Source organism: Lactobacillus kefiranofaciens (assembly GCF_900103655.1).
Lineage (GTDB): Bacteria > Bacillota > Bacilli > Lactobacillales > Lactobacillaceae > Lactobacillus > Lactobacillus kefiranofaciens.
The window spans coordinates 1-187,618 of the sequence record NZ_FMXC01000002.1; the positions used below are offsets into that span (position 1 = coordinate 1).

At 38.3% G+C, this 187,618-nt stretch carries 193 protein-coding genes, 2 tRNA genes, 1 other RNA gene, 10 pseudogenes, 2 riboswitches and 1 other annotated feature; of the genes and pseudogenes, 41 read left to right on the forward strand and 165 right to left on the reverse strand.

Annotated elements, in window-relative coordinates:
* Positions 1-630 precede the first annotated feature (630 nt).
* A complete protein-coding gene (locus BLP58_RS01150) occupies positions 631-1,515 on the forward strand; it encodes an NAD(P)/FAD-dependent oxidoreductase (RefSeq protein ID WP_013853639.1) in 885 nt (294 codons plus the stop codon).
* 9 nt (positions 1,516-1,524) lie between these two features.
* Positions 1,525-2,175, forward strand: coding sequence for a VTT domain-containing protein (locus BLP58_RS01155; protein ID WP_013853638.1), 651 nt, complete (start codon positions 1,525-1,527; stop codon positions 2,173-2,175).
* Positions 2,176-2,189: 14 nt separating this feature from the next.
* On the opposite strand, the gene BLP58_RS01160 is transcribed toward BLP58_RS01155, so the two are convergent.
* From BLP58_RS01160 to BLP58_RS01180, 5 genes are read right to left on the reverse strand one after another with little or no spacing between them, the layout of a single operon-like run.
* Entirely contained in the window at positions 2,190-2,798 is a 609-nt protein-coding gene (locus BLP58_RS01160) for a TIGR01906 family membrane protein (protein ID WP_013853637.1), read from the reverse strand.
* The gene (locus tag BLP58_RS01165; protein WP_013853636.1) at positions 2,795-3,565 is read right to left on the reverse strand and encodes a TIGR01457 family HAD-type hydrolase; all 771 of its coding nucleotides are present in this window, start codon (positions 3,563-3,565) and stop codon (positions 2,795-2,797) included. Before BLP58_RS01165 ends, BLP58_RS01160 begins: the two co-directional genes overlap by 4 nt.
* Positions 3,565-4,179 (reverse strand): YutD family protein, encoded by a 615-nt coding sequence (locus tag BLP58_RS01170; RefSeq protein WP_013853635.1) that lies wholly within the window; start codon positions 4,177-4,179, stop codon positions 3,565-3,567. Before BLP58_RS01170 ends, BLP58_RS01165 begins: the two co-directional genes overlap by 1 nt.
* Positions 4,172-5,557: a bifunctional metallophosphatase/5'-nucleotidase gene (locus BLP58_RS01175; RefSeq protein ID WP_013853634.1), complete on the reverse strand. Its 1,386-nt coding sequence runs from the start codon at positions 5,555-5,557 to the stop codon at positions 4,172-4,174. Before BLP58_RS01175 ends, BLP58_RS01170 begins: the two co-directional genes overlap by 8 nt.
* Positions 5,558-5,572: 15 nt before the next feature.
* On the reverse strand, positions 5,573-5,893 hold the full coding sequence (locus tag BLP58_RS01180; RefSeq protein WP_013853633.1) for a hypothetical protein: 321 nt from the start codon (positions 5,891-5,893) through the stop codon (positions 5,573-5,575).
* A 92-nt stretch (positions 5,894-5,985) separates the two neighbouring features.
* On the opposite strand from BLP58_RS01180, the gene BLP58_RS01185 reads away from it, so the two are divergent.
* A complete protein-coding gene (locus BLP58_RS01185) occupies positions 5,986-7,356 on the forward strand; it encodes a glycerophosphodiester phosphodiesterase (protein ID WP_025084060.1) in 1,371 nt (456 codons plus the stop codon).
* A gap of 38 nt (positions 7,357-7,394) precedes the next feature.
* On the opposite strand, the gene BLP58_RS01190 is transcribed toward BLP58_RS01185, so the two are convergent.
* Positions 7,395-8,396, reverse strand: a complete 1,002-nt coding sequence (locus tag BLP58_RS01190; RefSeq protein WP_013853631.1) for a substrate-binding domain-containing protein — start codon at positions 8,394-8,396, stop codon at positions 7,395-7,397.
* A 144-nt stretch (positions 8,397-8,540) separates the two neighbouring features.
* Between BLP58_RS01190 and BLP58_RS01195 the strand changes: the two genes are divergently transcribed.
* Complete coding sequence (locus BLP58_RS01195) at positions 8,541-9,647, forward strand: M24 family metallopeptidase (RefSeq protein WP_013853630.1); 1,107 nt, start codon at positions 8,541-8,543, stop codon at positions 9,645-9,647.
* A 58-nt stretch (positions 9,648-9,705) separates the two neighbouring features.
* Here BLP58_RS01195 and BLP58_RS01200 read toward each other — a convergent pair whose 3' ends face one another.
* Complete coding sequence (locus tag BLP58_RS01200; protein WP_013853629.1) at positions 9,706-10,068, reverse strand: hypothetical protein; 363 nt, start codon at positions 10,066-10,068, stop codon at positions 9,706-9,708.
* A gap of 16 nt (positions 10,069-10,084) precedes the next feature.
* On the reverse strand, positions 10,085-10,510 hold the full coding sequence (locus BLP58_RS01205; RefSeq protein WP_013853628.1) for a DUF948 domain-containing protein: 426 nt from the start codon (positions 10,508-10,510) through the stop codon (positions 10,085-10,087).
* A gap of 129 nt (positions 10,511-10,639) precedes the next feature.
* Here BLP58_RS01205 and BLP58_RS01210 point away from each other — a divergent pair, with 129 nt between their 5' ends.
* A complete protein-coding gene (locus BLP58_RS01210; RefSeq protein WP_013853627.1) occupies positions 10,640-11,482 on the forward strand; it encodes a mechanosensitive ion channel family protein in 843 nt (280 codons plus the stop codon).
* A 39-nt stretch (positions 11,483-11,521) separates the two neighbouring features.
* Here BLP58_RS01210 and BLP58_RS01215 read toward each other — a convergent pair whose 3' ends face one another.
* Both BLP58_RS01215 and murI read right to left on the reverse strand, forming a co-directional pair.
* Complete coding sequence (locus tag BLP58_RS01215) at positions 11,522-12,145, reverse strand: XTP/dITP diphosphatase (RefSeq protein ID WP_013853626.1); 624 nt, start codon at positions 12,143-12,145, stop codon at positions 11,522-11,524.
* The gene (murI, locus tag BLP58_RS01220; RefSeq protein ID WP_013853625.1) at positions 12,145-12,951 is read right to left on the reverse strand and encodes a glutamate racemase; all 807 of its coding nucleotides are present in this window, start codon (positions 12,949-12,951) and stop codon (positions 12,145-12,147) included. Before murI ends, BLP58_RS01215 begins: the two co-directional genes overlap by 1 nt.
* Before the next feature lie 77 nt (positions 12,952-13,028).
* Here murI and BLP58_RS01225 point away from each other — a divergent pair, with 77 nt between their 5' ends.
* Together BLP58_RS01225 and mscL are read left to right on the forward strand one after the other, a co-directional pair.
* Positions 13,029-13,451, forward strand: coding sequence for a YslB family protein (locus BLP58_RS01225; protein ID WP_025084059.1), 423 nt, complete (start codon positions 13,029-13,031; stop codon positions 13,449-13,451).
* Between the two features lie 89 nt (positions 13,452-13,540).
* Positions 13,541-13,909, forward strand: coding sequence for a large-conductance mechanosensitive channel protein MscL (gene mscL, locus BLP58_RS01230; protein ID WP_013853623.1), 369 nt, complete (start codon positions 13,541-13,543; stop codon positions 13,907-13,909).
* A gap of 45 nt (positions 13,910-13,954) precedes the next feature.
* On the opposite strand, the pseudogene trxA reads toward mscL, so the two are convergent.
* The 20 genes and pseudogenes from trxA to BLP58_RS01330 form a co-directional block, all read right to left on the reverse strand.
* A pseudogene (gene trxA, locus BLP58_RS01235) lies at positions 13,955-14,305 on the reverse strand (thioredoxin); the annotation flags it as partial.
* 44 nt (positions 14,306-14,349) lie between these two features.
* Entirely contained in the window at positions 14,350-16,701 is a 2,352-nt protein-coding gene (locus tag BLP58_RS01240; RefSeq protein WP_013853621.1) for an endonuclease MutS2, read from the reverse strand.
* Positions 16,702-16,755: 54 nt separating this feature from the next.
* Positions 16,756-17,067 (reverse strand): DUF1292 domain-containing protein, encoded by a 312-nt coding sequence (locus tag BLP58_RS01245; protein ID WP_013853620.1) that lies wholly within the window; start codon positions 17,065-17,067, stop codon positions 16,756-16,758.
* Between the two features lies 1 nt (position 17,068).
* The gene (gene ruvX, locus BLP58_RS01250) at positions 17,069-17,497 is read right to left on the reverse strand and encodes a Holliday junction resolvase RuvX (RefSeq protein WP_025084058.1); all 429 of its coding nucleotides are present in this window, start codon (positions 17,495-17,497) and stop codon (positions 17,069-17,071) included.
* Complete coding sequence (locus BLP58_RS01255; RefSeq protein ID WP_003627753.1) at positions 17,497-17,754, reverse strand: IreB family regulatory phosphoprotein; 258 nt, start codon at positions 17,752-17,754, stop codon at positions 17,497-17,499. Before BLP58_RS01255 ends, ruvX begins: the two co-directional genes overlap by 1 nt.
* A 59-nt stretch (positions 17,755-17,813) precedes the next feature.
* Positions 17,814-20,453, reverse strand: coding sequence for an alanine--tRNA ligase (gene alaS, locus BLP58_RS01260; RefSeq protein ID WP_013853618.1), 2,640 nt, complete (start codon positions 20,451-20,453; stop codon positions 17,814-17,816).
* A gap of 239 nt (positions 20,454-20,692) precedes the next feature.
* Positions 20,693-22,054, reverse strand: coding sequence for a DEAD/DEAH box helicase (locus tag BLP58_RS01265; protein WP_013853617.1), 1,362 nt, complete (start codon positions 22,052-22,054; stop codon positions 20,693-20,695).
* Positions 22,047-23,003 (reverse strand): DHH family phosphoesterase, encoded by a 957-nt coding sequence (locus BLP58_RS01270; RefSeq protein WP_013853616.1) that lies wholly within the window; start codon positions 23,001-23,003, stop codon positions 22,047-22,049. Before BLP58_RS01270 ends, BLP58_RS01265 begins: the two co-directional genes overlap by 8 nt.
* Positions 23,004-23,064: 61 nt before the next feature.
* The gene (gene dinB, locus BLP58_RS01275) at positions 23,065-24,183 is read right to left on the reverse strand and encodes a DNA polymerase IV (RefSeq protein ID WP_013853615.1); all 1,119 of its coding nucleotides are present in this window, start codon (positions 24,181-24,183) and stop codon (positions 23,065-23,067) included.
* Complete coding sequence (zwf, locus tag BLP58_RS01280; RefSeq protein ID WP_013853614.1) at positions 24,176-25,627, reverse strand: glucose-6-phosphate dehydrogenase; 1,452 nt, start codon at positions 25,625-25,627, stop codon at positions 24,176-24,178. Before zwf ends, dinB begins: the two co-directional genes overlap by 8 nt.
* A gap of 114 nt (positions 25,628-25,741) precedes the next feature.
* Entirely contained in the window at positions 25,742-26,194 is a 453-nt protein-coding gene (yajC, locus tag BLP58_RS01285; protein WP_013853613.1) for a preprotein translocase subunit YajC, read from the reverse strand.
* 58 nt (positions 26,195-26,252) lie between these two features.
* Positions 26,253-27,269 (reverse strand): Holliday junction branch migration DNA helicase RuvB, encoded by a 1,017-nt coding sequence (gene ruvB, locus BLP58_RS01290; RefSeq protein ID WP_013853612.1) that lies wholly within the window; start codon positions 27,267-27,269, stop codon positions 26,253-26,255.
* Positions 27,270-27,316: 47 nt separating this feature from the next.
* Positions 27,317-27,904 (reverse strand): Holliday junction branch migration protein RuvA, encoded by a 588-nt coding sequence (gene ruvA / locus BLP58_RS01295; protein ID WP_013853611.1) that lies wholly within the window; start codon positions 27,902-27,904, stop codon positions 27,317-27,319.
* Positions 27,905-29,803 (reverse strand): DNA mismatch repair endonuclease MutL, encoded by a 1,899-nt coding sequence (mutL, locus tag BLP58_RS01300; RefSeq protein WP_025084057.1) that lies wholly within the window; start codon positions 29,801-29,803, stop codon positions 27,905-27,907.
* The gene (gene mutS / locus BLP58_RS01305; RefSeq protein WP_095341966.1) at positions 29,803-32,379 is read right to left on the reverse strand and encodes a DNA mismatch repair protein MutS; all 2,577 of its coding nucleotides are present in this window, start codon (positions 32,377-32,379) and stop codon (positions 29,803-29,805) included. Before mutS ends, mutL begins: the two co-directional genes overlap by 1 nt.
* Before the next feature lie 154 nt (positions 32,380-32,533).
* The gene (locus BLP58_RS01310; protein WP_013853608.1) at positions 32,534-32,875 is read right to left on the reverse strand and encodes a hypothetical protein; all 342 of its coding nucleotides are present in this window, start codon (positions 32,873-32,875) and stop codon (positions 32,534-32,536) included.
* A gap of 22 nt (positions 32,876-32,897) precedes the next feature.
* Positions 32,898-33,740, reverse strand: coding sequence for a PTS system mannose/fructose/sorbose family transporter subunit IID (locus BLP58_RS01315; RefSeq protein ID WP_013853607.1), 843 nt, complete (start codon positions 33,738-33,740; stop codon positions 32,898-32,900).
* Positions 33,741-33,742: 2 nt separating this feature from the next.
* A complete protein-coding gene (locus tag BLP58_RS01320; protein WP_013853606.1) occupies positions 33,743-34,612 on the reverse strand; it encodes a PTS mannose/fructose/sorbose/N-acetylgalactosamine transporter subunit IIC in 870 nt (289 codons plus the stop codon).
* Between the two features lie 38 nt (positions 34,613-34,650).
* Positions 34,651-35,154 carry a PTS sugar transporter subunit IIB gene (locus BLP58_RS01325; RefSeq protein WP_013853605.1) on the reverse strand — a complete coding sequence of 168 codons (504 nt, stop codon included), beginning with the start codon at positions 35,152-35,154 and terminating at the stop codon, positions 34,651-34,653.
* An 18-nt stretch (positions 35,155-35,172) separates the two neighbouring features.
* Entirely contained in the window at positions 35,173-35,616 is a 444-nt protein-coding gene (locus tag BLP58_RS01330; protein ID WP_013853604.1) for a PTS sugar transporter subunit IIA, read from the reverse strand.
* 183 nt (positions 35,617-35,799) lie between these two features.
* On the opposite strand from BLP58_RS01330, the gene BLP58_RS11865 reads away from it, so the two are divergent.
* The 5 genes and pseudogenes from BLP58_RS11865 to BLP58_RS01350 all read left to right on the forward strand — a co-directional run bounded on the left by BLP58_RS11865 (position 35,800) and on the right by BLP58_RS01350 (position 40,031).
* The gene (locus tag BLP58_RS11865) at positions 35,800-36,030 is read left to right on the forward strand and encodes a hypothetical protein (protein WP_013853603.1); all 231 of its coding nucleotides are present in this window, start codon (positions 35,800-35,802) and stop codon (positions 36,028-36,030) included.
* A gap of 23 nt (positions 36,031-36,053) precedes the next feature.
* The gene (locus BLP58_RS01335) at positions 36,054-36,776 is read left to right on the forward strand and encodes a substrate-binding domain-containing protein (RefSeq protein ID WP_013853602.1); all 723 of its coding nucleotides are present in this window, start codon (positions 36,054-36,056) and stop codon (positions 36,774-36,776) included.
* Positions 36,776-38,077 carry a sensor histidine kinase gene (locus BLP58_RS01340; protein WP_013853601.1) on the forward strand — a complete coding sequence of 434 codons (1,302 nt, stop codon included), beginning with the start codon at positions 36,776-36,778 and terminating at the stop codon, positions 38,075-38,077. Before BLP58_RS01335 ends, BLP58_RS01340 begins: the two co-directional genes overlap by 1 nt.
* A pseudogene (locus tag BLP58_RS01345) lies at positions 38,070-38,739 on the forward strand (response regulator transcription factor). Before BLP58_RS01340 ends, BLP58_RS01345 begins: the two are co-directional and overlap by 8 nt.
* A complete protein-coding gene (locus BLP58_RS01350) occupies positions 38,739-40,031 on the forward strand; it encodes an ABC transporter substrate-binding protein (RefSeq protein ID WP_013853599.1) in 1,293 nt (430 codons plus the stop codon). The pseudogene BLP58_RS01345 and the gene BLP58_RS01350 overlap by 1 nt, the downstream one beginning before the upstream one ends.
* A 1-nt stretch (position 40,032) precedes the next feature.
* On the opposite strand, the pseudogene brnQ reads toward BLP58_RS01350, so the two are convergent.
* From brnQ to BLP58_RS01370, 4 genes and pseudogenes are all read right to left on the reverse strand, one after another.
* Positions 40,033-41,440, reverse strand: a pseudogene (gene brnQ, locus BLP58_RS01355) (branched-chain amino acid transport system II carrier protein).
* A 187-nt stretch (positions 41,441-41,627) separates the two neighbouring features.
* Positions 41,628-43,259 (reverse strand): chaperonin GroEL, encoded by a 1,632-nt coding sequence (groL, locus tag BLP58_RS01360; RefSeq protein ID WP_013853598.1) that lies wholly within the window; start codon positions 43,257-43,259, stop codon positions 41,628-41,630.
* 53 nt (positions 43,260-43,312) lie between these two features.
* Positions 43,313-43,597, reverse strand: a complete 285-nt coding sequence (groES, locus tag BLP58_RS01365) for a co-chaperone GroES (protein WP_013853597.1) — start codon at positions 43,595-43,597, stop codon at positions 43,313-43,315.
* Between the two features lie 185 nt (positions 43,598-43,782).
* Positions 43,783-44,304 carry a hypothetical protein gene (locus BLP58_RS01370; RefSeq protein ID WP_373852434.1) on the reverse strand — a complete coding sequence of 174 codons (522 nt, stop codon included), beginning with the start codon at positions 44,302-44,304 and terminating at the stop codon, positions 43,783-43,785.
* Between the two features lie 270 nt (positions 44,305-44,574).
* Between BLP58_RS01370 and BLP58_RS01375 the strand changes: the two genes are divergently transcribed.
* Positions 44,575-44,838: an AbrB/MazE/SpoVT family DNA-binding domain-containing protein gene (locus BLP58_RS01375; protein ID WP_013853595.1), complete on the forward strand. Its 264-nt coding sequence runs from the start codon at positions 44,575-44,577 to the stop codon at positions 44,836-44,838.
* Positions 44,825-45,136, forward strand: coding sequence for a type II toxin-antitoxin system RelE/ParE family toxin (locus BLP58_RS01380; RefSeq protein WP_013853594.1), 312 nt, complete (start codon positions 44,825-44,827; stop codon positions 45,134-45,136). Before BLP58_RS01375 ends, BLP58_RS01380 begins: the two co-directional genes overlap by 14 nt.
* 88 nt (positions 45,137-45,224) lie before the next feature.
* Here BLP58_RS01380 and BLP58_RS01385 read toward each other — a convergent pair whose 3' ends face one another.
* The 3 genes from BLP58_RS01385 to BLP58_RS01395 all read right to left on the reverse strand — a co-directional run bounded on the left by BLP58_RS01385 (position 45,225) and on the right by BLP58_RS01395 (position 47,969).
* Entirely contained in the window at positions 45,225-45,623 is a 399-nt protein-coding gene (locus BLP58_RS01385; protein ID WP_013853593.1) for a type II toxin-antitoxin system death-on-curing family toxin, read from the reverse strand.
* Positions 45,623-45,877 (reverse strand): AbrB family transcriptional regulator, encoded by a 255-nt coding sequence (locus tag BLP58_RS01390; protein WP_013853592.1) that lies wholly within the window; start codon positions 45,875-45,877, stop codon positions 45,623-45,625. Before BLP58_RS01390 ends, BLP58_RS01385 begins: the two co-directional genes overlap by 1 nt.
* A gap of 142 nt (positions 45,878-46,019) precedes the next feature.
* Complete coding sequence (locus tag BLP58_RS01395) at positions 46,020-47,969, reverse strand: sucrose-specific PTS transporter subunit IIBC (RefSeq protein WP_013853591.1); 1,950 nt, start codon at positions 47,967-47,969, stop codon at positions 46,020-46,022.
* A 219-nt stretch (positions 47,970-48,188) separates the two neighbouring features.
* Between BLP58_RS01395 and BLP58_RS01400 the strand changes: the two genes are divergently transcribed.
* Together BLP58_RS01400 and BLP58_RS01405 are read left to right on the forward strand one after the other, a co-directional pair.
* Positions 48,189-49,646 carry a sucrose-6-phosphate hydrolase gene (locus tag BLP58_RS01400; protein WP_013853590.1) on the forward strand — a complete coding sequence of 486 codons (1,458 nt, stop codon included), beginning with the start codon at positions 48,189-48,191 and terminating at the stop codon, positions 49,644-49,646.
* A gap of 14 nt (positions 49,647-49,660) precedes the next feature.
* Positions 49,661-50,646: pseudogene (locus BLP58_RS01405) on the forward strand (LacI family DNA-binding transcriptional regulator).
* A gap of 39 nt (positions 50,647-50,685) precedes the next feature.
* Here the strand turns inward: BLP58_RS01405 and BLP58_RS01410 are convergent.
* The gene (locus tag BLP58_RS01410) at positions 50,686-51,321 is read right to left on the reverse strand and encodes a redox-sensing transcriptional repressor Rex (protein WP_013853588.1); all 636 of its coding nucleotides are present in this window, start codon (positions 51,319-51,321) and stop codon (positions 50,686-50,688) included.
* Between the two features lie 186 nt (positions 51,322-51,507).
* On the opposite strand from BLP58_RS01410, the gene BLP58_RS01415 reads away from it, so the two are divergent.
* From BLP58_RS01415 to BLP58_RS01430, 4 genes and pseudogenes are all read left to right on the forward strand, one after another.
* Positions 51,508-53,421, forward strand: a complete 1,914-nt coding sequence (locus BLP58_RS01415; RefSeq protein WP_013853587.1) for an ABC-F family ATP-binding cassette domain-containing protein — start codon at positions 51,508-51,510, stop codon at positions 53,419-53,421.
* A gap of 136 nt (positions 53,422-53,557) precedes the next feature.
* Positions 53,558-55,303, forward strand: a complete 1,746-nt coding sequence (gene oxc, locus BLP58_RS01420; protein ID WP_143000304.1) for an oxalyl-CoA decarboxylase — start codon at positions 53,558-53,560, stop codon at positions 55,301-55,303.
* A pseudogene (gene frc / locus BLP58_RS01425) lies at positions 55,303-56,643 on the forward strand (formyl-CoA transferase). Before oxc ends, frc begins: the two are co-directional and overlap by 1 nt.
* A 70-nt stretch (positions 56,644-56,713) precedes the next feature.
* Positions 56,714-57,902, forward strand: a pseudogene (locus BLP58_RS01430) (CaiB/BaiF CoA transferase family protein).
* Positions 57,903-57,962: 60 nt separating this feature from the next.
* Here the strand turns inward: BLP58_RS01430 and BLP58_RS01435 are convergent.
* The 22 genes and pseudogenes from BLP58_RS01435 to rplJ form a co-directional block, all read right to left on the reverse strand.
* Positions 57,963-59,954 (reverse strand): SLAP domain-containing protein, encoded by a 1,992-nt coding sequence (locus BLP58_RS01435; RefSeq protein ID WP_013853584.1) that lies wholly within the window; start codon positions 59,952-59,954, stop codon positions 57,963-57,965.
* 114 nt (positions 59,955-60,068) lie between these two features.
* The gene (tsaD, locus tag BLP58_RS01440) at positions 60,069-61,118 is read right to left on the reverse strand and encodes a tRNA (adenosine(37)-N6)-threonylcarbamoyltransferase complex transferase subunit TsaD (RefSeq protein WP_013853583.1); all 1,050 of its coding nucleotides are present in this window, start codon (positions 61,116-61,118) and stop codon (positions 60,069-60,071) included.
* A pseudogene (gene rimI, locus BLP58_RS01445) lies at positions 61,115-61,687 on the reverse strand (ribosomal protein S18-alanine N-acetyltransferase). The gene tsaD and the pseudogene rimI overlap by 4 nt, the downstream one beginning before the upstream one ends.
* Positions 61,671-62,405 carry a tRNA (adenosine(37)-N6)-threonylcarbamoyltransferase complex dimerization subunit type 1 TsaB gene (gene tsaB / locus BLP58_RS01450; RefSeq protein ID WP_013853582.1) on the reverse strand — a complete coding sequence of 245 codons (735 nt, stop codon included), beginning with the start codon at positions 62,403-62,405 and terminating at the stop codon, positions 61,671-61,673. Before tsaB ends, rimI begins: the two are co-directional and overlap by 17 nt.
* Positions 62,406-62,429: 24 nt before the next feature.
* On the reverse strand, positions 62,430-62,948 hold the full coding sequence (locus tag BLP58_RS01455) for a folate family ECF transporter S component (protein ID WP_013853581.1): 519 nt from the start codon (positions 62,946-62,948) through the stop codon (positions 62,430-62,432).
* A gap of 43 nt (positions 62,949-62,991) precedes the next feature.
* A complete protein-coding gene (locus BLP58_RS01460) occupies positions 62,992-63,726 on the reverse strand; it encodes an acyl-[acyl-carrier-protein] thioesterase (RefSeq protein ID WP_013853580.1) in 735 nt (244 codons plus the stop codon).
* Between the two features lie 2 nt (positions 63,727-63,728).
* Positions 63,729-64,580, reverse strand: coding sequence for a 16S rRNA (cytidine(1402)-2'-O)-methyltransferase (gene rsmI / locus BLP58_RS01465; protein WP_013853579.1), 852 nt, complete (start codon positions 64,578-64,580; stop codon positions 63,729-63,731).
* Complete coding sequence (gene yabA, locus BLP58_RS01470; RefSeq protein ID WP_025084055.1) at positions 64,580-64,930, reverse strand: DNA replication initiation control protein YabA; 351 nt, start codon at positions 64,928-64,930, stop codon at positions 64,580-64,582. The genes rsmI and yabA overlap by 1 nt, the downstream gene beginning before the upstream one ends.
* Positions 64,931-64,941: 11 nt before the next feature.
* A complete protein-coding gene (locus BLP58_RS01475; protein WP_013853577.1) occupies positions 64,942-65,799 on the reverse strand; it encodes a DNA polymerase III delta subunit-related protein in 858 nt (285 codons plus the stop codon).
* Positions 65,799-66,119, reverse strand: a complete 321-nt coding sequence (gene darA, locus BLP58_RS01480) for a cyclic di-AMP receptor DarA (RefSeq protein ID WP_013853576.1) — start codon at positions 66,117-66,119, stop codon at positions 65,799-65,801. Before darA ends, BLP58_RS01475 begins: the two co-directional genes overlap by 1 nt.
* Before the next feature lie 11 nt (positions 66,120-66,130).
* Positions 66,131-66,769 carry a dTMP kinase gene (gene tmk / locus BLP58_RS01485; protein WP_013853575.1) on the reverse strand — a complete coding sequence of 213 codons (639 nt, stop codon included), beginning with the start codon at positions 66,767-66,769 and terminating at the stop codon, positions 66,131-66,133.
* Positions 66,770-66,871: 102 nt separating this feature from the next.
* Entirely contained in the window at positions 66,872-67,108 is a 237-nt protein-coding gene (locus tag BLP58_RS01490) for a YaaL family protein (RefSeq protein WP_013853574.1), read from the reverse strand.
* On the reverse strand, positions 67,108-67,707 hold the full coding sequence (recR, locus tag BLP58_RS01495) for a recombination mediator RecR (protein WP_013853573.1): 600 nt from the start codon (positions 67,705-67,707) through the stop codon (positions 67,108-67,110). Before recR ends, BLP58_RS01490 begins: the two co-directional genes overlap by 1 nt.
* Entirely contained in the window at positions 67,708-68,043 is a 336-nt protein-coding gene (locus BLP58_RS01500) for a YbaB/EbfC family nucleoid-associated protein (protein ID WP_013853572.1), read from the reverse strand.
* A 13-nt stretch (positions 68,044-68,056) separates the two neighbouring features.
* Complete coding sequence (gene dnaX, locus BLP58_RS01505; protein WP_013853571.1) at positions 68,057-69,850, reverse strand: DNA polymerase III subunit gamma/tau; 1,794 nt, start codon at positions 69,848-69,850, stop codon at positions 68,057-68,059.
* A 55-nt stretch (positions 69,851-69,905) separates the two neighbouring features.
* An RNA gene (gene ffs, locus BLP58_RS01510) (signal recognition particle sRNA small type) lies at positions 69,906-69,999 on the reverse strand.
* A gap of 45 nt (positions 70,000-70,044) precedes the next feature.
* A complete protein-coding gene (gene tadA, locus BLP58_RS01515; RefSeq protein ID WP_013853570.1) occupies positions 70,045-70,551 on the reverse strand; it encodes a tRNA adenosine(34) deaminase TadA in 507 nt (168 codons plus the stop codon).
* Positions 70,552-70,641: 90 nt separating this feature from the next.
* Positions 70,642-70,824 (reverse strand): hypothetical protein, encoded by a 183-nt coding sequence (locus BLP58_RS01520; protein ID WP_013853569.1) that lies wholly within the window; start codon positions 70,822-70,824, stop codon positions 70,642-70,644.
* Positions 70,825-70,959: 135 nt separating this feature from the next.
* Positions 70,960-71,580, reverse strand: a complete 621-nt coding sequence (locus tag BLP58_RS01525; RefSeq protein WP_013853568.1) for a class I SAM-dependent methyltransferase — start codon at positions 71,578-71,580, stop codon at positions 70,960-70,962.
* Positions 71,577-72,445, reverse strand: a pseudogene (locus BLP58_RS01530) (potassium channel family protein). Before BLP58_RS01530 ends, BLP58_RS01525 begins: the two are co-directional and overlap by 4 nt.
* 75 nt (positions 72,446-72,520) lie before the next feature.
* On the reverse strand, positions 72,521-72,883 hold the full coding sequence (rplL, locus tag BLP58_RS01535; protein ID WP_013853567.1) for a 50S ribosomal protein L7/L12: 363 nt from the start codon (positions 72,881-72,883) through the stop codon (positions 72,521-72,523).
* 47 nt (positions 72,884-72,930) lie between these two features.
* On the reverse strand, positions 72,931-73,449 hold the full coding sequence (gene rplJ / locus BLP58_RS01540) for a 50S ribosomal protein L10 (RefSeq protein WP_013853566.1): 519 nt from the start codon (positions 73,447-73,449) through the stop codon (positions 72,931-72,933).
* A gap of 42 nt (positions 73,450-73,491) precedes the next feature.
* Positions 73,492-73,613 (reverse strand) — a sequence feature (ribosomal protein L10 leader region).
* 89 nt (positions 73,614-73,702) lie between these two features.
* On the opposite strand from rplJ, the gene BLP58_RS01545 reads away from it, so the two are divergent.
* The gene (locus BLP58_RS01545) at positions 73,703-74,077 is read left to right on the forward strand and encodes a hypothetical protein (protein WP_013853565.1); all 375 of its coding nucleotides are present in this window, start codon (positions 73,703-73,705) and stop codon (positions 74,075-74,077) included.
* A gap of 59 nt (positions 74,078-74,136) precedes the next feature.
* On the opposite strand, the gene BLP58_RS01550 is transcribed toward BLP58_RS01545, so the two are convergent.
* From BLP58_RS01550 to rpmG, 12 genes are all read right to left on the reverse strand, one after another.
* Positions 74,137-75,213 carry an AEC family transporter gene (locus BLP58_RS01550; RefSeq protein ID WP_226908580.1) on the reverse strand — a complete coding sequence of 359 codons (1,077 nt, stop codon included), beginning with the start codon at positions 75,211-75,213 and terminating at the stop codon, positions 74,137-74,139.
* Between the two features lie 272 nt (positions 75,214-75,485).
* Entirely contained in the window at positions 75,486-76,163 is a 678-nt protein-coding gene (phoU, locus tag BLP58_RS01555) for a phosphate signaling complex protein PhoU (RefSeq protein ID WP_013853563.1), read from the reverse strand.
* An 18-nt stretch (positions 76,164-76,181) separates the two neighbouring features.
* Entirely contained in the window at positions 76,182-76,937 is a 756-nt protein-coding gene (pstB, locus tag BLP58_RS01560; protein WP_013853562.1) for a phosphate ABC transporter ATP-binding protein PstB, read from the reverse strand.
* Position 76,938: 1 nt separating this feature from the next.
* On the reverse strand, positions 76,939-77,733 hold the full coding sequence (gene pstB, locus BLP58_RS01565; protein WP_013853561.1) for a phosphate ABC transporter ATP-binding protein PstB: 795 nt from the start codon (positions 77,731-77,733) through the stop codon (positions 76,939-76,941).
* A gap of 8 nt (positions 77,734-77,741) precedes the next feature.
* Complete coding sequence (gene pstA, locus BLP58_RS01570) at positions 77,742-78,629, reverse strand: phosphate ABC transporter permease PstA (RefSeq protein WP_013853560.1); 888 nt, start codon at positions 78,627-78,629, stop codon at positions 77,742-77,744.
* A 1-nt stretch (position 78,630) separates the two neighbouring features.
* Positions 78,631-79,626: a phosphate ABC transporter permease subunit PstC gene (gene pstC, locus BLP58_RS01575; RefSeq protein ID WP_013853559.1), complete on the reverse strand. Its 996-nt coding sequence runs from the start codon at positions 79,624-79,626 to the stop codon at positions 78,631-78,633.
* A gap of 9 nt (positions 79,627-79,635) precedes the next feature.
* On the reverse strand, positions 79,636-80,448 hold the full coding sequence (locus tag BLP58_RS01580; protein WP_013853558.1) for a phosphate ABC transporter substrate-binding protein: 813 nt from the start codon (positions 80,446-80,448) through the stop codon (positions 79,636-79,638).
* A gap of 213 nt (positions 80,449-80,661) precedes the next feature.
* Complete coding sequence (gene rplA, locus BLP58_RS01585; protein WP_013853557.1) at positions 80,662-81,354, reverse strand: 50S ribosomal protein L1; 693 nt, start codon at positions 81,352-81,354, stop codon at positions 80,662-80,664.
* 77 nt (positions 81,355-81,431) lie between these two features.
* Entirely contained in the window at positions 81,432-81,857 is a 426-nt protein-coding gene (rplK, locus tag BLP58_RS01590) for a 50S ribosomal protein L11 (protein ID WP_013853556.1), read from the reverse strand.
* Positions 81,858-81,984: 127 nt separating this feature from the next.
* Positions 81,985-82,542, reverse strand: a complete 558-nt coding sequence (nusG, locus tag BLP58_RS01595) for a transcription termination/antitermination protein NusG (protein WP_013853555.1) — start codon at positions 82,540-82,542, stop codon at positions 81,985-81,987.
* A 107-nt stretch (positions 82,543-82,649) separates the two neighbouring features.
* Positions 82,650-82,817, reverse strand: a complete 168-nt coding sequence (secE, locus tag BLP58_RS01600; RefSeq protein WP_013853554.1) for a preprotein translocase subunit SecE — start codon at positions 82,815-82,817, stop codon at positions 82,650-82,652.
* 8 nt (positions 82,818-82,825) lie between these two features.
* On the reverse strand, positions 82,826-82,975 hold the full coding sequence (rpmG, locus tag BLP58_RS01605; RefSeq protein ID WP_013853553.1) for a 50S ribosomal protein L33: 150 nt from the start codon (positions 82,973-82,975) through the stop codon (positions 82,826-82,828).
* Positions 82,976-83,165: 190 nt separating this feature from the next.
* Here rpmG and BLP58_RS01610 point away from each other — a divergent pair, with 190 nt between their 5' ends.
* Both BLP58_RS01610 and BLP58_RS01615 read left to right on the forward strand, forming a co-directional pair.
* Entirely contained in the window at positions 83,166-84,911 is a 1,746-nt protein-coding gene (locus BLP58_RS01610) for a 1-deoxy-D-xylulose-5-phosphate synthase (RefSeq protein WP_013853552.1), read from the forward strand.
* 124 nt (positions 84,912-85,035) lie between these two features.
* Positions 85,036-85,917, forward strand: a complete 882-nt coding sequence (locus BLP58_RS01615; protein WP_025084053.1) for a helix-turn-helix domain-containing protein — start codon at positions 85,036-85,038, stop codon at positions 85,915-85,917.
* Between the two features lie 3 nt (positions 85,918-85,920).
* Here BLP58_RS01615 and BLP58_RS01620 read toward each other — a convergent pair whose 3' ends face one another.
* The 9 genes from BLP58_RS01620 to BLP58_RS01660 all read right to left on the reverse strand — a co-directional run bounded on the left by BLP58_RS01620 (position 85,921) and on the right by BLP58_RS01660 (position 94,962).
* Complete coding sequence (locus BLP58_RS01620) at positions 85,921-87,399, reverse strand: gluconokinase (RefSeq protein ID WP_013853550.1); 1,479 nt, start codon at positions 87,397-87,399, stop codon at positions 85,921-85,923.
* A gap of 108 nt (positions 87,400-87,507) precedes the next feature.
* Positions 87,508-87,726 (reverse strand): P8 family protein, encoded by a 219-nt coding sequence (locus BLP58_RS01625; RefSeq protein WP_013853549.1) that lies wholly within the window; start codon positions 87,724-87,726, stop codon positions 87,508-87,510.
* Between the two features lie 339 nt (positions 87,727-88,065).
* On the reverse strand, positions 88,066-88,614 hold the full coding sequence (locus tag BLP58_RS01630) for a DNA-directed RNA polymerase subunit sigma (RefSeq protein ID WP_013853548.1): 549 nt from the start codon (positions 88,612-88,614) through the stop codon (positions 88,066-88,068).
* Positions 88,615-88,754: 140 nt separating this feature from the next.
* Positions 88,755-89,507, reverse strand: coding sequence for a 23S rRNA (guanosine(2251)-2'-O)-methyltransferase RlmB (gene rlmB / locus BLP58_RS01635; RefSeq protein WP_013853547.1), 753 nt, complete (start codon positions 89,505-89,507; stop codon positions 88,755-88,757).
* Positions 89,494-89,937, reverse strand: coding sequence for a Mini-ribonuclease 3 (locus tag BLP58_RS01640; protein ID WP_013853546.1), 444 nt, complete (start codon positions 89,935-89,937; stop codon positions 89,494-89,496). The genes rlmB and BLP58_RS01640 overlap by 14 nt, the downstream gene beginning before the upstream one ends.
* Positions 89,930-91,354, reverse strand: coding sequence for a cysteine--tRNA ligase (gene cysS / locus BLP58_RS01645; RefSeq protein ID WP_420864882.1), 1,425 nt, complete (start codon positions 91,352-91,354; stop codon positions 89,930-89,932). Before cysS ends, BLP58_RS01640 begins: the two co-directional genes overlap by 8 nt.
* A gap of 104 nt (positions 91,355-91,458) precedes the next feature.
* A complete protein-coding gene (gene gltX, locus BLP58_RS01650; RefSeq protein ID WP_013853544.1) occupies positions 91,459-92,958 on the reverse strand; it encodes a glutamate--tRNA ligase in 1,500 nt (499 codons plus the stop codon).
* A 76-nt stretch (positions 92,959-93,034) separates the two neighbouring features.
* Positions 93,035-94,411, reverse strand: a complete 1,377-nt coding sequence (gene radA / locus BLP58_RS01655; protein WP_013853543.1) for a DNA repair protein RadA — start codon at positions 94,409-94,411, stop codon at positions 93,035-93,037.
* The gene (locus BLP58_RS01660) at positions 94,411-94,962 is read right to left on the reverse strand and encodes a dCTP deaminase/dUTPase family protein (protein ID WP_013853542.1); all 552 of its coding nucleotides are present in this window, start codon (positions 94,960-94,962) and stop codon (positions 94,411-94,413) included. Before BLP58_RS01660 ends, radA begins: the two co-directional genes overlap by 1 nt.
* A gap of 134 nt (positions 94,963-95,096) precedes the next feature.
* On the opposite strand from BLP58_RS01660, the gene BLP58_RS01665 reads away from it, so the two are divergent.
* From BLP58_RS01665 to BLP58_RS01680, 4 genes and pseudogenes are all read left to right on the forward strand, one after another.
* Complete coding sequence (locus tag BLP58_RS01665; RefSeq protein ID WP_013853541.1) at positions 95,097-95,411, forward strand: GNAT family protein; 315 nt, start codon at positions 95,097-95,099, stop codon at positions 95,409-95,411.
* Between the two features lie 63 nt (positions 95,412-95,474).
* A complete protein-coding gene (gene pepC / locus BLP58_RS01670; protein WP_013853540.1) occupies positions 95,475-96,824 on the forward strand; it encodes an aminopeptidase C in 1,350 nt (449 codons plus the stop codon).
* Between the two features lie 143 nt (positions 96,825-96,967).
* Positions 96,968-97,810: a RhaT/GlcU family sugar-proton symporter gene (locus BLP58_RS01675; protein ID WP_013853539.1), complete on the forward strand. Its 843-nt coding sequence runs from the start codon at positions 96,968-96,970 to the stop codon at positions 97,808-97,810.
* Positions 97,811-98,016: 206 nt separating this feature from the next.
* A pseudogene (locus tag BLP58_RS01680) lies at positions 98,017-98,401 on the forward strand (hypothetical protein).
* Positions 98,402-98,472: 71 nt separating this feature from the next.
* Here BLP58_RS01680 and mgtA read toward each other — a convergent pair.
* Positions 98,473-101,151: a magnesium-translocating P-type ATPase gene (gene mgtA, locus BLP58_RS01685; protein WP_013853537.1), complete on the reverse strand. Its 2,679-nt coding sequence runs from the start codon at positions 101,149-101,151 to the stop codon at positions 98,473-98,475.
* 78 nt (positions 101,152-101,229) lie between these two features.
* A riboswitch (M-box (ykoK) riboswitch) is annotated at positions 101,230-101,397 on the reverse strand.
* Between the two features lie 233 nt (positions 101,398-101,630).
* Here mgtA and BLP58_RS01690 point away from each other — a divergent pair.
* Entirely contained in the window at positions 101,631-102,965 is a 1,335-nt protein-coding gene (locus tag BLP58_RS01690; RefSeq protein ID WP_013853536.1) for an RNA-guided endonuclease InsQ/TnpB family protein, read from the forward strand.
* 227 nt (positions 102,966-103,192) lie between these two features.
* Here BLP58_RS01690 and BLP58_RS01695 read toward each other — a convergent pair whose 3' ends face one another.
* From BLP58_RS01695 to BLP58_RS01720, 6 genes and pseudogenes are all read right to left on the reverse strand, one after another.
* Complete coding sequence (locus BLP58_RS01695) at positions 103,193-104,128, reverse strand: AAA family ATPase (RefSeq protein WP_013853535.1); 936 nt, start codon at positions 104,126-104,128, stop codon at positions 103,193-103,195.
* Positions 104,129-104,235: 107 nt separating this feature from the next.
* Positions 104,236-104,913: a 2,3-bisphosphoglycerate-dependent phosphoglycerate mutase gene (locus BLP58_RS01700; protein ID WP_025084052.1), complete on the reverse strand. Its 678-nt coding sequence runs from the start codon at positions 104,911-104,913 to the stop codon at positions 104,236-104,238.
* A gap of 12 nt (positions 104,914-104,925) precedes the next feature.
* Positions 104,926-105,108 carry a hypothetical protein gene (locus BLP58_RS01705; protein WP_013853533.1) on the reverse strand — a complete coding sequence of 61 codons (183 nt, stop codon included), beginning with the start codon at positions 105,106-105,108 and terminating at the stop codon, positions 104,926-104,928.
* A gap of 8 nt (positions 105,109-105,116) precedes the next feature.
* A complete protein-coding gene (locus BLP58_RS01710) occupies positions 105,117-106,016 on the reverse strand; it encodes a cation diffusion facilitator family transporter (RefSeq protein WP_013853532.1) in 900 nt (299 codons plus the stop codon).
* A gap of 61 nt (positions 106,017-106,077) precedes the next feature.
* The gene (locus tag BLP58_RS01715) at positions 106,078-106,758 is read right to left on the reverse strand and encodes a histidine phosphatase family protein (protein WP_013853531.1); all 681 of its coding nucleotides are present in this window, start codon (positions 106,756-106,758) and stop codon (positions 106,078-106,080) included.
* Positions 106,759-106,800: 42 nt separating this feature from the next.
* Positions 106,801-107,554 (reverse strand): annotated as a pseudogene (locus BLP58_RS01720) (sulfite exporter TauE/SafE family protein).
* Positions 107,555-107,626: 72 nt separating this feature from the next.
* On the opposite strand from BLP58_RS01720, the gene BLP58_RS01725 reads away from it, so the two are divergent.
* Together BLP58_RS01725 and BLP58_RS01730 are read left to right on the forward strand one after the other, a co-directional pair.
* Entirely contained in the window at positions 107,627-108,286 is a 660-nt protein-coding gene (locus BLP58_RS01725) for an HAD family hydrolase (RefSeq protein WP_013853528.1), read from the forward strand.
* Positions 108,287-108,323: 37 nt separating this feature from the next.
* Positions 108,324-108,908 (forward strand): DJ-1 family glyoxalase III, encoded by a 585-nt coding sequence (locus BLP58_RS01730; RefSeq protein ID WP_013853527.1) that lies wholly within the window; start codon positions 108,324-108,326, stop codon positions 108,906-108,908.
* A gap of 35 nt (positions 108,909-108,943) precedes the next feature.
* Here BLP58_RS01730 and BLP58_RS01735 read toward each other — a convergent pair whose 3' ends face one another.
* The 40 genes from BLP58_RS01735 to rpsL all read right to left on the reverse strand — a co-directional run bounded on the left by BLP58_RS01735 (position 108,944) and on the right by rpsL (position 131,692).
* Positions 108,944-109,366 carry a DUF3021 domain-containing protein gene (locus BLP58_RS01735; protein WP_013853526.1) on the reverse strand — a complete coding sequence of 141 codons (423 nt, stop codon included), beginning with the start codon at positions 109,364-109,366 and terminating at the stop codon, positions 108,944-108,946.
* Positions 109,363-109,797 (reverse strand): LytTR family DNA-binding domain-containing protein, encoded by a 435-nt coding sequence (locus tag BLP58_RS01740; RefSeq protein ID WP_013853525.1) that lies wholly within the window; start codon positions 109,795-109,797, stop codon positions 109,363-109,365. Before BLP58_RS01740 ends, BLP58_RS01735 begins: the two co-directional genes overlap by 4 nt.
* Before the next feature lie 581 nt (positions 109,798-110,378).
* Positions 110,379-110,774, reverse strand: coding sequence for a 30S ribosomal protein S9 (gene rpsI, locus BLP58_RS01745; protein ID WP_013853524.1), 396 nt, complete (start codon positions 110,772-110,774; stop codon positions 110,379-110,381).
* A 15-nt stretch (positions 110,775-110,789) separates the two neighbouring features.
* Entirely contained in the window at positions 110,790-111,233 is a 444-nt protein-coding gene (rplM, locus tag BLP58_RS01750; protein WP_013853523.1) for a 50S ribosomal protein L13, read from the reverse strand.
* A 104-nt stretch (positions 111,234-111,337) separates the two neighbouring features.
* Positions 111,338-112,126, reverse strand: coding sequence for a tRNA pseudouridine(38-40) synthase TruA (gene truA, locus BLP58_RS01755; protein ID WP_013853522.1), 789 nt, complete (start codon positions 112,124-112,126; stop codon positions 111,338-111,340).
* A 2-nt stretch (positions 112,127-112,128) separates the two neighbouring features.
* Positions 112,129-112,926 carry an energy-coupling factor transporter transmembrane component T family protein gene (locus BLP58_RS01760; protein ID WP_013853521.1) on the reverse strand — a complete coding sequence of 266 codons (798 nt, stop codon included), beginning with the start codon at positions 112,924-112,926 and terminating at the stop codon, positions 112,129-112,131.
* Positions 112,919-113,776 carry an energy-coupling factor transporter ATPase gene (locus tag BLP58_RS01765; protein WP_025084051.1) on the reverse strand — a complete coding sequence of 286 codons (858 nt, stop codon included), beginning with the start codon at positions 113,774-113,776 and terminating at the stop codon, positions 112,919-112,921. The genes BLP58_RS01760 and BLP58_RS01765 overlap by 8 nt, the downstream gene beginning before the upstream one ends.
* Positions 113,752-114,603, reverse strand: coding sequence for an energy-coupling factor transporter ATPase (locus BLP58_RS01770; RefSeq protein WP_013853519.1), 852 nt, complete (start codon positions 114,601-114,603; stop codon positions 113,752-113,754). Before BLP58_RS01770 ends, BLP58_RS01765 begins: the two co-directional genes overlap by 25 nt.
* 186 nt (positions 114,604-114,789) lie before the next feature.
* On the reverse strand, positions 114,790-115,173 hold the full coding sequence (gene rplQ, locus BLP58_RS01775) for a 50S ribosomal protein L17 (protein ID WP_013853518.1): 384 nt from the start codon (positions 115,171-115,173) through the stop codon (positions 114,790-114,792).
* A 25-nt stretch (positions 115,174-115,198) separates the two neighbouring features.
* Positions 115,199-116,137: a DNA-directed RNA polymerase subunit alpha gene (locus BLP58_RS01780; protein WP_013853517.1), complete on the reverse strand. Its 939-nt coding sequence runs from the start codon at positions 116,135-116,137 to the stop codon at positions 115,199-115,201.
* Between the two features lie 45 nt (positions 116,138-116,182).
* Positions 116,183-116,572 (reverse strand): 30S ribosomal protein S11, encoded by a 390-nt coding sequence (gene rpsK / locus BLP58_RS01785; RefSeq protein ID WP_003625817.1) that lies wholly within the window; start codon positions 116,570-116,572, stop codon positions 116,183-116,185.
* A 24-nt stretch (positions 116,573-116,596) separates the two neighbouring features.
* Positions 116,597-116,947 (reverse strand): 30S ribosomal protein S13, encoded by a 351-nt coding sequence (rpsM, locus tag BLP58_RS01790; protein WP_013853516.1) that lies wholly within the window; start codon positions 116,945-116,947, stop codon positions 116,597-116,599.
* 26 nt (positions 116,948-116,973) lie between these two features.
* Complete coding sequence (gene rpmJ / locus BLP58_RS01795; protein ID WP_005721621.1) at positions 116,974-117,090, reverse strand: 50S ribosomal protein L36; 117 nt, start codon at positions 117,088-117,090, stop codon at positions 116,974-116,976.
* A gap of 16 nt (positions 117,091-117,106) precedes the next feature.
* A complete protein-coding gene (gene infA / locus BLP58_RS01800) occupies positions 117,107-117,328 on the reverse strand; it encodes a translation initiation factor IF-1 (protein ID WP_013853515.1) in 222 nt (73 codons plus the stop codon).
* A 72-nt stretch (positions 117,329-117,400) separates the two neighbouring features.
* On the reverse strand, positions 117,401-118,057 hold the full coding sequence (locus BLP58_RS01805; RefSeq protein ID WP_013853514.1) for an adenylate kinase: 657 nt from the start codon (positions 118,055-118,057) through the stop codon (positions 117,401-117,403).
* 10 nt (positions 118,058-118,067) lie between these two features.
* Positions 118,068-119,363 carry a preprotein translocase subunit SecY gene (secY, locus tag BLP58_RS01810; RefSeq protein ID WP_013853513.1) on the reverse strand — a complete coding sequence of 432 codons (1,296 nt, stop codon included), beginning with the start codon at positions 119,361-119,363 and terminating at the stop codon, positions 118,068-118,070.
* Positions 119,363-119,803, reverse strand: a complete 441-nt coding sequence (gene rplO, locus BLP58_RS01815) for a 50S ribosomal protein L15 (RefSeq protein WP_013853512.1) — start codon at positions 119,801-119,803, stop codon at positions 119,363-119,365. The genes secY and rplO overlap by 1 nt, the downstream gene beginning before the upstream one ends.
* Positions 119,804-119,826: 23 nt before the next feature.
* On the reverse strand, positions 119,827-120,012 hold the full coding sequence (rpmD, locus tag BLP58_RS01820) for a 50S ribosomal protein L30 (RefSeq protein WP_013853511.1): 186 nt from the start codon (positions 120,010-120,012) through the stop codon (positions 119,827-119,829).
* A 16-nt stretch (positions 120,013-120,028) separates the two neighbouring features.
* Positions 120,029-120,535 (reverse strand): 30S ribosomal protein S5, encoded by a 507-nt coding sequence (gene rpsE, locus BLP58_RS01825; RefSeq protein ID WP_013853510.1) that lies wholly within the window; start codon positions 120,533-120,535, stop codon positions 120,029-120,031.
* Positions 120,536-120,551: 16 nt separating this feature from the next.
* Positions 120,552-120,914, reverse strand: coding sequence for a 50S ribosomal protein L18 (rplR, locus tag BLP58_RS01830; RefSeq protein WP_013853509.1), 363 nt, complete (start codon positions 120,912-120,914; stop codon positions 120,552-120,554).
* Positions 120,915-120,940: 26 nt separating this feature from the next.
* Positions 120,941-121,471 carry a 50S ribosomal protein L6 gene (gene rplF, locus BLP58_RS01835; RefSeq protein ID WP_013853508.1) on the reverse strand — a complete coding sequence of 177 codons (531 nt, stop codon included), beginning with the start codon at positions 121,469-121,471 and terminating at the stop codon, positions 120,941-120,943.
* 24 nt (positions 121,472-121,495) lie between these two features.
* On the reverse strand, positions 121,496-121,894 hold the full coding sequence (gene rpsH / locus BLP58_RS01840) for a 30S ribosomal protein S8 (protein WP_013853507.1): 399 nt from the start codon (positions 121,892-121,894) through the stop codon (positions 121,496-121,498).
* Between the two features lie 30 nt (positions 121,895-121,924).
* A complete protein-coding gene (locus BLP58_RS01845) occupies positions 121,925-122,110 on the reverse strand; it encodes a type Z 30S ribosomal protein S14 (protein WP_003549037.1) in 186 nt (61 codons plus the stop codon).
* Positions 122,111-122,122: 12 nt separating this feature from the next.
* Positions 122,123-122,665 carry a 50S ribosomal protein L5 gene (rplE, locus tag BLP58_RS01850; RefSeq protein WP_013853506.1) on the reverse strand — a complete coding sequence of 181 codons (543 nt, stop codon included), beginning with the start codon at positions 122,663-122,665 and terminating at the stop codon, positions 122,123-122,125.
* A gap of 14 nt (positions 122,666-122,679) precedes the next feature.
* On the reverse strand, positions 122,680-122,913 hold the full coding sequence (gene rplX, locus BLP58_RS01855) for a 50S ribosomal protein L24 (RefSeq protein ID WP_013853505.1): 234 nt from the start codon (positions 122,911-122,913) through the stop codon (positions 122,680-122,682).
* 19 nt (positions 122,914-122,932) lie between these two features.
* On the reverse strand, positions 122,933-123,301 hold the full coding sequence (gene rplN / locus BLP58_RS01860; RefSeq protein ID WP_013853504.1) for a 50S ribosomal protein L14: 369 nt from the start codon (positions 123,299-123,301) through the stop codon (positions 122,933-122,935).
* 31 nt (positions 123,302-123,332) lie between these two features.
* Positions 123,333-123,599: a 30S ribosomal protein S17 gene (gene rpsQ / locus BLP58_RS01865; RefSeq protein ID WP_013853503.1), complete on the reverse strand. Its 267-nt coding sequence runs from the start codon at positions 123,597-123,599 to the stop codon at positions 123,333-123,335.
* 18 nt (positions 123,600-123,617) lie between these two features.
* Positions 123,618-123,815, reverse strand: coding sequence for a 50S ribosomal protein L29 (rpmC, locus tag BLP58_RS01870; RefSeq protein WP_003549032.1), 198 nt, complete (start codon positions 123,813-123,815; stop codon positions 123,618-123,620).
* Positions 123,805-124,245 (reverse strand): 50S ribosomal protein L16, encoded by a 441-nt coding sequence (gene rplP, locus BLP58_RS01875; protein WP_013853502.1) that lies wholly within the window; start codon positions 124,243-124,245, stop codon positions 123,805-123,807. Before rplP ends, rpmC begins: the two co-directional genes overlap by 11 nt.
* Complete coding sequence (gene rpsC, locus BLP58_RS01880; RefSeq protein WP_013853501.1) at positions 124,245-124,919, reverse strand: 30S ribosomal protein S3; 675 nt, start codon at positions 124,917-124,919, stop codon at positions 124,245-124,247. Before rpsC ends, rplP begins: the two co-directional genes overlap by 1 nt.
* A 13-nt stretch (positions 124,920-124,932) precedes the next feature.
* On the reverse strand, positions 124,933-125,286 hold the full coding sequence (gene rplV / locus BLP58_RS01885; protein WP_013853500.1) for a 50S ribosomal protein L22: 354 nt from the start codon (positions 125,284-125,286) through the stop codon (positions 124,933-124,935).
* A gap of 19 nt (positions 125,287-125,305) precedes the next feature.
* Positions 125,306-125,593: a 30S ribosomal protein S19 gene (gene rpsS / locus BLP58_RS01890; RefSeq protein WP_013855340.1), complete on the reverse strand. Its 288-nt coding sequence runs from the start codon at positions 125,591-125,593 to the stop codon at positions 125,306-125,308.
* A gap of 18 nt (positions 125,594-125,611) precedes the next feature.
* Entirely contained in the window at positions 125,612-126,448 is an 837-nt protein-coding gene (rplB, locus tag BLP58_RS01895; RefSeq protein ID WP_013855339.1) for a 50S ribosomal protein L2, read from the reverse strand.
* Positions 126,449-126,463: 15 nt separating this feature from the next.
* Positions 126,464-126,769 carry a 50S ribosomal protein L23 gene (gene rplW / locus BLP58_RS01900; RefSeq protein WP_013855338.1) on the reverse strand — a complete coding sequence of 102 codons (306 nt, stop codon included), beginning with the start codon at positions 126,767-126,769 and terminating at the stop codon, positions 126,464-126,466.
* Positions 126,769-127,386, reverse strand: a complete 618-nt coding sequence (gene rplD / locus BLP58_RS01905; protein WP_013855337.1) for a 50S ribosomal protein L4 — start codon at positions 127,384-127,386, stop codon at positions 126,769-126,771. The genes rplW and rplD overlap by 1 nt, the downstream gene beginning before the upstream one ends.
* A 14-nt stretch (positions 127,387-127,400) precedes the next feature.
* Positions 127,401-128,039, reverse strand: coding sequence for a 50S ribosomal protein L3 (gene rplC, locus BLP58_RS01910; protein ID WP_013855336.1), 639 nt, complete (start codon positions 128,037-128,039; stop codon positions 127,401-127,403).
* Between the two features lie 23 nt (positions 128,040-128,062).
* A complete protein-coding gene (gene rpsJ, locus BLP58_RS01915; protein ID WP_003549023.1) occupies positions 128,063-128,371 on the reverse strand; it encodes a 30S ribosomal protein S10 in 309 nt (102 codons plus the stop codon).
* 300 nt (positions 128,372-128,671) lie between these two features.
* Positions 128,672-130,765 (reverse strand): elongation factor G, encoded by a 2,094-nt coding sequence (fusA, locus tag BLP58_RS01920; RefSeq protein ID WP_013855335.1) that lies wholly within the window; start codon positions 130,763-130,765, stop codon positions 128,672-128,674.
* Between the two features lie 33 nt (positions 130,766-130,798).
* On the reverse strand, positions 130,799-131,269 hold the full coding sequence (gene rpsG, locus BLP58_RS01925) for a 30S ribosomal protein S7 (RefSeq protein WP_013855334.1): 471 nt from the start codon (positions 131,267-131,269) through the stop codon (positions 130,799-130,801).
* 15 nt (positions 131,270-131,284) lie between these two features.
* Positions 131,285-131,692, reverse strand: coding sequence for a 30S ribosomal protein S12 (gene rpsL, locus BLP58_RS01930; RefSeq protein WP_007126796.1), 408 nt, complete (start codon positions 131,690-131,692; stop codon positions 131,285-131,287).
* Between the two features lie 182 nt (positions 131,693-131,874).
* Between rpsL and BLP58_RS01935 the strand changes: the two genes are divergently transcribed.
* Complete coding sequence (locus tag BLP58_RS01935; RefSeq protein ID WP_013855333.1) at positions 131,875-132,555, forward strand: prepilin peptidase; 681 nt, start codon at positions 131,875-131,877, stop codon at positions 132,553-132,555.
* A gap of 54 nt (positions 132,556-132,609) precedes the next feature.
* Here BLP58_RS01935 and rpoC read toward each other — a convergent pair whose 3' ends face one another.
* The 16 genes from rpoC to pth all read right to left on the reverse strand — a co-directional run bounded on the left by rpoC (position 132,610) and on the right by pth (position 155,851).
* On the reverse strand, positions 132,610-136,269 hold the full coding sequence (gene rpoC / locus BLP58_RS01940) for a DNA-directed RNA polymerase subunit beta' (protein ID WP_013855332.1): 3,660 nt from the start codon (positions 136,267-136,269) through the stop codon (positions 132,610-132,612).
* A gap of 15 nt (positions 136,270-136,284) precedes the next feature.
* A complete protein-coding gene (gene rpoB, locus BLP58_RS01945; RefSeq protein WP_025084049.1) occupies positions 136,285-139,926 on the reverse strand; it encodes a DNA-directed RNA polymerase subunit beta in 3,642 nt (1,213 codons plus the stop codon).
* A gap of 222 nt (positions 139,927-140,148) precedes the next feature.
* Complete coding sequence (locus tag BLP58_RS01950) at positions 140,149-142,635, reverse strand: ATP-dependent Clp protease ATP-binding subunit (RefSeq protein WP_013855330.1); 2,487 nt, start codon at positions 142,633-142,635, stop codon at positions 140,149-140,151.
* Positions 142,636-142,706: 71 nt separating this feature from the next.
* The gene (msrC, locus tag BLP58_RS01955; protein WP_013855329.1) at positions 142,707-143,162 is read right to left on the reverse strand and encodes a free L-methionine (R)-S-oxide reductase MsrC; all 456 of its coding nucleotides are present in this window, start codon (positions 143,160-143,162) and stop codon (positions 142,707-142,709) included.
* 75 nt (positions 143,163-143,237) lie between these two features.
* Positions 143,238-143,311, reverse strand: a tRNA-Pro gene (locus tag BLP58_RS01960).
* 37 nt (positions 143,312-143,348) lie between these two features.
* Positions 143,349-143,423 (reverse strand) — tRNA-Gly (locus tag BLP58_RS01965).
* Positions 143,424-143,573: 150 nt separating this feature from the next.
* Complete coding sequence (lysS, locus tag BLP58_RS01970) at positions 143,574-145,124, reverse strand: lysine--tRNA ligase (RefSeq protein ID WP_013855328.1); 1,551 nt, start codon at positions 145,122-145,124, stop codon at positions 143,574-143,576.
* A 16-nt stretch (positions 145,125-145,140) separates the two neighbouring features.
* Positions 145,141-146,166 carry a tRNA dihydrouridine synthase DusB gene (gene dusB / locus BLP58_RS01975; protein ID WP_025084048.1) on the reverse strand — a complete coding sequence of 342 codons (1,026 nt, stop codon included), beginning with the start codon at positions 146,164-146,166 and terminating at the stop codon, positions 145,141-145,143.
* A gap of 77 nt (positions 146,167-146,243) precedes the next feature.
* Positions 146,244-147,134, reverse strand: coding sequence for an Hsp33 family molecular chaperone HslO (gene hslO, locus BLP58_RS01980; RefSeq protein ID WP_013855326.1), 891 nt, complete (start codon positions 147,132-147,134; stop codon positions 146,244-146,246).
* Positions 147,135-147,184: 50 nt separating this feature from the next.
* A complete protein-coding gene (ftsH, locus tag BLP58_RS01985; protein ID WP_025084047.1) occupies positions 147,185-149,350 on the reverse strand; it encodes an ATP-dependent zinc metalloprotease FtsH in 2,166 nt (721 codons plus the stop codon).
* Between the two features lie 94 nt (positions 149,351-149,444).
* The gene (gene tilS, locus BLP58_RS01990) at positions 149,445-150,692 is read right to left on the reverse strand and encodes a tRNA lysidine(34) synthetase TilS (protein WP_013855324.1); all 1,248 of its coding nucleotides are present in this window, start codon (positions 150,690-150,692) and stop codon (positions 149,445-149,447) included.
* Between the two features lie 37 nt (positions 150,693-150,729).
* A complete protein-coding gene (locus BLP58_RS01995) occupies positions 150,730-151,092 on the reverse strand; it encodes a S1 RNA-binding domain-containing protein (protein WP_013855323.1) in 363 nt (120 codons plus the stop codon).
* Positions 151,092-151,469, reverse strand: a complete 378-nt coding sequence (locus BLP58_RS02000) for an FtsB family cell division protein (RefSeq protein ID WP_013855322.1) — start codon at positions 151,467-151,469, stop codon at positions 151,092-151,094. Before BLP58_RS02000 ends, BLP58_RS01995 begins: the two co-directional genes overlap by 1 nt.
* 67 nt (positions 151,470-151,536) lie before the next feature.
* Positions 151,537-151,779, reverse strand: a complete 243-nt coding sequence (locus tag BLP58_RS02005; protein WP_013855321.1) for an RNA-binding S4 domain-containing protein — start codon at positions 151,777-151,779, stop codon at positions 151,537-151,539.
* An 18-nt stretch (positions 151,780-151,797) separates the two neighbouring features.
* Complete coding sequence (gene mfd, locus BLP58_RS02010; RefSeq protein WP_013855320.1) at positions 151,798-155,292, reverse strand: transcription-repair coupling factor; 3,495 nt, start codon at positions 155,290-155,292, stop codon at positions 151,798-151,800.
* A gap of 1 nt (position 155,293) precedes the next feature.
* The gene (gene pth / locus BLP58_RS02015; protein ID WP_013855319.1) at positions 155,294-155,851 is read right to left on the reverse strand and encodes an aminoacyl-tRNA hydrolase; all 558 of its coding nucleotides are present in this window, start codon (positions 155,849-155,851) and stop codon (positions 155,294-155,296) included.
* Positions 155,852-155,987: 136 nt separating this feature from the next.
* Between pth and BLP58_RS02020 the strand changes: the two genes are divergently transcribed.
* Both BLP58_RS02020 and cbpA read left to right on the forward strand, forming a co-directional pair.
* Positions 155,988-156,959: an L-lactate dehydrogenase gene (locus BLP58_RS02020; protein ID WP_013855318.1), complete on the forward strand. Its 972-nt coding sequence runs from the start codon at positions 155,988-155,990 to the stop codon at positions 156,957-156,959.
* A 172-nt stretch (positions 156,960-157,131) separates the two neighbouring features.
* The gene (gene cbpA, locus BLP58_RS02025) at positions 157,132-157,839 is read left to right on the forward strand and encodes a cyclic di-AMP binding protein CbpA (RefSeq protein ID WP_013855317.1); all 708 of its coding nucleotides are present in this window, start codon (positions 157,132-157,134) and stop codon (positions 157,837-157,839) included.
* Between the two features lie 48 nt (positions 157,840-157,887).
* On the opposite strand, the gene alr is transcribed toward cbpA, so the two are convergent.
* From alr to BLP58_RS02050, 5 genes are all read right to left on the reverse strand, one after another.
* Positions 157,888-159,018: an alanine racemase gene (gene alr / locus BLP58_RS02030; RefSeq protein WP_013855316.1), complete on the reverse strand. Its 1,131-nt coding sequence runs from the start codon at positions 159,016-159,018 to the stop codon at positions 157,888-157,890.
* Complete coding sequence (gene acpS / locus BLP58_RS02035; RefSeq protein ID WP_013855315.1) at positions 159,019-159,375, reverse strand: holo-ACP synthase; 357 nt, start codon at positions 159,373-159,375, stop codon at positions 159,019-159,021.
* Positions 159,376-159,485: 110 nt separating this feature from the next.
* Entirely contained in the window at positions 159,486-160,943 is a 1,458-nt protein-coding gene (gene cshA / locus BLP58_RS02040; protein ID WP_013855314.1) for a degradosome RNA helicase CshA, read from the reverse strand.
* Positions 160,944-160,955: 12 nt separating this feature from the next.
* Positions 160,956-162,323 carry a UDP-N-acetylmuramoyl-tripeptide--D-alanyl-D-alanine ligase gene (locus BLP58_RS02045; protein ID WP_013855313.1) on the reverse strand — a complete coding sequence of 456 codons (1,368 nt, stop codon included), beginning with the start codon at positions 162,321-162,323 and terminating at the stop codon, positions 160,956-160,958.
* Between the two features lie 125 nt (positions 162,324-162,448).
* On the reverse strand, positions 162,449-162,694 hold the full coding sequence (locus BLP58_RS02050) for a type B 50S ribosomal protein L31 (RefSeq protein ID WP_013855312.1): 246 nt from the start codon (positions 162,692-162,694) through the stop codon (positions 162,449-162,451).
* A gap of 182 nt (positions 162,695-162,876) precedes the next feature.
* Between BLP58_RS02050 and BLP58_RS02055 the strand changes: the two genes are divergently transcribed.
* Positions 162,877-163,701: a Cof-type HAD-IIB family hydrolase gene (locus BLP58_RS02055; RefSeq protein ID WP_013855311.1), complete on the forward strand. Its 825-nt coding sequence runs from the start codon at positions 162,877-162,879 to the stop codon at positions 163,699-163,701.
* A gap of 33 nt (positions 163,702-163,734) precedes the next feature.
* On the opposite strand, the gene BLP58_RS02060 is transcribed toward BLP58_RS02055, so the two are convergent.
* The 4 genes from BLP58_RS02060 to BLP58_RS02075 all read right to left on the reverse strand — a co-directional run bounded on the left by BLP58_RS02060 (position 163,735) and on the right by BLP58_RS02075 (position 167,251).
* The gene (locus tag BLP58_RS02060) at positions 163,735-165,327 is read right to left on the reverse strand and encodes an APC family permease (protein ID WP_025084046.1); all 1,593 of its coding nucleotides are present in this window, start codon (positions 165,325-165,327) and stop codon (positions 163,735-163,737) included.
* Between the two features lie 104 nt (positions 165,328-165,431).
* Positions 165,432-166,667 carry a serine hydroxymethyltransferase gene (glyA, locus tag BLP58_RS02065; RefSeq protein ID WP_013855309.1) on the reverse strand — a complete coding sequence of 412 codons (1,236 nt, stop codon included), beginning with the start codon at positions 166,665-166,667 and terminating at the stop codon, positions 165,432-165,434.
* Positions 166,668-166,716: 49 nt separating this feature from the next.
* A complete protein-coding gene (locus tag BLP58_RS02070) occupies positions 166,717-167,010 on the reverse strand; it encodes a hypothetical protein (protein WP_025084045.1) in 294 nt (97 codons plus the stop codon).
* The gene (locus BLP58_RS02075; protein WP_013855307.1) at positions 166,991-167,251 is read right to left on the reverse strand and encodes a hypothetical protein; all 261 of its coding nucleotides are present in this window, start codon (positions 167,249-167,251) and stop codon (positions 166,991-166,993) included. Before BLP58_RS02075 ends, BLP58_RS02070 begins: the two co-directional genes overlap by 20 nt.
* 517 nt (positions 167,252-167,768) lie before the next feature.
* On the opposite strand from BLP58_RS02075, the gene BLP58_RS02080 reads away from it, so the two are divergent.
* The gene (locus BLP58_RS02080; RefSeq protein ID WP_013855306.1) at positions 167,769-168,284 is read left to right on the forward strand and encodes a hypothetical protein; all 516 of its coding nucleotides are present in this window, start codon (positions 167,769-167,771) and stop codon (positions 168,282-168,284) included.
* Positions 168,285-168,344: 60 nt separating this feature from the next.
* On the opposite strand, the gene BLP58_RS02085 is transcribed toward BLP58_RS02080, so the two are convergent.
* From BLP58_RS02085 to BLP58_RS02095, 3 genes are all read right to left on the reverse strand, one after another.
* Complete coding sequence (locus tag BLP58_RS02085; RefSeq protein WP_013855305.1) at positions 168,345-169,655, reverse strand: Fic family protein; 1,311 nt, start codon at positions 169,653-169,655, stop codon at positions 168,345-168,347.
* A gap of 217 nt (positions 169,656-169,872) precedes the next feature.
* Entirely contained in the window at positions 169,873-170,106 is a 234-nt protein-coding gene (locus BLP58_RS02090; protein WP_226908600.1) for a DUF4160 domain-containing protein, read from the reverse strand.
* Positions 170,099-170,401, reverse strand: coding sequence for a hypothetical protein (locus BLP58_RS02095; RefSeq protein WP_013855304.1), 303 nt, complete (start codon positions 170,399-170,401; stop codon positions 170,099-170,101). The genes BLP58_RS02090 and BLP58_RS02095 overlap by 8 nt, the downstream gene beginning before the upstream one ends.
* 177 nt (positions 170,402-170,578) lie before the next feature.
* On the opposite strand from BLP58_RS02095, the gene BLP58_RS12560 reads away from it, so the two are divergent.
* Positions 170,579-170,635, forward strand: a complete 57-nt coding sequence (locus BLP58_RS12560; RefSeq protein WP_305367132.1) for a putative holin-like toxin — start codon at positions 170,579-170,581, stop codon at positions 170,633-170,635.
* A 191-nt stretch (positions 170,636-170,826) separates the two neighbouring features.
* Here the strand turns inward: BLP58_RS12560 and BLP58_RS02105 are convergent, their stop codons facing one another.
* The 7 genes from BLP58_RS02105 to guaA all read right to left on the reverse strand — a co-directional run bounded on the left by BLP58_RS02105 (position 170,827) and on the right by guaA (position 179,672).
* On the reverse strand, positions 170,827-172,050 hold the full coding sequence (locus BLP58_RS02105; protein ID WP_013855302.1) for a GIY-YIG nuclease family protein: 1,224 nt from the start codon (positions 172,048-172,050) through the stop codon (positions 170,827-170,829).
* The gene (locus BLP58_RS02110; protein WP_013855301.1) at positions 172,037-173,986 is read right to left on the reverse strand and encodes a DEAD/DEAH box helicase; all 1,950 of its coding nucleotides are present in this window, start codon (positions 173,984-173,986) and stop codon (positions 172,037-172,039) included. The genes BLP58_RS02105 and BLP58_RS02110 overlap by 14 nt, the downstream gene beginning before the upstream one ends.
* 11 nt (positions 173,987-173,997) lie before the next feature.
* Positions 173,998-174,750, reverse strand: a complete 753-nt coding sequence (locus BLP58_RS02115; protein ID WP_013855300.1) for a hypothetical protein — start codon at positions 174,748-174,750, stop codon at positions 173,998-174,000.
* A complete protein-coding gene (locus tag BLP58_RS02120) occupies positions 174,734-177,427 on the reverse strand; it encodes a class I SAM-dependent DNA methyltransferase (protein WP_013855299.1) in 2,694 nt (897 codons plus the stop codon). Before BLP58_RS02120 ends, BLP58_RS02115 begins: the two co-directional genes overlap by 17 nt.
* Positions 177,428-177,435: 8 nt before the next feature.
* Positions 177,436-177,720, reverse strand: a complete 285-nt coding sequence (locus BLP58_RS02125; RefSeq protein ID WP_025084043.1) for a hypothetical protein — start codon at positions 177,718-177,720, stop codon at positions 177,436-177,438.
* On the reverse strand, positions 177,684-177,932 hold the full coding sequence (locus tag BLP58_RS02130; protein ID WP_013855298.1) for a hypothetical protein: 249 nt from the start codon (positions 177,930-177,932) through the stop codon (positions 177,684-177,686). Before BLP58_RS02130 ends, BLP58_RS02125 begins: the two co-directional genes overlap by 37 nt.
* A gap of 186 nt (positions 177,933-178,118) precedes the next feature.
* Entirely contained in the window at positions 178,119-179,672 is a 1,554-nt protein-coding gene (guaA, locus tag BLP58_RS02135; protein ID WP_280944154.1) for a glutamine-hydrolyzing GMP synthase, read from the reverse strand.
* Between the two features lie 220 nt (positions 179,673-179,892).
* Here guaA and BLP58_RS02140 point away from each other — a divergent pair, with 220 nt between their 5' ends.
* From BLP58_RS02140 to BLP58_RS02160, 5 genes are all read left to right on the forward strand, one after another.
* Positions 179,893-180,855, forward strand: a complete 963-nt coding sequence (locus BLP58_RS02140) for a helix-turn-helix domain-containing protein (RefSeq protein ID WP_013855296.1) — start codon at positions 179,893-179,895, stop codon at positions 180,853-180,855.
* 64 nt (positions 180,856-180,919) lie between these two features.
* A riboswitch (purine riboswitch) is annotated at positions 180,920-181,017 on the forward strand.
* Between the two features lie 69 nt (positions 181,018-181,086).
* Positions 181,087-181,665 carry a xanthine phosphoribosyltransferase gene (locus BLP58_RS02145; protein WP_013855295.1) on the forward strand — a complete coding sequence of 193 codons (579 nt, stop codon included), beginning with the start codon at positions 181,087-181,089 and terminating at the stop codon, positions 181,663-181,665.
* 7 nt (positions 181,666-181,672) lie between these two features.
* On the forward strand, positions 181,673-182,956 hold the full coding sequence (locus tag BLP58_RS02150) for a nucleobase:cation symporter-2 family protein (protein ID WP_013855294.1): 1,284 nt from the start codon (positions 181,673-181,675) through the stop codon (positions 182,954-182,956).
* Between the two features lie 165 nt (positions 182,957-183,121).
* Positions 183,122-183,946, forward strand: a complete 825-nt coding sequence (locus tag BLP58_RS02155; RefSeq protein ID WP_013855293.1) for an AraC family transcriptional regulator — start codon at positions 183,122-183,124, stop codon at positions 183,944-183,946.
* A gap of 62 nt (positions 183,947-184,008) precedes the next feature.
* A complete protein-coding gene (locus tag BLP58_RS02160) occupies positions 184,009-185,433 on the forward strand; it encodes a C69 family dipeptidase (protein WP_013855292.1) in 1,425 nt (474 codons plus the stop codon).
* Between the two features lie 44 nt (positions 185,434-185,477).
* Here BLP58_RS02160 and BLP58_RS02165 read toward each other — a convergent pair whose 3' ends face one another.
* Together BLP58_RS02165 and murA are read right to left on the reverse strand one after the other, a co-directional pair.
* Positions 185,478-185,996 carry a GNAT family N-acetyltransferase gene (locus BLP58_RS02165; RefSeq protein ID WP_013855291.1) on the reverse strand — a complete coding sequence of 173 codons (519 nt, stop codon included), beginning with the start codon at positions 185,994-185,996 and terminating at the stop codon, positions 185,478-185,480.
* A gap of 55 nt (positions 185,997-186,051) precedes the next feature.
* Entirely contained in the window at positions 186,052-187,347 is a 1,296-nt protein-coding gene (gene murA, locus BLP58_RS02170) for a UDP-N-acetylglucosamine 1-carboxyvinyltransferase (RefSeq protein WP_025084042.1), read from the reverse strand.
* Positions 187,348-187,618 lie beyond the last annotated feature (271 nt).

Genomic DNA, 187,618 nt, shown 5'->3' on the forward strand with positions numbered 1-187,618 from the left:
AAATTAAGTTTGAATGATTGCTCATTCGATTATTTAAGATCTTTGTCTCAAATTTATTGCTTGCGAAATTGACTTCGCTTTTTGTTTGGGTTCTTACACCCGCACACTTTTAGCGAAACTTTGTTCAGTTTTCAAAGTACTACCTCTGTCCGGCTAGACCGGACAGCTTTTTCACTTTACCAAACTCTCAAAGCTCTGTCAAGAACTTTTTTGAATTTGTTTTCGTCGACCTGCTTGAGCTTTTCTGCTCTCGCCTGACGACATTTAAATATGTTACCAGCTTCTCAATGCTTTTGCAAGTACTTTTTTCATTTTCTTGTTTTTTCCTTGCTCAAGCTCTTTTATTGAAGCTCAGCCGCCTCTCTCGAAGCGACTTTATTAATATATAATACTTGAAACTCAATTGCAAGTACTTTTTTTATTAACAAAAGTCATTTCGCAAAAACGCGACTTCAATAATATACCTTACTTTCTAAATTTACACAAGACTAAATTTTAAATGATTATCTTCCTAAATCATGTTAAAGTTGTTACATCAACACTTAGAAAGGAGTTTTTAAAATTAAAAAATTCGATTTAGCAATTATTGGTGCAGGTCCAGTAGGGTTATTTACAACCCATTTTGCACATTTGCATGGTTTAAAAACAATACTTTTTGATTCCTTATCCGAAGTTGGAGGGCAACCACAACTACTTTATCCATTTAAACAAATCACTGACATCCCTACCTATGACTCAATCAAGGCATCTGAATTAATTAACAAGTTAAAACATAATTTAACTAATGAAACTAAAATCATTACTAACCATAAAGTTGAACAAGTAGAAAAAAAGTCAGATGGATTTATTATTGATAATGACTTCTTCACTCGAAGTATCATTATTGCTACTGGGGCCGGAGCTTTCAAACCCAAGGAATTACCGTTAAAGATGGATCAAAATATTTCCAAAAAAGTTCATTACTTCATCAAAAATCCACAGGATTTTGCAAACCAAACCGTTGGCATTTTTGGCGGAGGTGACTCGGCACTAGACCTAGCTTTAGAGCTAGCCAAGGTCGCTAACATAAAAGTGATCCACAGACGTGATCAATTTCGCGGCTTAGAATCAAGCGTTAATCAATTAAAATCATTAAAAAACGTTGAACTTTTGACCCCATATCTTCCTAAAACCATTGAATTAAGCGATAATCAATTACAGATCGGCCTTAAGCAAATGGGAACTACTCAAATGAGAACTGAGCACTTTGATCAAATCATTGTTGCCTACGGCTTCAGGGCTAACAACCGCTTTGTTAAAAAATGGGGTATCAATCTTAAAGGGACAAATGTTGCGGTTAATTCAACAATGGAGACTAATGTTGCAGGAATTTATGCCGTAGGTGATGTTGCAACTTATCCTGGACGCGTTCCTCTAATCGCACTTGGCTTTGGCGAAGCCCAAATTGCCATTACAACCATTATGCGGCGGCTTTTTCCTGAGAAAACTTTAACAATTCATTCAACTAGTATATAGGGGTTTTACATGACTTTAATCGATTTTATACTTCATATCGACGACCATTTAGTCACCATCGTTAATCAATTTGGCGGCTGGTCATATCTTATTTTGTTTGCAATTATTTTTATCGAAACTGGCTTAGTAGTTTTTCCATTTTTGCCAGGTGATTCGCTTATCTTTGCTGCGAGTGCAATGGCTGCCAATCCAAAATATGGTTTAAATATTTGGCTTATCTACGCAGTTGTTGCTTTTGCAGCCATAATCGGTGATACAGCTAATTACAAAATTGGCGCTTGGTCAACTAGGGCGGGAGAAAAACACAGCTGGTTCAATAAGTTAATTAATGAAAATAATCGGCTAGCTGCTGAAAAATTCTTTGAGCGCCATGGTCCAATCACGATTGTTATAGGGAGATTTATTCCATTCATTCGTACTTTTGTGCCATTCATTTCTGGCGGAAGCAAAATGCATTACGGTAAATTCATTACCTATAATATCTTAGGTGGCCTGCTTTGGACCGGTTTGTTCACCGTAATTGGCTTCTTCTTCGGCAATATTCCATTTGTTAAAGATCATTTTTCAATGATCGTGATTGCCATTATTTTAGTTTCAGTCGTGCCAATTGCTATCGTCGCCTTAAAGAAAAAAATGTCACTCAAAAAGGAGTTCCACTAAACGGAAACTCCTTTTTATTTACGTAATAATTTTTCTGCAAAATACAATTCATAGATAATCCCAGCTACTGCAAAACAAGAAGCAAAAAATCCTTCAGTCAAAACGTTGATAATAGGATCAGTACTAGGATTAAACAACCAATTGCTATTGTTGAACAGAATATGATGGAAAACTACAAAGAAACTATCAAAATTAGTCACTGCAAATGGAAAGATCACGATTGGCAACAATAAGAAAATTAATGCTACTGATTTGTCCAAATTAAGCAGTGCTTTTTTTCTTTGTTTTTTAAAAATAAAATACATTGCCAAACAAACAATGAAAACTATTACAGTGAAAACAAATAAATGCTTACACTCGGCAAAATGTTCCGCTGCATCTGGTGATGTAGGAAAATTATCCATTCTCAGGCGTTTTTTAAAGGGCCAGACAAGATAAAAAAGCAACTGGTTATAGTTATGCATAACTTTAAACAAAGACATGTGAACGGTCTCATACGTCTTCTGCACGAGCATAAAAATAAAGAGCAACGGCCAGCTTGCCACAATTGCCCCCACCACGCTGCTAGAAACAGCAAATAAAAAGTGATAAATAAGTGCAAAAATATTATTTTTAGTAATCATAACTCAAATTCATCCAGGTTATTAACCAAATAAGTTGGCTGCCGTTTTTCTGCAATATCTTCTCTTTGCGTAACCCCGGTCAGTGTCAATAACTGATCAACATTACTATTAAATCCAGCCTTGATGTCCGTATCATAGTTATCGCCAACTAAGAGGGCATCTTCTTTAGCATAGCCAGTCTTTTGCAAGGCCATATTTACAATAATCGACTCCGGTTTACCAATATACAAAGGCTCGACGCCACTTGCTGCCGCAACAAACACACACTGCGAGCCGTTACCTGGAATCAGTTCATCCCCTAGTGGCAGATTCATGTCAGCATTAGTTCCAATAAAAGTCGCACCATTGCGAATAGCTCGGGAAGCTACCCGAACCTTGTGATAAGTTAGATCCTTATCCATCCCTACAATGACATAATCTGGATGCTGCTCACTAATTTCAAACTCAGGATGCTGCAATAATTCCTTCCACAAGCCAATTTCACCAATGATATATAAGCCAACTTTCTTACGGTGATCCTGCTTTAGAATATAGCTTGCTGTTGCCATACTTGGCGTATAAACATGCGTTACATCTGTCTGTACGCCGTGTCCTTTTAATTTATCTACAACCATTTGCGGCGTCCTGGTTGTATTATTGGTTAAAAATAAATAGTCTTTTTTCTGCTCAACCAAGCGATGAACAAATCTTACTCCAGATTCCACGGTATCATCACCGCGATAGACTGTTCCATCTAAATCAATTAAAAATATCCGGTAATCTTTCACTATTTTCCCTTTCTCTTTTTAATTACAAAAGAATGATGCCGGCCCAATTTTTTCTTAACCGCGACTGATTGCTTTTTCTTAAATTTGGTCTGATGAACTCGGCGTTTTTTAAATGGATTGTTGTCATTTTTATGCCGTTTATTATAACGACGACGTTGGTGAAAGCGCTCATTTCTATTATGTTCTCTTGAATATTCACGCTTGCGTTTAGGCATTTGATGCTGATAATGATGCACTGGATCTGTCAATTCCAAAATAAAATAAGGTCCACCAGGATTACAGTATTCTGTTAGATAATCGACGATCGCCAATTCTTTTTTATCAATTGAAGTACGCACCACATCTTTATAAAAACCTTTTAACCGCAAATGGTCGCTAGAAACATCCCCTACCAAATAATCATATTGATCAAGATAAGGATCATATTTTTTGCGGAGCATTTTTAAATCCAGCGCATCCCGTTCATTCACCACAATCGTATATAGCTGATGATCAATCTTGATGCTTTTACCATCTTGGGCTACATCAGCAAGTGGATGACGTAAAGGCTGCTCTTTTTCAAATCTATTTTCTGATGATTGATTCTTGGAATTAGTCTCGTTTTTTTTAGTCATTTACTTCACTTCTTGTTGGTAATGGATATTTTTTAGCTAAATAATTGCCGACAACTTCACGCAAAAATTGTGGGAACAAAAATTCATTTTCACCGACAATAGCTAAAGTTGGGAAAAATGGCACTAAGACATAATGATCCAAACAGGCAATTTGATATTCTTTTTCAGGCTCAATTTCACGTCCCTTAACATAGACAATTCGCTTGCGCATATCAACTTGAATGCCTTTATAATACATTTGCCCAAAAATTTTACCGCGAAAACTCATTCCTTGCAGATGGAAATGATCCAAATAATGACGGTTCTTTTCAATTTCCATCACTAGCCGCCATAAATCGCTGCCTTTCAAAGTTGAACGAACGATATGCATCGGATGAGGCAAAGCATTTTGCAAATCATATTGCGTCAGAATTCCGCTCTTAAATGGTGTCAAAAATAAGCCTGAACTTAAAATTGCCAGATCAGTCTTAGCAAAATCAGCAATTGCATCAAGTGAAACCTGTACCGCTGCCACCTTATCATCAGCAAATTTTTCTGGCAATTCAGCTACATGATGTTCTGAAAGCAATCTTTTTCCTTTATCATAATAGCCTTGAATAATCGCCTCATCTTGCGGTTCTGTCTTCATTGAAACTGTAGGTATGGTATCGGGAACAATCTTGGTCACCTGATGATCATCATTAAGTTCAACATGGATATCGCCCACATAATTACCCCATTTACCTGTTTGAGTAATCCAAGTACCGTTTACTTTTTCGCCATGTTCGAGCAGATCATGACTATGACCACCAACTATTAGATCAATTTCTGGATAATTCTTAGCCAGCCAGCGATCCATCTTTAGTCCTACATGAGTAATCAAAATTAAAACATCATATTGTCCCTTAAGTCGATCTAATTCTTTATCCATGGTATTTCCTAGCATCTTCACGTGCCAGTGATTAGGTCCATATGTCATAGGATAAGCTGCAGTTAACCCAATTAAGGCAATGGGAGTCTTTTTCTTGGTAACTAAAATCTTATGCGTAACTGCCCACTTAGGCAAAGATTCATCCTCTTCACGTAAATTCGCCAAAACTACTGGGAAATTCGCGTGATCAAATAAATGCTCAAGCACCCAATGCGGATTAGAGATCCCTTCGTTATTGCCAATCGTAATTGCATCATAATGAAAACCGTTCATCAATTGAATATTGGCTTGCCCTTCTGTAGCATCAGTCAATGGATGAGAGCGATCCATAAAATCTCCCGCATCAAAAGTATAAATCTCATCAACAGAATCATCTGCTTGTGCCTTTTTTAAATAGCGTCCAATTTTAGGAAAATGTTCAAAATGTGAATGTAGATCATTTGTATGTAAAATTCGCCATGTTTCCATTTCTCATACCGCTTTCTATCCAATTCGATTGGCTTTCAAAATCATGTGATATGCATCCAATATTTTTCCCTTGGGTTTAGCCCATTCAACCCACTTAGGATTTTTCCAGTCATCTTCATTAGTCAAAGTCTGAAGATCATAAGTGTCATTGATATACTTTTCATATTCAATTAAGGCCTTAGTACGGGGAATATTCAGCTGCAATATTCTGACTTTTTTAATTTTGCCATGGTCTGCCGCTAATTCAGCAATCCCGTTCTGATCGATATTGGAAATTTCATAATATTGACTGCCATCATTTCTGGTAATTTCTTCGATTAAATCCAATTGTTCCATTAAATTCACCTTTACGGATTAAAAGAATAATACTATAAATAGAAAAAAATGTGTAACCATGCTATTGTAATATGCGATAGAGGTGTACACACATGAAACGTAAAAGCCAGCTCTTATGGGCTCTTTTTTTTAGCTTAGTCTTTGTAATAACTAGTGGTTTTACCGTAGTCGGACACCGCGGTGACCCAATCAAGTATCCTGAGGAAACGATTCAAGCAGACAATTCTGCTTTCAACTCTGGTGCCGATTACGTAGAACTCGATCTCCAGCTTTCTAAAGATGGGATTCTGGTCATCTCTCATGATGACGATCTTTATCGAGTTACTCATACACATGCAATTGTATCACAAAATAACTTTGAGACGCTGAAACAGCTAAGGTATGACAATGGTGAGCATGTTATGTCATTAAACGAATTATTTGAACACTACAAAAACAAGCCTAATGCTAAATTTGTTTTGGAAACTAAAATTGATCATAGCCTAAACCCATCTTATGAACTAGAAGATAAAATTGCCCAGATAGTTAAAAAATATCATATGCAAAAACGAATTATGATTCATTCTTTTTCTGCGGCCAGTCTATTTCATTTCAGAGAAATAATGCCTGATGCTTATTTAATTTTAATCGTCGGCAGCTTAAAGAGAATCAACTTCAGTATTTTACCCCAAGTAAATGCAATTAACGCATCTTCCGATATCGTCCAGGAACATCCCTTCCTGATTCATTGGCTGCATAAATTGCACAAACAACTGTATGTCTGGGCTGAAATGGATGAATCTCCTGCTCTCTGGCACTGGCTAATCAACCGTAATGTTGATGGTGTAGTGACTAATTATCCAGCAACCGGATTTAAATATAAGTTAGCTAAAAGTGGAACCAAGAAATATGCTATTGATCGCACCGGTATTTACTTTGGCAAGACTAAAACCGCCACGATGATGAATCCCTATATCCGAATTAAAGAGAAAAAATACATCTACCCCAATCAGCGAGTAGATGTTATGTATGGTGTCCGAGTTGACGATAAGCTTTATTACCAAATTGCAGAAAAAACTTTTATTTCAGCAGAATTTGTTAATCTAGATTTACGACGAAAAGACATTGCCCCTTATCAAAATAAAAAAATTATCGCCCAGCCTAAGCAAAAAGTTGCCATCTACAGCTATCCAGACAATCAGGCTAAAACAAGCAAAATTTTACCTGCTAATCAACTATTTAAAATCCGCAATTTTAACGGTACTCCTAAAAATATGTGGCTTTATACCAAATTAGGTTGGATTAAAGCCAAAGATATTTTGTTCTATGGCTTTTTTAATCAATCGGAGTTTAAACAATACCATCTTTTGCCTAGAGTCAGTCAGTATTCCAACTTAGTCTTACTAGCATACAATCCTAACCAATTAGTTTACAATCCTACTTTTGCGGAAGCACAAAGACAAATTCTCCAAATTATTCGATGAAAAAAGATCAGCCTTCGAAAAGCTGATCTTTTTTGTAACTATTGATTTAATGTACTTTGCTTTTTAACTAGTTCATATGGCAACTCAATGTGCGTCTCGTTTACTTCTTCGTTGTTCATCAATTTAGTAAGCATTCGCATTGCGACAGCCCCCATGTCATAGAGCGGCTGCTTAATCGTAGTCAACGCTGGACGAACAACTGAAGCAAGCTGAGTTGCACTAGCAGTGACAATTTCCAAATCATCAGGAATCTTCTTGCCAGCATCAATTGCAGAATTCAAAATACCTACTGATGAAACATCACGAGTAACAATTACGCCATCAACGCCATCTTTAATCAATTGTGGGAATAAATTATAGCCATCTGAGTAATCCTTAATACCCGTGTAAACGTGTGGCTCACCTAAATCATTATTTTTAATAAAATCAAGATAAGCAGGAATTCTATTTTCACCGTTAACTACGGCATCTTGATCGCCAACTACAATGGCTAAATTCTTCTTGCCATCATGCAACATCAAATTAAGAGCTTCAGTATCGGCCTTCTTATAATCGATTGTCACTGAAGCAAATTCTTCACAATTATCCTTTGTACCAGCCAAAACCACTGGCGTATCCGTCCGCTTAAAGGCTTCTGCAGCTTCTTCAGGCAAACGATTAGACATATAAATCACGCCATCAACTTGCTTATTAAGCAAACTTTGAATAACCTGATCTTCTTTCATTAAGCGATTCTCAATACTAGTCATGATAATGTTGTATTTGTATAACAATGCAATATCATCAATTCCTTTAGATAATTCCGCAAAATATAAATTAGTCAAATCTGGAATAATCAAACCTACTGTAGTAGTCCGCTTAGAAGCTAAACCTTGAGCTACTGCATTTGGTTGATAGTGTAATCTTTTAATTACTGCAAGTACACGATCGCGCGTTTCTTTTCTAACGTTATTATTTCCATTAACAACACGGGAAACTGTAGCCATTGAGACTTTGGCTTCTCGAGCAACATCATAAATTGTAACCTCTTGTTTATGCATCTCTAATCTCTCAGTCCTTCCAAAAAATCCTTCACTCTAATTTATCATTATGCTGTATAAAATGCAAACGTTTACAGCTTTTCTTTCATTTTTTCACAGTTAAACATGTTATACTGACAATAAACTAATGAAAAGAGGTTACATATGAACTCAGATAAATTACAACAATGGCTGCAAGATTCAAACAATGATATTGCATACATTTCTAATCCAATTACTATTTCTTACTTTACTGGCTATTCCATGGATCCTCATGAAAGGATTTTTGCTCTATTAGCCTTTAAAGATGCGGAACCTTTCATCTTCTGCCCTGCCCTAAACGTTGAAGAAGCAAAGAATTCTGAATGGAACGGCGATGTCTTTGGCTACCTTGATTCTGAAAATCCTTGGCGCTTGATTGCTGATAATGTTCGCAAGAGAACTAATGACACGCACAGTTGGGCAATTGAAAAAACTGATTTATCAGTTTCCCATTACCAACTTTTACGCAGCGAATTCCCTAGTGCTAGTTTTACAAATGACGTTTCGCCATTTATAGAAAGATTGCGTCTCTATAAGACTCCTGAAGAAATTAAGAAATTGCAAGGGGCTGGAGCTGAAGCTGATTTTGCCTTCAAGATTGGTTTTGATGCAATTAAAACTGGTGCAACTGAAAGAAGTATTGCCGGTCAAATTGACTACCAACTAAAAATCCAAAAAGGCGTCATGCACGAAAGCTTTGAAACTATCGTTCAAGCCGGTAAAAATGCTGCTAACCCGCACCTTGGCCCAACCATGAATACAGTTCAACCCAATGAATTAGTCTTATTCGATTTAGGAACTATGCATGATGGCTACGCATCCGATTCTAGTCGTACTGTTGCCTATGGTGAACCAAGTGCTAAGCAGCGTGAGATTTATGAAGTTGATCGCGAAGCACAACAAGCAGCTATTGAAGCAGCTAAGCCTGGTATTACCGCCGAAGAACTAGACAGCGTTGCTCGTGATATCATTACTAAGGCAGGATACGGCGAATACTTTATCCATCGTTTAGGTCACGGGATTGGCAAAAACGTACATGAATATCCATCAATTGTTCAAGGCAATGACTTAGTTCTTGAAGAAGGCATGTGCTTCTCCATTGAACCAGGTATTTATATTCCTGGCTTTGCTGGCGTCAGAATTGAAGACTGTGGTGTTGTAACTAAAGATGGCTTCAAGACCTTTACTCACACTGACAAGGACTTAAAAGTTTTACCATTGAAAGATTAATTATCGCTTTTACGTAAAAAAAAGCTAGAAAATTCTAGCTTTTTTTCTTACTTTTTAATTAAGCTTCTGGCTTGTCTGAACTAGTGTCATCTTTTTCGGCGTTGCTTAAATCATCTACTGATTGCTTAGCATTGTCTTCTTCAGTAACATCGTCATCCTTATCTGAATCATCGATTACAATATCATCGAAGTCCTTTAACTCTGAATCGTCTTCAACATTCTTAGGGAATGAAGCTAATTGATTCTTAACTACTTCAGTGCCATTATCGTATTTTTTCTTCAGATCTTGAAGCTTGTCGTTATCTTTAATCTTGTTCTTAACATCGTCAACTTGCTCATCACTAACTAGCAATGAACCGGCAATGAATCCAGCTGCGCAGCCAGCAACCGCGCCTAATACAAAACTTGCAAATTTTTTCATGGTGAATCCTCCTTTATTAATTGTCACCTCTGCGACGTCTTCTTCTTGCAAAAGCTGTCGCAGCTATTGAAGAAACTAGACCCGCATGCTTTAAATGATTGCTGCTAAAGCGTTTAGCCATTCTCTTAGAAGAATCATTCAATTCAGATACGCTCTCGCCTAAATCAGCAGCAGCCTTAACTACTGGATCTAACGTCTTCATTTTACCATTAACATCAGTCATTAGGTCATTGGTTTTATCTAATAAATCACTTGTTTGATCCATTAAGCCATCCACATTGTCAGATAGCTTTTTTAGTGATTGGTTCGTGGTCTCCATTGTCTTATTAGTTTCATTTAAAACTTTTGCAGTACGCATTAACATTGGAATTGTAAACAAAACCAGAATTAAAAATGCTACTGCTGCAATTAGCCCAGCCAAAGCACCATAAGAAATTGTCATCTTCTAACCTCCATATCTTCTAAAAAAAGTCTAGCATGAATATACTTTATTCTCAAACTATCTCTTGTTATCCTTAATTAAACCATATATTAGCAGAAAGGGCACCATTATTAGCAGAAAGGGCACCATATGAAGTTTTCTACACAATTTAAAATGCCAAAAATCCAAATAGATTGGGATAAAATTGGTCAAAATTTATTATCGATTATCTGGCAACTGGCAATCACTACTCTAATTTTTTATTTACTGTCACACTTCGGTCACAAGATCATCAATAACTATATATCTAGACACAACACCTTAAAAAATAAACGCTCTAAAACCATTACGGCTTTAATCAACAGCATTTTCCAATATACTTTAATCTTCTTTTATCTATTTGGCATCTTGTCCATTTTGGGCGCACCAGTAGGCACGTTATTAGCTAGTGCCGGGATTTTTTCGCTGGCTTTAGGAATGGGTGCTCAAGGATTTGTCAGTGATCTAGTCAATGGCTTTTTCATTTTAAGTGAAGATCAGTTTGACGTAGGCGACACCGTTTCCATCAATTCACAAATCGGGACAGTGGTGCAACTTGGTCTTCGAACGACTCGCCTCAAGGCCTCAGATGGCTCGATGATTTACATCCCTAACCGTAACATCACAATTGTGCAAAATCTGGCTCATAACGCAATCGGGTTGACCATTAACTTAGAGCTAGATGCAGATAATGACTTTGAAAAAATCGAACAAATTATCAAAGAAGTCAACGGTTCAATCAAGCCACCTAAAAAGTCCATCTCTTCTGGTCCGTCAATTATTGGCGTCACCGGACAAAATGGACAAACAATTACCTATGGCGTTTATTTTAAGGTCAAACCGGATCAGCAATCAGTCGTAAGAAATGCTTATTTGAGCCAATATATTCAGGCTTTTAAAAAAAATGACATTAAATTTGCGGCAACTGCCAGTACAATTAAAACCAGTGCATAAGAAAAGTGCTTAGGATATTAGTTCCTGAGCACTTTTTCATTAATCAAATTGTTTTAACCAATCTGGCAATTGTTTTAACAATTCACGAATTGCATTGCCGCGATGTGAGATTTCATTTTTCTCATCCGTTGTCATCTGCGCAAAGGTCTTGCCTTTATCTGGAATAAAGAACAACGGATCATAGCCAAAGCCATCCTCACCTTCTGGTGGTGCAGCCAAAATTCGACCTGCACAAGTACCAGAAACCACTAAGTCTTTATCAAATTCGCCTGGCATAGAAACAACAATCGTGGTCCAGAACTTGGCTGTTCTTTTTTCTTCCGGCACACCGCCTAAATTAGCCAACAACTTAGCATTATTTTTGGCGTCATTATGAGCCTCACCTGCATAGCGCGCACTTCTAACGCCAGGTTCACCGTCTAAGGCGTCAACCATTAAACCTGAATCATCCGCAATGGTAGGCAATTTACTAAAATCAGCTAACTCATGTGCCTTGATCTTGGCATTTGCTTCAAAAGTATGGCCACTCTCAATTGGATGCGGTGGATTGTCTAAATCCGCGTTAGTCTTGATCTCAACATCAACGCCGGCTACCTTAAAAGCCTCTTTTAATTCCTTAGCTTTGCCTTGATTACCCGTCGCAAATAAAATTTCTTTTACCATTATTCGTTCTCCGTATCCACGTGCTTGGAAGTTAAAGTATCGTTAGCCATAAATGAACGAGCTAACTTATCAAAATTATCGACATTGCCAGTAGTGTAATATTCATGGCTGGCTTGATGATCACTTGTGCTAAATAATCCATCACGGCTCATTACATTGAAAGTATATTGCGCTACTTGATCAGCTGGATCCAAAATAGTCACATTCGGATTATCAATTGCTTCTTCAAATTCTCTTTGAATCAATGGATAATGCGTACATCCCAAAACCAAAGTATCAAAATCTTTTTCTTTTAAAGGAGTCAAACTTTCTTTTACCACTTTCAAGTTAGTCGCATGGTCTTTTCGAGCTTCAACCAGCGGTGCTAACTTAGACGCAGCTAATTCAGTTACCTGAATCTCTGGATCTCTAAAGTGAATTTCCTTAGCATAAGCATGAGAATTAATGGTCACGTTAGTAGCTACTACCGCAACTTTTTTATTATTAGTTTTTCTAGCAGCATCAAGTGCACCCGATTGAATGACGCCAATAATTTGCGGTTCAACCTCTGTTTGAATGGTGCTCATTGCCGCAGCCGTCGCCGTATTGCAGGCAAAAATAATCAGTTTAACATTTTTACTAAGCAAAAACTTCACTGACTTACGCGTTAACTCAATTACTTCTTCCCTAGTACGATCACCATATGGCATATGGGCATTGTCCCCAATAAAAACAGTAGATTCGTTAGGCAATTTTTGAATTACTTTTTTAGCAACAGACAGGCCGCCAACACCTGAATCTAGTAGTCCAATCGGACGATTATCCATGATAAAAACCTCTTATTAAGAAAAAATTTATTTTCTACTCCTACTAGTTTACGGTAAAATAAAAAAGAATAAAAGGGATGAACAAGTTTATGACAGAAAACACAGAACACTCTAACGAACATGTATATTTTATTAATCAACTTTATCGCGATTTTCTTTTACCGACTATCTTAGGTGATGACAATGCTACTATCCTTTATTGGGCAGGTAAGCGGATTGCACGTCACTACGATTTGGCTGATTTGGATGATTTAGTAGAATTCTTCAATATGGCTCAATTTGGTCAACTAGAGAAGGTCAAAGAACGCCGCTCCTCTACTACCTTCGAGATCAGCGGACAAAACGTGGAAGATCGTTTAAATAGCGACAGTAAAGAATTCTCACTAGAAAGCGGCATGATTGCCGAAGCAGTACAAAAATCTACCGGCAGAACTACCGAAAGTGAAATTCATATTCTAGATAAAGCAAAAAAAGTACAAATTATCGCTCGTTTTGGCTAAAGCATAGTTTTTTAGATAGACTATAATTCTTTATCTATGTATACTTTGAATAAAACTGTTAATTTAAACTTAGATATAGGAGTAATAAAATGCTGAAAGAATTTAAACAATTTATTGCACGAGGAAACGTAATTGATTTAGCCGTTGGTGTAATTATCGGTGTGACTTTTACTGCAACCGTCCAATCCCTCGTTAAGAATTTAATCAATCCATTAATCGGACTTTTTGTGGGTAAAATTGATCTATCAGATCTTACGCTTAAAGTGGGTGACGCGAACTTTAAATATGGCAGTTTCTTAAATTCAGTGATTAATTTCTTAATTATTGCCTTTGTAGTTTTTCTAATCGTAAAGGTCGTTAACAAGTTCACTAGAAAAGAAAAAGCTCCAGCCGCACCAACTGAAGTAGAATATCTAAAAGAAATTCGTGACCTGCTTAAAGAAAAAGAAGCAAAGTAAAAGGCTTGAGACAAACGTCTCAGGCCCTTTTTATATTCCCAATAATTAATTAGCGTATTGATCCAAAATTTGGTTTAACTTCTCCTTAGGAGTGTAGCCAGTAATTCGATCAACAATGTTGCCATCTTTTTTAACAATCAAAGTTGGAATAGCCATAATACCTAAGTTCTTAGCTAGATCTTGGTTTTGGTCAACATCGATCTTGTAGAAGTTAACATCTTGACGCTCTTCTGACAATTGATCAATTACTGGTGATTGCATTTTGCATGGGCCACACCAAGTTGCCCAGAAGTCAATCAAAGCTACGCCATTATCTGTTTCTTCCGCAAAATTTTGTTCATTAATTGCATCAACCATATTTAAATACCTCTCAAAATTATTTTTATCAAACTTTGTATTATTAGTATATGTGGTTTACTTACTTTTTGCAAGTAGGTTGCTTACTTTAATTGGACAATTGTTGCACCATTACCGCCTTCATTAGCAGGAGCGTAATTAAAGGCCTTAACATGATTGCTGCTGCGTAAATATTGCCAAACACCTTTTCTAATGGCACCTGTTCCGATGCCATGAATGATCGTTACCGTATCTAATCCAGCTAATAAAACAGAGTCAATATAACGATCAAGGTTAGTCATTGCCTCATCATAACGCTGACCACGCAAATCTAGTTCACTATGAGCAGTGCTTCTTCTAATAGCACTAGTTGCTCTGACTGTATGCTTCTTAGGTTGCGTATTGCCTGAATCAACTCGTTCAATATCACGATCACTAACTTTAGCCTTAATAATACCCATTTGAACTTCATATTCATGCTCAGACAATTTCTTAGTAACCGTCCCTGTCTGTCCATATGAGAGGACTTTAACCTGATTGCCTACACTTACATGATGTCTACGTTTTTCACGTTGTAGGACCTTATTATGAGCTAAATTATCAGCCTGACGCTCTAAGCTATTAAGTTCACCCTTAGCATCAATAATCTCGTTTTCTTTTACGCCCTTTTGCTTTTCAAGCCGAGCAATAATTTCATCAGCTTTTTTACGACGCTTAGCTACAATTTCATTAGCTCGCTCTTGCGCAAAATCTAACTGCTTTTGTACTCGTTGATTATACCAATCAAGTGCTTGCTGCAATTTTTGCTCTAACTTTTGACTGCGATCTAAGCTAGTCTCCAAATGATTACGGTCAGTCGTAGCCGCCTTAGTCTGTGCATTCAGCTTCGCAATCATCTTATTAATATCGGAATCTTCATCTGACATTAAGTTCTGCGCGTTTTTAACGACATCTTCACGCATCCCTAACCGCCGCGCAATTGCAAAGGCATTACTGTGACCCGGAATACCAATTTGTAAACGGTAAGTCGGAGACAAAGTCTTTAAATCAAACTCCATCGAAGCATTGGTTGTTCGTGGTCGATTATAACCATATAATTTTAATTCAGGGTAGTGCGTAGTCACCATGATCTTAGCATCTTTTTTACGCAAAAAGTCTAGGATACTAATTGCCAAACTAGCACCCTCTTCAGGATCAGTACCAGCACCAATTTCATCAATCAAGACCAGAGTTTCCTGGTTTACATTTTTCATAATGGCAATAATATCATTAATGTGCGACGAGAAAGTACTCAAAGATTGTTCAATTGATTGTTCATCCCCGATATCAGCATAAACCTGTTTAAACACGCCTACTTGACTACCTTCTTCAGCTGGAATGAACAAACCTGACTGTGCCATTAGTTGAATAATTCCCGCAGTCTTTAACGTAATTGTCTTACCACCAGTATTAGGACCAGTAATCAGCATGGTATCAAAATCGCCGCCTAAGCGAATATCATTCGGCACCACTTTTTCTGGATCAATTAATGGATGACGTGCATTACGCAAATTCAAAGAATGATCTTTCGTTAGCCTTGGTTCGCTAGCCTTCATCGCCTTAGCTAACTTAGCTTTAGCTTGCAAAAAGTCTAACTCAGTTAAACTAGCAGCAATCTTATTTAAGCCAGTAATATCCTCTCTAGCTAAATTAGACAAGTGTTTTAACACATTGCGAATTTCTTGCTTTTCTTGAGCAATTAAATTTTGCTGTCGGTTGTTTAAATTTAAAACCGCTTCAGGTTCAACGAACAGCGTTTGTCCACTCGCACTTTGATCATGAACTACCCCGCCAAATTTGCCTCGGTATTCCTGCTTAACTGGAATAACGTAGCGATCATCACGAATCGTTACGATTTGTTCAGACAAGTATTTGCTGCTATTTCCTTTAGTATAAGCAGCCATACGGTTTTTTATATCTTCTTCATTGCTGCGAATATCATGCCGCAAACGAGCCAAAGTATTGGAAGCTGTATCTAACACTTCACCATCGTAATCAAGTGATTTCTCTAATTCTTTAAACAGAATATCAGGTACATCCAACTGGTCTAAAATTGGTTCAATTGCCGTTAAATCAATTTTCTCATCATCAAGATCTTCTAAAAATTCATTAATTTCATTGGCTAAGCTTAAAACTAAAAGCAAATTACCTAATTCTTGAGCATTTAAATTAGCCTTAACGCTTAACCGCTTAGTACTTGGCTTAACATCTTGAAAGTCAGTTAAAGGAAGCTGTCCTTTAATTCTCATTAAATTAGCCAAGGCTAGAGTTTGCCTTAATGCCGTTTGAACCTGATCAAAATCCCCACTAGGAATTAATTGTTCTGCTCTTTGTTTAGCTGGAGCAGTAATGGCTAAACTACTTAATCGCTTAGTAATCTCGCCAAATTCTAAGATTTTTAAGATTTTATTATTCATAACTTTTTTGTTTCTAAAACTAACAAAAAGGACCAGCCACAGCCAGTCCCTTTTTTATTTACCACTTAAACGGTCATCGTTCAAAAATGTATTAAGCACTCCTTGAACCATGTCCCACTCATCATCAGATTCAATCTCATGCAAGTCGCTACTAGTTACATCTCCTGCATCATCTGCATCGTAATTAAAAGCTTGTACTTCAATATCTTCATCATCGCCAACAGCTGCTGGATAAAGAAGCACGTAAGATTTGTCATAATCTTCTGAATGAAAAGTAAATAATACTTCATACAGTTCTTCATTGCCTTGATCATCGATCAAGGTAATTTGACGATCTTCATCGTCACCATTAACTTGTGCTGCCATTTTAATCCTTTCGGTGTAAATCTAAATAATTTTGCAAGATGAGCACCGCCGCCATTTGATCGATTACTTGCTTACGCTTTTTACGGTCATGAATACCCGCGTCCTCTACGAGCACGCGTTGTGATTCAACCGTGGTTAATCTTTCATCAGAATAATACACCGGTAACCCAAATTTTTCTTCAAGCCTCTTGCCATAAGCTTTGCTACGGGCAACCGAACCACCTGAGCTGCCATCCATATTTTTAGGTAAGCCTAATACAAAGCCATCAATATCGTATTTTCTAACCAAGTTCTTTAATGGACGCATACCAAAATTATATTTGGTTTCATCGATCTTAATAGTTTCTAATTTTTGCGCAGTAATCCCCAGCTCATCGCTAACGGCTACTCCCACAGTTTTAGAACCTACATCTAAACCTAATAAGCGCATTATTTATTCTTACCAAGATAACTCTTAACAAGTTCTTCGATAATTTCATCACGTTCGTGCTTAAGAATCAAATTACGGGCATCATTATGCCGTGGAATATAAGCAGGATCGCCAGAAAGTAAGTAACCTACAATCTGGTTGACAGGATTATAGCCCTTTTCTTCAAGCGCATTGTAAACATCTTGCAGAGTATCATAAACATTTTTTCCTTTATTCTGGTTAAAGTCAAAATGCATCGTCTTATCTAGCGAACTCATAATTATTCCTCCTGTCAACAATTTTACTTGAAAAAAAGCTTAAACACAATTAATTAATTTTAGTTCTTAGAAATTTCGTCAATTACGGCTTTAATGGCATCGTTCAAACCTTCTGGTTTCTTACCACCGGCTTGAGCCATGTTAGGACGACCACCGCCGCCACCGCCAAAGATTGGGGCAGCCTTCTTGATCAAGTCGCCAGCCTTAAGACCTTTATCCAAGGCCTTCTTATTCAAGCTAATGATCATGTTGGCCTTGCCATCGTTATTAGCAGCTAATACCAAAACATCTGACTTGTTGCCGCTCTTCCAGTTATCAGCAAGTTCACGCAAGTCATTCATGTTGTTAACGTCAGCAATCGTAGCAATGACAGTTAAGTCACCAACTGATTTGACATCATCAAAGATCTTGCCAGCCTTAGCTTGGTTGATTTGCTTGTTCAAAGCTTCAACTTGCTTTTGACTGTCATGAAGATCGCTTTCGATTGAATCGATCTTTTCGATAATGTTGTCTGGCTTAGTTGCCTTAACGTCTTCTTGAATATCATCAAGCAAGCTTGAACGTTCTGCTAAGTATTCGTAAGCCTTCTTTGAAGTTACGGCTTCGATTCTACGCATGCCGGCACCAACAGCTGATTCTGAAGTAATCTTGAAGATACCGATTTGGTTAGTGTTGGAACAGTGAGTACCACCACAGAATTCACTGGAGAAGTCGCCCATTTGAACAACACGAACCTTGTCGCCATACTTGCCATCAAATAATGCCAAGGCACCCATCTTTTCACCCTCTTCAGGGGTAGTGATAGTAGTCTTAACTTGAATAGCTTCCCAAATCTTTTGGTTGACTAATTCTTCAACTGACTTAATTTCACGTGGAGTCATTGGTTCCATGGCAGTGAAGTCAAATCTCAAGTAATCAGGATCAACTAATGAACCAGCTTGGTGAGTATGTTCACCTAATACTTGACGAAGTGCTGCGTGAAGAAGGTGAGTAGCAGAATGAGAGTGACGTAAGCCTTCCCGACGTTCCTTGTCGATCTTTAATACGTATTCTTGACCCTTTTCTACTGGCAAAATCAGGTCAACAAAGTGTAAGTTTTGATCGTTTGGTGCGTGTTGAACATCAGTAACCTTAGCTACCAAATCGCCATCTTGGTTGTAAATATTACCGTGATCGGCAACTTGACCACCACGTTCTGCGTAAAATGGGGTCTTGTCAAAGACTAAGGTTGCGTGTTCACCGTCAGCCTTGTCAACTAACTTATCATCAACAACGATGTCAACTAACTTAGCATGAGGTCCTTCGTAAACGCCATATTCAAATTCTGACTTGTCTCTAATGTTCATCAAGGTTACGTCTTGACGACCCATTGATTGCAAATCGCCACGAGCTTTACGTGCACGTTCCTTTTGGGCCTTCATTTCAGCGTCAAAGCCCTTCTTGTCAACCTTAAGACCAGCATCTTGAGCTGATTCAAAGGTTAATTCATACGGGAAGCCATAGGTATCAAACATCTTGAAGGCATCTTTACCTGAAATAGTCTTGTCAGGTGACTTCTTAGCCTTGTCGATTAAGTCATCAAGCAAAGTCAAACCAGTAGCCAAAGTTGATTGGAATCTTTCTTCTTCGTTCTTGATTACCTTTTCGATAAAGCTGCGTTGGTCCATTACCTCTGGGTAGTGGCTTTGCATAATCTTACCAACAACTGGTACCAACTTGTAAAGGAATGCTCCCTTGATGCCTAAACGTTGACCATTCAAATCAGCACGACGGATCAAACGACGCAATACGTATCCACGACCGGAGTTTGAAGGAAAGGCACCGTCAGCAATCGCAAAACTTACGGCACGAACGTGGTCGGCAATAATCTTAAAGGCAGTAGTGTCTTCCTTGTTAACGCCGTACTTCTTGCCTGGAGTCATTTCTTCAGTAGCATGAATGATTGGCAAGAACAAGTCAGTTTCGAAGTTGGTTGGTGCATCTTGCAAAATTGAAAGCACACGTTCAAGCCCCATACCAGTATCGATGTTCTTGTGTGGTTGATCAACATACTTACCATTTGGCAAGTGGTTGAATTGTGATAAAACGATGTTCCAAATTTCAAGGTAACGAGCGTTTTCACCACCAGGGAAGTTTTCTGGGTCGTCTTCAGCAACGTCGTTGTTTTCTTGACCACGGTCATAGAAGATTTCAGTATCAGGACCACATGGACCTTCACCAATATCCCAGAAGTTGTCTTCCAATTTAACAATGTGGTCTGCTGGCATCCCTGCCTTTACCCAAACGTTAAATGAATCAGTATCCTTTGGATAAACGGTACAGTAAAGCTTGTCTTTAGGTAAATCGAGCCACTTAGGACTGGTTAAGAATTCCCAAGCCCAAGGAATAGCTTGATCTCTGAAGTAATCACCTACTGAGAAGTTACCCAGCATTTCAAAGAAAGTTTGGTGACGAGCAGTCTTACCAACATTTTCGATATCGTTAGTTCTGATTGACTTTTGTGAAGAAGTAATTCTGTGATTCTTTGGTACAACTGAACCATCGAAGTATTTCTTCATTGTTGCAACACCGGAGTTAATCCACAAAAGAGTTGGGTCATCTTGTGGAATCAGTGATGCACTTGGTAAAACCATGTGGCCATGTTCTTTGAAGAAGTCTAAGAACATTTGGCGAAACTCTGAACTATTTAGTTTCTTCATTAAAATTTCTCCCTAAAAACAAATAAAAAACACCATTGCTTACTCAAGGACGCTCCGCGCGCGGTACCACCTTGATTGCAACAGTGTTTGTTACCTCTTGATATTCTTAATTTAAAAACTTAAAGGAGCATTCCTTAATCATTATTAAGCCTTCTCATCTAACTGGCTCTCTCTTGGAAATAATTAATCAAGCAACATATCTTAAGCTGAGAATAATTGTACTACAAAATTAACGTGTGTCAACGTCCTTGTTCACGCTTGCGTTTTCTTAAACGCTTAGCTTTTCTAATTTCATGACATTGTTCAAGCTTACGTTTCTGACGATTATCTTCTTGAATTGCTCGCTTAATCTTCTTCTTGTAGCCAGGCTTACGTTTTCTCTTTTCCTTTTTAACGTAACCAACTAACTTAGTATCAAGCTTGCGATTCTTACCTTGACGATTCTCACGACTGCGGTAATGCTTACGCGGTACTAATTCACCATTCTTCATTTCAACAAAGTCGAAATGAACACCCATCTTTTCCAAGTCTTCAATCCGGTTCATTTCTTCTTCACGAATTAAAGTAATTGCATGACCTGATAAGCCATTACGGCCAGTACGACCAATCCGATGAATGACAAACTCGATATCACGTGGAATTTCATAGTTAATAACTAAACTAACGCCATCAATATCAAGACCACGTGCTGCTAAGTCGGAGGCAACAACATATTGAAATTGTCCTTGTTCAACTTGACGCAAAGTACGTTTTCTTTCTCGTTCAGTTACCCCGCCATGAATCTTAGCTACCTTTAATCCTTGATCTTGCAAGTATCTGGTCAATTCATCGACAGTTTGCTTAGTATTGGCAAAAACCAAAGCTAAATATGGTTGTCCCATCGTTAACAGCTTATACAAAACGCTCTTACGATTCTTAGAACCAATATCAAGCAAGTCATTTTTAATCGTAGGTGCAATCACAGTCGGATTATCAATGACGATTTGATCCGAATGAGTCATGTACTTACGCAGGAAGTTAGACAACTTCACTGGGATGGTTGCTGAAAAGGCAGCAATTTGCACGTCTTTAGGCAACTTAGCAGCGACCTTGTCAATATCTGCCAAAAAGCCCATATCTAAGGTCATATCAGCTTCATCGATGATCAAAGTCTTCACTTGGTCAACAGCGAAAACTTTTTTCTCCACAAAATCGAGCAAACGACCTGGAGTGGCAATTACTAATTGCGGCGTATTATTTTCATACTTTTCAAGTTGACGTTCGCGGTCAGTCCCACCAGCAAGGTGCGCAATTGAAAAATGCATCCCTGAAGCGTCTCTCAACTGACGAGCTACTTGGTACAATTGATCTGCCAATTCACGACTAGGCAAAGTGACGATAGCTTGCACATAATGTGCGTCTTCTTCAATTTCATTAAAAATTGGCACTAAGTAAGCATGCGTCTTGCCTGATCCAGTTGCGGCTTGAACAATTACGCTTAAGTCAGATAGCATCGCAGGGATAACTTTTTCCTGCACCTTAGTCGGCTTTTCAAAATGAATCTTCTTTAAGCCAATTTGAATAGCTGGTTTAATTTTAGAATCTTCAAAAATATTATTCATGATCTTCCTTATATTTCTTAGTTACTTCGACAACTTCGGCAAAGACTTGCTTTACTTCGCCCATGTCCTTAGCGTTGGCACCACTAGCTAAAGCGTGGCCACCACCATCATGCTTAGCAGCTAATTCGTTAATAACTGGACCCTTTGAACGGTAATGTACCCGGAAAGTGCCATCCGGCTTTTCTACAAAGACGTTCCAAGCAAGAACATCTTCAATGCGGCCTGGTGTTGAAACGGCCACATTAGCTTGATCATCAGTTAAACCAAGCTTCTTTAAATCGCTTTGCATCAAAATAGTGTAAGCTGCACCAACTGGGTTAATTTCCATCTTATCCATGGCCATTGCTTGCAACTTAGCTTCATCAAAGGTTACATCGGCAATGTTTCTCGCAATTTCGGTAATATCGATTCCAGTTGCGGCAAGTTGGGCTGCTACCTTAAAGGTGTGTTCTGAAGTTTCTGGATACATGAAACGACCAGTATCACCCACGATACCTGCATAAAGTGGATAGGCAATTTCTTTGGTAATCTTGAAGCCTTCTTCATTCAAGAAGTCGACAATAATTTGACTAGCTGCAGGAGCATCTGGATCGACATAGCTCATGTCTGCGTATGGATCAACATCTGGGTGGTGGTCGATCTTAATTAAAAAGTCGCCTTGGTCATAAAGCTTGTTGGAAATTCTTGGCGTATTAGCTGTATCAGTAGTGATTACCAATGCGCCCTTGTAATCTTCCGCCTTAACTTGGTCCATATGATTAATCCAAGCTAAGTCCCCTTCGTCATTTTCACCAGCACAAAGAACACGCTTGTCTGGGAATTTTTCCATCAATGCACGAGCCAAGCCCGCTTGTGAACCAATTGCATCTGGGTCTGGACTAGTGTGACGGTGCAAGATAATTGTTGGGTATTGTAAGATTTTTTCATAAATGTCGTCAAAACTACTCATTTTTTATTCCTCGTCTTCTAAAAATATCTGTATCTAGTTTAACAGAAAAACATTTTATTTTTTACTCGAACAATTTGATCGGTTGATAATTATTTTTTTCAAAATCAGTTACGGTCACGCCTAATAAACGAATACCATCTTCTAAAAAGCCATGGACGCTGTCAAACAAATCCTTGGCAACATCAAAAAATTCAAAGCAACTATCAGAAGGATGCTTTAGTTTTCTGCGTTTGGTTACCGTCTCAAAATTGTTGTTGCGCACTTTAATAACTACCGTCCCAGCGTGAAAACCGCGCTTCTTTAGTTCTTTTTCTAAATATTCACAGTAGTTGCGCATCTTGGTCAATGCTTCATCGCGATTATAGATGGCCGGCTCATAGGTACGCTCCATTCCGATCGATTTACGATTAGCATCGGAATCTGCCACTACCGGCCGCAAGTCAATCCCATGCGCATGTTGAGCAATAATGTAGCCCATTTTCTTAAATTTTTTAAGCAAAACAAACACTGGAACCTGCCGTAAATCCCCGCCAGTATAAACATCCATCTTGTGCAATTCTTCCTGCGTTTTTGGTCCAATCCCAGGAAACTTGGCAATCTTTTGCATCCCTAAAAAATTCAAGGCTTCATCAGGTAAAATCACAGTTCTACCAAACGGCTTGGCATATTCTGAGCCCATTTTGGCCAAGAATTTATTATATGAAACCCCAAATGAAGAATTCAAGCCTAATTTGCTTTTAATTTTCTTTTGCAAATCTAAGGCTAGCTGAACCGACGATTCCTGTCCTATTTTATTATGAGTGACATCCAAATAAGCTTCGTCTAAAGCAACAGATTCTACTAAATCCGTAATCTCATGCATAAAACTGTGAACTTGCGCAGATACCCGATGATATTTTTCAAAATTAGGGCGAATAAAAACTAATTCTTCTTCCGGCACCAAGTGAACTGCCTGAATTGCTGGCATCGCTGAATGAACGCCATATTTTCTAGCATGATAATTACAAGTTGCTACTACGCCGTGGCCACCATTATGCCGTGGATCTTGCCCTACTACTAATGCTTTATTTTTTAATTCCGGATGATCTCGCGTTTCTACAGAAGCGTAAAAAGCATCCATGTCTAGATGAATAATCCGACGATGGATGTCATTTTGCGGTAATAGATTTTCTTTACTCATAAATCCAATGTTCAGTTAGGGATTCAAAGATGTTATTAGCCTCTTTTGGTCCCATTCTGTATGGCAGATATTGGACAACCTTTGGCTTGCCCACTTCATTTTCTTTTTGCCATGCATCTTCAATGGCATCAATGAATTCCCAGTAGCGCTTCAATTCGCTCCAATGAGTGAAGTTGGTCGAATCATTGACAAAAACATCATGCAATAATCTCTCGTAGCCATCTGGCACTTTAACCATTTCTGCTTTAGAAAAAGCATAGGTTAAATTTTCACGGCGAATCCCCGGTTGATCAATTCTCTTGCCATTGATGGTAATGTAGATCTTACTCTCTGGATCAATTTCGATAGTAATATTGTTGGAATGAGCTTGACCATATAGATTGTTGATATGCTTGAGCACAATATCGATCCGATTCTTTTTTTCTCTAAGCTCTTTACCAGTTCTGAAGTAAATTGGTACACCAGCTACTGGTCCCTTAGCAAATTTAACTTTACCGGCCACAAAAGTTTCGGTATTCGAATTTGGATCAACATTCGGTTCTTGCTTGTAAGCAAAAGTGGTGTCACTACCCAAATATTTGCCACGCACAAAGTCCTTTTTGACATCTTCGGGCGTTGGAATAATCATGCTGGCTAGCAAATCTTGCTTAGCTTGGTGCACGCTAGCAGAATCTAAATCTTTAGGTTCCGGCATCGCAAGCAAAGTAATAATCTGGAAGATATGGTTTTGGACCATGTCGCGCAAAGCACCAGAAGTATCATAGTAGCCGCCGCGGGCTTCTACACCTAAACGTTCAGCCAAAGTTACCTGAATATTTTTAATGTAGTCACCTGACCAAATATTCTTGATGAGTGGGTTGGTAAAGCGCATTGGCATGATGTTTTGCACCATTTCTTTACCTAAGTAGTGATCAATTCTGAAGATATCGTCTTCATCAAAGGATGCAGTAATTTCCTTATTAAGTTTTTCAGCTGAAGCCAGATCATGACCAAATGGCTTTTCCACTACAATTCTATTAAAGCCGCTGCCAGTCAAATGCTGATCATTAATGTGTGTAGCAATCGTGCCGAAAAATCTTGGAGCCATTGCCATGTAGAATAACCGATTGCCACGAGCACAATAACGATCATCTAAATCTTGAGCCAACTTTTTAAGAGTTTCATAGTGTTCAACGTTAGTAACATCGTGAGATTGGTAATAAAAATGACTAGCGAATTCTTTTAAATCATTTTCGTCAACTGTATCATGCGTCTCATGAACTGCATCACTGACCTGTTCACGCAAATATTCATGTGACCATGGCCTGCGCGCAGTACCAATAACGGCAAAATTATCATGAATCAAACCTTGTTCATAAAGATTAAACAAAGCCGGATAGAGTTTGCGGTGAGCTAAGTCACCACTACCACCAAAAATAATCATCACAACAGGAATATTTTTCATAGCTAAATCCTTTTCTGTAACTTGTTAACTTAATCATTTCTATTTTACAACAAGCAGTTTTAAGGCAAAACAAAAGCGTCACATTTGCCGCTTTTGTTAATTTCGAAGTTTTAATTACTTATCTTCTTTGTTTTCTTCAGTAGAAGTTGACTTAAGTTCATCAGCTGGAGCTGGCTTAATTTTTTCCTTTTCATCTGACTTATCAGTCTTAGCATCTTCTGCCTTGTCAGCTGGCTTTTCTTCAGTCTTTGCAGGCTCTGCAGGAGCAGCAGCTGGAATAATACGACGGACAGCCATTCTTTCGAAGGTTAAGTAAATGCCATCAGCGTCAACCACGATAGTATGATCTCCGTTAATCTTATCAACCTTGGCGTGCAAACCATCAACTAAGACTACTTCGTCACCCTTCTTCAACTTGTCCATCATTTGCATTCTCTTTTGTTGCTGCTTCTTTTGCGGACGAATCATACCAAAGTAAGTAAAACCGATCAAAATAATAAATAAAATGATCATCATCATATTGCCGCCAGCAGCGCCACCAGCATTTGCTAAAAATAAAGTATTCAAATTTTTCACCTCATAAAATTATTGTGTAATTAATATTACTATTATACAGAAAAATATACTATTTATCACCTGGAATAGGCAAACCAAGTCGTAAATATGCCTTATCAGTCACCATGCGACCGCGCGGCGTCAATAAAATAAAACCATGCTGCAATAAATATGGCTCATATAGAGATTCAATCGTTTCTCGATCTTCCCCAATATTAGCAGCTAAGGTCCGAATGCCAACTGGACCACCATTATAGCCTTCAATCATTGTCCGCAGCAGCTTACGGTCAGTCTGATCCAGTCCTTCATCGTCAACTTGCAACTGCTTTAAAGCATGTTCCGTCGTCGCCCAAGAAATCGTTTGTTCACCCTTAACTTCAGCAAAGTCACGCACCCGTTTTAGTAAACGGTTAGCAACCCGCGGCGTCCCCCGCGATCTACGAGCTAATTCGTGGGCCGCTTCCGGTGCAATCGAAGTATGGAACACATCACTGGAACGAAGCACAATCTTTTCTAGCTCATCAACCGTGTAATATTGCATGTGCTCCACAATGCCAAATCGATCACGCAAAGGAGCAGATAATTGTCCCGCTAAAGTCGTTGCACCAATCAAAGTAAACGGTGGAAGTGGCACGTGCACAGCATGCGTCGTCTGTCCTTCACCAATTACGATATCAATATAGTAGTCTTCCATTGCCGAATAAAGCACTTCTTCAACTGGTTTAGCCAAGCGATGAATTTCATCGATAAATAGCACATCACCGGGATCAAGGTCTGATAAAAGGGCAACCAAGTCCCCTGTCTTTTCGATTGCCGGACCACTCGTACTCTTTAAGTGCACGCCCAGCTCATTAGCAATTACAAAAGCCAAGGTCGTCTTACCTAATCCAGGCGGACCATATAAAAGTACGTGGTCTAACGCTTCATCACGCTGCTTAGCCGCTTTAATATAGATCGACATTTCCTTTTTAACTCGCTCTTGCCCTAAATACTGATTTAAGGTTTGCGGACGTAAAGAAAGCTCCATCTCTTCTTCTTCAGGATTTTCAATATTGCCTGAAGTTACTGCATCTTCATTTTCTGCCACTACTTTCACTTCCTTATGTTAATCAAGCCTTACCATTATACCAAGTTCTACTTTTTAAGCAGTAATGCCAAGCCTTTTTTAATATATTGATCAGCCGTATCTGCATCAAATTTTTCTAATTTTGGCGTAATCCGGTCGACCTCTTTTTGGGTATAACCTAGCGCAATTAGGGCTAATAACGCATCATTTAAGGCTGGTGGCACATCTTCGCCATCATCTGTTCTATCCAGCCGCGCAACATAATCGCCTAGCTTGCCTTTGAGATCGAGTACAATCTGAGAAGCTGTTTTTTTGCCCACGCCAGGAAAACGGGTTAAGTACTTTACTTCACCTTGTTCAATTGCCTCAGCTAACGAATCACTGTCTTCCGCTGCCATAATCGCCAACGCGCTTTTAGGTCCAATGCCGCTGACACTAAGCAATTTAAGAAACAAGCCTTTATCATCTTGGCTTTGAAAACCATATAGCGTAATTCCAGTATCACGTACAACTTGCTCAATAAAAACCTTGGCCTTTTGTCCTTGCGTATAAGCAAATGGCGTCGGGCTGTAAACTTTATAGCCAACACCACCTACATCAACCACGACATAACTTGGCGCAACTACAGTAATTATGCCATCAAAATATTCATACATTTATTCATTCCTCTTAAACATTTTTCTTAATTCATTTTGACTCATTCGAATCAAAACAATACGTCCATCAGCATCGTGATATGGATCCGTTGTTTTACGCAAATCAAGCAAAATCTGCTTACCCTCAGCGGCAGATAACTTAATTTTACCTTTAATTTCACGCTTAGCTTGCAATGCAGCAACCCGTTTAAATAGGCTATTTGACTTTCCTTTATCAAGATTTAAGTAACTATCTAAAATCTGCCGAATTGATTCTTCAATATTATTATGAATCCAAGTAGGATATGACCGCACAATAAAACTATTTTGACCAAACTCCTCTAAGTGAATTCCTAATGTCTTAATTTGCTCAATTCTATCTTTAATCTGTAAAAAATCAAGATTACCAAACTCTAAAACAATTGGTGTCAGTAATCCCTGCTGAACAATCTTTTTAGCCGCAATCATTTTAAAAATTTGCTCAAATTTCAATCTTCTGCGTGCAGCCACCTGATCAACTAGAAAAAGATCGCCATTATTTTCTGAAATCAGGTAAGTATCGGTCTGCCCTATATAAGCCAGACGTGGTAAATTATTGGCTAGAGTTTCATCCCCACTAGAGATGACTTCCTGATTATTCTGATTTGAACTAAATGGCGTTAAGGTCTGCTGGAGCGCAACATTTTTATCCCAGGTTTTGGTGATGATATATTTATCATCTTCACGTGGAATATTTAAATTAACGTAACCAGAACTAGTTTGTTTTTCTTCAGTCGCATCCTTTTTAGGAGCAGAAAAAACCGATTCTTCTTCATGTACTTCTGGCTCTTTTGAACGCGTAGTATTCACCACATCTTGGTTTAAATTAAATTCCAATTGATCCACAAGCGTATCACGCTGATTGTGTAAATTAGAGAAAGCACTAGTTTGCTCGACTTTTTCCACAAGTGCATTACTAATTGCACTTGTGATTAAGCGGCTTAATTCTTTTTCCTTAGATAAACGTACTTCTTGCTTAGTGGGATGCACATTAACATCAACAAGCAAAGGATCGACATGTATTGCCAAAACAACAATTGGATAATGGCGCGCAGCTAATTTTGAACCATATCCATCCATGATTGCGGTATTCAACTGGAAGTTTTTAATGTAGCGGCCATTAAGCAAAATCGAAATAAAGTTACGCGTCGATCTAGTCAAGCTTGGCTTAGACATTAAACCATTGATTTTAAAATCACTATCTTTAGCTTGAAATTCTTCCATGCCTTCCGCGATATGGCGACCATAAACGTTAGCCACGGTTTGTTTCAAGTTGCCATTGCCCGTCGTTCTCAAAATTACTTTACCAGTATTCGACAAGGTGAAAGACACATGTGGATAACCCAAAGACAGCCGGTTAATAATATCCACAATTTTCATTGTTTCCGTCCGTGGACTGCGCAAATATTTTAATCGCGCTGGCGTATTGAAAAACAAATCCTTAACCGTAATCTTAGTTCCTTGACGCGCAGCAGAATCTTCTTGCCCCTTTTTATTGCCACCGCTAAAAGTAGCGCGAACGCCGATGGCGCCTTCGGTTGCAGTTATGATCTCAACGTGACTAACCGCAGAAATTGAAGCTAAAGCTTCACCACGGAAACCCAGGGTTGCTACTTTAAACAGATCATGCTCATTATTAATTTTACTAGTCGCATGCCGTGTAAAAGCCAGATCAACTTGATCACGGGCAATCCCAGTTCCGTTATCCTGCACAACAATTTGTTTTAAACCAGCATCTATAAAATCAACTCTAATTCGTGTGGCACCTGCATCCAGCGAGTTTTCTACCAATTCTTTGACTACGCTAGCAGGACGCTCGATTACCTCACCCGCTGCGATTTGATTGGTAAGGTTTTCCGACAACTCATGAATTTTAGGCATTAGTGATCATCCTTTAAGTCTTTCTGCCAATCGGCTACCATCTGCATAATCTGCAGCGGTGTTTTATCAGCTAAATAAAGATTAGAAATATCATCTAAAACGTCTTGCTCAGCATCGGTTATTGCAGGTTTGTCATTTTGTACTTGTTCTTCATCATTAGTGTTTTCCACAGGTTCTGCAAACAAGTCTAATTGTTGACTAACTGGAGCAAGTTCACTACCTTGAGCTTCTAATCGCTTGAGCAATTTTGTTGCTTCACGTAAAACTGCCCGTGGCAAACCAGCAAGTTGGGCAACGTGGATACCATAACTTTGATCGGCTGGTCCTGGCAAAATTTTATGCAAAAAGATCAACTTGCCATTCTCTTCGGTTGCACCAACGTGAATATTCTTCAAATGATCTAACGTTTCATCAAGAGCAGTCAATTCATGATAGTGAGTCGCAAACAAGGCCTTGGCGCCAACCTTATCGTGCAAATATTTAACAATCGCACCGGCTAAAGCCATCCCATCATAAGTTGCTGTGCCTCGACCAATTTCATCAAATAAAACTAAGCTGCGTTTTGTCGCGTACTGCAAAGCATCGTTAGCTTCACTCATTTCCACCATAAAGGTACTTTGACCAGAAATAAGGTCATCAGCAGCTCCAATTCTAGTAAAGATCTGATCAAAAATTGGTAAATCAGCACTGTCTGCTGGAACAAATGAACCTACCTGCGCCATAATCGCAATTAATGCCATCTGCCTCATATAGGTACTCTTACCAGACATGTTAGGTCCAGTAATTAGGAAAATGTCAGTGGCAGAATCCATTTTGACGTCATTAGGAATATAGGAGCCAGCAGTCATGACTTTTTCCACAACGGGGTGACGACCATTAACCACATTAATATCTTGATTATCAGTATGGAAAGTTGGCCGGCAGTAATTATTTTGTTCAGCCACAGTCGCAAAGCCGCAGTAAACATCCAGAGCGGCTAATTGATTGCCTAGTTTTTGCAAAGCTGGAATATACTTTTTAACTTCTTCACGCAATTTGACAAATAGATCATATTCCAAATCTGTCGAACGAGTTTGAGCTTCAAGAATGAGGTTCTCGTGTTCCTTTAATTCTGGCGTGATATACCGCTCGGCATTAGTCAAGGTTTGTTTACGAGTATAACGATCAAGTGGCACTTTGCTCTTATTGCCATTAGAAACTTGAATGTAATAACCAAAAACTTTGTTATAGCCAACTTTTAGATTTTCAATGCCGGTCTTTTGCCGCTCATCTGCTTCCATCTGAGCTAGCCACTGCTTACCATTATTCATAGCATCACGATAGCGGTCCAACTGCTTATCCACACCCGGTTGAATTAATCCACCTTCAGTTGTTAACAGCGGTGGATCCTTAACTAAAGTAGTAGAGATCATTTCTGCAACGCCTTTAAGTGGATCAATGTCTTTAGCATAATCCTCCAAAACTTCACTATCTGATTGATTTAAGGCATCCAAAATCACAGGGACGGCTTGCAGCGAACGCGACAATTGTAATAGTTCACGCGCATTCACATTGCCAAAAGCAATCCGACCAGTTAATCGTTCCAAGTCATAAACGCCTTTTAACGCATCAATCGTATTTTCTCGAGTAAAATAGCCCTCAAACAAAGCTTGAACCATTTCTTCACGATGATTGATTTGATCGACATTTAAAAGCGGACGCGCCAGCCATTGTTTGAGTAGTCGTCCACCCATCGCGGTATGAGTTTTGTCCAAAACCCAGAAAAGCGAACCCATCTTTTTGCCAGTTTTTGCAGAGGCGATCAATTCCAAGTTGTTCTGCACCACATGCGACATCTGCAAATATTGGTTGACTTCGTAGCTTTTAGCAATCTGCAAGTGAGCCAGGCTTCTCTTTTGCGTAGACAATAAATAGCCCACTAATTGTCTAGTTGCTTCTTTTTCCGCATGATTGGTTAAATTTTGTTCAACATAAGAAATTTCCGCATGTTCACCTTCAATTGGCGTAGGACTGGAGACTGTAATATTAGCCTTGTGCATAAAGTCTTTTTTTTGCTCAGTTAACGGACCATTATACACAACTTCTCTTGTTCTTAAAGACAAAAGCTCATTAGAAACCGCGTCAAAACTCTTCAAATGCGTAGCATAAATTTCACCCGTGGATAAATCACTATAAGCTAAGCCAAAACCGCTTTTAGTAGTCACTACAGAAGTTAAATAATTAGAATCCTTGGCATCATTAGGGCCTTCATTCATCATGGTTCCGGGCGTAACCAGTTGAATAATGCCACGTTTTACCATGCCCTTAGCTTTTTTAGGATCTTCCAGCTGCTCGCAAAGTGCAACTTTATAGCCTTTTTCTACCAAAGTATTCACATAAGTATCCACAGCTAAATGAGGAACCCCAGCCATAGGAATAGGATTCTTAGTTTTATTAGAACGATGCGTTAAAGTTAATTCAAGAATTTGTGCACCCTTTACCGCATCATCTTCAAACAATTCATAAAAATCTCCGACGCGATAAAAAAGAAAAGCATCAGGATATTGCTTTTTAATTTCATAATATTGTTCCATCATCGGAGTCTTTTTTTCAGCCATTTAAGTCTCTTTTCTATTTTCATCTAGAGTTACTGTAAAATATTATACACTATAAAGGAAGATAAAAGAAAAACTTCGAAGCTGAACTTTTTTCAACTTCGAAGTTTTTACGTCTAGAGAAGGATGGATTTAATTATTTTGATCTATATTTTATTTTTTCTGTACCAATTGGATTTTGGTTAATCTTTTTGATCTTTGCTAGTTTATCTTCATAGTCTTTGATGACTAGATCGACATTCTTTCGTCCTCGCCAAGAGGCGTAGCCAAATGTCAGCATTCCTAATACACCAACGACCATCAGAATAATCCCAATGATAAAGAGGAATAAGATTGAAGAGTGGAAATAATAGATTAATACTAAACCTACTGCACTAATAGTTAGAAAGAGTTGAAACCAGTAGCTTAAGTTTCTAAGCATATGTTTTTGATAGTCTACTTCTTTTTTATAGCCATTTTGCATTTCCTCAATTGTCATTCGGGATCTTCCTTTCTACAAATTAGTACTTCAAACCTGGGTTGAAGAAACCAACTAATACACCGAGAAGTGCTACACCAATTAAGATAATCATGGTCCAAATAGCTGATACATGTTTCTTAGCCATTAACCACCAGCAAAGCAAAGTTACAACAACAGTTAATAAACCTGGGAAGATACTATCTAACTGCTTTTGTAAGTTTAAGAAGACCTTACCTGTAGCATCTTTTAATTCAAGTGAAGTAGTAACGTTTACCCAACTTGCCAAGACACCACCAACAACCATACCACCGATAATTGAGATGGCGTGACGGATAGCCTTACCTTGCTTACCAATTAAGATAGAAACGGCCTTGTCACCCAACTTGTAACCACGGAAGTAAAGGAAACGTTGACCGAAGTATGCGATGAGGTCCCAAACAACAATGTAGAAGATCGCACCGACTGGTGAACCATTTTGTGACATCCCTAATGCCAAACCAAGCAAAATAGGAATTAAGGTACCATCGATTAATGAGTCACCGATACCGGCGATAGGTCCCATCAAACCGGCACGCATATCGTTAATAGTTTCGCCATCAATACCCTTGCCATTAGCACGTGCCTCTTCCATTGAAGCGGTCGTACCAATAATGACAGAACCAAGCATTGGGTTAGTATTGAAGAATGCTGTATAAGCATGAATATTCTTTTGTTGTTCGTCTTTATCTGGATAAAGCTCCTTGATAATTGGCAACATTGAAGCTAAATATCCAAATGTCTGCATGTGTTCTTGTGAGAAACAGGTTAATGCTCCCCAGAACCATAAGTTAAAAGATTTGTTTAATGTCTTTTTGCTAATCTTTTTTTCGTTACTTGCATCCATAATTAGATGTCCTCCTCTTCTTCATCGTCATCATCTGAACTTGAAGCTGAAACAGTTGAAGCAGATGAACCATTATCACTCTTAGCACCAAACATTTCAATTTCGTAGAAGATCATAGCGAAAAGCAATGAAATAATAGTAATTGAAACTAAGTTCAAGTGTAATGAAGCAGCTAAAGTAAAACCAACTAAAAATGGAATAAAGTCAACTGAAGTATTAACGATCTGACGAAGCAAGATAGCAATACCGACACATGGAAGCATAGCACCAACAGTGAACAACGTCTTCATTGGGATACCATCCATTGGTAAGGCGTTACGTAAAGCAGTAACAGCTTGAGCACCAAAGTGAGTCATTAACATAGTTGGCAAGAATGAGAAGCAAAGGTGTGAAAGCCATGGCCAACCAAAATCAACACCATAAAGTCTATTCAATTTGTTGTTTTCAATATCTTTCCAACCAAAGGCCTGCCAAATCAAGTTCATAAAGGCAACTGCGTAGAACAATACTGAACCCACAGTACCTACTAAAGTACCTAATGACTTAGCCATGTTAGCAGCATCACTACTAAATGGATTCAAACCACGTGAACTAATAGCAACCATAGCTAAAGGAATACCGATGTAAGAAATAGCACGAACATCGGCTGCTACAGTACCACCTGGGGTTACTAAAGCGATGTAAACCAACTGAGTAGCAACACCACAAGCAATACCCAAAGGAACATTGCCCAAAATAATACCACAAACTAAGCCACCGACAAGTGGACGTCCAATTGTATAGTTACCAACAGCCTGACCTGCCATACATGAGTTAGAACAAAGACATGCAAACAAGCCAAGGATTGCAGCTTGTAACCAACTTATTGTCATTTTTATTCCCTCTTTTTTATTTCAAGTTAACTAAGTTTTTAGAAACCAAACTTACTCTTGTATTTATCCCAGTAACCAATTTGTTTATCTGGAAGAAGAGCAAAGTGAACCTTGTAGCCTTTTTCAGCTATGGCTTCAAAAGCTACACCTTCTTCTTTAGTAAATGATTGGTTATCGCCTAACTTAATTGCACCTGGACGATCATTGCCCGGTCCTACGATAACTTCTTTAACATCGCTAGGAACAAAGCCCCAATCAACTAAAATTGTCTTCATGTCAAGTGGATTCTTAGTAATCAAGAAGTAACGGGTGTTGGAAGCTAAGACCTTATCCTTAACTTTGTTAAAGTGATCCATCGTCCAAACAAAGCACTTTTTACCTTGACCTTCAGCAGCTGACTTATAAGCCTCTTTCAAGATTGGATTGTCATGAGCTTTATCGTTAACTGCGATAATCCCATCACAAGGAACTTCCTTGGCCCAACGAGTAGTGATCAAGCCGTGAATCATACGGTCATCAATTCTAACAAGTGATACTGACATAATTTTCCCTCCTAAAAATTAAATATCATTGTCATCATCATTATCAGTAGATGATGGAATTTCATATTGTTGTACAGCTGTTTTAGCTTCATTCAATGCAGTTTGAGCAATAGTTTCTTTGTCCATATTGTCTAAAGAAACAGTTGCAGTTAATGCCATGGTGAAATTCATTCCACCTAAAACTACTGCTCTATCCATATATCCCCGTGCTGAGAAAACATTCAAAAAAGTAGTTAATGGGCTGCCGCCGATAATGTCGGCCAAAACAATAAACTCATCACTTTCCTTAAAATCGTGTTGATCAAGAAAAGTTTCTACTTCTTTTTTAAAATCATCAGCAGATTTACCATTATGCAAACATAAGGCAAATACACGATCATTTGCATCCCCTGCAAACATTTCCAAAGATGTCTTCACGCCTTCAGCAAAGCGACCGTGAGAAACCATGATCAAATATTTCATATTTCTACTCCTCTCGTTTGTTTACAGTGTAAATTTACCATGTAATTAAACGCTTACATAGTGTCAAATGTAACTTGTTTTCCCTCTACTCTGATGACATTTGTCACATTTATGGCATTTATAACAATTATTATTTAGCTTATAATTGTTTTATGCAGTTTTAACATTATTAAGGAAGGTCCCATGAGCAAAAGACGGTTAAACAAATACTTAGCAGTTGAATTGATCATTGCCATCGTGCTAGTAGCCCTAACATTAATCTTTTATTTCTGTCATGCAGGACAACGAAGAATTGTCAAAATTGGCAGTAGCTATATGACAATGAATAATGAATTCATCCCATTATCAACGAACAGATTGCTAACCAAATTAATAATCGTAATGATCACCTTTATAATCGTGATCCAGCTTTAAATCAACAAAAGCAAATAGAAGAAGTGCATTCTTTTATTAAAAAACGCGTTAATGCCATTATCATTAATCCGGTTAATGGTAATTCTCACAAGTTAAATCAAGCGCTTAAAGAAGCTAAAAAACAAGGTATCAAAATTGTAGTAATCGACAGTCCACTAAAAAACAGCAAAATTGCTGATTGCACAATCGAGTCTGCCAACTATCACGCGGGGCAATTAGATGCTAAATATATGTTAAGCAGGCAAAAAAGCGGCAGAATTTTACTATTAGAACATAAATCTGCCATATCGGGTGTTGAACGAATTCAGGGCTTCCTCGACACAATTAAACAAAGCAAGAAAGGTAAACATTTTAAGATCGTCAAACGTCTCAATACCTATGGCCAATCAGAAATTTCACTGCCCTTAGTTAAAAAAGCCATTAAGCAAGGGACAAAATTTGACACAATTATGGGCCTAAACGATCGAGCCTCCATCGGTGCACTAGCAGCTATTGATTCAACTAATTATCCTTATCATGTATCTGTTTACAGTGTTGATGGATCCGAGAATATGAAAAAGATGTTTTCACTTAATTCGAATGTAACAGCTACCGTAGCTCAATCTCCAATTAAAATGGCTAAAATTACTGTCAACACAACCTATTGGTTAATTAATCACCAAAAGGTTCCTAAGAAAATCACTATTCCGGTTTATTTAATCAATCAACATAATCTGGACCAACATAATATAAGTGGGTGGCAATAATGAAATTTCATCAGATCGTTAAATTGAAAAATCTATTGCTGGGAGTCAACTTTTTGGCTGTTTTATTCAATGCTGCTCTATATATTTTCATCAGTCGCTATATCAATGAAAATCAACTAGATTACCAGTTGCTAACTAAGTTGAATTCTATCCCAACTAGTCCAATGGTTATCTTTTTAAGAAGTATTATTCTCTTCTTTATTCTCTCTGCAATCATTCTTTTTAGGCAAAACACGACTTTAACCAAAGCCCAAAATAATTTCATTCTTTTGCTTGAATTGATTCTTGCCTTAACTATTTTCTTTTCTCTCAACATGGCATATAACGGCATTTTTCTATTAGTTTTCATCAATCTCTTCTTAAAAAATAAGGATGAAACCCAATTTAACAAATTTCGTTTATGGCTATTAATCGGTTTTATTCTACTGATCCTTTTTTCTCTCTCTGATCAAAATTTAATTAATGAAGCAATCAAGGCGCCAAGTCTATCTGCATATATTGACTTTCTGCCCCAATCAACGAGATCCATTATTTCTTTTACTCGTAATTTACTATCTCTAACCAATTTAATGCTATTTATTATTATTCTGGTTTTATACGCTCACTATTCTATTACCCGTGAACAAGAATTAAAAAATAAAATGGCTATCAGTGAAGAATTTAAATCGATGGCTGACATTACTGAGCACGTCTCACATGATAAAGACCGTGAAAGATTAGCACGTGATATTCACGATACGATTGGTCATACTTTAACTGGTTTTGCAGTAGGCTTAGATGCCGCAATTGTTCTAATTGATGTTGATCCGGCAACTGCTAAAAAACAATTGGGTAAGGTCTCTACTTCTGTTAAAGAAGGACTGATTAATATCCGTCAGTCGTTAAATCGAATTCGACCAGGAGCTTTAGATAATTACACCTTTAAAGCAGCACTCGAGGAACTACTGAACAAGTTTAAAAACATCTCTCATCTTAATATCACTTTAGAATATAACTGGGATGCAGAAAATCTAGAAAAATTAACGGAAAACGTGATTTTTCACATCATCGAAGAAACTTTTACTAATTCTCTAAAACATGGACATGCTACTAAAGTATTAGTCATGTGTAATATGAAAGATAATAATTATCAACTGATTATTCACAACAATGGTCAGAGTGCACCCCATTTCATCCCTGGCGTTGGTTTAAATTACTTAAAAGATCTAGTATCTAGTTTAGGTGGTCAAATTAAATTTAATGGCAAGGTTGGATTTACTACTATCGTAACGATCCCCAAGGAGGAAAATAATCATGATTAAAATTCTTATCGCTGATGACCAAGAATTAATTAAAGACTCTATCAAAATTATTCTTGAGGTTAATCCTAAATACACCATCACTGACACTGTCAAAAATGGTCAAGAAGCTCTAGAAAGCATTAAGAAGAATAAACCTGATGTAGTCCTCATGGACATCCGAATGCCAGTAATGGATGGCACGGTTTGCACCAAGTACATCAAAGAAAAATATCCTGAGATTAAAGTTATTATTTTAACTACGTTCGATGATGATGATTTTATTTTTAGCGCCTTAAAATATGGTGCATCAGGCTATTTGCTTAAAGGCGTTTCTCCCGATGAATTATATAAAGCAATCGATACGGTTTATTCAGGTGGTGCGATGATTAATCCCGATATTGCTGGTAAGGTTTTTCGCCTATTTTCTAAAATGGCTCAATCCAACTATTCAATTGCTGTAGATTGCGACGAAGCTAAAAATTTAAGTAAAAGCGAATGGCAAGTCATTCAACAAGTCGGCTTAGGACGCACCAACAAAGAAATTGCTCAAAAACTATTTTTATCAGAAGGAACTGTGAGAAATTATATTTCTAAAAATTCTGAGCTGCCTAGATCTTCGTGACAGAACGCAATTAGCTATTTGGGCTGTGCAAAAAGGAATTATTAACAAGGACTTTAACTAATGACCAAGGTAAAGAAAAATATTTTATTCCTTAGTATCTTGCTTCTTATAAGCATTTTAACCGCTATCATTAAATACAATTCTTGGCAAGCAAAACATATTCTGACTGTTGGCATCTATACCGGTAGCCCCTGGGACGTACCTAACAACAACCAATATCGCGTCTTCGACTATGCCATCAAAGAATTCAAGAAAAAACATCCCAATGTACAAATTAGATATGAAAATGGTATTCAAAAATCTGATTATCGTAACTGGTTAAGCGAAAAAATGGTACAAGGAAAATCACCGGATTTAATGATCGTACCTAATAATTCATTTAATTTATTGGCTAGCAATGGTGCCTTTAAAGATTTATCTGGTCTAATGAGCACTAATAATGTATCCACTCAAAGTTTTTATCCAGTTGCACTTAAAGCTGGTGAACTAAAAGGGAAACAATATGCTCTGCCCTTTCAAGCCAATCCTAGATTTATGGTGATGAACAAAGATCTGCTTATAAAAAACAAAATATTCGCCCCATCATTTAACTGGACCCCAGCTGAATTAAAAAGGATTTGTCGGCAATTAGCTATTACTAAATATCAAGGATCAAAACTTGGCATTACTTCAGAATATAATTGTAGCGATGCTCTAATGGCATATAATTATCGGCTTAGCAAAACTAAAGATAATCCAATTCAATTAACCACCGCTGCCGCAATTAAGGGTTTTAACCTGATTGAGTATTTAAGAAATATTGGTCAATCTAAAATAGCTAACAGAGATTTATTTGATCAAGGCAAAGTAGCTTTTACTCCCATTAGTTTAGCAAAATATCAGACTTATACTTCCTATCCTTACTATGTGACTAATGCCAATAACTTTACTTGGAACTGCTTGCAAATGCCACATATTAAAAATGCAAAAGCAACTCAAGTAGATATTTCTATGTTTGCAATTTCCTCTAAGGCACGCAATCCTAAGCTAGCTTGGCAGTTTCTTAAGACTTTGTGCATCAACAAGAGAGTACAAGAAAAAGCAATGGAAATTAACAAGGGCTGCTCTGTCTTGCCTAAAGTAGTTTTAGATAAAAAAGTACAACAGGCTTTAAGTCATAATAGCCAGGGAAGCTTAACTTCCACCAAACTAAATGCCATTATGAATAATGGTTATACAGAACCAAAATTTAGAAACTTTGGCGAAATCTATAGCGTATTAGACCATTCAATTACTAAAGCATTAGATACTAATACCTTAGACGATCAGATCTTTTATATTCAACAGCAAGCTAATACCGAGCTAAAAAATTAAGCTAAAAGAAAAACTTCGAAGCTGAACTTTTTTCAACTTCGAAGTTTTTGGATATATATTTATTTTTCTTTTCAAAATAGATTGCCAGTCCCAAAATCAATCCGACTAAACTGAAAATAATCCAGCTAAATCCCATTGAAAACAACGGGAAATATTCTTGCCCAAAATTAATTATGCTCTGCGCAAAAGCAGTATTTTTCAATTCAACTGGCAAGGCATTAATTAAGTCAAAAAATGCTGGGATCAAAGTTAGGTAGCAGGTAACTTTATACACAAGTGGATTATTTTTAAAAATTGGGGGATAGCAAACCTAAAAGAATGACACTAATAGCAACTGGGTAAATAAACATCAATACCGGTGTCGACCAAGCAACGATCCGATCTAGGCCCAAGTTAGCAAAAATAAATGAAAGCAGACAGTTGCCTAGTAAAAATGTCTTGTAAGAAATCTTGGGAAAGCGCTTATGAAAATCTTCCGCAAAGGCAATTACCAAACCCATCGCTGTAGTTAAACAAGTAATTGTCGTCAGCGTTGCCAGCAAGACATTGCCGAAGACGCCCATATAGTAGTGGGAAATCTGTGATAAGGTTATTCCGCCATTAGAAGCCAGCTTGAATTGATGCAGACTGCTTGCGCCGAGCCAGATTAAACAAACATAGATGACGCCGATTGCCAGCATCCCCCAAAGACCGCTTTTGGCTAAAGTCAATGAAACATCCTTTTGTTTAGTAATACCTAATTCCTTAATTGCGGTAATTACGGCCACGCCGAAGATCAACGCAGCTAAAGCATCCATCGTGTTATATCCTTGCAAAAATCCGTTGGTAAAACCAGCGCTTCGATAAACTGCAGTAACAGCTGTAGTGCCAGCTTTTCCTAAGGGATTTATAAACGCCATTAAAAAAATGACAAACAGCAACACAATAAAGAGCGGATTTAATACTTTACCGATCAAATCGGTGATATTGCCTTCGGTAATCGATAAGGCAAAAACCAGGATAAAGAAGATTCCCGTGAAAATTAATAACCCCCACTTTTGCATGCCAGCCGGTAAATATGGCGCAAAACCAATCTCATACGGAACCGTGGCAGTTCTTGGCGTGGCCGCAAATGGTCCAATCGTCAAATGGATCAGCACTAACAAAATCGAAGCAAAGCTCATCCCCACTGGTCTCGCTAGTTCATAAAGACCATTTGAGCGCGTGATACTTAAAGCCATTAAAGCTAAAAGCGGCAATAAAACACCAGAGGCCAAAAAGCCAAGCCCAGAAACCAGCCAGTTGCTCCCCGCCATTTGACCTAAATGAACAGGGAAAATTAAGTTTCCCGCCCCAAAAATCATGCCAAAGAACAAAGAAGCAATAACCAGAATTTTCTTAAATGATAAATTGTCTTTTTCCAATAACATCAATCCTTTACAAAATAACTGCTTTTTAATATACCGAAATCCAAAATTCTGGTCAATAAAAAAGTCGAATCATCAACGATTCGGCTTTTTGAATATATTCTATATTTGAAATGGTAAGCGCTAATCAAATGAACAAAAACGCTAAAGCGTTTTTGAATTGAAACAGTAAGTGCTAAAGCACTAACGACTACATTCCCATTCCTGGAGCGCCGGCACCTGCGCCACCTTGTGGAGCAGCTGGCTTTGGTTCAGGAATTTCTGCAACAACAGCTTCAGTGGTCAAAAGCAATGCGGCAATTGAAGCAGCGTTTTGCAAAGCAGTTCTAGTTACCTTGGTTGGGTCAATAATACCTACGTCAACCATGTTCTCCCACTTATCAGTAGCAGCGTTGTAACCAACTTCATTTTCTTGGTGTTCAAGCTTGTTCAAAATTACTGAACCATCTTTACCAGCGTTTTCAGCAATTTGACGAACTGGTGCGTTCAAAGCTCTTAAGACAATGTTGATACCAGTTTGTTCATCAGCGGTTTCACCCTTAAGGTCCTTAACAGCCTTTTCAACGTTTACTAAGGCAGTACCACCACCAGCAACGTAGCCTTCGTCAACAGCGGCACGAGTTGAGTTCAAAGCGTCTTCAATTCTGTAACGACGTTCCTTAAGTTCAGTTTCAGTAGCAGCACCAACGTGGATAACAGCTACACCGCCAGTTAACTTAGCAAGACGTTCTTGCAACTTCTTCTTGTCGAAGTCTGAAGTTGATTCTTCAATTTGCTTTCTAATTGAATCTTCACGTTCTTGAATAGCGTCCTTTGAACCAGCACCATCAACAATAGTAGTTGAGTCCTTGGTTACAGTTACACGACGAGCTTGACCTAATTGATCAATCTTAGTGTCCTTAAGTTCAAGGCCCAAGTCGCTACTGATTACAGTACCACCAGTTAAAGCAGCGATATCTTGTAATTGAGCCTTGCGACGGTCACCAAAGCCAGGAGCCTTAACAGCAACAACGTTGAAGGTACCACGGATCTTGTTCAATACAAGAGTTGGAAGAGCTTCACCAGAAACATCGTCAGCGATGATTAACAAAGCCTTGCCTTGTTGAACAATTTCTTGAAGAAGTGGCAAAATGTCTTGAATGTTTGAGATCTTCTTGTCAGTGATCAAGATGTATGGATTATCAAGGTCTGCTTCCATCTTGTCGTTGTCAGTTACCATGTATTGTGATAAGTAACCACGATCGAATTGCATACCTTCAACTACTGACAATTCAGTGTTGATACCACGTGAATCTTCAATAGTAATAACACCATCGTGACCAACCTTTTCCATAGCGTCAGCAATTAAATTACCAACTTCTTTGGATGATGATGAAACAGAAGCAACGTTAGCAATTTGTTCCTTAGAATCAACTTGGTGGCTGATCTTGTGTAATTCATCAACGGCAGCCTTAGTAGCCTTTTCAATACCACGACGAATGCCAACTGGGTTAGCACCGGCAGTAACATTCTTCATGCCTTCGCGAGTAATAGCTTGAGTTAAAACAGTTGCAGTAGTAGTACCGTCACCAGCAATATCATTGGTCTTTTGAGCAGCTTCAGCAACCAACTTAGCACCCATGTTTTCGTAGTGGTCTTTTAATTCAATCGACTTAGCAATAGTAACACCATCGTTAGTGATGTCTGGGTTGCCATAACTTTGTTCCAAAACAACATTTCTACCCTTAGGACCAATAGTAGTCTTAACAGTATCTGCTAACTTATCAACACCCTTTAAAAGTGAACGTCTTGCATTTTCTGAGAACTTAATATCTTTTGCCATAGATTATCTATGCTCCTTTATTTTGTATTTGATCTAACTTAACTAAAAGCTAATTACTTAGCGATTGCTAAAATGTCCTTTTCGCGAAGAACTAAGTACTTTTCGCCTTCGTATTCAACGTTGGTGCCTGAGTATCTATCGTAAATAACTACGTCGCCCTTCTTAACTGACATAGGAATCTTCTCACCGTTTGAAGCGTAAGCACCGTCACCGACAGCAACAACTTCACCTTCAGTTGGCTTCTTCTTAGCATTTGATGCTAAAACGATGCCACCAACAGTCTTTTCTTCCTCTTCTTTAACCTTTACGATTACGCGATCACCAATTGGTTCTAACACGTTAAGTACCTCCTATGTTTTTATTTTTCTTTTTAGAAATTTAAAATCATTATTAATCATTAGCACTCTTATTTACTAAGTGCTAACTTACAAATATGATAATAACCTCTTTTGTGAAAAAAAGCAAGAAAAAATTAGCACTTTTTAGAAAAGAGTGCTAATTTTGCTTTTTCTTAACTTTTTAACTAAATGGCCGAAAGTAGCCCATCAATAATGCCATAGGTTAATCCCATCACATAGTATTGCTTATAGGCATCCCAAAAACTTTTACATTCTTCCTTATCTTCATCATCAATGAAATAGTACTTACCATCTTTTCTATTCCTAAAGGTTTTAACTAATGCATAGAAGATTGCCAAGATCGCCATCAAAATGAAGAGAAGGATTGGGAAGAAGTAACCAATAATGTTTTGAAAATTATAGGCCATCCCTGCTGCAATGACGACTAGCAAGTAAATTACGGTAACTAATGGATTGCAAATTAGACGTGACGGCTTTACCTTTAAAGACAATAAGATTGAAAAAAGCAGCGGCAAAATCAAAATGATCAATAAAGTTAGTGCATACACATTATTAATTTCTTTTAGCTTAAAGACCACATTATGCTCCAGCTTACCCCAGAACAGACTTAAGAGACCCACTACCCAATAGATAGCGGTCATGATCCAGACAGTTTTAGTCGTTTCTTTGTTTTTCATTCTTATCATCCCCTTATTTAATTAGCAAAATTATAGCATAAAAAACACCATGCTAATAACCAATCTATTACATTCTTTTACTCAATATTTGAATTTAAAAATCTAATTAGTTGAAAAGATCTATTTAATTTAACAAAAGTATAAAGTTAATTAGATTTATAATTCTTCATATTCCAAAAAATTACTCCTCGACGTTGTGAATATCTATAATAGATTTTGTTGTTTTTGTGTTATAACATATTATAATTTAATTAATTTAAACAACAAGAGGTGGCTATCATGAAAGAACTTAAAGTTAGAAAAATTGGTAATTCTCTAGGAAGTATCTTCCCTAAAGAGTGGGGCGTCGAAGATGGAGCTAAATTAGAATACAGGGTGGACCATCAACACCACAAAGTCATCATTGATTTAAGATCTACCGCTGTTAAACATGATCGTGAACTTATTGAAAAAAGCTTTGCTGAATTCGACAAAAATTCATTGACGGAACAAGATATGCAAGCCAAATTTGGAAAGTATGGCTGGGATAATGTATCAAATTAAATATAGCAAGAGCTTTGCTTCCTCATTATCTCAGACCATTACTTATTGGCAGCATGATTTAGAATTCTCAGATGAACAAATTAAAAATTATGTTTCATTGATTTCTAAAAATATTCACTTACTCAGTGATTTTCCTTTTATCAGCAAAGATGTAAGTTCAATTTACCATTTTTCGGTTCCAACCTATCGGATTACTATTGGCAAGAAATATGCTATTTTTTACCGCGTAGATGAGAAAAAGAAAACTATCATGATTGATAGTCTCTTTAGCAATAAGCAAATGAAAATAGAATTCTAATTACAAAAAGACACCAAGAAATAATCTTTCTTAGTGTCTTTCTTTATCTGATTTAATTGTTTTGGACTTCTACTGAAACTATCACAAATTAATTTATTTTTCTACTATGACTTTTCAGCCAATCCGCTACAAATTTCATAACTTCTTCCGTATCATCACTATTAGTCACAAATAGAATGAACTTTAAGCCTTCATCTTTTGTAAAATTAACTTGATAACCATTTTTAGTAAGAAAAAATGTAGTAGCAACCAGTGCAGTACGCTTATTTCCATCAGCAAAAATATGCTTTTTAGTAATCTTTTGCAAAATGAAAGCTGCTTTAAGCCAAATAGTTGGATAAAGCTCATGTCCAAAAAGCACTTGCTTAGGTTGCTTTACAATTATATCTATTCCTTCTGTATATTGAATTCCAATAGAACCTTTTCCGGCACGTTCAATCACACTTTTATTAATAGCAATAAGGGTTAGCTTGTTAAGATAATACATTACTTATCTTCTAACTCCTTCATTAAATCCCCGTGCTTTTGATAAAAATCATCCATAAATGAATCTAATGATGGATCAACGGCATCTAGTTTTTTAAAAGTAATTTTATCGCCATTAGGATCGATAATCTTTTCAAAGATAGTATCTTCGCTGGCACCTAGTGCTTTTTTATCTTTGCTTGTAACTCTAAATCCCCAGGAATTACCAGCTTTAAACATTTTAGTTTCATCTTTTAAGGCTTTAGTAGAACTCATAATTTTCAACTTCCTCTCTCAATCGTCATAACATAATGATAGCATGTAATTACAGAAAGACACCAAGAAATAATCTTTCTTAGTGTCTTTCTTTAATTATCTAATTGTTTTGATTTTCTGGATTCTAGAGGATAATCAGAGATTAATTGTGAGCTGTCAAAGCAATCAGCTTATCACCATGCTTGTCGCCAGCATCAGTAATGCGTTGAACATTTGCATAGTTAGCAGTGTTGGTAATGACAACCATTACAGTAGTGTCATAGCCTGCCTTCTTGGCAGCATCAAGATCAACTGTGCCAAGCTTGTCGCCCTTGTTTACTCTTTGACCTTGCTTTACAAAACTTTCAAAGTGCTCACCCTTAAGGTTTACCGTATCAAGCCCGATGTGGATCAAAACTTCAGCACCATCATCTGACTTAATACCATAAGCGTGCTTAGTCTCATAGGCAATCGTCACTGTACCAGTAACTGGAGCATAGATTATGCCATCACTTGGAATAACTTCAGCACCATCGCCCATCAACTTAGCAGAGAATACTTGGTCATTAACCTTGGTTAAACTTTCTGGAGTACCGTCAACTGGTGAAGCAACAACTTCATCCTTCAAGCTTAATTGTTCTTTAGAAACCTTTTCTGCTTTTTGATTGTCTTCTGCTTGAGTAGTTGCATCGTTAACTGGAACATCTTGTCCTGCAACTTCTTCCTTCAAGTGCTTCTTACCATAAACATAAGTAAGCGTGAAGGCAACAACGAAACTAATTAACACTGAGACAACCCACATTGGAATCGTCTTAGGATAAATTGACAAGAAGCCAAGGAAACCAGCTGAACCAAGAGCAGCAGCGGTTACGTGCATGAAGCCGGCAAATGCGGCAGCAACACCTGAACCAATCAAGGCACAGAAGAATGGAAACTTGTACTTCAAGTTAACACCGAAAAGTGCTGGTTCAGTAATCCCAAGAAGTGCTGATACACCTGATGAACTTGCCAAGCCCTTCATCTTTTCGTTCTTAGTCAAGAAGTAAACTGCGAAGGTTGCGGCACCTTGAGCAACATTAGCCATACATGCGGTAACGAAGATAAAGTCACCGGAACTTGCTGGATTCTTAGCAAAAGCTGCTAAAAGCTGAGTTTCAACAGCTGGGAAGCTTTGGTGAAGTCCAGTAGTAACAATTGCTGAATAAGTAAGACCAAAGATACCCATACCAAAGGCACCAGTAGTATTGTAAAGCCAAACAATACCATTAGTAATCGCATCAGAAACGCCCTTGAAGACTGGCCCGATAATTACAAAAGTAAGGAAACCAGTGATCATGATTGAAAGAAGTGGCGTAAAGGTAAAGTCAACTGCAGATGGCAAGTGCTTGTGAAAGTACTTTTCCAAAATTGACAATACCCAAACGGCTACTAAAACCGGAATAACTTGGTATTGATAGTTGGTTTGAGCAACATGCAAGCCAAAGATATCCCAGAATTTAGCGGCACCACCTAAGTTAGGCGTGGTCATAATCATACCGATTGTGGCACCCAAGAATTGGTTAGCACCAAACCGTTTAGCCGCCGACATACCAACTAGAATTGGCATGAAGATAAATGGAGCGGCTGACATGACTTGAATCATTGCTGATAAGCCGGCAATGTTAGGAGCCATTTGAACAACTGATTTAGAACCAAATAGTCCTGGTGAAGTCAAGAAGTTGTTCAAAGCCATTAACAAACCACCAGCAACTAAGGCTGGAATGATTGGAACGAAGATGTCAGACAAAAGCTTGATGAAGTCCATTACTGGATTCTTCTTTTGGCCTTCAGCTGCGACCTTCTTCAAGTCATCAGTCGATAATTCCTTTAAGCCAGTAATCTTAATGAATTCATCGTAAACATCATTAACATCCCCTGGTCCAATAATTACTTGATATTGACCATTGGTCTTAAAAGTACCTTTAACATCTGGATCGTTGTCCAATGCTTTTTGGTCAACTTTTGAGTCATCTTTTAATACTAAACGCAGACGAGTAGCACAGTGAGCACCCGCAATAATATTATCGCGGCCCACGTCCTTAATTACTCGTTCCGCCACCTTTCTATGGTCCATGTTAAATCCTCCTGTAAACGCTTTATTCTCATTTCACTAACTATGATAACGCATTCAGATAATATGTCAATCGTTTGACATAAAATTCTTGATTTATTTTGCTTACTTATGCCCAATAAGTTATTATATTGGTAAAAGATCATATGTTAAACGTTTGACACAATTTTTATTATCTACTAAAATAGATCTAAAAGATACCGCTTACATGGAGGCCGAATTATGGAATGTACAAGAGAAAAACGTTACTTACCTTATAATAAATGGGATGCCGACACTTTGCTTCATTTACAAGCACAAGCTGCTAATTCCCCATATCAGTTGCATTATCATTTACACCCTATTTCCGGACTGGTAAACGACCCAAATGGATTTTCCTATTTTAATGGTGCATATCACCTGTTTTATCAATCATATCCATTTGGCGCAGTGCACGGTTTAAAGTCATGGGTTCACTTTAAATCTCAAGATTTGGTTAATTGGACTAATTTGGGCTTAGCTGTTGAGCCTGATACAATGGCTGATTCTCACGGAGCATATTCTGGCTCAGCACGTGAAATTGACGGCAGACTTTTCTTAATGTATACCGGCAATCACCGTGATGAAAATTGGGTCCGTACCCCTTATCAAATCGGTGCTTGGATGACTAAAGATGGCAAAGTTTCAGATAAAACTATCCTATTTAAAAATCCGGATCACATTACTGAACACTTCCGTGATCCACAGATTTTAAAACAAAATGATACTTACTATGCAATTTTAGGAGCACAAGACAAAGCCGAAAAGCATGGCCACATTGATATTTGGAAATCTCAAGACCTTAAAAATTGGGAAGAACTTGGCTTTTTAGACATGGGCACAGAGCCCATGGGCTATATGATCGAATGTCCTAATATTGTTAGAGTCGACGGCAAAGTGGTCGTCATCTTCTGTCCACAAGGATTAGATAAGAAGATCGCCGACTACGACAATGTCTACCCTGACATGTACATCATTGCCGATGACATTGATTTTGAAAATCATAAATTGATCAATCCAGGCAAATTGCACAACTTGGATAAAGGCTTTGATGTTTACGCTACCCAAGCCTTTAACGCACCAGATGGTCATGCTTACGAAGTCAGCTGGGTTGGTTTGCCTGATACTACCTACCCAACTGATGATGAAAACTGGGCTAACTGCTTGAGTCAGGTCAAGGAACTGGTAATCAAGGATGACAAATTGATCCAAAAACCAGTTAAAGCAATGAGGGCGCTGCGTCAAGATGAAGAACAAGTCAGCGACCCAATAATTAGTGAAAAGGCTGGACAGCAATACGAATTAAAATTAAAAATTGCCCAAGGTCAAACCGGCAATTTACATTTAGCAGCTAATGAAGATTTAACTAACAGTCTACAAATCAAATTTGATACCCAAAACGGTAAATTAGTACTAGATCGTGCTCAAGCTGGACAAGCAGTGGCAGTTGATCATGGCACAAGTAGAGAAACTAGTTTAGTAGCTAACAAAGATTTAGAACTTGATATCTTTGTCGACCACTCATTAATCGAAGTTTTCGTCAATGGCGGCGAAGAAGTCTTAACCGGTCGCTACTTTGCTGATCAAGCTAACCCAAAGATTGCTTTTGAGCAAAATACTGCTTACACAGGCCAACTTTGGCAGATGAAGACAATTCTTTAAATAAGGTGATATAAATGGCAGCTAAATTAAGCGACGTTGCCAAAGAAGCAGGCTGTTCTGTGACAACTGTTTCGCGAGTGATTAATAATCATGGCTATTTAAGTCAAAAAACCAAGGACAAAGTTTTTGCGGCAATGCGAAAATTAAATTATCAGCCTAATTCCCTTGCTCGTTCCTTGCAAGGTAAAAAAATGAAATTAATTGGGTTGATCTTTCCTGGTATTACCAATCCGTTTTTTGCGGAATTAGTACAAGATGTTGAAACGACGCTCTTTAAACGGGGTTATAAAGTAATTCTTTGCAACGCAGGACAGAACAAAAAGAAAGAGCATGAATATTTACGCATGCTCCAGGCCAACCAGGTTGATGCATTATTGCAGGGGCTCACAATCTAGGGATTGAAGAATATAAGCAATTAGGTTTGCCGATTGTTTCTTTTGATCGTAAACTAGCCGAAAACGTCCCGATTGTCAGTTGCGACAACTATCAGGGGATTAAACTTGCCGTACGTGATTTAATTCAAGGCGGCTGCAAAAAGATCTACTTCTTAGGCAACAAACATAAAAAGGGCAATCCTACCGATGAACGTCTAGATGCCTATCTCGATGAAGCTAAAAATTATGGCTTTACACCCCATATTCGCTCCGTGGCTTTTTCGGATTCGACTAACATTAAAAATATGGAAGTCCATAATATGTTGACAAACGATCAACCTGATGGGGTTGTCTGCACTGATGATTTAACCGCTATTTTGGTTTTACAGGAGGCTAAAAAGCTAGGTATCTCGATTCCCAGTGAATTAAAAGTTATTGGCTTTGATGGAACGCAACTGATGCAAACTTATCATTCGGAGCTATCTACAATTGCTCAACCTATCGAGGATATTGCAACTTTATTGGTTAATTTATTACTCAAGCGAATTGCGCATCCTGAGCAAGAATTAAAACAAAAAAATTATGTTTTGCCAGTTAAGTTGATTAAGGGTGAAACGACAGCATAAAAAATAACCAGGATTTTGTCCCTGGTTATTTTTTTAGCTTTAATTTTCTTTATCACTATCTAGGAAATAAATCAAAGTCTGCAATTCCGTTGCTAAGTCAACGTTTTGTACACGCACACTAGCTGGAGCAGATAATCTAATCGGCGTAAAGTTCATGATCCCCTTCACACCAGCATCGACCATGACGTCTGTCGTTTTTTGAGCAGCCGTAGAAGGAACCGTTAAAATAGCAATCGTAATCTGCTGATCATTCAACTGCTGCTTCATGTCTTCCAAATCATAAACAGGAACGCCACTTAAGATACGACCCGTAATCTTCTTATTGATATCAAATGCACAGGAAATGCGAATATTATTGCTTCTCTTAAAGTTATAATTAAGCAGTGCTCGCCCTAAGTTACCAACACCAACTAGGGCAACATTAGTCAAAGTATCTTGATTTAAAATCTTCTTGAAAAAGGACAGCAAGCTCTTAACGTCATAGCCATAGCCACGTTTGCCCAACGCGCCAAAGTATGAAAAGTCTCTTCTAATTGAAGCACTATCAACTTGTACTGCTTCAGACAATTCAGTTGATGATACCTTTTCCTTACCTTCTTCATTCAAAATAATCAAATAGCGATAGTATAATGGTAATCTTTTTGCTGTTGCCTTTGGAATTTTTATTTTTTCCATAATGGAAGCCCCCCAAATGTATTTTTGTTTGTGAATGCACAATCAAGCATTACTATCATAACTATAAACATGCTACTTGTGCAAGTATCTTATTCACAAGGATGCTATTTTTCACATATATAAACATAGTATTCCTCTCCAAAACCCGTTGCATCATATGGTAGAATAATGATTAGGTGAAAAATTATGATTATTGCACAAGGACACGATTTAGAACAACAATTTGGGGCCAATACACTATTTAAAAATGTAACTTTTTCAATTGATTCTAATGCCAGAATCGGTTTAGTTGGTCCTAACGGAGTTGGTAAGACCACTCTGTTAAAAATTATGACAGGTGAACAGGAACCCACCCATGGTGAGTTTACCGTTAATAAAGGCATTGATGTCGGCTATATTGCACAGGAAAATGCCTTAGACAAAAACCAAACCATTTGGGATGAAATAGAATCCGTTTTTGCCCCATTAATTAAAGAAGGCAAAAGTTTAACCGCGATGCAAGAAAGAATTGCCGATCATCCTGAAGATCAAGAACTGCTTAAGCAATATGATCAAAAGCAATTTAATTTCGAACAAAAAGGCGGTTACACTTATCAGTCTGACATTAAGAGCATTCTGAACGGCTTTAAGTTTCCAGAAGATACTTGGCAAAAAAAGATTGGCAGTCTCTCTGGCGGTGAAAAGACGCGGTTAGCTTTTGTTAAACTGCTTTTACGTAAGCCGGCCCTACTTCTTTTAGACGAACCAACCAACTATCTTGATCTAGATACATTGGATTGGCTGGAAGGCTTTTTAAGAAACTACAGTGGCGCGATTTTGGTTGTATCCCACGACCAATACTTTTTGGATCACCTGGCTACCCAAATCTTCGAATTAGAATTCGGCAAATTGACGCCATTCAAGGGCAACTATTCTGCCTATGTCATGCAGCGCGAACAACGCGACAAGGATCAAGAAGCCGCTTATGAAAAGCAACAGGCTGAAATCAAAAAAGACGAAGAGTTCATCCAAAAGAACTTGGTTCGAGCTACGACTACCAAAAGAGCACAGAGCCGGCGTAAAAAGCTAGAAAAAATCGACCGGATTAAACCACCAAAACATAAAAATAAGGTACGTATTCACTTCAACAGCGAACGTCCTTCTGGTAAAGAAGTGCTAATTTTCAAGGATTTAACCATTGGCTATCCTGAAAAAACAATGGTCAAAGATATCTCTTTCCAAATTAATAAAGGCGATCGCGTAGCCATCATCGGTCCAAACGGGATTGGCAAATCTACCCTGCTCAAAACAATCATGAAGCAGCTAACTCCTAAAGGCGGTTCAATCAAGTGTGGTGCCTCTTTAGATATTGGCTACTACGATCAAGAACTCCAAGGCCTTGATCCTTCTAAGACGGTTTTAGATACTGTTTGGGATCGGCATAAGACCATGCCAGAGCGTGATGTTCGCTCGATTCTTGCTAGTTTTCTGTTCACGGCTAAGGACATCGACAAGACTGTCGGGCAATTATCTGGTGGACAAAAAGCTCGTCTGACTTTAACCGTTTTATCACTTGAACACGATAATTTCTTGCTAATGGACGAACCGACCAACCACTTGGACATTGAAGCTAAGGAAGTCTTAGAAGAAGCTTTGAAAGACTTCGACGGTACTTTGCTCTTTGTTTCTCACGACCGTTACTTCATCAACCAACTAGCTAACAAGATTGTTTCCGTTCGCGATGGTCACGCCAAGATATATAATGGTAACTATTCTTATTATCTTGATGAAAAGGCCAAGCAAAATGCGGCAGCTGAGAGTATTGAAGAAACTACTCCGGTAAAGGAAGTCAGTGAGCAAAAACTGTCTTATCAAGAACAAAAGCAACGCAACTCACAGAAGAGAAAACTGCAACGCGCTATTGATCAAGCTGAAAAGAAAATTGAAGAACTTGAAGAGCAAGAAAAAAACGTCCAAACTGAGATGGCTAACCCAGACATTGCCTCGAACTTTGACAAGCTCGGACCACTACAAGAAAAATTATCTAATATTCAAAAACAATTAGACGATGCAAATAACGCCTGGGAAAAAGCCATCGAAGAAATGGATAATTTTGAATAACTTATAAAGAAATATATGAAACACTTCCTAATATAGTGAAGTGTTTTTTGTTTTTACTTTATAAATAACTATATATTTTTTTATAAATTTTAACTTGTATCTTAATTTTAAGTGGTGTTTCTTTAACTTGAAATGCATGTCTTGTTTGCATTTTTGGGGATTATTGAAAGAAGGTATTTTCGTGGCTAATAATACAGAACTTACTGGTGCCGCACTTTTAGTTGATGCTTTACAAGCAAACGGCTTAAATAACATGTACGGTGTTGTCGGTATTCCAGTAACAGACTTTGCTCGTTTGGCAGAGTTAAAAGGCATGAAATTTTATGGATTTAGACGTGAAGATGCAGCTGCTGCTGCAGGTTTTATCACTGGTAAACCTGGCGTAGCTTTAACCGTATCTGCACCTGGTTTCTTAAATGGTTTAACAGCTTTAGCACAAGCTACTAAGAACTGTTTCCCATTAATCATGATCTCAGGATCATCAGACCGTCACGTCATCGATCTAGATCGTGGAGACTACGAAGGAATTGATCAATACAACGTAGCTAAGCCTTTCTGTAAGGCAGCTTACCGTGTTGATCGCGCACAAGACATGGGCTTAGCTGTAGCTCGTGCAGTTAGAACTGCTGTTAGTGGCCGTCCAGGCGGTGTTTACTTGGACCTTCCTGCAGCAACTGTTGCTGACACTGTTGAACAAAAGTCAGACGCCAACATTTACAAGGTAGTTGACCCTGCTCCTAAGCAATTGCCATCAGATGACGCAATTGACCGTGCAGTAGAATTATTGAAGAATGCTAAGCACCCAGTTATTTTACTTGGTAAGGGTGCTGCCTACTCAAGAAGCGAAGAGGAAATTAGAGAATTAGTCGACAAGACTAAGATTCCATTCTTACCAATGTCAATGGCCAAGGGTGTTGTACCAGACGATTCTCCATCATCCGCCGCTTCTGCTCGTTCACTTTCACTTGGTCAAGCAGATGCTGTTCTCTTGATCGGTGCACGTCTTAACTGGATGCTTTCTAATGGTCAAGCTCCATTGTTCCGTGAAGACGCTAAGTTTATCCAAGTTGAAATTGACGCAACTGAATTTGACTCAAACAGAAAGATTGATGCTCCATTACAAGGTGACATCAAGTCTGTATTGCAAAAGTTAGTTCCAGCAATCGAAAAGGCTGGCATTAAGGCTCCAGCAGATTGGCTTGAAGCTATTAAGAATCATTGCGATGAAAATAACGCTAAATTTGCTAAGAGAATTTCAGCTTCTGAAGCTAAATCAACTTTAGGCTACTACAGCGCAATCGAACCAATTAACGACTTAATGCAAAAGCACCCTGACGCTTACATCGTAAGTGAAGGTGCCAACACTTTGGATATTGGCCGTAACTTAATCGGTATGCAAAAGCCTCGTCACCGTCTTGACACTGGTACTTGGGGCATTATGGGTGTCGGCCTTGGCTACGCTATCGCCGCTGCTGTAGAAACTGGTAAGAAGGTTATCGCCCTTGAAGGTGACTCAGCCTTTGGTTTTGATGGTATGGAAATGGAAACCATCTGCCATTACCACTTACCTGTAACTGTAGTCATCGTTAACAACGGTGGTATCTACAATGGTGACCGTAACGTTGTTAAGGATCAATTAGGCCCTAGTATTTTGGACGCTAACGCTCACTACAGCGATATTTCTAAGGCATTCGGCGGTGACAGCTACCGTGTAAACAACTACGCTGAAATGAAAGATGCCCTTGAAAAGGCCTACGAATCAGGCAACCCTACTATTATTGATGCACAGATTCCTGTATCAATGGGTAAGGAATCTGGTCACATTGGTAACTTAAACCCAGAATTGGATTTATCACAACTTGAAGATAAGGAAGATAAATAATGACTGAAGAAAATAAATATACACCTTTAAAGGGCATTAAGGTTATCGACTGGACTCAAGTCCAATCTGGTCCATCATGTACACAACTTTTAGCATGGCTTGGTGCCGACGTTATTAAGATTGAACGTACTGGTACTGGTACTGGTGACCCAACTAGAAATGAATTGCTTGATATTAAAGATTCATGGAGTCTTTATTACTTACAATTAAACGCCAACAAGAAGTCTTTAACTGTTAACATTAAGACTGACGAAGGTAAGAAGATCATGTACGACTTAATCAAGAAGGCTGATGTTTTCGTTGAAAACATCGCTCCTGGTTCAGCTGAACGTAATGGCCTCGGCTGGGAAAAGCTGCATGAAATGAATCCTAAGTTTATTTACGCTTCATTAAAGGGCTTTAACGAAGGCTCACGTTTTGAAAACGTTAAGGCCTTTTAACCAGTTGCTCAATCTGCTGGTGGTGCTGCTTCTGCTACTGGTTGGAACGAAGGCAAGGCTAACGTTCCTACTCAATCAGCTGCTGCTTTAGGTGACTCAAACTCAGGGATGCATCTGACTATCGGTATCTTAGCTGCCCTTCTTCAACGTGAACACACTGGTGAAGGTACTTTTGTTTACCAATCAATGCAAGACGCTGTATTGAACCTCTGCCGGATCAAGTTGCGTGACCAAATCATGTTAGACAACTTAGGTGCCCTTCCTCACTACGCTGTTTACCCTAACTACAAGTGGGGCAAGGCAGTTCCTCGTGCTGAGAACACTGAAGGTGGCCAAGTTATTGGTTGGACTTACAAAGCTAAGGGCTGGGAAACTGATCCTAATGCTTACGTATACATTGTTATCCAAAACAGTGACAAGAGCTGGGAAGCTATTGCCAACACCATGGGTCACCCAGAATGGGCTACTGATCCTCGCTTCGATGGCTGGCACAACCGTCAATTACACAAGGAAGAAATTTACCCATTAATCGAAAGCTACACTAAGCAATACGACAAGTATGAATTAACTAAGAAACTTGGTGCTGCTGGTATTCCTGTAGGTCCTGTTCTTGACTGGCACGAAATTGAAAATGACCCAGACTTGAACAAAGATGGCACTATCGTAACTATTGACCAAGGTGGCAACCGTGGTAAGTTCAAGACTATTGGTTTGCCATTCTCACTTTCTAATTACAAGCTTGATTACAAGCGTGCTCCAGACCTTGGTGAAAACAACAAGGAAATTTTAGCTTCACTTGGTTATGATCCAGATCAAATCGAAAAATTAACTGAAGAAGGCGTAATTTCTAAGGCTCAAGGTCCTAAGAACCCACGTACTGAAGTTATCAAGGGTGAATAATTAATTTATTCTCAATCAAAAAGCTGTTCACTTCGAACGGCTTTTTCTTTTTAATAGAAAGCGTACAACTATGACAGAACCTAATTATGCGGAATTAGAAGCAAAAAAACAGTCATTTAGATAAAAATAAGCCCTATCCTTTAAGCGGGATGCTGGTTATTGACTTTACTCACGTCCTTTCAGGCCCTACTTGCACCAGAATGCTGGCAGATAGCGGTGCCCGGGTAATTCATATTGAAAGAAAAACAGGCGATGATACGCGTCATATGGGACCATACATCGCAGATGGTTCTAGCGAATACTTCAGAATTTGTAACGCAGGCAAGGAATCAATCGCCTTAGATTTGAAAGATCCTAAGGACCATGCCTTAGTAGAAAAAATGATCTCTAAAGCAGACGTAGTAGTAGAAAACTTCCGCCCTGGCGTTATGACACGTTTAGGTTTCGACCCTAAAGAAATGGTTAAAAAATATCCTAAGCTGATTTTCGCTTCCATTTCTGGTTTCGGTCAATATGGCCCATGGTCTAAACAAGCTGCTTATGACACCATTGTTCAAGCACTTTCAGGTTTAATGGATTCCACTGGAACACCCGATGGCAAACCAACCAGAGTCGGTACATCAGTATCTGACGTCGTAGCAGGAATTATCGGCTACAGTGCTATCACTACTGCATTGGTTGCACGTGAGCGCACCGGTAAAGGCACCACGGTTGATGTTTCCATGCTTGATTCTACCTTCTCACTCATGGTACAGAATTTAATGCTCGCTCTCGGGCCACACAAGGTGCCACATCGCATTGGCAATCGTCACCCTGATATGTACCCATTTGATACGTTTGACTGCCAGGATCAGCCAATTGCAATCTGCTGTGGCAATGATCATCTCTGGAATCTTTTATTAAATGCCCTAGGTCATCCAGAATGGATCGAGCAAGCTAACTTTAAGACCAATGACTTGCGTGAGCAAAACTGGCGCGACGTCAAGGATGCCATGCAAGCTGTCCTAAAGACTAAGAAGGCAGCCGAATGGGATGATATTTTGCATGAAGCAGGCGTTCCTGCTGGCCTTGTTCTCAACGTTGATAAGACACGTCGCCTTGATCAAATTATTGACCGCGGCATGGTTAAAACCTTAGATGACGGCAATGAAGTTTTGGGTACGCCAATGAAATATGGTACTTGGAACTCATATGGCTTGCAAAAAGATTCGCCAAAACTTGATGAAGATGGCGACAAGATTCGTAAGGAATTTGAATAAATCTAAACAAAAAATGTCTGGAATTTACTCCCAGGCATTTTTATTTTATCTTCCAAATTATTACTTTTCAGTAGCGTAGTCTTTAACATCCAAGATTTGATTCTTGTGACCCGATCTAGTCAACATAAAAACGGATTTCTTACTGCTTACCCAATTATATGAAGGATAATAACCATCTTTATGAGCCCAATGTTGATAAATACTTACAGTATCAGAAGTGTCTAACTTTCCATTAGCATTACGCATTACCTGCAGTACCTGATTAGCTTCATTCACGGTTAAATTATCAACATCTTTAACTTTAACCTTAGCTCCATCAAGTGCAGATTGTGCCTGATCAAGATTCCAAAGAAGAACGCTAGCCTCAAAAGCAGTTGTCTTACTATCTTTAAGTGCATTTTCTGCATCACTAACTACGCCATCATAGTTAGCTCGCTTATTGGCATTAGCAAGGCGATACTTGTCACTATTTTTGATGTTCGAAGCATCACTGATTTTACTTTCCAATTCATTCTTTTGACTAGCAGTCAACGTTTGCTTAGCTTGTGCTTCAGCTTCACTGGCAGTGTTAAGTGTCTTCACGCTTAATCCATGAGTATCAACATCACTTGCCTTAACAAAACTATCACCAAGATGAATTGTTTTTCTTGAATATTGATACTTTCCAGCTGCTTTACCGGCTACCGGTTGCCATTGATTAGTCAAATGGTAATAGAGCTCTGCTTTATTTTCCTTAGCATTCCAGATATACCAGGCACCATTAATGTCAAAATTCTGTTCAGCTGATTGATTGCCATCTTCAGCTACATATAAATAGCCATCTAAATTGCGTTGCTGACCATTTGCCATATAGAGCGGCGTGGTCTTTTCATAATCTTTCTTAAAAGTGATGTAAGAGTTATAGAGATCATTGTAATTACTCTCATCACCGATCAGGAAGCGAATCTTAAAGAAGCCCTCGGTTTGAGCATCTTCTGGATATTCACTATCATCGCCCCACCAGAGATATTCATCTTTACCTGCTAAACGGTAGTATAACTCCGCGTTATCGCCTTGACCGTTGACAGTAGCTCCATCAACTTTCACTTTTTTACCAGCACGAACTACTTTATCCGTTGTTTGTAAATCTTTATTAAGCACGTGCATGTCGGAATTAGGTACTACATAAGTTGGCTTACTGGTGTACATTATTTCACCATTAATATGACTGACATTATAAGCCTTAATATATTGGCCCTTGCCAATGCTGTAATACCACTCACCCTTAATTACCTTATGACTTAAGGAGTAATAGCTGCGCTTATTTTGATCGTATTTAATGTAATAAAAATCAGCCTTGTTATCACTGACTTCAATTTTGCCAGAGTAATTAATTGGCATCCCCTTCTTGAGAGTCTTTTTGCCCTTAATTCTCTTACCGTATTTATTATAAATAGCACTATTGTAATTCAAGATCATTACGCCTTTGCCATTTACTTCAGCAACATCGCTAACACGAACGTAATTGCCATTCCCTACATTATAGTAATAATGAGGGTTATACCTATAGGCTTGGCCTTTGACCTGAACACTAGTATTTCTCTTAATTAATGCACTACCACCACGATAGCTCTTAAGACGCTTGCCATTCTTATCGTAAATATAAGAATTAAACATTGCCTTTAGCTTGCCATCGCGAGTGCTGGAACCAATATTATGTGTTCTAATGTAGCCATTGTCGCCTAGCCAGTAATAAGACGTACCCTTGATAATCCGAATCTGAGGGAAAGTATTAGTTGAACTGACATCGTAAAGCTTAGGACCATTGAGCAAAACAGGAGTGCCGTAAATTTTTAATGTTGCACCTGATTTAGCAGTTTTGTTACGAGCAGTACCCTGAGCACTATAAAGTTGCACACCGCCATATTCCTTTTTCACTAACTTGATTGTATTCTTTTGTGAAGTCTTAGCTGCCTGCACGACTGGAGTAGAACTACTAATTGTGCCTAAAGCAGGAGTCAGTGTCATCAAGGCAGCCACTGATACTAAAGTGATTTTTTGATTTAGTTTCATAAAAATTCTCCTTTATTCATTTATCCTAATTATATCAGATATTAGCGTAATTACCGTTGTGGCTGATCTGAGCAACAAAAAAATGCTTGTCTTTCAAGACGAGCATTTATTTTATTAATTCAACATATTTTTAGCATATGGCAATTCCAATGATGGATCAGCATTCAAAGTTAAATCTGCAAATTGACCATCATTATACAAGTTATATGCGGCAGCACCAATCATTGCTGCGTTATCACCACAAAGCTTGATGTCTGGCAAAATTACCTTCGGTTGATCTGCCTTAGGCAGTTTGGCAATTTCTGCACTCATGCGATCACGCAAGCCATGGTTAGCAGCAACCCCACCACCCATGATAAAGGTCTTCGGCTTATATTGCTTAATTGCACGAATCGTCTTATGTGCCAAAACATCAATCACGGCAGCTTGGAAGCTGGCAGCTAAATCATACTTGTTCAGCTTTTCATGGATTTGATCAGCATGGTGACAAGTATTGATAAAGGCTGACTTAAGTCCTGAGAATGAGAAGTCATAGTCATCATCTTCCAGCATAGCCCGTGGGAAGTTGAAAGTATCCTTGCCTTGGTGAGCCCAAGAATCGATGGTCTTACCGGCAGGATAATTTACCCCAAGCACACGACCGATCTTGTCATAGGCTTCACCAGCAGCATCATCACGCGTATCTCCAATGATCTCAAAGTGAACCGGATCCTTTAACAAAACGATTTCGGTATGACCACCTGAAACTTGCAAAGCCAAAGCTGGGTACTCAATTTCATCCTTTAATTGAGCAGCCATAATGTGGCCCATGATGTGATCAACGCCAATCAACGGAATTCCTGTAGCCATTGAGGCAGCCTTAGCAGCACTAACGCCAATTAAAAGTGCCCCGACTAAACCTGGACCATAGGTTACGGCAATAGCATCAATATTTTGCCAATCACAGTTAGCTTCATTTAAAGCTTCCTTAGTGATTTGACTAATTACTTCGATGTGATGACGGCTAGCGACTTCGGGGACGACACCGCCAAAACGCTGGTGACTCTTAATCTGCGTTGCCACAATCAAACTTTCAATTTCTCGACCATTTTTAATTACCGCGGTAGAAGTTTCATCACATGAACTTTCATAAGCTAAAATACGGACATCTTTCTTTTCACTCAAAATGTAGAATTCTTTCTGTTAATTCGATGCGGTTTTAACCATAAAACCATATTCATTGCATCAGTATGGATGGCACTATAATAATTTTTACGAATATAATTACCCTTAAATCCCAACGAATGATATAAATTCTGGGCGATCTCATTATCTACCCGTACTTCTAGGCTAACGCAATTACTATCATTTTCACGTGCAAGATCAATCATTAATTCCATCAAATAACGACCAATATTCTGCCCTTGAAAAGACGACGAGACCGCAATATTAGTAATATGCGTTTCCTCTGGATTAAATCTAGCACCAATAAATGCAACTAAAGTTGAAGTATGATAGACCACCAGGTAAAGCGAATTATGTCTTTTTCTTAATTCACTGGCAAAAGAGAATTTACTTCAAGGCGTGTGACCTGAATAAACTTGCTCTTCTAGAACTAACAAATCTGGAATATTATCATCTGTTGCTTGCATAACTTGCAATATCTTACCATTCACATTAGCTATGAATGGCGTAAAATCCATATCGATTCGATTAATAGGTAAATGGAAAAATTGATTAAACTTCTTCAACATAGTGACTATCTGGTTCGAATGGCTTTCCTGTCTTCTTGTGCCAGTCCACTTCTGCTTGAGTTCTGCGCAAGTAGCGTGGCAATAACTTATCTGGATCAACTGGAATAGCATTTTCTGCTAATTGTCCAATTAAACCTGCGTGAATAACATTTTGCTCATCAGTTCCATACTCATATGGAATGCCTAATGACTTAATCTTCTCATCTTGTTTTTTAAGACCTGAACCAACAAAAACGATCTTTTTCACTTCATTTTTAGCCACATATTCTTGAATCGCCTTGATTAAAACATCAATATTATAATGTCCATCTGGGATTACGTTTTGCTGTACATCCCTACTTAAATAGCCAGCTGCAAAGTAATTATTATTGCGCGCATCCAAGCCCGTGATCACCAAGGCCTCTTCTTTAACACCTTTAGCTAAAGCTTGCAGAGTTGAAATGCCAACTACTTCTTTGCTCAAAATGCTGGCAAACATCTTCACAGTCGTAATGCCAATCCGCAGACCAGTATATGAACCAGGTCCAATAGCTACGGCAAAACGATCGATATCTTTTAAGGTTAAATTATTATCTTTTAAAATTTCATCAATTAATGGATCAAGGTGTTCACTATGATTGCGTTCATCTTGTTCGTTTTTTTCCACAATAACTTGTTGACCATCATTTAAGGCAACGCTCAAATGATTAGTAGCTGTAGAAACACTTAAGATTTTCATTATCAATTCTCTTTCCGCTTTAAATTACTTTTTTATTTTAACACGAGAAACAGCTTGCAATACAAAGTAGATCACAATCATTTGAATCCAAGGCATGATCATCTCTTTCGGTAGACGCTGCACTAGAGCCGCATTAAAATTCAGCCCATACATGATATGCAGCCAAAGCGTATTCATCCCGATATTTACAATGATTGTAACTAAAATCGTTGAAGCAATAATTCGCCATATCTTGACCGGCTTATTATACAAAAACAGGGCATAAATTAGTGGCCCAGCCATTGCAGTCAATGTAAAACCAATAAAAAAACCACCTTGATCGCCAAAAATAGCTGAGGCAATTAGATCACTAATGCCGCCTCCAATTGTCCCCCATAACGGACCAAATAAGTAGCCTAACAAGACGCTCCCTACAAAACCTAGTCCTATTTTTACAATAGTCGGTCCAAATGAAATCTGTCCTAAAATAATCTTCATTGCGACAACCATACCCAAAAAGACCATTTGTTGCAAATCCGTTTGCAAAATCTTCCTTGTATTCATTCCGCCATCCCCCTATAAAAAAAGTATAACTAACGTCATGTCTTTATGCCTTACGCCAACCTAGTTCACAGACAGCTTTTACGGTTCCATCCTGTGCCTTAATAACATGATATGATTTAATATTATCATCTTCTACTAAGTTAATGCAAGAATTAATTTTCTCGCCATAATGTACTTCTTTATCAAACTTAAGATCAATCGTATCTACTACATGGCTTTTTAAGAAATCGCGTTCAAGCAAATCAATAAACCAACTAAAATAATGACTATTAGTCACATGATGATTAGTATCTAAATCATCATAGCGAGTGCGATAGCTTCGCTGGGCTTGATAATTATCTAATGGACGCAGACGCGGAAAACGAGGCATCTTCTTAAGTAGCGGTACGCCCCAGTCTGCCATCATTTTTTGATCAGCGGGAACCATATGACGCTTTTTCAAATCAAGCATTACCCACTGACTCTTTACCGTAACCAATGGATTGCCAGCTTGATCTGCAACACCGAAATCACGATACTCAAAAAAGCGATTATAGCCACTAGCATTAGTACTTAAAACTACTTGATCACCTGGCTGAGGCAAAGCCTTAATATTAAAATGATATTGCGTAACGACCCAACCTAACCCTCGCTTAACTAAATCATCAGTTCCAGCGCCGCCTTCATCTAATTGATGCTCAGAAACCTGCATCATTAGATCAACTAAAGAAGTTAACTTCAGTCGACGATTCTCATCACAATCTTTAAATTCAATTTGATAGTTTTCAGTGTATTTCATGTTTATCCTTGGTGATATTCATCATACAATTCATTTTTAGAAACATGATGCTCCTTAGCTACTTGCTTAATTGCATCTTTCTTAGACTCGCCTTTTTTGACTAGAGTATTGACTAAATCAATTAATTCTGCCCAAGACAGTTGCTTAGGAGCTTCCGTATTTGGTGAAATCAAGATTACAAATTCACCCCGCGGTGCATTTTTAGCAAAATAATCCGTTACTTCCTGCACCGTGCCGCGAATAAATTCTTCATGAATTTTAGTTAATTCACGTGCAGCCACAATTTGCCGATCGGCAGGCAAAACCGTGGCTAAGTTTTTCAAGGTCTTAGCTAAACGATGTGGTGCTTCATAAAAAATCGAAGTAGCTTTGGCTTTTTCCATTTGTTCAAAATATGTTTTCTGCTCCGACGACTTTCGTTGCAAAAAACCATAATAAGTAAACGGCTGATTAAAGCCTGATGCAATCAAAGCAGTTGAAAAAGCATTAGGGCCAGGAAGCGGCACAACGGGAATATCATGCTTAATGCACTCTTGCACTAGAATATAGCCCGGATCAGAAATTACCGGCATCCCCGCATCACTGATCTCCGCAATCACGTTGCCTTCCTGCATCAACTTGATCAATTCAGGCGCGCGTTCTTTAGAATTATATTTATGAAAAGAAATCATGTGATTATGAACACCAATTTTTTCTAGCAGAATCCCACTTGTTCTCGTATCTTCTGCCGCAACATAATCTGCATTGGTCAAAACTTTCTTAGCCCGAATGGTAATATCTTCTAAATTGCCAATCGGCGTAGGAACCAAATAAAGCTTGCCTTCATCTTTAGCATAGCTACTCTGACGTTTCATTATCTACCGTCCTTTTTTCTGCCCTTTTTTTCACCAAAATTGTCTAAAATATCAAGACAAAACATGCAATCTGCACTTGGATCACGATGTGAACCATAATACATATTACAAATATGGTAACCAGAATCATAAATCTTCTTCAATGACTCCAATCCACTTTGTGTCTTGGTTTCTGGAGCAGGCTGATTCTCCGTTAACTTATCCAGCTTTTCATGGAGTAACTGATTTTCCACTTTTAATTCAGTATTCTCCTTCAAAGTTTCTAAAATATCATTTTCAAGACTAGCAATCGTTTTAGTCATATTTTCGGTTGTTTCTTGTAATCGTTGTAGTTTTGAATATGGATCCAATTAAAAAACACCTACTTCCATCTTAAGGCAAGATAATCTAGTGCATTACGTAAGCTCACATTGCTTAGTCGCATCTTGTCAACTTCAATCAAATCTTTTAACATTTGCGCCGCATTTAACATTTTTCGCGTATCTGTCAAATCATGCTCAGCTAGCAACTTTAATCTAACTAAAATATAGCGTTGCTCAGACATTAACTTAGCACCTTCAGATAATTTATGGACACTGACCAATGCTAAACTATTATGTTCTAACATTTCTTGATAAAAATACTTGATCTCTTGATCCCATTTATCTAAGTTGCCTAATTCATCAATCTCGCTTTTGGTAAAACCATTTTCAAGCAAAATTGCAGTTTTACCGCTAGGCTTTTCACCATTATCAAAATTGATAATCTGAGTTCTAGAACGAACCGTCGGCAAAATTTGATCACTATTATTAGTAATTAAAATTGTGACTACTGGCGCCACCGGTTCTTCCAATAGATTAAGCAGACCGTTGGCTGCAGCTAAAGTCATCTTCTGAGCTTCATTGATAAAGAAGAAGCGCCGCTTGCTTTCTACTGGGCTTTTAGCTAGTTCTTCTTTTAAAGGACGAACTTGATCGATTCCTAAAGTCTGCTTGCCTTGTGGCTCAACTAATAAAACATCCGGATGATTGCCTGATAGAATCTGTCTGCAATTTTGGCAGCTACCATCTGGCTTAGTTTCACCAGTACAATTAAACAAACAGGCTAGCCAATAGGCCGTATTGAGTGCTCGATGCTCATCACTATCCACGAAAAGATAACTATGAGCCAACTTTTTTTGTTCGTATGCCCTCTGTAGAAATTCAGCTTGTCTTGTTCCTATGTTTTTAATATCAATCATTAGAAGCGTTTAAACTCATCAACTGGAACGACGAAACAAGTAGCACCGCCTACGGTAACCTTAAGCGGCTGCGTAATTTCATATCCGGTCGAAATCATGTGCGGTGTTGCTATCTCTTCTCTTGCACGTGATTCCTCTTTAATAATTTTCAAGACATCTTTTACTTTTTCATCTGCACATCCTACTAAAAATGTAGTATTTCCTTGACTTAAAAAGCCACCTGAAGTTGCTAATTTAGTAGCACGCACATTGTTTTTGACAAACGCCCTTTGCAAATTATTGGAATCTTCTTTTTGTACAATAGCAATTACTAATTTCATCTAATCAGTCCTTAAAATATCTCTGGCATTCGCTGTTTTAGAGTAATGATTACCTGCTTAACTACCTGTTCAATTGGCTGAGTCGCATCAATAGTAACGAAGCGCTCAGGGTACATCTGCTTAATTTTTTGAAAGCCAGCGTAAACTTTTTTATGAAAAGCAAGATTTTCTTGTTCTAAACGATCTTCCTGATCTGGACGCAGTTTTTTTATTCGACTAAGTCCTACTTCGGGAGCAACATCTAAGAAGAAAGTCAAATCCGGATCAAGCTTACCAGTAGCGAAATCGTTAATCTGCTTAACCTCCGCAATTCCTAGATCTCGACCTTCCCCTTGATAAGCTAAAGAGCTATCCACAAAACGATCAGAAAAGACAAGTTTTCCCGTCTTCAGTGCAGGGCGAATAATCTCTTCAACATGCTGACTTCTTGAAGCTGCATATAGAAGTGCTTCTGTTTTCGCATTCATTTCGTCATTAGCTGGATCCAAAATAATATCTCGAATCTTTTCCGCAATCTTTGACCCACCGGGCTCACGCGTCACAAGATATTGTGGTCTAAGTTCTGGGCCAATTTCAGCTAATACTTCTTTTAAAACGGTACTTTTTCCCGCACCATCAGGGCCTTCGAAACTAACAAAATAACCTTTCATAAAATCCTCCATAGGTCTATTTTACAGAAGTTTCACAAATATTAACAGTCCTAGAAATTTTTAATTAGACAAATAAAAAAAGCCCCTTAATAGGACTTAATTTTATTGCGTAATCGCATTAGTGATACCACTAAATCTTGTGCCTCGATGACGAGCCTCATTATACAAAAAAGTATACTTAGCCTTTAAAATTCTACCTTGAATATAGTTATCATCTGACAGGTCTAATGTGTTTTGGTCTAAATCTTGTTCCCGGGCAATCTGGTTTTGCAGTTTTTCAATTTCTGCTACCAATTTTCGATCGCCAAGCTCTTGAATTTTTTCTTTGTTTCTAGCCATTATAATGCCGTTCTTCCTTGTACTGCTCGCTTCAAGGTAATCGAATTAGCGTATTCAATATCACTACCCACAGATAATCCAGCTGCTAAGCGAGTTACCTTTATACCTGCAGGTTTAATTAATTTACTGATATACATCGCCGTTGATTCGCCTTCCGGAGTGGAATTCAGGGCTAAAATTATTTCTTTAACCTCGTCGTGTTTTTGCAAACGGGTAATCAAAGATTTAATATTGATCTCTTCTGGTCCAATTCCATCCATCGGTGAAAGCACGCCATGAAGCACATGATAGAGCCCATCATATTCGCCCATTTCTTCAAACGCCATTAAATCTTTAGGCTGTTCAACCACCATAATCGTTGTCTGATCTCGATTAGGATTAGAGCAAATATCACAGATATCCTTTTCAGTAATATTACCGCAAATTGGACATTGGTGAATATCTTTTTTCACTTGAATTAAGGCTTTCGCAAAATCCTCAACATCTTCCTGCGGCATATCCATCGTATAAAAAGCTAACCGAGTAGCGGTTTTTTCACCGATGCCTGGCAACTTCATATAAGCATCAATTAAATGCGCAATTGGTAATGGATATTGCAATTACATCAAACCTTTCGTATATTTACCTAAACTAGCTTGAGTTGCTTCATCGATTTGAGCTAAACCCTTGTTAACCGCATCGATTACCAAATCTTGCAACATATCTGGATCATCTGGATCGATTGCTTCTTTATTAATCTTGATGTCTTTTAACTTACGATCGCCAGTAAAGGTAGCAACCACCAAATCATCGGCTGACTTACCAGTAAACTCTTGGGCAGTAATATTTTCTTGCTCTTCTGCCATTTGTGCTTGTAATTTCTTTGCTTGCTTCATCATCTGTTGCATGTTCATGCCGCCAATGCCCATACCGCCAAAATTAGGTCTTCTACTCATAATTCATATCTTCTTAATCTTTAATAGTTACAGTATCGCCAAAGAGTTCCTTTGCTTTATTAATTACTTGTAAATCATCTTTGGTTTCTGCTTCTTCTTTTACTTCAATTTGTTGCTTTTTCTTAGCTAGCAACTCATCCTTGTGACTTTGAACAAATTCCTTTCTCACAGCTAGCCAATCTTCATCTGGAACTAAAACAATTCTATAAGAACGTTTGGCGAACTTTTCAATCAAATCTGTCAATTTATCCAAGAAATCGCTATTAGTAGCATTTTCAAACCATAAAGTGTATTTGCACTTCATCACTACTTGATCTGGACTAGCAGCCACCGGCTCAAGCACATCAAGCAAAGCTTTCTCCGATACTGCTAATACAGATTGCAAGTCAGGCCAGACATTTTTAACCGTAGTTAAATCTGCACGCGTGGCGTTTTCAAGAACATGATAAACCTCTTTACGGTTAATTGCCGCACTTTTTTTGATTCTTTTTTTAGTTTGCTTAACCGGCTGCTGCTCCGTCTTAACCAATGGTTTGCTTGGTGTTTTAGGCAGTGCCGTATCCAAATGAAACACTTGATTTTGCGCTACCGGTTGTTTAGCTAATTGAGCAACTTTTTGCGTTAAATCTACGATCTGTTTCTTTAAAGCCGCTAATTCCGCAGACATATCAGCATTGCCTTGAACTGGAGCCTTAGCTACTGTAGAAGCTACAGCCTTATCAGTTTTCTCAGCTTGAGGGCTGCTTGCTTCAACTAAAAATACTTCCAGTGGAATCTGTTGTTGATTAGTATAGCGTAAATCATTTAGAGCCTTGTTAGCCAAAGTGATCAAACGATAATAAGTTGCTGTAGGGATATGTTTTATTTTGGTAATAAAATCTGCAGATAAAAAAGTATCCTTCGTCTCGTCACCAGTCTTAATCAGCATTAAGCTCTTAGTTGCCAAGTCAATCAATTCATCTAAGATATTCTTAGAGCTAGCTCCTTGATCTAATTCCTTCTGTGCTAACTTCAACGCGCTGCCGGCATCCTGGTTAAGCAAAGCTAACAAGATCTGTTCAATATTCTCTCTGGCTGCAAAACCGGTAATCTGCAAAGCATCGTTATAATTGACACTTTCTTTTTCATAGCTAAGCAGCTGATCTAGAATGCTAAGTGCATCCCGCATCCCACCATCAGCAACTTGCGCGATTACAGCCAAAGCTTTATCTTCATACTTAATATTTTCTTGTTCGAGAATATACTTCATTCTCTTTTCAAGGTCGCTTTTTGAAATTCGTTTAAAATTATACCGCTGCGTTCTCGAGATAATGGTAGCTGGCACCTTCTGCAGTTCAGTCGTTGCTAAAATGAAAACAACATACTCTGGCGGCTCTTCCAAAGTCTTAAGCAAGGCATTAAAAGCTCCCATTGAGAGCATATGAACTTCGTCGATAATATAAACTTTATACTTACCTTCAGTAGGAGCGTATTTTACCTTATCACGAATCTCTCGAATTTCATCAACCCCGTTGTTGGAGGCTGCGTCGATTTCCATAATATCCGGCATTGAACCTTTATCCGCTGCAATACAATTGGCGCATTTATTACAAGGCTCGCCGTCTTGAAGATTAGTACAGTTTAACGCTTTAGCAAAAATTTTGGCACAGGAGGTCTTACCCGTTCCACGAGGTCCCGCAAATAAAAATGCATGGGAAACTTTGCCTCGCTTGATCGCGTTCTTAAGAGTATCGGTAATTGCCTCTTGACCAATCACACTGTCAAAAGTACGTGGCCGCCATTTACGATATAGCGCTTGATAAGCCATAGATTCTCTTCCCTAGTAAAAAAACTCCTAACCCTAAAAGAGCTAAGAGCTTGTTAATTGTCTAATAAAGGGCACATGCCCGAGCAACCTTAGTGCTGCTACCTTCCGGTCCTGACACAATTCAGAGGTCAAACATTGCCCACAAAATATAATACCGTATTTTGCTGGTGTTTTCTAGTTTCTTGCATGAAAAATTAATTATTTTCTGTTTTTTTAGCTAACTTCTGCGCCTTTTGCTTTTCACGAATCGCTCTAAAAAAATCCTTTAACATTTGCGCACACTGATCATGGAACAATCCTCGAATTGCATGGGGATGATGGTTAAATTTTTCTACCGTAAATAAATCAATTACCGAACCACAGGCTCCAGCCTTAGGATCAAGCGCGCCAAAATAGACATCTTTGATTCTAGAATTGATAATCGCTCCTGCACACATGGGACAAGGTTCTAAAGTAACAAATAAACTACAGTCGATTAAACGCCACATGCCTAAATTCTTACAAGCCTCTTTAATAGCAATCATTTCAGCATGTTGTGTTGCATCTTCATCGAGTTCTCGTCGATTATAACCGGTGCCAATTACTTTCCCCTCCGGATCAACAATAATCGCACCAATTGGGACTTCTCCTTGTTTTTCAGCCTTTCGGGCTTCTTTAATGGCTAATTGCATGTATTTCTTTTTATCATCGCTAGAAAGCATTATTTCACCTCTCACTGACTGTTACGATCTCATTGTATCAAAAAAGAGCCGATCTTTTTGACCAGCTCTTGAACTTATTCTTAGTGCTTATTATAAAGTACCAATATTGCGATTTCTGAAGTTGTGGTAGAAAAAGATGCCTGACAAAATAAGGTAAACTGCGGCAATACCTGCTGGAGCAGCAGTCTCATTATCACCAGAGATCATGCCTAACATAAATACGCCAATGATTACGATTAAAACAGCAACAATATATTTCCAAGCTTTCTTCATAGTTAATATCCTCTTCACATATTCACATACTATTCTTTATTCAATGTATATTATATGCAGTTCTTCCTATAAAAGAAAGTCTTTTTATAAACTCTAGTGCTACTCTCATAAGGATTTTAAGCATCTTTTATTTATTTAATTTTTAGTAGATTTTAAGATATAATACCCTTTATCTCTTGTTAAAATTTCACAATTTCCATATAAATTGGCCATTAGCTTACGTGCACTAGGCTCGCCTTGCTTTTTCTGAATCACGACTAACAAAACGCCACCATTCACTAAATGCTCATTTGCGCCCAGTAAAATCTCATTTACAACTTTTTTACCTGCACGAATTGGTGGATTTGTTAATATTAAGCCAAACTTTTTATCATCATCTATTTGCGTATAACAATCCGAGGAATAGATATTAACATTATTAATGTGATTACTTTTCGCATTCGCTTTAGCTAAATTAAGACCACGTTCATTGACATCAACCATGTCTACAGTTTGTTTGGGCCAGAACTTGGCCGCAAACAGGCCTAAAGGTCCATAACCTGTTCCCACATCCAAAATATTCTTTTCGGGGAAAGCAACATCTTTCATTGCTTTAATCAACACGCCGCTGCCATAATCTATCCGCATCTTGGAAAAAACACCAGCATCTGTGGTAAACTTCAAATCAACATTATCCACATGATAATCCACCACATGTTCATCATGCTTAGCCGTCGGATCAACCGCAAAATACATTTGATTTTTTTCTGCACTCATTTATTATCCCGCTCTTTTCTTTTTTCAAACCATTCTTTAAGCTTCTGGGTTTCAGATTCCTCACGTTTATTTTTTAACTCCTGAATCTCATTATGCATCTGCTTATTTTGTTCAGCCAAATTTTTATTCTGTTCTTCAAGTTCATCCAACTTTTTTAAAATTAACTCAATATTATTATGCGTTCTTGAAGTAGTCGGCCCATTAGTCCGCCGCATAAAGTATGAAGTAATTGATGACGTCAACATTCCTACAACTCCAATCCCTAAAAGCATCATAATCATCGTTACGAATTTACCTACAATGCTATGCGGTGGAATCGTTTTGCCAAAAATTGCATCATAACCTACAGTTGAAGCAGTAGACAAAGCCCACCAGAATGCGGTATCTAGCGATACGTGTTCAGTAATGCCAAATGCTTCAGCCCCAACTAACAAAAATGCAATTGTAAAGAAAATTACATAAAGCAAGCCATTAGTATGAAAAATATCCTTTAATTTTCCCATCAATCCGGCTAATCGAATTAAACGTAATAAACGCAGATCAGAAACTAGACCAGATAAATTAAAAACATTGAGTCCCACAAACAAAAAGCCAATTGGAATAATACAATTGGAATAATACTTAGCAAATCGTAAATATGAGTTTTAAAAAATTGCTTTTTATTCTTAGCTTCATAAAGTTGATGAAAATAGTCAATTGCAAAAAAGACTACGATCACAGAATTGACCCAAAACCATTTGCTCGACGGCTGATCAATACTGATTACTGCCGCAAAATCCAAAATGATTAAAAAGATGGATACAATGGATAATCCTGCCATTAACCATTGATATGGCGTTAACTTATTTTTTATATTAATCATCATAAAATTAATTATACAAAAAAATAAGCTCTCCGCACATAGCAAAGAGCTTATTCTTAATGCCCAGTTGGGCTGTAATTATTTAAGGGTTACAGTTGCGCCAACTTCTTCAAGCTTAGACTTGATGTCGTTAGCTTCGTCTTCTGAAACGCCTTCCTTAACGTTCTTAGGAGCGCCGTCAACAAGGTCCTTTGAGTCCTTAAGGCCAAGACCAGTGATGTCACGTACAGCCTTGATAACCTTAACCTTTTCTTGACCTGCTTCAGTCAATTCAACATCAAATGTTGACTTAGCAGCAGCAGCGTCACCAGCACCTGCAGCAGCAACTGGTGCAGCAGCTGAAACGTCAAATTCGTCTTCGATAGCCTTTACAAGGTCGTTCAATTCAAGGATTGAAGCGCCCTTTAAATCTTCAATAATCTTATCCTTATCTAAAGCCATTATAAGTATCCTCCGAAATTTAGAATTTAGATATTTATCTTCAATAATTATTCAGCTGAACCTTCATCGTCAGGTTTAGCATCTGCAACAGCCTTAACAGCATATGCAACTTTGCGGATTGGGTCTTGTAAGCAAGAAACAAGCATTGAAAGCAAACCTTCGCGACCTGGAATAGCAGCGAGTTCTTTGATTTCGTCCTTTGAAGTTAACTTACCTTCAAGCATACCACCCTTGATTTCGATAACGTCGAAGTCATCTTCGTACTTAGAAACGATACGTGCAGGTTCAGTAACGTCATCAGCATTATCGGTGTAGATAACAGCAGTAGGACCTACGAAAGTATCATCAAGACCTTCGATACCAGCCTTAACAGCAGCACGTCTTAAGTAAGTGTTCTTGATAACCTTCATCTTAACGTCGTTATCACGAAGTTCCTTACGCATGTTAGTAACTTCTTCAACAGTTAAACCTAAGTAGTTAATAACTAAGATAGCCTTAGCAGACTTAAGTTCTTCTGCAAATGCATCAACGATCTTTTCCTTTGCAGCAATATCAGTTTTACTCAAATTGTTTCACCTCCATAATTACATTAATAAATTCTATAAGGCCTTTTAAAGCGAAAACTCCATGCCGAAAGACATGGAGCATTGAAATCTTCATTATCTTCTGGCCTCGGCGGGATTTTAAGGCGTCATGCCACCCGAGTCTTAGGTAGAATTTACAGTTATTTAGTATAGCAGGGAAAACTAGAAATAACAAGAGGAAATTTACAAATTAACCCAACTTCTGTAAGATAATTAGAAAAGATTGGAGAAAATCATGACTAATCAAGAACGAAAAAATCGAATTTTAACTAAGTTACGCAATATTCTATTTTTATTGCTGGGAATTACAGTAATTTTTATAAGTATTCGCGACATTATTAATGCTGGCGGCAAAATGAGTGCACTCGCCTCCAATTTACTGTGGATCATTTTAGCTATCGTAGTAGTTGCTCAATCTATCCTAAGCATTATTCAAAGCTTCAGTCCATTATCAACAAAAGCTAAAAGTTTTTTATTGATAGATTGGTTAATTATTGTTCTAGGAATTCTAATCGCTAATTTTGCTTATTTACTGCAAAATAATCTCTGGTTAATCATTGGTGGGGCTATCTTTATTGCCGGTTGCATCCCTATCAAAGACAAAAAATAAAACCAAAATAAAAAAATCGACTTTTTAGGTCGATTTTTTGTTTATTTTAAACTTGTTAACTAATGGAATACGCCAGCAATAATTGGTAATAACCAAATCCAGAAGATACAACTTACTGCAAAGAAAACGGTTGAAACGGCAACTGAACTTGCCCCTTCCTTAACATAAATGTTGTAACGACTTGAAATGATAATACCTGAAAATGCAGGTGGCAAACCGGTTGCAAGGCAAAGCATTGAGATCTTAGTTGGATCTGAGCCCATGCCGCAAAGGTATGCAGCAAGAACAATGATTGCTGGAGTCAAGAACAAACGGAAGAAAGTGTTCCAAATAACTTCCTTATCAATTGAGAACTTAACAGTTGATAATGCCAAACCAGCGGCCAAAACAGCTACACCGGCATTTGCCTTAGCAATTAAATCAAAGGTTGGTGCCCATGAAGTTGGGATTCTAATGCCAATTAAAACCAAGATTACAGCAATTAATGGAGCTGCAGCAACTGGCTTTTTAATAGCATCAACAATTGAACTCCAAGTTGAGTTCTTAGCAGCAGCCTTGCCCTTGCCAGCGCGGTTTTCAAATTCTGAATGAACTAAATCAATTTCACGTTGGATACCAACTTCCTTAAGTGCCTTAGCTTCTTCATCGCTAACTGGTACATCGTCAGGAACAGCAACCTTCTTAGTAGTTACTGCGCTAGTTCCTTTCTTAGGCAGCTTAACTTCGACTTGAGTAGAACCATTGCTCTTCTTATTAGCCACCTTGGACTTCAAAGCATTTTGACCTTTATTAATCAAAGATAAGCCTAACGGAATAGTAACCGCATTAACTACGATAGAAACAATTCCGATAACCAAATTAGTAGTTGCGTTATTCCCATAAATAGGATCAAGTACCGCAAAGCCTAAAAAACCGATGGTTGGTGAACCAGCAATCATCGCACAAATAGCAGCTTCTTGCGTTGATCTATGGAACATTAATTTATCCAAGTAATAACTCAGCATGAATAAACCAGTAACTCCAACTAATGAGATCATTGTTAAAACGATATCTTGTGCAAACATTTTCCTAGTAGCTTTAACAATTGAAATGAACAAAGCAGCTGGCAAAGCAATGTTTAACACTAACTTATTCAATCCCTAACGTTGATCATCGTCAAAGAATGTAAACTTACCACATACGTACCCCAATAACATGATAATCAAAATAGGTACGATGTCGTTTACCAAAATTGTAGTCATAATTTCCCCCTTATGATAGACGATACATCCTTGCACTCTAAATAACAGGACATAAATTTAAAGTACTTTTTCGGTTCCTCCACATTATGACTATCCTTACTTAAAAAGTAAAATATATATTTTTTAATTTATAAAGAAATATACAAAAAAGGCATACACCCCTTTTCTTAGATAGTTAAATTTTCTGTCGGATTACTCAATTCTTCCAATTCACCAGTAGTTTTGTAAATAACCCAACTGGCTAAATTAACAATATGATCGCCAATTCGCTCAAGTAATCTAGTTACTACAAAGTAACTTGATGAAGCCATTGCCCGTGAAGGATCGCCTTCAATCCCATCAACAATTAATTGGCGAGCACGCACATAATCATGATCAATAATACTGTCTCGACTAGCAACATCGCGCGCCATTTTTTCATCATCTTGAACATAAGCTGTTAATACTTGAATCAGCATATGACGCACATTATGAGTCATGTTAGAAATAATTTCTTCTACTTCTGGAATTCTTGGATTTCCCTTTACTCTAATCGTTTCAAGCGCAATACTCATTGCATTTTCGCCAATCCGCTCTAAGTCAGTTGTAGCCTTTAAAATACTAATCACAACTCTAAAATCTGTTGCTACTGGTTGCTGCAAAGCCATTAATTTCAAAGCTTGCTTTTGAATATCAATTGATTCGCTAGGGATTTTCTCCTCATCATCAACCATTGACTTAGCTTTCTCCTTATTGTGATCAACAAACGCTCTTGTTGCATCATCAATATTGTCGTTAACAAACACACCCATTTCCATGAATTGCGTGTTCAATTTTTTTAATTCATCTAAAAATATTTCGTGCATCTTTATACCTCAAAAATTTTATCCAAAACGACCGTTAAGGTAATCACTTGTAATTTGTTTTTTAGGTGCAATAAACATTTCCTCAGTTGGACCAGCTTCGATTAAATCGCCATTCATTAGAAAAGCTGTCTGATCAGAAATTCGACCAGCCTGCTGCAAGTTGTGGGTCACCATAATGAAAGTATATTTATGCTTTAAATCCATTAGTGTTTCTTCAATTTCACTACTTGAAATTGGATCTAGCGCACTCGTTGGTTCATCAAGCAACACTACTTTAGGTCTAACAGCCAAAGCACGAGCAATACAAATTCTCTGCTGCTGACCACCGGAAAATGCTTGAGCATTTCGCTTTAAGTTATCCTTGGTTTCCTTCCAAATAGCAGCCTGCTTTAAGCTTTCTTCAACGCGCTGATCAATTAATTCTTTATCCTTTACACCAGCGATCTTTAGACCATAAGCTACATTATCATAAACTGAAAATGGAAATGGTGCTGGTTGCTGAAAGACCATGCCGACTTCTTTTCGTAATTCGACTAAATCCATCTTAGAACTATAAATATCCTGCTTATCAAATTTGATTTCACCAGTGATCTTAATATTTTCGATATCGTCGTTCATCCGGTTCAAGCAACGCAAAAACGTTGATTTACCACAACCTGATGGGCCAATCAAAGCAGTCAATTCTTTTTCTTGAAAGTTAAGATTGATGCCATGCAATGCTTCATAGTCACCGTAACTCAGATGTACATCTTTTGCTGAAATTATTGTTGTCATTTTAACCAAAACTTCCCTGAATATAATCTTCAGTAATCTTTCCTTTAGGATTAGTAAAGATCTCGGCAGTAGAATTGTATTCTATTACATGTCCTAAATGGAAGAATGCCGTGTAATCGCTGATTCTTGAAGCCTGCTGCATGTTATGCGTTACCATGATCATCGTATATCTGCTTCTGAGCTGCTTCAATGTATCTTCCAATTTTGAAGTAGAAACAGGATCTAGCGCACTAGCTGGCTCATCTAACAATAAAACTTCCGGCTTAACAGCTAAGGCTCTAGCAATACACAAGCGCTGCTGCTGACCACCGGATAAAGCCAATGCGCTTTTATCGAGCTTATCTTTTACTTCATCCCATAAAGCAGCGGCCCGCAAACTTTCTTCAACGATCCGATCGAGCTCATTTTTATCATTTTGACCGTCAGCCTTTAAGGCGTAGACAATATTTTCACGAATAGATTTTGGAAATGGATTAGGTCGCTGAAAGACCATGCCGATATTTTTCCGCAATTCGTACACATTGATATTTGGCTGATTGACATCTAAGCCATGGAACCAAATCTCACCGTTAATTTTAGCTACACGGTCATTCATGCGGTTGAGTGAACGCAAAAAGGTAGACTTGCCTGAGCCAGATGCACCAATCAAAGCAGTGATCGTATGCTCTTTGAATTGTAAACTAGCATCAAATAATTTTTGTACTTTGCCACCATATAAGACTCTCAAGTCCTTGGTGGAAAGCTCTAAATCATCTTTAGCGAAGGTTTTAATATAACTTGGTTTTAAATCCTGCATTCTTTCACCTACTTTGCTGCAGTTAATTTACGATACAACTTGTTGCCTAAGTACCGCGCACCTAAGTTAAAGACAATTACGACAATTACCAATAAGGCGGAAGTTGCGGCGGAAACAATTGTAGCATCAGGAATAATGCCTTCAGTATTAACTTTCCAAATGTGAACGGCTAATGTTTCGGCTGGACGCATTACATTCAGCGGACTGGTTGGACTAAGCGGATTCCAGTCAGCGTAGTTAATGGTAGACCCACTTTGACCCGCCGTATAAATTAAGGCAGCAGCTTCTCCGAAGATTCGGCCGGCACTTAAGATAATCCCAGTCAAAATACCAGGCAAAGCAGCTGGTAATACGATCCCACGAATAGTTTTCCAATTGGATAAACCTAAAGCTAGGCCCGCTTCACGTTGCTCCTGTGGCACACCTTTAATTGCTTCTTCGATATTGCTGGTTAAGATTGGCAAATTAAAAAATGTTAATGCCAAAGCACCAGAGATAATCGAAAAGCCTAAGCCGAATTGCACTACGAAGAGCAAGTAGCCAAATAAACCTACTACAATTGATGGCAAAGAACTCAAGATCTGGATAGTTGTTCTAATTAAATTGGTTATCCAATTATCTTTGGCATATTCAGCTAGATAAATTGCTGCTCCTAAAGCGATTGGCAATGAAATGATGGTAGTAAGGATCAATAGATAAAGCGAATTGAACAATTGATCTCTTACCCCACCACCAGCTTGATATGATGATGCTTCAGAAGTTAAGAAATGCCAGGACAAATGCGGAATACCAGATATCAAAATATTGCCGACAATACCAGCTAAGATCAAGACAACAATTCCTACCAGGATGTAAATGATGATAGTAGCCAGTTTGTCTCTCTTTTTTGCATCCATTCTACTTTTGTCCCTTCTTTCCGATTAATTTAACCAAGAAGTTAAATACCAATGACATGATTAACAGTAAGAGTGCCAATGACCACAATGCGTTGTTTGGCAAGGTACCCATAACCGTGTTTCCCATTTGACTGGTCAACTGACTAGTCAGTGTTGCGGATGGGCTGACCAAGTTGTATGGCATGAGGACTGCGTTACCGATAACCATTTGTACGGCTAAGGCTTCTCCGAAGGCTCTGGCCATCCCGAAGATTACCGCTGTTAAAATTCTTGGCGTAGCTACGCGCAAAACAACGTGATAAATCGTCTGCCAATGAGTTGCACCCAAGGCCATCGAAGCTTTTCTAAAATGATTCGGTACTGCTTTTAAACTATCGACCGTTAAAGAAGTAATCGTTGGCAAAACCATAACGAATAAAACCAAGGTCGCCGCTAAAATACCAAAACCAGTGCCGCCAAATAGCGTTCTAATTGCTGGAATAATCAGTGTTAATCCCAAGAAACCGTAAACTACTGAAGGGATACCAACTAATAATTCCGTTACTGATTGCAGGAAATTTGCTCCCTTTTTAGAAGAATATTCAGTCATATAAAGAGCAATCGCAATGGCAAATGGCGTAGCCACTAAGGCTGCAAGTAAAGTTACCGCAAATGAGGTAACGATCATCACCGCGGCACCGACATGATTCTTGCCTTCGCCTGGATCCCAATCCGTCGAGGTCAAAAAGTGAAAAATATTAACATGGTCATTCGTAAAAGTAGCTAGACCATGATAGCCCACAAAACCGATAATTGAGACTACTAATATAATGATTAAACCAATTGCCAAATAAGTTAGACCCTTGCCCCAGTATTCTTGGTGGGTTTCTTTGGATGGCTTGGTTAGTTTATCAATGTTGACACTACTCGGACCGATTTTCTTTAATTTGACGTGTGGAACTTGCTGATCAGCAATCGCCTGATTAACAACTTCTTTTAATTTATCTTTATTGTCCATAAATTCTTTCTATTTAATAACTCGATTATTACTGTCACGGGCTACCTTCATATCTTTAATACTCAAATAGCCAACTTTAGGAACAAGGTCATCTTGCACCTTTTTACTCAACATATACTTGATAAAAGACTTAGTCTCCTTATTTGGCTCGCCTTTAGTATACATATGCTGATAAGCCCATAGTTGCCACTTATTAGTGGTGATATTTTTATTAGTTGGCTTAACACCATCAATGCTTAGCTTTTGAATATTATTGCCGTTAGCATATGGGAAGGACAAATAGCTAATCGTTCCCGGTGTGGTATCAACGATTTTCTTAACTGCACCATTTGAATCTTGTTCTTGTGACTTAATAGCTTTTTGCTTAGGGAGAACAATATCTTCAAAAGAGTCTCTGGTACCGCTCCCCTTAGAACGGTTAATGACAATAATTGGAACATTCTTACCACCAAGTTGCCGCCAATTCGTTAACTTACCAGTAAAAATCTCTCGTAGTTGTTTCATAGAGACGTTTTTAACACCTACGCCTTTATTGACAATTGGTACGATACCAACAACCGCCACTTTATAGTCTTTAAGTTTCTTCGTATCGATGCCTTTTTTCGTCTCCGCAAAAATATCAGAGGTTCCAATCTGGACAGCGCCAGCTTGCACTTGACTTAAACCAGTACCTGATCCCCCACCTTGAACAACAATATTGCTATTTGGATGGGTCAACCGATAATCATTACCAGCCTGCTCTGCTAGAAGCTGCAATGCACTGGAACCAACGATAGTAATCTTAGAATTATTCTTAGCACAGCCAGTTACCAAGGCTAACATCAGCAGTACTAAGATAAGTATTTTTCCAATGGAATTTTTTTCATTAGCATTTTCCTTAAGTAAACGAATCCGATTTCATATAGACAATTAATGATACCATGTCAAAAAATACTAGGTCAATTATGTCCATAGCTTCTTAAGCCATAATTTAGTTTTTCGTGGGCAAATAAAAAAGCCTCGCAAATGCGAGGCTTTTATTAATCTATTTTAAGATTAGTCCAAGTTTAATGGATCAAGCTTGATCCCAGGACCAAATGTTGATGAAACAGCAACACTCTTAATGTATTGACCCTTAGCTGAAGCTGGACGAGCACGCAAAATAACGTCACGTAAAGCGTCAAAGTTTTCAACTAATTGGTCTTCAGTGAATGATACCTTACCAATAGCAGTATGAATAGCTGCTTGACGGTCAACACGGTATTCTACTTGACCAGCCTTAACGTTCTTAACGGCCTTTTCGATGTCCATAGTAACAGTACCAGTCTTAGGGTTTGGCATTAAGCCCTTAGGCCCAAGAATACGACCTAAACGACCTACCTTAGCCATCATCATTGGGGTTGCAACTACGACGTCAAAGTCTAACCAACCGTCTTGAATCTTTTGTACTAAGTCATCTGAACCAACGAAGTCAGCACCTGCAGCCTTAGCTTGATCAGCTTGTGGACCTTCAGCAAATACTACAACGGTTTGGGTCTTACCAGTACCATTTGGTAAAACGATAGAACCACGAATTTGTTGGTCTGCTTGCTTAGGATCTACGCTTAAGTTGTAAGCTACGTCAACTGTAGCATCGAAGTTAGCATATGAAGTTTCCTTAACAAGTTTCATAGCTTCTGCTACTGAGTATAATTTATTTGAGTCTACCTTCTTGGCAGCATCTAAATATTTCTTGCCATGCTTTGGCATGTGAATTCCTCCTTGTATATGTGGTCAAACGAGCTTCTCTTAACTCTCCCACCTAATGTGTTATCTAAATAACAGGATTAGTCTTCGACTTCGATACCCATACTTCTAGCGGTACCTTCAACCATACGCATAGCAGCTTCAATATCAGCAGCGTTAAGGTCCTTCATCTTAGTCTCGGCAATTTCCTTGACTTGGTCTTTGGTTACCTTACCAACCTTCTTGGTATTAGGTTCGCCAGAAGCCTTCTTGATCTTAGCAGCTTGCTTTAAAAGTACTGGTGCTGGTGGAGTCTTAGTAATGAATTCGAATGAACGATCTTCATATACTGTAATAACTACAGGGATAATCATGCCTTTTTGGTCAGCGGTTCTAGCATTGAAGTCCTTAGTAAAACCAACAATGTTAATACCAGCTTGACCCAAAGCAGGACCAACTGGAGGTGCAGGGGTAGCTGCGCCAGCTGGGATTTGTAACTTAACTACGTTAATAACTTTCTTTGCCACGGTCAAAACCTCCTTGATTCCGTGATGCGGTTAAAATGGAGAATTTTTCTTTTTTCTCCTCCCACAATAATAAATGTACCGTATTATAATAACATCGTTTAGGTACAATTACAACTAAAAGATCAGATTATTCGTTGACGTCTAACTTCTTAACTTGATCATAATCAAGTTCGGCAGTAGTAGCACGACCAAACATATCAACTGAAACATAAACCTTGTACTTATCTGGTTGAATATCAGTAATCTTACCTACCATGCCGTTGAAGGCACCTTCTGTAATAGTTACTGATTCGCCAATGTCAAAATGAACAGTTGGCTTCTTAGCTGGTTGACCTTGATTCTTAAGCAAGCGATTTACTTCTTCTTCAAGAAGTGGTGAAGGCTTAGAACCACCACCATGTGAACCAACGAAACCAGTTACGTTAGGAGTGTTTCTTACGATGAACCAACTTTCATCGGTCATTACCATTTCTACTAAAACGTAACCTGGGAAAATCTTTTCTTCAACTTCTTGTTTTTTGCCGCGAACAGTTTCTACTTTTTCTTCCTCAGGAACCATTACACGAAAAATGTAATCTTGCATCCCCATACTTTGTGCACGTGACAATAAGTCTGACTTAACCTTATCTTCATAGCCAGAATAAGTATGTAAAACGTACCATTGCTTTTTTGCTGTTTCGACCATTTTGTTCTCCTTATAATTTTGGGTAAATAAAAAAAACCTCCCACAGAGGTCCTTCTTTAGCTGTCAATATTGTAGCATATTTAGTAAATAATTGCTATTCTCAGCAATTACATCATTTGGGTTAGCCAACTGAATAGCCAGTCAAGCGCACCTAAATATGCCGCAAACAAAATAGAACTAGTAATAACAGTTACAGTATCATGTCTATTTTGCTTGGCGCTTGGCCAAGTAACTAATTTCATTTCATGACCAACGCTCTTAAAAAACTTAATCATTAACCTTTTTACCTCGTTTCTTTGTGCAATGTCTTCTTGCCGCAATGCTTACAGAACTTATTAAGTTCAAGTCGCTGAGTACGATTCTTACTTGCGGTGATTGCGTAGTTGCGTGACCCACAAACACTGCAGGCTAAGGCTGCCTTTTTCACTGCCATAATCTCACTTCCAAACCTTTTTATAAAAACACGTACTTATTGAGTATTTTATATGCTTCAAGCTAAGTCTGTCAATAATCTATTTTTTGCAATAACCAAAACTAATCGAAATCCATAAGAACGAAATATTTTCATTAATCATTTTGCTTATCTATAATAAGCATGAATAGTTTTCAAAAAGGACTCCTCTATGAATAAACATCCAGAATACTTATTAAACAAAATTTCCGGTCCAAGTGACTTAAAGAAATTATCTATTCCAGAAATGGAACAACTAGCCCAAGAAATCAGAACCTTAATCCTTGAAAAAGACGCTGCTGAAGGCGGCCACTTAGGCCCAGACTTAGGAATCGTTGAAGCAACCATTGCTTACCACTATGTGTTTGATGCACCAAAAGATAAAATCGTGTGGGACGTTTCTCACCAAACTTATCCGCACAAGATGCTGACTGGTCGTGCCTTAGCCTGGCTTGATCCAGATCACTACGAAGATGTAACTCCTTACTCTAATCCTGATGAAAGTCCATACGACTACTACGCAGTTGGCCACACCTCAACTTCTATTGCTTTAGCAACTGGGATGGCTAAAGCACGTGATTTAATGGGAAAGCACGAAAATATCATGGCCTTGATCGGGGACGGCTCAATGACTGGCGGGCTTGCCTACGAAGGTTTGAACAATGCAGCTATTGAAAAACACAACTTGGTTGTAGTGGTTAACGACAACCAAATGTCGATTGATGAAAACGTCGGCGGTTTGGTTACTGCTTTGAAAAAGTTGCGTGACTCAAACGGTGAAACCAAAGAAAATCCATTTACGGCCATAGGCTTTGACTATCGCTATGTCGCTGATGGCAATGATATTAAATCAATGATTGATACTTTTGAAGCTGTTAAAGACGTCGATCATCCAATTTTGCTTCATATTAATACTCTAAAAGGCAAAGGCTATCAACCTGCAATTGACCATGAAGAAGCCCACCACTGGGTAATGCCATTTGATCTTAAGACCGACAAAACTACGGTTCCAAGTAGTGACACTCCTACTGCTAATTCCGTTGCCTTAGATGTTATGAAAGAACATATCGAAAACGGTGAAAAAATCATGGCCATCAACGCTGCTATTCCTGGCGTCTTCGGCCTTGATGAAATTAAAAACAACTATCCTGAAAACTACCATGATGTTGGTATCGCTGAACAAGAATCGGTTGCTTTTGCTGCCGGAATGGCTAAGGAAGGCGCAGTTCCCGTTTTATTTGAAAACTCCACTTTCTTGCAACGTGCCTTCGACCAATTATCACATGATGTTGCCGCAAACGACTTACCAGTAGTAATGATGGTTGCTGGTGGCGGCATGTCCGGTACTTCTAAGACTCACCTTGGAATTTTTGACCAAGTCATGATCTCCAACTTACCTAACTGGATCTACCTAGCTCCAACCAATTTAGCTGAAGAAAAAGCCATGATGGAATGGGCTATTAAGCAAAAGAAGCATCCCGTTGCAATCAAGATGCCAACTAAGCGTGTGCCTGAAAATGGCGAAAGTATTGCCAGCGATTATTCAGAAATTAAGTATCAAATTAAGCCTGGCAAAGATGTCGCTATTTTAGCCTTAGGTGACATGTACGACATGTTAGGTAAAGGCGTTGCTGATAAGCTTGGTGCCACTTTGGTTAACCCTGTTTCAGCTAACATTTTGGACAAAGATGCTTTGGATAAGTTAGCTGATAAAAACAAGGTAATCGTCACCCTTGAAGACAACGTACTTGATGGTGGCTTCGGTGAAAAGGTTGCTTCATACCTTGGTGACAAGGATGTGAAGGTTTTGAACTATGGTCAAAAACGTGTCTACACTGATCAAGTGCCTTTGAAAGAGATTTTGAAGGATAACCGGATGACGGTTGACCAAATTGTTAAAAATGTGAAGAACGCTTAAACAGATAAATAAATTTAAAAAATCTCTTCGGGTAATTGTCCTGAAGAGATTTTTTTATAGCAAAATAAGTCGAGTAGTTTTCTAAATAATCCGGCATAATACAACATGTAAGGAGGAATAAAAATTGGAACAAATCGAAGCAGTTCAACGAATGCAGAATTACATCAAAAAGCATTTATCGGAAGAAATTACGCTTACTGCATTATCCAAAGTCTCTTTGTATTCACCTTGGTATTCCTATCGCTTATTTGTTAATTATCTCAATATGACACCGGCAAAATATATCAGGCGTCTACGTTTAGCACAAACTGCTCTAAAATTACGCGATCAAAATTATAGAATTACTGACGTTGCATTAAGAAGTGGGTTTAAAAGCGTGGATGGTTATCAGCGCGCTTTTCAACGTGAATTTCACTGTAATCCTAGTGAATATGCTGCCTATCCTGTTCCAATTTATCTATTTAATCCTTATGGCGTGAAATTTAAGCCGAATAGATATAGAAAGGATATAGCCATGAACACGAAAAATATTTTTATCCAAGTTGTTGATAAACCTAAGAGAAAAATCATCCTCAAACGTAGCATTAAAGCCACTGACTACTTAGACTATTGTGATGAAGTTGGTTGCGATGTATGGGGATTGCTCAAGAGCATCAAATCTATCAGCGGAGAACCCGTTTGTCTATGGTTACCCGCTAAATACCGTAAGCCTGGTACTTCTGAATACGTTCAAGGAGTTGAGGTGGCTCCTGATTACAATAATCAAGTTCCTGAAGGCTTTGATATCATCGAGCTTCCCGCAGCTAAATATCTCATGTTCCAAAGCGAACCTTTTGCTGAGGAAAATTGCGGTAAAACTATTGAAGAGGTCAGAACCGCAATTAAAAAATACGATCCTAAGACAATTGGCTATGTTTGGGATAAAACAAATCCTAGAATCCAACTTGAACCAATCGGAACAAGAGGCTACATCGAAATGATGCCTATCAAGAAATTATCTGAGTAGTTTTTATCTACTGATTTTTCTATAAGAAGCAGCCAAATCATTCCTAATTTCACAATAAAGTGGAAACAGCTTTTGATAAACAGCTACTTCTTTTTCATTCGGAAAATAAACCTTATCTTCTTGAGCAAATTGAACTATTTCATCAAGCTTTTTACTCCAACCTAATGCTTGTCGTGCTAAAAACATCGCTGCTAACGTGCCACTTTGCTCTTCTTTCATTGTGACGATTGGAATATTAAAAATATTGGCACATAATTGCCTTACAAAATCACTTTTGAGAAATCCACCAGTTGCGTTAATTGCAACTGGTTTTTTCGTATTTTTAATCAAACTAAAAGCCGCATCGTAAAGATTAAAAATAATACCTTCAATTACGGCCCGCGCCATTTCAGGCTTTTGATGCATGCGCGTTAAACCCACGAAAGATCCTCTGGCATTGGCATCCCAAATCGGAGCACGTTCACCACCTAAATAAGGCAAAAAAATCAGACTGCGACTGCCGGCTGGTGCGGTTTGAGCGACATCTAAGAAATCCTGTGGAATTTCATTAGCATCAAATAAGGTTTGTCGCGCCCAATTGAAGACAATCCCACCATTATTTATCGGACCGCCCAATAGATAATGCTGTTTATCAACGGGATAACAGAAATAACTAGCATTTTGATCTATTTTAGGTTGAGCCACGATAGTTCTAACTGCTCCTGATGTCCCAACATTTAGAGCAAAATGATCGCTATCAATTGCATTAACTCCAATTGTAGACAAGTAACCATCACTAGCTCCCAAAATAATTTTGGTATCTGTACTTATCCCCAGCTTTTGCACATATTCTGGGTAAACGGCAGCAATAACCTGTGTAGGCTTAACTATTTTAGGTAATTTATTCTGATCGATTTCTAAAAGCTCTAAAAGCTCTTGATCCCAATCTAAGGTCTTTAGATTAAGCATCCCTATACCCGCAGCCATCGTTGTATCGGTGATCAATTTTCCCGTTAAACGCCAAATCAAATATTCCTTGATACCACACCATTTTTCCGCATGGTTAAACAATTCCGGGCGCTCATTTTTCAGCCACATAAGTTTATAGATCGGCGCCATCGGGTGCATGGGCATCCCAGTTTTTTCATAAATCTTGCGTGCTAAACCACTTTTTTTAGCTTTTTCCACTACTTTTGCACATCGATTGTCCGCCCAGGTAATACTGTTAGTTAAAAGCTCATTATTTCTCCCTAATCCAATCAAGCTATGCATCTGACTCGACCATGAAATGGCCGCAATCTGTCCCTTCACTTTTTGCGCTAATTTAAAAATAGTATTTTGAACAGCATCAAAAATCAATTGTGGGTCTTCTTCGGCTTGATTCACTTCTTCTTGAATTAGCGGATAACCATACCTGGCAGAAAATATATCTTTACCGTTCTCATCATAAAGAACGCCTTTAGTTGCCGTTGTCCCTACATCCATGCCAATAATATAATTCATTGCTTTTCCTTTTATTTCTTATACAAAAAAACAGCTACCGGAGAGTAGCTGTCATGGTGGTCAAACTTGCGTGACCACGGTGCGTAGAACATTGTTTTTTAGTCGGATTTACTTCTTAAGATTTTCGTTAACGAAGGCTTCGATTTTATCGTCTGAGTCTTTCAAAAATGGAAGCATATCTTCTTCCGTCTTCATGGTATCTCTACCATTCTTTTCCATAAAGTAGTCCCAAAGGGCATCTCTAACTGGCATATCTGAATCACTCCAGTCAAAAGCTTCCTTCATGTGACGGTCTAACAATGCAGTCTTTAAAATTTCGTCTGCCATCTTAAATTACCTCCTAAAATATTCTACATTTTATATTATACCGCACTTTCTTTTTCTCATCTACAAATTGACAATCAAAAGTATGTAATGTAATACATCAAATTACGTTTTAATGAATTAGCTAGTATACTTTAATCAATTTAATTTTGGGGAGATAATTACAACGAAAGCAAAAATTCTCAAATTATTATTAACAACATTTATCATGATCATAATTTGTCATTTATTTTAAAAATTTACGTCCAATAATGATGAGTTTTGGAGTATCATCCCTATGTATTGGGCCAGTTTAGTATTATACGAATTTCAAATGAGTGCTACTGCATCTAGAAAGTTATGTCAAAAAAGAACTTTCCGCATTTTTCGTAAGGTGCGTGATCGCGCCCGAACTAGCTTTATTGCTTCAATCCCCAAATGATCGATTGCATATTCCATACTAATTTCTCCCAAAATTGTCTGTAAAGAGATTAATTCTAATCGCGATAAATTTTTGACAAAGGTATTGTATGTCTCATCCACCGGAATAGCTAAAGGCGACTGCATCGGTTCACTAATTTGACCATGCTCACGCACCATTTCCCAGGAAACAGCCTCATGATTGATCTTTCTTCTGGTTGCCATTGTATATCTCACTAATGTTCTAGCATGATTAAATAACTTCGTTCGATAAAAGCTACAGAAATCGCCTTTTTTACTATTAAATACCAATGCGGTCTCATAACAAATAATCATTGCATCTTGCTGCCAATCTTTCCATTCATAATGACTAACATAGTAGTTTTTTACCACAGCACCAACTAATGGTTTATACAAGCTAAATAATTCTTCTAAAGCTTGACTATCTCCTGCTTTAACTTTCTTAATTAATTTTTTCTCTCTTGCTTTCATTCATCTTCTCCCGTGTCTCGTTTAAAGAATACAAGTCGTACTCAGAGCACGATAAGAAAACGAATGTTTATTTAGAACAGCATATTTTTTGTGTATCAAAAAAGCAGACAGATAATTTTTTCTGTCTACTCGATCAATTCTTATTTTAAAGGATATCTGCTGTTATAAGCTTGATAAAGCAAAACTCCGGTTGCAACACTAGCATTTAATGATTGTACATGGCCAATCATTGGCAAAGTAATTGTTTGATCCATCTGTTTTTTAAGTAAAGGCGCAATTCCCTTACCTTCATTGCCGATTACCAAAACGGTCTTGCCTTTAGCATTCCATTGACGGTAGTCTACGCCAACCATATCCGTACCAAAAATCCAGTAACCACGTTTTTTCAAACTCTTAGTTGTTTGAACTAAATTATTTACTCGCGCAACTGGTACATAATCAATTGCTCCAGTAGATGTCTTAGCTACAACTGAAGTTAATCCGGTTGCGTGACGCTTAGGAATGATGATGCCATCAACGCCAGTAGCATCGGCTGAACGTAAAATTGAGCCTAAGTTATGCGGGTCTTCGATTGAATCTAACATTAATAAAAATGGTTCTTTACTATCCTCATCAAACTTATCCAATAATTGATCTAGATCTGCATATTCAAAACTTGAAATTGCTAAAACTAAGCCTTGGTGATTGCCTCCATCAACTAAGCGATCAAGCTTATTTTTAGGTACGCTTTGTACAATCAGTCTTTTTTTCTTAGCAAGTGCATAAACTTGATTAGCAAATTCTTCTTGTACGCCATGTTGCAAAAAAACCTTATTGATTTTATCAGCATTTTGCGTCTTCAAATAATCAATTCCAGCATGACGCCCAAATACAAAATCTTTATTCGAAGTCATAGTCCTTAATTCCATCCTCTTCCACAGTATCAATACACCACTTGCTAAGCTGAGCTACACGATCATTTTTATTTAATAAATCTAAATAACCTAACATCGCTTCAAAGCCTGTTGATAATTGATAAGTCTTCAAACTAGTATGCTTAGCTTTAGTGTGCGTCTTAGCATTGCGACCACGACGAAAGGCAGTCAATTCTTGATCTGTTAACATTTGTTCATCTTGCATTTTAGTAACTAAAGCAGCCTGTGCCTTAGCTGAAACATAGTGAGTTGCTTCTCGCTGCAATACTTGTGGCCTTACGATTCCGCCCTTTACTAGATGTCGGCGAATAATTACTTCATAAACTGCATCCCCTAAATAAGCTAAAGTTTGTCCATTTAACGTATCTGGATTGATATTTTTTTCAGTTAATTTCTTGATTTTAGTCACGAGTCCACCTTGTCCCTTGAGGGGTATCTTGAATAGTAACCCCGATCTCTTTTAATTGATCACGCAATTTGTCGCTAGTTGCCCAGTCCTTGTTGGCACGTGCTTCATCACGCTGTTTAACCAATTTTTCAATCTCATCGTCATTAGAACCGGTGCTTTGTAAGCAAAGTTTATTCGTATCAACACCGAAAACCAACAGCCAAGCCGTCAACTTATCCGCAAATCTTTGCAAATTCTTTTTATCTGCTTTTTCCGCATTGGCGTTGGCATTAATTATTGGAAGTAAGTCATAAATTGCAGTCAAAGCATTTTGAACGTTGAAGTCATCATCCATTGCAGCTACAAATTTTTGCTCAGTTTTATCAATTGCCTGAGCTAATTCGGCTGATTCTTCACTAGCAGTATCATCAGTTAAGCGATAGTTAATGTTAGTCAAAGTATTTTTAAAGCGGTCCAAAATCGTTGTGGCTTGCTTCAAATTTTCTTCTGAGTAATTGATTTGCCGGCGATATTGCACACTAGCCATGAAGAAACGCAAAACTTGCGGATCCACTTCTTTTAAGATGTCATGCACAGTAACAAAATTATGCAATGATTTGGACATCTTTTCTTGATCTTTACCGACTGTGACAAAGCCATTGTGCAACCAGTAATTAACAAACTTTTGCCCGGTTTCTGCTTCACTTTGAGCAATTTCATTTTCGTGGTGTGGGAACTCCAAGTCTTGGCCACCACCATGAATATCAATCGTCTTGCCCAAATATTTAGTGCTCATGACAGAACATTCAATATGCCAGCCGGGACGGCCTTTGCCCCATGGTGAATCCCAAGCAATTTCATCGGGCTCTTTTTGCGCTTTCCATAAAGCAAAATCGATTGGATCTTCCTTACGATTTTGTTCTTCATCATTAATATGCTCCGAAGCCCCTTCTTCAAGCTGTTCAATGTTTTGATCGCTTAATTCGCCATAATGCTTGAATTTTCTAGCGCGGTAATATACATCGCCGTCTGCTTCATAAGCGTAGCCTTTATCAATTAAAGTTTGAACAAACTTAATAATGACTTTAATCTCATGTGTAGCGCGGGGATGTAGTGTTGCTGGTTCGATGTTTAACGCAGTCGTATCTGCTAAAAATGCATCAATGAACTTTTCCGCCAGTTTAGGTACCGTAGTGCCCTCAGCGTGCGCCTCATTAATCATCTTATCGTCTACATCAGTAAAGTTAGAAACATACTTAACCTTATAGCCCTTATATTCAAAGTAGCGTCTAATCGTATCAAAGGCAATCGCACTACGAGCATTCCCAATGTGAATATAGTTATACACAGTTGGTCCACAGACATACATGCTAATCTGTCCTGGAACTAATGGTTTGAATTCTTCTTTTTTGCGCGTCAGTGTATTATAGACTTTCACAGCTAACACTCATCCCTTCTATGAAAATAACTATTCTCATTTTAGCAGAAGAAAAAAGAAGTTGCAGTCTTCTGCAGCTTCTTCTTTGTTAATTCTCTTTTTTATTAAAGATTGTTGGCGCTCATTTGCTTCAAGGTTAAATCGATGTGTTCTACCACACGCTTCTTACCTAAAAGTTCCATTGCTTCACCAATACCAGGTCCTACCATTGAACGGGTAGTAGCAATTCTGATTGGCATAAAGAGCTTTCTACCCTTAATACCTGTTGCATGACGAGTTGCTTGAATAGCATTCATGATTTGCACTGAAGTAAATCTTGGAATGAGGTCTAATTGCTTCTTGAATTCTTCAATTACGCCGCGACCATCATCATTCTTGATTTCTTCGATTTCTTCATCTGAAAGATCCTTAGCATCTTCAAAGAAGATCTTAGCCATGTCAACGATTTGCTTAGTATATGACATTTGAACTGAGTAAATGTTAACCAATTGACGAACCCATTCCATCTTTTCTGGAGTTGGGTGTTCATCAATGAGGCCTGCTTCTTGCAAGTTGTTTAATGCTAAGTCAAGTAAGGTATCACGGTCAGCCTTCTTGATGTATTGGTTATTAATCCATTCAAGCTTCTTTTGGTCAAAAGCAGCAGGTGACTTAGACAAACGTGCAGGATCAAATTGCTTGATAAATTCACGCTTGTTGAAGATTTCGTTTTCACCCTTTGGTGACCAACCCAATAAAGTAATGAAGTTAAACATTGCTTCTGGCAAGTAACCAAGGTCACGATATTGTTCGATGAATTGCAAAACTGATTCATCACGTTTAGAAAGCTTCTTACCAGTTTCTGAGTTAATGATCAAAGTCATGTGACCAAACTTAGGTGGCTTCCAGCCAAGTGCTTGATAAACAACTAATTGCTTAGGAGTGTTAGAAACATGGTCATCACCACGAAGTACGTGGGTAATCTTCATTAAGTGGTCGTCAATTACAACGGCAAAGTTGTAAGTTGGCATGCCATCACGCTTTTGAATAACGAAGTCGCCACCGATGGTGTCCGATTCGAATTCAAGGTGACCCTTAACGATATCATCCCATGAATAAGTTTCCATTTCTGGAATGTGAATACGAACAACTGGCTTCAAGCCTTTAGCCTTAGCTTCGTCTTGAGCTTGCTTAATCTCATCGGCAGTCATGCCTTCATATTCATAAGTGTAGTGAGGTGCAATCCCTGCAGCACGTTGTTCTTCACGTTGAGTTTCAAGTTCTTCCTCAGTCTTGTATGAGTAGTATGCCTTGCCTTCGTCAATTAATTGATCGATGTACTTTTGGTAGATTGCTTTTCTTTCTGATTGACGATAAGGACCGTAGTCGCCACCCTTATCCGGACCTTCATCCCAGTCAATACCTAACCAGTGAAGGTTTTCCATCTGAGACTTGGAACCACCCTTAACGTTACGCTTTTGGTCGGTGTCTTCAATTCTCAAGACCATCGTACCCTTGTTGTGACGAGCGAATAAATAGTTAAAAAGTGCAGTACGTGCGTTACCAATGTGCAAGTGACCAGTTGGACTTGGTGCATATCTTACACGGATTTTTTCTTTAGCCAAAATTCATGCCTCTTTCAAAAATAGTATATACAAACAATTTTAGTTTACTCGTTATATAGTAAGAATTCAATTGGTGCTAACCAAAAACTAATTTTAACGCCTGTGGAATGCTGGAAACCGGAATAACCTCAATGCCTAAGCTGTTTAAACTAGCATGCATATTATGCCGCGGAATAAAAACACGCTTGAAGCCCACTTTAGCGGCTTCTTTTACTCGTGCTTCAATTTTATCAACGCGGCGAACTTCGCCGGTTAGCCCTACTTCACCTACAAAACAATCTATAGGCGAAATTTCTTTATCAGTGTAGCTTGAAGCTACTGCCATTGTAATAGCCAAATCAATCGCTGGTTCATTTAATTTAATGCCGCCAGTTGCAGTTAAATAAACATCCTGGTTTTGCAACATTAAATTGCCTCGTTTTTCCAGCACGGCCAATAATAATGAAGCCTTATTGAAACTAATGCCTGAAGTCGTTCTTTTAGCATAGCCAAAAGCAGTTGGCGTTACTAATGCTTGAATTTCTGCAAGCAGCGGCCTAGTTCCTTCTAGAGAAACTACCACAGCTGAACCAGTAGAGTTTGGCAGTCTTTGATCAAGAAAAATCGATGATGGATTAGTTACTTCTTTTAAACCTTCATTTTCCATCTCAAACATGCCGATTTCGTTTGCGGCGCCAAAACGATTTTTCACAGAGTGCAAAATACGGTAAGAATGGTGTTCATCCCCTTCAAAATAGAGGACAGTATCCACCATGTGCTCCAAAATCTTCGGTCCTGCAATCGCGCCTTCCTTAGTCACGTGACCAATGACAAACACGGTAATGGCGTCCATCTTAGCGATCTTCATGAGTTCGCTGGTCACTTCACGCACTTGCGAAGCTGAACCAGTCATTGAATCAAGACTAGGCTCATTCATGGTTTGAATCGAATCGATGACTACGAAATCAGGCTTTACATCGTTGATTTGTTCGCGAATATCATGCATGTCTGTTTCAGGATATAGCAACATATTACTTTGACCCACGCCTAAACGATCGGCTCTTAATTTAATCTGATTAGCTGATTCTTCCCCAGAAACGTAGAGCACCTTATATTTTTCCGATAAGTCGCTCATGATCTGCAACATCAAGGTCGATTTGCCAATACCAGGATCCCCGCCAATTAAAACAAGCGAACCTGGGACGATGCCACCACCCAAGACGCGATTTAACTCCTCTGACTTAGTAGGGATGCGGTCTTCTTTTTCTGCCTTAACCTTGTCTAATTTAACTGGTTCATTGATACCCGTCTTTTTGATTAAACGGCTAGCAGTCGCTTTTGTAGAACGCTTTTGTACTTCTTCAGTTTCTTTTTCAAACTGATTCCACGCGCCACAATTAGGACAACGTCCCAAATAGCTGGCGGAAATATAGCCACAAGAATGACATTTATATTGTGTTTTTACTCGTGCCATTAATCATCTTCCTTTTCATTTGTTGAACCAAAACCACTGACTCTTCGGCGACTAATCGGGTCATCGTCATCAGTCTTGAGATATTTGATAAAAATTCCCTGAGCAATCCGATCGCCTTTTTTAATATGTAAAGGCCGCACGCCATAGTTGATCATCTGCACGAAAATTTCGCCTTCATTATTAGGGTTGTTGTAATAATCTGCATCGATCACGCCAATCCCATTTGGCAAGGCTAAATTTCGTTTGAAAGTATTTGATGAACGATTAGCTAAAATCAATACTTCATCTTCTGGCATGTAAGCTTTAAGACCGGTAGGCACTAAAAATGATTTTAACACTTCATCGCCCATTTCATAATCACGCTCATAAAGCTGGTGACCGTTTCGAATTAATCTAAAAATTCTCACGAAATTTAAGCGCCAAATACTGGGAATAATCACATCTGCCGCTGCCTCGATGTCATAGCCAGCACTGGCTAAAGTCTGTCTACGTGGTAAATTAATGTCTTGATCCTGATATTTTTTTACTACTTCAAATCCGCGTGTCTTCATCTTGATAACTCCATTTACTACTTTTCTTTTAACAGATATCTATTTTACAATGTTTTCAGCTAACAAAAAATATTTAGCCCTCTATTATTTATTACGCAAAAAAGTTTAATTATTTTTTTAAAGGTGAAAATTTTATGTATAATCCACAAGATCCCCATCAATTTTTTGAAACTTATGATAATAACGATGTTTTAGTATGTCGTTGGACAATGGACCAAATTGACCGCAAAGATGGAACGGTCTGGGTAATGAACCACTTCTTTTTTGTTCCTACTGAAGATTCTAAAAAATCAATGCCAAGATTACTAGACGATGAAATGGACACTGTACTTGATATTGCTAAAGAAAGCGGCTACCCTATCTGGCCGCTAGATCCGCTGATCATCGACTATTTTGAAAAACATCCCGAATTTCACCAAATTTGGTACCATCGTCCGTTTAAAAGATAGACTACTTTCTTTTGATAAGTTAAAATATAATTGATGTTTAATTAATAAAGGAGGAATTTTTTAATGACCAAAGAAATCAACAATGATACGATTGCTAAATTTGAAAATGATTTAGCCAAGCATCCCGCTTTTAACGTTGCTAGTCATGCAGCTCAAGAAAACGGCATCTTCAAAGCTAGCCAAAATTTACAATCCAAGATTGACTTAGACCCAACTTTCTCAATCGAAATTGATACGGGTAAACCAGCTGATCAAAAACAATCTGGTCGTTGCTGGATGTTCAGTGCTTTGAACACCATGCGCCACCCACTACAAAAGAAATTTAAGTTAAAGGACTTTGAATTATCGCAAAACTACACTAACTTCTGGGACAAATTTGAAAAGTCTAACTGGTTCTTCGAAAATGTGATCGGTTCCGCAGATAAGCCACTTGGCGACCGCAAGGTTTCCTTCTTATTTGCTACCCCACAACAAGACGGTGGTCAATGGGACATGCTTTGCGGCATTATTGAAAAGTACGGTATTGTACCCAAGAGCGTTTACCCAGAAACTGCTAACTCAAACAACTCAAGTGCTTTAAACGACACCTTAAACACTTTGCTTCGTAAAGATGGTCTTGAATTAAGAGACTTAGTTAATGCTGGCAAGTCAGAAGATGAAGTACAAGCTCGCAAGGAAGAAATGTTAAACGATGTCTTCCGCGTTCTTTCAATCTCACTTGGTGTTCCACCTAAGAAATTCAATTTCGAATACCGTGATGATGACAAGAACTACCACATCGACAAGGATATTACTCCTAAGGAATTCTTTGACAAGTACGTTGGCATGGATCTTGAAAATCATATTTCAACAATTAATTCACCAACTGATGATAAGCCTTTCCACAAGGTCTTCTCAGTTGAATACCTAGGTAACGTTGAAGGCGGTCGTCAAGTTCGTCACTTGAACTTAAAGGTTGATGAAATGAAAGATTTGATCATCAAGCAATTAAAGAGCGGTGAAGTTGTTTGGTTCGGTTCAAACGTAGTCAAGGATTCTGAACGTCGCGCTGGTTTACTTGACACTAACCTTTACCGTCGTGATCAATTATTTGATGTTGACTTCTCAATGTCTAAGGCTGATAAGCTTGACTCAGGCGAAAGCATGATGGACCACGCAATGGTTATTACTGGTGTTGACATCGTTGATGGCAAGCCAACTAAGTGGAAGATTGAAAACTCATGGGGTGAAAAGCCAGGCTTTAAAGGCTACTTCGTAATGAGTGATTCATGGTTTGACTCATTTGTTTACCAAGCAGTTATTAACAAAGATATTTTGCCAGAAGATCTTAAGAAGGCTTACGACGAAGGCAAGGATAATCCTATTCAATTATTGCCATGGGATCCAATGGGTGCTTTAGCATTTAAGTATTAATAATTAGATTTATTCCACATAATTAACAGACTAGGAATGTTTGACACTCCTAGTCTTTTTCATGAAAAGGCAAAAAATTTGCTAGCAATTTAGATTTATTTTAATATTATGTAAGTATTTACAAAAAATAAGGTAGTTAATTTATGAATATACTTATTGCTTTAATTCCAGCACTTGGTTGGGGAATTTTTTCACTTATTGCTGGCAAAATTAAAAATAGTCATCCTGCTAATGAGTTAATGGGGTTAGGAACTGGGGCATTAATAATCGGTATTATTACAGCTATCATTCATCCAACCAGTTCCAACATTACAATTTTTTCGTTATCACTAATTTCTGGAATGTTTTGTGCACTTGGACAATCTGGTCAATTCATTTCAATGAGAAATATCGGTATCAGTAAAACGATGCCATTATCAACAGGTTTTCAACTGATCGGTAATACTTTAATTGGGGCAATAATTTTTGGAGAATGGACTAGCAGCTCTCAATATTTAATTGGTACTTTAGCTTTAATCTTAATTATCGTTGGTGTTAGTTTGACCGCCATCAGCAAAGATAAAAGCGCCAAACTCAAAATGAGAGATATTATTCTATTGCTCTTCACATCAATTGGTTATTGGATTTATTCATCATTTCCAAAAGCTATCACAGCCGATGCACAGACCCTATTTTTACCACAAATGATTGGTATCTTTATTGGTAGTATTATCTTTTTGTTAGTATCTCGCCAAACCAAGGTATTAAAAGAAAAAGCTACCTGGCTTAATATCTTTTCCGGTTTTTCATTTGGGATCGCCGCATTCGCATATATCTTTTCAGCTCAATTAAACGGCGTTATTACTGCTTTTATTTACAGTCAACTTTGCGTAATAATTTCTACTTTAGGCGGTATTTTCTTTATCGGTGAAAATAAGACTAAATCCGAATTAATTGCAACCTTTGTTGGCCTAATCTTAATTATCATTGGTGCTGCTATTCAATGAATACTAAAAATTAATGAAAGACTTCAGATTTATTCTGAAGTCTTTTCTTCATTTCCTGCCAGTATTCTCAATCTTATAATGTTTAAAAAATTCCAAGTGCATATTCTTGCTTTATCCAAAAATGAAACATACAGTGAAAGCCTATTTATTAGAGATGATCATTTACCTAGGAGGTAATAAACATGACAGATTATTCAAAGAGATAATTGAAAGCTTTAGACAGAATTTCTAAGAAGATTAGTGAACGCTGAAAGTCACTTAGCTAAAATTGAAGATTCAGTACCTGACAAGCGTCATCTCGTACCGCACAACATGAAACTATTAAGGACATCAAGTCTATTCTGAAACATGCTAGAAAAGTTGGTGAATATGACGCCAAGATTGATGCTAAGGCTGATGAAAAAGAATATGTTTGCGTTGAGGATGAAGAAGGTTGTCATTAAGGACCTTGAAAAAGAATTCAAGGAACTTGATGAAAGACTTGATAAGTTAAGTGATACTGATGGTTACGATATTAAGCGTTACCGTGAAGAACATCACTCACTTGAAAAGGCTAAGGAAGTTTTAGCAAAAGCTGGTAAATTAGAATAATTTATTCATTTCATAATAATAAAAGAGCGTAAGTAGATATTTTGATCTACCTACGCTCTTTTTGCATTAATTTAAATCAGATATTTTTCTGACTTCATGTACCATTTCTTAACTACTGTAGTTAAAGCAATGTACAAAACTAACAAGATAAAGACAACAGCTAAGAAATAAACTGGAATTGGGCCAAACTTCATCGCCTTAGCAATCGGTGTAATAAATGGTAAAGCTGTTCCGATTACTGCCATGCTAATGGTTGACCAAGTAACAATTGCCGTTGCATGTTGCTTAATAAAAGGTACTCTTGGATCTCTTAAAGCATGGATCACCATTTCTTGTGTCCAAAGAGATTCAATAAACCAACCAGCACTAAAGACAAGACTAAACAATAATTTTTGTGAAGCTGTTGCTCCTGCATAACTGGTACCCACAACTTGTGGACAAACTACAAAAAATAGAATTGCAAAAGTCAAAATATCAAAAATCGATGAAGTCGGACCAAAGTAAAACATAAACTTAGGCAACTTCTTAGTACTCCACTTTCTTGGTTCTGAAAGATAATGACGATTCATTGTATCAAATGGAATTGATAAACAACTGGTTCCGTACATCAAATCGAGAATTAGTAATTGAATTGGCAACATTGGCAAAAATGGTAAAAATGAAGATGCTACTAAAATTGATAAAATATTACCAAAATTAGATGAAAGTGTAATCTTGATATACTTCATTGCATTACCAAATACTTGTCGACCAATTTGAACTGCTCTTTCCAAGATTCGTAAATCTTTATGAAGCAAAATAATATCTGCAGATTTTTTAGCGATATCCACAGCCGTGTCCACAGAAATTGAAACATCGGCAGCCTTCATAGCTGGAGCATCATTAATACCATCACCCATGTAAGCTACGGTGTGCCCATCTTCTCTCAATACTTTAATAATCTTGGCCTTTTGCTGTGGTGATAGCTTAACGAAAACATCGCATTCTTGCACTATCTTCTTTAATTCAGCTGTAGTTTTATTTTCAAGTTCTTTACCTTGGTATACTTTATCAATATTCAGACCTACTTGCGCACCAACATTTCTCGTTACAGCTTCATTATCACCAGTCAGAATCTTAACTGTAATTCCATCTTGTTTTAAAGCATCCAATGCCTCCTTAGCACTATCCTTTGGTGGATCAAGGAATGCTAAAAATCCGGCGAGAATCAATTCTTTTTCATCGGCTACACTAAATTCACCAACAGGAGCTGGATTTTTCTTGTAAGCAAGCAAAATAACTCTAAGACCATCACGATTCATTTCATCAATCTTGTCTAAAATCTCTTTTCGCTGCGCTTCATCTAACGGTTTGATCTCCCCATCCTTTTCTACTCTATTAGAACATGCCAACATTTCTTCCGCAGCACCCTTAGTTACTAATAGATGCTCATTTTTCTTATTTTTAACAACTACACTCATCCGCCGACGTTTAAAATCAAAAGGAATTTCATCAATTTTTTGATAATTTTGCTTAATATTGTTAGTGTCTAATTCATCATCAGCTACATCAATAATAGCCTTATCCATCAAATCTTTCATGCCTGTTTGATAGTAACTGTTTAAAAAAGATAATTCCAAGACCTTCGGTTTTTCTTCTAAATTCAAATTGTAGTGACGTTCAAGCACAACTTTATCTTGGGTTAATGTTCCCGTCTTATCAGTACACAAAATATCAGCTGAACCAAAGTTTTGAATAGAACTCATTCTTTTAACGATCGTTTCATGCTTAGCCATCTCTACAGAGCCTTTAACTAGGTTACTAGTAACAATCACTGGCAGCATTTCTGGCGTTAAACCAACTGCAGTTGCAATTGCAAAGATTAAAGCATTTAACCAATCACCCTTGGTCAATCCATTAATTAAGAAAACTAATGGCGCAATCACCGCAGTCATCGTTAACAGAATTTTAGAGATATTTTTAATTCCAATATCAAATGTAGTTTCTTTGTTTTTATTTTTAGCTAAACTACGAGCTAAATTGCCAAAGACAGTTTGATCGCCTGTCGCAAAAACAACGCCCATCCCCGATCCAGAAACAATATTAGTTCCTTCATACAAAACATTAGGATAATCCAAGTAACTATCTTCATCTTCCGGTTTTTGATCGGCAATTTTTTCTACAGGATTAGATTCACCATTAAGTGAGCTAGCAGAACAGAATAAGTCCTTACTACGCAACAATAGTAAGTCTGCCGGTACTAAATCACCTGCAGTTAAATTAATAATATCGCCGACTACTACCCCTTTAGTTGGTAATTCCTGATCTTTCTCGTCTCTTCTAATATTGGTTGTTACTGAAACCATATTCAAAAGACTTTCGACAGCATCACTTGTTCTAACGTTTTGAACAAAACTAGTAATTCCTGAAATCAAAATCATGACCAACATAATAATCACTGTACTCAAATCTTTTTGATTAGTTGGTACGAAAACATAATCAGTGAAAAAAGATAGAGTTGCTAAAATTACTAGCACTCCAGTAAAAGGTGTCAAAAAGGCATCAGCTAAAAAATGTAATTTAGGATGGTGTTCTTTGTTAGACACTTCATTAAACCCATCGCGTTCTAGCCTTTTACGCGCTTCACTAGCAGTTAAGCCATTAACAGAAGCTCCTAATTCTGTTAACACCTTACTTTTATCCTCTCTAGCAATCCGTTTAGCTAAAGTCGCATCTGTTACCACACGATCTTTAGAGTTGATTTTCAGCATTCTAATCTCTCCCTCTAAAAAATCGGCAAACAAACAAAAAGGCCAACGCAAAAACTGCATTGGTCTTAATTATCAAGCGATTTATACTCGTCGTTCAGTTTTAACACTACGTAACGTGAAGTCTGTTCAACTAGCTGACTGGGGAAAGCCTTAACTCGACAGTGCCTGTTTAACCCGTTGGCATCTCTGGATCTTGCTGGGCGTCAGCGTATATTTACGTAGGAGTCTCACCTAACAGTTCATTTGCTTTAATTATTTTTAACAGTGCTAGGGTAAGACAAAAAAATATTCTAATCAACCTCTTTAAATAAATCTTTAAAATTTTAATGAAAATAGCCCTATCCATCCCCGTATTTTAATGCGGGGATGGATAGGGCTCAAGCTGACCCTTAGGTCAGCTTTTTTTATTATAATTTAGAGACATATGTTCCCTTTTCCGGTAAAATATAAATATTAAATCTACGAGGAGGTGAAAAAATATGAAGAGAATGAGTAGTTTGGCTTGTCACTTCGGCATTAAGTTGCGCTTTTATCCTAGTTCCAAGCAGAAGAAAATCATTAAACTAAACTATGATGCTCAACGCTTTGTCTACAACTCTTATGTAGGACGCAATCGGACTAATTATCATGCTCGACGTTTCTTAGCTAGTAGACAGTGCCAAGCGATGCCTTTTGTTTTTTCTGCTCTTAATCGCTATGAAACTGAGTTGGCAGAAACAGTGGCCGCTAATAACGAACTGCTGGCTAAGCCCAAGAATATCCGCAATGCTTACAGCTTCTTACGCGTTAAAGAAATAGATAGTCTAGCGCTGGCTAATACAATTCAAAACTATCAGAAGGCTTGGAACAACTACCGCAAGATCGGACATGGAATACCGACTTTCCACAAGAAACGCAGCGACTGGTCATACCAAACCAACTGCCAATATCCTAAGCAGCTTGAAGCTTATCTTGATAATGGAACTGCTAAGTTTATCGATGACAAACACGTTAAATTGCCTAAGCTGGGCGTTGTCCGCATTGCTGGTTTTAGAAAATTAATTGAAGCTCGTTTGCTTAATCATATTCCGACAAGAATTGGCACAGTGACGATCAAAAAGACCGCTGATAATCAGTTTTATTTATCAATGCAGCTAGGCAGTGACGTATCTTTTGTCAAAGACCTGCCTAAAACGCAGAGTCAAATTGGCATTGATCTCAATCTTGATAATTTCTTGACTGAATCAAACGGGGCTATGGTGGCTAATCCACGCTTTTACCGCAAAGCTAAAAAGAAGCTTGCCCATGCTCAACGCGTGCTCTCTCGCAGACAAAGACGAGCTAAGCAAGAAGGACGCAATTTGCGGACGGCAAGCAACTATCAGAAGCAGCGTCTGGCAGTTGCTAAACTGCACGACAAGATTCGCAGACAGCGTGCAGACTTCTTACAAGCACTCTCAACTGCATTAATCAAAAACCACGATTTAGTAGTTGCCGAGGAGTTAAGAAGCAAGAACTTGTTAAAGAATCATGCCTTATCTCAAGCAATCTCTGATGTTGGCTGGCGCAGCTTTCTTAACATGCTGGCTTATAAGGCTCAGCTATATGGCAAAGAATTCCTGACTATTGATCCTAAATACACCACTCAGCGCTGTCATGCTTGTGGCAGTATTATGGGACAAAATGGCTATCGAAAATTAACGCTTAGGGATCGGGAATGGGCTTGCCCGATGTGTCATACACATCATATCCGCGATTGGAATGCGGCAATAAACATCTTGGAAAAAGGACAAAAGCTGTGGCAGAATCCTAAGACAAAAGAAAAAGCAGCCTAAAAAAATTGCAGTCCGTTAGCAACTCACGGACTTAAAAGGCTTTGGTAATTAGGCGACCTCTGCTGGCAATAGTTGCAAGATTATCGTCGGCAAGTCAAGCCTGTATCTAAGCAAGCTGGTGTTCTGGTTAGCGCAAGCTAACGAGCCACCAAGCCTCAGAATTTATTCTGGGGTAGTTGACGAAAACTAAAAAACTTATTCACATTATCTGTGAATAAGTCAATTTTTTACCAAATATGAAGCAACCTGGTTGAATCTAGCTTGCTTAAATTGAATTGATGCACGTGCTGCTTAGGATTCTCTGGAAATTCCTTAACAAAATCAGCCACGTTGTAAAGGCCAGTTTCATATGTCCAAACTCCCTTTACTTTTCTAATCGGATCCAGCATCTCATTTCTAATTGGATATGCCGAAATCAAAAAATGCTTGTGGTGGAACTTGAAAACAAAGTACGGCAGCTTGAACTGCTTAACTGCTTCTTCTTCCGTTTTTGCAATGGAGACTACATTGCGATACGTGCCGTATTTTTCAGTAAATTTATTATTAAATGAAAAATAGAAGTTCGAGATATGCACATGTGGAAAATCCTCTTCATCCACTTTATCCGGCACAGCAATCACATGTGAGTACCGATCTAAATTGCTTTCTCTTTGTGATAAAGCATGTTCCATCTGATTAGGAACGATCTTGTGAGCCCAATATGGCACCTCAGGATGTGCTTCATATGAATGATACATCTGCTTAACTACTTCTGGCTTCACCCAGTCATAGTGCATTCTGGTTTGATTGCGTTTAAGCAGACTCTCCAAAGTGTTGTGCTGCATTAAATCCACAACAAAACACTCATAATGATACTTATCTACCCATGGCTTAAAATGTTCAATTGCACTAGGAACGATATGCGTCCCATCCACAATCACGGTTTCACCATGTTCCATTTTGTGTTCAACAAGGTGATCCACCATTTGCTCAGTACGCACGGTTACGTGCCGCGGAATAACTTGGTGTAAAACATCCGCGTCCTCTTGATAATAAACTGTCAAATCTGCCAATAGTAGCCTAATATGATCACGGCTGATCGCATAAGGCGTTAAGTGATGGCGAGCAATAAAAGAAGATTTACCGGAGCCAGGTGCACCTCGTAATAAAAATAATTTACGCATTGCCTACTACTCCAAACTAAATATACTTGAAATCATTATTGATTTTACCATAGATGGATAGAAATCATTATTAAGAGTATTAAAAAAATGCACCGTAGTGCATTTTTTTAGCGTAAAATTTCTTTTTTAATAATATTTAATTGATCATCCATTGTATAAACAATCGGTTCTGCATTCGGCACCTCAAGTTTTACAATATCATGGTCATTAATCTGCTCTAGTTTTTTGATTAAAGCACGCAAACTAGAGCCATGAGCCACGATCAATTGATCTTCACCGTTCATTAGCCTACTAGCAATATGGTCATGATAATATGGCATTAAGCGATTTTGCGTTTGATGCAAGCTTTCTGCACGCGGCATTAAATGTTGGTCACACAACTTGTAACGCCGATCAATAATGGGCGAGCCTTGTGCGGGTGGCACCGAATCAAAACCCCGCCGCCACAGTAAGACTTGTTCTACACCAAAGACTTTGCGCGAGATATCTTTGTTAAGACCTCTAAGAGCACCATAGTGACGTTCATTCAGCCGCCATGTCTTAGTCATCGGCAGCCATAATAAATTGCAGGTCTCGGCAACAATATTAGCCGTAACAATAGCCCGTGACAAAACGGAAGTATGGATATGCGTAGGAGCAAAATCTGAGATAGTATTAATCAATTCACCCGCTTGTCTGGCCTGCTCTTCACCTTTTTTAGTTAATGGAACATCATTCCAGCCTGTATAAACGTTGGCGGCATTGGCTACACTTTCGCCATGCCGAACTAATACTAATTTTGCCATTCTAAGATTCCTTTATTTGATTAAACTTCTGACAATCATTACAATTCCGCCAATAGTAAAAATAATACCCAAAATCATAAAGGCTGCAATGCCAAACTTATTATTGGGTTGGTGGCGCCTGTTAAAAGCATAGGACATATCATAAATTCCCATGATTAAAACGATTACTGCTGTAAAAATATTAACATTAAACATTTTTTCACCTAATTTTCGTTATTGCCACGGCCAGGAACAATCATCTTATCATTACGTCCGCGTTCGCATTCTGCCTGCAAAGTAACGTGATTGATGCCCAGTTCTTGCTTAAGCTTTTTACCAATTTTTTGATATAAGTTCTCCAATTCATCCGCATGCAAATTGCGATCCACATTGATATGGGCGTCCATCATGATGAAATCGTCACTATAGCGCCAAACATGGACGTGGTGAATATTTTGGACGACTGGAAAAGATAAAACAATTTTATTCACTTCAGCTAAGTCAACATCAGGATTAGACTCCATCAAGACGTTGGCCGCCTTCATCGTAATCTCGTAAGCTTCATGCAAAACAAACAGCGAAACCAAAATGGTTAAAACCGGGTCAAGCCAAGTCACATTCCAAAAGTAAATGAAAACCGCACCGATTACTACGGCAACACTGGATAAAGCATCGCTCAACATATGAATAAAAGTAGAGCGAACATTTAGATTGCCCTTTGCATCTCGATGCATCGCCAACATTGAAATTACATTAGCTAACAGACCAATAATGGAAACCACTAGCATGATTCCGCCATGAATATGTTCCGGCTTCCAGAAGCGCTGGATTGCTTCCACAAACAATACAACACTAATGACAATTAGGATAACCCCGTTAGTAAAAGCAGCCAAGATCTCGGCTCGATCATAGCCAAAAGTTTTCTTAGTATTGCGACTTCTTCTACTAATCAAATGAGCTACAAAGGACAAGATAATTGCCCCGACATCACTCAGGTTGTGCACCGCATCTGACAGCAATGCTAATGAACCTGACAAAATACCACCCAAAAATTCAGCGATGGTAATAACAACATTTAGCAATGTGACAAACACATAGCGTTTAGTTGTATGATCTTTATTCATAAATATTTTCCTCTCGTTATCAGTGTACCAAAAAAGGCCCCGCTTATGCAGTAGGACTTTTCTATAGTTTATTCGCATCCATATTGTAATCAACAATCTCAAATTTTCCATTGTCATGCAAGATACCACGAGTAACGCTACCATTATTAGGAAAAAGAATGTCGTGGTTGCCATCGCTTTGATCCCAGTACTTGATTGCGAGTGTCTTAATAAAATCGCCGTGGCTGACTAACAACACTCTTTGTTCATTCTTAGTCAAATCGCCTAAAACTTGAATTGCGCGGACCATTCTTTCATCAAGTTCATCTTTATCTTCAGCCAAATGACGGGGATCTGCCTTTTTAGCAGCCTCACGGAATTTGCGCAAACCCACTTGATTGATAATTTTGGCAACATCATCTTCATGTCCTATGCCTGCTGCCATTGCGACTTGATCCCAGGTTTTATTAATATCGTCACCCTCAAAAGTACCAAAGAAGACTTCCCGAAACTCAGGCAGCTTTCTGATCTTGCCAATATCTGAAACCACATTAGCATTCTTCATCAAGTGAACGGTATCAATTGCTCTCTTTAGGTCCGATGAATACATGTTATCAAAATGCACCTGACTCAAAGCACTAGCTGTTCTCTTTAAATCATTAATCCCCTTAACAGTTAAAGGAGAATCGCACCAGCCTTGCACCTTATTCAATTGATTAAACATCGTCTCACCGTGGCGAACTAAATAAACTTCTGTTGCCATTAAATTCTCACTCCCTTTGCATTACTAAATATTGTATCAAATTTAGCGCAGATACGCTGTATAAAAGAAGTAGCCAGCTTGAATAAATGCTAAAGTCGCAATAAAAATCCTAACCGGTTTTTCGGGTACATGACGTAAAATGATAGGCCCAATGTAGCCACCAATAAACATTCCGATTGCTAGGGGAATAGCCTGCAGCCAATAAATGTGCGAGGTAAAGATATAGATAATAAGAGCAACTAGGTTGGCGAAACCACAAATTACATTCTTAATCGCGTTAATGACAATAAATTTTTCACCAGCAATATAAGTTAACAATACTAAGACAATGACGCCACCAGCTGCACCAAAATAGCCTGTATAAGCACCCATGATTAGCAAGGCAATAAAGTAAAGAATCTTTAACCCAAGTGGCTGTTTTTTAGTATTCAGAACATGCTGCTGGCCTGAAACGATGATCATGATCCCGGAAAATGCAATGAAGAATGGCACCGCTTTTTCAAAAACACTAGAAGGAAAGGCAAGCAAAGCCATGCAGCCCATAATTGAACCGATAACGGTAAAAATGGTGTAGAACCAGACCTGTTTCCAATGTCCTTTCAATTCTTTAGTTGAAGAAATAGTCGCACCTAAGCTGTTCCAAATTAGCGCTGCGTCGTTAGTAACGTTGGCAAAAACTGGTGCCCACCGCCAATAAAACTGGGTATGAAGCTAGCGAGGCCATTGAAGCAATTGAAGATAACAATCCACCGGCCACGCCACCAATTAATAGAAATATTACTGTCCAAATCGTCATTTGCAAGCCCTTCCTTTAAGTTGTGTAGTTTATTATAATTTTTATGGTTATTAACGTAAAGGAAGTGATTAAATGTCCACATTTGATACATTAGTTTTTATCCCCGAAGGCAGCCTTTTAAATGAAAAGTTGGCCGAGAAAAACGCTTTGCGTCAAACTTTGAAGCAATACGACTTAGATTGGGGACCGGCAGAAAGGTTGAAATATACCAGCCTGCAAAAGCAATTCAAGATTTTGTCCCACGACGATCAAATTAATTTGGCTCTATCTACCTTTTTAAAAGAAGATCATGAAAAGACGCGCGCGATTTTTGATGAAAAGATGAAAGAGCAAACTCACCTCGTTAAAGGTGCGACTGATTTTCTGGATGAGGTCACTGGATCGCTTAACTTGATTTTGCTGGCTAAAGAAACTAAAGCCCAGATCGAACCACGCTTAGCTCCTAGTGAACTTCTTAGTTCATTTGACGCGGCCTATTTTGCAGATGATTTTAAAGAAAAGTTGCCTAGCAAAAATATTTTTTCCCAAATTCTAAAAGAGCATCCCGAGATTGACCCGGATAATGTTTTAGTCATTGGTACGAATTTAGATGAAGAAATTCAAGGCGCTGAAAACGCCAACTTAAAGTCATTATGGCTAACGCCCAAGAAAGACAAGATTCCGATTTCACCTCACCCTACTCTGCACCTGAGCAAATTATCGGACTTATTGTTTTACCTAGATATCAATTAACCCTTATAATGAAATTAACAGGAAGGATGATTTTTTAATGGCAAAAGTTGTTGTAGTATTCGCAGATGGCTGCGAAGAAGTTGAAGGCTTAAGCGTTGTTGACGTATTGCGTCGTCTCGGCGTTGACTGCGATATGGTTGGTTTAACTAGTAAAGATGTTGATGGTGACCACCACATTAAGTTAACTTGCGACAAGGTCGTCAATGATAGCTTGCTTGATTATGATTTAGTCGCATTCCCAGGCGGCATGACTGGCTCAGCTAACTTGCGCGATAATGAAAAGTTACGTGACTTGATGGTTAAGCGTCACGAAGCTGGTAAGTGGGATGCCGCAATGTGTGCTGCTCCACGTGCTTTGGCTCGTTACGGCGTATTAAAGGATGCTGACTTTACTTGCTATCCTGGCATTGAAGATGAATGCTTGAAGTATGATAAGAGTGCTAAATTTAGCGAAAAGATCACTGTAACCGATAAAGAACATAAAATTTTAACTAGCCGTGGTCCTGCTACCGCTTGGGCATTTGCTTATGCTATCGCTGAAGTCCTTGGTGTTGACACTAAACAATTAAAGCACGGTATGCTTTATGACTACTTAGCTGACAATATTCAAGATAGTTTATAAACATGAAGAAAAGCTCCGAACTTTTCGGAGCTTTTTTATTTTTCCTTCAATTTTTGATTTATTTCCTTAACGTCTTGATATAATTGCCAAAAATATAAGCCATAAGCAATCAGATACATTAAGACGAAAGCTCCAGTAACTACTAAGAAAAACTTAATCGATAAGAAAAAATCATTAATTACTAATTCGAAAGCAAAATATGCAATATAACAAACAAAGAAATTTACAATAATTTGCTTTCTTAATGACCATTGCGTTTGCTCAAAAACTAATCCAGCCAAGTTGAAAAATGCACCAATCGCAAAAGTAGCAATCAACCAAAAAATTAAGCTAGTAAACGAAACTTGAACATGTTGCCAATTTTCTCCTGTTTGAAGCATGGTTTCTACTACATACCAAACCATTCCAATTCCAATACCGATCATTCCACTTACTAAAAACGATGTTACTCTTTTCATAATCCTAACCTTTCCTTCAAATCTTTAATTTTTCTTCTAGAAATTTGTACCCGTATCTGATTTTTCATAATGACATCAATATTGCCGCCATCCATAATCTCCAAATGATCAATTTTCCGATAATTAATAATTGCACTTCTTGATGCTGTTAAAAAATCATGTGGTAAGACATTCTTAATTTGATACAGCCGTCCTTTATAACGATAATTTTGAGCTTCGTCATAAATTACAGTCTGTTCACTCTCAACTTGAATCAAATAAATGTTTTCAAACTTCACGGGAACAATTTCATCATCCTGGTTGCACCAGACCATGTCTTGTTCACCACTTAGTTCCTTGCCTAATTGGCTGAATTTATCCGTCATCTTTTTTAACCAAAATTCAGCATGTTCTTCTGGTAACTGATTATCAATGTTAAATTTTACCTTCATCCTTTTTCCTCCTTTCTTGTTTATTAGTGTAGCTGGAAAAATATTTTAAATTTAAGAATTTCGGTGAATGGTTAATTCTTGTGGGTAAACGGTGGAAAAGTACGTTTGGAAGATAAAAAAAGCATCCCAAATTGGGATACTTTTAGAAAACTTGGTGACCAATTGTGACCATTTTATAGATTATTTTAATAAATTTCATCTTTCAAGACTGTAAGTTGAACAGCTTCTTAACTTAATATACAATACCGATAAAAACAATATTATTTTTATTAGGAGGTAGAGGCGTGCTTAAAAACAAATTAAATATATATTTAGTAATCCTTGTAATTATTTCAACCTCAGTCAATTTATGGTGTACTTGGACAAGTAACTCTAAAGAATTGAAATTATTTTTATGTATTGTATGTCTCATTGGCTGGGGAATATACACATATGAAACTATAAAATCAAAAAAGAAAAAGTAATTATAGTTAATCATATGTAATATCCATAAATGATTATTAACTTACATTTAATTAAAGAATGTACAAAAAAAGCATCCCAAATCGGGATGCTTTTTGTATAAACGTAAAATCCAAAGATTAACGCTTTGAGAATTGAGAAGCTTTACGGGCTTTCTTCAAACCTGGCTTCTTTCTTTCCTTCATTCTTGGGTCACGGGTTAAGAAACCTGCCTTCTTAAGTGGGCCACGAAAATCTGGGTCCACTTCAAGAAGAGCACGTGCAACACCGAGACGGATTGCTCCAGCTTGGCCTGAGAAGCCACCACCGTTAACATTAACGTGGACGTCGTATTGACCGTCAGTTTCAGTTAATGTTAAAGGTTGCTTCAAATCTTTAACCAAGTTAGGGAATGGAATGTATTGATCAACATCTTTGTCGTTAACAGTGATCTTACCGTTACCTGGTACTAAACGAACACGCGCAACTGAATCCTTGCGGCGACCAGTACCTGTGTATGCAGCTTGTTGTGCCATTATTTAACCTCCTAATTAAATTAACTTGTTGATATCTAACTTTTCAGGCTTTTGTGCTTCATGCTTGTGATCTTCACCAGCATAAACGTGCATCTTCAAGAATTCTTGGTGACCAAGAGTATTCTTTGGAAGCATGCCCTTAACTGAGATTTCAACCATCTTAACTGGGTTATTAGCAAGCAACTCACCGTATGAAACAGCTTTTAAACCACCGCGCCATTCTGAGTGGTGGTAGTAGATCTTGTCTGAAGCCTTTTTACCAGTTAACTTAATCTTTGAAGCGTTGATAACAATAACGTTATCACCGGTATCAACATTAGGTGTGTATTGAGGCTTATTCTTACCTCTCAAAATAGTGGCTACAGCTGCAGAAAGACGACCTAAAGATACGTCAGTTGCATCAATAATGTACCACTTACGTTCGATTTCACTAGATTTTGCTAATGGTGTAGTACGCAATTTAAATTCCTCCGTTTACTTGCAGTTTGAAAACAATAAGTTTCCGGGGCCTATCGTGGACAAACATACTATACTAGAGTACGTCCTTTTGCAATAAAAGTCAATTATAAATACCGGTCTTGACGATATTTTTGTGGTACATCATCATAAAAAACATGATAAAGATATAATCCACTAGCATGGGCTGTTTGACGAACTTCCTGTCTATCCTTAGCTGCAATTACTCTTTTTAGATCATGCAATGGACGACGCTCATTGCCAATTTCTAGTAATGCGGCTACCATGATTCGTACCATATTATATAAAAAACCTGAACCGATAAAATCAAAAATTACCTCATTTTCCTTTTCGTCTTTGGTAATATTTACATAATAAATTGTTCTGACTTTATCTTCAATTTGACCACCACTAGCTGCAAAACTAGTAAAATCATGTTTTCCTAATAAGTCACGTCCAGCTTCCTGCATTTTTTTCACATCAAGCGCATAAGGAAAATGTCCCGTGTAAAAACGTTTAAAAGGATTGACAAAATGATCCAAACTGACACGATAACGATACCATTTTCCTTTAATCGAATACCGTGCATGAAAATTTTCATCAACTATTTGACAATCAGTAAAAATAATATCAGTAGGCATCATGGAATTAAGCGCTAAAATCATTTTATTGGCTGGTATTGCCTTTCCTGGGTAATCAAAGTGAATTACCTGCCCTAGTGCATGAACGCTCGCATCGGTCCGGCCAGAGCCTTGTACGATAACTCGTTGTCCTTTAGTCATCTTCTTAAGAGCATCTTCAACAGTTCCTTGGACTGTACGTTGATCTGGCTGCAATTGAAAGCCATGGAATAAATGTCCATCATAAGACATTGTCATTTTATATCTTGTCAACATAATTAATGGTTCCTAAAAATCAATAATAATACTACTAACAATATGAAATATGCTAAGTCAAGCAAATCATATTTTGACCATCTTAAAACTCGATATTTTGTCCGTCCTTGGCTACCGCGATAACCGCGTGATTCCATTGCAGTTGACAAATCTATCGCTGTCTCCAATGAATGAATAAACAATGGTACCAAGATAGGCGTAATTGCCTTAGCTCGCTTAATCAATCCACCATCATTAAAATCAGCTCCGCGAGACCTTTGAGCATTCATAATTTTAAAGGTTTCATCAAACAACGTTGGAACAAATCTTAATGCAATAGAGATTACCAAAGCAATTTTATCTACAGGTACTTTAAATATTTTCAATGGCTTTAATAACCACTCCATAGCGTCTGCAATTTCAAGGGGCATCGTAGTTACTGTCATTACTGTGGAAATAAGAATAATTAGCGTAAAACGAATAAAAATATAAATTGCATTAACAATCCCATAACTAGACAATGTAAAAATCCACCACTGCCAATAAACTTTTCCACCAGTCATAAAAAATAATTGTAATAAAGCCGTGAAAAAAATCAAACCAATTAATGGTTTAACTCCATTCCAAAACACCCGTACTTTAAGCTTAGTAGTAAAAACCGCTAAAAAACAAAACAGCGTAATTATTCCATAACTAATAGGGTTATTAGCCAAAAGAATGGTAAAAATAAATAAAATAGTGATTAATAACTTCCCCCGAGGATCCATCTTATAAATTAGAGCATTCCCTGGGATATATCGTCCCACAATTATTTTACTCACTTGCTTCACCCCACAAATTATCTTTAATCTCATTAGCTAATTGTTCAAGCGTTAATGGATTTTTTTCAAAATTAAAATTAGATAAACTTGACGCAAACAGACTAGGAGTAGGTTCATCTAGATAATGCCTTTTGAGCCAGTTCTTGTCCGCAAAAACTTCTTCTGGCCGAGCATGCTTGATTAATTTACCATTCTCCATCACTAAAACATCATCTGCATATTCAGCCACATCATTCATATTATGTGTTACTAAAATCACAGTATGACCCGCTTTTTGATAGTCAACAAATAGTTGCATCATTTCTCTGCGAGCCCGTGGATCTAATCCTGCTGCTGGTTCATCCAAACATAATACTTGTGGCTCTATGGCCATTACTCCAGCAATGGCTACTCGACGCATCTGACCACCGGATAGTTCAAACGGAGAATTAGATATTATGCTTTCTGATAAACCAACTTTTTTTAGCCATTTTAATGCTTTCTTCTTAGCCTCTACTTCACTAGCGCCAAAATTCTTAGGACCAAACTCAACATCTTCAAGTACAGTATTCTCAAATAATTGAGCTTCTGGAAATTGAAACACTAAACTAACTTGTTTACGTAGATTTTTCAAATTTTTATTACTAGTACTTGACGTAATATGATATCCAGCAATGTCAATTGTTCCTGTACTCGGCTTTAACAAAGCATTAAAATGCTGCATCATGGTGGATTTACCACTACCAGTATGACCTATTAATGCCACAAAACTATGATCAGCTATTTCAAAAGAAACATTGTCTAACCCCTTTTTCTCCATTGAAGTCCCCGGAGAATATACATAATCTACTTTTTCAAATTTAATTGACATAGATATTGTTTCAACTCATCTTTCGTCTTTACATTCTGCGGAATTTTAATGCCTATTTGATCCAATTTACTAATTAATTTTTCAGTAAAGGGAATATCTAATCCTATCTCTCGCAGCATTTCAGTTTTACTAAAAACCTCTGCTGGAATATCTTGTGCTAATATTTGACCATCATTTAAAACAAGAACTTCATCTGCTAAATTAGCTTCTTCAATATCATGAGTAATTGAAATAATCGTTAACTTTTTCTCCAACATTAACTTTTTAATAATTCCTAGTATCTGCTCTCGTCCATTCGGATCCAACATTGAAGTTGATTCATCGAAAATAATAACGTCAGGCTCTACAGCTAGAATTCCAGCAATCGCTATTCTTTGTTTTTGACCACCAGATAAATTTGCAGGTTCTGCATTAATATAGTCCAACATTCCTACATCGGATAAAACTCGTTGAACCCTATCTAACATTTGGTCTCTTGGAACTCCACGATTCTCTAATCCAAAAGCGACATCATCACCAACAGTCGCACCTACAAATTGATTATCAGGATTCTGAAAAACTATCCCAACTTTTTCCCTAATATTCCAAACATTCTGGGGTGTAAGTTTTATTCCTTCTACCTTAATTTCACTTTTTTCATTTTGATCAGGAATAAGCAATCCGTTAATTAGTTTAGAAATAGTTGATTTACCACTACCATTATGACCAATTAAAGCTGTCCATAATCCCTTTTTTATTCGGAAACTAACATCATGCAAAACAGATTTTTTCGCATCTGGGTATGTGAACGACACATTCTTAAATTCAACGGCACTATTGTCTGCCATTTTTTTCACTCCCCCCCTTATCAATTACTTAATAGTAATTGTAACAGAAAAAAGAGCAAAAAAAATCACCCATGAAGAGGGATGATTCTAATCATCTAAGCTAGACTAAGCTTGCGCCATCATCTTTACGCTTATTCTCACTTTCATGGATAATTCTTAATACGTATTAAGTTGTGATTATTTGAATTAAACTAATTCAAGAATAACCATTGGAGCAGCATCACCCTTACGAGCAATAGCTAACTTCAAAATTCTGGTGTAACCACCATTACGGTCTTTGTAACGAGGTGCTACATCGCTGAACAATTTTTGTAATGCTGACTTAACAACAACAGTATCTTTTTCTTCGTGAATATCTGCTACTTCGTCACGCACAAATGCTGCAGCCTTTCTTCTTGAAGCTAAATCGCCGCGCTTGCCTAAAGTGATCATCTTTTCAGCAGTCTTACGAACTTCTTTAGCACGAGTTTCAGTAGTCACAATGCGTTCTTTCATGATTAATTGAGTAGTCATTTCTCTAAGCATTGCTTTTCTGTGAGCACTATCGCGACCTAATTTACGGTATGCCATGGATTTGCCTCCTTTATTTGCCTACTTAGTCTTCTTGACGAAGTGAAAGACCTAAGTCGGTTAATTTATTCTTAACTTCTTCCAATGATTTACGTCCTAAGTTACGTACACGCATCATATCTGATTCTGACTTATCAGTTAACTCTTGTAGAGTGTTAATGCCGGCACGTTTAAGGCAGTTATATGAACGAACAGAAAGATCAAGCTCTTCAATTGTCATTTCAAGCTTCTTTTCTTTCTTATCGTCTTCCTTCTCCACCATTACTTCGCTGAATTTAGTATTTGCATCAGCTGATTCAAACACTTTAAAGTGTTCAACTAAAATTTTAGCAGCAAAACTAAGGGCGTCATTAGGCTTGATTGAACCGTCAGTCCAAATCTCAAAAGTGAGCTTGTCAAAATCATCTCTCTTACCAACACGAGTAGACTCAACTTGGTAGTTAACCTTCTTAATTGGTGAGAATAGAGAATCAACAGGAATAACTCCAATTGGCATGTCATCACTCTTATTGTCACTTGCAGTTACATAGCCTCTACCATTCTTTACGGCAAGTTCCATATGCAAGTGTCCACCTTTAGCAATGGTACAAATGTATTGATCCGGATTCAAGACTTGAACGTCTGCATCAACTTTAAGATCATCAGCAGTTACTGTGGCAGGACCTTCAACGTCTAATTCAATAACCTTTTGTTCATCTGAGAGAGACTTTAATTCAAGTTTCTTTAAATTCAGAATAATCTTAGTTACATCTTCTCTGACGCCAGGAACTGTTGAGAACTCGTGTAAAACGCCATCAATTTGCACATAAACAAGTCCAGTACCTGGAATAGAAGTAAGTAATACTCTTCTCAAAGAATTACCTAAAGTAGTACCAAAGCCTCGCTCAAGTGGTTCAACAACAAACTTACCGTAAGAATCTTCTTGTTCAACAACGGTAATATTTGGTTTTTCAAATTCAATCATTACTGGGCCCCTTTCAAAACGTAACGTCCTATATCAAGGACAATATTAAACACGACGACGTTTTGGTGGTCTGGAACCATTGTGGGGAACTGGCGTAACGTCACGAATTGCAGTAATTTCAAGACCAGTTGCTTGAAGTGATCTAATAGCAGATTCACGACCAGCACCAGGCCCTTTAACAGAAACTTCTACATGCTTCATACCTTGGTCCATTGCACTCTTAGCCGCTGCCTCAGCTGCCATTTGAGCTGCAAATGGAGTAGACTTACGACTACCCTTAAAGCCCAATGCACCAGCTGAAGACCAAGCAACTGCATTACCTTGAACGTCAGTAATCATGACTAAAGTATTATTAAACGTTGAGTGAATGTGAGCCACACCGCTTTCAACATGCTTCTTCACACGACGCTTACGTGCTGTTTTCTTTGCAGGCATCAATAAACCTCCTTATAAATAAAATTAACGGTTTCTCTTAGTACCCTTGCGAGTACGCGCATTATTCTTGGTATTTTGACCACGAACTGGAAGTCCACGGCGGTGACGAATACCACGATAAGAACCAATATCAACTAAGCGCTTAATGTTCATGCTTACTTCACGACGTAAGTCACCTTCAACACGGTACTTGTCAACTTCAGCACGAAGTTTTTCTTGATCTTCAGGAGTTAAATCCTTTGAGCGAACATCTTCTGATACACCAGAATCTGCGCAGATCTTCTTAGCAGTTGCATCACCAATACCGTAAATGTATGTTAATGCAACAACAATTCTCTTGTCTCTTGGTAAGTCAACACCAGCAATACGAGCCATAACCTACACCTCCTCTTATTCTACTATTAACCTTGACGTTGCTTGTGCTTAGGATTTGCAGAGCAAATCACCATAACACGGCCATGTCTTTTAATAACTTTACAATGTTCACACATTGGTTTAACAGATGGTCTAACCTTCATGTTTCCCTCCGTTATATTACTTTATAAACCGATACGTAATTCTACCTTTAGTCAAATCATATGGAGACAATTCAACAGTTACACGATCTCCAGGCAAAATACGAATGTAGTGCATCCTAATCTTGCCGGAAACATGAGCTAAAATAGTAGCTCCATTTTTCAATTCGACTTTAAACATAGCATTAGGTAAGGTATCTACTACCTTACCCTTTACTTCAATGACATCATCTTTTGCCAAAGTTGTTCCTCCGCAATTAAACAGTCATACTTTGAAATTATAACACGGATAAAAAATTATACAAATTTTTCTTTACTGATTATTACTCAATACCGCATCAATATCTTCAAAGACTTTTTCTGGAGCTTGTTCACCATTAATTACAGTAAGCAAACCTTTCTTTTGATAAAAGTCTTTCAAAGGTGTATTCATCTTTTCATTAACTTCAAGACGATTCTTAACTACTTCTGGCTTATCATCTTCACGTTGGTAAAACTCGTGACTACCACAACGATCACAAGTACCTTCAACTTTAGGTTTCTTAGAAATCTTGTTGTAAGTTGCGCCACATTTTTTACACATATAACGAGCTGATAAACGCTTGATCAAAGTATCTTCATCAACTTCAAGCGCAATGACATTTGTTAAAGGCTTCTTTAAACGCTTAGTAATTCCTTCCAAGAGTTCTGCTTGCACGGTAGTTCTTGGAAAACCATCTAAGATAAAACCTTCTTTAATATCAGGTTGACTTAAACGTTCTTCAACCAATTTAGCAGTAACTTCGTCAGGTACTAAATTACCTTTATCAATGTAGCTTTTAGCTTCAAGACCAACTTTAGTCTTATTAGCCATTGCTTCCCTAAACATATCTCCAGTTGAAATATGAGTTAAGTGATATTTATCGACGATTCTCTCTGATGCTGTACCTTTACCAGCACCCGGTAAACCTAAAAGAATTAAGTTAATCATTTATCCGTTCCTATCTGATGAATCCAACATATTCTCTTTTCATTAACAAGCCGTTAATCTGACGAGATAACTCAAGAACAACCCCAATTACAATTAAAAGGCTTGTTCCGCCTAAACCAATGGAACTTGGAAGATTCCAAAAGTTAGTGGCCAATTGAGGTAATAAAGCAACTAAACCTAAGAATATTGAACCTACCGTTGATAATTTAATCAACATTTTGGAAACATAATCCTGTGTATCTTTGCCCGGCCAAACGCTAGGAATATAAGCACCCTGTTTTTGTAAGTTTTCTGCTAGCTTCTCAGGGTTAACCTGTACGAAAGCATAGAAGAAAGTAAATAAGATAATTAAAAGAGTGTAGATAATAACACCAGGAGTAGTTTGTAAGCTAAAAATTTGGTTCATTACCTTAAACCATTGCTGATCGCCTTGGGTTCTTTGAAAGGCCATTAAAATTGTTGCCGGTGTAACAATAAAAGAACTGGCAAAAATAACTGGAATAACTCCAGATACATTAACCTTTAATGGTAGAAAACTTTCAGAACCACTAATCGTCGCTCTTCTAGTATATTGAATTGGAATACGACGATCAGCTTGTTCAACCCACGTAACCAATTGGGTTACGATTAAGATTGCAACTATAACCGCGATGAAGAACAAAATACCTTGCCAACGATCACTGGCACTATTATTAATAATTTCCTCTTTGTAGATTTGATATAAACCACTAGGTAATCTAGCAATAATCCCGGCAAAAATAATTACTGAAACACCATTACCTAATCCTTTATCAGTAATTTCATCACCCAACCATGTTAACAACATAGTCCCGGCAGTCATGATAATAGCAATTTCTACATAGGTTTGTGGTGTTTGATTCTTAACCAAACCCATTTGAGTCAAAGCGTTGAAACCTAATGTAATACCAATACTTTGGACAAAGGCAACAACTAAAGTCAAATACCTTGTCACTTGATTAGTTTTACGTCGTCCAACTTCACCCTGTTTTCCCCATTCAACTAATGTTGGTACAATATCCATCTGTAACAGCTGAATAACAATTTGTGCCGTAATATACGGGGAAACACCTAGAGAAAATATTGAATAGTTATCTAATCCACCACCAGATACAGTATCCAGCATTGGAACTAAACCAGTTTGAGCAACCTGTGTGATCGCCTTCACATTAATACCAGGAACGGTAATATTAGCGCCGATCCGGTATAGCAAAAGAATAAAGAGCGTGAAATAAATTTTATTTCTAATTTCTTTATCCTTAAAGGCGTTCTTCAAGGTCGAAAACATTAGATCACCTCAACAGTTCCGCCAGCGGCTTCAACTGCTTTCTTAGCAGCTGCGGAAACTTTATTAACTTTTACAGTTAACTTAACCTTTAATTCACCGTTGCCAAGTAACTTAACACCTGATAATTCTTTCTTTACCAAGCCATTTCCCTTAAGAGTTGCAACAGTTACTTCACTGCCGTCTTCGAACTTATTTAAGTCATCTAAATTTACGATTGCGTATTCTTTACGGTTTATATTCTTAAAACCACGTTTTGGCATAGTTCTGAATAATGGCATTTGACCACCTTCAAAACCTAAACGGGTATGACCGCCTTGACGAGCTAATTGACCCTTTTGACCACGGCCAGAAGTCTTACCGTAACCACTTGAAGTACCACGACCAACACGTTTTCTAGCGCGACGTGAGCCTTCAGCAGAATGTAATTCATGAAGCTTCATTAATTTGGCACCTCCTTGATATCTTATTTAGTAATCTCTTCAACAGAGATTAAGTGAGCAATTTTCAATAATGCACCACGAGTAGCAGCGTTGTCTGGAAGAACAACAGTACTATCTACTCTACCCAAACCAAGAGCTTTAACAATTTTTCTTTGTTCAGGTAGACGGTGAGCAGCACTTCTAATTAAAGTAATCTTTAAATCAGTCATCTATGATCTCCCTAATCTAAGCTCTTTCAGGTTGACGAAGTTTTTCAACTTCTTCGCTAGTTCTAAGCTTCTTCAAACCATCAATAGTTGCACGAACAACATTGATTGGAGTATTAGAACCAAGTGATTTTGAAGTTACGTCTGAAATACCAGCCATATCCATAACGATACGTACGGCACCACCAGCAGCAACACCAGAACCAGCTTCGGCAGGCTTCAATAAAATATTACCTGAACCGTAGTGACCAATAACTTCATGAGGAATAGTAGTACCAACTTTAGGCACGTTGATCATTTTCTTCTTACCGTCTTCTACAGCCTTACGGATTGCTTCTGGGACTTCTTGAGCTTTACCAGTACCAAAACCTACACGGCCTTTCTTGTCGCCAACAACAACAAGAGCAGCAAATCTCATGCGACGGCCACCTTTAACAACCTTGGTAATACGGTTGATAGCGACTAATTGATCTTCGATATCGTCTTTATTTCTGCGATTATTACGAGAATCATTGCGGTTTGCCATGTGTTAATCTCCTTTCCTAGAATTCTAATCCGTTTTCACGAGCAGCATCAGCTAATGCTTGAATACGGCCGTGGTATAAATAACCACTTCTATCAAATAATACAACAGTAGAAATGTTCTTAGCCTTTGCAGCTTCAGCAATAGCCTTACCTACAGCAGTAGCTTGTTCTACCTTAGTTGCATCTTCTGATATATTTTCATCCAAACTTGAGGCGCTTGCAAGCGTAACACCCGCTACGTCATCAATTAATTGAGCGTAGATGTTTTCATTTGAACGAAAAATGCTTAAGCGTGGGCGCTCAGCAGTACCAGAAATCTTGCCACGAATACGTCTGTGGCGCTTTAAGCGTAACTTGTTTTTATCTGGTTTAGAAATCACAATTTCACCTCAAAAATAACTAACTATTACTTACCAGTCTTACCTTCCTTACGACGTACGTATTCATCAACATAACGAATACCTTTACCTTTATAAGGTTCAGGTGAACGTACGGCGCGGATTTCAGCTGCAAATTGACCAACATCTTGTTTTGAAACACCTGCAACTTCAACATCAGTTGCAGATGTAGTCTTTACAGAAACACCTTCTGGTACGGTCAATACAACTGGATGAGAATATCCAACGTTCAAAGTAATCTTGTTGCCTTGTGCTTGTGCACGATAACCAACACCAATTAACTTCAAATCTTTCTTGTAGCCATCAACTACGCCTTCGATCATTGAAGCCAAATTAGCTCTTTCAGTTCCGTGAAGTGCTTTATCATTTTCACTTGAACGTGAGAAGTTAATCTTGCCATCTTTTTGTTCAAAAGTAATCTTTGGATCGAAGTATCTAGTTAATTCACCCTTAGGGCCCTTAACAGTAATGTTGTTGCCTTCCTTGGTAACAGTAACACTGTCAGGGACTTCAATAGTCTTTAAACCGATTCGGCTCATTGATTGTTCTCCTTTCTGTCAGTATTACCAAATGTAGGCAATTACTTCGCCGCCAACGTTCTTTTGTCTTGCTTCTTTGTCAGTAATAACACCGGAAGAAGTAGAAACGATGGCAATACCTAAACCATTGAGAACTTTAGGTAAGTCTTCAGCGCTTACGTAATTTCTAAGACCTGGCTTAGAAATACGCTTCAAACCTGAAATGACACGTTCTCTATTTGGACCATATTTCAAGAATACCTTGATAACGCCTTGCTTGTTGTCATCTGCAACTTCGTAATCACGGATGAAACCTTCACGCTTCAAAATTTCCGAAATAGACTTTTTAATGTTTGATGCAGGAATTTCAACTGAATCGTGTTTTGCCATGTTGGCATTTCTGATTCTAGTCAAGTAATCTGCGATTGGATCTGTCATGACCATTTAAGCTATCCTCCTAACCGTATCCTAATCCTACCAACTAGCCTTTTTAAGACCAGGGATTTGACCCTTGTGTGCTAATTCTTTTAAGCAAATACGGCATAAACCGAATTTACGGTATACAGAGTGTGGACGACCACATCTCTCACAACGCGTATATTCGCGTGAAGAGAACTTAGCAGGACGACGATTTCTGATTTTTTGTGATGTTTTAGCCATTAATGTCCTCCACTATCTTGCAAACGGCATACCAAATTGACTTAAAAGCTCACGAGCTTCTTCATCAGAATTGGCAGTAGTTACGATAACAATGTCTAACCCTCTAGTACGGTTAACCTTATCAAAATCGATTTCTGGGAAAATCAATTGTTCCTTAACACCTAAAGTGTAATTACCACGTCCATCAAATGAACGAGTGGATACACCACGGAAGTCACGAACACGTGGAAGTGAAACATTGATTAATTTGTACAAGAATTCATACATTCTATCACCTCTAAGTGTTACCTTAGCACCGATAGACATACCTTCACGTAAACGGAAGTTAGCAATTGACTTCTTAGCCTTGGTGATTAATGGCTTTTGACCAGAAATCAAAGTTAATTCCTCAACAGCTTCATCCAAGTTCTTGGCATTAGAAACAGCGTCACCAACACCCATGTTTAAAACAATCTTGTCGATCTTAGGAATTTGCATAGATGAAGTATAATTAAACTTGTCTGCCAATGCAGGAACTACTTTTTCTTTGTATTCTTTAGCTAAATAACTTGCCATGTGTGTCCTCCCTCCTACTTATCTTCTTTTTTACTAATAACCTTAACGTTTGATGCATGAATTGAACCTTCTGATTCAACTACACCACCATTAGCGTTAGTTTGTGAAGGCTTTTGGTGCTTCTTGATCTTGTTAACGCCCTTAACAACTACGCGGTTCTTTTTAACGTTAACAGAAAGAACAGTACCTTCTTTACCTTTATCTTTTCCGGCAATAACTTTTACTTTGTCACCAATTTTAACGAACATCAGTGCACCTCACTATCAATTATAAGACTTCAGGAGCAAGAGAGACGATCTTCATAAAGTCTTGCTCACGTAACTCACGTGCAACTGGCCCAAAGATACGAGTACCACGTGGGCTCTTATCTGCATTGATAATTACGCCAGCATTTTCGTCGAACTTGATGTATGAACCATCTTCACGACGTGCACCTGATTTTGTTCTAACAATTACAGCTTTTACAACGTCGCCCTTTTTGACAACGCCACCTGGTGTTGCTTGCTTAACAGTACATACCACGATGTCACCAATGTTACCAGTTTTACGCTTAGATCCACCTAAAACTCTAATAACTAAAAGTTCTCTGGCACCAGAGTTATCAGCAACTTTTAAACGGGATTCGTTTTGAATCACTGTGTAATCCTCCCCTCACTAAATCCGCAAATTAAACAGATTTCTTAACAATCTTTACTAAACGGAAGCGTTTCTTACGAGATAATGGACGGGTTTCCATGATACGTACAGTATCGCCAACTTTAGCTTCGTTATTTTCGTCTTGTGCGTAGTACTTCTTTGAGTATCTAAAACGCTTGTTGTAAACAGGGTGGTTCTTGTAAGTATCAACAACAACTACAATAGTCTTGTCCATTTTATCAGAAACCACACGACCTTGATATACGTGACGACGATTTCTTTCGTTTGTTTCGCTCAAGTTAATAGCTCCCTTCCACTAATTGTTTTCTAACGCTTTTTCGCTCAGAATAGTCTTAATTCTGGCGATATTCTTGCGGACTTTGCTCAAACGAGCGGTATTTTCTAATTGACCCGTTGCTTGTTGGAAACGCAAATTAAAGAGTTCTTCTTTGTATTGCTTTTCTTTTTCTAACATTTCATCAGTGGTTAATGCTCTGATATCTTTAGCCTTCATTAGATTCGCCACCTACTTCCGAACTTTTAGTTACAAACTTAGTCTTGATTGGCAACTTAGTTGAAGCAAGTCTTAAAGCTTCACGAGCAACTTCTTCAGAAACGCCACCAATTTCAAATAAAATCTTTTCTCTCTTTACTACAGCTACCCAACCTGCAGGTGCACCTTTACCAGAACCCATACGTACACCTACACCTTTAGCAGTGTATGACTTTTGAGGGAAAATTCTAATCCAAACTTTACCGCCACGCTTCATGTAACGTGTCATAGCAACACGGGCTGCTTCAATTTGACGGTTAGTGATCCAGTGTGATTCAAGGGCTTCAAGACCGTATTCACCAAAGGCGATATACTTACCACCTTTAGCAGCACCACGCATCTTACCACGGAATTCACGACGGTGTTTTACTCGCTTTGGTACTAAAGGCATTATCTATTTCCTCCCTTCGCTGGCTTTGAAGCTGGCTTATTCTTACGAGTTGGTAAGATTTCGCCACGATTGATCCAAACTTGAACACCAATTTCACCATAAGTAGTGAAAGCATTTACCCAAGCGTAATCAATATCAGCTCTCAAAGTTTGTAATGGAACACGACCTTCTGTGTGCCATTCTCTTCTTGCCATGTCGGCACCGTTCAAACGACCTGAGGTTTGAACCTTGATACCCTTGGCACCAGCACGCATAGATCTTTGGGTAGCTTGACGCATAGCACGTCTGAAAGCAATACGAGCTTCAAGTTGACGAGCAATACCGTCTGCTACTAATTCAGCATCAAGATCTGGTTTCTTAATTTCAACAATATTAATGTGAACTTGCTTACCAGTTAAAGCGTTTAATTGTTTTCTTAAAGCTTCAACTTCAGAACCACCTTTACCAATTACCATACCTGGCTTAGCAGTATGAATTGAAATGTTAATTCTGTTAGCTGCACGTTCAATTTCAACAGTGGATACTGAAGATTCCTTCAATTTTTCTGAGATAAACTTTCTGATACGAAGGTCTTCGTTTAAAGTTTCTTTGTATCCTTTGTCAGCATACCATTTTGATTTCCAATCACGGATGACACCGAGACGAAAACCGTTTGGGTTAATCTTTTGACCCATTAATATACCTCCCTTAATCGTTCTTTTCTGAAACTACTACAACTACGTGACTGGTTCTCTTGTTAATTGGAGAAGCCATACCCTTAGCACGGGGACGGAATCTCTTTAAAGTTGCACCTTCGTTTACGTACGCTTCTGATACGTAAAGGTTAGCACTTTCAAGATCGTAGTTGTGTTCTGCGTTAGCAATAGCTGAACGTAAAACCTTTTCAACGATTGGGGAAGCAGCTCTAGGCGTAAATTCTAAGATTGCTAATGCTTCAGCAACGCTCTTGCCACGAATTAAGTCAACGACTAAACGAGCTTTTCTTGGAGCGATGCGAACAGTTCTTGATTCAGCCTTAGCTGAACTAATTTGTTCTGCCATTTAGATGTTTCTCCTTCCTCTAAGCTTGTGTTGTGGTGGCTTTATCTTCAGTGGATCTGTGTCCATGGAAAGTTCTCGTTGGAACAAATTCACCTAATTTATGACCAACCATGTCTTCAGTAATATATACTGGAACGTGTTTTCTACCATCGTAAACAGCTATAGTCAAACCAACAAAGGAAGGGAAAATAGTTGAACGACGTGACCAAGTCTTAATGACTTGCTTCTTATCTGCATCTGCTTGTGCATCAACCTTCTTTAATAATGATGCATCAGCAAAAGGACCTTTTTTAATACTACGGCTCATTAATTAACCCTCCTTCTATTACTTGCTACCCTTACGGTGACGAATGATTAACTTCTCGCTGGCCTTCTTGGTATTTCTAGTCTTAATACCACGTGCCTTCTTACCCCATGGAGTCATAGGTTGTGGACGACCAACTGGAGCCTTACCTTCACCACCACCATGTGGGTGATCGTTAGGGTTCATTACAGAACCACGTGATTGTGGACGCTTGCCCAACCAACGCTTACGACCAGCTTTACCTAATTGGATCAATGAATGTTGTTCATTACCAACAATACCAATAGTAGCACGACAAGTTGACAAAATCTTGCGAACTTCGCCACTTTGCAATCTTACTAAAGTGTAGTTACCATCATTACCCAAAATTTGAGCTGAAGCACCAGCACTTCTAACAAGTTGACCACCTTTGCCAGGTCTTAATTCAATGTTGTGAATTGAAGTACCTGCTGGGATGTTCTTTAACTCTAAAGCATTACCTGGCTTGATGTCTGCCATATCGCCTGATTCAACGATATCGCCAACCTTTAAGCCCTTAGGAGCTAAGATATATGCTTTAATACCATCAGTGTAGTGAAGCAAAGCAATGTTAGCAGTTCTGTTTGGATCATATTCGATAGCCTTTACAACTGCTTTAGCATTATCCTTGTTACGCTTAAAGTCGATGATACGGTATTTTTGTTTGTGACCACCACCACGGTGTCTTACAGTGATATGACCATATGAGTTACGACCTGCAGTGTGTGATTGTGATTCAAGCAAAGTCTTTTCAGGCTTAGTCTTGGTAATCTCAGCAAAGTCGGAAGAAGTCATATGACGACGACCATTCGTGGTTGGCTTGTAAATCTTAATAGCCAATTGACTGACCTCCTATTACTTGTTGTCTTCTTTATCTTCGTCTTGGAAAATCTTGATGTCGTTTGAATCGTTAGTTAAAGTAACGATAGCCTTTCTACGACGAGCAGTCTTACCGGTGTACCGGCCAACTCGTTTGTCCTTGCCGCGAACGTTCATAATGTTAACGCTCTTAACTTTAACATCGAAGATTTCTTCAACAGCGTTGCGAACTTGTGTCTTGGTTGCAGTTAAAAGCACGTCGAATGTGTACTTCTTATCATCCATTAAGTTCGTGGACTTTTCATTAATGACAGGTCTTAAAATGATATCGCGTGCGTTCATTAAGCCAAAACCTCCTCAATCTTCTTAACAGCCTCTTGAGTTAAGATTAACTTGTCGTAGTTAACAGCATCTTCAACATTCAAGCCATTAACTGGAACAGCCTTAACCTTAGCCAAGTTTCTTGCAGAAAGTTGTACATTGTTGTCATCTGAAACAACTAATACTTTACCATCTACATTTAAGCTACTTAACATTGATACTAAATCCTTGGTCTTAGAAGCTGACATAGTCAACTTATCTAAAACGATCAAGTCATTGTCAATCAACTTTTGGGAAAGAACTGACTTAATAGCCAAACGACGTTGCTTTCTTGGCATTGTGTATGCATATGAACGAGGAGTTGGGCCAAATACTGTACCACCACCACGCCATTGTGGAGCTCTGATAGAGCCTTGACGAGCACGACCAGTACCCTTTTGTCTCCAAGGCTTCTTACCACCGCCGCGAACAGCAGATCTATTCTTTACCTTTGAGGTACCTTGACGCTTACCGGCTCTTTGTCTAATGATTGCTTCAAAAACGACACTTTCGTTAGGTTCAATACCAAAAACTTTATCGTTCAAAGTAACTTCACCAGAGTCTTTACCGTTTTGATCCATAACTTTTAAATTAGCCATTCTAGTCCTCCTTCCTATTTATCAGCCTTAACAGCTTTAGAAGCAGTCTTAACAACGATCAATGAGTTTTTAGCACCTGGGACGTTACCCTTAATCATTAATACGTTCTTGTCTGCAACAACTTTTTCAATTACTAAGTTTTCAATGGTAACTTTCTTTACACCCATGTGACCTGGCAAATGTTTGCCCTTTGGTACACGGTTGATAATGGAACCCATTGAACCAGGAATTCTGTGGTATCTTGAACCGTGGGTTTCTGGTCCTCTTGATTGGCCCCAACGCTTAATGTTACCCTGGTATCCATGACCTCTTGAAGTACCAGTAACGTTTACAACGTCACCTTCCTTAAATGTATCCACAGTAACTTCTGAGCCGACTTCATAGTCCTTAAGCTCAACACCGCGGATTTCCCGAATGAAGCGCTTAGGCGAAGTCTTTGCTTTATCAGCATGACCTTTTTCTGGTTTGTTGCTCAAAACTTCACGCTTGTCTTGGTAACCCAATTGAACAGCTTCGTAACCATCTGATTCAACAGTCTTAACTTGCATAACAACGTTAGGAGTTGCTTCAACAACAGTTACAGGAACTAAGGCACCATCTTTAGTAAAGATTTGAGTCATACCAACTTTTCTTCCTAAGATTCCTTTGGTCATGATTACACCTCTTTCTATTTAAATTACAGTTTAATTTCGATGTCTACGCCACTTGGAAGATCAAGCTTCATTAATGAATCAACAGTCTTAGGTGTTGGATTCAAAATATCAATTAAACGCTTGTGAGTGCGCATTTCAAATTGTTCACGTGAGTCCTTGTTCTTGTGTGGTGAACGAAGAACAGTGAATAAAGTTCTTTCTGTTGGAAGAGGAACTGGGCCTGAAATTTCAGCACCAGTTCTCTTTGCAGTAGCTACGATCTTAGCAGCTGATTCATCGAGAATACCATGCTCGTAAGACTTAAGTCTAATACGAATTGTTTGACTTGCCATTAAATTACCTCCTTAACGTCTTCTTTAAAAGATGACTCGCTCGGCAAAAATTCCCCGCACGCCACTGTGGCAATGCAGCCTGGCGTGCCGCAACCTTTTGTGTCGACGCTTACAACAAATTAATAGCTTCAGGGCACAATCGTCCCTCAAGCACAAAGACTATTGTACTTTGTCTTTCCTTAAATATCAAGGTTTAAGGAGATTTTTTCAAAATTTATTTTCAAAAAAAGAGTCACCGAATTTTTCCGATAACTCTTTTTTATAGTGTAATTGCTTTCAATAAGCTAAAACAATTAAAAATTATTCAGCGTCTCCGCCACGTTTCTTAATGATTTCAGCTTGAATTGACTTAGGAGTTGGTGAGTAATGATCAAATACCATCGTAAATGTACCACGACCTTGAGTTGATGAACGCAAAGTAGTTGCATAACCAAACATTTCTGAAAGTGGAACAAATGAGTTAATGATCTTAGCACCGGCTCTGTCTTCCATACCTTCCATGGTACCACGACGAGCAGTGATTGAACCCATAACGTCACCTAAGTATTCTTCTGGGGTAGTTACTTGAACCTTCATAATTGGTTCCAAGATAACAGCACCAGCCTTAGAAGCAGCATTCTTTAAAGCAAATGATGCAGCAACCTTGAAGGCAGCTTCTGATGAGTCGACTTCGTGGTAACTACCATCGTAAAGCTTAGCCTTAACGTCGATCAATGGGTAACCTGCAAGAACACCATTCTTCATAGCTTCTTGCAAACCTTGATCAACTGAAGGAATGAATTCACGAGGAACAACACCACCGACAATAGCGTCTTCGAATTCGTAGCCTTTGCCTTCTTCGTTAGGAGTAAAGTCAATCCAAACATCACCGTATTGACCTTTACCACCTGACTGACGGACAAACTTACCTTGTGCCTTAGCTTCCTTAGTAAAGGTTTCACGGTAGGCAACTTGTGGTTCACCAATCTTAGCATCAACGTTAAATTCACGTCTCATACGTTCAACCATGATGTCAAGGTGAAGCTCACCCATACCTGAAATCAAAGTTTGACCAGTTTCTGGGTTAGTTTCAGCTCTAAAGGTTGGGTCTTCTTCAGTAAGTTTTTGCAAAGCAACATCCATTTTATCACGATCAGCCTTTGACTTAGGTTCAACTGATACTTGGATAACTGGATCTGGGACTTTCAAACTTTCCAAAATAAGTGGACGCTTAGGATCAGTTAATGAATCACCAGTAGTGGTGTTCTTTAAACCAATGGCACCAGCAATATCGCCTGAGAATACTTCTGGGATTTCCTTACGTTCGTTGGCGTGCATTTGAAGTAAACGACCTACACGTTCACGTGAATTCTTTGATGCGTTCAATACGTATGAACCTGATTCAAGAGAACCAGTGTAGACACGGATGAAAGTCAAACGACCTACGAATGGATCAGTAGCAATCTTGAATGCCAAAGCAGCAAATGGTTCATCATCGTTAGCTCTAAGTTCAACTTCATCACCAGTCTTAGGATCATGAGCAACATAAGGCTTAACATCAAGTGGTGATGGTAAGTAGTCAATAACACCATCAAGCATCATTTGAACACCCTTGTTCTTGAATGCTGAACCAGCGTATACTGGGAAGAATTCCAAGTTAATAGTGGCTTTACGGATAGCTGCCTTTAATTCATCGTTAGAAATTTCTTCACCGCCAAGGTACTTCTCCATAATGCCGTCATCAACATCAGCAACGGCTTCAATCAATTCGCCACGACGCTTTTCGGCTTCAGCCTTGTATTGATCTGGAACCGGAACAGTATCCCACTTAGAACCAAGCTTGTCTTCATCATAGATGTCAGCAACCATGTTGATTAAGTCGATAACACCTTCAAAAGTATCAGCAGCACCAATAGGCATTTGAACGGCATGTGCATTAGCGTTTAAACGTTCATGCAATGACTTAACTGACTTATCAAAGTCAGCACCGATTTTATCCATCTTGTTAACAAAAACAATACGAGGAACACCGTATGCTTCAGCTTGACGCCATACGTTTTCAGTCTGTGGTTCAACACCGGCTTGAGCATCAAGAACAGTTACGGCACCATCAAGAACACGGAGTGAACGTTCTACTTCGATAGTGAAGTCAACGTGCCCTGGGGTGTCGATGATGTTAATTCTGTGATCTTTCCATTGTGCAGTAGTAGCTGCAGAAGTAATGGTAATACCACGTTCCTTTTCTTCATCCATCCAGTCCATTTGTGAATCACCTTCGTGAGTTTCACCAATTTTGTGGATCTTACCAGTGTAGTAAAGGATACGTTCAGTAGTGGTAGTCTTACCCGCATCGATGTGGGCCATGATACCAATGTTACGTGTCTTTTCTAATGGAAATTCACGCTTGTTAGCCATAAATTATTCTCTCCTTAAATTAAAACGAACGAATTAGAAGCGGTAGTGTGCGAATGCACGGTTAGCTTCAGCCATACGGTGAATATCTTCACGCTTCTTAACTGCTGAACCAGTGTTGTTTGAAGCATCAATAATTTCGTTAGCTAAGCGTTCATCCATAGTGTGTTCGTTACGTAAACGAGCGTATGAAACAAGCCATCTTAAACCTAAAGTAGTTCTTCTTTCAGGACGTACTTCAACTGGGATTTGGTAGTTTGAACCACCGATACGGCGAGCTCTAACTTCCAAAACTGGCATAACGTTGTTCATAGCTTCTTCAAATACATCAAGTGGTTCCTTACCAGTCTTGTCTTGAACAATGTTGAAAGCATCGTAAAGGATTGAAGATGCCTTAGCTTTCTTACCGTCAACCATTAAGTGATTGATTAACTTAGTAACAAGCTTTGAGTTGTAAACTGGATCTGCTAAAACGTCTCTCTTAGTTACGTGACCTTTTCTAGGCATTATTTAACTCCTCCTTTAATCTTTCTTAGTACCGTACTTAGAACGGCCTTGCTTTCTGCCGTCAACACCAGCAGTATCGAGGGCACCACGAACAATGTGGTAACGAACACCAGGAAGGTCCTTTACACGACCACCACGGATTAATACGACTGAGTGCTCTTGCAAGTTGTGGCCTTCACCTGGGATGTAGGCAGTAACTTCAATTAAGTTTGAAAGACGAACACGAGCATACTTACGTAAAGCTGAGTTAGGCTTCTTTGGAGTCATAGTACCAACACGAGTTGCAACACCACGCATTTGTGGAGCTGGGTTGAATACTGATTCCTTCTTCATACTATTGTAGCTGTAATTCAAAGCAGGTGACTTTGATTTAGTAACCTTTGAATGACGGCCTTTTCTTACCAATTGATTAATGGTTGGCATTAATTTTTCCTCCTAAAAATTACTATTTTGTTCACACATCCGGGAGTTTCTTTTTAGACTCACGAATAGACTGTTCAAAACATACAAACACTATTGTACTCGGATTTTATTAGAAATCAAACTTTTTTAAAATAAAAAGAAAAAATACAATTTTTTTGCGTAATAAATAATGAGGTGATTTTTTGTATTCATTTTATACTTTTACTAATTTTTTAATCGGATGTTGTTTAGCATCCCATGCTTGCGTATTTTATCAACGTTATACTACTCAAAATTTTATACTGACGCGCTCACGTTGTGATAACTGTCATTTTGAATTATCACTACTTGATGAATTACCACTTATTTCTTTTTTATTGCTAAAAGGCCGCTGCAAGTATTGCAAAACAAAAATTCCACCTGAACTATTTTTCTTCGAATTGCTCGGTGGTTTTGCTTTTTGTTTAATTGACTTTAGTAGTAAAGCGGGTCTTTTAACTGGAATTTTATTATTTTCATTATTTTTAGTAGCAATTGCTGATTATCAACAAAAAGAATTCGATTTGCCATTAATTTTCCCAGCATTTCTAGTAATTCTAATTGACAATCAAATCCCCTGTTTTCAATTAATTGACTGGCTTTCTCTCTTACTACTTATCTTAGTCTTTAGCTGGAATATTTTTAAGCAAAACATGGGAAGTGGTGATTTGCTTATCTACCTCATCATTGCATTATACTTCACGCCTTCAATTACTAATCTAGTTCTTCTTTTTGCTTCCATATTATTGATTCTGATTTATTTAATTGATACAAGGGCAACTAATTATCATTATCCGTTCATTCCTTATATTTTAATTGGACTCATAATTACACAATTTTTGTAAAAAGAAAAAGCGTTTCCGCTCATTTGCGAGTAGAAACGCTTTTCTTATATTATGCTATTTTTGTTTAGCTTTGTCTTTTTCCTTCATTTGCTTTTCAATATCGGCAATTGAGTAAACTGAATCTGGTTTCTTAACATCTGATTCAGGTTCCATATTGCGATATACAGGCATACCAGTACCAGCTGGAATAATCTTACCAATAATAACGTTTTCCTTAAGACCAAGAAGTGGGTCATTCTTGCCTCTAATTGAAGCATCAGTAAGAACACGCGTAGTTTCCTGGAATGAAGCAGCTGATAAGAAACTGTTAGTTTCCAAAGCAGCTTTAGTAATACCCAAGATAACACTTTGAGCAGTTGCTGGAATACCACCAGAAATGATAACTTCCTTGTTACGATCTCTGAATTGGCCAATATCCATAACCTCACCTGGCAGAATATCGGTTTCACCTGGGTCAAGGACACGAACCTTTTGCAACATTTGACGAGTCAATACTTCCACGTGTTTGTCGGCAATATCTACACCCTGCATTCTGTAGGCCTTTTGTACTTCAGCCAAGATGTATTCTTCAGTGGTCAAAGTATCAGTTACTTGGATCAATTCCTTAGGGTCAACAGAACCAAGAGTTAGCTTATCACCACGGTGAACGTAATCACCCTCAGCTACAGCAACTGAAGCAGTATATGGAACACTATAGCTTCTAGTATCAATCTTGCCCTTAACAGTAATTTCACGAGTATGTTCTGCTGGGTTTTCTTGAATTGAATCAATTACACCATCTACTTCAGAAATGGTTGCACGACCCTTAGGGTTACGTGCTTCGAACAATTCTTGAACACGAGGCAAACCTTGAGTAATATCTTCAGCACCGGCAACACCACCGTTGTGGAAAGTTCTCAAAGTAAGCTGAGTACCAGGTTCACCAATTGATTGTGCAGCAACAGTACCAACTGCTTCACCGACTTCAACTTCTTCACCAGTAGCCAAGTTCATACCATAACACTTACGACATACACCATGTGGAGTATCACAGGTAAGGATTGAACGAATCTTAACGTGGGTTACGCCAGCATCACAAATCTTGTGAGCCATCTTTTCGTCCATCATGACATCCTTGCCAACGATAGCCTCACCAGTTTCTGGATCCTTAACAGTTTCAGCGGTGAAACGACCAAGCAAACGATCAAATAATGGTTCGATCATTTCGTCGCCTTCCATGATGGCGCTAACTGTAATACCAAGGTCGGTACCACAATCATCATCACGAATAATGACATCCTGAGCAACATCAACCAAACGACGAGTCAAATAACCTGACTGAGCGGTCTTCAAAGCAGTATCAGTCATACCCTTACGAGCACCGTGAGTGGACATGAATAATTCTAGTACTGACAAGCCTTCCTTGAAGTTTGAGGTAACAGGAATTTCAAACAAACCGCCGTTAGGAGTAGCCATCAAACCACGCATACCAGCTAACTGAGTAAAGTTAGAAATGTTACCACGGGCACCTGAGTCGGCCATGATTGAAATTGGGTTACGTGGAGCGTGAATTTGAGCAATTTCATTTTGGATTTCATCCTTACATGCATTCCAAATGCTAATTACTCGATCGTGACGTTCTTGTTCAGTAATCAAACCACGTCTAAATTGCTTAGAAACAACGTCAACTTGCTTACGGGCTTTAGCTACCTTTTCATCTTTGTCTTGAATTTCAGGAACGTCAGTCATACCAATGGTAATACCTGAAGTAGTTGAACTAGTGTAACCTAACTTCTTTAAGTCATCAAGGTATTCTGAAGTTCTTTGAACCTTATAGTACTTACAGATAGTAGCAATAGAATCTGACAAGAAGCTACCCTTGAATGGAGTAGCGATTAAATCATCACCGATTTGATCAATCTTTTCGTGAATATCTTCGCCTTCACCCAAGAAGTACTTAGCAGCTAATGGGTTATTCAAGTTTTCTTCAGTTGGTTCGTTGATGTAGAAGTAGTCATCTGGGAACAATTGGTTGAACACAATCTTACCGTAAGTAGTAATGAAAATGCCGTGTTCATGTCCCTTAGGCCATGGCTTCTTAGGCATAGCATCTGCTGACATACCAATAATAGTATGGTAGTGAATATCGCCATTTGCATATGCTACAGCAGCTTCAGCTGGTGAACTGAAGATCATGCCTTCGCCTTCACGACCGCGTTCAGCTTGTGTTAACCAATAGTTACCTAAAACGATATCCTGTGATGGAGTAACGATAGGCTTACCATCCTTAGGAGCCAAAATATGGTGAGCAGCTAACATTAACAAACGTGATTCAGCAACAGCTTCGTCTGAAAGTGGAACGTGAATGGCCATCTGGTCACCATCGAAGTCGGCGTTGTAGGCTTCACAAGCTAATGGGTGAAGTCTGATTGACTTACCTGGTACCAAAATTGGTTCAAAAGCCTGAATACTCAAACGGTGAAGAGTAGGCGCACGGTTCAAAAGAACTGGACGTTCCTTGATTACGTCTTCAAGTACATCCCAAATATCATCGTCTTCACGATCAATCTTGCGCTTAGCATTCTTAATATTAGAAGCAATTCCACGCTTAACTAATTCGTGCATTACGAATGGCTTAAATAATTCCAAAGCCATTGGACGAGGAACACCACATTGATAGAACTTCAATTTTGGTGAAACATCGATAACTGAACGACCTGAGTAGTCAACACGCTTACCAAGTAAGTTTTGACGGAAACGACCTTGCTTACCTTTAAGCATGTGTGACAATGACTTAAGTGGACGGTTACCTGGTCCAACAACTGGACGGCCACGACGACCGTTATCGATCAAAGCATCAACAGCTTCTTGAAGCATACGTTTTTCGTTTTGAACGATGATGCTTGGAGCGTTTAAATCAAGCAATCTCTTTAAACGATTATTACGGTTAATAACTCGTCTGTACAAATCGTTTAAGTCAGAGGTAGCAAAACGACCACCTTCAAGTTGAACCATTGGACGAAGGTCTGGTGGAATAACTGGGACAGCATCCATGACCATCCATTCAGGCTTGTTGCCTGAGTTCTTAAATGCGTCCAAAATATCCAAACGTCTAATTGCACGAGTACGCTTTTGACCAGTTGCAGTTTGAAGTTCTTTCTTCAAATCCTTAACTTCTTTGTTAAGGTCAACCTTCTTAAGCAATTCACGAATAGCTTCGGCACCCATCTTAGCTTCAAAACGGTTGCCGTATTTAGCCTTTTGTTCACGATATTCTGCTTCAGTCAGTAATTGTTTAGGTTCAAGATCAGTATCACCTGGATCAATTACGATATATGCAGCAAAGTAGATAACTTCTTCAAGCAATCTTGGAGAAATATCCAAGACTAAACCCATACGTGATGGAATACCCTTAAAATACCAAATGTGAGTTACAGGAGCAGCCAATTCAATGTGACCCATCCGTTCTCTTCTTACCTTAGAAGAGGTAACTTCAACGCCACAACGGTCACAAACGATGCCACGATATCTAACACCCTTGTACTTACCACAAGCACATGACCAGTCTTTAGTTGGTCCAAAGATTCTTTCATCAAACAGACCATCTTTTTCAGGCTTTAAAGTACGATAGTTGATGGTTTCTGGCTTCTTAACTTCACCATATGACCAGCTTCTGATCTTGTTAGGTGATGCAAGACCAATTTGCATACTTTCAAATTTATTTACGTCGATCAAAAGTTTAACCTCCTACTATTTAGAAACTTTTCCGTCAGATTCATCTGCAGGAGCTACTGGCTTATCTGCAGTTTCTTTATCATCTTTTTTATCTTCTGATTTTCCAGTTTCTTCGGCTAACTTCTTCTTTTCTTGTTCTTCTGCCATGCGTGATAAAGAATCAATATTCAAGTGTTCATTTGAATCTTCATCCATATCACGAAGTTCAATTTCTTTATGGTTTATATCAAGAACACGAATATCCAAACCTAATGATTGAAGTTCATTAACAAGAACACGGAATGATTCTGGAACACCTGGCTTTGGAATTCTTTCGCCCTTAACAATAGCCTCGTATGCCTTTACACGACCAACAACGTCATCTGACTTGTAAGTTAAAATTTCTTGCAATGTGTAAGCAGCACCATAAGCTTCAAGAGCCCAAACTTCCATTTCACCAAAACGCTGACCACCAAACTGAGCTTTACCACCTAAAGGCTGTTGAGTAACCAATGAGTAAGGCCCAATTGAACGAGCATGGATCTTATCATCAACCATGTGAGTAAGTTTCAAGTAGTGCATAACACCAACTGATACACGGTTGTGGAATGGCTCACCGCTACGGCCATCGTAGATAACAGTTTTACCATCTTTATCTACGCCGGCTTGACGAACTGTGTCCCAAACATCATCTTCACTAGCACCATCAAATACTGGAGTTGCTACGTGAATACCCAATTGACGAGCAGCTGCACCTAAGTGCAATTCAAGAAGCTGTCCAATGTTCATACGTGATGGAACACCCATTGGGTTCAAACAAATATCTACTGGAGTACCATCTGGCAAGTATGGCATATCTTCTTCAGGAACAACGGCAGCAACCGTACCCTTGTTACCGTGACGACCAGACATCTTGTCCCCAACTTGAATCTTTCTCTTTTGCGCAATGTAGACACGAACCATGGTGTTGACACCTGGTGAAAGTTCATCGCCGGCTTCACGAGTATAAACCTTAACGTCTTGAACGATACCGCCACCACCGTGTGGTACACGAAGTGAAGTATCACGAACTTCACGAGCTTTTTCACCAAAGATAGCGTGAAGCAATCTTTCTTCAGCAGATAATTCGGTTACACCCTTAGGAGTTACCTTACCTACCAAAATATCACCGTCATGAACTTCGGCACCGATACGAACAACACCATCAGCGTCAAGGTCCTTCAAAGCATCATCACCAATGTTAGGAAGTTCACGGGTAATTTCTTCAGGACCAAGCTTGGTATCACGTGCTTCTGATTCGTAGTCTTCAATACTGATTGAGGTGTAAACGTCATCCTTAACCAGACGTTCTGAAAGCATGATGGCATCTTCGTAGTTGTACATGTTCCAAGTCATGAAAGCAATGAGTGGGTTTTGACCCAATGCAAGTTCACCATGATCCATAGTTGGACCATTGGCAATTACATCGCTTACGTCAACATGGTCACCTAATTTAACGTTAGGAGTTTGGTTGTATGACTTAGAGTTGTTTGAACGACGGTAATTTTCAAGTACGTACTTGTCTAAAGTGCCATCTTCACGTCTGACACGGATTTCGTTAGCATCAACGTATTCAACAGTACCAGCAGCCTTAGCAATTAATGCAGCACCTGAATCGTGAGCAGCACGATATTCCATACCAGTACCAACAAGTGAGCCGTGTGGATTAATCAAAGGAGCAGCCTGACGTTGCTGGTTGGCACCCATCAAGGCACGGTTAGAGTCATCGTTTTCAAGGAATGGGATACATGCTGAAGCAACAGAAACAACCTGCTTAGGAATAACGTCCATGTAGTCAATCTTATCTGGAGTAACTTCGACGTTGTCTTCCTTTTGACGAGCTAAAATCAAATCACTCTTAAATGAACCATCATCGTTCAAAGGAGTGTTAGCACCGGCAATGATGTAGTTATCTTCTTCGTCAGCAGTCAAGTAGTCGATCTTATCGGTAACCTTGTGGGTCTTCCAAGATACACGACGGTATGGAGTTTCGATGAAACCATACTTGTTAATGATTGCGTATGAAGCAAGAGAGCTGATCAAACCAATGTTAGGACCTTCTGGCGTTTCAATAGGACATAAACGACCGTAGTGAGTATAGTGAACGTCACGAACTTCATATCCGGCACGGTCACGAGTCAAACCACCAGGCCCTAAGGCTGACATACGACGCTTGTGAGTCAATTCACCCAATGAGTTGTGTTGGTCCATGAACTGTGAAAGTTGTGAGGAACCGAAGAATTCCTTGATACTTGCAACAATTGGACGAATGTTGATCAATTGTTGTGGAGTAACAGTTGATGGATCTTGGATTGACATTCTTTCGCGAACAACACGTTCCATTCTTGCCAAACCAATTCTGAATTGGTTTTGAAGAAGTTCACCAACACGACGAATACGACGGTTACCTAAGTGGTCGATATCATCAGTAGTACCGATGCTGTCTTGCAAAGCAAAGAAGTAATTGATTGAAGCTAAAACATCAGCTGGAGTTAAATGCTTAACATCTGCGGCAATATGACCGTTAGACATTAACTTAACTTCACGTTCAGGATCAACCTTTGAGTAGACCTTAATTTCTTGAACTGTAATAGGATCTGGTAATACGCCTTCCTTTGAAGGTTGGTAAGTTACCATCTTGAAGTCATCGCGATCAAGGTATGGAGCCAATTTATCCATTACTTCGTGAGTAACTACAGTGTCCTTCTTAGCGATGATTTCACCAGTGTCAGGATCTGCTAAAGTTTCTGCTAAAGTTTGACCGTATAAACGGTTCTTAAGTGATAGCTTCTTATTGATCTTGTAACGACCAACAGGAGCTAAATCATAACGACGTGGGTCAAAGAATCTAGCATATAAAAGTGAACGTGATGAATCAGTCGTCTTTGGTTCACCTGGACGAAGTCTTTCATAAATATCCTTTAAAGCTTCAGCGACACGTGAGTCTGCTGGGTTCTTATGAACATCTTTGTCCAAAGTAAATTGCAAGGTATCGGTTTGACCAAACATGTCAAGGATGTCACTGTCAGAACCAATTCCCATAGCTCTAATCAATACAGTAAGTGGCAACTTACGAGTACGGTCAATACGAACGTAAGATACATTCTTAGCATCAGTTTCGTATTCAAGCCAAGCACCACGGTTAGGAATAACTGTAGTACCAAAGATTTGACGACCATTCTTGTCATAATCGCCAGTGTAATATACACCTGGAGATCTTACCAATTGTGAAACGATAACTCTTTCGGCACCGTTAACAATAAATGAACCTGATTCGGTCATTAATGGCAAATCGCCAAAGAATACATCCTGGGTCTTAATTTCACCAGTTTCTTGGTTAGTCAACTTCAAAGTAACGTGCATTGGTGCGGCATAAGTTGCATCATGATTACGAGCTTCATCAACGGTGTACTTTGGCTTTTGCAATTTATAGCCAACGTATTCTAATGAAAGCTTACCTGAGAAGTCACTGATTGGCATAATGTCGTCGAAGACTTCTTTAATGCCTTTATCAAGAAACCACTTATATGATTCGGTTTGTACATCGGTTAAGTTAGGTAACTTCAATACTTCCTTAATGCGGGAGAAGCTACGTCTGGTACGATGTTTACCGTAGTTCACTACGTGTCCATTTAACAAGGAAAAACATCCTTTCTGTCTAAGAAAGCAAATATTACATTTCTGTTACAAATTCAAAAAACTGCAATTTTAGGCATAAAAAAGACAAAAACAACGAATTGTCGTTTTTGCCCTTATCATTTTGCTGGACAATAGATCAGCAAAATCCTGAATCTCAGTCTTTTTAAATCATCAAAAAGTATATGCTATTTTTTTAAGTTTGTCAAGGCTAAATGCCTGATATCACTTGACTTTTGCAACTTCTTTTTTTGCATTAACTACTTCAAATTTTAAATGACCCTGATGACTGCCGATCTTTAACGTATCACCATCTTTAATTTCACCAGTAATCAGCATTTCTGCTACCTTATCTTCGATATCGTTTTGAATAGCCCTTCTAAGTGGACGAGCACCATTTTCTGGATCATAGCCATCTTTGACAATTTTATCCAAAGCAGCACGTGATAACTTAAGCGTAACGCCTTTCTTTTGTAAACGTACCACCAATTTATGCGTAAGCAGAGTAACAATTTCGCGCAATTGCTTTTTGGTTAATTCATTAAAGACAATTGTCTCATCGATTCGGTTCAAAAATTCTGGACGGAAGAATTGCTTGATCGCTTGCTCTACCTTGGCTTGACGAGCCTTAGCTTGATCAATTTTGTCTGCATTAAAACCAACAGCATTGCTATCAAACAGAGAACGTGAACCTAAGTTAGAAGTCATAATAATAATTGTATTTCTAAAATCAACTTTTCTGCCCTTAGAATCAGTTAAAAATCCTTCATCAAGAACTTGCAAGAGTAAGTTAAAGACATCTGGATGAGCTTTTTCTACTTCATCAAGCAAAACAACTGAATATGGATGGCGACGTACTTGCTCCGACAACTGGCCGCCCTCTTCATAACCAACGTAGCCAGGAGCTGAGCCAATCAACTTGCTGGAAGCAATTTGATCCATATATTCCGACATATCAAGTCGGATCAAATTATCTTCTGAGCCAAACATTGTAGCTGCAACGGATTTAGCTAACTCAGTCTTACCAACACCGGTTGAGCCTAAGAAAAGGAATGAACCAATTGGACGACGTTCATCCTTAATACCACTTCTGCTACGGCGAATAGCACGAGCAACAGCTGAAACGGCCTTATCCTGACCGATAACTCGCTTATGTAAAATGCCTTCCAAGTTAGCTAATTGCTTACTCTCATTACGCTTCATTTGAGTAACCGGCACGCCGGTCCAATCAGAAACCACCTTTGCAATATCTTCTGGTTCAACCACCGCATTAGCACTGGCCTTATCATGCAAGTTATCAATCATTTTTTCTCGACGTACTTGCAAATTGTTCTGCGTGTCTTGAAGTTCAGCCGCCTTAACAAAGTTCTGACTAGCTGCGGCTTCATTCTTTTCAGTGATCAATTTTTTAATCTTGTCATCAATCTGAATCAGCTTATTATCGGAACCGACGTTGTTGCGAATCTTCACTGCGGCGCTGGCTTCATCAACCAAATCGATCGCCTTATCTGGTAAAAAGCGATCCGAAATATAGCGACTAGATAAATCAACCGCATCTTCCAAACTAGCCTCAGAAATTGTAACCCAGTGGAATTTTTCATACTTAGGCTTTAGCCCTTGCAAAATTGCTAGAGCCTCTTTTCTAGAAGGCTCATTTAAGCGTACTTGTTGAAAACGACGTGCTAAAGCTTGATCTTTTTCAATATATTTTTGATACTCATCAAAGGTCGTTGCACCAATCATTTGAATATCACCACGTGCTAATGACGGCTTCAAAATATTGGAAGCATCAATTGCTCCTTCAGCGCCACCAGCGCCAATCAAAGTATGCATTTCGTCAACAAAAAGAATTACCTTACCATCTTTGGCAATTTCATCCAGAATTTTCTTCATTCTGTCTTCAAACTCGCCACGGTATTTAGTCCCTGCGACCAAATTACCCATGTTCAAGGCCATAACTCGCTTATTAAGCAAATCTTCCGGAACTCTTTTGTTAACAATCTCAGTTGCAATCGCCTCAGCTACAGCAGTCTTACCAACACCAGGTTCACCTACCAGAACAGGATTATTTTTAGTACGACGCGATAAAATCTGAATAACTCGTTTAATTTCCTTCTGACGACCAATTACCGGATCAATGTTGCCTTCACGACTACGTTGATTCAAATTAACCGCAACTTTATCCAAAGTTGGTGTCGTACTGTTCTTCTGCTTCTTTTGATTCACATCAGTATTACCATTGCCACCAAGCCAATTAGCAGAATCGCCAAAATCTTGCTCTTGCTGCAAACTATCCATCGCATCTTGACGTAAACGACTAATGTCTACATTTAGATTCTTAAGAATCATAGCCGACAAAACCTGTTCACTAGCTGTTATTCCTAACAAAACATGATTGGTTTGGATTTCCTTAAAGCCATCTTGATCAGCTTGTCTCTTGGCATAATCTAATGCCAAACTTAACCGAGGAGACATTTCCATATAACTTGTCTTAGCGGCAGAGCCATAACCAGTGTATCGTTCAATTTCTTCACGTACAGCGGTTGGAGTTAGCCCCCATGAACGCAAGATTTTACCTGCCTTACCCTCAGTTTCAATCACTAAGGCCAATAAAACATGTTCTGTTCCAATTAAGCGATGATGGAAATTTTGTGCTTGTTCTCGTGCGATTTTCAATGCTTGATTTACGCTTTTACTATATGAGTTTTCCATACAAACACCACCCTTTAAATACGCTATGGTATTTTACTTTTATTTTGTTAGTAAGTAAAATGATTTGTTTTTTAATTAAAAATTGTATCTCCAATTTCAGTTAAGTACTTTTTATCTAATTCGTCAAAATTATGCAATTCAGTAGAGTCAAAATCAAATACACCCCATAATTGATTGTTCTTAAAAAGCGGCACCACAATTTCTGAATTAGAAGCACTATCACAGGCAATGTGACCTGCAAATTCATGTACATTAGGCACGATCTGTGTTTTTTCTTCAGCTGCTGCAGTGCCGCAGACACCTTTACCCATTTGAATATGAACACAGGCCGGCATCCCTTGAAACGGTCCTAAAATCAGCTCGCCATTTTCGTAGCGATAAACCCCTGCAAAATTCACATTATGTAGTGAATTAAACAAAAGTGCAGACAGATTAGCAGTATTAGCAATCCAATCGGTTTCACCTGCAACTAATGCTTTAGCTTGACTAACTAACAATTCATATTCTTCCTTAGTAGCTGCTGACATATATACATCCCCTATAGTTTTTGGGTTTCATTATAGCAAAAATAAAAAAGCTGTCCTAACAGACAGCTTACAATATCGGGAAAACAAGATTTGAACTTGCGACCTCTGCGTCCCGAACGCAGCGCTCTACCAAACTGAGCCATTTCCCGTTAAAAAAAGACTCACCACTCGGTGAGCCTTTCATCTTGGAGCGGAAGACGGGATTCGAACCCGCGACCCCCACCATGGCAAGGTGATGTTCTACCACTGAACTACTTCCGCAACAACAAATATAATTATAGCAAATGCTCGCTCATTTGCAAGTGTTTTTTGTAAAAAATAGAAATATTGCTAATCATTTGTTGTTCCGTATCAAAAAAGCCTCATACCCATGCATAAGCACAGATATAAGACTTATTTTCTTAAATCAAACTATTTATTTTCTTTATTTTTCTTAGCCAAGTCAGCCTTAACTTCCGCATCAATTGATTCAACCTTTTCAGGACGCATTGTTGGGAAGAGCAAGACATCACGAATAGCTGGGGCATCAGTCAAAAGCATTACCAAACGGTCAATACCGATACCCAACCCACCTGTAGGTGGCATACCGTATTCCATTGTGCGAAGGTAATCTTCATCGATCATGTCGGCTTCGTCGTTACCAGCTTCACGTTCTTCCATTTGAGCTTCAAAACGAGCACGTTGGTCATCAGGATCGTTCAATTCTGAGAAGGCGTTACCGTATTCTTCACCCATAATGTAAATTTCAAAACGGTCAGTAAATCTTGGATCGTCGGCATTCTTCTTAGCAAGTGGCGAAATTTCTACTGGGTGACCGTAAACGAAGGTTGGGTCAACGATAGTTTCTTCACAATACTTTTCAAAGAAGGCGTTGATAATGTGACCAACCTTCCAGAATTTTTCAACGTGGATATCATGGTCTTCGGCAATCTTAGTTGCTTCTTCAAGAGTCATTGGCTTCCAGAAGTCAACGCCAGTCTTTTCCTTGATTAAATCAACCATATGAACGCGGCGGAATGGCTTGCCTAAGTCAATTTCAGTACCTTGGTAAGTAACCTTGCCGTCATCAATAACAACCTTAGCGGCAGCACGAATAATGCCTTCTGCTTCGTTCATTACATCGTGGAAGTCCCAGTAAGCTGCGTAACTTTCAAGTTCAGTAAATTCTGGGTTGTGGTGAGTATCCAAACCTTCGTTTCTGAATACACGACCAATTTCGTAAACACGTTCCATGTCACCCACGATCAAACGCTTAAGTGGTAATTCCAAAGCGATTCTCATGTAAAGATCGATGTCCAAAGCGTTGTGGTGAGTAATAAATGGACGAGCTTCAGCACCACCGGGAATGTTGTGCAATACTGGAGTTTCAACTTCCAAGAAGTTTTGACCATTCAAGTAGTCACGAATAGCTTGGATAATTTGAGTACGGTGAACAAAACGCATGTAGCTTTCACGGTTAGTGATCAAGTCAAGGTAACGTTGACGGTAAATCGCTTCAACGTCTTTCAAGCCGTGGTACTTATCTGGCAAAGGACGAAGAGCCTTTGATAAGAAGGTTACGTGGAGAGCTCTGATAGTAAGCTCGCCAGTATCAGTCTTCATAACTTCACCTTCGATACCCAAGAAGTCACCAATATCTGACTTCTTGAAGATCTTGTAATTGTCTTCGCCAACGATGTCTTTACGTACGTAAATTTGAATCTTGCCAGTACGGTCGTAAAGGTCAGCAAAACCTACCTTACCCTTACCACGTTTTGCAAGCATACGACCTGCAATCTTGGTCTTAGGCATATCATCGTTTAATTCATCCTTGTCTTCCTTGCCGTACTTTTCTTCTAAAGTACTTGCCAAGTCTTGACGATCAAATTTTCTTTGACCAAATGGTTCGATTCCGTTTTCACGCATTTCGTCCATCTTTTGACGACGAACACGTAATTGGTCGTTCATTTCGTTCTTTGCCAATTTATCTTTTCCTCCATTAATTGTTCATTGTCACGCGTCGTGCAGCACGAGCTTTTTCTCTTTTTTCATATTCATCAACAAAATTATCAAGCAAGTCGTACACATCTTGACGCGTCCAGACCTCATTTATTTTAGCACGAGTACGGGCCGAACGGGGAATTCCCTTCAAATAGTATGCAGCTTGTTGCCGAAATTCTGGTACAACACGTTTTTCTCCATGAATTTTTACCAAAGCATGAAGCTGATGCTTAGCCGTCTCAACCTTTTCACGCACGGTTTGTGGCGGCAAAGTTTCGCCTGTTTCTAAATAGTGTACCATATCCTTCAAGATCCAAGGATTGCCCAATGCAGCTCGACCGACCATAACGGCAGTACAGCCAATTTCATTCAAGGCCTTTTTAGCAAGCTCGGGCGTTCTGATATCGCCATTAGCCACAAACGGAATATCCAAGACCTGCGCAACATCATGCAATACGCCCCAGTCAGCTTCGCCTTGATACATCTGCTTACGCGTTCTGCCGTGCATGGCAACCATGCTGGCACCTGCTTCTTGCGCAGCTAGTGCATTCTCTACGGCAAAAATATGCTTGCGATCCCAGCCAATTCTCATTTTAACGGTAACCGGCTTTTGGACATTCTGCACAACTGCATGCACCATTTGATAAATCTTGTTTGAATCAAGCAGCCACTTAGAGCCAGCATCGGTCTTAGTAACCTTAGGGACAGGGCAACCCATATTAATATCAATAATATCTGCATCGGTATGTTGATCGATATATTGAGCTGCCTGAAGCAGCGTCTCCTCGCTACCACCAAAGATCTGAATGCTCATTGGGTGTTCACGGGGATCAACGTCCATCATGCTCAAAGTCTTTTTATTTCCATAAATAATTCCATGATCAGAAATCATTTCGCAAACAACCAACCCAGCTCCGAATTCCTTACAGACAACGCGGAATGCTGAGTTCGAGACTCCCGCCATCGGCGCAACAACAACTCGGTTTGGAATGGTGATATCGCGAATTTTCCAGCTGTTATCCACCAAATCATCCTTTCAAATACCCTACTATAATATCAAAAAAGCCCCGCAGGACAAAGCCTTAGAGCCTCTTAGTTTAATTAATAGTCTTTTTCATCATGTTTTTTAGCTAAAATAGCCTTTAATTCGTCTTCAGTGTAATTATATTTATTACCACAGAAATTGCAAGTAAGCTCTGCGCCGTGATCTTGGTCAATCATTGCTTTTAATTCTGAGCTCTTTAAGGTTTCAAGAATGCCAGCATATTTTTCCTTAGAACAATCGCATTTGAATGCTACATCATCTTTTTCCAAAATCTTACAATCAGTACCTAGAATCTTACGCGCTAAATCTTCTGGAGTCATACCATCTAAGAATGAACTAGAAAGAGCTGGCAGAGCCTTAATCCGTTTGATTGTTTCAGTAATTAAAGCATCACTAGCACCAGGCAAAGCTTGCAACATAAAACCACCTGCTTCACCAATCGAATTATTAGGATTGACAAAGACTGATAAGCCAACAGCTGACGGAATTTGTTCAGATTTAGTCAAATAGTAGGCAAAGTCTTCTGCAATTTCACCAGAAACAATTGGGACTTGACCAGTATAAGGCTGTTTTAAGCCTAAATCTTTGGTTACTTCTAGCCAACCTTGACCAACTGCCTTTTTTACATTGATATGTCCATCTTTTTTAGGTGGTAAAGCAATATGGGGATTTTTCACATAACCTTTAACGCCTAAGTCGGCAGTAGCTGTGACAATAGTTGGACCCACTGGACCGTTGCCTAATAGTCTAACCGTTAATTCTTCCTTATCAGTTAGTTCAGCTCCAGCTAATAAAAGGGAACCAACCAATGTACGGCCCAATACTGCAGCAGATGCTGACCAAAGATCATGTCTCTTTTGTGCTTCTCCTACTACACCCTTGGCTGTAATCGTAAGCAAGCGTAGATTTTTAGTTTTATCAATTGATTTTACTAAATAGTCATTCATGTTTATCCTTCTCTCTAAAAAAATAGAGCCCTCTTCAGGCCCCATTTTTATTAGTTATCCTTATGCTCATCATCTGAAGTAGAATCCGGAGTTGAATTAGGTGTAGTTTTATTCTTCTCAGGATTTTCCACATTATGTTCTTCAACATCATGATTCTTCTCTGATGGAGTTTCTAAGGTATTCTTTTCTTGTTCAGCTAATGCTTGATCTGCATCTTTTTGTTCAGCCTTTTCGACTTCTCGCTTTTCTGCAGCAGCCTTTGCTTCTTCATAAGTTGAAGCCTTAGATTCACTTGGATATTGGTTGGCATCCTTTTCAGGCATCTTGCCAGTCTTGTACAAGGACATAATTTGCTTTTCGTTTAAAGTTTCATACTTAAGCAAAGCTTCAGCGATAATTCTGTGCTTTTCCTTATTTTCTTTGACGATTTCAAGAGCCTTAGCATGACCTTCATCCAAGATCTTCTTAACAGCTTCATCAATCTTAGCAGAAGTTGCCTCACTGTATGGCTTAAAGCCGTATGGATTGGTTTCGCCTTCTTTTTCAAGCTCAACCATTCCTAATGAATCTGTCATACCGTAGTTAACTACCATGCTGTGTGCAATTGCAGTAGCCTGTTCAAAGTCATTAGAAGCACCAGTTGACTTATCGCCAATAGTTGCTTCTTCACCAGCACGACCACCCATCAAACCAACAATTTGTTCAAACAATTGCTTCTTGGTCAAAATGAATTGATCATCCTTTGGCAGCATGATGTTGTAACCGCCGGCACGACCACGGGGCACAATAGTTACCTTACGAACCGTCCGTGAATCACTTAAAACCAAACCACAGATAGAGTGCCCAGCTTCATGGAAAGCAACCCGACGTCTTTCAGGTTCAGCGATCAAGCGATCCTTCTTAGCAGGTCCAGCAATAACTCGATCTTCAGCTTCATCAATGTCTGAAGCAGTAATCTCAGTGCCATTTCGACGAGCGGCAACTAAAGCGGCTTCGTTCAAAACATTAGCCAAATCAGCACCTACAAAGCCAGGTGTCTGTCGAGCGACTTCTTTTAAGTCAACATCAGGAGCAAGTGGCTTATTCTTAGCATGAACCTTCAAGATAGCTTCACGTCCACGAACATCAGGCCGACCCACTAAAACTTTACGGTCAAAACGACCAGGACGAAGCAAGGCTGGGTCCAAGACATCAGAACGGTTAGTTGCGGCGATCACGATTACGCCTTCGTCGCCTTCAAAACCATCCATTTCAACTAATAATTGGTTCAATGTCTGTTCACGTTCATCGTTACCGCCACCGGTACCATTGCCACGACGACGACCGATCGCATCAATTTCATCAATAAAGATAATACTTGGTGCATTCTTCTTAGCGTTGTTAAACAAGTCACGTACACGACTAGCACCAACACCAACAAACATTTCAACAAAGTCTGAACCTGAAATTGAGTAAAACGGTACATTAGCTTCACCAGCTACGGCACGAGCAAGTAACGTCTTACCAGTACCAGGAGGACCCTCAAGTAAAACACCTGATGGAATTCTTGCGCCCAACTTAGTATATTTAGATGGATCTTTTAGGAATTCAACTACTTCAACTAATTCTTGTTTTTCTTCTTCTTCACCGGCTACGTCAGAGAAACGAACCTTGTTCTTAGAAGGATCTTCTGGCTTAACATGTGAGCGGCCAAAATTCATTATTCCGCCGCCACCACCACGTCCAGCACCGCCTTGGTTCATCATCATCCATAACATGACAATGAACAAAACAGTTGGTACAAGCATGACAATGGTTGAGATCCAATTGCCAAATTGTGATTCTCCTTGAGTCGTCATCCGAGCATTACTCTTTTGTGCCAAGTCTTGCACGTTAGAAACGGTAGAATCATTCTGTAACATGGTAGTAGAGAAGCGTGAAACTTTTCTGCTGGAATTATTACTAAAGAAATCAAAATTGCTATTTGATTGATTCTTTGTTGTTTGTACATTCTTGTAACTACCCGAAACAGTGTAAACACCATTAGCGGGCAGAACACTAAAGTTTTTAACTTTGCCTTGACGCAAATCTTTAACAAATTGTGAATAGCTGATATTCTCAGAACTACCACCATTGTTAGAGCCGCCGAGTGCCCAGTTGATTCCCCATAGGAGCAGAAGGAACACAACTATGTAGAACAGGCCGTTCGATAACAGCCGATTCCGGTTATTCTTCATAAAAAACCTCCGCAAAGTCTTTAAGTTATACGTTTAAAATTTTATCACAAAATAGGTTGCTACCACTAATATTTTCAACTAATTTAGTGATTCTTTAAAGTTCATATAGAAAATAATGTTTGGCATTGGAAAGCCAATTTTGATTTTGATAAGTTTTTTCTACCCAAACTGGCTCGTTATCCGTATAAATCGTCAAACATAATGGACGCAAAGCTAGTGGAATCGCGTTTTCCGCAAATTTCTTTTTAGCTTTAGTTAATTGACCGTTTTTAAGCAATAATTTCTTTTCTGGAATTAATGACCCCGCCGCAAAGCACGAGTTCTTCTTAAACCAAAAGTCTCCAATTGATTGCATCTCCGGCTTTTTCGTAGTAGTCAAAATAAACTTTCTATTTTTAAACATAAATGGCTGATCTAGCAAGATCTTTTTAGGCTGAACTACTACCTTTTTTTCTTTTTTCAATAAATAAAAATAACCCTGATATTCAATTACCACAAAATTGCCTAAATTCTGATTAACGCGGCGCTGATATTTTTGCCAAATAATTCTCTGCCAGAAAATTTTTCGTTCTAACTCAGTTAAATTAGCTAACTGTTGGCTCTCAATTCGATAAGCAGTTAAAAACTTAGTCGTTTTGCCTATTTGTACAATTCTTTTATTAGCAAAATCTGTTAATTCATGCATCTGCCGGCTAAAGCGCAAAGCATTCGCAAGCAAAGCAGGATTTTCTTTTTTTAATAAAGGTACCACGTGATGACGCAGCCGATTGCGCATTGTCTCATCCGCTCGATTAGTGGAATCAACAATATAATTAATTCCATATTCCTGATCATATTCTAACAGCTGCTGCTTGCTGTAAGCTAAAAATGGTCTCACCAAAGCCACGCCATTCATTTGGCCCACGGCTTGCAAGCTATTCATTTCTTCTGGATTACCAGAGCGAATAAACTTAAGCAAAATATTTTCCAGCAGATCATCACCATGATGCGCTGTTAACAAATAAGCTGCACCCTCTTTTTTGACAATTCGAGTTAAAAAAGCATACCGTGCATTCCTAGCCGCTGCCTCAACACCGCTTGTAGGATGCTTATCCCACTTAGCCCAAAAGAGCGACACTTTATTTTTTTCACAATAATTTTGCAATACTTCCGTTTCTTGCTGGCTATCATTACGTAATTGATGATCAAAATGCGCTACAAGTACCTTAAAATGCATTTTTTCCTGCATTTTAACCAACATGTCTAACAAGGCCATTGAATCTGGCCCGGCGCTAGCTGCCACCACTATTTTTTTATTAACTAAGTCAATTTTATTCTGTTTAAAAAAATCAATTAATTTCATTTGTCTAGCAAAAAATGACCCATTACAGGTCATTTGATTAATTTTTAGTTAAGACTTGCCTTAATTGGGCAATCTCTTTTTTAGCATTTTCATTTGTCTGGTTTAAAACTCGATTAAAATCAGCTGCTTTAGTAGTCGAAAACTGATTATCGTGATCAATTAGCTTAGGGTCATTCACCCGTGCAACCGATAAGTTAAACTTACCCTTATGAATATGAACCACTACCACACGAATATGATCACCAATTTGATATTGGCGTCGCTGACGAGGCCAATTATTGCCAAAATCACTATGATGCACTAACCCAGAATGTCTATTAGGCAAAGTCACAAAAATACCTAAATCGGTAATATTATTAATTACTCCTGTAACCCGATTACCGGCTTGATATTTCTTCATCAGTTATCATCATTTCCTTCATGCACGTTATAAACTTTTTCTCCTGACTTAGAATAATAAAATTTATAACGAATCAGCTTAGCAACATAATTTGGATCCTTAAGATCTTCTCTCTTAGTAGCCCAATTACGTCTCTTCTCTTTTACTTTAGTTAAAGTCTTCTTTTCAGCTTGAACTTGATTATTAAGACGACCTGTTTGAGAAATCTTAATGGCAATTTGCACACCAAAAGCAACGAAAACAATCGCAAAAATAGCAATTATTCTATTTAGCCGTACACGATGTACTTCCTTGATTCTCTTAGCCTGTCGACGCTGAATACGCGCTCTCTGCTCCTCTGGACTGAGCGAATTATAAATACGTGGACCATGATTCATTTTTTTAATCCTCTGTTACTTAAACAAATACATAAGTTAAGTATAACAACGATTGGGTTAAAAGTCATTAATCAACTAATTCATAAAGTTCGCTTGCTTCGGCCTTTTTAGTAGTTTCGCGAATATTCAACACCTTGGCTTTAATTGTTCTAGCGCCATAGCCAATCTCAATTAAATCATCGATTTTAACATCGTAACTTGACTTAACTACTCTGCCATTTACTTTAATTCGGCCTTGATCTGCCATTTCCTTGGCCACGGTTCTTCTTTTAACTAATCTAGAAACCTTTAAAAATTTATCGATTCTCACTGTCGTCTTCCTTTCACATCATCTTTGAATAATATCACTCGCAGCACCTAAAAAGGTGGCTAATTCATTAAATAAAACTCGATTCTTCATGCCATCTGGCAACAATAACAATACTACCATGCGCTTTTCTGGGCTCATACTGATTCGAGCTTTTAAACTAACATGCTCAAGTGCTCTAAAAATATTCGGGCCTTCTAATTCATGCGAAGCAGCAACGTTAAATTCCACTTTAATCTTATTGCCAGTTTTGATTACATTTAACGCCTGCGCTAAATCAGCGTCAACTTTTAACCCAGCAATAGCTAATAAATTCTCTACAGCTGCTGGATAATCGCCGAAACGATCAATTAATTCATCCTCGATCTTATTTAATTCTTCTTGGCTATTAACAGTCTTGATCTTTTTATAAAATTCGATCTTTTCTTCCTGATCACCAATATAAGTATCAGGAATATAGGCCTCTAATTGTAAATCGATCTCAGCGTTAGACTTTTTGGCCGCCTTTTTGCCTTTACGAACTTTAATCGCATCACTCAGCATTTGTGAATACAAATCGTACCCTACGCTATCAATGAAACCATGCTGCTGTGCACCTAACATATTGCCAGCTCCGCGAATAGATAAATCACGCATCGCAATCTTAAAACCTGACCCTAATTCAGTAAAGTCACGAATTGCATCTAGTCGTTTTTCACCAACTTCAGTTAAAACCTTATTAGGCTGATAAAGAAAATAAGCATAAGCTAAACGTGCACTACGTCCAATGCGGCCCCGCAGCTGATAGAGCTGACTCAACCCATAATGATCCGCATCTTCAATAATCATTGTATTAACATTGGGCATATCAATTCCAGTTTCGATAATCGTAGTAGTTACTAAAATATCAAATTCCCCGTTTAAAAAGCGGTATAAGACATCCTCTAATTGATTCTGACTCATTCGTCCATGGGCACTAGCAATGCGCGCTGTCGGAATAAGCTGCTGCAGTTTTTCTACAGTTTCATCAATATCGCCAATTCGATTATGCAAATAAAAGACTTGACCACCACGCTGCATTTCACGCAAACATGCGTCTTTTACTACGCTCGGAATCTGTTCCATTACATAAGTTTGAATTGGATACCTATTTTGTGGCGGTGTCTCCATGACAGATAAATCACGCACGCCAACCATTGACATGTGTAAAGTCCGCGGAATTGGCGTGGCAGTTAATGTTAAAACATCGATATTTGCCTTCAGCTGTTTAAGCTTTTCTTTATGCTTAACGCCAAAGCGCTGCTCTTCGTCAACAATTAACAGACCTAAATCCTTAAAATGAACGTCTTTTGATAGCAGACGGTGTGTCCCCACCACTAAGTCAATCTTGCCTGCTTCAAGTTGGTCAATAATCTCTTTGGATTCAGCTGGGGTTTGAAAACGGGACAACATTGCTGTATTCACCGGAAAGTCTTTAAAACGATCCTGAATGGTCTCATAATGCTGCTGCGCCAAAATAGTAGTTGGTACTAAAAAGGCTACTTGTTTATTATCTCGAATAGCCTTAAATGCTGCCCGAAGTGCTACTTCAGTTTTGCCAAAACCAACATCCCCAACTAGTAAGCGATCCATTGGCTTCGGTTTTTCCATATCTGCTTTAATTTCTTTAATCGACCGCAATTGGTCTAGTGTTTCTGGATACGGAAAAGCATCGTCAAACTTCTTCTGCAAATCATCATCTGGTGAAAAGGCAAAACCCTTCTCCGATTCACGCTTAGCATAAAGATCGATTAATTCATCGGCGATATCCTCAACCTTAGATTGAACCTTACGCTTAGTCTTAGCCCATTCACTGCCACCTAGTTTGTTGATATGCGGCGTTTTCCCTTCAGAAGCCACATATTTTTGAACTAAACTCAGTTGATCCGCTGGAACAAAAAGCTGATCGCCGTGCTGATAAGTAATGGTGATATAATCACGCTTGACCCCATTGTTTTCTAAAGTTTTAATCCCTTCAAAGCGGCCAATCCCATGATTAACATGGACAACATAATCACCTGGTTTTAACTCAGTATAATTACGTAGTCTTTGGGCATTTTCTAAGGTTTTAATACGCTTTTTACGGTGTGGTCGTTTATTAAATAATTCTCGTTCAGTCAGATAAACTAAATTGACTGATGGCAAAGTAAAACCGCTTGTAAAACCGGTAACCACAATTTGTGCTCGTTTTTCAACGATTTCATTTCGGCTAACAATTGGCAAATTCAGGCCAAAATCAACCATTGTTTGATCAATCTGACGAGCTCTTTTTTCATTATCAGCCTGCAAAATAACCGTTTGACCACTTTTTCGATAAGATTCCAATTCAGTTTTAATCAAAGGCATCTGGCTAAAGAACTGTTCAGGTTCCCGTGTTTGCCAGTTAAGCATCTGCCCTAAACGCAGACGCCCCATGCTTCTTTGAAATAATGAAAAATAGATTCGATGGTGCTTGTCTTTAGATAGAACTTTATCATAGTCAAAACGCAAACTTTGCTTCGGTAGCATCGCACCAGTTTTCAATTCATCATCAATAAAAGCTGCGTTCTGCTGATCAACGGTTTCTACAGCTTGCTTGATTAAAGGCAAATCATCTAATAAAATTTGCCCATTTTTAGCCAAATATTCTACCAAGCTGCTTGGCTTAGCAATTAAATAATCAACCAAAAATGCATAGCTTTTAGGCAGTCCCCCAGCATTCAAATCATCTAAGACTACAGTAAAATGATCTTTCACCGCTTTATCTGGCGCAGGTGCATCTGCCATATCCTTTTTTATCTGTTCAGCAGCTTTTTGAATAGCAGCACTAGAAAAAACTCGATCCTGAGCAGCCGCAATTTCTACCTGATCGATTTCTTTTTGACTGCGCTGGGTGGCTAAATCAAATTCTTTAATTGTATCAATTTCGTCACCAAAAAATTCAATTCTAACCGGATTCTCTTGATCTAACGGATAAATATCTAAAATATCCCCACGAATTGCAAATTCTCCTGGTTTAGCAACTAAAGCTTCTTTATGATAGCCTGATTGCACTAGCCAACTATTCAATTCGGGAAGTTCATATTCCTTTTCTGGCGCAAAAATTCGTCTTGCTTGAGCAAAATCTGCTGGATTTGACAATTTATATTGCAAACCTTGCGGTGTCGTAACTACGATACCTGGTTTTCCACTCAATAAAAAATTAAGCACCTGAATACGGCTACTCAATTCATCAGGAGAACTAACTGCTGTTTGTGTAGCAATAGTTGCATCTACAGGAAAGATTTGCGCAGTTCCTTCTGCTAAGATAGCGCTTAATTCTCCATATAAGTTTTGTGCCTTACTCTCATTTTCTTCAACCAAAATCAGAGGTGCTTTAAGTTCAGATACAATCTGTTTTAAGAGTAGACTAAAAGCACCGGCATTAGCGCCAGTGATTAGTGAATTCTTTACTTGTTTAGTTTTTGCAATAAAATTATTTAAATCTTGATCTTGTTTTAAAATCTCTGTCAAACGCATTTTAGTTATATTTATTCATCAAATATTGACTATCATGACCTGCAATAAAGTCATCAATAATCTTAACACTTGTGTCAAATGCGTCATCCATTAGCTTTTGCTGCTCATCGTTAAATGGAGTTAGTACCCATGAAACTACAGTCGCATTCTTAGGATGACGAATACCAATCTTCAAGCGATTAAACTTCTCAGTCCCTAAATCACGGATAATACTTTTGATACCGTTATGACCGCCACTTTTACCATTAGCTCTGATTCTAATCTTGCCAATTGGCATATCCATATCGTCTTGAATGATCAATAAATCAGCCGGATCAACCTTGAAGAAATTAGCCACCTGACTAATAGAACGACCTGATTCGTTCATAAATGTCTGTGGCTCTAACAAAATAACATCTTCACCATTAATTTTTTGTTTAGTCCAATGACCCTCGAACTTATCTTTATCTAATGACAATCCCTTTTCATTAAGGTAATGGTCCATAGTCATAAATCCGGTATTATGCTTAGTTTTATCGTATTTTGGGCCAGGATTACCTAAACCTGCAATTATCTTCATTTATAATATAACTCCTCATCAATAATACTTAAATATCATAGCACAACTGACAAATAATACTTTTGTTAATGCACCCAGATCATGATATAATTCTTTTTGTTAAAAATATCACTAATCAAAAGGAGATTTATTTGTTATGGCAAGAGATGAAAAACCCCGTAAAGTTATTCTTGTTGGTGATGGTGCTGTAGGTTCAACCTTCGCATTTTCAATGGTTCAACAAGGTATCGCTGAAGAATTAGGTATTATTGATATCGCTAAGGAACACGTTGAAGGTGATGCAATCGATTTAGCTGATGCTACTCCTTGGACTTCACCAAAGAATATCTATGCAGCTGACTACCCAGACTGCAAGGACGCAGATTTAGTTGTTATCACTGCTGGTGCTCCACAAAAGCCAGGTGAAACCCGTCTTGACCTTGTTAACAAAAACTTGAAGATCTTATCTTCAATCGTTGAACCAGTTGTTGAATCAGGCTTCCAAGGTATTTTCTTAGTAGTTGCCAACCCAGTTGACATTTTGACTCACGCAACTTGGAAGATGTCAGGTTTCCCTAAGGATCGTGTTATCGGTTCAGGTACTTCACTTGACACTGGTCGTCTTCAAAAAGTTATCGCCGAAATGGAACATGTTGACCCACGTTCAGTTAATGCTTACATGCTTGGTGAACACGGTGATACTGAATTTCCAGCATGGAGCTACAACAATGTTGGTGGTGTTAAGGTTAGCGATTGGGTTAAGGCTCACGGCATGGATGAATCTAAGCTTGAAGATATCCACAAGGAAGTTGCTAACATGGCTTACGACATCATCAACAAGAAGGGTGCTACTTTCTATGGTATCGGTACTGCTTCTGCAATGATTGCTAAGGCTATCTTAAATGACGAACACCGTGTACTTCCACTCTCAGTACCAATGGATGGTCAATATGGCTTACACGACCTTCACATCGGTACTCCAGCAGTTGTTGGTCGCAAGGGTCTTGAACAAATCATCGAAATGCCATTAACTGACAAAGAACAAGAATTGATGACTGCTTCTGCAGATCAATTAAAGAAAGTTATGGACAAGGCATTTAAGGAAACTGGCGTTAAGGTTCGTCAATAATCACTGCCTTAAACTTTCAAAAAGCATTACTTCTCAGAAAGCAATGCTTTTTTATTTGCCTAACTATTGTTAAAATATATATGATTACTTTAGCAGGTCTTTAATTAATATTTAATTAACTCATCGATTATGCTATAATTATTGGAAACATTTTCACTTTGGAGGCGAACTCATGCTTATTAAATCGTTGGTTATTAAGAAAGATTACTTAACAACAGTTAATGAAAAAGCCACATTAGCAGAAGCTTTGCAAGTTCTAGAAGATTCAGGTTTTAGATGTGTGCCCATCGTAGATGATACTGGCACTATTTTCCGCGGTAACATTTATAAGATGCATATTTATCGTCATAAGTCACAAGACGGCGATATGAACTTACCTGTTACTTACTTGCTTAAAAATGCTACTAAGACGATTAAAGTTAACTCACCATTTTTCAAGGTATTCTTTAATATTAAGGACTTACCTTACATTGCTGTACTTGATGAGGATAGTCATTTTTATGGTATTCTAACTCACTCAAGATTGCTTGATATGTTATCAGATGCCTGGGACATTAAGAATGGTTCTTACGTTTTAACCGTTTTGTCAGATAATGCCCGTGGCAATTTAATTAAGATGTCTAAGATCGTATCTAAGCACACCAATATGTCTAGCGTAATGACGTTAGATGCTGCAGCTGGAGAACTTGAAGGTGACTTCGTTAGAAGAACTTTATTCACATTACCTGCCGGTGTATCTGAGATTACGATGAAGGCGATCGTTGAAAAATTGCAAAAGAAAGGCTTTGTTGTTTCTGAAATTGAAGACTTGCAAGCTGGAATGACCATTATGAGTGATGAAAATCCAGGCGTCTTCATTGAACATCCGAAAAAAGATTAAGCTAAAATAAAAATGCTTCTGGGATCTCCCGGAAGCATTTTTTAATATTTATTTTTCATAATAAACGCGTGGCAAACGATCATTTAATAAGCAAGCTACTTCATAGTGAATCGTGTCAACGTAGTCTGCAGCTGCCTTAATATTATTGGGATCATCAGGATTATTTGAAATAATCACTACCTTGGTGCCTACTGACATCTTCTTTGGCAACTTAACCATAAATTGATCCATGCATATCCGGCCAACAATTGGGCAATAATCATCGCCTACTTTAACTTTGAAGCCTTGGAACTTACGAATAAAGCCATCTGCGTAACCGACAGGCACAGTTCCAATAATAGTATCTTCATCAGCCACAAAGGTTGAACCATAACCCACGCCATCACCTTGATGAATAGTTTTTACATGAGTCAATTCACTCTCAAATGACAAAGCTGGTTCGAGTTTAATTTGCGAATCCAAATCAGGAGAAGCTGGGTTAGATGATGGGTTTAAGCCATAAATACCAATGCCAAAACGTACCAAATCGCTCTTGATGCCTGAGTGGAAAATACTTGCGGCAGTATTATCAACATGAATCCATTTTGGCTTAACGGTTAATAAGCTCTTCATGTGATTAAACTTATCGCGTTGATGCTCGAAATAAGTTTCGTCAGCACTATCAGCAGAAGCAAAGTGAGCAAACATGCCCTCTACGAAGAAATGCTCATTATTTTCCAAAAACTTATTAGCGGCAATAAATTCATCATCTTCGTTAAAACCAATTCGACCCATGCCTGAATCAATTCCTAAATGAATCTTAAGCTGCAGATTTTCTTTAACTAAGTATTTTTCAGCATCCTTCAACCATTCCAGATTAGGTACGGTCAATGAAATATTATTTACAGCAGCTACCGGTGCATATTCTGGAGAAACCACGCCTAAAACCAAAATTGGCTTAACAATATCCGCGCGACGCAATTGTAAAGCTTCATCCAAAATTGCTACACAAAAGCCAGCTGCACCAACTTTTTCGGCTACTTTTGCCACTTCAACTGCACCATGGCCATAAGCATTAGCCTTAACAACTGCAAACATCTTTTGACCCGGGTCAAGATGCTTCATTTCGTTTTCTAGATTTCTTCTAATAGCGCCCAAATTTACCTTGACTACTGCTGGGCGATGATAGCCTGGAACCATTTATTTTCCCTCCAAAACTACAAATGTAATAATTTCATGATTGTCATGTGTGATGCTAGGGAAGATATTGCCGTTAAACTTAGTTGAAGTCATTACAGGATGCCCTAGATCATCCCACAAAGTTTCAATATCTTGAAAGCCAACGTATTTGCCTAAGCCTGTGCCCATTGCTTTAGAAAAAGATTCCTTCAATGAGAACCGACCGCCAAGATATTCAACCTTCCGTTTGCCCTTCATTTCTTGATATTGGACAAATTCATTCGGAGTTAGTACTTTTTTAGCAAAAGCATCCCCCTTAGCAACGATCTTTTTAACTCGCTCTACTTCAATTGAGTCAATTCCTACACCTTTGATCATTGTTTTTCACCTCACATAATGCAATTAATTATAATACAAAAAAGAAGCTGCAATGATTACAACTTCTTTTTTAAGATAAAAATTTAATCTTTTTTATTCTTGATCACAAATTAATGACCGCCGCGGCGTCCTCGTTTACCGCGATTGCCGTTATGCCGATAACTATTATTGTCACGGCGACGGCGATGATTGCCACGTGCATGATTACGACCACGCCCATGACCACCACGATGATGACCATCACCCCTATATGGCAATGGCCTTTCAGGTGTAATCTTCACCTTGACATCGGTTGAATCTTTCGACAGATTCTTTAAAAAGGCAGCTACTAAGTCAAGAGCTGAGTAATTATCTAATAATTCACTAGCATCTTGCGTATACTTGCCTAAGTCACCTTTCATCAAGTCTTCAATCTCTGACTTAGCCTGCTTCAATTGACCACGCAAAGCTTGATCATCTGTTGGCGGACGAAGTGTTGACATCTTCTTCTTAGTCAATTGTTCGATGGTTCTCATATAGCCAATTTCATTTGGCGTTACAAAGGTAACTGAGATTCCTTTTTGACCAGCACGACCAGTTCTACCGATACGGTGTACATAAGAATCTGGATCTTGAGGAATATCGTAGTTATAAACGTGAGTTACGCCAGAAATATCCAAGCCACGAGCAGCTACATCTGTCGCAACTAAGATATCCAACTTACCTTCACGGAACCTCTTCAAGACAGTCATTCTACGGCTTTGAGAAAGGTCACCGTGAATCCCTGCCGCATTGTAGCCACGAGCTTGCAAACCACGTGTTAACTCATCTACGCGGCGCTTAGTTCTACCGAAGACAAGAGCTAAATCTGGTCCTTGAACATCAATCAAACGACACATAATATCGAATTTTTCGGATTCTTTAGCACGAACAAAATATTGATCGATCAAATCAGCAGTTAATTCCTTAGCTTTAATTTGAACGATTTCCGGGTGATCCATAAATTTCTCACCAATGCGCAAAATTGGTTTAGGCATCGTCGCACTGAAAAGCAACACTTGATTACGATTCTTAGCGTACTTTAAAATACTTTCAATATCTTGAATAAAGCCCATATCCAGCATTTCATCAGCTTCATCCAAAACAACAGTATTTACATTATCTAAGCTAACAGTACCGCGCTTTAAGTGATCCAATAAACGACCTGGTGTCCCAACCAAAATTGAAGGTACATGGTGCTTTAATGAGCGAATCTGGCGGCCAATATCGGCCCCGCCATAAACGACTTGCACGTGAGCATGCTCATCACGACCTAAGCGAAAAAGCTCTTCTTGCGTCTGAATAGCTAATTCACGCGTTGGTTCAATAATTACCGCTTGAATTACCTTTTCTTCTTTATTGATAGTTTGTAAAATTGGCAAGCCAAAAGCTGCTGTTTTACCAGTACCAGTCTGAGCTTGGCCAATTACATCTTTGCCTGCTAAAGCAAGCGGAATAGTCTGGGCCTGAATTGGCGTTGCTTCCTCAAAACCTGAGCGCTTGATCGCCTTAAGTAGTGCGTCGTTTAATCCTAATTCTGAAAACTTCAAAAAATTGTTCTCCTATCTGAGTCGGGCTAAGACATTCTCCAGGTGCATCCCATGTGAACCCTTCAATACTACAATGTCGTCCGGCTTAATATCATTCTTTAGATCGTCAATCATGCGATCTGTCTGTTCTTGCGTATAATAATGCAAATGTTCTGGCTTGTACTTATCTTGCAATGCATCGTACAAGTTCTTCATTTCGGAGCCATATAAATATACTTCATTAATAATCTGTGGATCCAAAGTATCGTTCAATCCAGCATGAAGCTCTGGTGAATTCTTGCCTAATTCCAGCATATCGCCTAATACAGCAATTCTGCGACCATCTGGTTTAACCTCAACTTGGCCAAAACTAGTAATTACGGCTCTGACAGCAGTGGGGTTAGAGTTGTAAACGTCACTCATAATTGCTTCGCCAGCGTCGCCTTTTTCCCATTCCATGCGGTTAGCAGTTGGCTTAAAGTTAGACAATGATGTTGCAATTTCTTCATCGCTTTCACCAAAGTGACGTCCAACACTAATAGCAGCCATCGCGTTAGAAACATTATGCTTACCAATCATTGGAATTGAGAACTTCTGCTCAGAGTCATTAATCGTAAAGGTAGCATGGTGCATGTAGCTCTTAAAACCAGTTGCATGCACTGTGTCTTCATCTCTAAAACCAAAGGTAGCCTTAGCTTGATCAAGTTTTTTAGCACGCTCTTGCAATAATGGTTCATCGCCATTATAGATAAATTCACCATCTTCACGTAAAAAGTCCGTGATTTCCATCTTAGCGTCTGCAATCTTGTCACGTGTGCCGAAGAATTCAATATGGGCCTCACCGATCATTGTAATTACAGTTACATCAGGGTGCGTCAATTCACTTAAATGATGCAATTGACCTGGTCTATCCATGCCCATCTCAAGTACCAAAATCTCGGTATTTGGTTTCATCTCAAGAATAGTCATTGGCACACCAATGCCATTATTAAAGTTAGCTTGAGTCTTATGTACATTGAAACGTTTAGATAAAACTGCAGCCACCATGTCCTTAGTAGTGGTCTTACCATTAGAACCGGTGATTCCTACTACTGTTGGATTAACCTTACGCAAATAATAACGTGCTAAATCCTGTATTGCAGCCAGTGGATCATCAACTTCAATTACTGCAATGTCATCTGGCTTATTAGGATGGCCCTTCTTCCATAACGTAGCAGAAGCACCATTACTAATTGCACCTTCTATAAAATCATGTCCATCACGTTCGCCTTCAAGCGGTACAAATAATCCACCATTGGTGATCTTTCTAGAGTCAAAGGCAACAGAAGTAATAACAGTTTTTTCGTCGCCTTCACAAGTAGTATTTAAAGCCTTGGCAATTTCAGCCATTTGCATTTTCATTGAATATTTACTCCCATAAAAACATTTTTATACAGAAAACATTATACTTGCTTTCAAGCATTCTGCCAAATAATCCCTTAATGAAAAAAGCAGCCCCAATGGGACTGCTTCCACCAGATAAAAGTTTACTTCTTCAAGCCGTACTTCTTGTTGAACTTTTCGATTCGACCATCTGCTTGAGCAAACTTTTGCTTGCCAGTGTAGAATGGGTGTGAATCTGATGAAACTTCAACACGTACTAATGGGTAAGTTTCACCTTCGTAGTCAATAGTTTCCTTTGGCTTCAAAGTTGAGCCAGCTAAGAACTTAGCACCAGTTGCTGAGTCCATGAAAACTACTTTTTGAAAATCTGGATGAATACCTTGTTTCATAATTTATTACTCCTTTGCCATGACCGTATTACAGATCATAGATTAATCGATTAACATTAATAAGAATACCATATTCAAGTTAGTAATTCAAGCTCTTTTTTTCTTCATATTAGCAGATATTTTTCCGTAAGCATTTACAAAAAATGCTAAACTAAAAGAAATAATATTAATGAGGTAAAACAATGACAAATCTTCCTTTTAAAGCTGTAGCTGTAGATGTTGACGGTACTTTTGAAAATGACGATAAAGAATACGATCATCAAATGTTTAAACAAATCTTACACCAATTGCATCAGCATGGCGCACATTTTATCATTGCCAGTGGCCGACCAGCGGGACGATTAATCGAAGACTTTAGCGAATTTATCGATTCCGTTGACCTGGTCGCAGACAATGGAGCAGTGCTCGTGCGTGATGGCAAAATTATTCGTACTACGACTTTTTCAAAAAAAGGCATTTTGCAATTCGTTGATTACTTAAGGAGGCGTTATCCCGGCTCAACTAAAACGCTATTAGTCAGTGGCGTTAAGCATTCTTATTTTTTGAAAAGCACTCCGCCTAAGTTTAAGCGCTCCCATCATTATTTTTATCCCAACAGTATCGAAATTGATGACTTTTCTCAAATTCCAGCCGATGACCAATATACCAAACTCACGGTAGATTATCCTAGCAAGGTTCGGCGTGAATTAGAATATGGTTTTAACAGCCGCAGCGTGGAAAAAGTTAATGTCACTACAAGCGGCTGGAACTATATGGATATTATTAGACAAAATGTTAATAAGGCTGCTGGTCTAAAGGAATTTTTAGCTTATCTTGATGTGCCTAGAAATGAATTAATTGCATTCGGCGATGGCGAAAATGATATTGAAATGCTTAAATTGGCTGGCCTTAGCTATGCGATGGCTAATGGGCAAGACAGCGTGAAGAAAATTGCCAAATTTATCGCGCCAAGCAACAACGACAACGGCGTCTTTAAGGTATTGAATAAATACTTAAATAAAGCATAAGAAAAATGGTTGAACTTAAATCGTTCAGCCATTTTATTTTCTCGTTTGACTAATTTTTTCTGCATACGGATCAAGCTCATTCAAGCCAGTCTTTAATCCCCAATAATAAAAGAATAGTGAAACCACAATAATTACTACAAAATCAAATGGATACTCAATCCAATCTTGACCGCCAAAACCGCTACTGCCAATAAACGACATGAGCGACATGAAGATCAGGTAGACCAGCATCCACCAGCAATTGCGCAGCTGTTCTTTCCAATTAGAATGCTGGTAACGAATTTCATAATAAAAATAAATCGGCAAGCCTAACGCAATCACCAAAATAACTTGAATAGTCGTTGGCCACATTGACCGATAAATCGCTAAGCTAGTTAAAACGAATGCTACCGGCGCAAGCCAAGGCATGTAGCGTGGCTTAAATGGCCGTTCTAGATCTGGACGTAATTTTCTCAGCGTCATTACCGTCACTGGCCCAGTTAGATAAGCAATTAGCGTCGAGGCTGTAATTACAGTCGCTAATAAATTCCAATTTCTAAATAGACTTACTAGAATAACCGCCAAAACAAAGTCTGCCATCATTGCATAAAGCGGAATTAAATACTTCTGATTAAGACGCCCTAACCATTTTGGCAAATGGCGCGTATGAGTCATTGCAGCTAGTGCTCTAGAAGCCGTGGCTACAAAAGCTACTCCTGTGCCAAATGGCGAAACGAAAGCATCTAAATAAAGCAAAATTACTAACCAATTAATACCTAAGATAATAGCTAAATCCGCAAACGGCGAGGTAAAGTCAATCCCATGCCAGCCTACTTTAGCTAACATCCCCGGCTCAACGGTACCAATAAAGGTCACTTGCAGCATAATATAGATCGCTACCGTAATTAACATTGAGATCAGCACTCCACGCACAATATTTTTGCGTGGATTCTTTAATTCTCCACCCATATTAATTACCGTTTGAAAGGCATCGTAGGACATGATAATGCCAGAAACAGAGGTTGCTTCAAAAATTGACCGCGTGCCATATGGCATGAACTCATGAATATTAGAACCAAAATTTTGTGGATGAAACCCAGATATAATCAAGGTAACAATGGTTAATGTGGGTAACAAAATTTTAAACACCGAGATTAAATTAGTAAAGTGCGTTATAATTTTAACCGACCAAAAATTAATCATGGTAAAAATCAACATAAAAATGAAAACGACGCCTAAACCAGCAAAAGTTATATTGCCATTTTTAATGAAATTCTTCGTCCAATTAGCCCAACTCCACGGCCAGGAACTCATATATTGAACAGCAGCGACTGCCTCCATAGGTACTAAAGTAATCAATGAAATCCAATTAGCCCACGCCGCAATAAAACCTAATAGTGGTCCGTGGCTATATTGAGCATAGCGACTCATGCCACCGCTTTCAGGAAACATCGCTCCCAGTTCTACATACGTTAAAGCAATTGCAATAATAATTACTGCCCCAATAATCCAAGATAAAATAGCTGCTGGCCCCGCAATCTTAGCAGCAGAACCGGATCCAAACAGCCAACCCGAACCAATTAAAGAATTTAGTGCCAACATAACAGCAGAAAATAATCCTATTTTATGTCGTGTTAGTTTTTCCAAATAATCACTCATCCCCTCATTTTTATCCCATTTTTAGCCTTTAATTATAGCAAAAACAGCCTTAGTAGCAAACTAAGACTGTTAATTTTCCTTTAATCAAGTAATTATTTAATTGGATGCTTTTGTGTTAATTCTTGTACACCCTTTTTCACTGCAGCGATTGTAGCATCATCTTCTGGATTAGATAAAATCTTGATGATCAGCTCAGCTGTCTTCTTAGCATCTTTTTCATTAAAGCCACGACTAGTAATTGCCGGTGTACCAATTCTTAAGCCGCTAGTTACAAATGGACTGCGCTTGTCGCCCGGAATTGATTCCTTATTAGTCGTAATATGCACGCTATCAAGCAGATTCTGAGCATCTTTGCCAGTTAAGCTGGTCTTAGTAATATCAATAATCATTAAATGATTATCTGTACCGCCAGAAACTACCCGAATATTCTCTGACTGAGCAAAAGTCTCAGCCATGGCCTTAGCATTTTTAACTACTTGCTTAATATAATCGGTAAATTGTGGTTGCAAATCTTCATAAAAGGCTTGTGCCTTCCCTGCAATCACGTGCTCAAGCGGACCACCTTGAATACCTGGGAAAAGTGCGGAATTAATCTTCTTACCAATCTCAAGATTATTAGATAAAATCATCCCACCACGTGGTCCACGCAGCGTCTTATGAGTAGTTGTAGTTACCACATCTGCCACTGGAATTGGGCTTGGATGTTGACCTGTAGCGACTAGCCCTGCAATGTGCGCCATATCAACCATCAAGTATGCACCAACTTCATCGGCAATTTCACGGAACTTTTGCCAATCAATAATGCGACTATAAGCAGAAGCACCAGCCACAATCAGCTTAGGTTTTACCTTCAATGCCAATGCGCGAATCTGGTCAAAATCTAACTCTTCCGTTTCAGTATTCAAGCCATAACTATAAGATTGATAATTCTTACCACTGAAGTTAACCTTAGCGCCATGAGTCAAGTGACCGCCGGCGTCCATACCCATTCCTAAAATAGTATCGCCAGGCTTTAATAAAGCTTGATAAACAGCCATATTAGCTTGTGAGCCTGAGTGGGGCTGTACGTTAGCAAACTTAGCATCAAATAACTTTTTAGCATAATCGATCGCTAACTGTTCTACTTGATCGATATATTGACAGCCGCCGTAATAACGTTTGCCAGGATAGCCTTCGGCATATTTATTAGTTAAAACTGAACCTTGAGCTTCACGCACAGCATCAGACACAATGTTCTCTGAAGCGATTAATTCAATTGTCTCTTGCTGGCGCTGCTCTTCATGATGAATGGCATCCCACAATACGGGTGATTTTTCTGAGTATTTCAAGATAAGTCCTCCTTTTTAAACAGATATCTTACCAAAAATTATACCATTCCTAATACTTGTTTACTATGTTTGGCACGGTAACTAAATACGCGCGCTGACTACGTGGAAATTCCTTCTTAAAAGCTGCATTTACATAATGCCGACATTCTGGATCAGTCAAAGGATATTTTTGAGTAAAATGTAAATAGCCATCCTCAATCAAGGTCAATTCGCTACCATCATTTTTGACAGTAATTGCACGATCTTTCTTAGCCGTCAGCAGCTTAATCTCTTGATACTTATTTTTAGTGCTGCACATCTTTTTAAGCAAATTCATTGCCTGTTTAACGGGAACCAAACGCATAATGACTTCCTTTCAAAGTCGTTTCTAATTCTCGACTAAAACTATCTTTTTGCAAATTTGATGTAATCAAAACCACCAAAATCTGTTTATCCTTCACGGCAAAAGCAACTCGCACTGACCCAGCTTGCTTCAAATTTAAGCGAAATTCGTAGATAGACTGGCCCGCAATTCTAACCGGTGAGGCAATTTTCACCTTGCTCATTCCCGTCTCTAATTGAACTTGAATAGCCTGCTGAATCATTTTCTCAATTACCGAATGTAAATTTTTATGTTTTTTGAAAAAAAGATTTACACCCAGTACGATCATAAGTAACTTTCATGAATTTTCTCCTCGTGATTAATTGTAAGGCAAAAATTAACATATTTAGTTGAAATATATTTCAATTTTTTCTAAAATAAAAGCGCTCGCAACCTCTACATTACGAGCGACTTTGCATTATGGGACGCATGCTTAACTTTATCCGTAGTTAAGCATGTTTTCTTATACATGAAATCACTTAAAAGTAATCATCCTATAATATAACGTCCGTGGTTAGCGTAACACGCTTTAACGAATAGTTAAATGCCGTTATTAACACATTTCCCCTTAAACTTGGAGTAAACCGTAAAAAAGCTACTATTTTAATTATCAGCAAAACTTATTTTTACTTTATTTAAGCGCAACTTAATGATTTATCTAAAATTTCATGCTATCCTACTATACATCAAGACAAAATATGTTTATACTTTTAAGATTGAATAGGGGTGAATTTCTGATCATGAAGAGCGTTAATTATAAGAAGAAGCATCACATGTATCTGATGAATCATATTAATGGTGATGTAATTGAAGTAAAAATGGACCACAAGGATAAGTCATTTAAGAAATTAAGACTTTATCGTCAAGATGGTTTAGGCAACTATTATCTTGACCCACATGCACAATTGAATGATCAGAATGGCTTAGCCACTAAAGAAAATATCGTTGAAGCCGGTAAGAAAGTGAGCCGGCACATTGCCGATACTAAGAATTGGCACCATAAAGTTCATCCAGTGTTTAATGCTGATCACAAGATTGTCGATTTTGAACCTAGAATTGCATTAAAACATCATGCACATATCCAGAATGCTAAAAGATATCTGCGCCACCTTAACCATCATCACGCAGATTTCTTGTTCCGGAGAAACAACAAGGGACGCTTAATGGCACCATGGAACTATGTCAAAGACGTTATCTACGAAGATCGCAATAAGGAAATGGTCCTGGCACATAAGGTGCATAAGTTATCTAAGTAAGAAGAAAAGCTCGCAAGTTGATTGCGGGCTTTTTTGCTTGTTCGTCTTTCTTAAAACAACCTATTTCTTATCTTTTAATCCAATTATTTCATTCAATATCTCATGCTGTTTTGGTCTACCGTTAATTTCCTTAATCCATTGCATGTTTTCCAATTGAATTATTGCATCCCTAGTTCGTCTAATCGAAATATTACCAGTTTTTGAATTCAATTCAATAATATCATTATCTAGAATCCCCAATTCTCTATTACCAGCAAAAAGCTTTGATTCACCTAGATAAAATAAAACAGCATGGATTGCTTCTTTATCATATTTTTCATCAAGCGAATTTACTTGATGCTTAATGTTTGCACCAATTTGTGTCAATTTCTGCCGATCTTCACTTAAAGTAGCTATAATTTCTTCTTGTTGAGCAACTAGCAACTGTAGCATTTCATCAATGAAAAAGGTTAATTCCGCATAATTTTCTGCTTGATCAGCTTCCTTAAAAATCCTGTAATATGTTTGCACCCGTGAATGGATTGCAGTAGCAACTGAAAAGCCAGTAAAATGATCATACTTATGAGAAATATATGTTGAAAGCAAATACCTCCCCATTCTTCCATTACCATCTAAGAAAGGGTGTGTATTTTCAAAGAAGAAATGCGTAATCAAACTTTTATAAATTGATGGTAAATCATCATTATTCATAAATTCAATTAAACTAGATAGAGCCTCAGAAATATTTTCTTCCGTCTGAGGAGGGACATGAACTGTATGAACAGCATCACCTATTCGTAATTTCTCACCTTTTGATAACTTATCTCTAAAAAGCTTACCATTAGGCAACTTATCTTGTTCAATTTCGCCTTCTAATAAGCTGTCATAAATTTCTCTAAAATCTTTTAAATACTCAATTTCAATCAGGTGATTACTTTGAGTTTCTTGATACATTCTAATAGTTGATTGTAATCTCTTATGTGAGGGGCGTTTGGGATCACTTTCATTATCACGAATAATTGTACTAATCTCTCCTCGGTCAGTTTTTACGCCTTCGATTATATTAGTATAAGTAATCTCAGATACCAGAAGTGAATTTAAAAACTGTCTTTTAGCAATTCCCGGTAATGCTTCTGCAAGTCTCTTAATTTGATTAGAATTATCTCTTAAGTTACTTTCTAATCTAACAATCTCAGGTAAATATACAAAAAAGATAGGATATTTATTTGTTTGTACTCCATTTTTATTAGTCAAAAAGGGATACAGATTGGTTTGATATGAACTAACTCCATGTAAACGTGATTGATAAATCTGATCTATTTCTTCTTTAGAAACCATTTGTGGTTTATGTAAGTATTTTTCTTTAGATAATGAATGATAATTTTTGACCATAATAGCCTCCATTTTTAATATAAATTAACAAATAGGGCTTTTGTTAATTTATATTATATTAGTTAGCTATAATTATTAACAAAAGCAGTCTTTTGTCAATAACTATAGCTTTAATGGATCTTCAATATTAACAAATTTGAATTTTGTTAATATTAAAAAGCTCGCAAACTTAATTGCGAGCTTTGAGCAATATTTCATTTATAAAATTTTAGATCTTTCACCCTAAAGTAATTCTTCCAAGTTCTACACAGTTCAGGAAAGTTTTCTTTAGATCCTTTGAAGACAATTCTGCTTTATTATTGGATAACTTAGCTGTTCCATCTTTTAAAATCCAAAATTTAGTTGACGCTGGATTGGGGTGTCCCTTAGTTACATGAACATGTATTGGTTCATTACCTTCATTCGACCAAAAATATAATTTATATCCCGCATAAGTAAAATAATTAGGTATCTGTAGCCTCTTTCTCTTTTGCCGCTGCTAAGATAATTTTGGCATTATTGTGCAGGATCTCTTCATTGCGCTTAGTCTCAGAGGGAGTAAAGCCATTATTAAAAAGCAATTTATAATCTGGCAAAGTATATCTTGCTTCACTAAAGCCATCATCCGTTGGCAATTCGAAGTTTACCTCAACCTTAATACTTCCATCTTTTTCTTTTAATGGTTGAGTATGTGTAACTATTAACCGACCTGGAAATTCAGCATAAGGATACAACATTTTGTCACCTTTTTTCGTAAGTAAAAACATATTTTTCTCCTTTCATTTTACCTACTCCATTATTAATTACGCAAAAAAATGACATATTTCTGCAGAAAGTTTTATGAGCGGTGGCTGTTTTTATCCTCCTGGAGGTGAGGGCTATGGCCTACACTAAAAGAAAAGGTTTCAGTCATGTCGGTTTACGAAGGCATTTCTTTGATGCTGATGTTTGGGACGTTTCTGTTGGCATTGCTGACATACATCGACCACCACAATAAATAAAAAGCCGCTCAATCTTATAACTTTGGCGGGTTATATTGAGTGCCTTTTAGTACAAAATATTAATCATTAGCCACCGATCTCAAAGCGGGCTGTAATTGGAGACCGTTGTGTCTCCTTTTTCTTTACTTAATTATAACATGTTTTTCAATTAAAAAGCTCGCTTAGCTTACCTTTATAATTTCTTAAGATTTTTAGTTTGCCATCTGTAACTTACTCATAATTTCATTAATAATATCATTAATAGTCTCAAAGTCTACTACAAACCATTCTCTAGGATGAATAATCTTGCCATTAGCTGCCTTAATATCTACATCTAAACGATATTGAGATAAAGCATGGTGCAAAGCTGTTTCTAAAGCTTCTGGATTAAGATTTATAACCTGATACTCTGCCACCACTTTAACAGGACCATATAAATAAGTAGACTCATTCTCGGCGTTAGCAATTCTTCTTTCAACTGTTCCCGAAGTAAATCCAACTTTATACAAAGGATGATCCTCTTGAATTCGTTTTACATCTGCGTTATTGCTAAGTGATTTTAATACATAAACATAGCCAGTTATTTGATCATTAGCCCCGAACTCAAATTTATTATCTGGTTCTGTGACAATCTTGCCACCGCCACCACGTTGCTTAGACCCGTATAAGGAGGCAATTAAACCGTTTCTCAACGGGAAATTTTCTGTCCCATTGTCATAGATTACGTGTAAACGTGCATCAGTATCGGTATCACTACGGTTATTGTTTTTAAACTCGGAGCCAATAGATTCAATATACATTAGTTGACCTTTTAGAACATAGAATCCATGTAATTTGAGCTTATTATTACCATACCTTACTAAATGTCGCTTGCCCGAAGTTAACTCAGCTTGCACTTTCTTAAACATCGGACGATATTTATTAAAATCATCCATTGTTTTTCTCTTTGATTTGTTTTTAGCAACATTTTCTTGAGATTTTTTATATGCATTAAGGGAACCAGTATCAAATAATTTTGAATTCAAGGACTGACCAGAATTATCAAACAAAGCGGAATCATCATTCAAAATATCATCTAAAGAATTGAAAGTCATCTTTTCATGACTAACTTTTTCTTTTAAAGCCACATTCTGATCTTCTTGCTTTAGTAAACCTAATTTGTCGTAAGGTTTCAATAGTTCTATTCTTTCTGGATCTTCTCGAATTTCTTTTAATCTACTAGCTAATTTTCGTTCACCTAATCTACTAAGATCTGTAGTCTTCTCAGGTTCCTTGCCATTATGTTCCTTTACCCAGCTCTCTATCTCTTTAAATTTTTCAACTTCAGGATCATAAGTAACCTGTACCTTTTTAGGTTTTGCCAACAATTCGTCAGCTGCAGGATCATTAAAAATATCATCAAGAGAGCGAATCGGACGCGAATTATCTATTTTCATTTCTTCTAGCCTTCATGTCACTCAATTTAGCTAAAGCATAAGCCATACGTACTTCTTCTTCATTATTGGAATTTTTATCTGGGCTGCGTCCTGTTCTTTCTACAAATACCTTTGCATTCATAAACAATTGCATTAATTCTTCATCAGAGAAATCATACTTCTTCGCATCAATTGAACGCTCAATAATTCTAAGAGTATTGCTGTCAATGTTTTGAGACATAACATCGTAAGCTCTTTGGAATGGATTAATTGACTGAATCAAATTAATATCTAAATCATTAACATTAATAAATTTATCTGCCATCTTAAGGAATTCATTCGTATTTCCTTCTTGATCAACCGAAGAATCTACCTTAGCATGACGCAAGACAGTATCAGCTACAACATATTGACTAACTTGATCTATCTCATCATTACTTAAATCTGGATAGCGAGTCATAACAACTTTAGGAATTAATTCCTTATTCATTACTTCTGCATCCACATTAGCTGCAATTCCATTCTTTACATCTTGATCCTGCAAAATCGCGGCTTTCAAATCAGGCAGATCATTTTCAATAATACTTTGAGTCCTCTTGGTAGTTGGTTCTTTAAGTCCTTTAATCAAAATATCTGCATCCCCTGAAGGAGTATCAGATTTATGATTTCTTCTCTTTAAATGAATCTCTGGGGCAAGTACTTGTTCCATTAAGAGGGATGCAGTAATAGCCTTTAATATTTGATTAACTGCGTATTGAACAGCATCATCTTTAGCATCTGGTTGTTCAATCATATTAGTAAACTGTGCATGTATCTTATTTGAACTATCACGAGTTACACGACCAATGATTTGAACTATTTCAGTCAATGAATGACGATAACCAATAGTTAAAGCCTGTTCAGCCCATGGCCAGTCAAATCCTTCCTTAGCCATATTAAGAGCCACAATAATATCTAAATCATCAGCACTACTAATATTTCTTAGATACTCTTGAACCTTTTCTCTACCATCTTCATTAACCAGATCAGCAACTTTTAATAATTTACCAGTTTGTTTACTCTTAATGGTATAAATACCAGTCTTATCATCTCTATCAACGAGGTTACCAATTGCATCAAAGATAGCATCAACTTCATTGTATTTATCCTTAGTCGATTCACTAGAATTGATACTTGGAATATGAATAATCGTCTTCTTAGTTGTATCAATCGCATCTGGTAAAGCATCTAAATATGAACCTTGATAAAACTTATAATCAATTCCAAATGACTTTAAGTATTGGTAGCCATCGAGTTGCTCATAGTATGTATAAGTGACCTTATCAAATAATTGCTCATCCTCTGGAGAAAGGATTGGCTCTGAATCTCCTCTAAAATAAGAACCAGTCATAGCCATAATATGGGCAGAGGAATTATGCATGATATTCTTCAAGGCAGTACCTAAGACAGAACTATCATTAGATGAAACATGGTGAAATTCATCAATCGCAACCATAACATTATCAAATGCACGATCATCAGCTACTTTTTCATAGGCAAATCTTAAGGTAGCATGCGTACAAATTAAAATTCTACCTTCTGAAGAATTAAGAAAGTCCACTAGTTTTTGTACTTTGCTTTCATCCCCACCTGGAAGAGTTAAATCATATTGTGGATCAAGCTTCCAATCTTCATAAAAGCCATATTTGACTAATTCAGTATTCTTAAATGATCTACCTATTGATCTTTCTGGAACAGCTACAATAACTTTTTTAACGCCTTGATTAGCCAACTTATCTAAAGCTACAAACATTAAAGCTCTAGATTTACCTGAAGCCAGTGGTGCTTTAACTAAAAGATATTGAGAATTACGATGTTGGTAAACACGCACCTGCATCTCACGCATCCCTAATTCATTGGTATTAGTGCTTTTACCAGTTTGATGATAATTTACTTCAACTACATTTTTATCTTGCATTTTTATTACCTTTAATTTAAAACTTTTAATGCTTCTACATGTATTCGACTATCTTTCTTCATACAAAGCAATTCACCACATGCAATAAATGATTGAATAATATTCGATTGACCTGGTAGTGTCTTTAAAAGGAATTCTTCTGCGGTTACTTCAAAGCTTTCAATACTTTTAGTTCTTCTATCAACGTCCTTACCAATAAATAATCCTCGTCGAGCATCATAAACAAAGTTTAAGTGGGATGAAGCGTTTCTAACTTTTTTATCTAAAGCATTAATTATGAAGGACCAATCGGTTTGAGATTGTCTCAAACGATTTATTAAGCTACCTGCTGATTCAAAATATAAAGATTCTAATGAATAATCCTGTCCATGAATTAGCCGATCAATACATACTAAATTAGCTAAAATCTTAATATCCAATTCAAATGAATTCTTAAAGTCGTCTATTAATAGTCGCGCTAACATAGTTTTTGAAAAATTAGGGTCACTTTTCATACTATCTATGTAAGAAGTGGTTTCTACATGTTGTTGAATATAAGTATCGTACGCAACTCGATTCTCAAGTCCCCTATTTTCTTCAGTTCCTAATACCCATGCGGCAATTAATTTGGCTGTCTCTTCGGAATTTATTGCCCATGCTTTTTCAAATATAATGTTCAACTTTTTAGTCATACTTTTTAATTCGTTATAGCCAGTATTAGTTGGAACAAAAAGCGCAACATAGTCTTGATAAAATTCTTCTGGTGTTTTAATTGGTTGATTCATTTTCTTTCGATTTCTTACTGTACATATCTAATAATAAAGCTAAACGTTCATTGTCATCTCTAAAACCATTAGGTTTATATGCTCGATCAACTACTTGATCAAGTTCTTGATGAGCCTTTAATAGCCTTGCATTCATTGGTTTAGGATTCTTTTCAGCAAGTGGTGAACCATATAACTCTGCTAAAGTACCTCCTTCTTCTTCACGAATATCAAGAATATTTAAAACTAGTTGTTCTATTTCTTTTTTTCTTCGTGTAGATAAAGTAGGAACAGGGAAGGTATTAAAACACAATCTGTTTGAATATCTAAAATCTGTCTTTAATTTTCCACCAACAGCTTTAATCCAAGACATATGCATTTTTGACATCAAAATCCCTAATAAATATATGGGTGCATTATATATACCGAAGTTAGGTGCAGCAATTATAGATTTAGAACTTATATACCCCATAGGAATATAGTCTCTATTTCCAGAGGAAGCCTGAGGAATAAATAATGCTGGTAAATCTCTATTTTGAACCACCTGAAATTTATATGGAATATGTATTAACGATTTATCTTTACGTTTTGATCTAGCTATCTCAACTTTCTGTATTCTGTCTTTAATAAATATGTCATCTTTAAATTTATCAAAGATCTGTTTTGTAGGTATCCATATACAATATTCCATCGTATTGTTAATATAATTTTTTCCATTAACATATGGACAAATAATTTCTTTTAAATTTGGATTTCTATTAACTTCATTCTTATATTCACTTTTGGATAAAATGAATCCGCCTTTTCCATCTGTAGGACTTGAACCTCTTAATGCTAAATACTTTAAAAATAGAGGTTTACTCGACGGTTTAATAATTACATTAGGTCCATCAGTTAAATAAGCATTAATAAATTTTACTGTTCTAAATGAATTACCTGTAAAAATTATCTTTTCAGTTTTTTCTTTTATTCCAGATAAGCCTACTATTATGACATATACATTAGCATTAGACTTAGCATTATTACTCCATAAAAAAGAAGTATATGCAAATTTTATATTAACATTTTCTTTTAAAACTCTTGACCATAATCGTTGAACTTGTTCTCCTTGTACAATAGAATTTGTTGATACAAAAGCACTTTGTGCGTTAGTGTTACTGATATAATTAGATGCACAAATAAACCAACCTGAAACATAGTCCAATTTTTTTACCACAGTATTATCATTAAAGACTAGTGCGAGATCCTCTTTTTGACTATCATTTTGGTTTCTTGAACCTAAGTAAGGTGGATTACCAAACAAATAAACCTCATCATCTTTCTTATGAGGTAAGATCTTCTCCCAATCTAATCTCAAAGCATTACCACAAACAATAGCTCCTGCATGTTGTAAAGGTAGTGTTGGACGAACAGCATTGTTAATTTCATCCCTAAGCTTAATATTCATCTGATGTTCAGCAATCCAGAGAGAAAGACGAGTAGTATCACAAGCAAAGTCATCAATTTCAATCCCATAGAATTGATCTAAAGTTACAGAAGGCAGATACATCATAGCCTTACCGCTACCTTCTTCAGCTAGAATTCTATTTTGTTCTTTTAAAATATCAATCTCTAGTTGTCTCAATTGCTTGTAAGTCACAATTAAGAAATTACCAGAGCCACAGGCAGGATCCATAAACTTAATCTTGCCAATACGATCATAAATATGTTGAAGTTTCTTGTAATTTCCTTTACTCTTTTCAAATTCATTTCTTAAATCACCAAGGAACAAAGGCTTAATAACTTTCATAATATTTGGTACAGAAGTATAGTGCATCCCCAAATGACTACGACTGTCTTCACTGGCAACGGCTTGAAGCATAGATCCCAGAATATCAGGATTAATCTGATCCCATTCTAGTTTCTCACCAGCATCAATAATTAGTTTTCTAGACTTAGCCGTAAACTTCAATGATTCATGTGGATCCTTAAATAAATCACCATCAACATATGGAAAGTCTGCTAACCAACTAGGAGTATCTTCTGGACGATCTTCTTTTTTAACATCTAGAACACTGAATAACTGACCAATAAAATCATCTAAATCACTACCATCAATTTTAGTTAATTCCTTTAGTCTGGTAGTAAACAGATTCTTTTCAAAAATATCTGTATCTTCTGCAAAAAGACAAAATAGTACTCTAATTAAGAAAAGATTCAAACCTTTTCTTGTTGCACTAGGATTATCCTTAACAATCACATCATACAATTTAGCAAATCTTTCAGCCGCTCTAATATCAGCTGGATTCTCTTTATCAAAGTCCGCCTTTTCAATACCATTCCATGCTAAGAAGAATTCAAACTTCTGTGGCAATCTTTCAAAAGGGATGCTCAATGTATCATCTGTTTTAATATCGTATGCTAAGACTTCTTTAAAGTTTGTAACAAATATATATCTAGGCTTAGTTCCTAACTCATCAACTTTAGCTTTAACATCAGTAAATGACTGCATTAAATCCTTATCCGTCTGCTTATAATAAAGTTTATTCTTCAAGTAAACTTCACCAGCAATATCAGATAAGTTATTGATGCCTTTCTTTAATTTAGTAATCGTTGCTTTAGGGATGTCATACACTCCTAAAAAGTCATAGATAAAGTTATCATGATCCTTCTTAATGATTATCTCTGAAATTTTGTCTTCAATTTCTGTAATTGCCATTTTTGTTCCTACCTGTTTTGTAAATCATGCTTTGATTGCGCATACTCAAGTTCAGTATAAATTTTTATTGTTCCATCTTCAGATAACATAAAAATATATCTATCATTTTTCAAATGCCTAAGGATTTCAAATATATTTATAATTTGTGTCTGCATCAAGTCACCACTGACAATTATGGTGATCTCTGTTCCTTGATTATTGCATAATTTAAAACTAGGTTTTAAAGACTGCATTTTTCCCGTTGCATCCAATTTCTTTAATATCTTATTTTTATTACGTTCATTCCATTCCACAATTTCTCTATTTTAGATGCAAGTAAACTACCTATTATTCCTTCTGAAACATTAATGATAAAAACTACAAATGTAGAAATTAATGACATTTGTGGTTGATCTGAATTTATTCTTCTTCCTTCAATATCAACATATCGTTTGTCAAAATTAATTCTTGCCACATTATCTCTAGAAATAATAGCTTTTTCATACATAATTTTTGCTTTATCCATATATTTTTGTTCCTTTCCAAATTATTACATGAATAAAAAGCCCTTAGTATAATTATAATACTAAGAGCTTCTTCTTTTTGGCATACTTTTGGCATACTTTTATGTCAATTAATACCTTTTTAAGTAGTTTTTATTCCTGTTAAATGCTGATATATCGGCATTCCAATTCCAACTAATATAATGGTTTTATTCCCATTCAATAGTTGAAGGTGGCTTACTCGTGACATCGTAAACTACGCGGTTAACGTTGTCTACTTCGTTTACGATTCTGTCTGAAATGTGGCCTAATACATCCCATGGAATTTTTGTAAAGTCAGCAGTCATCCCATCAATTGAAGTAACGGCACGAATACCAATGGTGTAGTCGTAAGTACGACCATCACCCATAACACCAACTGAGCGAATTCCTGGTAAAACCGTGAAGTATTGCCAGATCTTTTCTTGCAATCCAGCCTTCTTGATTTCATCACGTAAAATCGCATCAGATTCACGCACGATCTTCAGCTTAGGTTCAGTAACTTCACCAAGAACACGAATACCAAGGCCTGGACCTGGGAATGGTTGACGCCATACCAAGTCATGCGGAATACCCAGCTTTTCACCAAGTTCACGTACTTCATCCTTGAACAACTTACGCAGTGGTTCAATCAACTTGAAGTGCATGTCCTTAGGCAAACCACCTACGTTGTGGTGGGACTTAATAGTTTGCGCGGTATTAGTACCTGATTCAATGACATCGGTATAAAGCGTACCTTGAGCCAAGAAGTCAACATCCTTAATTTTCTTAGCCTCTTCGTTGAAGACTTCGATAAATTCTTTACCGATGATCTTACGCTTTCTTTCGGGATCAGTAACACCCTTAAGCTTGTTCAAGAATCTTTCTTGGGCATTCACACGAATAATGTTTACCCCAAGATCCTTGTTCAAGGCTTGCATTACTTGGTCGCCTTCGTCTTTACGCAGCATCCCGTGATCAACGAAAATCGCAGTTAATTGATCACCAATTGCCTTATGCAATAAAGTTGCAGTAACGCTGGAATCAACACCACCAGAAAGGCCTAAGATAACCTTCTTATCGCCGACTTCCTTGCGGATTTCATCAACCTTCATGTCGATAAAGTCGTTCATGGTCCAGTTAGCAGCGGCACCACAAACATCAAAAGCAAAGTGCTTCAAGATATCTAAACCATATTCTGAGTTGCGCACTTCTGCGTGGAATTGAATACCATAGAATTTCTTAGCTGGGTTAGCAATTGCGGCGATTGGACAATTCTTGCTGGAAGCAGTTACTTCGAAGCCCTTTGGAGCTTGAGTTACCAAGTCGCCGTGGCTCATCCAAACGTATTGCTTTGAAGGCAATCCCTTGAACAAAATGCTGTCTGAGTCTTCAACCGTAATATTAGCGCGGCCATATTCCTTGTTTTCAGCTTGTTCAACCTTACCGCCTAGGTCGTAAGACATTAATTGCATCCCGTAACAGATACCCAAAATTGGAATACCCAACTTGAAGATTGCAGGATCAACTTTTAATGCTCCATCGTCATAAACGCTATTTGGACCACCTGAAAAAATGATCCCCTTAGGATTGATCTGCTTAATCTTCTCGATGGAAAGATCGTGTGGTAAAAGTTCAGAATAGATGCCGAAGTCACGAATACGGCGGGTAATTAATTGGTTATATTGACTACCGAAGTCAAGCACAATAATTTTATCAAAATCGTCTAGATTCTTAGCCACTATTTACTCCCTCTTTTCAATTACACATTTTTAACTAATTTTACTAGGAAAAATTAAAAAGGTCAATCAAAAAATACAAAATACTCGTTTATTGTTCGGCTTTCATCCTAAGCAACCAGCAGTTGCAACCGCTAGTTGCCAGCAATGCAAGCATAAAGTTCTTGTCTGCAACCAGGCTTTTTTGTAGATTTAAGTTAAGCAAAAACAGAAAGGACAATCAATCATGAAATTAGGTCAAAAAATTGCGGAATTACGCAAAAAAGATCATCTTTCCCAAGAAGGCTTAGCTGAAAAGATGAATGTCAGCCGGCAAGCCGTTTCTAAATGGGAAAGCAATCAATCTATTCCCGATATTGAAAAAATTGTCGATTTATCAGAATTATTCGGCGTTACTACTGATTATCTACTAAAAAATGGTACGCCTTCTTTTGAAGTGAAAAATGAAAATAATACTCCAACTAAAGAATTACCCATTCTAGCTGATGATAAAATAGAAAACTATTTAGCCGCCGCCAAAAAGAACTCTCAACTACGTGCCCTAGCTATTAGTCTGACCATTTGCAGTCTCGCAATTCTCTGTTTTACGACAGCTCTCGATATTTGGCTTAAAATTAACAATTTGATTATTCGATTAACTGGGCTAGCCTTAAGTCTGATTGTCATCGCGGTTGCTTGCGGTCTATTAGTTTATAGTTGGTTAAATATGCGTGAATTCAAAGATTTAAAAAAGCAAAACTTTAACTTAACTGCTACCAAAGCTAAGTTAGCATCCCAAATTCAACAGTTTCGGCAAAGCAATAACAAATATGTTGTACTAGCTAGTGTTTTAGGCAGCTTAAGCATCATCCCACCACTGATCGCCAGTCAAAATTACTCAAACGGCTTGGGCGGTGTTATTTCTTGGGGAATGACTTGGCTACTTTTAAGTATTGCAGTCTACTTTTTCAGCTCTTATTTACTCCAGCAAGTTAGCTTTTCGATCTTAATCAAGCATAAAAAGCACTTACCAATTCACCTTCGCCGCTTATTTGTTTATGGCAGTTGGGTGTATGCCTTAATAGTTATTGGAATTTACTACATCCTTTCCCGCTTTTTCCCTTATGGTAGTGGTTCTAACTTCTTTTACTTAAGTGTGATTGCCTACTTTCTATTCACTTACTTTTTCATTAAAGAAAAAGCAGAATAGCCTTTCAATAAGTCGAACATTAGCTCTTAATTTTCCTCTTGTGTTCGTTAACATCTTCTGCTAAGATTAAACCAACACAAATATCTATATAACGTCGTAATAAGGTCGACAGTTTCTACCCACTACCGTAAATAGTGGACTATAGGTGATTGAAAGTTAATAAATTATCTTAAGGACTTCTTTTACCTAGCTTTAGGTAGAAGAGGTCCTTATTTCTTTAGGAGGATAACGTTGAAGTTATTAGAAGAGAGAATTAAACGAGATGGACAAGTTTTAGATGGGAATGTGCTGAAGATCAATTCATTCTTAAATCACCAAGTTGATCCCAAATTGATGATGCAATGTGGTGAAGAATTTAAACGACTTTTTAAGGACGAAAAGATCGACAAAGTTTTAACCTGTGAAGCTTCTGGTATTGCACCCGGCATCATGGCCGCTTACCAATTAGGTGTCCCAATGGTTTTTGCTAGAAAAAAGAAGCCATCAACGCTTAACGATGCAGTCTACTGGGCAGATGTCTTTTCCTACACCAAGAACGTTAACAACAAGATCTGCGTGGAAGAAAAATTTTTGCACCAAGGTGAACACATTTTAATCATCGATGACTTTGTAGCCCACGGTGAAGCTGTTAAGGGCATGGTCAACATTGCTAAGCAAGCTGGCTGTGACATCGTTGGTGTCGGCGCTATCGTTGCCAAGACCTTCCAAGGCGGTAGCGAATGGGTCGAAAACGAAGGCTTGCGTTTTGAAGCCTTAGCCAAGATCGACAGTTTCAAGGATGGTCACGTTCATTTCGAAGGGGAAGAATAAAACAAAAATGGCACAAAAAGAAGTTAGTCACAAAAAAGCTGCTATCTTAGGTTTGCAACATTTGCTTGCTATGTATTCTGGTGCGGTTGCTGTTCCACTTTTGATCGGGACCGCACTTAAATTCAATAGTACGCAGATGACTTACCTTGTCTCCATCGATATTTTCATGTGTGGCCTAGCCACCTTAATTCAATTATTTCGCAATAAATATTTTGGAATTGGTTTGCCGGTTGTTTTAGGCTGTGCCATCCAAGCAGTTGCGCCACTAGAAATGATTGGGCAGAAGTTTTCAATCAACACTATGTACGGGGCAATCATCGTGGCGGGGATCTTCGTTTTCCTTATTTCTGGTTGGTTCTCCAAAATTAAGAAGCTATTTCCACCAGTAGTTACTGGCACGCTGATCACCGTTATCGGACTAACTTTAACCCCTGTCGCTTTTCAAAATATGGGCGGCGGAAATGTGCAAGCCAAGGACTTCGGCGATGCTAAAAATCTTATCGTTGCCTTTTTAACCATCATCATCATTGTCGCCATTGAAGTCTGGACTAAAGGATTCCTGCGTTCCATTTCTGTTTTAATTGGTTTGATCGTCGGCACGCTGATCGCTAGCTGCTTAGGCATGGTTTCATTAAAACCAGTCATGCAAGCATCATGGTTCCACTTGCCACAACTGTTCTACTTCGGCGTACCTGAATTCGAATGGTCATCTTGTTTAACGATGATTATCATCGCCTTAGTTTCGATGGTCGAATCCACTGGCGTCTTCTTCGCTATCGGTGATTTGCTTCATAAAGATATCACTGAAGAAGACCTCAAAAAGGGCTATCGCGCTGAAGGCTTAGCTCAAGTCTTTGGTGGGCTTTTCAACACCTTCCCTTACACCACATTCTCACAAAATGTTGGTTTGCTTCAATTATCAGGTATTAAAACTAAACGTCCTATTTTCTGGGCCGCTGGCCTTTTGATGGGTATGGGACTTCTTCCTAAAATTGGTGCTTTAGTTACCATGATCCCTGATGCAGTCTTAGGTGGTGCCATGCTTGTGATGTTCACCATGATTGCCGTTCAAGGAATTAAAATGTTAACCAAGGTTAATTTTGAAAACAACCGCAATATTTTAGTAGTGGCCATCTCAATCGGTTTAGGCTTAGGCGTTACCATCTATCCACAAATTTTCCAAACTTTACCACAAACAGTGCAATTGTTCTTAGGTAACGGGATTGTCGTAGCCAGCTTAAGTGCAACCTTGCTTAACCTCATCTTTAACGGAAGAAGGGATGCCCAATAAGTTGAATACCCCATTTCATAATTTATAATTCCACACATAATTTTTCTATGAATATTCTTTAAACCTCGAAAAGTGTTCCTCATGAGCGCTTTTTTCTTATCGATCACATTTTCTTAAACTTACTATATAATAGTAGTTAAGAGTAATTTTTATAGTGAGGTCAAGATGCCTAATCAATTTCATAATCTAACTAATCCAGAGATCGATAGTCATATTTTATTTTATGGTCAACAGCAATGTCAGCCTGACGAATATTTTGAAGGCGATAATTTACGCAAAAATGATGTTTTGTACTATGTAATTAAAGGCACCGGCTCTTTTTTATCCAGTGGTCATCACGAGGTTAAATTAAAAACTGGCGATTTATTTTTGGTACCACGCAGTCGGACTTGCTCTTTTCAAGCTGATCACAGCAACCCGTGGGAATATTTGTGGATCGGATTAACTGGCAGCGATACTGGCAAGATACTCAAAGCTTCGAATTTACCGAACAAAAACTTTTTACGTCAGATTCAAAATACTAAATTCTTTTCAACTTTAACTGAACTATATGGTGTTTTGAATAAGAAAAAAACGCTGCTTAATCATTTACAGATCGCCTCACTCACCTACCAGCTCTTTTATCACTTAGTTAGCGAATTTCCTGATCATCCCCCAGTACGTAAAATTCCCAAAAATGATCAATATCAAATTGCAATCAACTACTTAAATAAAAACTACACCGATCCCACCTGCAACATTATCGAGTTGTGTAACCGACTGGGAGTTTCTCGGAGTTTTTTGTACTCACTATTTAGAAAAAACACCAAAATTTCACCGCAAAAATACCTTATGAAATTGCGCATGGAAGCCGCTAAGAAAGAACTTACAAGTACCACGCATAATTTAAAGGAAGTCGCCAAAAAAGTCGGCTACGGGGATGAATTCACCTTTTCCAAGGCATTTAAGCGCTACAGTGGTGTGAGTCCTAATGTATTTCGTGGAAATTAATCCATTTTTTGCATACAATATATAGTAGGTAGAAATATAACTTACAGTAAAGGAATGATCAGATGAAACAAACAGAATGTACTACTATCTTAGTAGGTAAAAAAGCAACTATCGACGGCTCAACTATGATCGCTCGTAGTGAAGACGGCGGTAGAGTCATTATCCCTGAAGGCTTCAAGGCCGTTAACCCAGAAGACCAACCTAAGCACTATACCAGTGTCATCAGCAAGCAAAAGATTGACGACGAAGATTTAGCAGAAACTCCACTGCGCTATACTTCAGCTCCTGATGTTTCTGGCAAAAACGGTACTTGGGGCGCTGCCGGCATCAACGCTGACAACGTTGCTATGACCGCTACCGAAACCATTACTACTAATTCACGCATCCAAGGCGTTGATCCAATCCTTGATCCAAGTGAAGGTGGTTTAGGAGAAGAAGATTTCGTTACTTTAACTCTTCCATACCTGCATTCAGCTTTCGACGGTGTTAAGCGCGTAGGTTACTTGGTTGAAAAGTACGGCACTTACGAAATGAACGGCATGGCCTTTTCTGACAAGGACACTATTTGGTATCTTGAAACTATCGGCGGCCACCACTGGATCGCTCGTCGCATCCCTGACGATGCTTATGTCATCGCACCCAACCGTTTAAACATCGATGAATTCGATTTTGACGACACTGACAATTTCGCCGCTTCAAGCGACTTAAAGGATTTAATCAGCGAATACCACTTAAATCCAGACCGCGAAGGCTACAACATGCGTCACATCTTTGGTTCATCAACTATCAAAGATGCTCACTACAATAACCCACGTGCTTGGTACATTCACAACTACTTTGACCCAGACTTCGGTGGCACTCCTGCTGACCAAGATCAACCTTTCGTTTGCCACGCAAACCGTTTGATCTCAATCGAAGACATTAAATGGGCTGAAAGTTCACACTACCAAGACACTCCTTACGATGCTTACGGCGACCAGGGCACAGCTGAACAAAAGAAGACCTTCCGTCCAATCGGCATCAACAGAAACTTTGAAACCCATATTTTGCAAATCAGAAACGATGTTCCTGCAGCAATCGCTGGCGTACAATGGTTAGCATTTGGCCCTAACACCTTTAACTCAATGGTACCATTCTACACTAACGTCACTACTACTCCAGAGAACTTCCAAACTACGCCTAAGTTCAACTTGAACAAGATCTTCTGGCTTAACAAGTTGACCGCTCAACTCGGTGACACTAACTACCGCGTTTATGGCGAATTAGAAGATGCCTTTGAACAAAAGAGTTTAGCAGAATGCCACAAGATCCAACACGATACTGACAAGGAAGTTAAGGATCTTGTAGGCAAGGAATTGCAAGATAAGTTAATTGCAGCTAACCAAAAGATGGCTGATACAGTTTACTACAATACTGTTGAACTACTTGGCCAAATGGTTGACGAAGGTCACGGTTTAATGACTTTGAAATACGACTTGCTTGATTAATAAATAAAAAATCACATGGCTTAAACGGTCATGTGATTTTTTATTTATAAATTTAATTCGTAAGCCCAGCGATCTGGATCAATTGGATCATCAACTTGAATAATTCCACGCTTTTCAAAGCCATGACTAGTTGCAATATGCTGGACAATTTTATTCTTTTGATAAGTATCAATTCTAAAATTGCGTATCCCCTGTGCATAAGTAACTGAAATAATGTTGCTTAAGAAAAACTGACTCAAATGCATCCCTCTAAACTTATCTGATACTGCAATGCGGTGGATCGTCGCATATTGATCAACAGCATTCTTCCACGCACCAGCAATCTTAGTATAATTTGGATCTCTGCCAATCACCACAGCCGCATAAGCTGCGACTTCTTTATCCACAGTTAATACCCAAGCCGCGCCATTTTTGATATCTTCGCGCACACTTTGACAGTTAGGATACCCACTCTGCCACTGCGGACTACCACTTTCCTTCAAAAAATGGATAGCATCAGCTAAAATTTCCCCAATTTTATCCACATCTGCCTCTTTTGCACGTCTCATGAAAACTAAACTCATTATTTTTCTCCACAAAAAAACTACATGATCTAGATCATGCAGCTTAATTTTCTTTTTAGATATTGTCTAAAATGCCAGGTACGGCGGGATCATCCTTGATACTCACGTCGGCACCTAATTGACGCAATTTCTCTTGCACTCGATCATAGCCACGCAAGATATTGCCGGCCTTATCGATAACCGTAGTACCGCTAGCCATCAGACCAGCAATCATTAGACACGCACCAGCGCGAATCTCCCCCGCGGTTACTTCAGCTCCATGCAGCTGCTTAGTGGGGTGAGCCAAAATAATATTGTCCTCAACCTTGATATTAGCGCCCATCTTCTGCAACTGAGCAATATGACCAATGCGCTTTGGATAAATATTATCAATTACTACACCTTCACCAGACTTAGCAGTCAAAAGCAGCGGTGTAATTGGCTGCTGCAAATCTGTCGCAAAGCCCGGATAGACATCCGTCTTCACTTGCACCATCTTAAGATCCCCTGCTGGATAAACATACAGTGAATCTTCATCAGCATCAATCACTACCCCCATTTCTTCTACCTTAGCCAGGTATGAATCAAGGTGTTCTTCAATAATATTATGAATGCGGATACCGTTACCGATACAAGCAGCTAGCGCTACATAAGTACCAGCTTCAATTCTATCAGGAATAATCGTATGCGGAATCTGCGCCTTAAGCATATCCACACCTTCAATTCTAATCGAATCAGTACCAGCGCCACGAATAGTTGCCCCCATATTGTTCAAAAAGGTAGCTAAATCAATAATCTCTGGCTCTTTTGCGGCATTCTCAATGATTGTCTGACCTTGTGCGGTCACACTAGCCATAATAATATTCATTGTAGCCCCAACAGATGGCATCTTCAGGTGAATCTTCGCACCGTGCAGTCCATCTTCAGGAGCCGTAATTATAATCTGATCATTTTTATTCTGTACATTAGCGCCCAAGGCTTCAAAGCCTTTAATATGTTGGTCAATAGGACGTGGTCCAATATCGTCACCACCAGGGAAGCCCACAACTGCTTTGCCAAAACGACCAAGAAGCGCACCCATAAAGTAATATGATGCACGTAAACTCTTGATCTTCCCAGCTGGCAATGGACTCATTTTAATATCAGTAGGATCAATGCGCAACGTGGTCTCTCCGAAATCACAATGTACATCCATCTCACTCAACAAGTCCATCAAGTTGACAACATCAGCAATTCTTGGGACGCCTTCCAAAGTTACTGGTGTTCTCGACAAAATTGATGCTGGAATCAATGCAACCGTAGAATTCTTAGCTCCACCGATCCAAACATCACCCTGCAAGGGCTTTCCACCATGAATTATCATCTGCTTCATTGGCGAAAACAAATCCTTTTCTACTTTCAATTAATCATAATAATGTTAAAGGATATTTACGAAAAAAACAAGAGCTGAGGCCTTCAGGTAAGTGTCAATATTTTTGCGGTAGGCTATTAACCATTAGTCTGACCTTAATTTCTTAAATATTTATTTGACTTAATTTTCTGCCGAAATCATCCAAATAGCTATGACCTGCTGTTAAGCTTTCAATGGCGCCGTGATGAATGCCCAGATGAGCTTCATGCGTCTTTCTTAGGCTGGCACGAAC

What these genes read in the sequence shown, in the direction of transcription:
- BLP58_RS01155 (WP_013853638.1), top strand. Translation starts at nt 1,525, where the DNA reads ATGACTTTAATCGATTTTATACTTCATATCGACGACCATTTAGTCACC.
- BLP58_RS01160 (WP_013853637.1), bottom strand. Translation starts at nt 2,798, where the DNA reads ATGATTACTAAAAATAATATTTTTGCACTTATTTATCACTTTTTATTT.
- BLP58_RS01170 (WP_013853635.1), bottom strand. Translation starts at nt 4,179, where the DNA reads ATGACTAAAAAAAACGAGACTAATTCCAAGAATCAATCATCAGAAAAT.
- BLP58_RS01175 (WP_013853634.1), bottom strand. Translation starts at nt 5,557, where the DNA reads ATGGAAACATGGCGAATTTTACATACAAATGATCTACATTCACATTTT.
- BLP58_RS01180 (WP_013853633.1), bottom strand. Translation starts at nt 5,893, where the DNA reads ATGGAACAATTGGATTTAATCGAAGAAATTACCAGAAATGATGGCAGT.
- BLP58_RS01185 (WP_025084060.1), top strand. Translation starts at nt 5,986, where the DNA reads ATGAAACGTAAAAGCCAGCTCTTATGGGCTCTTTTTTTTAGCTTAGTC.
- BLP58_RS01190 (WP_013853631.1), bottom strand. Translation starts at nt 8,396, where the DNA reads ATGCATAAACAAGAGGTTACAATTTATGATGTTGCTCGAGAAGCCAAA.
- BLP58_RS01195 (WP_013853630.1), top strand. Translation starts at nt 8,541, where the DNA reads ATGAACTCAGATAAATTACAACAATGGCTGCAAGATTCAAACAATGAT.
- BLP58_RS01200 (WP_013853629.1), bottom strand. Translation starts at nt 10,068, where the DNA reads ATGAAAAAATTTGCAAGTTTTGTATTAGGCGCGGTTGCTGGCTGCGCA.
- BLP58_RS01205 (WP_013853628.1), bottom strand. Translation starts at nt 10,510, where the DNA reads ATGACAATTTCTTATGGTGCTTTGGCTGGGCTAATTGCAGCAGTAGCA.
- BLP58_RS01210 (WP_013853627.1), top strand. Translation starts at nt 10,640, where the DNA reads ATGAAGTTTTCTACACAATTTAAAATGCCAAAAATCCAAATAGATTGG.
- BLP58_RS01215 (WP_013853626.1), bottom strand. Translation starts at nt 12,145, where the DNA reads ATGGTAAAAGAAATTTTATTTGCGACGGGTAATCAAGGCAAAGCTAAG.
- murI (WP_013853625.1), bottom strand. Translation starts at nt 12,951, where the DNA reads ATGGATAATCGTCCGATTGGACTACTAGATTCAGGTGTTGGCGGCCTG.
- BLP58_RS01225 (WP_025084059.1), top strand. Translation starts at nt 13,029, where the DNA reads ATGAACAAGTTTATGACAGAAAACACAGAACACTCTAACGAACATGTA.
- mscL (WP_013853623.1), top strand. Translation starts at nt 13,541, where the DNA reads ATGCTGAAAGAATTTAAACAATTTATTGCACGAGGAAACGTAATTGAT.
- BLP58_RS01240 (WP_013853621.1), bottom strand. Translation starts at nt 16,701, where the DNA reads ATGAATAATAAAATCTTAAAAATCTTAGAATTTGGCGAGATTACTAAG.
- BLP58_RS01245 (WP_013853620.1), bottom strand. Translation starts at nt 17,067, where the DNA reads ATGGCAGCACAAGTTAATGGTGACGATGAAGATCGTCAAATTACCTTG.
- ruvX (WP_025084058.1), bottom strand. Translation starts at nt 17,497, where the DNA reads ATGCGCTTATTAGGTTTAGATGTAGGTTCTAAAACTGTGGGAGTAGCC.
- BLP58_RS01255 (WP_003627753.1), bottom strand. Translation starts at nt 17,754, where the DNA reads ATGAGTTCGCTAGATAAGACGATGCATTTTGACTTTAACCAGAATAAA.
- alaS (WP_013853618.1), bottom strand. Translation starts at nt 20,453, where the DNA reads ATGAAGAAACTAAATAGTTCAGAGTTTCGCCAAATGTTCTTAGACTTC.
- BLP58_RS01265 (WP_013853617.1), bottom strand. Translation starts at nt 22,054, where the DNA reads ATGAATAATATTTTTGAAGATTCTAAAATTAAACCAGCTATTCAAATT.
- BLP58_RS01270 (WP_013853616.1), bottom strand. Translation starts at nt 23,003, where the DNA reads ATGAGTAGTTTTGACGACATTTATGAAAAAATCTTACAATACCCAACA.
- dinB (WP_013853615.1), bottom strand. Translation starts at nt 24,183, where the DNA reads ATGAGTAAAGAAAATCTATTACCGCAAAATGACATCCATCGTCGGATT.
- zwf (WP_013853614.1), bottom strand. Translation starts at nt 25,627, where the DNA reads ATGAAAAATATTCCTGTTGTGATGATTATTTTTGGTGGTAGTGGTGAC.
- ruvA (WP_013853611.1), bottom strand. Translation starts at nt 27,904, where the DNA reads ATGTATGAATATTTTGATGGCATAATTACTGTAGTTGCGCCAAGTTAT.
- mutL (WP_025084057.1), bottom strand. Translation starts at nt 29,803, where the DNA reads ATGCCTAAAATTCATGAGTTGTCGGAAAACCTTACCAATCAAATCGCA.
- mutS (WP_095341966.1), bottom strand. Translation starts at nt 32,379, where the DNA reads ATGATGGAACAATATTATGAAATTAAAAAGCAATATCCTGATGCTTTT.
- BLP58_RS01310 (WP_013853608.1), bottom strand. Translation starts at nt 32,875, where the DNA reads ATGACAATTGAGGAAATGCAAAATGGCTATAAAAAAGAAGTAGACTAT.
- BLP58_RS01315 (WP_013853607.1), bottom strand. Translation starts at nt 33,740, where the DNA reads ATGGATGCAAGTAACGAAAAAAAGATTAGCAAAAAGACATTAAACAAA.
- BLP58_RS01320 (WP_013853606.1), bottom strand. Translation starts at nt 34,612, where the DNA reads ATGACAATAAGTTGGTTACAAGCTGCAATCCTTGGCTTGTTTGCATGT.
- BLP58_RS01325 (WP_013853605.1), bottom strand. Translation starts at nt 35,154, where the DNA reads ATGTCAGTATCACTTGTTAGAATTGATGACCGTATGATTCACGGCTTG.
- BLP58_RS01330 (WP_013853604.1), bottom strand. Translation starts at nt 35,616, where the DNA reads ATGAAATATTTGATCATGGTTTCTCACGGTCGCTTTGCTGAAGGCGTG.
- BLP58_RS11865 (WP_013853603.1), top strand. Translation starts at nt 35,800, where the DNA reads ATGAGCAAAAGACGGTTAAACAAATACTTAGCAGTTGAATTGATCATT.
- BLP58_RS01340 (WP_013853601.1), top strand. Translation starts at nt 36,776, where the DNA reads ATGAAATTTCATCAGATCGTTAAATTGAAAAATCTATTGCTGGGAGTC.
- BLP58_RS01350 (WP_013853599.1), top strand. Translation starts at nt 38,739, where the DNA reads ATGACCAAGGTAAAGAAAAATATTTTATTCCTTAGTATCTTGCTTCTT.
- groL (WP_013853598.1), bottom strand. Translation starts at nt 43,259, where the DNA reads ATGGCAAAAGATATTAAGTTCTCAGAAAATGCAAGACGTTCACTTTTA.
- BLP58_RS01370 (WP_373852434.1), bottom strand. Translation starts at nt 44,304, where the DNA reads ATGATAAGAATGAAAAACAAAGAAACGACTAAAACTGTCTGGATCATG.
- BLP58_RS01375 (WP_013853595.1), top strand. Translation starts at nt 44,575, where the DNA reads ATGAAAGAACTTAAAGTTAGAAAAATTGGTAATTCTCTAGGAAGTATC.
- BLP58_RS01380 (WP_013853594.1), top strand. Translation starts at nt 44,825, where the DNA reads ATGTATCAAATTAAATATAGCAAGAGCTTTGCTTCCTCATTATCTCAG.
- BLP58_RS01385 (WP_013853593.1), bottom strand. Translation starts at nt 45,623, where the DNA reads ATGTATTATCTTAACAAGCTAACCCTTATTGCTATTAATAAAAGTGTG.
- BLP58_RS01390 (WP_013853592.1), bottom strand. Translation starts at nt 45,877, where the DNA reads ATGAGTTCTACTAAAGCCTTAAAAGATGAAACTAAAATGTTTAAAGCT.
- BLP58_RS01395 (WP_013853591.1), bottom strand. Translation starts at nt 47,969, where the DNA reads ATGGACCATAGAAAGGTGGCGGAACGAGTAATTAAGGACGTGGGCCGC.
- BLP58_RS01400 (WP_013853590.1), top strand. Translation starts at nt 48,189, where the DNA reads ATGGAATGTACAAGAGAAAAACGTTACTTACCTTATAATAAATGGGAT.
- BLP58_RS01410 (WP_013853588.1), bottom strand. Translation starts at nt 51,321, where the DNA reads ATGGAAAAAATAAAAATTCCAAAGGCAACAGCAAAAAGATTACCATTA.
- BLP58_RS01415 (WP_013853587.1), top strand. Translation starts at nt 51,508, where the DNA reads ATGATTATTGCACAAGGACACGATTTAGAACAACAATTTGGGGCCAAT.
- oxc (WP_143000304.1), top strand. Translation starts at nt 53,558, where the DNA reads ATGTCTTGTTTGCATTTTTGGGGATTATTGAAAGAAGGTATTTTCGTG.
- BLP58_RS01435 (WP_013853584.1), bottom strand. Translation starts at nt 59,954, where the DNA reads ATGAAACTAAATCAAAAAATCACTTTAGTATCAGTGGCTGCCTTGATG.
- tsaB (WP_013853582.1), bottom strand. Translation starts at nt 62,405, where the DNA reads ATGAAAATCTTAAGTGTTTCTACAGCTACTAATCATTTGAGCGTTGCC.
- BLP58_RS01455 (WP_013853581.1), bottom strand. Translation starts at nt 62,948, where the DNA reads ATGAATACAAGGAAGATTTTGCAAACGGATTTGCAACAAATGGTCTTT.
- BLP58_RS01460 (WP_013853580.1), bottom strand. Translation starts at nt 63,726, where the DNA reads ATGAAATACACTGAAAACTATCAAATTGAATTTAAAGATTGTGATGAG.
- rsmI (WP_013853579.1), bottom strand. Translation starts at nt 64,580, where the DNA reads ATGAAACGTCAGAGTAGCTATGCTAAAGATGAAGGCAAGCTTTATTTG.
- BLP58_RS01475 (WP_013853577.1), bottom strand. Translation starts at nt 65,799, where the DNA reads ATGATTGATATTAAAAACATAGGAACAAGACAAGCTGAATTTCTACAG.
- darA (WP_013853576.1), bottom strand. Translation starts at nt 66,119, where the DNA reads ATGAAATTAGTAATTGCTATTGTACAAAAAGAAGATTCCAATAATTTG.
- tmk (WP_013853575.1), bottom strand. Translation starts at nt 66,769, where the DNA reads ATGAAAGGTTATTTTGTTAGTTTCGAAGGCCCTGATGGTGCGGGAAAA.
- BLP58_RS01490 (WP_013853574.1), bottom strand. Translation starts at nt 67,108, where the DNA reads ATGGCTAGAAACAAAGAAAAAATTCAAGAGCTTGGCGATCGAAAATTG.
- BLP58_RS01500 (WP_013853572.1), bottom strand. Translation starts at nt 68,043, where the DNA reads ATGAGTAGAAGACCTAATTTTGGCGGTATGGGCATTGGCGGCATGAAC.
- dnaX (WP_013853571.1), bottom strand. Translation starts at nt 69,850, where the DNA reads ATGGCTTATCAAGCGCTATATCGTAAATGGCGGCCACGTACTTTTGAC.
- tadA (WP_013853570.1), bottom strand. Translation starts at nt 70,551, where the DNA reads ATGCTTTCTAGCGATGATAAAAAGAAATACATGCAATTAGCCATTAAA.
- BLP58_RS01520 (WP_013853569.1), bottom strand. Translation starts at nt 70,824, where the DNA reads ATGAAGAAAGCTTGGAAATATATTGTTGCTGTTTTAATCGTAATCATT.
- BLP58_RS01525 (WP_013853568.1), bottom strand. Translation starts at nt 71,580, where the DNA reads ATGAGTGCAGAAAAAAATCAAATGTATTTTGCGGTTGATCCGACGGCT.
- rplL (WP_013853567.1), bottom strand. Translation starts at nt 72,883, where the DNA reads ATGGCTTTAGATAAGGATAAGATTATTGAAGATTTAAAGGGCGCTTCA.
- BLP58_RS01545 (WP_013853565.1), top strand. Translation starts at nt 73,703, where the DNA reads ATGACTAATCAAGAACGAAAAAATCGAATTTTAACTAAGTTACGCAAT.
- phoU (WP_013853563.1), bottom strand. Translation starts at nt 76,163, where the DNA reads ATGCACGAAATATTTTTAGATGAATTAAAAAAATTGAACACGCAATTC.
- pstB (WP_013853562.1), bottom strand. Translation starts at nt 76,937, where the DNA reads ATGACAACAATAATTTCAGCAAAAGATGTACATCTGAGTTACGGTGAC.
- pstB (WP_013853561.1), bottom strand. Translation starts at nt 77,733, where the DNA reads ATGCAGGATTTAAAACCAAGTTATATTAAAACCTTCGCTAAAGATGAT.
- pstA (WP_013853560.1), bottom strand. Translation starts at nt 78,629, where the DNA reads ATGGATGCAAAAAAGAGAGACAAACTGGCTACTATCATCATTTACATC.
- pstC (WP_013853559.1), bottom strand. Translation starts at nt 79,626, where the DNA reads ATGGACAATAAAGATAAATTAAAAGAAGTTGTTAATCAGGCGATTGCT.
- BLP58_RS01580 (WP_013853558.1), bottom strand. Translation starts at nt 80,448, where the DNA reads ATGTTAGCCTTGGTAACTGGCTGTGCTAAGAATAATTCTAAGATTACT.
- rplA (WP_013853557.1), bottom strand. Translation starts at nt 81,354, where the DNA reads ATGCCAAAGCATGGCAAGAAATATTTAGATGCTGCCAAGAAGGTAGAC.
- nusG (WP_013853555.1), bottom strand. Translation starts at nt 82,542, where the DNA reads ATGGTCGAAACAGCAAAAAAGCAATGGTACGTTTTACATACTTATTCT.
- secE (WP_013853554.1), bottom strand. Translation starts at nt 82,817, where the DNA reads ATGATTAAGTTTTTTAAGAGCGTTGGTCATGAAATGAAATTAGTTACT.
- rpmG (WP_013853553.1), bottom strand. Translation starts at nt 82,975, where the DNA reads ATGGCAGTGAAAAAGGCAGCCTTAGCCTGCAGTGTTTGTGGGTCACGC.
- BLP58_RS01610 (WP_013853552.1), top strand. Translation starts at nt 83,166, where the DNA reads ATGAATAAACATCCAGAATACTTATTAAACAAAATTTCCGGTCCAAGT.
- BLP58_RS01620 (WP_013853550.1), bottom strand. Translation starts at nt 87,399, where the DNA reads ATGAATTATATTATTGGCATGGATGTAGGGACAACGGCAACTAAAGGC.
- BLP58_RS01625 (WP_013853549.1), bottom strand. Translation starts at nt 87,726, where the DNA reads ATGGCAGACGAAATTTTAAAGACTGCATTGTTAGACCGTCACATGAAG.
- BLP58_RS01630 (WP_013853548.1), bottom strand. Translation starts at nt 88,614, where the DNA reads ATGAAAGCAAGAGAGAAAAAATTAATTAAGAAAGTTAAAGCAGGAGAT.
- rlmB (WP_013853547.1), bottom strand. Translation starts at nt 89,507, where the DNA reads ATGACTTCGAATAAAGATTTTGTATTTGGGCGTCATGCTGGAATTGAT.
- radA (WP_013853543.1), bottom strand. Translation starts at nt 94,411, where the DNA reads ATGGCACGAGTAAAAACACAATATAAATGTCATTCTTGTGGCTATATT.
- BLP58_RS01660 (WP_013853542.1), bottom strand. Translation starts at nt 94,962, where the DNA reads ATGAAGACACGCGGATTTGAAGTAGTAAAAAAATATCAGGATCAAGAC.
- BLP58_RS01665 (WP_013853541.1), top strand. Translation starts at nt 95,097, where the DNA reads ATGTATAATCCACAAGATCCCCATCAATTTTTTGAAACTTATGATAAT.
- pepC (WP_013853540.1), top strand. Translation starts at nt 95,475, where the DNA reads ATGACCAAAGAAATCAACAATGATACGATTGCTAAATTTGAAAATGAT.
- BLP58_RS01675 (WP_013853539.1), top strand. Translation starts at nt 96,968, where the DNA reads ATGAATATACTTATTGCTTTAATTCCAGCACTTGGTTGGGGAATTTTT.
- mgtA (WP_013853537.1), bottom strand. Translation starts at nt 101,151, where the DNA reads ATGCTGAAAATCAACTCTAAAGATCGTGTGGTAACAGATGCGACTTTA.
- BLP58_RS01690 (WP_013853536.1), top strand. Translation starts at nt 101,631, where the DNA reads ATGAAGAGAATGAGTAGTTTGGCTTGTCACTTCGGCATTAAGTTGCGC.
- BLP58_RS01695 (WP_013853535.1), bottom strand. Translation starts at nt 104,128, where the DNA reads ATGCGTAAATTATTTTTATTACGAGGTGCACCTGGCTCCGGTAAATCT.
- BLP58_RS01700 (WP_025084052.1), bottom strand. Translation starts at nt 104,913, where the DNA reads ATGGCAAAATTAGTATTAGTTCGGCATGGCGAAAGTGTAGCCAATGCC.
- BLP58_RS01705 (WP_013853533.1), bottom strand. Translation starts at nt 105,108, where the DNA reads ATGTTTAATGTTAATATTTTTACAGCAGTAATCGTTTTAATCATGGGA.
- BLP58_RS01710 (WP_013853532.1), bottom strand. Translation starts at nt 106,016, where the DNA reads ATGAATAAAGATCATACAACTAAACGCTATGTGTTTGTCACATTGCTA.
- BLP58_RS01715 (WP_013853531.1), bottom strand. Translation starts at nt 106,758, where the DNA reads ATGGCAACAGAAGTTTATTTAGTTCGCCACGGTGAGACGATGTTTAAT.
- BLP58_RS01725 (WP_013853528.1), top strand. Translation starts at nt 107,627, where the DNA reads ATGTCCACATTTGATACATTAGTTTTTATCCCCGAAGGCAGCCTTTTA.
- BLP58_RS01730 (WP_013853527.1), top strand. Translation starts at nt 108,324, where the DNA reads ATGGCAAAAGTTGTTGTAGTATTCGCAGATGGCTGCGAAGAAGTTGAA.
- BLP58_RS01735 (WP_013853526.1), bottom strand. Translation starts at nt 109,366, where the DNA reads ATGAAAAGAGTAACATCGTTTTTAGTAAGTGGAATGATCGGTATTGGA.
- BLP58_RS01740 (WP_013853525.1), bottom strand. Translation starts at nt 109,797, where the DNA reads ATGAAGGTAAAATTTAACATTGATAATCAGTTACCAGAAGAACATGCT.
- rpsI (WP_013853524.1), bottom strand. Translation starts at nt 110,774, where the DNA reads ATGGCACAACAAGCTGCATACACAGGTACTGGTCGCCGCAAGGATTCA.
- truA (WP_013853522.1), bottom strand. Translation starts at nt 112,126, where the DNA reads ATGTTGACAAGATATAAAATGACAATGTCTTATGATGGACATTTATTC.
- BLP58_RS01765 (WP_025084051.1), bottom strand. Translation starts at nt 113,776, where the DNA reads ATGTCAATTAAATTTGAAAAAGTAGATTATGTATATTCTCCGGGGACT.
- BLP58_RS01770 (WP_013853519.1), bottom strand. Translation starts at nt 114,603, where the DNA reads ATGGCAGACAATAGTGCCGTTGAATTTAAGAATGTGTCGTTCACATAC.
- rplQ (WP_013853518.1), bottom strand. Translation starts at nt 115,173, where the DNA reads ATGGCATACCGTAAATTAGGTCGCGATAGTGCTCACAGAAAAGCAATG.
- BLP58_RS01780 (WP_013853517.1), bottom strand. Translation starts at nt 116,137, where the DNA reads ATGATTGAATTTGAAAAACCAAATATTACCGTTGTTGAACAAGAAGAT.
- rpsK (WP_003625817.1), bottom strand. Translation starts at nt 116,572, where the DNA reads ATGCCTGCAAAGAAAACAGCACGTAAGCGTCGTGTGAAGAAGCATGTT.
- rpsM (WP_013853516.1), bottom strand. Translation starts at nt 116,947, where the DNA reads ATGGCTCGTATTGCTGGTGTTGACTTACCAAGAGACAAGAGAATTGTT.
- rpmJ (WP_005721621.1), bottom strand. Translation starts at nt 117,090, where the DNA reads ATGAAGGTTAGACCATCTGTTAAACCAATGTGTGAACATTGTAAAGTT.
- BLP58_RS01805 (WP_013853514.1), bottom strand. Translation starts at nt 118,057, where the DNA reads ATGATTAACTTAATTCTTTTAGGTTTACCGGGTGCTGGTAAAGGTACA.
- secY (WP_013853513.1), bottom strand. Translation starts at nt 119,363, where the DNA reads ATGTTTTCGACCTTGAAGAACGCCTTTAAGGATAAAGAAATTAGAAAT.
- rplO (WP_013853512.1), bottom strand. Translation starts at nt 119,803, where the DNA reads ATGAAGCTTCATGAATTACATTCTGCTGAAGGCTCACGTCGCGCTAGA.
- rpmD (WP_013853511.1), bottom strand. Translation starts at nt 120,012, where the DNA reads ATGACTGATTTAAAGATTACTTTAATTAGAAGTGCTGCTCACCGTCTA.
- rpsE (WP_013853510.1), bottom strand. Translation starts at nt 120,535, where the DNA reads ATGGCAAACCGCAATGATTCTCGTAATAATCGCAGAAATAAAGACGAT.
- rplF (WP_013853508.1), bottom strand. Translation starts at nt 121,471, where the DNA reads ATGAGCCGAATCGGTTTAAAGACTATTGAAGTCCCTGACAGTGTTACT.
- rpsH (WP_013853507.1), bottom strand. Translation starts at nt 121,894, where the DNA reads ATGGTCATGACAGATCCAATCGCAGATTACTTGACTAGAATCAGAAAT.
- BLP58_RS01845 (WP_003549037.1), bottom strand. Translation starts at nt 122,110, where the DNA reads ATGGCTAAAACATCACAAAAAATCAGAAATCGTCGTCCTGCTAAGTTC.
- rplE (WP_013853506.1), bottom strand. Translation starts at nt 122,665, where the DNA reads ATGGCAAGTTATTTAGCTAAAGAATACAAAGAAAAAGTAGTTCCTGCA.
- rplX (WP_013853505.1), bottom strand. Translation starts at nt 122,913, where the DNA reads ATGTTCGTTAAAATTGGTGACAAAGTAAAAGTTATTGCCGGAAAAGAT.
- rpmC (WP_003549032.1), bottom strand. Translation starts at nt 123,815, where the DNA reads ATGAAGGCTAAAGATATCAGAGCATTAACCACTGATGAAATGTTAGAA.
- rplP (WP_013853502.1), bottom strand. Translation starts at nt 124,245, where the DNA reads ATGCCTTTAGTACCAAAGCGAGTAAAACACCGTCGTGAATTCCGTGGT.
- rpsC (WP_013853501.1), bottom strand. Translation starts at nt 124,919, where the DNA reads ATGGGTCAAAAGATTAACCCAAACGGTTTTCGTCTCGGTGTCATCCGT.
- rplV (WP_013853500.1), bottom strand. Translation starts at nt 125,286, where the DNA reads ATGGCAGAACAAATTAGTTCAGCTAAGGCTGAATCAAGAACTGTTCGC.
- rpsS (WP_013855340.1), bottom strand. Translation starts at nt 125,593, where the DNA reads ATGAGCCGTAGTATTAAAAAAGGTCCTTTTGCTGATGCATCATTATTA.
- rplW (WP_013855338.1), bottom strand. Translation starts at nt 126,769, where the DNA reads ATGAACGCACGCGATATCATTTTAAGACCTGTCATTAATGAAAAGTCC.
- rplD (WP_013855337.1), bottom strand. Translation starts at nt 127,386, where the DNA reads ATGGCTAATTTAAAAGTTATGGATCAAAACGGTAAAGACTCTGGTGAA.
- rplC (WP_013855336.1), bottom strand. Translation starts at nt 128,039, where the DNA reads ATGACCAAAGGAATCTTAGGAAGAAAAGTTGGTATGACTCAAATCTTT.
- rpsJ (WP_003549023.1), bottom strand. Translation starts at nt 128,371, where the DNA reads ATGGCAAGTCAAACAATTCGTATTAGACTTAAGTCTTACGAGCATGGT.
- fusA (WP_013855335.1), bottom strand. Translation starts at nt 130,765, where the DNA reads ATGGCTAACAAGCGTGAATTTCCATTAGAAAAGACACGTAACATTGGT.
- rpsG (WP_013855334.1), bottom strand. Translation starts at nt 131,269, where the DNA reads ATGCCTAGAAAAGGTCACGTAACTAAGAGAGACGTTTTAGCAGATCCA.
- rpsL (WP_007126796.1), bottom strand. Translation starts at nt 131,692, where the DNA reads ATGCCAACCATTAATCAATTGGTAAGAAAAGGCCGTCATTCAAAGGTT.
- BLP58_RS01950 (WP_013855330.1), bottom strand. Translation starts at nt 142,635, where the DNA reads ATGGAAAACTCATATAGTAAAAGCGTAAATCAAGCATTGAAAATCGCA.
- msrC (WP_013855329.1), bottom strand. Translation starts at nt 143,162, where the DNA reads ATGTCAGCAGCTACTAAGGAAGAATATGAATTGTTAGTTAGTCAAGCT.
- hslO (WP_013855326.1), bottom strand. Translation starts at nt 147,134, where the DNA reads ATGAATGACTATTTAGTAAAATCAATTGATAAAACTAAAAATCTACGC.
- ftsH (WP_025084047.1), bottom strand. Translation starts at nt 149,350, where the DNA reads ATGAAGAATAACCGGAATCGGCTGTTATCGAACGGCCTGTTCTACATA.
- tilS (WP_013855324.1), bottom strand. Translation starts at nt 150,692, where the DNA reads ATGAAATTAATTGATTTTTTTAAACAGAATAAAATTGACTTAGTTAAT.
- BLP58_RS01995 (WP_013855323.1), bottom strand. Translation starts at nt 151,092, where the DNA reads ATGAAGAAATATCAAGCCGGTAATCGGGTTACAGGAGTAATTAATAAT.
- BLP58_RS02000 (WP_013855322.1), bottom strand. Translation starts at nt 151,469, where the DNA reads ATGAATCATGGTCCACGTATTTATAATTCGCTCAGTCCAGAGGAGCAG.
- mfd (WP_013855320.1), bottom strand. Translation starts at nt 155,292, where the DNA reads ATGCGTTTGACAGAGATTTTAAAACAAGATCAAGATTTAAATAATTTT.
- pth (WP_013855319.1), bottom strand. Translation starts at nt 155,851, where the DNA reads ATGAAGATAATTGCAGGTTTAGGTAATCCTGGCCCAAAATACGATAAA.
- BLP58_RS02020 (WP_013855318.1), top strand. Translation starts at nt 155,988, where the DNA reads ATGGCAAGAGATGAAAAACCCCGTAAAGTTATTCTTGTTGGTGATGGT.
- cbpA (WP_013855317.1), top strand. Translation starts at nt 157,132, where the DNA reads ATGCTTATTAAATCGTTGGTTATTAAGAAAGATTACTTAACAACAGTT.
- alr (WP_013855316.1), bottom strand. Translation starts at nt 159,018, where the DNA reads ATGGTTCCAGGCTATCATCGCCCAGCAGTAGTCAAGGTAAATTTGGGC.
- acpS (WP_013855315.1), bottom strand. Translation starts at nt 159,375, where the DNA reads ATGATCAAAGGTGTAGGAATTGACTCAATTGAAGTAGAGCGAGTTAAA.
- BLP58_RS02045 (WP_013855313.1), bottom strand. Translation starts at nt 162,323, where the DNA reads ATGAAAATGCAAATGGCTGAAATTGCCAAGGCTTTAAATACTACTTGT.
- BLP58_RS02050 (WP_013855312.1), bottom strand. Translation starts at nt 162,694, where the DNA reads ATGAAACAAGGTATTCATCCAGATTTTCAAAAAGTAGTTTTCATGGAC.
- BLP58_RS02055 (WP_013855311.1), top strand. Translation starts at nt 162,877, where the DNA reads ATGACAAATCTTCCTTTTAAAGCTGTAGCTGTAGATGTTGACGGTACT.
- BLP58_RS02070 (WP_025084045.1), bottom strand. Translation starts at nt 167,010, where the DNA reads ATGCGTTTGGTTCCCGTTAAACAGGCAATGAATTTGCTTAAAAAGATG.
- BLP58_RS02075 (WP_013855307.1), bottom strand. Translation starts at nt 167,251, where the DNA reads ATGATTCAGCAGGCTATTCAAGTTCAATTAGAGACGGGAATGAGCAAG.
- BLP58_RS02080 (WP_013855306.1), top strand. Translation starts at nt 167,769, where the DNA reads ATGAAGAGCGTTAATTATAAGAAGAAGCATCACATGTATCTGATGAAT.
- BLP58_RS02085 (WP_013855305.1), bottom strand. Translation starts at nt 169,655, where the DNA reads ATGGTCAAAAATTATCATTCATTATCTAAAGAAAAATACTTACATAAA.
- BLP58_RS02095 (WP_013855304.1), bottom strand. Translation starts at nt 170,401, where the DNA reads ATGTTTTTACTTACGAAAAAAGGTGACAAAATGTTGTATCCTTATGCT.
- BLP58_RS02105 (WP_013855302.1), bottom strand. Translation starts at nt 172,050, where the DNA reads ATGAAAATAGATAATTCGCGTCCGATTCGCTCTCTTGATGATATTTTT.
- BLP58_RS02110 (WP_013855301.1), bottom strand. Translation starts at nt 173,986, where the DNA reads ATGCAAGATAAAAATGTAGTTGAAGTAAATTATCATCAAACTGGTAAA.
- BLP58_RS02115 (WP_013855300.1), bottom strand. Translation starts at nt 174,750, where the DNA reads ATGAATCAACCAATTAAAACACCAGAAGAATTTTATCAAGACTATGTT.
- BLP58_RS02120 (WP_013855299.1), bottom strand. Translation starts at nt 177,427, where the DNA reads ATGGCAATTACAGAAATTGAAGACAAAATTTCAGAGATAATCATTAAG.
- BLP58_RS02130 (WP_013855298.1), bottom strand. Translation starts at nt 177,932, where the DNA reads ATGGATAAAGCAAAAATTATGTATGAAAAAGCTATTATTTCTAGAGAT.
- BLP58_RS02140 (WP_013855296.1), top strand. Translation starts at nt 179,893, where the DNA reads ATGAAATTAGGTCAAAAAATTGCGGAATTACGCAAAAAAGATCATCTT.
- BLP58_RS02150 (WP_013855294.1), top strand. Translation starts at nt 181,673, where the DNA reads ATGGCACAAAAAGAAGTTAGTCACAAAAAAGCTGCTATCTTAGGTTTG.
- BLP58_RS02155 (WP_013855293.1), top strand. Translation starts at nt 183,122, where the DNA reads ATGCCTAATCAATTTCATAATCTAACTAATCCAGAGATCGATAGTCAT.
- BLP58_RS02160 (WP_013855292.1), top strand. Translation starts at nt 184,009, where the DNA reads ATGAAACAAACAGAATGTACTACTATCTTAGTAGGTAAAAAAGCAACT.
- BLP58_RS02165 (WP_013855291.1), bottom strand. Translation starts at nt 185,996, where the DNA reads ATGAGTTTAGTTTTCATGAGACGTGCAAAAGAGGCAGATGTGGATAAA.
- murA (WP_025084042.1), bottom strand. Translation starts at nt 187,347, where the DNA reads ATGAAGCAGATGATAATTCATGGTGGAAAGCCCTTGCAGGGTGATGTT.